Source organism: Micromonospora zamorensis (genome assembly GCF_900090275.1).
GTDB lineage: Bacteria > Actinomycetota > Actinomycetes > Mycobacteriales > Micromonosporaceae > Micromonospora > Micromonospora zamorensis.
The window spans coordinates 3,421,128-3,651,813 of sequence record NZ_LT607755.1 but is presented as its reverse complement, the minus strand read 5'-3'; the positions used below and the strand labels follow the sequence as shown (position 1 = coordinate 3,651,813).

Annotated in this window: 195 protein-coding genes, 1 tRNA gene and 1 pseudogene (2 of these 197 only partly in view); 93 read left to right on the top strand and 104 right to left on the bottom strand. The window is 70.2% G+C overall.

Annotated features, from left to right (window positions below):
• Positions 1-4,777, bottom strand: partial view of an ATP-binding protein gene (locus GA0070619_RS16005; protein ID WP_088948820.1) — the 5' portion only. The gene continues 686 nt to the left of window position 1, outside the view; the window shows 4,777 of its 5,463 coding nt (coding positions 1-4,777); the start codon lies at positions 4,775-4,777; its stop codon lies off the left edge, out of view.
• A 150-nt stretch (positions 4,778-4,927) separates the two neighbouring features.
• Here GA0070619_RS16005 and GA0070619_RS32410 point away from each other — a divergent pair, with 150 nt between their 5' ends.
• From GA0070619_RS32410 to GA0070619_RS15995, 3 genes are all read left to right on the top strand, one after another.
• Positions 4,928-5,068: a hypothetical protein gene (locus GA0070619_RS32410; protein WP_157744016.1), complete on the top strand. Its 141-nt coding sequence runs from the start codon at positions 4,928-4,930 to the stop codon at positions 5,066-5,068.
• 28 nt (positions 5,069-5,096) lie between these two features.
• Positions 5,097-6,194, top strand: a complete 1,098-nt coding sequence (locus GA0070619_RS16000; RefSeq protein WP_088948819.1) for a winged helix DNA-binding domain-containing protein — start codon at positions 5,097-5,099, stop codon at positions 6,192-6,194.
• A 216-nt stretch (positions 6,195-6,410) separates the two neighbouring features.
• On the top strand, positions 6,411-7,133 hold the full coding sequence (locus GA0070619_RS15995) for a cellulose binding domain-containing protein (protein ID WP_088948818.1): 723 nt from the start codon (positions 6,411-6,413) through the stop codon (positions 7,131-7,133).
• Between the two features lie 55 nt (positions 7,134-7,188).
• Here GA0070619_RS15995 and GA0070619_RS15990 read toward each other — a convergent pair whose 3' ends face one another.
• Positions 7,189-7,986 carry an SAM-dependent methyltransferase gene (locus GA0070619_RS15990; RefSeq protein ID WP_088948817.1) on the bottom strand — a complete coding sequence of 266 codons (798 nt, stop codon included), beginning with the start codon at positions 7,984-7,986 and terminating at the stop codon, positions 7,189-7,191.
• A gap of 234 nt (positions 7,987-8,220) precedes the next feature.
• Here GA0070619_RS15990 and GA0070619_RS15985 point away from each other — a divergent pair, with 234 nt between their 5' ends.
• Positions 8,221-8,586 carry a hypothetical protein gene (locus GA0070619_RS15985; protein ID WP_157744015.1) on the top strand — a complete coding sequence of 122 codons (366 nt, stop codon included), beginning with the start codon at positions 8,221-8,223 and terminating at the stop codon, positions 8,584-8,586.
• A 498-nt stretch (positions 8,587-9,084) separates the two neighbouring features.
• Positions 9,085-11,157 carry a PQQ-dependent sugar dehydrogenase gene (locus GA0070619_RS15975; RefSeq protein ID WP_088948814.1) on the top strand — a complete coding sequence of 691 codons (2,073 nt, stop codon included), beginning with the start codon at positions 9,085-9,087 and terminating at the stop codon, positions 11,155-11,157.
• Between the two features lie 77 nt (positions 11,158-11,234).
• Here GA0070619_RS15975 and helR read toward each other — a convergent pair whose 3' ends face one another.
• The 4 genes from helR to GA0070619_RS15955 form a co-directional block, all read right to left on the bottom strand.
• Positions 11,235-13,376, bottom strand: coding sequence for an RNA polymerase recycling motor ATPase HelR (gene helR, locus GA0070619_RS15970; protein WP_197699537.1), 2,142 nt, complete (start codon positions 13,374-13,376; stop codon positions 11,235-11,237).
• Between the two features lie 141 nt (positions 13,377-13,517).
• Positions 13,518-13,898, bottom strand: a complete 381-nt coding sequence (locus GA0070619_RS15965) for a YccF domain-containing protein (RefSeq protein ID WP_197699536.1) — start codon at positions 13,896-13,898, stop codon at positions 13,518-13,520.
• A 74-nt stretch (positions 13,899-13,972) separates the two neighbouring features.
• Positions 13,973-14,569, bottom strand: a complete 597-nt coding sequence (locus tag GA0070619_RS15960; RefSeq protein ID WP_088948811.1) for an STAS domain-containing protein — start codon at positions 14,567-14,569, stop codon at positions 13,973-13,975.
• Positions 14,566-14,934, bottom strand: coding sequence for an STAS domain-containing protein (locus tag GA0070619_RS15955; RefSeq protein WP_088948810.1), 369 nt, complete (start codon positions 14,932-14,934; stop codon positions 14,566-14,568). Before GA0070619_RS15955 ends, GA0070619_RS15960 begins: the two co-directional genes overlap by 4 nt.
• Before the next feature lie 152 nt (positions 14,935-15,086).
• Here GA0070619_RS15955 and GA0070619_RS15950 point away from each other — a divergent pair, with 152 nt between their 5' ends.
• The 4 genes from GA0070619_RS15950 (at position 15,087) to GA0070619_RS15935 (ending at position 18,399) form a co-directional block, all read left to right on the top strand.
• The gene (locus GA0070619_RS15950) at positions 15,087-15,776 is read left to right on the top strand and encodes a response regulator transcription factor (protein ID WP_088948809.1); all 690 of its coding nucleotides are present in this window, start codon (positions 15,087-15,089) and stop codon (positions 15,774-15,776) included.
• Entirely contained in the window at positions 15,773-17,128 is a 1,356-nt protein-coding gene (locus GA0070619_RS15945) for a sensor histidine kinase (RefSeq protein WP_088948808.1), read from the top strand. The genes GA0070619_RS15950 and GA0070619_RS15945 overlap by 4 nt, the downstream gene beginning before the upstream one ends.
• Entirely contained in the window at positions 17,125-17,688 is a 564-nt protein-coding gene (locus GA0070619_RS15940) for a GerMN domain-containing protein (RefSeq protein WP_088948807.1), read from the top strand. Before GA0070619_RS15945 ends, GA0070619_RS15940 begins: the two co-directional genes overlap by 4 nt.
• A 123-nt stretch (positions 17,689-17,811) precedes the next feature.
• Entirely contained in the window at positions 17,812-18,399 is a 588-nt protein-coding gene (locus GA0070619_RS15935; protein WP_157744014.1) for a hypothetical protein, read from the top strand.
• 10 nt (positions 18,400-18,409) lie between these two features.
• Here GA0070619_RS15935 and GA0070619_RS15930 read toward each other — a convergent pair whose 3' ends face one another.
• The 6 genes from GA0070619_RS15930 to GA0070619_RS15905 form a co-directional block, all read right to left on the bottom strand.
• Positions 18,410-19,150 carry a cellulose binding domain-containing protein gene (locus GA0070619_RS15930; protein WP_157744013.1) on the bottom strand — a complete coding sequence of 247 codons (741 nt, stop codon included), beginning with the start codon at positions 19,148-19,150 and terminating at the stop codon, positions 18,410-18,412.
• A 74-nt stretch (positions 19,151-19,224) separates the two neighbouring features.
• Positions 19,225-19,605: a DUF742 domain-containing protein gene (locus tag GA0070619_RS15925; RefSeq protein ID WP_088948804.1), complete on the bottom strand. Its 381-nt coding sequence runs from the start codon at positions 19,603-19,605 to the stop codon at positions 19,225-19,227.
• On the bottom strand, positions 19,583-20,032 hold the full coding sequence (locus GA0070619_RS15920; protein WP_088948803.1) for a roadblock/LC7 domain-containing protein: 450 nt from the start codon (positions 20,030-20,032) through the stop codon (positions 19,583-19,585). Before GA0070619_RS15920 ends, GA0070619_RS15925 begins: the two co-directional genes overlap by 23 nt.
• Positions 20,029-21,945: a nitrate- and nitrite sensing domain-containing protein gene (locus GA0070619_RS15915; protein ID WP_088948802.1), complete on the bottom strand. Its 1,917-nt coding sequence runs from the start codon at positions 21,943-21,945 to the stop codon at positions 20,029-20,031. The genes GA0070619_RS15920 and GA0070619_RS15915 overlap by 4 nt, the downstream gene beginning before the upstream one ends.
• Before the next feature lie 43 nt (positions 21,946-21,988).
• Complete coding sequence (locus GA0070619_RS15910; RefSeq protein ID WP_197699535.1) at positions 21,989-24,553, bottom strand: helix-turn-helix transcriptional regulator; 2,565 nt, start codon at positions 24,551-24,553, stop codon at positions 21,989-21,991.
• A 5-nt stretch (positions 24,554-24,558) separates the two neighbouring features.
• Positions 24,559-25,824, bottom strand: coding sequence for an Hsp70 family protein (locus GA0070619_RS15905; protein WP_088948801.1), 1,266 nt, complete (start codon positions 25,822-25,824; stop codon positions 24,559-24,561).
• A gap of 297 nt (positions 25,825-26,121) precedes the next feature.
• Between GA0070619_RS15905 and GA0070619_RS15900 the strand changes: the two genes are divergently transcribed.
• From GA0070619_RS15900 to GA0070619_RS15890, 3 genes are all read left to right on the top strand, one after another.
• On the top strand, positions 26,122-27,006 hold the full coding sequence (locus tag GA0070619_RS15900) for an IniB N-terminal domain-containing protein (RefSeq protein ID WP_088948800.1): 885 nt from the start codon (positions 26,122-26,124) through the stop codon (positions 27,004-27,006).
• Positions 27,007-27,121: 115 nt separating this feature from the next.
• Positions 27,122-28,978 carry a dynamin family protein gene (locus GA0070619_RS15895; protein ID WP_088948799.1) on the top strand — a complete coding sequence of 619 codons (1,857 nt, stop codon included), beginning with the start codon at positions 27,122-27,124 and terminating at the stop codon, positions 28,976-28,978.
• Positions 28,975-30,435: a P-loop NTPase family protein gene (locus GA0070619_RS15890; RefSeq protein ID WP_088948798.1), complete on the top strand. Its 1,461-nt coding sequence runs from the start codon at positions 28,975-28,977 to the stop codon at positions 30,433-30,435. Before GA0070619_RS15895 ends, GA0070619_RS15890 begins: the two co-directional genes overlap by 4 nt.
• 79 nt (positions 30,436-30,514) lie before the next feature.
• On the opposite strand, the gene GA0070619_RS15885 is transcribed toward GA0070619_RS15890, so the two are convergent.
• Positions 30,515-30,817 (bottom strand): DUF1540 domain-containing protein, encoded by a 303-nt coding sequence (locus GA0070619_RS15885; protein WP_088948797.1) that lies wholly within the window; start codon positions 30,815-30,817, stop codon positions 30,515-30,517.
• Between the two features lie 395 nt (positions 30,818-31,212).
• Here GA0070619_RS15885 and GA0070619_RS15880 point away from each other — a divergent pair, with 395 nt between their 5' ends.
• Together GA0070619_RS15880 and GA0070619_RS15875 are read left to right on the top strand one after the other, a co-directional pair.
• Entirely contained in the window at positions 31,213-35,154 is a 3,942-nt protein-coding gene (locus GA0070619_RS15880; protein ID WP_088948796.1) for a ThuA domain-containing protein, read from the top strand.
• 135 nt (positions 35,155-35,289) lie between these two features.
• Positions 35,290-36,366 carry a hypothetical protein gene (locus GA0070619_RS15875; protein WP_088948795.1) on the top strand — a complete coding sequence of 359 codons (1,077 nt, stop codon included), beginning with the start codon at positions 35,290-35,292 and terminating at the stop codon, positions 36,364-36,366.
• A 13-nt stretch (positions 36,367-36,379) separates the two neighbouring features.
• On the opposite strand, the gene GA0070619_RS15870 is transcribed toward GA0070619_RS15875, so the two are convergent.
• Positions 36,380-36,676 (bottom strand): hypothetical protein, encoded by a 297-nt coding sequence (locus GA0070619_RS15870; RefSeq protein ID WP_197699534.1) that lies wholly within the window; start codon positions 36,674-36,676, stop codon positions 36,380-36,382.
• Between the two features lie 118 nt (positions 36,677-36,794).
• Here GA0070619_RS15870 and GA0070619_RS15865 point away from each other — a divergent pair, with 118 nt between their 5' ends.
• Positions 36,795-37,247, top strand: a complete 453-nt coding sequence (locus GA0070619_RS15865; protein ID WP_088951833.1) for a MarR family winged helix-turn-helix transcriptional regulator — start codon at positions 36,795-36,797, stop codon at positions 37,245-37,247.
• Between the two features lie 36 nt (positions 37,248-37,283).
• On the opposite strand, the gene GA0070619_RS15860 is transcribed toward GA0070619_RS15865, so the two are convergent.
• Positions 37,284-37,748 (bottom strand): septum formation initiator, encoded by a 465-nt coding sequence (locus GA0070619_RS15860; RefSeq protein ID WP_088948793.1) that lies wholly within the window; start codon positions 37,746-37,748, stop codon positions 37,284-37,286.
• A 102-nt stretch (positions 37,749-37,850) separates the two neighbouring features.
• Here GA0070619_RS15860 and GA0070619_RS15855 point away from each other — a divergent pair, with 102 nt between their 5' ends.
• The 4 genes from GA0070619_RS15855 (at position 37,851) to GA0070619_RS15840 (ending at position 41,088) form a co-directional block, all read left to right on the top strand.
• A complete protein-coding gene (locus GA0070619_RS15855; RefSeq protein WP_088948792.1) occupies positions 37,851-38,546 on the top strand; it encodes a response regulator transcription factor in 696 nt (231 codons plus the stop codon).
• Positions 38,543-39,829 (top strand): sensor histidine kinase, encoded by a 1,287-nt coding sequence (locus GA0070619_RS15850; protein ID WP_088948791.1) that lies wholly within the window; start codon positions 38,543-38,545, stop codon positions 39,827-39,829. The genes GA0070619_RS15855 and GA0070619_RS15850 overlap by 4 nt, the downstream gene beginning before the upstream one ends.
• 28 nt (positions 39,830-39,857) lie before the next feature.
• Positions 39,858-40,412 carry a DUF5872 domain-containing protein gene (locus tag GA0070619_RS15845; protein WP_088948790.1) on the top strand — a complete coding sequence of 185 codons (555 nt, stop codon included), beginning with the start codon at positions 39,858-39,860 and terminating at the stop codon, positions 40,410-40,412.
• A 106-nt stretch (positions 40,413-40,518) separates the two neighbouring features.
• Positions 40,519-41,088, top strand: a complete 570-nt coding sequence (locus GA0070619_RS15840) for a PepSY domain-containing protein (RefSeq protein ID WP_088951832.1) — start codon at positions 40,519-40,521, stop codon at positions 41,086-41,088.
• Between the two features lie 71 nt (positions 41,089-41,159).
• Here GA0070619_RS15840 and GA0070619_RS15835 read toward each other — a convergent pair whose 3' ends face one another.
• A complete protein-coding gene (locus tag GA0070619_RS15835) occupies positions 41,160-43,052 on the bottom strand; it encodes an ABC transporter ATP-binding protein (RefSeq protein ID WP_088948789.1) in 1,893 nt (630 codons plus the stop codon).
• 51 nt (positions 43,053-43,103) lie between these two features.
• A complete protein-coding gene (locus GA0070619_RS15830; RefSeq protein WP_088948788.1) occupies positions 43,104-43,733 on the bottom strand; it encodes a hypothetical protein in 630 nt (209 codons plus the stop codon).
• 342 nt (positions 43,734-44,075) lie between these two features.
• Here GA0070619_RS15830 and GA0070619_RS15825 point away from each other — a divergent pair, with 342 nt between their 5' ends.
• A complete protein-coding gene (locus tag GA0070619_RS15825) occupies positions 44,076-44,942 on the top strand; it encodes an aldo/keto reductase (RefSeq protein ID WP_172862049.1) in 867 nt (288 codons plus the stop codon).
• 60 nt (positions 44,943-45,002) lie between these two features.
• Positions 45,003-46,271 carry an MFS transporter gene (locus tag GA0070619_RS15820; protein WP_269458509.1) on the top strand — a complete coding sequence of 423 codons (1,269 nt, stop codon included), beginning with the start codon at positions 45,003-45,005 and terminating at the stop codon, positions 46,269-46,271.
• Positions 46,272-46,430: 159 nt separating this feature from the next.
• Here the strand turns inward: GA0070619_RS15820 and GA0070619_RS15815 are convergent, their stop codons facing one another.
• The 5 genes from GA0070619_RS15815 to GA0070619_RS33835 all read right to left on the bottom strand — a co-directional run bounded on the left by GA0070619_RS15815 (position 46,431) and on the right by GA0070619_RS33835 (position 50,478).
• Positions 46,431-47,681, bottom strand: coding sequence for an HNH endonuclease signature motif containing protein (locus GA0070619_RS15815; RefSeq protein ID WP_088948786.1), 1,251 nt, complete (start codon positions 47,679-47,681; stop codon positions 46,431-46,433).
• Positions 47,682-47,733: 52 nt separating this feature from the next.
• The gene (locus tag GA0070619_RS15810) at positions 47,734-48,237 is read right to left on the bottom strand and encodes an HAD domain-containing protein (protein WP_088951830.1); all 504 of its coding nucleotides are present in this window, start codon (positions 48,235-48,237) and stop codon (positions 47,734-47,736) included.
• Positions 48,238-48,382: 145 nt separating this feature from the next.
• Entirely contained in the window at positions 48,383-48,730 is a 348-nt protein-coding gene (gene trxA / locus GA0070619_RS15805; protein WP_088948785.1) for a thioredoxin, read from the bottom strand.
• Positions 48,700-49,092, bottom strand: coding sequence for a MerR family transcriptional regulator (locus GA0070619_RS15800; protein WP_088948784.1), 393 nt, complete (start codon positions 49,090-49,092; stop codon positions 48,700-48,702). The genes trxA and GA0070619_RS15800 overlap by 31 nt, the downstream gene beginning before the upstream one ends.
• Before the next feature lie 183 nt (positions 49,093-49,275).
• Positions 49,276-50,478: a chitosanase gene (locus GA0070619_RS33835; RefSeq protein ID WP_197699533.1), complete on the bottom strand. Its 1,203-nt coding sequence runs from the start codon at positions 50,476-50,478 to the stop codon at positions 49,276-49,278.
• A 280-nt stretch (positions 50,479-50,758) separates the two neighbouring features.
• On the opposite strand from GA0070619_RS33835, the gene GA0070619_RS15790 reads away from it, so the two are divergent.
• On the top strand, positions 50,759-51,373 hold the full coding sequence (locus tag GA0070619_RS15790) for a hypothetical protein (RefSeq protein ID WP_088948783.1): 615 nt from the start codon (positions 50,759-50,761) through the stop codon (positions 51,371-51,373).
• A gap of 48 nt (positions 51,374-51,421) precedes the next feature.
• Here GA0070619_RS15790 and GA0070619_RS15785 read toward each other — a convergent pair whose 3' ends face one another.
• On the bottom strand, positions 51,422-53,047 hold the full coding sequence (locus tag GA0070619_RS15785) for a glycoside hydrolase family 43 protein (RefSeq protein ID WP_088948782.1): 1,626 nt from the start codon (positions 53,045-53,047) through the stop codon (positions 51,422-51,424).
• 252 nt (positions 53,048-53,299) lie between these two features.
• Between GA0070619_RS15785 and GA0070619_RS15780 the strand changes: the two genes are divergently transcribed.
• Genes GA0070619_RS15780 through GA0070619_RS15765 form a run of 4 tightly spaced genes read left to right on the top strand, consistent with a single transcriptional unit; the run spans position 53,300 to position 57,576 of the window.
• Positions 53,300-54,595, top strand: coding sequence for an extracellular solute-binding protein (locus GA0070619_RS15780; protein WP_088948781.1), 1,296 nt, complete (start codon positions 53,300-53,302; stop codon positions 54,593-54,595).
• Positions 54,596-54,647: 52 nt separating this feature from the next.
• Positions 54,648-55,646, top strand: coding sequence for a carbohydrate ABC transporter permease (locus tag GA0070619_RS15775; protein WP_088948780.1), 999 nt, complete (start codon positions 54,648-54,650; stop codon positions 55,644-55,646).
• Complete coding sequence (locus GA0070619_RS15770) at positions 55,643-56,479, top strand: carbohydrate ABC transporter permease (RefSeq protein WP_088948779.1); 837 nt, start codon at positions 55,643-55,645, stop codon at positions 56,477-56,479. The genes GA0070619_RS15775 and GA0070619_RS15770 overlap by 4 nt, the downstream gene beginning before the upstream one ends.
• A gap of 53 nt (positions 56,480-56,532) precedes the next feature.
• Complete coding sequence (locus tag GA0070619_RS15765; RefSeq protein WP_088948778.1) at positions 56,533-57,576, top strand: LacI family DNA-binding transcriptional regulator; 1,044 nt, start codon at positions 56,533-56,535, stop codon at positions 57,574-57,576.
• 6 nt (positions 57,577-57,582) lie between these two features.
• On the opposite strand, the gene GA0070619_RS15760 is transcribed toward GA0070619_RS15765, so the two are convergent.
• A complete protein-coding gene (locus GA0070619_RS15760; protein ID WP_088948777.1) occupies positions 57,583-58,290 on the bottom strand; it encodes a SanA/YdcF family protein in 708 nt (235 codons plus the stop codon).
• 116 nt (positions 58,291-58,406) lie between these two features.
• Here GA0070619_RS15760 and GA0070619_RS15755 point away from each other — a divergent pair, with 116 nt between their 5' ends.
• Both GA0070619_RS15755 and GA0070619_RS15750 read left to right on the top strand, forming a co-directional pair.
• The gene (locus tag GA0070619_RS15755) at positions 58,407-58,649 is read left to right on the top strand and encodes a hypothetical protein (RefSeq protein WP_088948776.1); all 243 of its coding nucleotides are present in this window, start codon (positions 58,407-58,409) and stop codon (positions 58,647-58,649) included.
• 2 nt (positions 58,650-58,651) lie between these two features.
• Positions 58,652-59,065: a hypothetical protein gene (locus tag GA0070619_RS15750; protein ID WP_088948775.1), complete on the top strand. Its 414-nt coding sequence runs from the start codon at positions 58,652-58,654 to the stop codon at positions 59,063-59,065.
• Between the two features lie 7 nt (positions 59,066-59,072).
• On the opposite strand, the gene GA0070619_RS15745 is transcribed toward GA0070619_RS15750, so the two are convergent.
• Positions 59,073-60,395 carry an extracellular catalytic domain type 1 short-chain-length polyhydroxyalkanoate depolymerase gene (locus GA0070619_RS15745; protein ID WP_088948774.1) on the bottom strand — a complete coding sequence of 441 codons (1,323 nt, stop codon included), beginning with the start codon at positions 60,393-60,395 and terminating at the stop codon, positions 59,073-59,075.
• A gap of 371 nt (positions 60,396-60,766) precedes the next feature.
• On the opposite strand from GA0070619_RS15745, the gene GA0070619_RS15740 reads away from it, so the two are divergent.
• The 3 genes from GA0070619_RS15740 (at position 60,767) to GA0070619_RS15730 (ending at position 65,768) form a co-directional block, all read left to right on the top strand.
• On the top strand, positions 60,767-62,827 hold the full coding sequence (locus GA0070619_RS15740) for a cellulose binding domain-containing protein (RefSeq protein WP_088948773.1): 2,061 nt from the start codon (positions 60,767-60,769) through the stop codon (positions 62,825-62,827).
• Between the two features lie 289 nt (positions 62,828-63,116).
• Positions 63,117-65,282, top strand: a complete 2,166-nt coding sequence (locus tag GA0070619_RS15735; protein ID WP_157744012.1) for a hypothetical protein — start codon at positions 63,117-63,119, stop codon at positions 65,280-65,282.
• Between the two features lie 60 nt (positions 65,283-65,342).
• The gene (locus tag GA0070619_RS15730) at positions 65,343-65,768 is read left to right on the top strand and encodes a hypothetical protein (protein WP_088948771.1); all 426 of its coding nucleotides are present in this window, start codon (positions 65,343-65,345) and stop codon (positions 65,766-65,768) included.
• 73 nt (positions 65,769-65,841) lie between these two features.
• Here the strand turns inward: GA0070619_RS15730 and GA0070619_RS15725 are convergent, their stop codons facing one another.
• Positions 65,842-68,643, bottom strand: a complete 2,802-nt coding sequence (locus GA0070619_RS15725; protein ID WP_088948770.1) for a M14 family zinc carboxypeptidase — start codon at positions 68,641-68,643, stop codon at positions 65,842-65,844.
• A gap of 166 nt (positions 68,644-68,809) precedes the next feature.
• On the opposite strand from GA0070619_RS15725, the gene GA0070619_RS15720 reads away from it, so the two are divergent.
• Positions 68,810-69,190 carry an effector-associated constant component EACC1 gene (locus tag GA0070619_RS15720; RefSeq protein WP_088948769.1) on the top strand — a complete coding sequence of 127 codons (381 nt, stop codon included), beginning with the start codon at positions 68,810-68,812 and terminating at the stop codon, positions 69,188-69,190.
• Between the two features lie 26 nt (positions 69,191-69,216).
• On the opposite strand, the gene GA0070619_RS15715 is transcribed toward GA0070619_RS15720, so the two are convergent.
• Complete coding sequence (locus GA0070619_RS15715; protein ID WP_088948768.1) at positions 69,217-70,560, bottom strand: glycoside hydrolase family 18 protein; 1,344 nt, start codon at positions 70,558-70,560, stop codon at positions 69,217-69,219.
• A 145-nt stretch (positions 70,561-70,705) separates the two neighbouring features.
• On the opposite strand from GA0070619_RS15715, the gene GA0070619_RS15710 reads away from it, so the two are divergent.
• The gene (locus GA0070619_RS15710) at positions 70,706-71,587 is read left to right on the top strand and encodes a bile acid:sodium symporter family protein (RefSeq protein WP_088948767.1); all 882 of its coding nucleotides are present in this window, start codon (positions 70,706-70,708) and stop codon (positions 71,585-71,587) included.
• 49 nt (positions 71,588-71,636) lie between these two features.
• Here the strand turns inward: GA0070619_RS15710 and GA0070619_RS15705 are convergent, their stop codons facing one another.
• The 4 genes from GA0070619_RS15705 to GA0070619_RS15690 all read right to left on the bottom strand — a co-directional run bounded on the left by GA0070619_RS15705 (position 71,637) and on the right by GA0070619_RS15690 (position 75,398).
• Complete coding sequence (locus tag GA0070619_RS15705; RefSeq protein ID WP_088948766.1) at positions 71,637-72,056, bottom strand: PPOX class F420-dependent oxidoreductase; 420 nt, start codon at positions 72,054-72,056, stop codon at positions 71,637-71,639.
• A 78-nt stretch (positions 72,057-72,134) separates the two neighbouring features.
• Entirely contained in the window at positions 72,135-72,365 is a 231-nt protein-coding gene (locus tag GA0070619_RS15700) for a hypothetical protein (RefSeq protein ID WP_088948765.1), read from the bottom strand.
• 34 nt (positions 72,366-72,399) lie between these two features.
• The gene (locus tag GA0070619_RS15695) at positions 72,400-73,041 is read right to left on the bottom strand and encodes a hypothetical protein (RefSeq protein WP_157744011.1); all 642 of its coding nucleotides are present in this window, start codon (positions 73,039-73,041) and stop codon (positions 72,400-72,402) included.
• A 176-nt stretch (positions 73,042-73,217) separates the two neighbouring features.
• A complete protein-coding gene (locus GA0070619_RS15690) occupies positions 73,218-75,398 on the bottom strand; it encodes a hypothetical protein (RefSeq protein ID WP_088948763.1) in 2,181 nt (726 codons plus the stop codon).
• Between the two features lie 429 nt (positions 75,399-75,827).
• On the opposite strand from GA0070619_RS15690, the gene GA0070619_RS15685 reads away from it, so the two are divergent.
• Positions 75,828-76,721, top strand: coding sequence for an NAD-dependent epimerase/dehydratase family protein (locus tag GA0070619_RS15685; RefSeq protein ID WP_088948762.1), 894 nt, complete (start codon positions 75,828-75,830; stop codon positions 76,719-76,721).
• A 1-nt stretch (position 76,722) separates the two neighbouring features.
• Here the strand turns inward: GA0070619_RS15685 and GA0070619_RS15680 are convergent, their stop codons facing one another.
• Positions 76,723-77,835, bottom strand: coding sequence for a glycoside hydrolase family protein (locus GA0070619_RS15680; RefSeq protein ID WP_231927053.1), 1,113 nt, complete (start codon positions 77,833-77,835; stop codon positions 76,723-76,725).
• A 306-nt stretch (positions 77,836-78,141) separates the two neighbouring features.
• Between GA0070619_RS15680 and GA0070619_RS15675 the strand changes: the two genes are divergently transcribed.
• From GA0070619_RS15675 to GA0070619_RS15665, 3 genes are all read left to right on the top strand, one after another.
• The gene (locus GA0070619_RS15675) at positions 78,142-79,338 is read left to right on the top strand and encodes a low temperature requirement protein A (RefSeq protein WP_088948760.1); all 1,197 of its coding nucleotides are present in this window, start codon (positions 78,142-78,144) and stop codon (positions 79,336-79,338) included.
• 158 nt (positions 79,339-79,496) lie between these two features.
• Entirely contained in the window at positions 79,497-80,393 is an 897-nt protein-coding gene (locus GA0070619_RS15670) for an acetyltransferase (RefSeq protein ID WP_088948759.1), read from the top strand.
• Positions 80,394-80,403: 10 nt separating this feature from the next.
• A complete protein-coding gene (locus GA0070619_RS15665; protein WP_157744010.1) occupies positions 80,404-81,459 on the top strand; it encodes an alpha/beta hydrolase in 1,056 nt (351 codons plus the stop codon).
• On the opposite strand, the gene GA0070619_RS15660 is transcribed toward GA0070619_RS15665, so the two are convergent.
• Complete coding sequence (locus GA0070619_RS15660) at positions 81,414-82,517, bottom strand: aldo/keto reductase (RefSeq protein ID WP_088948757.1); 1,104 nt, start codon at positions 82,515-82,517, stop codon at positions 81,414-81,416. The two genes, GA0070619_RS15665 and GA0070619_RS15660, sit on opposite strands and share 46 nt — an antisense overlap.
• A gap of 138 nt (positions 82,518-82,655) precedes the next feature.
• Here GA0070619_RS15660 and GA0070619_RS15655 point away from each other — a divergent pair, with 138 nt between their 5' ends.
• A complete protein-coding gene (locus GA0070619_RS15655) occupies positions 82,656-83,288 on the top strand; it encodes a TetR/AcrR family transcriptional regulator (RefSeq protein WP_088951828.1) in 633 nt (210 codons plus the stop codon).
• Positions 83,281-84,015 (top strand): alpha/beta fold hydrolase, encoded by a 735-nt coding sequence (locus tag GA0070619_RS15650; protein ID WP_088948756.1) that lies wholly within the window; start codon positions 83,281-83,283, stop codon positions 84,013-84,015. The genes GA0070619_RS15655 and GA0070619_RS15650 overlap by 8 nt, the downstream gene beginning before the upstream one ends.
• 21 nt (positions 84,016-84,036) lie before the next feature.
• On the opposite strand, the gene GA0070619_RS15645 is transcribed toward GA0070619_RS15650, so the two are convergent.
• The 4 genes from GA0070619_RS15645 to GA0070619_RS15630 all read right to left on the bottom strand — a co-directional run bounded on the left by GA0070619_RS15645 (position 84,037) and on the right by GA0070619_RS15630 (position 88,911).
• Positions 84,037-84,639 (bottom strand): DUF305 domain-containing protein, encoded by a 603-nt coding sequence (locus GA0070619_RS15645; protein ID WP_088948755.1) that lies wholly within the window; start codon positions 84,637-84,639, stop codon positions 84,037-84,039.
• Between the two features lie 72 nt (positions 84,640-84,711).
• Positions 84,712-85,605 carry a DUF1996 domain-containing protein gene (locus GA0070619_RS15640; RefSeq protein WP_088948754.1) on the bottom strand — a complete coding sequence of 298 codons (894 nt, stop codon included), beginning with the start codon at positions 85,603-85,605 and terminating at the stop codon, positions 84,712-84,714.
• A gap of 249 nt (positions 85,606-85,854) precedes the next feature.
• Positions 85,855-86,511 (bottom strand): C39 family peptidase, encoded by a 657-nt coding sequence (locus tag GA0070619_RS15635; RefSeq protein ID WP_088948753.1) that lies wholly within the window; start codon positions 86,509-86,511, stop codon positions 85,855-85,857.
• A gap of 516 nt (positions 86,512-87,027) precedes the next feature.
• Entirely contained in the window at positions 87,028-88,911 is a 1,884-nt protein-coding gene (locus GA0070619_RS15630; RefSeq protein WP_088948752.1) for a Xaa-Pro dipeptidyl-peptidase, read from the bottom strand.
• A gap of 241 nt (positions 88,912-89,152) precedes the next feature.
• On the opposite strand from GA0070619_RS15630, the gene GA0070619_RS15625 reads away from it, so the two are divergent.
• A complete protein-coding gene (locus GA0070619_RS15625; RefSeq protein ID WP_088948751.1) occupies positions 89,153-92,497 on the top strand; it encodes a S8 family peptidase in 3,345 nt (1,114 codons plus the stop codon).
• An 88-nt stretch (positions 92,498-92,585) separates the two neighbouring features.
• On the opposite strand, the gene GA0070619_RS15620 is transcribed toward GA0070619_RS15625, so the two are convergent.
• From GA0070619_RS15620 to GA0070619_RS15605, 4 genes are all read right to left on the bottom strand, one after another.
• A complete protein-coding gene (locus tag GA0070619_RS15620) occupies positions 92,586-93,086 on the bottom strand; it encodes a DUF2231 domain-containing protein (RefSeq protein WP_088948750.1) in 501 nt (166 codons plus the stop codon).
• Between the two features lie 124 nt (positions 93,087-93,210).
• Positions 93,211-93,960 (bottom strand): hypothetical protein, encoded by a 750-nt coding sequence (locus GA0070619_RS15615; RefSeq protein ID WP_157744009.1) that lies wholly within the window; start codon positions 93,958-93,960, stop codon positions 93,211-93,213.
• Between the two features lie 44 nt (positions 93,961-94,004).
• Complete coding sequence (locus GA0070619_RS15610) at positions 94,005-95,045, bottom strand: SEC-C domain-containing protein (protein ID WP_088951827.1); 1,041 nt, start codon at positions 95,043-95,045, stop codon at positions 94,005-94,007.
• Positions 95,046-95,141: 96 nt separating this feature from the next.
• A complete protein-coding gene (locus GA0070619_RS15605; RefSeq protein ID WP_088951826.1) occupies positions 95,142-95,972 on the bottom strand; it encodes an NAD(P)H-binding protein in 831 nt (276 codons plus the stop codon).
• Between the two features lie 103 nt (positions 95,973-96,075).
• Between GA0070619_RS15605 and GA0070619_RS15600 the strand changes: the two genes are divergently transcribed.
• Complete coding sequence (locus GA0070619_RS15600) at positions 96,076-96,993, top strand: AraC family transcriptional regulator (RefSeq protein WP_088948748.1); 918 nt, start codon at positions 96,076-96,078, stop codon at positions 96,991-96,993.
• Between the two features lie 157 nt (positions 96,994-97,150).
• On the opposite strand, the gene GA0070619_RS15595 is transcribed toward GA0070619_RS15600, so the two are convergent.
• The 11 genes from GA0070619_RS15595 to GA0070619_RS15550 all read right to left on the bottom strand — a co-directional run bounded on the left by GA0070619_RS15595 (position 97,151) and on the right by GA0070619_RS15550 (position 107,083).
• Complete coding sequence (locus tag GA0070619_RS15595; RefSeq protein ID WP_088948747.1) at positions 97,151-97,987, bottom strand: aldo/keto reductase; 837 nt, start codon at positions 97,985-97,987, stop codon at positions 97,151-97,153.
• A gap of 60 nt (positions 97,988-98,047) precedes the next feature.
• Positions 98,048-99,850, bottom strand: coding sequence for a glycoside hydrolase family 15 protein (locus tag GA0070619_RS15590; protein ID WP_088948746.1), 1,803 nt, complete (start codon positions 99,848-99,850; stop codon positions 98,048-98,050).
• A 40-nt stretch (positions 99,851-99,890) separates the two neighbouring features.
• Positions 99,891-100,367 (bottom strand): hypothetical protein, encoded by a 477-nt coding sequence (locus GA0070619_RS15585; RefSeq protein WP_088948745.1) that lies wholly within the window; start codon positions 100,365-100,367, stop codon positions 99,891-99,893.
• A 214-nt stretch (positions 100,368-100,581) separates the two neighbouring features.
• Positions 100,582-101,313, bottom strand: coding sequence for a hypothetical protein (locus tag GA0070619_RS15580; RefSeq protein WP_088948744.1), 732 nt, complete (start codon positions 101,311-101,313; stop codon positions 100,582-100,584).
• Positions 101,314-101,480: 167 nt separating this feature from the next.
• On the bottom strand, positions 101,481-101,873 hold the full coding sequence (locus GA0070619_RS15575) for a DUF4190 domain-containing protein (RefSeq protein ID WP_088948743.1): 393 nt from the start codon (positions 101,871-101,873) through the stop codon (positions 101,481-101,483).
• 36 nt (positions 101,874-101,909) lie between these two features.
• Positions 101,910-102,101: a hypothetical protein gene (locus GA0070619_RS15570; RefSeq protein WP_088948742.1), complete on the bottom strand. Its 192-nt coding sequence runs from the start codon at positions 102,099-102,101 to the stop codon at positions 101,910-101,912.
• A 90-nt stretch (positions 102,102-102,191) separates the two neighbouring features.
• Positions 102,192-102,326 carry a hypothetical protein gene (locus GA0070619_RS33830; protein ID WP_269458507.1) on the bottom strand — a complete coding sequence of 45 codons (135 nt, stop codon included), beginning with the start codon at positions 102,324-102,326 and terminating at the stop codon, positions 102,192-102,194.
• Positions 102,323-104,776, bottom strand: coding sequence for an AAA family ATPase (locus GA0070619_RS15565; RefSeq protein WP_088948741.1), 2,454 nt, complete (start codon positions 104,774-104,776; stop codon positions 102,323-102,325). Before GA0070619_RS15565 ends, GA0070619_RS33830 begins: the two co-directional genes overlap by 4 nt.
• A gap of 92 nt (positions 104,777-104,868) precedes the next feature.
• Positions 104,869-105,687: a ribonuclease HI gene (locus GA0070619_RS15560; RefSeq protein ID WP_088948740.1), complete on the bottom strand. Its 819-nt coding sequence runs from the start codon at positions 105,685-105,687 to the stop codon at positions 104,869-104,871.
• 27 nt (positions 105,688-105,714) lie between these two features.
• On the bottom strand, positions 105,715-106,431 hold the full coding sequence (locus tag GA0070619_RS15555) for a hypothetical protein (protein ID WP_088948739.1): 717 nt from the start codon (positions 106,429-106,431) through the stop codon (positions 105,715-105,717).
• 82 nt (positions 106,432-106,513) lie between these two features.
• The gene (locus GA0070619_RS15550) at positions 106,514-107,083 is read right to left on the bottom strand and encodes a DUF4352 domain-containing protein (protein ID WP_088948738.1); all 570 of its coding nucleotides are present in this window, start codon (positions 107,081-107,083) and stop codon (positions 106,514-106,516) included.
• An 84-nt stretch (positions 107,084-107,167) separates the two neighbouring features.
• Here GA0070619_RS15550 and GA0070619_RS15545 point away from each other — a divergent pair, with 84 nt between their 5' ends.
• The 9 genes from GA0070619_RS15545 to GA0070619_RS15505 all read left to right on the top strand — a co-directional run bounded on the left by GA0070619_RS15545 (position 107,168) and on the right by GA0070619_RS15505 (position 121,400).
• Positions 107,168-109,093: an N-6 DNA methylase gene (locus GA0070619_RS15545; RefSeq protein ID WP_231927433.1), complete on the top strand. Its 1,926-nt coding sequence runs from the start codon at positions 107,168-107,170 to the stop codon at positions 109,091-109,093.
• Positions 109,094-109,280: 187 nt separating this feature from the next.
• Complete coding sequence (locus tag GA0070619_RS15540; protein WP_088948737.1) at positions 109,281-109,709, top strand: YbaB/EbfC family nucleoid-associated protein; 429 nt, start codon at positions 109,281-109,283, stop codon at positions 109,707-109,709.
• On the top strand, positions 109,699-110,031 hold the full coding sequence (locus tag GA0070619_RS15535) for a hypothetical protein (protein ID WP_088948736.1): 333 nt from the start codon (positions 109,699-109,701) through the stop codon (positions 110,029-110,031). The genes GA0070619_RS15540 and GA0070619_RS15535 overlap by 11 nt, the downstream gene beginning before the upstream one ends.
• A gap of 5 nt (positions 110,032-110,036) precedes the next feature.
• Positions 110,037-111,410 (top strand): WXG100 family type VII secretion target, encoded by a 1,374-nt coding sequence (locus tag GA0070619_RS33110; RefSeq protein ID WP_231927481.1) that lies wholly within the window; start codon positions 110,037-110,039, stop codon positions 111,408-111,410.
• Complete coding sequence (locus GA0070619_RS15525) at positions 111,410-111,820, top strand: hypothetical protein (RefSeq protein WP_088948734.1); 411 nt, start codon at positions 111,410-111,412, stop codon at positions 111,818-111,820. The genes GA0070619_RS33110 and GA0070619_RS15525 overlap by 1 nt, the downstream gene beginning before the upstream one ends.
• A 195-nt stretch (positions 111,821-112,015) precedes the next feature.
• The gene (locus GA0070619_RS15520) at positions 112,016-113,077 is read left to right on the top strand and encodes a serine/threonine-protein kinase (protein WP_088948733.1); all 1,062 of its coding nucleotides are present in this window, start codon (positions 112,016-112,018) and stop codon (positions 113,075-113,077) included.
• A 13-nt stretch (positions 113,078-113,090) separates the two neighbouring features.
• Positions 113,091-115,892, top strand: coding sequence for a helicase-related protein (locus GA0070619_RS15515; RefSeq protein WP_088948732.1), 2,802 nt, complete (start codon positions 113,091-113,093; stop codon positions 115,890-115,892).
• 76 nt (positions 115,893-115,968) lie between these two features.
• Positions 115,969-120,882 (top strand): DNA methyltransferase family protein, encoded by a 4,914-nt coding sequence (locus GA0070619_RS15510; RefSeq protein WP_088948731.1) that lies wholly within the window; start codon positions 115,969-115,971, stop codon positions 120,880-120,882.
• A gap of 257 nt (positions 120,883-121,139) precedes the next feature.
• Entirely contained in the window at positions 121,140-121,400 is a 261-nt protein-coding gene (locus GA0070619_RS15505; RefSeq protein WP_088948730.1) for a hypothetical protein, read from the top strand.
• Between the two features lie 8 nt (positions 121,401-121,408).
• Here the strand turns inward: GA0070619_RS15505 and GA0070619_RS15500 are convergent, their stop codons facing one another.
• The 5 genes from GA0070619_RS15500 to GA0070619_RS15480 all read right to left on the bottom strand — a co-directional run bounded on the left by GA0070619_RS15500 (position 121,409) and on the right by GA0070619_RS15480 (position 125,846).
• Positions 121,409-121,606, bottom strand: coding sequence for a DUF397 domain-containing protein (locus GA0070619_RS15500; RefSeq protein WP_088948729.1), 198 nt, complete (start codon positions 121,604-121,606; stop codon positions 121,409-121,411).
• On the bottom strand, positions 121,599-122,480 hold the full coding sequence (locus tag GA0070619_RS15495; protein WP_088948728.1) for a helix-turn-helix domain-containing protein: 882 nt from the start codon (positions 122,478-122,480) through the stop codon (positions 121,599-121,601). Before GA0070619_RS15495 ends, GA0070619_RS15500 begins: the two co-directional genes overlap by 8 nt.
• Before the next feature lie 482 nt (positions 122,481-122,962).
• Positions 122,963-124,387, bottom strand: coding sequence for a hypothetical protein (locus GA0070619_RS15490; protein WP_088948727.1), 1,425 nt, complete (start codon positions 124,385-124,387; stop codon positions 122,963-122,965).
• 162 nt (positions 124,388-124,549) lie between these two features.
• Positions 124,550-125,053, bottom strand: coding sequence for a hypothetical protein (locus GA0070619_RS15485; RefSeq protein WP_088948726.1), 504 nt, complete (start codon positions 125,051-125,053; stop codon positions 124,550-124,552).
• Positions 125,054-125,246: 193 nt separating this feature from the next.
• Complete coding sequence (locus GA0070619_RS15480) at positions 125,247-125,846, bottom strand: AAA family ATPase (protein WP_197699630.1); 600 nt, start codon at positions 125,844-125,846, stop codon at positions 125,247-125,249.
• A 77-nt stretch (positions 125,847-125,923) separates the two neighbouring features.
• Between GA0070619_RS15480 and GA0070619_RS15475 the strand changes: the two genes are divergently transcribed.
• Positions 125,924-126,703, top strand: coding sequence for a transposase family protein (locus GA0070619_RS15475; RefSeq protein WP_088947817.1), 780 nt, complete (start codon positions 125,924-125,926; stop codon positions 126,701-126,703).
• A gap of 49 nt (positions 126,704-126,752) precedes the next feature.
• On the opposite strand, the gene GA0070619_RS34215 is transcribed toward GA0070619_RS15475, so the two are convergent.
• The 5 genes from GA0070619_RS34215 to GA0070619_RS15450 all read right to left on the bottom strand — a co-directional run bounded on the left by GA0070619_RS34215 (position 126,753) and on the right by GA0070619_RS15450 (position 131,641).
• Entirely contained in the window at positions 126,753-127,619 is an 867-nt protein-coding gene (locus GA0070619_RS34215) for a hypothetical protein (protein WP_231927432.1), read from the bottom strand.
• An 11-nt stretch (positions 127,620-127,630) separates the two neighbouring features.
• Positions 127,631-128,254, bottom strand: coding sequence for a DUF6308 family protein (locus GA0070619_RS15465; protein WP_088948724.1), 624 nt, complete (start codon positions 128,252-128,254; stop codon positions 127,631-127,633).
• A 107-nt stretch (positions 128,255-128,361) separates the two neighbouring features.
• Positions 128,362-130,761, bottom strand: coding sequence for an ATP-binding protein (locus GA0070619_RS15460; RefSeq protein WP_088948723.1), 2,400 nt, complete (start codon positions 130,759-130,761; stop codon positions 128,362-128,364).
• Between the two features lie 3 nt (positions 130,762-130,764).
• A complete protein-coding gene (locus tag GA0070619_RS15455) occupies positions 130,765-131,376 on the bottom strand; it encodes a DUF6879 family protein (protein WP_088948722.1) in 612 nt (203 codons plus the stop codon).
• Positions 131,369-131,641, bottom strand: coding sequence for a hypothetical protein (locus GA0070619_RS15450; protein ID WP_088948721.1), 273 nt, complete (start codon positions 131,639-131,641; stop codon positions 131,369-131,371). The genes GA0070619_RS15455 and GA0070619_RS15450 overlap by 8 nt, the downstream gene beginning before the upstream one ends.
• Positions 131,642-131,757: 116 nt before the next feature.
• Between GA0070619_RS15450 and GA0070619_RS15445 the strand changes: the two genes are divergently transcribed.
• Both GA0070619_RS15445 and GA0070619_RS15440 read left to right on the top strand, forming a co-directional pair.
• The gene (locus tag GA0070619_RS15445) at positions 131,758-132,156 is read left to right on the top strand and encodes a hypothetical protein (protein WP_143743236.1); all 399 of its coding nucleotides are present in this window, start codon (positions 131,758-131,760) and stop codon (positions 132,154-132,156) included.
• Positions 132,157-132,523: 367 nt separating this feature from the next.
• Entirely contained in the window at positions 132,524-132,847 is a 324-nt protein-coding gene (locus tag GA0070619_RS15440; protein ID WP_231927431.1) for a hypothetical protein, read from the top strand.
• Positions 132,848-133,244: 397 nt separating this feature from the next.
• Here the strand turns inward: GA0070619_RS15440 and GA0070619_RS15435 are convergent, their stop codons facing one another.
• Both GA0070619_RS15435 and GA0070619_RS15430 read right to left on the bottom strand, forming a co-directional pair.
• Positions 133,245-134,150, bottom strand: a complete 906-nt coding sequence (locus GA0070619_RS15435) for a hypothetical protein (RefSeq protein WP_088948718.1) — start codon at positions 134,148-134,150, stop codon at positions 133,245-133,247.
• Positions 134,147-135,535, bottom strand: coding sequence for a restriction system modified-DNA reader domain-containing protein (locus GA0070619_RS15430; RefSeq protein WP_088948717.1), 1,389 nt, complete (start codon positions 135,533-135,535; stop codon positions 134,147-134,149). Before GA0070619_RS15430 ends, GA0070619_RS15435 begins: the two co-directional genes overlap by 4 nt.
• A 124-nt stretch (positions 135,536-135,659) precedes the next feature.
• On the opposite strand from GA0070619_RS15430, the gene GA0070619_RS15425 reads away from it, so the two are divergent.
• The 5 genes from GA0070619_RS15425 (at position 135,660) to GA0070619_RS15405 (ending at position 146,448) form a co-directional block, all read left to right on the top strand.
• Positions 135,660-142,085 (top strand): DEAD/DEAH box helicase, encoded by a 6,426-nt coding sequence (locus tag GA0070619_RS15425; RefSeq protein ID WP_088948716.1) that lies wholly within the window; start codon positions 135,660-135,662, stop codon positions 142,083-142,085.
• The gene (locus tag GA0070619_RS15420) at positions 142,082-144,265 is read left to right on the top strand and encodes a UvrD-helicase domain-containing protein (RefSeq protein WP_088948715.1); all 2,184 of its coding nucleotides are present in this window, start codon (positions 142,082-142,084) and stop codon (positions 144,263-144,265) included. Before GA0070619_RS15425 ends, GA0070619_RS15420 begins: the two co-directional genes overlap by 4 nt.
• Before the next feature lie 49 nt (positions 144,266-144,314).
• Positions 144,315-145,589 carry a serine/threonine-protein kinase gene (locus tag GA0070619_RS15415; protein WP_088948714.1) on the top strand — a complete coding sequence of 425 codons (1,275 nt, stop codon included), beginning with the start codon at positions 144,315-144,317 and terminating at the stop codon, positions 145,587-145,589.
• A gap of 302 nt (positions 145,590-145,891) precedes the next feature.
• The gene (locus GA0070619_RS15410; protein WP_088948713.1) at positions 145,892-146,200 is read left to right on the top strand and encodes a DivIVA domain-containing protein; all 309 of its coding nucleotides are present in this window, start codon (positions 145,892-145,894) and stop codon (positions 146,198-146,200) included.
• The gene (locus tag GA0070619_RS15405; protein ID WP_088948712.1) at positions 146,197-146,448 is read left to right on the top strand and encodes a hypothetical protein; all 252 of its coding nucleotides are present in this window, start codon (positions 146,197-146,199) and stop codon (positions 146,446-146,448) included. Before GA0070619_RS15410 ends, GA0070619_RS15405 begins: the two co-directional genes overlap by 4 nt.
• 792 nt (positions 146,449-147,240) lie before the next feature.
• Here the strand turns inward: GA0070619_RS15405 and GA0070619_RS32405 are convergent.
• Positions 147,241-147,948 (bottom strand): hypothetical protein, encoded by a 708-nt coding sequence (locus tag GA0070619_RS32405; protein WP_157744007.1) that lies wholly within the window; start codon positions 147,946-147,948, stop codon positions 147,241-147,243.
• A gap of 119 nt (positions 147,949-148,067) precedes the next feature.
• Between GA0070619_RS32405 and GA0070619_RS15395 the strand changes: the two genes are divergently transcribed.
• Both GA0070619_RS15395 and GA0070619_RS15390 read left to right on the top strand, forming a co-directional pair.
• Positions 148,068-154,049, top strand: a complete 5,982-nt coding sequence (locus GA0070619_RS15395) for a DUF4011 domain-containing protein (protein ID WP_088948711.1) — start codon at positions 148,068-148,070, stop codon at positions 154,047-154,049.
• 101 nt (positions 154,050-154,150) lie between these two features.
• Positions 154,151-154,771: a hypothetical protein gene (locus tag GA0070619_RS15390; RefSeq protein ID WP_157744006.1), complete on the top strand. Its 621-nt coding sequence runs from the start codon at positions 154,151-154,153 to the stop codon at positions 154,769-154,771.
• Between the two features lie 88 nt (positions 154,772-154,859).
• Here GA0070619_RS15390 and GA0070619_RS34095 read toward each other — a convergent pair whose 3' ends face one another.
• The 5 genes from GA0070619_RS34095 to GA0070619_RS15365 form a co-directional block, all read right to left on the bottom strand.
• Positions 154,860-155,078: a DUF4926 domain-containing protein gene (locus tag GA0070619_RS34095; RefSeq protein ID WP_088948709.1), complete on the bottom strand. Its 219-nt coding sequence runs from the start codon at positions 155,076-155,078 to the stop codon at positions 154,860-154,862.
• 253 nt (positions 155,079-155,331) lie between these two features.
• A complete protein-coding gene (locus GA0070619_RS15380; protein WP_088948708.1) occupies positions 155,332-155,616 on the bottom strand; it encodes a hypothetical protein in 285 nt (94 codons plus the stop codon).
• Positions 155,616-156,761, bottom strand: a complete 1,146-nt coding sequence (locus GA0070619_RS15375) for a WXG100 family type VII secretion target (protein ID WP_231927430.1) — start codon at positions 156,759-156,761, stop codon at positions 155,616-155,618. The genes GA0070619_RS15380 and GA0070619_RS15375 overlap by 1 nt, the downstream gene beginning before the upstream one ends.
• A complete protein-coding gene (locus GA0070619_RS15370) occupies positions 156,758-157,102 on the bottom strand; it encodes a type VII secretion target (protein ID WP_088948707.1) in 345 nt (114 codons plus the stop codon). Before GA0070619_RS15370 ends, GA0070619_RS15375 begins: the two co-directional genes overlap by 4 nt.
• Positions 157,089-157,487 carry a hypothetical protein gene (locus GA0070619_RS15365; RefSeq protein ID WP_088951823.1) on the bottom strand — a complete coding sequence of 133 codons (399 nt, stop codon included), beginning with the start codon at positions 157,485-157,487 and terminating at the stop codon, positions 157,089-157,091. The genes GA0070619_RS15370 and GA0070619_RS15365 overlap by 14 nt, the downstream gene beginning before the upstream one ends.
• Before the next feature lie 171 nt (positions 157,488-157,658).
• On the opposite strand from GA0070619_RS15365, the gene nhaA reads away from it, so the two are divergent.
• From nhaA to GA0070619_RS15325, 8 genes are all read left to right on the top strand, one after another.
• Positions 157,659-159,593 carry a Na+/H+ antiporter NhaA gene (gene nhaA, locus GA0070619_RS15360; RefSeq protein WP_088948706.1) on the top strand — a complete coding sequence of 645 codons (1,935 nt, stop codon included), beginning with the start codon at positions 157,659-157,661 and terminating at the stop codon, positions 159,591-159,593.
• Positions 159,594-159,716: 123 nt separating this feature from the next.
• Positions 159,717-160,916, top strand: a complete 1,200-nt coding sequence (locus GA0070619_RS15355; RefSeq protein WP_088948705.1) for an MFS transporter — start codon at positions 159,717-159,719, stop codon at positions 160,914-160,916.
• A 147-nt stretch (positions 160,917-161,063) separates the two neighbouring features.
• Positions 161,064-162,737 (top strand): ABC transporter substrate-binding protein, encoded by a 1,674-nt coding sequence (locus tag GA0070619_RS15350; protein WP_088948704.1) that lies wholly within the window; start codon positions 161,064-161,066, stop codon positions 162,735-162,737.
• A 6-nt stretch (positions 162,738-162,743) separates the two neighbouring features.
• Complete coding sequence (locus GA0070619_RS15345) at positions 162,744-163,700, top strand: ABC transporter permease (protein WP_088948703.1); 957 nt, start codon at positions 162,744-162,746, stop codon at positions 163,698-163,700.
• Positions 163,697-164,581 carry an ABC transporter permease gene (locus GA0070619_RS15340; RefSeq protein WP_088948702.1) on the top strand — a complete coding sequence of 295 codons (885 nt, stop codon included), beginning with the start codon at positions 163,697-163,699 and terminating at the stop codon, positions 164,579-164,581. The genes GA0070619_RS15345 and GA0070619_RS15340 overlap by 4 nt, the downstream gene beginning before the upstream one ends.
• Entirely contained in the window at positions 164,578-165,603 is a 1,026-nt protein-coding gene (locus tag GA0070619_RS15335) for an ABC transporter ATP-binding protein (RefSeq protein WP_088948701.1), read from the top strand. Before GA0070619_RS15340 ends, GA0070619_RS15335 begins: the two co-directional genes overlap by 4 nt.
• Positions 165,600-166,601, top strand: coding sequence for an ABC transporter ATP-binding protein (locus tag GA0070619_RS15330; protein WP_088948700.1), 1,002 nt, complete (start codon positions 165,600-165,602; stop codon positions 166,599-166,601). The genes GA0070619_RS15335 and GA0070619_RS15330 overlap by 4 nt, the downstream gene beginning before the upstream one ends.
• On the top strand, positions 166,598-168,388 hold the full coding sequence (locus GA0070619_RS15325) for a gamma-glutamyltransferase family protein (protein WP_088948699.1): 1,791 nt from the start codon (positions 166,598-166,600) through the stop codon (positions 168,386-168,388). Before GA0070619_RS15330 ends, GA0070619_RS15325 begins: the two co-directional genes overlap by 4 nt.
• On the opposite strand, the gene GA0070619_RS15320 is transcribed toward GA0070619_RS15325, so the two are convergent.
• On the bottom strand, positions 168,385-169,065 hold the full coding sequence (locus GA0070619_RS15320) for a GntR family transcriptional regulator (RefSeq protein ID WP_172862048.1): 681 nt from the start codon (positions 169,063-169,065) through the stop codon (positions 168,385-168,387). The genes GA0070619_RS15325 and GA0070619_RS15320 overlap by 4 nt on opposite strands.
• A 70-nt stretch (positions 169,066-169,135) precedes the next feature.
• On the opposite strand from GA0070619_RS15320, the gene GA0070619_RS15315 reads away from it, so the two are divergent.
• Positions 169,136-169,852: a YoaK family protein gene (locus tag GA0070619_RS15315; RefSeq protein ID WP_157744004.1), complete on the top strand. Its 717-nt coding sequence runs from the start codon at positions 169,136-169,138 to the stop codon at positions 169,850-169,852.
• Positions 169,853-169,854: 2 nt separating this feature from the next.
• On the opposite strand, the gene GA0070619_RS15310 is transcribed toward GA0070619_RS15315, so the two are convergent.
• From GA0070619_RS15310 to GA0070619_RS15295, 4 genes are read right to left on the bottom strand one after another with little or no spacing between them, the layout of a single operon-like run.
• Positions 169,855-170,481: a response regulator transcription factor gene (locus tag GA0070619_RS15310; RefSeq protein WP_088948697.1), complete on the bottom strand. Its 627-nt coding sequence runs from the start codon at positions 170,479-170,481 to the stop codon at positions 169,855-169,857.
• Positions 170,478-171,788, bottom strand: coding sequence for a sensor histidine kinase (locus tag GA0070619_RS15305; RefSeq protein ID WP_088948696.1), 1,311 nt, complete (start codon positions 171,786-171,788; stop codon positions 170,478-170,480). The genes GA0070619_RS15310 and GA0070619_RS15305 overlap by 4 nt, the downstream gene beginning before the upstream one ends.
• A 4-nt stretch (positions 171,789-171,792) precedes the next feature.
• Entirely contained in the window at positions 171,793-172,245 is a 453-nt protein-coding gene (locus GA0070619_RS15300) for an ABA4-like family protein (protein WP_088948695.1), read from the bottom strand.
• Positions 172,242-173,168 (bottom strand): hypothetical protein, encoded by a 927-nt coding sequence (locus GA0070619_RS15295; RefSeq protein ID WP_088948694.1) that lies wholly within the window; start codon positions 173,166-173,168, stop codon positions 172,242-172,244. The genes GA0070619_RS15300 and GA0070619_RS15295 overlap by 4 nt, the downstream gene beginning before the upstream one ends.
• Before the next feature lie 168 nt (positions 173,169-173,336).
• Here GA0070619_RS15295 and GA0070619_RS15290 point away from each other — a divergent pair, with 168 nt between their 5' ends.
• Positions 173,337-174,086: a VOC family protein gene (locus GA0070619_RS15290; protein ID WP_088948693.1), complete on the top strand. Its 750-nt coding sequence runs from the start codon at positions 173,337-173,339 to the stop codon at positions 174,084-174,086.
• A 601-nt stretch (positions 174,087-174,687) separates the two neighbouring features.
• On the opposite strand, the gene GA0070619_RS15280 is transcribed toward GA0070619_RS15290, so the two are convergent.
• Positions 174,688-174,990 (bottom strand): helix-turn-helix domain-containing protein, encoded by a 303-nt coding sequence (locus GA0070619_RS15280; RefSeq protein ID WP_088948691.1) that lies wholly within the window; start codon positions 174,988-174,990, stop codon positions 174,688-174,690.
• A gap of 65 nt (positions 174,991-175,055) precedes the next feature.
• On the opposite strand from GA0070619_RS15280, the gene map reads away from it, so the two are divergent.
• Positions 175,056-175,829, top strand: a complete 774-nt coding sequence (map, locus tag GA0070619_RS15275; protein WP_088948690.1) for a type I methionyl aminopeptidase — start codon at positions 175,056-175,058, stop codon at positions 175,827-175,829.
• An 8-nt stretch (positions 175,830-175,837) separates the two neighbouring features.
• Here map and GA0070619_RS15270 read toward each other — a convergent pair whose 3' ends face one another.
• On the bottom strand, positions 175,838-176,182 hold the full coding sequence (locus GA0070619_RS15270; protein ID WP_088948689.1) for a DUF1330 domain-containing protein: 345 nt from the start codon (positions 176,180-176,182) through the stop codon (positions 175,838-175,840).
• 115 nt (positions 176,183-176,297) lie between these two features.
• On the opposite strand from GA0070619_RS15270, the gene GA0070619_RS15265 reads away from it, so the two are divergent.
• The 4 genes and pseudogenes from GA0070619_RS15265 to GA0070619_RS15250 all read left to right on the top strand — a co-directional run bounded on the left by GA0070619_RS15265 (position 176,298) and on the right by GA0070619_RS15250 (position 180,798).
• Positions 176,298-177,116: a helix-turn-helix domain-containing protein gene (locus tag GA0070619_RS15265; protein ID WP_088948688.1), complete on the top strand. Its 819-nt coding sequence runs from the start codon at positions 176,298-176,300 to the stop codon at positions 177,114-177,116.
• Between the two features lie 186 nt (positions 177,117-177,302).
• Positions 177,303-177,995 (top strand): annotated as a pseudogene (locus tag GA0070619_RS15260) (CDP-alcohol phosphatidyltransferase family protein); the annotation flags it as partial.
• A 278-nt stretch (positions 177,996-178,273) separates the two neighbouring features.
• The gene (locus tag GA0070619_RS15255) at positions 178,274-179,932 is read left to right on the top strand and encodes a sulfatase-like hydrolase/transferase (RefSeq protein WP_088948686.1); all 1,659 of its coding nucleotides are present in this window, start codon (positions 178,274-178,276) and stop codon (positions 179,930-179,932) included.
• 44 nt (positions 179,933-179,976) lie between these two features.
• Entirely contained in the window at positions 179,977-180,798 is an 822-nt protein-coding gene (locus GA0070619_RS15250; protein WP_088948685.1) for an FkbM family methyltransferase, read from the top strand.
• Between the two features lie 46 nt (positions 180,799-180,844).
• Here GA0070619_RS15250 and GA0070619_RS15245 read toward each other — a convergent pair whose 3' ends face one another.
• Both GA0070619_RS15245 and GA0070619_RS32395 read right to left on the bottom strand, forming a co-directional pair.
• Positions 180,845-182,386 carry a TROVE domain-containing protein gene (locus tag GA0070619_RS15245; protein ID WP_231927429.1) on the bottom strand — a complete coding sequence of 514 codons (1,542 nt, stop codon included), beginning with the start codon at positions 182,384-182,386 and terminating at the stop codon, positions 180,845-180,847.
• Between the two features lie 552 nt (positions 182,387-182,938).
• Positions 182,939-183,001 (bottom strand) — tRNA-OTHER (locus GA0070619_RS32395).
• A 283-nt stretch (positions 183,002-183,284) separates the two neighbouring features.
• Here GA0070619_RS32395 and GA0070619_RS15240 point away from each other — a divergent pair.
• Positions 183,285-184,241 carry a LysR family transcriptional regulator gene (locus GA0070619_RS15240; protein ID WP_088948683.1) on the top strand — a complete coding sequence of 319 codons (957 nt, stop codon included), beginning with the start codon at positions 183,285-183,287 and terminating at the stop codon, positions 184,239-184,241.
• On the opposite strand, the gene GA0070619_RS15235 is transcribed toward GA0070619_RS15240, so the two are convergent.
• From GA0070619_RS15235 to GA0070619_RS15200, 8 genes are read right to left on the bottom strand one after another with little or no spacing between them, the layout of a single operon-like run.
• Positions 184,166-185,404 (bottom strand): vWA domain-containing protein, encoded by a 1,239-nt coding sequence (locus GA0070619_RS15235; RefSeq protein ID WP_088948682.1) that lies wholly within the window; start codon positions 185,402-185,404, stop codon positions 184,166-184,168. The two genes, GA0070619_RS15240 and GA0070619_RS15235, sit on opposite strands and share 76 nt — an antisense overlap.
• Entirely contained in the window at positions 185,401-186,258 is an 858-nt protein-coding gene (locus tag GA0070619_RS15230) for an SRPBCC family protein (RefSeq protein ID WP_088948681.1), read from the bottom strand. The genes GA0070619_RS15235 and GA0070619_RS15230 overlap by 4 nt, the downstream gene beginning before the upstream one ends.
• Positions 186,255-187,124 carry an AAA family ATPase gene (locus GA0070619_RS15225; RefSeq protein ID WP_088948680.1) on the bottom strand — a complete coding sequence of 290 codons (870 nt, stop codon included), beginning with the start codon at positions 187,122-187,124 and terminating at the stop codon, positions 186,255-186,257. The genes GA0070619_RS15230 and GA0070619_RS15225 overlap by 4 nt, the downstream gene beginning before the upstream one ends.
• Positions 187,121-187,696 carry a nucleotidyltransferase family protein gene (locus tag GA0070619_RS15220; protein WP_088948679.1) on the bottom strand — a complete coding sequence of 192 codons (576 nt, stop codon included), beginning with the start codon at positions 187,694-187,696 and terminating at the stop codon, positions 187,121-187,123. Before GA0070619_RS15220 ends, GA0070619_RS15225 begins: the two co-directional genes overlap by 4 nt.
• A 3-nt stretch (positions 187,697-187,699) precedes the next feature.
• Entirely contained in the window at positions 187,700-188,566 is an 867-nt protein-coding gene (locus GA0070619_RS15215) for an XdhC family protein (protein ID WP_088948678.1), read from the bottom strand.
• A 10-nt stretch (positions 188,567-188,576) separates the two neighbouring features.
• A complete protein-coding gene (locus GA0070619_RS15210; protein ID WP_088948677.1) occupies positions 188,577-190,967 on the bottom strand; it encodes an aerobic carbon-monoxide dehydrogenase large subunit in 2,391 nt (796 codons plus the stop codon).
• A complete protein-coding gene (locus GA0070619_RS15205) occupies positions 190,964-191,512 on the bottom strand; it encodes a (2Fe-2S)-binding protein (protein WP_088948676.1) in 549 nt (182 codons plus the stop codon). Before GA0070619_RS15205 ends, GA0070619_RS15210 begins: the two co-directional genes overlap by 4 nt.
• A gap of 2 nt (positions 191,513-191,514) precedes the next feature.
• Positions 191,515-192,387, bottom strand: a complete 873-nt coding sequence (locus GA0070619_RS15200; RefSeq protein WP_088948675.1) for an FAD binding domain-containing protein — start codon at positions 192,385-192,387, stop codon at positions 191,515-191,517.
• A gap of 118 nt (positions 192,388-192,505) precedes the next feature.
• Between GA0070619_RS15200 and GA0070619_RS15195 the strand changes: the two genes are divergently transcribed.
• The gene (locus tag GA0070619_RS15195; protein WP_088948674.1) at positions 192,506-193,579 is read left to right on the top strand and encodes an XdhC family protein; all 1,074 of its coding nucleotides are present in this window, start codon (positions 192,506-192,508) and stop codon (positions 193,577-193,579) included.
• Positions 193,580-193,581: 2 nt separating this feature from the next.
• Here the strand turns inward: GA0070619_RS15195 and GA0070619_RS15190 are convergent, their stop codons facing one another.
• On the bottom strand, positions 193,582-193,980 hold the full coding sequence (locus GA0070619_RS15190) for an NUDIX hydrolase (RefSeq protein ID WP_088948673.1): 399 nt from the start codon (positions 193,978-193,980) through the stop codon (positions 193,582-193,584).
• A 77-nt stretch (positions 193,981-194,057) separates the two neighbouring features.
• Between GA0070619_RS15190 and GA0070619_RS15185 the strand changes: the two genes are divergently transcribed.
• On the top strand, positions 194,058-194,477 hold the full coding sequence (locus GA0070619_RS15185; RefSeq protein WP_088948672.1) for an ASCH domain-containing protein: 420 nt from the start codon (positions 194,058-194,060) through the stop codon (positions 194,475-194,477).
• A 114-nt stretch (positions 194,478-194,591) separates the two neighbouring features.
• Here GA0070619_RS15185 and GA0070619_RS15180 read toward each other — a convergent pair whose 3' ends face one another.
• On the bottom strand, positions 194,592-195,296 hold the full coding sequence (locus GA0070619_RS15180; RefSeq protein ID WP_157744003.1) for a permease-like cell division protein FtsX: 705 nt from the start codon (positions 195,294-195,296) through the stop codon (positions 194,592-194,594).
• 109 nt (positions 195,297-195,405) lie between these two features.
• Here GA0070619_RS15180 and GA0070619_RS15175 point away from each other — a divergent pair, with 109 nt between their 5' ends.
• The 4 genes from GA0070619_RS15175 to nrfD all read left to right on the top strand — a co-directional run bounded on the left by GA0070619_RS15175 (position 195,406) and on the right by nrfD (position 201,738).
• Positions 195,406-196,203: a PrsW family intramembrane metalloprotease gene (locus GA0070619_RS15175; RefSeq protein ID WP_088948670.1), complete on the top strand. Its 798-nt coding sequence runs from the start codon at positions 195,406-195,408 to the stop codon at positions 196,201-196,203.
• A 145-nt stretch (positions 196,204-196,348) separates the two neighbouring features.
• Entirely contained in the window at positions 196,349-199,624 is a 3,276-nt protein-coding gene (gene fdh / locus GA0070619_RS15165) for a formate dehydrogenase (RefSeq protein WP_157744002.1), read from the top strand.
• Between the two features lie 3 nt (positions 199,625-199,627).
• Complete coding sequence (locus GA0070619_RS15160; protein WP_088948667.1) at positions 199,628-200,671, top strand: 4Fe-4S dicluster domain-containing protein; 1,044 nt, start codon at positions 199,628-199,630, stop codon at positions 200,669-200,671.
• Positions 200,668-201,738, top strand: a complete 1,071-nt coding sequence (nrfD, locus tag GA0070619_RS15155; protein WP_088948666.1) for an NrfD/PsrC family molybdoenzyme membrane anchor subunit — start codon at positions 200,668-200,670, stop codon at positions 201,736-201,738. Before GA0070619_RS15160 ends, nrfD begins: the two co-directional genes overlap by 4 nt.
• Positions 201,739-201,815: 77 nt before the next feature.
• On the opposite strand, the gene GA0070619_RS15150 is transcribed toward nrfD, so the two are convergent.
• The 8 genes from GA0070619_RS15150 to GA0070619_RS15115 all read right to left on the bottom strand — a co-directional run bounded on the left by GA0070619_RS15150 (position 201,816) and on the right by GA0070619_RS15115 (position 210,176).
• Positions 201,816-203,375 carry an OFA family MFS transporter gene (locus tag GA0070619_RS15150; protein WP_088948665.1) on the bottom strand — a complete coding sequence of 520 codons (1,560 nt, stop codon included), beginning with the start codon at positions 203,373-203,375 and terminating at the stop codon, positions 201,816-201,818.
• Positions 203,376-203,622: 247 nt separating this feature from the next.
• A complete protein-coding gene (locus GA0070619_RS15145; protein ID WP_088948664.1) occupies positions 203,623-205,203 on the bottom strand; it encodes an MDR family MFS transporter in 1,581 nt (526 codons plus the stop codon).
• A gap of 73 nt (positions 205,204-205,276) precedes the next feature.
• A complete protein-coding gene (locus GA0070619_RS15140) occupies positions 205,277-205,897 on the bottom strand; it encodes an acyl-CoA-like ligand-binding transcription factor (RefSeq protein WP_088948663.1) in 621 nt (206 codons plus the stop codon).
• Between the two features lie 41 nt (positions 205,898-205,938).
• Entirely contained in the window at positions 205,939-206,799 is an 861-nt protein-coding gene (locus GA0070619_RS15135) for an alpha/beta fold hydrolase (protein WP_088948662.1), read from the bottom strand.
• Positions 206,796-207,668, bottom strand: coding sequence for an SDR family oxidoreductase (locus GA0070619_RS15130; protein WP_088948661.1), 873 nt, complete (start codon positions 207,666-207,668; stop codon positions 206,796-206,798). Before GA0070619_RS15130 ends, GA0070619_RS15135 begins: the two co-directional genes overlap by 4 nt.
• Complete coding sequence (locus GA0070619_RS15125; protein ID WP_088948660.1) at positions 207,658-209,151, bottom strand: flavin-containing monooxygenase; 1,494 nt, start codon at positions 209,149-209,151, stop codon at positions 207,658-207,660. The genes GA0070619_RS15130 and GA0070619_RS15125 overlap by 11 nt, the downstream gene beginning before the upstream one ends.
• Complete coding sequence (locus GA0070619_RS15120) at positions 209,152-209,451, bottom strand: DUF4873 domain-containing protein (RefSeq protein WP_088948659.1); 300 nt, start codon at positions 209,449-209,451, stop codon at positions 209,152-209,154.
• Complete coding sequence (locus GA0070619_RS15115; RefSeq protein ID WP_088948658.1) at positions 209,448-210,176, bottom strand: TetR family transcriptional regulator; 729 nt, start codon at positions 210,174-210,176, stop codon at positions 209,448-209,450. Before GA0070619_RS15115 ends, GA0070619_RS15120 begins: the two co-directional genes overlap by 4 nt.
• Positions 210,177-210,224: 48 nt before the next feature.
• On the opposite strand from GA0070619_RS15115, the gene GA0070619_RS15110 reads away from it, so the two are divergent.
• The gene (locus GA0070619_RS15110; protein ID WP_088948657.1) at positions 210,225-211,115 is read left to right on the top strand and encodes an AurF N-oxygenase family protein; all 891 of its coding nucleotides are present in this window, start codon (positions 210,225-210,227) and stop codon (positions 211,113-211,115) included.
• Between the two features lie 40 nt (positions 211,116-211,155).
• On the opposite strand, the gene GA0070619_RS15105 is transcribed toward GA0070619_RS15110, so the two are convergent.
• Positions 211,156-211,731, bottom strand: coding sequence for a winged helix-turn-helix domain-containing protein (locus GA0070619_RS15105; protein WP_088948656.1), 576 nt, complete (start codon positions 211,729-211,731; stop codon positions 211,156-211,158).
• Positions 211,732-212,016: 285 nt separating this feature from the next.
• On the opposite strand from GA0070619_RS15105, the gene GA0070619_RS15100 reads away from it, so the two are divergent.
• On the top strand, positions 212,017-216,342 hold the full coding sequence (locus tag GA0070619_RS15100) for a S8 family serine peptidase (protein ID WP_231927428.1): 4,326 nt from the start codon (positions 212,017-212,019) through the stop codon (positions 216,340-216,342).
• A gap of 150 nt (positions 216,343-216,492) precedes the next feature.
• Positions 216,493-217,593, top strand: a complete 1,101-nt coding sequence (locus GA0070619_RS15095; protein WP_088948654.1) for a threonine aldolase family protein — start codon at positions 216,493-216,495, stop codon at positions 217,591-217,593.
• Between the two features lie 42 nt (positions 217,594-217,635).
• Here GA0070619_RS15095 and GA0070619_RS15090 read toward each other — a convergent pair whose 3' ends face one another.
• Positions 217,636-218,142, bottom strand: a complete 507-nt coding sequence (locus tag GA0070619_RS15090) for a winged helix-turn-helix domain-containing protein (protein WP_088948653.1) — start codon at positions 218,140-218,142, stop codon at positions 217,636-217,638.
• Positions 218,143-218,410: 268 nt separating this feature from the next.
• Here GA0070619_RS15090 and GA0070619_RS15085 point away from each other — a divergent pair, with 268 nt between their 5' ends.
• The 4 genes from GA0070619_RS15085 to GA0070619_RS15070 are packed head-to-tail and all read left to right on the top strand — an operon-like array spanning position 218,411 to position 222,063.
• The gene (locus GA0070619_RS15085) at positions 218,411-219,394 is read left to right on the top strand and encodes a phosphatase PAP2 family protein (protein ID WP_157744001.1); all 984 of its coding nucleotides are present in this window, start codon (positions 218,411-218,413) and stop codon (positions 219,392-219,394) included.
• A 16-nt stretch (positions 219,395-219,410) separates the two neighbouring features.
• Entirely contained in the window at positions 219,411-220,106 is a 696-nt protein-coding gene (locus tag GA0070619_RS15080; protein ID WP_088948651.1) for a response regulator transcription factor, read from the top strand.
• Positions 220,103-221,563: a sensor histidine kinase gene (locus GA0070619_RS15075; protein ID WP_088948650.1), complete on the top strand. Its 1,461-nt coding sequence runs from the start codon at positions 220,103-220,105 to the stop codon at positions 221,561-221,563. Before GA0070619_RS15080 ends, GA0070619_RS15075 begins: the two co-directional genes overlap by 4 nt.
• Positions 221,560-222,063, top strand: a complete 504-nt coding sequence (locus GA0070619_RS15070; protein ID WP_231927427.1) for a hypothetical protein — start codon at positions 221,560-221,562, stop codon at positions 222,061-222,063. Before GA0070619_RS15075 ends, GA0070619_RS15070 begins: the two co-directional genes overlap by 4 nt.
• An 18-nt stretch (positions 222,064-222,081) precedes the next feature.
• Here GA0070619_RS15070 and GA0070619_RS15065 read toward each other — a convergent pair whose 3' ends face one another.
• From GA0070619_RS15065 to GA0070619_RS15055, 3 genes are read right to left on the bottom strand one after another with little or no spacing between them, the layout of a single operon-like run.
• Complete coding sequence (locus GA0070619_RS15065; RefSeq protein WP_088948649.1) at positions 222,082-223,101, bottom strand: D-alanine--D-alanine ligase family protein; 1,020 nt, start codon at positions 223,099-223,101, stop codon at positions 222,082-222,084.
• The gene (alr, locus tag GA0070619_RS15060; RefSeq protein WP_088948648.1) at positions 223,098-224,240 is read right to left on the bottom strand and encodes an alanine racemase; all 1,143 of its coding nucleotides are present in this window, start codon (positions 224,238-224,240) and stop codon (positions 223,098-223,100) included. The genes GA0070619_RS15065 and alr overlap by 4 nt, the downstream gene beginning before the upstream one ends.
• On the bottom strand, positions 224,237-225,316 hold the full coding sequence (locus tag GA0070619_RS15055; protein ID WP_088948647.1) for an acyltransferase family protein: 1,080 nt from the start codon (positions 225,314-225,316) through the stop codon (positions 224,237-224,239). The genes alr and GA0070619_RS15055 overlap by 4 nt, the downstream gene beginning before the upstream one ends.
• Positions 225,317-225,467: 151 nt before the next feature.
• On the opposite strand from GA0070619_RS15055, the gene GA0070619_RS15050 reads away from it, so the two are divergent.
• Together GA0070619_RS15050 and GA0070619_RS15045 are read left to right on the top strand one after the other, a co-directional pair.
• Positions 225,468-226,340, top strand: a complete 873-nt coding sequence (locus tag GA0070619_RS15050; RefSeq protein WP_088948646.1) for an LLM class F420-dependent oxidoreductase — start codon at positions 225,468-225,470, stop codon at positions 226,338-226,340.
• A gap of 57 nt (positions 226,341-226,397) precedes the next feature.
• Positions 226,398-227,282, top strand: coding sequence for a S41 family peptidase (locus GA0070619_RS15045; RefSeq protein ID WP_088948645.1), 885 nt, complete (start codon positions 226,398-226,400; stop codon positions 227,280-227,282).
• Positions 227,283-227,356: 74 nt separating this feature from the next.
• Here GA0070619_RS15045 and GA0070619_RS15040 read toward each other — a convergent pair whose 3' ends face one another.
• Complete coding sequence (locus GA0070619_RS15040) at positions 227,357-227,749, bottom strand: hypothetical protein (RefSeq protein WP_088948644.1); 393 nt, start codon at positions 227,747-227,749, stop codon at positions 227,357-227,359.
• A 164-nt stretch (positions 227,750-227,913) separates the two neighbouring features.
• Between GA0070619_RS15040 and GA0070619_RS15035 the strand changes: the two genes are divergently transcribed.
• Positions 227,914-228,144, top strand: a complete 231-nt coding sequence (locus GA0070619_RS15035; protein WP_088948643.1) for an RICIN domain-containing protein — start codon at positions 227,914-227,916, stop codon at positions 228,142-228,144.
• A 76-nt stretch (positions 228,145-228,220) separates the two neighbouring features.
• Here GA0070619_RS15035 and GA0070619_RS15030 read toward each other — a convergent pair whose 3' ends face one another.
• Positions 228,221-230,482: a catalase gene (locus GA0070619_RS15030; RefSeq protein WP_088948642.1), complete on the bottom strand. Its 2,262-nt coding sequence runs from the start codon at positions 230,480-230,482 to the stop codon at positions 228,221-228,223.
• 183 nt (positions 230,483-230,665) lie between these two features.
• Here GA0070619_RS15030 and GA0070619_RS15025 point away from each other — a divergent pair, with 183 nt between their 5' ends.
• Positions 230,666-230,686: the 5' end (the start) of an alpha/beta hydrolase family protein gene (locus tag GA0070619_RS15025; RefSeq protein ID WP_088951820.1), read on the top strand. It continues 879 nt past the right edge of the window; 21 of the gene's 900 nt are visible here — the first part of the coding sequence; its start codon is at positions 230,666-230,668; the stop codon falls past the right edge of the window.

The window sequence follows — 230,686 nt, the reverse complement described above, 5'->3', positions numbered from 1 at the left end:
CCGGGATGCCACCGAGGTGGATGTCCTGCACGACCGCGGTGTCCGCGTCGGCCATGCCCGCCCAGCGCTCCAGCACCGGGTGGTCCTGGTCGGAGAGGGCCCGCATCACCGTACGGATGTCGAACGGCTTCTTGCGGTCCGGGTTGGCCTCGACGGAGAAGATCTCCCCGACGGTGGCGAAGGCGCTGCCCGCCACGTCGTGCGGGAAGTCGGAGATGTCGCGGTCGGTCGGGTCGGTGGTGACCGCCCGTCGGGGTGCGTCCTCGCCGGGCGCGACGTACGTGTGGTCGTAGTGCGCCATCACCACGTCCCGGGCGGCCGTCAGGTTCGGCGCCCAGTACTGTGCCTGCCCGTTCGGGCCCATGACCCGGTCGTAGCCACCGATGCCGAAGTTGTCCTCGGCCGACACGCCACCGGAGAAGTCCAGCGACTGCTTGCCGGTGAGCACCATCGCCGAGTCCGGGGTCATCACCAGGATGCCCTTGGTGTGCATGAGCATCGTCGCCTCGGCGTTCCAGTACGGCTGCGCGCCGACGTTGATGCCCGCGACCACGATGTTGATCTCACCGCCGGCCTGGGTGAACTCGACGATCCGCTTGAGCGCCGCGGCCACCCAGTCCATGTTCTCCGTGCCCGACGTCATCGAGATCCGGGCGCCGGCGGACAGCGCCCACCACTCCAGCGGCACGTGCATCCGCTCCGCCAGGTCCAGGGCGGCGATCACGCGCCGGCACTCCGGCTCGGACAGGGCACCCAGCGACTTCGTCGGGTCGCCGAGCAGCACCACCCGGGTGACGCCCTGCGGGTAGCGCTCGGTCGGCGTCGTGACCACCCCGGCGACGATCGCGGCGCTGTTGCGCCCCCGCGGCCGGTCCACCGGCTGCAGCGCGTGGTCGTCGTCGAGGTCGTGCTCGACGAAGTCACCGAGCCGGCCGGTCAGCTCGTACGGGTACACCGTGTTGCGGCTGCTCGCGCGCAACACCTTGAGCCGGTACTCGTCGAGCGGCTCGATCGCCTCGACCGGCGGCTCGCCGACGGCCAGCTCCGCGCCGCCCGCGGCGTCGAACGAGATCCGTACGGCGATCTTGGTCAGCTCGCCGGTCCGGCGGTCGCGCTGGCGGGCGATGAACAGGATCTCCTCCAGCCCGGCCCCCGCGGTCGTCGGGCGCACGCGCCCGGCGATCATTTCCATCTCCTCGCGGGTGAGTTCGCTCGGCGGCCAGACGTAGACCACGATCCGGTTGGTGTTGAAGCGCGTCTTCGACGGCCGCAGCGACTGGGCGCGGCGGATCGAGTCGAGGCAGGCGGCGATGGCGTCCTCGGTCGTCGGCAGCGCGACCAGTCGGCCGTCCTGCTCGCGAAGCTCGGTCAGGTCACGCACCTGCGCGAACGCCACGAGGCGCTCGTCCGACCGGTTTTCGCGCGCCACGCACTGGAAGAGGTAGACCTCCTCGTCCGACGACGGCAGCCGGGTCAGGTCGAACTTGTGCAGACGCTCCAACTGCATCCGCTGCGCGATGTACGGGTGCAGGCCGCGGATCAGCCGGTCCTCGGTCAGCTGGGTGCCCGACGGCCGGAAGGTGAAGTGGTGGTGCATCACCGCTCCGCCGCGACCCGCGACGGTGGTGGTGACCCGGCGGACCTGAGGCGGCAGCGGGTGCGCGGCGATGACCTCGGCCAGCGCCGCCGCCATCGCGTCGAAGTCCTCCGGCTGGTTCTCCCAGCCGAGGTAGATGTCGGCGTCGACGGAGTCCTCGTCGCCGGCCAGCTCGGCCAGCCCGCGCAGCGCGCCGCCCAACGCGTCGAAGCTCACCGCGGCGGAGACCACGCTCGAATCGGCGCGCTCGGCGACCACGAACGTGCAGCCCGCGGCCTCCTGGGTACGCACGCTGGTGAGGGCCCTGTTGCCGTAGTACCGGCGGGTCAGCACCTCCAGCATGACCGCGTTGTCGAGGTGGTCGCGGACGAGCCGCTGGCCGAGCAGCCGGACCAGTGGCTCGGTGCTGCGTACCATCTCGGCGATGCGCTCGGCGCGGTCCGCCGCGTCCGGGTGCGCGTCCAGGTGCCGCAGGTGCCCACGGACCTCGGCGTAGACCCGGGCGCGGTTGCGGCGCAGCAGCGGCTGGGCGAACCAGGCGAACACCACGCCGCGGGCGAGGTCGGCGACCACGGGGAAGCGGACCTGCGTCGCGGCGATCAGCCGCTCCAGCGCCAGACCGGCGGGCTCGCGCAAACTCTCGTCCGGCGGGGTCTCCCGCAGCCAGGCGCGCAGCAGGGTCGCGATGACCGTGGCGTCGGCGGACGCGCGCTGCTGGGCGAGGAAGATCCGGAAGACGGCGGCTTCGAGGGCGGGGGAGCGCTCCAGGTCGGTGACGCCGTAACGGCCGAGTGCCTTGGCGAGCCTGGTCTGGAAGGCGTCCGGCAGCCCGGCCCGCTCGACGTCGAGGCTCTGCAGGTAGGTGTGGAAGTACTCCCGCGCGCTGTGCACGTGCGCGGCGCCGCCGTCCTCACCCGTCGGCCGGTTGCGGCTCAGTTCGGTGAGGTCGGCGAACACCTCGATGAGGTCGAGTTCCGCGGCCAGTGGCCGGTGACCGGCCTCGGCGGCCTCCCGCCGCGCGGCGAGGTAGCCGTCGAGCACCCGGCGGTCGTCGTGCGGGTCGACGTCGAAGCCGAGCAGCAGACCCCGCAGGTCCTCCTGACCGCGCCTGCCCCGCTCCTCCGCCGGAACGGTCTCGTAGGCGGTCGGCAGGTCCAGTTCGACGGTCTCGGCGGTCGGGTCGTCCGTGGTCTCCTCGGCGTCGTCCGCGAGCGGCTCCAGGCGCAGCAGCGGCGCGCCCGCCTCGACCTGGCTGCCCACCGAGACGGCGCACTCCTTGAGACGCGCCCTGAACGGCGCACGCAGCACCGTCTCCATCTTCATCGCTTCGAGCACCAGCACCGGAGCGCCCGCCTCGACCTCGGCGCCGACCTCCATCGGTGTGGCGACGACGAGTGCCGGCATCGGGGAGCGCAGGACGCCGCCCTCGTCGCGGCTGACCCGGTGCGTCACACCGTCCACCTCGACCAGGTGGGTCGGCCCGTACGTGCCGGTGAGCAGGCGGTACCGGATGCCGTTGACGACGATCTGGCCGGTGTGCCGGTCGAACCGGTCGAGTTCGACGTCGGCGGTGCGGACGACGGTGCCCGCCTCGATGCCGACCCGGAACCGGTGTGGGCCGACCCGTGCCACGCGGGTGCGGTAGCCGACACCGCGCAGCTTGAGGTCCAGCGGTCGGCCGCTGGCGTGCTGCACCTGCGGGCGCCCACCGGACGCCGTCGACAGCAGCCGCTGCCGCTCGGCGCGCTCCTCCTCCTCGTACGACTCGATGGCGGCGGCCGCCAGGGCGACCGCGGAGTGGCGGTGCGTGACGAGTCGGCCCTCACCGCGGACGCGGTCGATCCAGCCGGTGTCGGCGCTGGCGTCGATCACCTCGGGCTGGTCGAGCAGGTCGAGCACGAAGCTCTTGTTCGTCGCGCCACCCTCGATGATCACCGTGGTGTTCGCCATCGCCCGACGCAGCTTGCCGAGCGCCTCGTCGCGGTTGCGGCCGTACGCGATGATCTTCGCGATCATCGAGTCGAAGTCGGCCGGGATGGTGTCGCCCTCGCTGACGCCGGTGTCCACCCGGATGCCGGGGCCGCTGGGCAGGTCCAGCCGCGCGATCCGCCCCGGCGACGGCGCGAAGTCGCGGTCGGGATCCTCGGCGTTCAGGCGGGCCTCGATGGCGTGCCCGCGCTCCATCGGCGGCTCGCCGTCGAGCCGCCCACCGGAGGCGACGTGCAGCTGCGCCTTGACCAGATCGAACCCGGTGGTCAACTCGGTGATCGGGTGCTCGACCTGGAGGCGGGTGTTGACCTCCAGGAACGCGAACAGCCGGTCGCCGGGGTGGTACAGGAACTCGACGGTCGCCGCGCCGCGGTAGCCGACCGCGATGGCCAGCCGCTCGGCCGACGTCTTGAGCTCGGCGGTCTGCGCCGGGTCGAGCACCGGCGACGCCGACTCCTCAATGACCTTCTGGTTGCGTCGCTGCACCGAGCAGTCGCGCACCCCGAGCGCCCATGCGGTGCCCTGCCCGTCGGCGATCACCTGGACCTCGACGTGCCGGGCCCCGGTGACCAGGCGTTCCAGGAACACGATGCCGCTGCCGAATGCCCGCGCGGCCTCCTGACTGGTCCGCTCGTACGCGTCGACCAGCTCGGCCTCGGTGCGGACCACGCGGATGCCGCGCCCGCCGCCGCCCGCTGTCGCCTTCAGCATCAGCGGGTAGCCGATCTTGGCTGCCGAGGCGCGGGCGGCGTCCAGGGTCTCGACGGCGCCGCGGCTCCACGGCGCGACCGGCACGCCGACCTCCTCGGCGATCAGCTTGGAGCCGATCTTGTCGCCGAGCTGGCGCATGGCGTCCGGGCTCGGCCCGACGAAGGTGACGCCGATCTTCTCGCACAGCTCCGCGAACGCGGGATCCTCGGCGACGAAACCCCAGCCGACCCAGGCGGCGTCGGCCCCGGTCTCCGTCAGGGCGCGCTCCAGCACCGCCAGATTGAGGTACGGGCGGGCAGACGCGGGACCGAGATCGTAGGCGATGTCCGCTTCGCGGACGAAGGTGGCGGTGCGGTCGACGTCGGTGTAGAGAGCGACGGTTTCGATCTGGTTGCCGGTCTCCGCGGCCAACTCGCGGACCGCGTGGATGAGCCGCATGGCGGCTTCACCACGGTTGACGATGGCGACACGGTTGAACACCCGACTGACCCCTTAGCTAGACCTTGAACTGCGTGCCGCGAGACGACGGCTCCCAGCAGTGATCACCTTTCCGGCTGGCGGCTGCCAGCGCTATGGCGCAACCACCGAACCAACCGTCTCTCAGTTGTAGGAAGTGAACAAAAGTTTTTGGTGTCCCCGCAGCCCGCGACCGCCACGGTAGCCCAGGCGGGCACCCGGATCACCTTCACCTCGACCGGGAGGCTCGCGCCGGGCGTCACGTACGGCTCGTTCCCGGTGACCCGCCCCGTCGACCGGCCGCGTCGTCAGTGACTGTCACCCCGGGCCTGACAATGAGGAGGTGACCGTTCTCGACCCGCGGGCGCTCAACCGCGCGACGCTCGCCCGGCAGTTGCTGCTCGATCGCGCCGACCTGCCGGTCCTCGACGCCGTCGCGCACCTCGGCGGCCTGCAGGCGCAGGAACCGCAGGAACCCTTCGTCGGGCTCTGGTCGCGGCTGCGCACCTTCGACCCCGCGGTGCTCTCGACCCTGCTGACCCAGCGACAGGTGGTGCGTACCCATCTCATGCGCCGCACCGTGCACCTGCTCGTCGCCGACGACGCGCTGGCCTGGCGATCCCGGCACCAGGCCATGCTGTGCCAGCGGGTGCTCGGGGTCTACCGCGGCGAGTTGGACGGGGTTGGCCTCGACGAGCTCGCCGCGGCGGCGCGGGCGCTGCTGGCCGACGGTGAGCCGCGCTCGATGCCCGAGATCGGGCGAGCGCTCGGCGAGCACTGGCCGACACCGGGCCCGCAGGCCCTGGGCGAGATGGCGATGGCCCTCGTCCCGCTGACCCAACTGCCGCCACGCGGAGTGTGGCGGATGAAGGGCGGCGCCCGACACGCCCTGCTCTCCGCGTGGCTGGGTCGGGAGGTCCACCCGCCGACGCCGGACGACGCCGATCCCGTCGGCCAGATCCTCGTACGGCGCTATCTGGCCGCGTTCGGGCCGGCCGCCACGGCCGACGTGCGCGCCTGGTCCGGCCTCGCCGGGCTGCCGGCCGCAGTGGCCGCGATGCGCGACGAGCTGATCACCTTCCGCGACGAGCGTGGCCGAAAGTTGATCGACCTCGCCGACGCACCACGCCCCGACCCCGAGACACCCGCTCCGGTGCGCTTCCTCCCGGCGTTCGACAACGCGATCCTCGGCTACGACGACCGCAGCCGGATCATCGACGACGCCCACCGCGGCCTGTCCGTGGCCGGTGAGCGCGTGGTGCTGGTCGACGGCCGGGTCGCCGCGACCTGGAGCGTCGAGGCGGGCACGGTGACCGTCAACCCGTTGACCGGCTTCTCCCGGGCCGACCGCACCGCCGTCGCCGAGCAGGGGCAGGCACTGGCGCTGTTCCTCTCCGACAAGGAGAGCGACCGGGTGCGGGTCGCCGCGTCGCCCCGGTGAGGCCATCCCCAACGGCCTTGTATCGATGATTGTCGACTGCCATGATGTGGTTCGGTCGTGCTCGGGAGCCAGCGCGCACCACACCTTCTCCGGTCCACGGGACGCACGCGGTGGCCAGTTCACCCGTGCCGGGCAGTCCTCGTCGGCGACCGGATCCTGAGCACGGCACCGGCTACCCCCTCGGTCAGCGGTGCCCGGCAACCACCGGAGGTACCGATGCTTCGCATGTTCCTCGCCGTCACGACCGTGGCGCTCGCCGTCTGGGGCGGGGCGAGCGGCACCACAGAGCCCACGCCCACGGCCACGCCGACGCCCTCGCCGACGCTCACCTGCCCGCCCGTGTTGCCGATCACCGCCAACGTCGCCGGGGTCACCACCACCAGCGTCACCATCTCGTACTCGATCTTCCTCCGCCCACCCTGCGGCTACGACCCGCCGATGACCGTCAGCCTCTTCGCCAGCCGTGAGGACGCCCAACAGTGGCGGACGCCGGTTGCCGTGGCCGTCTCCGGGCCGGAGCGCAACGGCTCGGTCACCGTCGACCGGCTGACCCCGGACACGGAGTACTGGTACCGGTTGACCGACGTCGAGGGCCGGCGGGACCCGTACGCGTTCTCATCGGCGCGGACATCCCCCCTTGCTTCCTGCCGCGCCACGGCCACGATCGACGCCCGTTGGGGCAACGGCTTCGTCGCCACGGTCACGGTCCGCAACACCGGGACGGAGCCACTGGACGGGTGGCGCGTCTCCTGGCGGTGGTCCGGTGACGAGCGCGTCCAGACCGTCTGGGGTGGCGTGGCGGAGGCCGCCGGTGTCGACGTCACGGTCCGCAACGCCTCGTACAACGGGACGCTGGCGTTGGACGCCGTGACGACGTTCGGAATGCTGGTGACGACCAGCGCGGTGCCCGACGGGTTGACGATGGCCTGCGCCCGGTAAACGACGTCCGCCCCGCTCCCGCCGTGCTGGCGCGAGCGGGGCGGCGTGCTGTCGGTCAGGGTTTACGGGCCACCGCGCCGTAGGCGTCGATCGCGGTGACGTCGGGCTCGTCCGGTCGCCACAGGGGGATCGGCACCAGGCCCGGCTCCACCTTCGACAGGCCGGAGAAGCAACTGTCCAGGTCCGCCGGGCTGCGCAGGATGTACGGGACGCCGCCGCTCTGTGCCAGTCGCTCCGCACCGGAGACGACAGCCGGGCTGGTGTTGGTGCCGTCCCAGAGCACGAGGTAGCTGCCGGAGGGTATCGCGTCCATGGTCCGCTCGACGATCGAGCGCACCACGGAGAGGTCGGGCTCGTAGCCCATCACACCCATGAACATCACCGCGACGGGCTGGTCGAAGTCGAGCGTCTGCGCCGCCTCGGCGAGGATCCTCTCCGGGTCGTGGTAGTCGGCGGGTACGTAGGTGGTGACACCCTCGGACGTCGTGCTCGCCAGCAGCGCCCGCGCGTGCACCAGCACCATCGGGTCGTTGTCCACGTAGACGATCCGCGAGTCGGGCGCGACCCCCTGGGCGACCGCGTGCGTGTTCTGCATGGTGGGCAGGCCGGTGCCGATGTCCAGGAACTGCCGGATGCCCGCCTCGGCCGCCAGGTAACGCACGGCCCGCACCAGGAACAGGCGCGACTGCTGCGCCATGAGGACGATCTCCGGGTAGACCTCGGCGACCGCGTCGCCGGCCGCCCGGTCGGACTGGAAGTTGTCCTTGCCGCCCATCCAGTAGTTCCAGATCCGGGCCGCGTGCGGCACGTCGGGCTGAAGCTTCGCGGTGAGTTCGGCGTCCGGGCCGGCCATGCCAGGCTCCTATCGAGGGGTCGTCGGCGGGAGATCACCTCTGCGGTGTGACCGGGATCGTACTCCGAGGCCGTCCACTGTCGACGCCGGGCGTTCGGTCTGCCGGGTGAAGGTAGCGCCGTCTGTACGGGATTGTTCGGGACTGTTCGAAGCGGTTCCGCCCGACTCGGCCGCCGCTCAGGCTGTAGTCGGAGCCGAGGGCTCCACCGCGCAGTCGACGGCAGGGAGAGATCAATGAAGGTGCTCAGAATGTTGGCCATCTCGGGTGCGATGGTCGCGGCGCTCCTGACGGGGACGGCGGCGCCGGCGAGCGCCGATGCCTTCTCCAGCAACGCCTACGGGTCGGTCAACTTCCAGAGCAGCGGGGACTACATCACCCTCACCCACTACACCTACGACCCCTACCCGGGCTTCTACGCCTCCTACGCCGAGTGGTACACCGACTACGGCCGGACCGGGATCTGCGGTGACAACATCGGCGGTCGGATCGGCTGCAACGAGGACGTGGCGGAGAAGCGGTGGATCACCATCCGGGTCTGCACCCGCTACGGCGTGTTCAACCAGGTCACGTGCGGCGCCTGGGACACCTCCCGCACCTGACCTCTCCGGGGGCGCCGCTGACAGCCACGCCTGCCTCGGCGCGGCTGTCAGCGGCGGATCACCGCGTTCTGGTACGCCCACACCACGGTCTGCAACCGGTCCCGTACGCCGATCTTGGCCATGGCCCGCCCGGGGTGCCGCTGCCGCGGAGATGCCGGTCCGGGTCGACCGGCACGGCGCCGTCGCCACCGTCACCGGTGTCGGCGTAGCCGTACCCCCGGGTTGTGATGATCCTGCCGTCGCCCACGACGGCGACCGTGGCCCCCGCGATGCCGGTGCGGTCGAGCGCGGCCGGCAGCAGTCCGTCGAGCCAGGCGTTGGTGGAGACGGGGGGCGGCTGAGCGAACCGTACGCCGTTCTGCGGGTTTGCCCCCGATCGAGTGACATCGTTTGACTTGTGCGACGAATGCATCTTCGATAGTCGATGTCTATCGTTGGGTGTGGTCGAGTGCTCGGTCGTCCGGGTGGCCCCGTCCACGCCCTGATCCTGGAGGACGGATGCGAGTCATCGCGCGAACCAAACCACGACGGCGGCTGTTGCCGGCGGTGATGGCGGCGGTGACGCTGCTGACCGTGGCCGTCGGCGTGCCGGCCGCCGCAGCGGCACCGTCGACGGTGGTCGGCGTGGCCAGCGGCCGGTGCCTGGACGTGGTCGGCAACGTGCGGACCGCCGGCGCCGGCATCAACATCTACGACTGCAACGGTCAGGCCAACCAGGCGTGGAGCCTCACCTCCGCCGGTGAGCTGCGGGTCTACAACGAGACGATGTGTCTCGACGTGGTCGGCCAGGACACCACCGCGCCGGCCGCACTGCAGATCAACGGCTGCAACGGTGGTGCCAACCAGCGCTTTCGGATCAACACCAACGGGACCATCGTCGGCGTCCAGTCCGGCCTGTGCCTGGACGTGACCGGCGCGGGCACCGCCAACAGCACCACTGTCGGTCTCTGGACCTGCAACGGGCAGACCAACCAACGGTGGACGACTGCCCTGGGCAGCAGCGACAGCCAGCCGCCCACGGCGCCGGGCAGCCCGCGGGTGAGTGGCCTGACCTGCAACTCGGTGACCTTCGCGTGGAACGCCTCGACGGACAACGTCGCTGTCGCCTTCTACGACGTCTACCACGACGGCCAGCTGATGAAATCGGTGAGCGGCACGACGCTGTCCACCACCCTCACGGTGGTCGCCGGCGCGACCTGGGGCCTGTACGTCAACGCCCGCGACGCCGCCGGCAACGTGTCCCAGGCGAGCACCACGGTCTCGATCACGCCGCCGCCCTGCCAGGCCGACACCCAGCCACCGACCGCGCCACAACAGCTCACCGGCACCGCGTCGGGCACCACCGTGACACTGCGGTGGACCGCGTCGAGCGACAACATCGGGGTCCGGGCGTACGACATCCACCGCGCCGGCGTGAAGGTCGGCACGGTCACCGGCGCGCCGCCGGCGACCACGTTCACCGACAGCGGGCTGGCCGCGAACACCGCGTACCAGTACTACGTGGTGGCGCGGGACGCCCAGGACAACGCCTCCTCGCGCAGCGGCACGACGACAGTGACGACCGGCGCGGCGTGCGGCAACCCGGTGTGCGGGGTGCGCCAGGTCACCACCGACACCGACATCCCGTGGGGGCTGGTGACGCTTCCGGACGGCAACGTGCTCTACAACCGCCGCGACGCGCACGACATCATCCAGCTCAACCCCACCACCGGCGCCAAGACCAACCTGGGCACGGTGCCGAACGTGCAGAGCACCGACGGTGAGGGCGGCCTGCTCGGGCTCGCCATCTCGGCCAGCTACAGCAGCGACCGCTGGTTGTACATCATGCACACCTCGCCCAGCGACAACCGGATCGTGCGGATCAGGTTGGAGAACGGGCGACTCAACACGGCCAGCGAGCAGGTGCTGGTCAGCGGCATCCGGCGCAACAAATACCACGACGGTGGGCGCCTACGGTTCGGCCCGGACGGCAAGTTGTACGCCAGCACGGGTGACGCGCAGAACGGCAACTACGCACAGGACCGGGCGGCCCTCGAAGGCAAGATCCTGCGCCTCAACCCGGACGGCACCGTTCCCTCCGACAACCCGTTCGGCAACTACGTGTGGAGCTACGGCCACCGCAATCCGCAGGGGCTGGCGTTCGACTCGCAGGGCCGGCTGTGGGAGCAGGAGTTCGGCAACTCGGTCATGGATGAGACCAACCTGATCACCCGGGGCGGCAACTACGGCTGGCCGGCGTGCGAGGGCACCAGCGGCACGTGCGGCACCGCCGGGTTCATCGCGCCGGCGCGTACCTATCCCACCGCCGAAGGGTCGTGCTCGGGCATCACGATCGTGCGGGACGCGCTCTACGTGGCCTGCGCGCGTGGTGCCCGAATGTACCGCGCGGTGATCAGCGGCAGCAGTCTGACGAACGTGCAGACGTACTTCAGCGGCACCTACGGTCGGTTGCGGACGGTGGAGCCGGCTCCCGACGGAGGGCTCTGGCTGACCACCACCAACACCGGTGACAAGGACAGCACCCCGAACAACAGCAACGAGCGGATCCTGCACGTCACGCTCGGCAACTAGCGGGACCGCAGCGGTTCATTGAGTGACGTCTCCGCGGGGCCACCACGTGGGTGGCCTCGCGGAGACAGCTCGTGCCGTCAGGAACTCGTCAGGATCACGAGTTGCTGGGTCGCCCGGGTCATCGCGACGTAGCGGTCGACCGCCCCCTCGATGCCCGTGCCGAACGCCTCCGGGTCGACCAGGACGACCAGGTCGAACTCGAGACCCTTGGCCTGCTCCGGGCTCAGCGACCGGACGCGGGACGTCGGTGGGAACGTCGGATCGCCGATCACGCAGGCGGTCCCGTCGGCGTGCTCGCCGAGCCAGGCGTCGAGGATCGCGCCCAGCTCGGCGGCCGATCCGTGGACGACGGGCAGCCCGTTGCTGCGGATGGAGGTCGGCACGTTGGCGTCGGGGAGCACAGCCCGGATGACCGGCTCGGCCTCCGCCATGACCTCCTCCGGGGTCCGGTAGTTGATGCTCAGGGTGGCCAGCGTGATCCGGTCGAGCCCGATGCGCTCCAGGCGTTCCTGCCACGACTCGGTGAACCCGTGCCGGGCCTGGGCGCGGTCCCCGACGATGGTGAAGCTGTGCGACGGGCAGCGGGCCAGCAGCATCTGCCACTCGGCGTCGGTCAGCTCCTGGGCCTCGTCCACGACGATGTGGGCGAACGGGCCGGCCAGCAGATCCGGATCGGCGGCGGGGAGCGCGGACTCGTCGGCCAGGGCGTCGCGCAGGTCCGGCTGGCGCAGCATCGTCAGCAGGCCCTCGCCGTCGTCGTAGGCGTCGGCCGCGAGCAGTTCGTCGACGACCCGGGCCCGGTGCTCGCGTTCGACGGCGGCGGCGGGGTCGTGCCGACGCGGACGCTCCGACGCGTCACCGAGGCGCCGCCGTGCCGCGTCCAGGAGCGGCAGGTCGGACACGGTCCAGGCCCGGGCGTCGTCGCGCTGCAGCTTCCGGACGTCCGCCGGGCTGAGCCAGGGAGCACACGTGCGCAGGTACGCGGGCACCGACCACAGGTCTCCCACGATGTCGGCGGCGTCGAGCAGGGGCCAGGCGCGGTTGACGGTCGCGCGCAGCTCCCTGTTGCGCAGCAGCGACCTGCGGACCACGTCGTCCGGCTCGTCGCCGTCGTACCTGTCCACGAGGATCGTGAGCAACTCCTCCCAGATCTCGTCTCGCGCCTCGTTGTGCGGGGTGCCCGGCCCGGGCGCCTGGAACGCGTCGGCCCAGTCGTCGGCACCCAGCCAGATGTCGGCCTCGTCGGTCGTGACCGTCATCGGTTTGACCGGTGGGTCCTCGTAAAACCTGACCGCGGCGTCGATCGCACCGACCAGCTCCGCGGAGGACTTCAACCGGGCCACGTCCGGATCGGGTTCGACAGTCGCCCCGGCGCCCTCGCCGACGAGGTTCCGCAGGGTGCAGGTCTGCACGTCCTCCTCGCCGAGGCTGGGCAGGACGTCAGCGACATAGGCCAGGTAGGGCTGGTGCGGCCCGACGAAGAGCACGCCACCCCGGCGCTGACCCAGGCGAGGGTCGGAATAGAGCAGGTAGGCGGTGCGGTGCAGCGCGACGACGGTCTTTCCGGTGCCCGGACCGCCGTCCACGACGAGCGCCCCGGCCGATCCCGCTCGGATGATGGCGTCCTGGTCGGCCTGGATGGTGCTGAGCACGTCCCGCATCCGGGTCGACCGGGCGCTGCCGAGGCTGGCGATGAACGCGGACTGGTCGTCGAGCGCGACGGCGTGCCCCACGAACCCGTCCGGGGTGAAGACCTCATCCCAGTAGTCGCTGATCCGACCGCGCGTCCACCGGTACCGGCGACGGCTCGACAGACCCATCGGGTTGGCGTGGGTCGCGCCGAAGAACGGCTCGGCGGCGGGCGAGCGCCAGTCGAGCAGCAACCGCCGACCCTCGCTGTCTGTGAGGCCGCGACGTCCGACGTACACGGGCTCGGGGTTGTCCGCACCGACCACGTGGCCGAGACACAGGTCCAGACCGTAACGACTCAGCGCACGCAGGCGGCCGGTCAGCCGACGGATCTCCTCGTCCCGGTCCATCGCCTGCCGGCCCTTGCCGCCGGGCGCCCTGCGCTCGGCGGCAAGGCGCTCGGACAGCTCGGCGTTCAGCTGATCAAGGCTCTCCGCCATCGTCGCGAAATGCTGCTCGTCGCGGCCGATCAGCGCCGGGTCGGCCTTGGGGGAGAGGTGATCGGAGAGATCGAACACGGAGGTGGGCAAGGAATTCAAATGGGAACTTCCAATTCGGCAGATTCTGGCCTCGGCCGACGATTTTGCGGCACGGACCGGGTCTTGCCGCAAGCCCCCCAGTGCGCTATATGTTAGAAGTGGCAGGGGGCCAGGTGTCCCCATTTTCCAAGCTCAGGGCGTGTCCACGACCTCGCGGCCGAGGGGCCAGAACGCCGCCGGCACGAGCTTGAAGTTGGCGATGCCGAACGGAATCCCGATGATCGTCACGCAGAGGGCGACCCCGGCGACGATGTGGGACAGCGCGAGCCACCAGCCCGCCAGCACCAGCCAGAGGATGTTCGCCAGACCGGAGGCGACGCCCGCGCCGGGCTTCGGCACCAGGGTGCGGCCGAAGGGCCACAGCGAATAGACGGCGAGGCGGAGCGACGCGACCCCGAACGGGATCGTCACGACCAGGACGAAGCAGATCAGTGCGGCGACGCCGTACCCGACCGCCAGCACGATGCCACCGCCGAAGATGAGCCACAGCACGTTCAGTACGAAACGAATCACCACTCCAGCATGAGCGATGCTCGCCACCGGGCCACGCGGCCCTTCCGCCCCTCCTCGCCGGAGCATGCGCGCGGTCAGCCGGCCACGTGCTGGCGTCGCGTGGCGTCGTCGGACAACTGGCCGACGGCGTCGTCGAGGCTCTCGAAGATCGGGAACGCTCCGTCCAGGCGCATGGTGTGCAGGACGGTGCGGATGAATCGCGACGGCGCGGCGAGGCAGAGCGTGACCCCGCGTTCCCGCGCGTCGCGGTGTGCGCGGACGAGAAGACCGAGCCCGGTCGAGTCGATGATGTGCACACGGCTCAGGTCGACGACCACGTGCCCGCCCACCTCGGCCACGTGCCGCAGTGCCGTGCGCAGCGTGTCGCCGGTGTCGAGGTCGATGTCGCCCGTCGCGGCGATGACGGTGACGTCGTCGAGGTGGTCGATGCCGAGGATGCCTCCGGGACCGTGGTCGTCGCACGAGCCCGGCCCGCGGCGCGGGGGTGGCAGCAGGCTGCAGTGCGGGCAGCGGTGCGGCCCGGTGGCGAACGGAGAGCCGCTCCAGCCGTGCTCTGCCACCAGGGTCCAGACGACCTCGGCGTCGGGTAGCACGCACGCGGTGCCGCGGATGGTCTCGCCACAGGTGTCGCAGATCAGGGTCATCAGGTACTCGTCCGGGACGACGGTCATGCTGGGGTCCTTCCTACGCCCTGGGCTGGCGCGGTCCGCATCGCCCGGCCCGGGCCGGTGACGATCGACAGCACCTGGTCGAGGCGGGCGATGTGCAGGATGCGGCGGACCCGAGGGTTCGGGTTGCGCACGGTGAGGACCGCGTCGGCGCGAGCCAGTCTCCGGTGCAGGTCGAGGAGCAGGCCGATGGCGGCGGCGTCGAGGTGTCGGCAGTCGGAGAGGTCGAGCACGACCTGCGCGGGGCGCAGGCTGAGCAGCCGATCGAACATCGCACCGACCTCCGGTAGGCAGGCCAGGTCGAGTTCGGTGACGCGCACCTCGACCAGCGGCAGTGTGTACCGCGTCGGCATCACCGGCGTTGTCATGGCCGTGCCCCTCTCCGTCAGCCCTTCGGTCCACCACCACCGTTACGGGCGGGGTTGGCGATAGCTGCAAGGCTCTGTGACAGTTGTGTGACAAAACCGCGAGCTGGGCAGCACGGTTGGCCGCTCGGCGGGCCGCCGAGGATGATTCCGGCATGACGGCCGTACTGGTGATCGAGGACGACGACCGCATCCGGCTCGCGCTGCTGCTCGCACTGGAGGACGAGGGCTACGACGCCCTCGGGGCGGCTACCGCGGAGGAGGGCCTGCGCGCCCAGCGTCACCACCCGGCCGACTACGTGCTCGTCGACCTGATGCTCCCCGGCCTCGACGGCTTCGAGTGCATCCGACAACTGCGCCGTGACGACGACGTTCCGATCGTGGTCGTCAGCGCCCGGGACGGAACCGACGACATCGTGGCCGCTCTCGAAGCCGGCGCCGACGACTACGTCGTCAAACCCGTGGCGATCAGGGAGCTGACCGCCCGACTGCGAGCCCTGCGTCGGCGCGCCCGACCGCTGGCGGCGGCGTCGACGCCGGATCCGGTGCCGGCCGTGGCCTTCGGAGAGTTGGAGATCAGTCCGGAGGCGGGGGAGGTGCGCCGCGCCGGTCAGCAGGTCACCGTCACCCGCACCGAGTTCCGCCTGCTCTGCGAGCTGGCCGAGCACGCCGGCCGGGTGCTGTCCCGTCAGCAGCTGCTGCAACGGGTCTGGGGGTACGACAGCGGGGACGAACGGCTGGTCGACGTGCACGTCGGCCGACTGCGGCAGAAGATCGAGCCGGACCCGGCGAACCCCCGGCACCTGGTGACCCTGCGGGGTCTGGGCTACAAGCTGCAACGATGAGACGCCTCGGACTGCGTACCCGGGTGGCAGCCGCGTTCGCGGTCGGCGCGCTCCTGCTCTCCGCGTCGATGGCCCTGGTCTCCTACGAACTGACCCGGCAGTCCCTGCTCGACGACCGGGAACGCATCGCACTACGGGCCGCCTACTTCGACGCCGCGGTGGTGCACGCCGGGCTCGACACGGACAGTCCGGACGTGGTGGAGGTGCTCCGGTCGCTGGACACCGGCGGGAGCCGGCGGCCGGTGCTGCACCTCAACGGCGAGTGGTACGCGCGCACAGCGGACCCGGACACCACCGCCGCCATCCCCGCCGAGTTGCGTCGAATCGTCGCCGCCGGGGAGCCGGCGGTGCAGCGCGTACGCGTCGCCGGGCAACCCGCCCTGGTGGTGGGGGTGCCGCTGTCCTCGTCGGCGGCATATTTCGAGGTCAACTCGATGCGTGAGTTGGAGCAGACGTTCCAGGTCCTGGCGCTGGCGTTGACCACCGTCGCGGTGCTGGTCGCCGGGTCCGGTGCCGCCCTCGGGTGGTACGCCACCCGACACGGACTACGGCCGCTGACGGCGGTCGCCGACGCTGCCCAGAAGATCGCCGCCGGTGACTTCACCGCCCGGCTGGACCCGGCCACCGACCCCGACCTGACCCGCCTCTCCTCCTCGTTCAACCAGATGGTCGACCAGCTCGCCCGCCGCATCGAACGGGACCGCCGCTTCGCCGCCGACGTCAGCCACGAACTGCGCTCACCGCTGCAGACCCTCGCCGCGGCGGCCAGCGTCCTGGCCCGTCGTCGGGAACACCAGGACGACCGGACGGCGACTGCCGCCGGGCTCGTCGCCGACGAGATCGACCGTTTCCAGCGACTGGTCAACGACCTGATCGACCTGGCTCGCAGCGACCAGCCCGCACACCGTGCCACGGTGGACGTGGTGGAGCTGGCCGAAGAGGCCTGCCACGCGTACGACCTGCCGGTCAGCCTCGTCCACCTGGCACCGGACGTCCCCCCGACCTGGCACGTCGAGCGGCGGCGGATCGCCCAGGTCCTGGCGAACCTGCTCGACAACGCCGTGACCTACGGCGCCGGCCCCGCAGCCGTCCGCCTCTGCCGCGACGGTGACACCGGCGTCATCGAGGTCGACGACGATGGCCCGGGCGTGCCCGTGGAGGATCGTGAGGCGATCTTCGACCGTTTCGTTCGGGGTCGGGCCGCCCACACCCGTGGCGCAGGTGACGGCACGGGGCTCGGGCTCGCGCTGGTGGCCCAGCACGCCGCAGCGCACGAGGGGCACGCCACCGTCGTCGACCGCCCCGGGGGCGGCGCACGCTTCCGGGTCGCGCTTCCGGGCAGCCTGCCGTGAACCGACGCCGTCTCGCCCCGTTGGCACTCGTCCTGCTGTTGACCGGTTGCGGCATCCCCACCGACGACGGCCCCCGAACGGTGCAGCCACCGCGTGGGCCGTTCCACAGCTCCGTTCCCGCCGACGCCACCGCACCGGCCGGCCACGTCGTCGAAACCCTCTGCCTCGTACGCGACAACTGGATCATCCCCGTGGTCCGGCGCGTCGACAGTGTGCCGAGCATGGCTGACCAACTGCGGCATCTGCTCGCCGGACCCACCGGGGAGGAACGTGACAGCGACCTGACCAGCGCGCTGCCGGGAGCGGTCAACGCCGCTGGTGTGACGGTGACCGGCACGCAGGCTCTCGTCGCGGTGGACGCGCCGGCCGTCGACGCCGGCCGCAGCGACGAGGTCCTCGCCTTCGGGCAGATCGTCTGCACCCTGACCAGCCGCGACGACGTCACCACAGTGGCCTTCCTGCGCGACGGCAGACCGCTCGGTGTGCCCCGGGCCGACGGTTCGCTGTCCGCCGACCCGCTCACCCGCGCCGCCTACGCCCCACTGATCAAGGAGCAGTGAGCCCGTTCACACCGCCGGCGGCACCGAGGGTCTGCTCAGTGGAAGACCTGAGACGAAGTCCAGGGCCGGGCAGGGGAGCTTCCCGGAGGTCGGGTGGGTGTCGCCGGCCAGATGATGGCTGGCATGAAACGCGCTGCGCTCTTCGTGATCGCCGGACCGGTCGGCATCGCGGCCTACGGCCTCGTACGCCTGTGGGGTAGGTCCGACGGGGTGTACGGCCCCGGGTTCGACTGGCAGGCCGCGCATCTCGTCGGCCTCGCGGGCATGGTGTGCTTCGTCCCGGCCGTGCTCGCCCTGGCCGGCCTGCTGCCCCGCAGCCCATGGCGTACCGGGGTGGTGGCCCTGACCATGGTCGGGCTGGCCGCGACCATGGTGCAGTTCGGCGCCGACATCGTCGAAGGGCTCCTGGCCGCGGACCGTGCGGAGATGTCGGCCCTCGGCGCGGACTTCAAGGACATCCCCGGTGTCGAGGTGGCCTTCTACGACGTCGTACCCCAGTTCTTCTTCCTCGGCCTGGTCGTGCTCGCCGGCATGCTCGTGGTCAGACGGCGGCTGCCGTGGTGGAGCGTTCCGCTGCTGGTCGTCGGCATCGTGGCGCCGGCGGTAACGCTCAACCTGCTCCCCATCGGCGGCCTGTGCATCCTGGCGGCGTTGGCGCCCGCGCTTCCGGCTGTCGCCGGAACGCCGGGTGTACCGCACTCGACCCGCTGACTCGACCCGGTCAGTGCGGCAGGCCGGTGCAGGCGGCCCCGTCGATGGCGCAGGCCTCGGGGGCGGCACCCGCCGGTGAACCGTTGACGCGAAACGTCACCTGGACCGAGGTGCTGCCGGGCACCTGACCGGCGCTTCCGTCCGGCACGAACGTCCACACCGCACCGTCCCGGCTGACCCGCGCGCCCTCGACCGCGCTGACCCGCAGCGACTCCCGGGGCAGGGTGACGGTCAGCGTCCACTGCGGCACCGGCACCGACCCCGGGTTGCTGATCGTCACGGCCGCACCGTAACTGAGCAGGGCGTTGTCCGCGATGGCGAAGTCGGCGTTCAGGGGAGTCGGGGTGGGCGAGGCCGTCGCACCGGTCGGTGTGGGCCGGGTCGACGCACCTGCGGTCGTCGGGACGGCGGTGGCCGACGCGGGCGGTGGGGGAGCGGGCGCCGCCGGGCTGCTGGCCGCCGGCCGTGCCTGCGCCCGGGGAGTGCCGGTCGGTGGAGTGCCCACCTGCTCGACGGACGGTGGCGCGTCGAGGGTCACCGGCGTCAGCTTCTCCGGCGTACGCAGCAACCCGATGACGGAGACGGCCGTCGCGACCAGCACCCCGAACGCCGCGATCACGGCCACCCAGGTGGCCCGCGAGACGTCGTCCCGTCCGGTGAGCACCCGCCGCGCGGTCGTGCCGAAGGCCACGATCCGGTCCAGCAGGATGATCGCCACGGTACGGCGTGGCTGGGGTGGTGTTGCCGGCACTGCCTGTCTCCCCTTCAGTTCGTCGCCGGATGCGCGCCCGCGATCCGTGCGGGTCGCGGATGGCATCTGCCCTGTCACAGGGCGCGGAGCCCGACGAGTATCGCCTTGAGCAGATCCTCGTTCGGCACCTCCGACAGCATCGGCGGGTCATGCGCCTCGATCAGCCCGGCCGTGAGCAGGTCACCGAGCAACACCCGGACCGTCCCCAGTGGAAGGTCCAGCTCGGCACCCACCTCGGCCACCGACACCGGATCGTGGCACAGCTCGACGATCCGCGCCTGTTCGGGAAAGAGCGGTGTGGGCGGCGTGACCCCCCGGCGAGCGACGACCAGTGAGATCAGGTCGAACTTGTCGCCCGTGGGCGCGGTGCGCCCCCCGGTCATCGTGTACGGCCGGGCCACCGGGCCAGCGTCGTCGTCGTACCACGCCTCGTCAGCGCTGCCGGTGCTGCGCACCAGGATCCCCGATCGTCGCCGAGGAGGCGGGCCCGAGACGGATCGGCAGGTGCCGCTCGGCCTGCCCGACGAAGAGCGCCACCTCGTACGCCATGTCGCCGACCTTGACGTCGTCACCGGCGATCCGCACGGTGAGGATGGTGCCGTTCGGAATGGTGGCGACGAACAGGAACGCTCGCGCCATCTGCACCACGACCTGACGCAGACCGCCCCCTTCGCAGATCCGCGTGGCGGCCAGCCCCAACGCGATCAGACCGGCGACCACGCCGGAGAGCTGCTCGGCGAGCTCGCCCTTGACCTGTTGGGAACCGCCGAGGAACAGCCCGTCGGGGGAGAGCACCACGGCGAACTCCGCGCCGTGCACTCGGTCGACCAGGCGGTCCAGGGCGCCGGTCAGGTCGTCGTCGGTGACCACTGCGGACGTCATGGGTGTCTCCTTGTTGCTCTAGCGACCGGGAACTCGACGGTGTCGAGGCTGGTCCTGCCGGGTTCCGGGCCGGTCGGCCCGGTGTGGCGTGTCCGCGTCGGCAGCTCGCCGTCGCCGTTCGGGCCGGAGGGGTCGGCGGCGTCGCGGGCCGGCGGGTGGGGGATGCCGGGTGGCGCCGTGGCCGCGCCACGGCCGGTGACGTTCGGTGTGACCAGCCCGGCCGGTAGGAGCACGGTGGCGGCGGTCCCACCGCGCCGGCTGGGGCGCAACGAGACCTGTGCGCCGCATCGGCAGGCCAGCACGGCGGCCGCGTACAGACCCGCGGAACCCGGGGGCGGGCCGTCCGGTGGCGGGTTGCCGAGCAGGTGGTTCGCCTCGGCCAGCGCGGACGCGTCCAGACCCGGCCCGTCGTCGACGACCAGGACCGCGCAACCCTGCGGTCGGTGCTCGCCCCTGACCCGTACGGTGGTGTCCGCAGCGGAGAAGGCGAGGGCGTTCTCGATCAGCTCCGACAGCAGGTGGACGACGTCCGTGACGGCGTTGCCCGCGAGCGACCAGGGCCAGTGCGGCGCGATCAGGACCCGGTGGTAGTCCGGCACCTCGGCGACCGCGCCGCGCGTCACGTCGAGCAGCGGCACGGGCCGTCGCCAGCGGCGGGCGGGCCTCGCGCCGGCGAGCGTGATCAGCTTCTCCACGTTGCGTCGGATCCGGGTGGTGAGATGGTCGAGCTGGAACAGCTCGTTTGTCTCCTCGGCGGACCGCTCCCGGCGTTGCATCCCGTCCAGCAGGCCGAGCTGATCGCGCAGCAGGACCTGGTTGCGTCGGGTGAGCCGCAGGAACAACTCCTGGTTGGCGCCGTCGGGCGTCGCCGTGGCATCAGCGGCCGGAGCGTCGTGGTTCGAACCGGTCCGGTCCTCGGTCAGGCGTCGGACGGTGCTCACCCAACCCAGCAGGAGCACGAGCACGATGATGAGGCCGAGCCCCACCACGGCGCCGGTACGCGCGACGACCGCCGCGGCGCCCGGCGCGGCCCGCTCGGCACTGCTGCGGGCGGTGGTCGTCACCAGCGTCTGCAGTGCGCCCAGGGCGGCGTCAGCCGCGGCCCGCCAGGCCTGGACGGTGATCCCGGTCAGCGCCGTGTCGGCTGCGAGCAGTCGGGCCTCCAGGGCGAGCAGACCCGCGAAGTCGGGGCCGGTCACGAGGCGCTGGTGCTCAGTGCGGCCGTCCACGGGCAGCCCTGCCGCCGCCTCGGTGCGCGCGTACCGCTGGCCGCCGACGAGTTCGATCAGCCGGCTCCGCTCGTCGGCACCGAGCCGAGCGCCGGTCAGGGCCGCGCTGACCAGTGTGTCCTCCCGGGCGAGCAGCTCCCGGGCACGGGCAAGCGCGATCACCGCCCGGGTGTCGGCGGCCAGAGCGCTCTCGTACGCGCCCCACTCCGGGCCGTACACCCGGAAGGCGACGTCGACGACCTGGTCGTACGCGTCGACGGCCTCGGTCAGGTCGAGACTCCCGGCGTCCACCTGGGACCGGATCGTGCCCAGGCCGTCGAGCCGGCGGACCAGCTCGCCTGCCCGGTCGCGGACGTCACCGGCGCTGAGCAGTCGAAGGTCACGGCCCTCGGTGAACGCGCGGACCTCGGCGGCGGCCCGGTCGGTGCCCTCGCGTGCCGCGACCAACGGGGGCGCCGTCGGCGCGGCTGCGGCGACCCGCTCGGCGGTGAGCCGACGTTCGGCCTGCAGGCCCAGGATCAGCCGGTCGGCGGGCTGGCCCAGGGTGTCCGCCAGGGCCCGCACGCGCAGCAGGTCGGCCGCGTCCTGGCCGGCCACGTAGGCGGCGTAGGACCAGAGCGAGACGAGGACGGCGCACAGCACGACCAGCCTGACCCGGATCAGTCGCACCTCGTCGCGCGTCACGGTCGGCCCCGCCCGGCGCGGAGGCGTCCGCCGCGTGGGTGCCTCATCGGGTCGTCCGCTGTGGCCACGGCTGTCCGGCCGTGTCGCTGGCCCGGTCGGCGACGATGGTGCGCAGCAGGGCCAGCAGCTCGGTGCGGTTGGCGCAGTTGAGTCGGTGGCGCATCCGCGCCACGTGGTGTTCCACCGTCTTCGCCGAGATGAAGAGCCGGTCGCCGATCTCCCGGTAGGTCAACCCGGCCAGCACCAGCTCGGCGACCTCGTACTCGCGGTCGCTGAGCCCCTGCTGGGTGGGGCCGGCCGCGCGCGCTGGGCTCGCGCCGGTCGTCGGTGTCTGCCCGCCGTGGCCGCCGGGTGGCCGCCCCTGGAGCGCGCGGGCGCACTCCAGCAGGGTGGTCATCGCCCGCCGGTCCGCGGTGCGGATCGCGGCCTGACCGGCGAGGCGAGCACCGTCCCAGCACAGTCCGGTGTCGTGCAGCCCTCGGGCGGCGGCCTCCACCCGGGTCGGGTCGACGACGCCCCGCAACACCTCCACCCAGCTCTCCGCGGCGGCGGCGACCACGGCGGCGTACCGGCTGTGACCGGCGGCGGCGAGCAGCGCGGCGACGTGTTCGTCGGCGACTGCCGGCTCGGCGGTCAGGATGGCGGCGTGCAGCCCGCTCCAGTGCAGCGGAACACTCCACAGTGGTGGGTCGCCGAGGCGGCCCAGCAGGGCGCGTCCCTGGAGCAGGTACGGCTCCAGGCGGGCCAGGTCACCGAGCCGTGCGCCCGCGATGGCCAGCTCACCCAGCGGCAACAGCGTGAACAGGTCGACGGGGTGCCGGACCACCGCCTCCAGCGCCTGCCCCCATCCGCGCTTGAGCGCGCCGAGGTCGCTGTTGCGCCGGCTGACGCCCATCCGGATCGCGGCGGCGAAGAGCAGGTCGCGCGACTCCAACGGCCGCCCGTCGAGAGTCACCGTGGCGAGACGTTCGGCCGCGGCGTGCGTCTCGCCCCGGACCATCAGGATCCAGGCCTGCAACAGCCGGTGTCGACGAGCCATCAGGGGGCCGCCGACACCGGCGGCCAGGGCCCGGTGCAGCACCTGCTCGGCGATCTCCAGCTCGCCGCAGTGCACTGCCGTCAGCGCGGCGAGCGCCGCCGGGCTGTCCGGTAGGAGTGCCGCGCGTCCGTCCGGCTCCAGCAGCGCGGCGGCCTGCACGAGCGCGGAGAGCGCGGCGGTCGGTGAGCCGGTCACGCTGTCGCGGACGCCGGTGGCCATCAGCCGGGCGGCGCTGGCGCGCAGGGTCGGGGGTTCGCCGCCGGGATCACCGGCCGGCGGATCGGCGGCGGCGCTCAGGTCGCCGGTGGCGAACCCGCCGACGGTGGCGAACGCCAGCGCTGACGCGCTGCCCGACCACCGGTACAGCTCCACGCTGCGACCGACGTGCCCACGGTGCGCCAGGGCGGTCGCGGCCACCACTGCCGCCTCGCGGCGATCGGGGGGAGTGGCCGTGGACAGCAGTCGGTCCGCCAGCCGTAGGGCGTCGTCGAGGTGGCCGGCCAGTGCGGCGGCGAGCGCCTGCTCGGCGCTTGCTGGCCTTCCGGCCGCCGTGGCGGCCGCGAACAGGTCGGCGGCGAACGCCGGCTCGTCGGCCAGAGCCTCGTTCGCCGCCGCGGCCAGGGTCGGGACCGGGCAGTCGCCGAGCGCGCCGACCGCGAGCAGGGACCGGACCAACGGCAGCACCGCGCCACCCCTGGCGAGCTGCAACTCGGTGAGCCGACGCCAGACCGCCGTCCGCTCGGTGGTGGCGCTCAGCGTCGTGACGGCCCGCCGGACGATCGGTGCGAGCCGGCCGTCGGCACCGAGCAGCCCGGCCGCCCTGGTCGTGGCGATCAGATCGTCCACCGCCGCCGGCTCCCGGCCCAGGAGGGCGCCGAGCATGCTCACCGGCAGCGTCCCGCCCGCCGCGACGGCGAGCAGCAGCCGTCGTACCGCGTCGGGTTGGACGTCCAGGTCCGGCCCGAACTCGCCGACGACGGACCGGGGTGGGTCGACCACCGCGCCGGTCGGGGTCTCCGCGGCGGCCAGGCCGCGGGCCAGCCGCTCGACATCCCGGGGTACGCCGCAGGTCTGCGTGTGGACGAAGTCGACCAGGTCGTCTCGGCTGCCCAGCTCGGGTGTGGAGGCGAGGTAGGCGGCGGTCTGCTCCCGGGTGAACGGCGTGAGGAGCAGGGCCTGCCCGTCGCGTCGGAGCGCGTCGACCAGCTCGCTGAGCGCCGCCGACCGGGGCCACGGGCGGTGGGCGACCACCAGTCGGTGCCGACGGGTGGCGGCCAGACCCTGCAGCACTTCGATCCGTGCGTCGTCGAGCAGGTGCGCGTCGTCGACCAGCACCAGGGTGTCGGCGTCGACCGGTTCGCCCGGCTCCGGGGCGGTCGTGCGCACGGTGATCCCGGCCCGTTGATGGACTCGCGCCAGCTCCGTGAGCAGCGCGGTCTTCCCGTGACCGCCCGGGCCGGCGATGCCGACGCTGAGCGGGCCGGTCGGGTCCTGTCCGACAGTGTCCAGCAGGACCTGCGGCCCCCGGTCCAGCGTCAGCCCGGTCTCGGCGATGTCATTCATGATCATTGGGGTCATCCTTCGCGTCCCCGGCTGCGGGCCAAGGCCAGGCGGGACGGTTTCGGCAGGTCCAGTGGGAGGACCCGGACCGGGGGCCGCGGTGGCGGATCGCCCGGGACGGTGGTGTCGTGGTGGGGGCGGCGGGTAGCCGGGACGGAGGCCCGACCGGCACCGCTGACCGGGGATGGATCGCGGGCCGGTGGCTGTCGGCGGGGGCGCGGCGACACCACCTGGCACGCGGCCATCGCCGCACCGGTGGCGGCGGTCAACTGGGAGTCCGGTTCCACCTCGACGGGGACCGGGAGGGCCGCGCTGATCAGCTCGGTGACGAGTGGCACGCGGGTCGACCCGCCCGCCAGCAGGACACCGTCGAGCTGCCCCGGCGTCAGGTTGGCGCTGCGCACGGCCCGCAGCAGGAGGTCGACGGTGACCTGCACCGTCGGGCGGATCATGTCCTCGAACTGGGCCCGGGTCACCGGTATCCGCGCCGGGCCGCCCGGCAGGGCCAGCACCACGTCGGCCGTCAGGTCGACGGTCAGCACCCGCTTGACCCGGTCACACTCCGCGCGCAGCCCGCGCAGCGCGGCCTGGGTGCCGCGGCGTGCGCTGGTGGCCAACTCCCGGGCCAGCGCGGTACGGGTGTGGTCGGCCAGCGCCTCGTCGAAGTCGGCCCCGCCGATCGGGTCCAGGCCCTGTGGGGTGCCGAACGTCTCGTAGGTGCCGCGCGGGGTGCGACGCACGAGAGCCGCCTCGAAGCTGTTGCCCCCCAGGGCGTAGACGACAGCGGTGCTGCCCGCGAACCCGCGGGCCGCGTGGCTCTCGGCGACCGTGACCGTGCGCGGAAGCAACGTCACGTTGCGCAGGCCGAAGCCGGACAGCGCCCGGTGCAGCACCTCTCGTCGGTAGGGGCGCCACCCCGCCGGGTGGCTGAGCACTATCGCCTCTGCCGGGCCGCCCTCCAGGGCGTGGACCCGCTCGACCACCCACGCCGCCAGTTCGGCGGTGAGCGTCTGCGGCGCGCACGTTTCGCCGCCGAGCAGCAGGGGTACGTCATCGCCGATCCGGTGCACGAAGTCGCGTGTGGTGCGGCTGCCGTCGTCGGTGGCGGGCTCGCCAACGTGCAGCGAGCCGTCCTCGGACAGGCACAGCACCGATGGCACGAGAGCGGAACCGACCTGCAGCGGGACGGGCTCGGGGCGGGTCCAGGTCGTGCCGTGCGACCGTGCGACCGCGGCGGCGGTGTTGGTGCTTCCGATGTCTATCCCCAGGACGTACGGCATCGTCTCTTCTCCCCCCGTGAGTTGGCCGGCCGATGGCGATGGCGTCGGTGCTGCCGACGACCCACCCCCGGCGAACCCCGCGGGCTCCTACGTTCGTACCAGAGATCAGTCCCTGGTCGGGACCCTAATCTCGCCGGGTCGGTTTCCCCCTGTCCCCCTAACGTACGAGGCGGCGGAGCCCCTAGTTCAACCGGCCCGGATGCGGGCTGAGCCCCGATGCCCGGGGGTGGGCTGGGCAATAGCGTCACTGTCGATGTACGACACCCGCCGACGGCCAGATCCGAGGAGAACCGGCACATGGACTCGCACCAGACCCTCCACGACTTCGTGCTCGACCTGTTGACGAACCCCGACGCGCGGTCGGCCTTCGACCTCGACCCCGAGGGTGCGCTGCGGGCCGCAGGGCTCAGCGACATCACCGCGGCGGACGTGCAGGACGTGGTGCCGCTGGTGGTCGACTACGCGCCGGGGCAGGGCCTCACCCCACTGGTGCCGGCCGTCGGGCAGCTCGGGTTCGACCCGCTGGTCACCGACACCACCGACGTGGTGGGCCAGTTGCAGAGCGTGGCGCAGCAGATCAGCGTCACGAGTTCTCCCACCGGCGTGGACATCAAGGCCGGCGTGCTCGGCGCCATCGCAGTCGACCCGTCGGCTGCCGCCGCCGGGATCACCGTGCTGCCGGGGATCGGCCTGGGCGTCGGTCCGTACGGGTTGGACAGCGACCTGGCTGGTGTCTCCGACGTGGCGCACACCCTCGACGCCGACGTGGTGCAGCCAGTGGACGCCATCGCGGACCCGGTTCTGGGGAACGTCACCGGCGTGGCCGGCGATCCGAGCGGTCTCCTCGGCGCAACCGACCCGGGCCTGCTCGGCGGCGACCTGACCGGCGGTGCCCTCTCCGGCACCCACGGTCAGCTCAACGGTGTCGTGGGTTCCCTCGGTGTCGACGACACCCTGGGCGGGCTGGGTCTGGGCCACGCGGGCGGCGCTGTCGGTGGCGTCGTCCCGCCGCTCGACGTTCCGTCCACTGTGGGCGGTGTGACGCACCAGGTGGACAGCCTCCTTCCCGGTGTCACCGGCGCGGTCGGCGATGTGACCGGGGGCGCCACCGATGGTGTGCTGGGCGACTCGCACGCCTCGCCGGACCACGGCCTGCTGGGTATCACCGGCGGCCTGCTCTGACAGGGATCTCCGGTAGGAGCGGGAGGCCGGGTCGCTTCGGGCGATCCGGCCCTCTCCGGTTCCACATCCGGTCCCTCTTGATAATTGAGCCGAAATCCGCACACTTGGTGCGGTGATGGCCGGGATCTGGTTGGACGTGCTGGACGAGATCGCCCGTACGTGCAGTGCTCATGGTCGTGGTGACCTGCTCCAGACGGTGCGGCAGAAGCGTGCCCAACTGCTGGACCCGACGCTTCGGGTCCTGGTCATCGGTGAGCCGAACCAGGGCAAGAGTCAGCTGATCAACGCGATCATCAACGCCCCCGCCTGCCCGGTGGGCGACGGCCGCACGACAGTCCTGCCGACCGTGGTGCAGCACGCCGAAGCCCCGTCCGCCGCAGTGGCTCAGGCGCCGCCACCAGCCACGGGTCGTCCCGCCGGCGGCGCCGCCACGGTGACCGTGGAGCGGACTCCGGTGGCGCTCAACCAGGTCGCCGCGGGCGTGGCCGGCATGATCGGGCGTCGGGCGGGCGGCGGTCCGGCGTACGTCGAGATCGGGGTGCCGCGTGCCCTGCTCGGCGCCGGGCTGGTGCTGGTGGACACTCCGGGCACCGACGAGGTCGCCGGTGTCGGCGGTGCCGCCCCGGTCGCGGCTCCCGCCCGCGCGGACACCGTGCTGCTGGTCTCGGACTCCACCCGGGAGTTGTCGGTCGCCGAGCTGAACATGTTGCTGCACGTGATGCGCGCGCACCCGAACGTGGTCGTGGTGCAGAGCAAGACCGATCTGGTGGCCGACTGGCGTGCGGTCGCCGAGCGCAACCGGCAGCATCTCGTCGAGGCCGGCGTCCCGGCGGCGCTGATCCCGGTCTCGGCGACGCTACGGCTGCGCGCCGCCGCGTCCGACGACCGTGATCTCAACGCCGAGTCCGGCTTTCCCGCGCTGATCGCCCGACTACAGCGGGACCTGGCCGGCAAGTCCGACCACCTGGCCCGGGCGTCGGTGCAGGCGGTGGCGCGGACGGTGGTGGAGCAGCTGGCCGCACCGCTGCGCGCCGAGCTGGCGACCCAGGAGGCCGAGGAGCAGTCCGGGCCGATCTCCCGCCTGCACGCCGCCCAGCGCGAGGTCGACGAGCTGCGTCGCTGCTCAACCCGTTGGCAGAACACGCTCAACGACGAGATCGCCGACCTGCTCTCCGACATCGAGTACGACCTTCGGGACCGGACCCGGCAGATCCTGCGCACGGTGGACGAGGCGTTCGACACCGCCGATCCGCTGGACGCCTGGGACACCTTTCAGGACTGGTTGGAGCGGAGCCTGGTCGAGGCGGCGGAGGCCAACCACGAGTGGCTGATCCAGCGCTGCGACTGGATCGCCCGCCGGGTGGCCGCCAACTTCAACCGGTACGGCTACGACGTCCTGCCACCCTGGTCCATGTCCATGCCGGACGACATCGCCCGGCGACTGCCGGAGTTGCAACGGCCGACGATCGACAGGTTCACCACCGGCCAGAAGCTGTTCACCGGCATGAAGGGCTCGTACGGCGGCATGTTGATGTTCGGCCTGGCGACCACCCTGGCCGGAATGCCGATGATCAACCCGGTCTCGGTCGGCATCGGGGCGCTCTTCGGCGGCAAGAGCATCCGCGACGAGAGCAAGCAGTTGCTCCGACGCCGCCAGGCGACCGTCAAGACCGCGATCCAGCGCCACGTCGACGACTTCTTCGTCCGGATCACCCGGGACTGCCGGGACGCCGTCCGGCAGGTGCAGCGGATGCTGCGTGACCACTTCACGGGGCTGACCGAGGAGCTTCAGGAGGCCATCGTGCAGTCGTTCCGCAGCGCGAAGCAGGAGGCCGACACCGACGCCTCCCTGCGCGAGCAGCGGCAGCGCGAGATCCGGTTGAAGATGACCCGGTTGGCCGCGCTCTACGAGCAGGCCCAGCAGTTGACCGTTACGCGTTCGGCCCCGCTGCTGTTGGAGCCGCAGACATGACAGTGGGCCTGCGCCTGGACGAGGCGGCCTGGGGGTTGCTGCACCAGGCCATCGACCTCTATCAGGGCAACCCCCGGGCCGTGGGGCAGTTGCGCAATCAGGTGGCCCGGTTGGAGCAACCGCTGCGCATCGCTGTCGCCGGGCCGTGGCGGTCCGGCAAGTCGACGGTGCTCAACGCGCTGATGGGCGAGGAGGTCGCGCCGGTCGAGAGGGCCGACGGTGTGTTCACCTGGTACGAGGACGGCCCTGCCCCGCGTGCCACCGCCTACCCGGCCGGTCAGCCCCCGCAGGAGCTGACGGTGGTCAAGTCGGCGACCGGGTTGCGGGTGGATCTCGGCTGGGACACCGGGGACGTACGCGACATCGTGGTGCAGTGGCCGACGCGCGCGCTCCGGCAGGTCACGCTGATCGACACCCCGGCGCTCCCGGGCGACGTCGAGCAGGGCCGGATGCCGTTGGTGGAGCGGGTGCTGCGGGACTCGGACGCGGTGTTGTACCTGACCCGTGACGGTCGCGACAGTGATCTGCGGATGCTGGAGGCGGGCCGGGACGGCGCCATCGGGCAGGCCGCCCCGATCAACGTGATCATGGTGTTGTCCCGGGCGGACGAGACCGGGGGAGGTCGGATCGACGGTCTGCTCAGCGCGCGTCAGCTCGCCCGGCGGCACTACCGCGATCCGCGGGTGAGCGCAGTCAGCGTGAACGTGGTGGCGTGCAGCGGGATGCTCGGCCTGGCGGGCCGGATGCTCGGCGAATCGGACTTCGCGGCGCTCGCGACGCTGGCCTCGGTGCCCCGGGCGAAGTTGGACGCTCACCTGATCTCCGCCGAGCGCTTCCTCCGTGGCGAGCTGCCGGTACGGCTGGAGACCGAGGTGCGCGGCGCGCTGCTGGACCGGTTCGGGATCTTCGGTGTCCGGCTGGCGGCCACCCTGGTCCGCAGTGGCTTCGACAGTCGGGTGAAGCTCTCCGCCGAACTCATCCGGCGCAGTGGCCTCACCGAGCTGCGGGAGTCGGTGACCCGTTGTTTCATCGATCGCCGCGACACGCTCAAGGCCCGGTCCGCGCTGGCCGCGGTGGAGACGCTGCTGCGGGCCGAGCCCACCCGGGGTTCCGACGAGCTGGTTGGCGCGGTCGAGCAGATCCTCGCCGGTGCGCACGAGTTCCGGGAGCTGCGCCTGCTGGTGGCCCTGCGCAACACCCGGCTCGGGTTCGACGTGGAGCTGGCCGACGAGGCGCAGCGACTGGTCGGGGGCAACGGGGTGGGCCTCGCCGCCCGGCTCGGTGTCGAGCACGAGGCGACCGCGCAGCGGCTCTGGGAGGTCGCCGCCGACGCGCAGTGGCGGTGGCGGGACCGGGCCGAGGACCTGCTGCTTCCGCTGGCGCAGCGGCGCGGAGCCCAGGTCGTCGCCCGCAGTTGCGAGGGAATGATCGCCGAGCTGGTCGCGGGCGGTCGCTGAGAGCGGCGGTCGTACCTGGCGTGATCTGAGACGCGATGGGGGCGGCCGTCTCGGCCGCCTCCATCGGTGCCCGCAGGGCTCAGCGCGGTTGGTATGTCTGGCAGTCGGCGATGTCCTGCCCCGGGCCGACCCGAATGGACGGTGCGTGGCACTCCAACTCGGCGTTGTGTTGGCAGTCGCTGCGCTTGCAGGCGCCGACCTGGGCGATGACCCGGTCCAGCCCGCCCTTGGCCGAGGTGTCGATGAACGTGGCGCAGTTGGCGTTCTCGTGCCCGTTCTCCTGCCCGATGGTGATGGCGAACGCGTGGCAGCCATCGTGGTTGTAGCCGCAGTCGGTGACTGTGCACTCGTGTACCCGCGGCATCTCCAGCATGTCAGTCATCAGCGATCTCGCTTCCGTCGTCGGAGCCGGGCAATCCCAGTACCCAGCTCCGACGGGACAAATCCCCATCAGTAACCTCTTTCGGGGATATTTCGCATAGGCCAGGCTTACCTAACAGCTGTGATCCGATTCGGTCATTCGCCGAACGCGTCGGGCTGCGAGCGCGTCCACCGCACCTCGGGGGCCCTCCGCGCACGGATCGCAGCCGGAAAACCGTTATTCGATCTAGCTCTCGACGGTCGTCCCTGACCTGCGGAGATAACGCTCTCACGGATGGTGGGAGAGTGCTTGACGCGCCCGTGATTCGGGCGCAACGATGCATTCACATATCTCGTTCCACCACCGCCAGGCGTGATCGGCGCACGCCGTCCCTCGCACCGCGAAAGGACCCCACCGTGCGCAGATCCCTGAGATCGTGGCTCGGCCTCGCGCTGAGCACGATCCTCGTGGCCGGAGGCATCGTCGCCGCGCCGCCCACGGCCAGCGCCGCACCCTTCACCGTGCTGGTCTTCAGCAAGACCGCCGGATTCCGGCACGGATCCATCACCCCGGGCATCACCGCCATCCAGCAGCTCGGCGCCGCCAACGGCTTCACCGTCGAGGCGACCGAGGACGCCGCCCAGTTCACCGACGCCAACCTCGACCGGTTCGCCGCGGTGATCTGGCTGTCCACCACCGGCGACGTGCTCAACGCCGCCCAGCAGGCCGCGTTCGAGCGCTACATCACCGGCGGCGGCGGCTACGTCGGCGTGCACTCCGCCTCCGACACCGAGTACGACTGGCCCTGGTACGGCGGGCTGGTTGGGGCGTACTTCGCCTCGCACCCCGCCGAGCAGAACGTCACCGTCAAGGTCGCCGACCAGGTGCACCCGTCCACCGCGACGCTGCCGCAGCGGTGGAACCGGTTCGACGAGCTGTACAACTACCGCACCAACCCCCGGGGCAACGTGCACGTGCTGGCCACGCTGGACGAGAGCACCTACACCGGCGGGAGCATGGGCGCCGACCACCCGATCTCCTGGTGCCAGAACTACTCCGGCGGCCGGGCCTGGTACACGGGCCTGGGGCACACCGACGCGTCGTACACCGAGGCGAGCTTCCGTCAGCACCTGCTCGGTGGCATCAGGACCGCGGCCGGGGAGGTCGACGCCGACTGTGGCGCCACCGTCACCAGCAGCTTCCAACAGGTGGAGCTGGCCAAGGGCGCGGCCGAGACCGGTGAGCCGATGAGCCTGACCGTCCTGCCGGACCGGGGCGTGCTGCACACCTCCCGCAACGGCGTGATCCGGCACACCGACGCCGCCGGCAACACCAAGATCGCCGCGACCCTGCCGGTCTACACCGGAGACGAGGAGGGTCTGCAGGGCATCAAGGCCGACCCGAACTTCGCCACCAACCGCTGGGTGTACGCCTACTTCGCCCCACCACTGAGCACCCCCGGTGGCGGCGCCCCAGCCACCGGCACACCGGCCGAGTTCGCAGTCTGGGAAGGCGTCAACCGGCTCGCCCGGTTCACCGTCAACGCGGACAACACCATCAACCTGGCCAGCGAGACGCTGATCCTCAACGTGCCGACCAGCCGGGGCATGTGCTGCCACGTCGGCGGTGACATGGACTTCGACGCGGCGGGCAACCTCTACCTGTCCACCGGTGACGACACCAACCCGTTCGACTCGGCCGGCTTCACCCCGATCGACGAGCGGGCCGGGCGCAACCCGGCGTTCGACGCGCAACGCACCTCCGCGAACAGCAACGACCTGCGCGGCAAGGTGCTCCGGATCAAGCCGAGCGCCGCCGGGGGCTACACCATCCCGGCCGGCAACATGTTCGCCCCGGGCACCGCGAGGACCCGCCCGGAGGTCTATGCGATGGGCTTCCGCAACCCGTTCCGGATGAGCGTGGACAAGGCCACCGGCATCGTCTACCTCGGTGACTACGGTCCCGACGCGGGCACCGCCGACCCGAACCGGGGGCCGGCGGGCAACGTGGAGTTCGCCCGGATCGACCGACCCGGCTTCTACGGCTGGCCGTACTGCACCGCCCGCAACGACGCGTACAACGACTACACCTTCCCGTCCGGGCCGTCCGGGCCGAAGTTCAACTGCGCGGGCGGGCCGGTCAACAACTCGCCCAACAACACCGGCATCACCCAGCTGCCGCCGGCCGTCCCGGCGTGGCTGCCGTACGGCGGCTCCGGCTCGCCGCCGGAGTTCACCGGCGGTGGCCTGTCGCCGATGGGCGGCCCGGTCTACCGGTACGACCCGAACAACACCTCGCCCGTGGCGTTCCCCGAGTACTACGACGGGACCTACTTCGCCGGTGAGTTCGGTCGCCGCTGGATCAAGAACATCAAGCTCGACGCGTCCGGCCAACCGCTGAAGATCAACCCGTTCCCGTGGACCGGCACGCAGGTCATGGACATGGAGTTCGGGCCGGACGGCGCGCTCTACGTGCTCGACTACGGCACCGGCTGGTTCAACGGCGACGCCAACTCGGCGCTCTACCGCATCGAGTACGCCCGCGAGGGCCGAGCGCCCGTCGCCAAGGTCTCGGCCACCCCGACCAGCGGCACCGCGCCGCTGACCGTGGCCTTCTCCTCGGCCGGCACGCTCGACCCGGACGGTGACCCGTTCACCTACGCCTGGGACTTCGACAACAACGGCACCACCGACTCGACAGCGGCCAACCCGAGCTTCACGTACACCACCAACGGGACCCGCAGCCCGACGTTGACGGTCCGGGACACCACCGGCAAGACGGCCACCGCGAGCGTGGTGGTCACGGTCGGCAACAGCGCCCCGATGGTCACCGTGAACACCCCGTTGAACGGGCAGACCTTCACCTTCGGGGACGCCGTGCCGTTCTCGGTCACCGTCACCGACGCCCAGGACGGTGCGATCAACTGCGCCCGGGTGAAGGTGAACTACGTCCTCGGCCACGACTCGCACGGCCACCAGCTCGGCAGCGTGCAGGGCTGCTCCGGCGTCATCCAGACCTCGGCGGACGGCGAGCACGACACCGCGGCGAACATCTTCGGCATCATCGACGCCGAATACACCGACCTGGGCGGTGGTAGCCAGCCGCCGCTGACCACGCACACCCAGGCCGTCCTGCAACCTCGGGTACGCCAGGCCGAGCACTTCGGTGACTCGTCAGGTGTCCAGATCGTCGCCGGGGCGGCGGGGCACGGCGGCGCGGCGGTCGGCTACGTCGACAACAACGACTGGATCTCGTTCCGCCCCTACAACCTGACCGGCGTCCAGTCGTTCAGCGCCCGGGTCGGAGCACCGGCCGGTGGCGGCGGCACGGTGGAGTTGCGGGTCGACTCGCCCACCGGGCCGCTGGTCGGCTCGGCCACCGTGGTGCCCACCGGCGGGTACGCCAATTTCGCCACGGTCACCGGTGGGGTCACCGCCCCGACCGGCACCCGAACCCTGTTCCTGGTCTTCAAGGGCGCTGGGCCGTGGTTCGACATCGACGAGTTCACCCTCTCCACCAGCCCTGGTGGACCCGGGCCGGACCCGGACCCCGACCCGGATCCCGAGCCGGGCACCAACCTGGCCCGGGGCAAGCCGGCACGAGCGTCCAGCTTCGAGGGCGCGTACGGCGCGGCCAACGCGTTCGACGGCGTGGCCGGAACCCGGTGGGGCAGCGCCTTCAGTGACCCGCAGTGGATCGATGTGGACCTCGGCGCCACGTACTCGCTCAACCGGGTCAAGCTGACCTGGGAGGCGGCGTACGGCAGTGGTTACCAGATCCAGACCTCGCCGGACGGGGTCAACTTCACCACGATCCGTACGGTGACCGGCGGCGACGGCGGGGTGGACGACCTGACCGGGCTCAGCGGGTCCGGCCGGTACGTCCGGCTCCTGGGCACCACCCGGGGGACCGCCTGGGGCTACTCACTGTTCGAGTTCGAGGTGTACGGCGGCACCGGTGGCCCCTCCGGCGGCAACCTTCTGCTCAACAAGCCCACGTCGACCTCCAGCAACGAGGGGGCCGACGTGTCCGGCGCCCAGGCGGTGGACGGCAGCCTCACCACCCGCTGGTCGAGCACGTTCTCCGACCCGCAGTGGATCCGCGTCGACCTCGGCAGTCCCACAGCGATCGGTCGGGTCAAGCTGAGCTGGGAGGCGGCGTACAGCAGCGCGTACCAGATCCAGACCTCTAACGACGGCACCACCTGGACGACGGTGAAGACGGTGACCGGCGCCGACGGCGGCGTGGACGAGCACACCGCGCTCGGTGCCAACGGCCGCTACCTGCGGATCAACGGCACCGCCCGGGGCACCGGCTACGGGCACTCGCTCTGGGAGGTGGAGGCCTACACCAGCTGAACCACCACCGTTGACGTGGCCGGCACGGTGATTCGTGCCGGCCACGTCCGTCAATGCAGCTCGCCTGCGACACAACGCGGACGCCGCTCGGGTGCGGCTACGCCGCAGCGGCCTACTGACCGACGGAGGTGCGGCGTGAGCAGCGACGATCTGGAGCGCCGCTACCGGCGGCTGCTGGCCGTCTATCCGTGGGAACACCGTCGGGTGTACGAGGACGAGATGCTGGCCGTGCTCCTCGCTGGTGCACGGCCGGGCCAGCGACGACCCGGCGCCGCCGACGTGCGGAATCTGGTCGGCGCCGGCTTGCGGGCGCGGCTACGGGTGGGCGCACGGGGGTTCACCGAGTCGAGCTGGGCGGACGCGGCGACGGTGACCGGCCTGCTGGTCGGAGTCGTACTGCTGGCGCTCGCCAGCAGGACGCTGCTCGACCTGCTCGTCCGCGCGTCGAGTCCGCCGCCCGGGTTCGCGTCGAGCGGTCCGGATCTCGTCGACTGGTTGCACGTCGCCGGCTGGGCGGGCGTCTGCGCAGCGGTGCTGGTCGGGTGGCGTTGGGTCGCCGCCGGTCTCGCCTGGGCCGGCGTGCTCGGTTGGGGTGCGCTCGTCGCGCCGCAGGCCGGTGACAACCCGACGTATGTGGTGGACACGTTGCCGCAGTTCGCCCTCGCCGTGGTGGCTGCCGCCGCGCTCACCGTGCCGGCGCTGCGCCGCCGGGCGATCGCGCTGCTGGGCGTACGCCGACTGCTGGCCCTGCTGCTCGCACCGGCCGCGATGGTCGCGCTCCTTGTGACGAACCGGGCGACCAGCCCCACGTTCGGCTTCGTCGGCGAGGTGTCGTACCAGGTCTTGTACGGCATCGAGGCCAGCAGTGAGCTGGTCGTCTGGCTCTACGTCGCGGGCCTGGCGGCTGCCGCTTTGGCCATGGTGATCGCGGTGGCCACGCTCACTCCGGAGGTACGCCGACGGATCGTCGTCATGCTGCTGCCCGTGGCAGCCCTCGCCCTGGTGATTGACAGCGCCCTCGCCGGTTGGGTCACCTCGACCATGCACATGGGACACACCGTCCCCCTGGTGCCGGCTCAGTGGGCGATGCTGGTGCTCGTCGCGCCGGTGACCTTCCTGGCCGGGGCGCTACTGGTGCGGCGGCGAGAGGAGACCCTGCGGATGGTCGCCCTCGGCCGGAACGTCGACCGCGAGCAGCCATTGGGTCAGTGAGGTGGACGGGTGTTCACCCGACGCCTGGCGGCTGGCCATCACCGGCGCGGAACACCGCTCGGGTCAGATAGTGCCGCGACTGCCGATCGAAGCGTCCGAGCAGATCGCGGGCGGCAGGCGGGACAACGGAGGCGGACGGATCGCCGCCGGTGAAGGCCGACACTGCGGCGAAGTCCGTGAAAGTCATGGCGGTGAGAAATTCGCTGCCCTCGGTGGGGTCCAGCTCCTGCGGGGAACGACGCAGAACCCGAAGCTCCCGAAGCCCGGCCACCCCCCGGGCGAGGATCGAGGGCGCGATGTCCTGCGTCAACAGCCGATCGTAGGCGTCAGCGAGAGCGGGCTCCGTCCACCCGCTCCACAGTCGAAGAATCATGACAGCATGCTGTCATTCCAGTAGTAGGCTGTCAACGTGCGGTAAGGTGCTGCCGATGACCGAACGGAAACAGGACCGGGTCGACGCGTATCGGCTGCTGGTAGCAGACGTGTATGAACTGGCAGGCGAGTCTCGGCGCTCAAGCGAGGAGCTCGCCCGAGAAGAGGGCCAAACTGCCGCCCGATTGCACGTGATGAGCGTGCTCTCCGACGGTGCCCGCACCGTCGCCAGCGCGGCGCGCAGACTCGGCCTCGCTCGACAGAGCGTGCAGCGAGTGGTCGACGACCTGGCCCGTGCCGGGATGGTGGAGTTGCACGACAACCCCGATCACCGCCGCGCGCCACTGGTGACACTCACGACGGCAGGGCTGGCCACGCTCACCGGCCTCCTGGAACGCTCCGACGCCGACCGCCGGGACGCCGTGGAACGAGCCGGCCTCAGCCTCAGGGATCTCGAGAATGCGCGCGCGACGCTCAGGCGGTTGGTGGACGCCCTGCAGAGCCGGTGAACCGCCGCGACACTCACCGCACCTGCGCCCGGGCCGTCAGTCGTCGGCGACGGCCACCGGCTCCGAGCCGATGCAGCGCACCTTCAACTCGTACTCCCGGGTCGGCCCCCGAAACTTGACCTCGACGTCGTCGTCCGGGCCCCGGTCCACGTCCCTGACCCGGTAGCCCTGCGCGGGCGCCCAGGAGACGAGGCGTACGCCACCGGCACCGCACTCGGCCACGGCCGTGCCGCCGTCGGTGGCGAACCCCCGGCGGACCCCGGAGCTCGCGCTCGGCGTGGGGCTGGCCGTGCCCGGCCCGACTGAGGCGGTGCCCGTCGTGCCGGTGGGCACCGGCTCCGGCGAGGCGAGCGCCCGTTCGATCTCGGCCTCGCTGCGCACCCCACCCGGTGTGCCGGTGAGGCTCTCGCCGACCAACCGGATCGCGCCCAACCCGATCAGGGTCGCCACGGCGACGGTGGCCACCCACCCGGCGGCGACGAGAATCGAACGACGGCCCATGCTCTGACTATCCCCGATCCGTCCTTGTCGTTGGCACATCCGGACGCTAAGGCATGGTTAACGTGCGCCTAGCTGACAGCGGTAGCGGTTAGCCTGCCAGCTGTGGCCCGCCTGTTGCTCATCGAGGACGACCTGACCATCCGTACCCCGCTGATCCGTGCCCTGCGGGAACGCGGCCATGCGGTGGCCGCGGCCTCGACCGCGATGGCCGGGCTCCGCGACGCACTGGAGGACCGTCCCGATCTCGTCGTGCTCGACCTGGGCCTGCCCGACCTGGACGGACGCGAGCTGCTGCGGATGCTGCGCGCGGTCAGCTCGGTGCCGGTCATCGTGGCCACCGCGCGCGACGACGAGGCCGAGATCGTACGGGTGCTCGACGCCGGTGCCGACGACTACCTGGTCAAGCCGTTCACGGCGGCGCAGCTCGACGCCCGCGCCCGGGCGGTGCTGCGGCGGGGGCCCTCCGGTGCCGACGCGCAGGACCCGGCGCTCGTCGTCGGCGGGCTGCGCGTCGATCCCCGGGCCCGGCAGGTCACCCTGGACGGGGTGGTGGTCGAGCTGACGCCGCGCGAGTTCGACCTGCTGCACCACCTCGCCGGCCGGCCCGGCCAGGTGGTCACGAAACGTGAACTGCTCACCGAGGTCTGGCAGATCCCCTACGGAGGTGCCGACAAGACCGTCGACGTGCACCTGTCCTGGTTGCGTCGCAAGTTGGGGGAGAACGCCCAGCAGCCTCGTTACCTGCACACCGTGCGCGGTGTCGGGGTGCGTCTCGAAGCGCCGGCGGCGCAGCCATGAGGGCACGGCTCGCGTTGCTGGTCGCCGCGGTCAGTGTGCTGACCCTCATCGCCTTCCTGGTGCCGCTGGCGCTGCTGGTCCGCACTGTCGCCGAGGACCGGGCCACCGTCCGGGCCACCGCCGACGCGCAGAGTCTCGTGCCGGTGGTCGGCACCGCCGACGCGGCGACCATCCGGCTCACCGTCGAGCAGCTCGCCGCGGAGTCCGGACGACCGGTGAGCGTGTTCCTGCCGGACGGCACGGTGCTCGGCGCCCAGACCCCCCGTACGCCGGCGGTGGCCCTGGCCGCGCGTGGGCAGAGCCTCACCGGGAAGTCGGCGGCCGGCCGGGAGGTGGTCATCGCCGTGCAGGGCCGGGCGGACGGCACCGGCGTGATCCGGATCGTGGTGCCGCAGCACGAACTGACCGCCGGGGTCACCCGGGCCTGGCTGGTGCTCGCGCTGCTCGGCGTGATCCTCGTGCTGATCGGGCTGCTGGTCGCCGACCGGCTGGCACGCACCCTGGTCCGGCCGATCAGCGACCTCTCCGCCGTCTCACACCGGCTCGCCAACGCCGAGCTGGACGCCAGGGTCACCCCGGCCGGCCCGCCCGAGCTGCGCGAGGTCGCTGGTGCGCTTAACCACCTCGCCACCCGGATCCAGGTGCTCCTCGTCCAGGAACGCGAGCAGGTCGCCGACCTGTCCCACCGGTTGCGGACACCGCTGACGGCGTTGCGGCTGGAGGCGGAGTCGCTGCGCGACCCGGAGGACGCGGCCCGGATCACCGCCGCCGCCGACGGTCTCGAACGTGCGGTCACCGGGCTGATCCGGCAGGCCCGGTGGCGGCACTCACCGACGGGCCCGGCCGCCTCGGACGCGGCGGCGATCGTCGCCGACCGGGTCGCGTTCTGGTCTGTGCTGGCCGAGGACACCGGCCGGGCCGTCACCCTCGACCTGGCACCTGGGCCTCTCCCGGTCGGTGTGGCAGCCGACGACCTGGCGGCGGCCGTGGACGCTCTGCTCGGCAACGTCTTCGCGCACACCCCCGATGAAACGCCGTTCGCCGTCCGGCTCGCCCCGGACGCGGGGGAGGTGGTCCTCAGCGTCGCCGACGAGGGGCCGGGCATGCCGGCCGGCGCCGTCCGCCGGGGCGCGAGCGCGGCCGGCTCGACCGGCCTCGGCCTGGACATCGCCCGCCGCGCCGCGCAGGCCGCCGGCGGTCGCCTGGAGTTGCGGACCGGCCCGCGGGGCGGGGCGCAGGTGCTGCTGCGGCTCGGACCACCGACGTCACGGCGGCAGGCATAGCCGCTGCGGTCCCGGGTAGCTGCGAGTCATGGCGCGGTACACGAAACCCGAGCTCAGAGAGCAGATCAAGGAAGAAATCAAGTCCTCCGACAAGGGCGGCCGGCCGGGACAGTGGTCGGCGCGCAAATCGCAGCTGGTCACCCAGGAGTACAAGAAGCGCGGCGGGGGATTCCTCGGCGAAAAGGACGAGCGGCAGAAGTCGCTCCAGCGCTGGGGCAACGAGAAGTGGCAGACGAAAGAGGGCGACACGCGGGCGCGCAAGGGCGACACGACGAGTCGCTACCTGCCCAAGAAGGCCTGGGACGAGATGTCGGAGAGCCAGAAGCGCGCGACCGACACCAAGAAGCGCGAAGCCTCCCGCACCGGCAGGCAGTACGTCGCGAACACCGGCCCGGCCAAGCGAGCGCGTCGAGACGCCACCACGGCCGGCCGGATGACCGAGATGTCGGTCGCCGAGGCGGCAAAGCTGGTCCGGGGCCTCGACACGCGACAGCTCAAGACCGCACTGCGTAACGAGCGTGCCAGCAAGGACCGCAAGACGCTCGTCCAGCGGCTCGAAGCGGAACTCAACCGGCGCGGCTGATTTGTCCGTCGACCGCCTTAACCTGGCCTTAGCGTCCCGACAGCGCGCTGCTATCCCGATTTGACCGATCCTCGGAGTCGACAACCGAGGAAAGGTGGACACCACCATGAAGCGCACCAATCTGCTTCTGGCGACGGTCGGCGGTTCGGCGGTGCTGGCGGTGGCCGGGGTCGCGCTGGGCGTCAACGCCGCGAACGACTCGCGGACCGGCGGCACGACGCTCGCCGCGGCGACCGTCGCGCCGACGGCCACGGACGCGCCCGGGGCCAGCGGTTCGCCGTCGGCCAGCGGCACGCCGTCGGCCGAGACCCCATCGGGTACGCCGTCCAGCGGGACGCCGTCAGCTGGCACCTCGCCGGCGGGTAGCGCGGTCGACGAGAAGCGTGCCGGTGAGATCGCGCTCGCCAAGGCCGGTGGCGGTCAGATCGTCGAGGTCGAGTCCGAGCAGGAGCACGGTCGACCGGTGTGGAGCGTCGAGATCGTCGCTGGCGACATCGAGCACGAGGTGGACGTCGACCGGGACAACGGTTCAGTGGTCAAGGCCGAGCAGGAGCCGGTCGACGGCGACGATGACGCCGACGACAAGGACGATGACGCCGACGACAAGGACGACGACGACAACGACGACAACGACGACGACGACAACGACGACAACGACGACAACGACGACGACTGACCGTCCGGCGCCGCCGCCCGTCACGGGGATCCCCCGGGCGGGCGGCGCGCTGGTCGTGGAGCAGGCGTGCCTCAGATGGCGACGCGTTGCTCCTTCACCGTCGGCTGGTCCTGGTCGAACTGGGTGCGGTACAACTCCTGATACCGGCCGCCGGCGTCGAGCAGGTCGCCGTGTCGCCCACGCTCGACGATGCGTCCGTCTTCGACGACGAGGATCTGGTCGGCCGCCCGGATGGTGGAGAGTCGGTGCGCGATGACCACGCTCGTGCGGCCGGTCAGGGCTTCGGCGAGAGCCTCCTGAACCGCGGCCTCGGAGGTGGAGTCGAGATGCGCGGTGGCCTCGTCGAGGATGACCACGCGTGGACGGGCCAGCAGCAGCCGCGCGATGGTGAGCCGTTGCCGTTCCCCGCCCGACAACCGGTACCCGCGTTCACCGACGACGGTGTCGAGCCCATCGGGAAGTGTGCGGATCAGGTCGTCGAGGCGGGCCCGCCGGAGCACCTCCCACATCTCGTCCTCCGTGGCGTCCGGCTGAGCGAACGCCAGGTTGGCGCGGATGCTCTCGTGGAAGAGATGCCCGTCCTGGGTGACGACACCCAGCGCCGTCCGGATCGACTCGGCTGACAGGTCGCGTACGTCGACGTCGGCGAGCCGCACCGCGCCGTCCTCGACGTCGTACAGGCGGGGGAGGAGCTGCGCGATCGTCGACTTGCCCGCCCCGGAGGAGCCGACGAGGGCGACCATCTGCCCCGCCTCGGCGCGGAACGACACACCGTGCAGCACTTCCTCGCCGCCGCGGGCATCGAGCTTCACAACATCTTCAAGAGACGCGAGCGACACCTTGTCCGCCGACGGGTAGCCGAACCGTACGTCGTCGAACTCCACCGCGACCGGCCCGTCGGGAAGCGGGCGGGCGTCAGGCCGGTCGAGGATCAGCGGCTTGATGTCGAGGATCTCGAACACCCTCTCGAAGCTCACCAGCGCGCTCATCACCTCCACCCGGGCGCTGGCCAGCGAGGTCAACGGCGCGTAGAGGCGCGACAGCAGCAGCGCGAGGGCGACCACGGTGCCGGCGTCGAGGCTGCCCCGGAGTGCGTAGATACCACCCAGCCCGTAGACCAGGGCCAGCGCCAGCGAGCCGACGACGGTGAGCGCGGTGATGAAGACCCACTGGAGCATGGCGGTACGGATGCCGATGTCCCGCACCCGACGGGCCCGCGCCGCGAACTCGGCGGACTCCTCGGCCGGCCGCCCGTACAGCTTGACCAGGGTCGCGCCGGGCGCGGAGAAGCGTTCCGTCATCCGCGTGCTCATGGCCGCGTTGTGCTCGGCCGCCTCACGCTGCAACTGGGCGAGCTTCGAACCCATCCGGCGCGCCGGGAGAACGAAGATGGGCAGCAGCACGAGCGCCAGCACCGTGATCTGCCACGAGAAGCTGAGCATCACCGCCAACGTCAGTGCCAGGGTGACCGCATTGCCGACCACCCCGGACAGCGTGTCGCTGAAGGCCCGCTGCGCACCGATCACGTCGTTGTTCAGGCGGCTGACCAGCGCGCCGGTGCGCGTCCTGGTGAAGAACGCCACCGGCATGCGCTGCACGTGGTCGAAGACAGCCGTCCGCAGCTGGACGATGAGCCCCTCACCGATGCTGGCGGAATGGAACCGCGTCACCAGACCCAGGCCGGCTTCGGCCAGGGCGATCACGGCGATCAGCACCGCCAACCGGATCACGACGCCGCTGTCGCCGCCGTCCACGATGGCCTCCACCACCCGTCCGGCGAGGACGGGTGCCGCCACCGTGAGGACCGCCGTCACCACGCTCAGCAGCAGGAACCTGACGATCAGGGCCCGGTGCGGCCGCGCGAACTCCACGATGCGCTTCAGGGTGACACGGGACAGTGGTCGTTCTTCCTGCGCGTTCATCGCGTGGTGCAGAGACGTCCACGCGGTAAATTCCATGCTCATGCCTTACCTCCGATACCGGAGGTTAGGACCTCACCCGAGCTTGAGGTCAAGTCACCGCGCGGGGCGTTCCAGTTCGGCGCGGATCTGACCGAACACACTTCGCGGGTCATCGGCCCTCGTGAAATTCATGAAGGTCACCATGCCGATGGTGTGCTGATCACTCCACACGCAGACGTCGACCGGGATGCCCGTCCCGGCCTGACCGGTGCCGCAGCCGGCCACCCCGCCCAGCGGGCCCGGCACGACCGACCCCACGTCGGTGACCTTCGGCAGCCCGGCGAAGATCTTGTTCAGTGTCGCGGTCGGGTTGGTGATCGTGCCGGACACCGCGCTGATCAGGATGCCCCGCTGGTCATCGCTGGGAATGTGCAGCCCGCGCTCACGGGAGTACACCTCTTCGGCCCGGACGTAGGCGGTGCCCATCGCGCTGGTGGGCCCAGCGGCGAGCAGCTTCTTGAAGTTGCCCATGTTCTGCTCAGCTTGGCCGCGGATGACCCGATCCACGGATTCGGTCCAGGTGCCCAGGAGCTTGGCTGGCTTGTCGATGCGCATCGCCGCAGCGGGGGGCGACGACTGCGTGGCCGCTGCCGGCGCGGGAGTGTCGGACTGCCCCGAGCACCCGGTCGTGAACAGCAGGATCGCCGACGTCAGCGCGCCGACGATGGTTGGGCCAGTCGGCATCGTGCGCGTCATTGAGTCCCGTCCCCGTCTCGATTTCGCGCGAAAGATATCTCAACGCCCCGCTGCCACAAGACCCGCCCCGAGCGCTGAACGACAGTGGACAGGAGGGCGAGGCCGCGACCGTGCTGATCGGGACCGCGCTGAGCGACGGCGACCGTGCCTTCGGAGGCGGATCCGTCAGACGTGGACGGTAGGGGCACCACGACCGAGATGAAATTCGGGCTGTCACTGCGCCGCCGAAGGAGCGCTTCCCACGATAGATAACCTAACAACGATTCTGCGCGATCGGTATCGGGCAGACGACCGACTGCGCAGGTCAGCGGCGGTGGCTAAGTTCGCCCAATGCCCACGAACATGATCAGTGCGAGTTCCGCTGGCACCTGGACCCTCGGCGACCTGACCGTCAACCGGATCGGATTCGGCGCGATGCGCCTGACGGGCAACGGCAGCGCGGCGAGCGACCGCGCGCGGGCCGTCGGCGTGCTGCGCCGGGCGGTCGAGCTCGGCGTGAACCACATCGACACGGCGGCGTTCTACTTCTCGCCGCTCCGGTCGGCCAACGAGTTGATCAATAGTGCGCTGTCGCCGTACGCCGATGACCTGGTCATCACCACCAAGGTCGGGCCGGGCCGCGACCCCTCGGGGGAATGGCTGCCGTTGGCCCGGCCGGACCAGCTGCGCGGGCAGGTCGAGGAGAACCTGCGCCAACTCGGCCGTGACCATCTGGATGTGGTGAACCTGCGCCAGCACGGACTGGACTCGGTCGCGGAGCACTTCGGCGCGCTGGCCGAACTGCGCGACGCCGGTCTCATCCGGCACCTCGGCCTGTCCAACATTCGCCCGCAGCACCTCGCGCAGGCGCAGGCGATCGCCCCGGTGGTCTGTGTGCAGAACACGTACGGTGTCGACACCCGACGCATGCACGACCAGTTCGTGCGTACCTGCGGCGACCAAGGTGTCGCGTTCGTGCCGTTCTTCGCGATCGCTGGCGACGGACGTGAGGCCGGCGGCGTGGCCGCCAACGCGGCAGTGCAGGCCGTCGCGCGCACGCACGGCGCGACGCCGGCACAGGTGCGTATCGCGTGGACCCTCAGCCGCGGCCCGCACCTGCTGGCCATCCCCGGTACCGGCAACCCCGACCACCTGGTCGAGAACCTGGCCGCCGGGGCGCTGGTCCTGTCGCCGGACGATTTGGCCAGCCTCGAGTAGCGGCCCGGCAGGATGCGGCCCTGCCGCGAGCCCACGACCTCCGACGGAAGGTCCGTCCCTGTGCAGGCAGCGACAACGCCCATTCCCATTCCGCCGCCCGACAGCTCATGGCTCGTCGCCCGAGGACTCATCCCCGATCATGGCCCTCGGCGCGTCCTGGCCTTCGCGACCTTCGTCAACATGCTCGGAAGCGGCATCTTCATGGCCAGCGCCGTGCTCTTCTTCACCCGATCCGTCGGGCTTCCCCTTGCGCAGGTCGCTCTGGGCATGGGCATCGCAGCGTTCGTCGGGATGCTCGCCGGGATCCCGGTGGGGCACCTCGCCGATCGCCGGGGGCCGCGCGAGATTTATCTGCTGACTCTGATCATCCGTGCCGCCACCATGGCCGCCCTGGCCTTCGTGCACACGTTCTGGCTGTTCGTCGTCCTGGTCTGCCTGACCCAACTCGCCCACTCAGCCGGCGGGGCGTCTCGCGGTCCGCTGGTGCGGGGCTTCGGCGGCACGCACCTGGCCCGGTACCGGGCCTATCTGCGTTCGGTCGCCAACCTCGCCGGATGTTGTGGCGCCCTCGCAGCCGGCGCCGCGGTGCAACTGGACACCCGTGCGGCCTACCTGGCCCTGGTCGTCGGCAACGCCATCAGTTTCCTGGCGTGCGCCGCGATCATCACTCGGCTGCCCTCGTTGCCGCCCATTCCAGTGCCCCAGATGACCGGGCGCTGGATCGCACTGAAGGACAAGCCCTATCTGGCAGTCACCGCGCTGGACGCCATCCTGGGAATTCAGGGCCAGGTGCTGGTCTTCGCGCTGCCGGTGTGGATCGTCTCGCAGACCCACGCGCCGCGCTGGTTCGTCGGAGTGGCCGTGCTGGTCAACACCGCCCTCGTGGCGTCACTCCAGGTCAGAGCGAGCCGGGGGATCGACACCAGTCCAGCGGCCGGTCGGGCCATGCGCCGCTCCGGGGTGGCGTTCCTGATCGGGATGGCCCTGATCGCCGCCACGGCGGCGATGCCCGGCTGGCTCGCCGTTACGGTGATGACGCTGGGGGTCGCCGCGCACACCGTCGGCGAGCTGTGGCACGCGGCGGGCTCACTCGAGTTGCAGTTCCGGTTCGCACCTGCGCACGCGCAGGGGCAGTACACGGGAATCTCCGGGCTCGGCACGGGCCTGGCCAACGTCGCCGCACCTTCCATACTGGGCCTGCTCTGCATCGCCTGGGGTGCCCCCGGATGGCTGCTGATGGGCGGCATCTTCGTCGCGGTCGGGCTCGCCGCCCCGGCGGTCGTCCGGTGGGGCGAGCGAACGCGTCCGCACTCAGCGGAGGCCGTCTAGAGACCAGCGATCGTGGACGGCAGCAGCGCGGGTGGCGCCCGTCGACGGCGGCACAGAAGGGCCCGATGTCGGGCATCAACGCGACCGACCACTCGTGGAGTCGTCCCGAGGGCATGCCTCGTCACCACGGCAGGAGTGATGGCTCTCCGCTGGTCGTGTCTATGTCCGTCGGTGGTAGTGGTTGCGGCGGGGGAGCTGGTCGGGGTCGAGCCAGGCCGGGGGTACGAACTCTGGATGGCCGTCGTCGCCGAGTCGGACGGTCCAGTCGTTGTGGTGGAGGTGTCGGTGGTGGTGGCCGCAGAGTAGGACGGCGTTGTTGAGGTTGGTGGGGCCGCCGTCGGCCCAGTGGTGGATGTGGTGGGCGTCGCACCAGCGGGGTGGGCGGTCGCAGCCGGGGAAGGCGCAGCCGCGGTCGCGGAGCACGAGGGCGCGGCGTAGTGGGCCGGTGATGAGGCGGCGTTGTCGGCCGACGTCGAGGACCTGACCGGTGCCGCCGAGCACGGCGGGCAGGATCGCGGCGTCGCAGGCGAGTCGGCGCACCGTTTCCGGTGTGAGGTGCAGGCCGGTGTCGAGGGTGCCGGCGCCGAGTTGCCCCGCGAGGGCGTCGTAGCTGGTGGTGACGACGACCTGGGCGGGGTCGCCGCCGTGTTCGGGTAGCTCCCCGGTGCGCAGGCTGAGCCGGCAGAGGTCAGCGAGGGCGTCGTGGCGGCGCTGCCCGGCGCAGCGCTGGTCGTCGGGGCCGGACGGGGCGGTCAGCGGGTCGATCGCGGCGCGCAGCAGGCCGGCCGTTTCGCTGTCGAGGATGCCGGTGAGTCGGAGTCGGCCGTCGGTCAGCGTCGACATCGTGACGTGGCGGTCGCGGCTCGTTCGGCGGGCGTCGGCTTCCAGTGTGGCCTGGGCGGCGGCGTCGGCGATGTCGGGTGCGACGTGGTCGAGGATGCGGGTGCCGAGCTTGCGCAGCAGGGTGGGGTCGAACTGGCCGGCCCACTCGGTGAGCACACCGACGGCCTTGTCGGCGGCCTGGGCGCCGGCCGACGTGTGCACGGTGGTGACGGTGTCGGCGATGACCCTGGCCTGGTCGAGGGTGATGTGCCCATCGGCCAACGCTTGTCGTATCCCGGGGTTGCCGGTGTCCAGTGCGGCGGCGAGGTCGACGAGCCGGCGGGCAGCGGGAACGGTGAGGCGCAGTCGCTCGCGCAGCCAGACCGCGGTGCTGGACGCGCCCTGCGCGACCGCAGTGCCCCGACCGTCCACCTCCCGCACCAACGCCAGCTTCACGGCGGCGAGACGCTGCTCCAAGCGGTGCGCGGCATCGAGCGCCGCGACCAGCTCATCATCGGCGAGGGCCCAGACGGCGTCGTCAACGCAGGCAGCGACCGCGTCGTCTACCTGCGCCAACTCCTCGACCATGACCACACACTAGAACAGGTGTGCGACAACTTTCAGTGGCAATGATCGATCGTTATGAGGCGGAGCCGAGAGGTTCCTGAGGGTTGTTGAAGGGCCTGGCCCAGGTGATGACGCGGTCGATGGAATCGCGGGTGAGGCCGATCGCCGGGTCGGTGGTGATCAGCAAAGTGGGGCTGGTACGCCTCGCGGCCCAGACGTGGGCTTCGGGCGAGTGAAGGTCGTCAATCCATGTTGCGGGCCGTTGCTGGGCGTAGGCGGCAATGAGTGGGATTTTCTCGCTGGGGTGGAATGGTGTGCACGGCATGGTGACCACCGGCAGGGGAGTGATGTGCAGAAGCGGAGCGAGGAGTTGGTTTGCTTCATCGTTCCAGCTCGTGGCCCAGGCTATGTCCAGGACGGCACTCGCTTCAGTGATCCAGGTGCCGTGTACGGGGTTGACACGGACGGGTTCCTCTCCGGGGAACAGGCGGTGCTCGGTGTAGCCGGCCGGCGGTTGAGGACTGCCGTACGGGTTGAGGACGCCGTCGATGTCGAGCAGCAGCAGGGGTCGGGTTATTCGCACGTCACGACGCCGTGTTCAGACGGAGGGGAGACGGTCGCTCCACCACCCGCGCGGCGAGGACCGGTGCCGCCAGACGCGGACCACCGTCGCCACGCTCAACAGCAGGAGGCGGGAGGCGGCACTCGACCAGCGGTGACGGTCACAGGCCGGCGTGCATGGTCAGGCTCTGCCGCAGGTGGAGTTTCGGCCTGGATCCGACGATCGAGCCGACGACCTCGCCGCCACGGATCACCAGCAGTGTCGGCAGGGACATGACTGCGTAGCGCCGCGTGGCCTGCGGGTTGTCGTCGGAGTTGAGCTTGGCGATGACCATCCGGTCGCCGAACTCCTGTGCCAGCTCGACGAGGCTCTTCTCGATCATCTTGCACGGCGGGCACCACTCCGCCCAGAAGTCGACCACGACGGGCCGGTCGCTGGCCAGCACCAGCTCGGCGAACGTGTCGTCGGTGACGGTGATCAGGGAGCTGACGCTCGTTTCCTGGGGCATGTTTTCTCCCGGTGCTCGATGGCGTGGGTGAGCTGGGTGTGCAACTGCTGACGGACCGCTCCGAGCCGATCGAGGTAGTCGTCGACCTCGGCGAGCTTGCGTCGCAGCACCAGCACGGAATCCGGACAGACGTCACCGGACGCGTTGCCCGCTCGCAGGCAGGCGACGAACGGTCGGACGTCGTCGAGGCCGAAGCCGACGTCGAGCAGCGCCCGGATCTCCCGGACGACCCGCAGCTCCGCCTCGTCGTAGACGCGGTAGCCGTTCGCTGAGCGCTGCGGTTGTACCAGCCCGTGGGCTTCGTAGTAGCGCAGCGTTCGGGTGCTCGTGCCGGCCCGTTCCGCCAGCTCGCCGATCAGCATCAGACCTCCTCGACCAGCCTGTCGCGACCAGGCTAAACCTTGTCGTCAGCGTCAAGGCAAGGCTGCTCCCGAACCCAGGCCCGAGCCCAGGCCCAGCCCTGAGCCCAGGCTCAGGCCCGAACCCAGGCCCAGGCCCAGGCATGGCTCAGGGCGCCGCGATGCGGCGCCCTGAGCCTCTGTGCGCTAGCCGATGCGGAACTGGTCGCCGTAGACGGCGAACACCAACGGCGTGTTCAGGTTGAAGTTGCCGTTGTTGAGGAACACCCGCTGGGCCGTATCGACGCGGGACGTGTCCGAGTGGGCCGCTTCCTTCTTCATCTCGATGACCCGCTCGTCGAGGAAGGCGTTGAGCCAGGCCCGCTCGTCGCCGCCCTGCGCCGGGGGCTTCGCCCGAGCGAGGGCGCGGTTGCGGATCTGGCGCATCCCCTCGTACCCGTGCATGACCGCCGCGTCGTAGTAGGCGAACTGACCGAGCGCCCGGACCTGGTCGTTCTTGCCGTCGCGTACCGATGGATTGAAGTAGACCCGGTCCCGCTCGGCCTCCTGTGCGGCTTGGAACACCGAGTCGTTGGCCGCGGTCCGCCAGTCGCGGGGGAAGTTGGGGTCCAGGCCGGAGTGCGAGGGGGTGCCGTTGACGGCGCGCAGCGCCGGCAGGTAGCCGGCCAGCACGTTGCCCGGCTTGGTGCGCGTGTACGCCTCGACCAGTTCGAGCATGTCGCCGGTGCCGGAGCAGAAGCCGATGATGCCGGCGGTGTAGCCGCGCCCGTCGCCGATGTCCTCGATGTAGGAGAACTGCGCGCGCCAGTCGAGCGAGGAGTTCTCCGCAGCCGAGACGAGCTGCATGGCGACGTCCTTCTTCGCCGGGTCGTCGAGGTTGGTCCCGGTCGGGGTGGTGGGCGTTGGGGTGCCGCCGCCGGGCAGGGTCCACTGCTGGTTGGTGGTGCCGCCGCAGGTCCAGATCTGCAACCGGGCGCCGTTCGCTGTGCTCTGGTCGGTGACGTCGAGGCACTTTCCGGAGCCGGTGTTGACCAGCGCGCCGTTGCTGGCGGTCCACTTCTGCGCGCCGGTGCCGTTGCAGTCGTACAACTGGATCTTGGCGCCGTTGGCGGTCGACGCGGCGGTCACGTCGAGACACTTGCCGAGTGCCCGGATCGAGTTGTCGGTGTTGCCGACGGTCCACGTCTGGGCCGCGCTGCCGTTGCAGTCGTAGAGCTGGACCGCCGTGCCGTTGGCCGAGTTGGCGGCGGCCACGTCGACGCACTTCCCGCCGAGGCCGGTGATCGGGCCGGCGGTCGCGGCGCTGGCCGACGGCAGACCGTAACCGATCGCGGCGACGCCCATCAGCAGGGCGCCCACGACGTAGGCGGCTGTTCTCTTGTGAACCATGGTGTTCCTCGGGGAAGGGGCGGCGTGCCGCCGGCCGGTCGGTGGCCCGGCGCGGCGGTTCGGCCCCGGCGGGCACCGCGAGCATCAGGAAACTGTATTAACAGATATCAGTACGTCGGTGCATCGTCAATCGACGAGCGCAGGCCGTGACGACGCATGTTCATCTCGTTGACAGACACCCGAGAGCTCGATGCCCGGCCCGCCCAGTTGGATGTCGTCAGCAGTGCCGCGGTCCCGGGCGAGACGACCCGGGACGGCACCGACACGCAAGGAGCGTTCCATGGCAGTCCCCCTCCGCCGTACCCCGTCTCTGTGGGCCACGGCCGCCGCCGTGCTGGCCGTGGCGGCGTTGTCCGCCTGCGGCAGCGCCGACGCCGCCGACCCGGTCGGCGCGCCGAGCGCCGCCGCGCCGACCGAGGCCACGCCGACCGGCGCCGCGCTGCCGGCGGTCAAGGGCAAGCTGCGCGGGTACGGCACGGTGCGGCAGCTCAGTGAGGCCGCGGACCTGGTGGTACGGGGTGAGGTCGAGGCGACCGGGTTCCGGGTGGACGAGGTGCTGCGCGCGGCGAACGGATCGGCAGTCGGGGCGGGGACGCGGATCACGCTCGCCAGCCTGGATCGCGGCGTGGCGGACATGGCCCAGATGTCCACGCTCACGGCGGGTCAGGTCGTGGTGCTCTACCTCGCCAAGGACGCGGCGGCCCCGACGTTCCGCACGCTCAGCGGCGACTTCGGGGTGTTCGACGTGACCGGGACCGGTGACGACGCCGTCGCGGTGTCCCGCTCGCAGACGATGGCCGTCAGCGGCCTGGTCGACGAGGACCCGGCCGTGTCCGGCCACGGTTTCCGCACCGCCCTCGGCCAGCTCCGCGCCGTCGCCGCCCAGGTGAAGTAGGACGACGACTGGAACGCGGACGGCACCCACCGGGTGCCGTCCGCGTGCTCACTGCTCGCGATAGGTGGCCAGATCGAAGTCGGCGTACGCGCCGTCGCCGCCGAGGTCCTGCACCCACAGGCCCAGGAACGCCCCGGTGAAACCCCACGCCGCCGGCTCACCGTCGATGATCAGCGCGGCGTGCTCGTCGGACAGGATCGTCGCGTCCAGGTCGACCGGTAGCCGCTGCCAACCGGCGCCGAGGTCGTAGTCGAAACGCACCACCGGCCCGTCGAACACGGCCCGCAGGCCGACCCGGTCCACGCCGCTGGCGTCGACGGTCAGCTCGGGGTGCGGGGTGCGCCGCCCGTTGTCGGAACTGAGCAGCTCTAGCACCGTCCGCCCGTCGTCGGCGCGGGTGAGGTAGAGGTGGTGCCAGTTGAGGGTGTTGTAGTAGGCGGTGATCCCGGCGAGCTGGCGATGGTCGACCGGGTCGAACTCCAGCACGGTCTCCAGGGAGCAGTGCATCGCGCCGACGCGTCGCCCGACCAGGCTGGGGGCCTGCCGACCGACCGGTGACTGCCCGCCGTGGATGCGAAGGTGCGACGGGCGGCTGTGCAGGTCGACCCAGTCCGCGGTGGCCGGCCGGCGCAGCGTCGACCAGCACAGGCCCAGCTCGGGGGCGTCGAAGTGGTCGGTGTCGGGCTCCGCCGGCCACGGGTGCGCGGGCAGGTCCGGTGCGACCACCTCGTCTGCCGGCACCCCTCCGGCGATCTGCGGCCAGCCGTCAGCCGGCCACTCGACCCGCTGGATCGCGGTCTCCCGGCCGAGCACACAACTGCCCAGCGGGGAGTAGGGGCGGCCCACCAGGTGGGCGAGGTACCACTCGCCGTCCTGCGTACGGACCAGGCTGCCGTGGCCCGCCTTCTGCAACCGCAGTTCGGGGCGGCCGACGGAGGTGAGCAGCGGACCGTCCGGGTCCACCTCGTACGGCCCGAACAGCTCCCGGGACCGCGCCACGGTGACCTGGTGCTCCCAGCTGGTGCCGCCCTCGGCGGTGATCAGCCAGTACCAGCCGTCGTGCCGGTAGATGTGCGGGCCCTCGGTGACCCCGACCGGGGTGCCGGTGAACAGGATGCGCGGCCGGCCGACCAGACTGCGCGCGGCCCTGTCGTACTGCTGGATCTCGATGCCGCCGAAGCGGTCCCGACCGGGTCGCCAGTCCGCGCTCATGCTCAGCAGCCAACTGGTGCCGTCGTCGTCGTGGAACAGCGCGGCGTCGAAACCGCGCCCGTGCAGTTTCACCGGATCCGACCAGGGGCCGGTGATGTCCTCGGCGGTGACCAGGAAGTTCTGCGGGTCCCAGTAGCCGCTGGCAAAGCTGGCGACGTCGCTGTAGACGAGATGGAACTGGCCGTCGTGGTACGTCAGGTCGGGTGCCCACACCCCGTTGGAGTCACCGCAGCCTCGCAGGTCGAGCAGGCGGCGGTCCGTGATGACCCCGCCCAGGGTGCGCCAGTTCACGAGATCACGCGAATGGTGCACACGCACGCCCGGATACCACTCGAACGTCGAGGTGGCCAGGTAGTAGTCGTCCCCGACACGCAGGATCGACGGGTCCGGGTGGAACCCGGCGAGGACGGGATTGCGGATCGACCGGGTAGCGGTCGCCACGTTAGCGATGTCGGTCGACACGATGGCTCCTCTGGACGGGGCTGTCTGGAACTTCCGGAAACTTGCGGTCCCGGATCGCTCGAAGTCGTGACTACGCTAGCCGGTCTTTTCGCAATAGGACAGAGGTCTTGACCGTTGCGGAAACAGCTCGTAGCGTGCCCGCCATCGACCGGTAATACCGGCGAAGCTTTGAAAGTTCCGGAGATCCATAGGTTCCACCCCGCCGGCTCGGCCGGCGTCCGAGCACCCCGTGAGTCCCCGAAGGGATGGATCATGACCACACACCTTTCCCGCCGAACGCTGCTCGGCCTCGCCGGTGCCGGCGCCGGCGCCTACCTGCTGAGCGCCTGTAGCGGCGACGAGAAATCCAGCGACCCGAACGCCCCGCAGACCATCAACTGGTGGCACATCCAGAACACCGACCCGATGCTGCCGGTCTGGGCCGCGATGGCCAACGAGTACAAGACCGCGCACAGCAACGTCACGTTGACGATCCAGCCGCTGGAGAACGAGGCCTTCAAGGCCAAGCTCACCACCGCCACCCAGGCCGGCGACCCGCCGGACCTGTTCCAGTCCTGGGGTGGCGGCGTGCTCAAGCAGCAGGTGGACGCGGGCCTGGTCAAGGACCTCACCGACGACGTGAAGGATCTGGTCGGCGGCATCCTGCCCGCCGCCATGCAGCCCTACACGATCGACGGCAAGGTCTACGGCATCCCGTTCGACATCGGCATGGTCGGGTTCTGGTACAACAAGGACCTCTTCACCCGTGCCGGCATCACCGAGGCTCCCGCCACCTGGGCTGCCCTGCTCGACGCGGTCCGCAAGCTCAAGACCGCCGGCATCACCCCGGTCGCCCTGGCCGGCAAGGACAAGTGGCCGGCCCACTTCTACTGGTCCTACCTCGCCATGCGCATCGGCGGCGTGGGCGCGTTGCAGAAGGCCGTCGACGACAAGAACTTCGACACCCCTGACCTCGCCGCCGCCGGCGAGCGGCTCAAGGAGCTCGTCGACCTGCAGCCGTTCCAGAAGGGGTTCCTGGGCGCCGAGTTCGGCTCGCCCGACGGGCAGGCCGCCACGATGGGCAACGGCGGCGCGGCCATGGAGCTGATGGGGCAGTGGGCACCTGCGGTGCAGGCGTCCAGCTCCACGAGCAAGAAGGGCCTCGGCGACAAGCTCGGCTTCTTCCCGTTCCCGGCCGTGGACGGCGGCAAGGGCTCCGCGACCGAGGTCTTCGGTGGCGGCAACGGTTTCGCCGTCGGCAAGGACGCGCCGGCCGCCACCATCGACTTCCTGAAGTTCCTGCTCAGCGCCGACAACCAGAAGCGGTCCGCGCAGACCGGCGCGGTGCTGCCCACGGTGAAGGACGCCACCTCGGCGATCAGCGACGCCAACAACAAGGTCGTCGCGGAGACCCTGGCCAAGAACACCGGCTTCCAGCTCTACCTCGACCAGGCGTACGCGCCCGCGCTCGGGCAGCAGATCAACGACAGCGTCGCCGAGATCATCGCCGGCAAGAAGTCGCCGGCGGCGATTCTCAAGGACATCACGCAGGTGGCAAAGACCGTCTGACCGTGATCCATCACCCATCCGTAGCCGGCCGTAGAACCCGAGTGGAGCAGGCATGACCAGGCCATCGACCGTGTCGGACACGAGGCGCGGCGACACGGCGACCGATCCGCCGGCACCGGGGCCGGGCACCGCGCGACAGCGCGGCCGCCAGCCCCGGCCGGGCCGGGGTGGCGTCCTCGCCGTGTTCCTGGCGCCTGCCCTGGCGCTGTTCCTGCTACTTGTCCTCACCCCCATCGTGGTGGCCGGCTACGCCAGCCTCTACAAGTGGAACGGCTTCGGGCTGCCGGAGAACTTCATCGGGCTGGACAACTACACCCGCGCCTTCGGCGACCCGACCTTCCGCGGCGACCTGAGGCGCGGCCTGGTGCTGGTGGTGCTGTCCCTGGTCGTGCAGCTGCCGGTGGCGCTGGCCCTGGCCATGCTCCTCAACCAGCCGATTCGCGGCCGGGCCATCTACCGGCTGATCTTCTTCGCCCCGTACGTGCTCTCCGAGGTCACCACGGCCGTCCTGTTCACCCTGGTGTTCTCACCGAACCGAGGGTTGGGCGAGGGTGTCTCCCGGTGGCTGGGCGCCGACGCGGGCGCGGTCTTCGCCGACCCGGACACCGTGCTGTTCGCCGTCTTCCTGGTGGTGTCCTGGAAGTACTTCGGCCTCTACATGATGCTCTTCCTGGCCGCCCGGCAGGGAATCCCCAAGGAGTTGTCCGAGGCTGCGGTCACCGACGGCGCCACCGCCTGGCAGGCGTTCCGGCACGTCACTCTGCCCCTGCTCGGCCCGACGATCCGGATCAGCGTGTTCCTGTCCGTCATCGGCACCATCCAGCTGTTCGACATGGTCTGGGTGCTCACCGGCGGTGGTCCGATCCACTCCTCGGAGACGCTGGCCGTCACGATGTACCAGTTCGGCTTCCGCCGCTTCGAGGTCGGCTACGCGAGCGCCATCAGCATCGTCATGTTCCTGCTGAGCCTCGTCTTCGCCCTGTTCTACCAACGCATCGTGCTGCGTCGTGACACCGCGGGCGCGATCACCAACCAGGGAGGCCAGCGATGACCGCCACGGCGAGCCGTGCCCAGCGGACCCGCAGCGTCGTGCTGCACCTCGTCTGCATCGCCGTCGGCGCGCTCATCGTCGTGCCGGTGTGGTTCGGTGTGCTCGGCGGCTTCAAGGACAACGGCCAGCTGTCCACCAACCCGCTGGGCTGGCCCGACCCCTGGGTGCCGAACTACATCGACATCCTGAGCAACGGCGTGTTCTGGCGGCAGCTCGGCAACAGCCTGCTCATCGCCGTGAGCAGCACCGTCATTGTCGTCGGCGCGGCGGCGATGGCCGCGTTCGTCTTCGCTCGCTACGCCTTCCGGGGCCGCGAGTTCCTGGTGACGCTGTTCGCGATCGGCCTGATGTTCCCGTTCGCGGTGGCCATCCTGCCGCTGTTCGTCCTGCTGCGCGGCATGAACCTGCTGGACAACCCGCTGGGTGTCATCCTGCCCCAGGCCGCCTTCGGGCTGCCGATCACCATCATCATCCTGCGCCAGTTCTTCCGCACCATCCCGGCGGAGGTCGAGGAGGCAGCCGTCCTGGACGGCTGCGGCTCGTTCGGGTTCTTCTGGCGGGTCCTGCTGCCGATGGCCCGTCCGGCCCTGGCCACCGTGTCGGTGCTGGCCATCGTGACCAGCTGGAACAACTTCATGCTCCCGCTGGTCGTCTTCAGCGACCAGAGCTGGTGGACCCTCCCCGTCGGGGTGCAGGCCTTCCAGGGCCAGTACGCCGACGACACCGCACGGGTACTCGCGTACGTCGTGCTGTCCATGCTGCCTGCCCTGGGCTTCTACGCCGTGGCCGAGCGCCAACTGATCGGCGGCCTGACCGGCAGCGTCAAGGGATGACATCGCGTCACCGCGAGCAGACCTGACGCTTCCAGCACGACGAAGGGGGGACCGTGGGCACGGAGAACGGCCGAAACGTCACCATCGCCATGATCGCGAGGTTGGCCGGTGTCTCCGTGCCCACGGTCTCCCGCGTCATCAACGGTCGCTCCGACGTCGCCCCCGACACCCGGGAACGCGTCGAGGCGCTGCTCAACCGGCACGGCTACCGCCGCCGGTCACCGGCCCGGCGCACCGACGCCGCCCTCATCGACCTGGTCTTCAACGACCTGGACAGCCCGTGGGCCGTCGAGATCATCCGCGGGGTGGAGGACGTCGGTCAGACCAGCGGCGTCGGGACCGTCGTGTCGGCCATCCACTGGCGCATCTCCTCGGCCAAGCAGTGGCTCGACAACATGCGGACGCGTTCCACCGAGGGCATCATCTTCGTGACCTCGATGGTCAACCCGCCGTTGCAGGCCGAGCTGCGCCGCCTGCACCTGCCGGTGGTCATCATCGACCCCGCCGGGGTGGACCCCCAGGAGTCACCCACCATCGGCGCCACCAACTGGGCGGGCGCCCTGAGCGCCAACCAGTACCTGATCAACCTCGGCCACCGCCGCATCGGCTTCATCGCCGGCCCACCGCACCTGATGTGCAGCCGGGCCCGGATGGACGGCTATCGGGCAGCCCTCGGCGCCGCCGACATCCCCATCGACGACGCCCTCATCCGACCCGGCAACTTCTATCACGAGGCCGGGTTCAGCGCAGGCACACAGTTGCTGGCCCTGCCCGATCCGCCCACCGCCATCTTCGCCTCCAGCGACCAGATGGCCCTCGGCGTCTACGAGGCGGTCCGCAAGCGCGGCCTGCGGGTGCCCGACGACGTCAGCGTGGTCGGTTTCGACGACCTGCCGGAGGTCCGCTGGTGTTCACCGCCGCTGACCACCGTTCGTCAACCCCTCGCGGAGATGGGCATGCTGGCCGCGCGGACCGTGCTGCGCCTCGCGGGCGGCGAGAAGACCGAAAGCCCTCGGGTCGAGCTGGCCACCGAACTCATCGTGCGCGACAGCGCCGCACCGCCGCGAGAGTCCTCGTCGGGGCGGCCCCGGTCGTGACACCGTTCAGCCGCCACGGAGAGCGTCGTCGACGCCCGTCTCCCGTCGGCCGAGGTGCGCCGGGTCCCGACGGGACAGCAGATCCACTGCTGCCTTCAGACAGGCGCCGTTCTCCCGGGACGAGCTGACCCGCCAGGTTTGCGCGTACCGTCTCGCGGTCTCGTCACCCACTCCGCTGGCGTCGATGCCGAGGCCCCTGCACAGTGCCACCGCGCGGGGGAGATGGAACGACTGGGTCACGACCGTCGCGCGCCGTACCCCGAAGATCCGCTCAGCCCGCGCGCACGAGTCGTACGTGTCGAAACCGGCGTGGTCGAGCACGACCTTGCGCGCCGGCACGCCCCGGTCGACCAGCCAGCCCAGCATCGCGGCAGGCTCGTTGTAGTCCGCGTTCATGTTGTCACCGGACACCAGGATCGCCCGCACCTTGTCGGCGTCGAAGAGCCGTCGCGCGATCTCCAACCGGGCCGCGAGGAACGGCGACGGGTTGCCGTCGGTGTCCACCTTGGTCCCCAGCACCAGGGCGACGGGCGCATCCGGCACGGTTGCCTCGCTGTAGATGTGGCCGTCGGCCGCGTCGCGGGTCCACACCACGCTGGCCACCGTGCCGCCGGTCAGCAGCACCGCACCGACCACCACCGCCACGAAAGTACGACGAGCGAGTCGCCCGCGATTCCCGTACCACCGTCTGAGCGCGCCGGACCGTCCCCGCATGCCGAGAGAGTATTCGGGCCGTGCTCACGACGTCCGGCCCGGGGCTGACCAGCACGGCCCTTCGGGTCTGGCTTTCGTTGCCAGGGTTTCGTGGGCCAGGACGGGGAGGCTGCGGGATGTCAGACGATGCCGGGGACAGCTGGACCGCGCGGGTGAACGCGTACCGTCAGGAGCTGGCGGGTCTGCGCACGGGCCCACCGAGGACGGACGCGGTCGCGCAGAGCCGCGCCGACGACGCGCACGGGTCGGTGACCGTCGTCGCGGCGGCAGGTCGCCTGCAGTCGGTCGAGGTCGCCGCCCAGCTGATGCGGATGTCCGGTGCGGAGCCGTATTCGGCCTGGCCGGTGGGGGGAAGCTGACGATGGGGCACGTTGAGTTCGGTCGTAACCAGTACGGCGCGCCGACCATGACGAGCGGGGACCGGCGCTTCCGCGACCTCGCCTCCCAACTCACCAGCGACATCCAGAGCTACGCCCCGGACTGCCTGGAGCTGTTGCAGTGCATCGACGACGTGCTGTCCGGGCGTTCCGCGTACGAGGAGTACGAGGGCAACTCCGCCGTCGTGCGCTGCACGCCGACCGGTGTCACGGTGGACAGCCTCGGGCCTGTCCCGTCGGGTACGACGTACACGGTCGACGAGGCGCGCGAGGTCATCCTCACCTACTTCGACTTCCTGGCCCCGTCCGTGCAGGACAGGAAGCGGCGCCTGGCGACCTGGGAGCAGGAGCACGGCGGTCCGTTCCCCGGCCGTCACCTGTTGCGCCTCGACGACTGAGACCCCCTCAGCTTCGGGCCCACCGCTGGCTGGTGCCGCCGTTGCAGGTCGACAGGACCACCTGGGTGCCGTTGGCGGTCGCGGCGGCGTTCGGTGCGAGGCACAGGCCGGACTGCACCCCGGTGACCGAGCCATCGGTGTTGAGGTTCCACTGCTGGTTGGTGCCGCCGTTGCAGTCCCAGATGATCACCCGGGTGCCTGCCGTGGTGCCCGCGCCCTCGGCGTCCAGGCACTTCGTGCCGTACACCTGGAGTTGCCTGGTGGCGGTCGGCGTCCACTGCTGGTTGGTGCCGCCGTTGCAGTCCCACAACGCCACCTGGGTGCCGTTCGTCTGCGATCGGGACGGGACGTCCAGGCAGCGGCCGGCGTTGACGTTGCGCAGCGGTCCGGCCGTGCCGCCCGGCGGCGGGGTGGTAGGGCTCGTGGTGTCGAGGCCGAGGAAGCGGACGGCCTGGGCGGCGTCGAACGGGATGGAGTGGCCGTACCCCTGGAAGCTGATCGCCTCGACGGGTGCCGTGCCGCCGGTGCCGCCGTAGCGGGTGCGGGTGGCGCTGGTCTGCGGGGAGTCGGTGTAGCTGGGGGCCTGCGAGACACCGTGGACGTTGGTCCACTGCTTGATCTGTTCGCCGAAGTTGACGTAGCTCAGCGTGGTGTCCGTGGTGCCGTGCCAGATCTGCACCCGTGGGCGCTTGCCGATGTATCCCGGGTACGCGTTGCGGACCAGGTCACCCCACTGCTGCGGGGTCCGGACGATCCGCCCGCCGGAGCACTCGCTGTTCCACTCCGCGCCGTTGGTGGTTGCGAAGCATCCGAACGGGACACCGGAGGAGCTGAATCCGGCGTTGAACACCTCCGGGTAGAGGCCGAGCATGACGTTGGTCATCATGGCGCCGGAGGAGAACCCGCCCACGGCGATCCGGTTCGCGTCGACCGGGTAGCGACTCCGGACGTGGTCGACCATGGACTTGAGGCCGATGGGGTCGCTGCCGCCGTCACGGCGGAGGGCCTGCGGTGAGGAGACGTCCCAGCACTTGCTGCTCCGGGTCACCGACGGGTAGATCACGATGAAGCCGTAGCGGTCGGCCAGGGCGCTGAGCCCGAACCCGGTGTGCACCGCCGGGCCGCTGCCGGTGCAGTAGTGCAGCGCGAGGAGCAGGGCCGGCTGGGCCGCGACCCGGTCCGGCACGTACAGGTGCATCTGGAGGTTCGTGGGGTTGGTGCCGAAGTTGGTCACCTGGGTGAGCGTCGCGGCCGACGCCGGGGTGGCGACAGTGACCACGGCCGTCATCGTCGCCAGGGCCGTGGCCAGCAGGGCGATCCTTGATCTCATCGGCGGTTCCTCTGGTCGTGAGCACGGACGCTGCTCGCCTCGCATCGACTGTGAGCGATAACATGCCGGTCGTCAAGATGTAACGTATGACGTCTTTGGCGGGTCCACCGCGTCTACGCCGGTACCGCTCCGGTTGGGCCCCCTTGAGATCTTCGATCCGACCGTGACATTCTTGGCCGTCGATTGCCTGCCGCGCCTGCGGGGGGCCGACGCCCGTCCACTGGGCAGCCGGGATCCGACCAGGGATTCCGGGGGACGGGGCACGAGCGATGGGACACCGGGGCCTGTCCGTCCACGAGTCCGCCCCGCCACCGCGTCACATCCGTCCGGCTGGGCGACTCACCGTCGTTCACCGCGAAGGAAATCCGCCCATGAACCTCCCGAGAAGCCGCGCGACGCTGCTGGCGAGCCTGCTGCTCGCCGCGACCGCGCTCTCCGGCGTCAACCCACCCAACGCCAGCGCCGCACCCGACCCGGCCGCCGTCACCGTCGACGCCCGGGCGGGGATGGCGACCGTGCCCGACACCGCGCTGGGCGTCAACCACGCCATCTGGGACCAGAACCTCGGCACCCCCGAGACGTCGGACCTGCTCCGCGACGCCGGCGTGCAGATGATGCGTTACCCCGGCGGCTCGTACGCCGACATCTACCACTGGAAGGACCACACCGCGCCGGGCGGCTACGTCGCGCCGAACACCGACTTCGACACGTTCATGGCGGCCGTGAAGCGGGTCGGCGCACAGCCGATGATCATCGCGAACTACGGCACCGGCACCCCCGCTGAGGCTGCCGACTGGGTGCGCTATGCCAACGTGACCAAGGGGTACGGCGCGCGGTACTGGACGGTCGGCAACGAGAACTACGGCAACGGCCACTACGGGTCCGCCTGGGAGGCGGACGACCACCCGGACAAGAGCGCGACACAGTACGCGCGGCTGGTCGTCGAGTACGCCGACGCCATGAAGGCGGTCGACCCGAGCATCAAGGTCGGCGCGGTGCTCACCATGCCGGGCAACTGGCCGGACGGAATCACCGCCGGCAGCGACCCGGGCCCGTGGAACCAGACAGTCCTCTCCATCGCCGGCCCGAAGATCGATTTCGTGGACGTGCACTGGTACCCGGGAGGCAGCGCCGCCGACTCGTTGGCCCGCACCAGCCACATCTCCGATGCGACCTACCTGCTGCGGCAGCAACTCAGCCGTTACGCCGGCCCGAACGCCGACCGCATCGGCATCAGCTTCACCGAGTTGAACGTCGATGCCGGCCGGACCACCCAACCGGCCGCGCTCTTCCTGGCCGACGCCTACAGCGAGCTGCTGGAGAACGGCATCTTCACCGTCCACTGGTGGAACGTGCACAACGGCATCGGCACGGTCACGGAGGTCGCCGGGCAGACCGACTACGGCGACTTCGGCATGCTCTCCAGTGGCGCCTGCACCGAGGACGGCTCGGTCTGCGAACCACCGCTGAACACACCGTTCGCCCCGTACCACGGGTTGAGCATGATGAAGCTCTTCGCCAAGGCCGGTGACCAGTTCGTGCGGGCCGGCAGCGACGAGCCGCTGGTCAGCGCGCACGCGGTCCGCCGACGCAACGGTGACCTCGCGGTGTTGCTGGTCAACAAGGACCCGGACAACGCCCACCCGGTCACCATCGACTATGCCGGGTTCACCCCGTCGACCGCCGCGCCGACGGTGTCCACCCTCGCCAACGGCGCCACCGGCATCGCCACCGGCCAGTCCGGCTCCGCCACCAGCCGGACGCTGCCGGCGTACTCGTTGACCACGCTCGTGCTGCGACCGGCCGGCGCGACCGCCGGGCGGCCCTCGGCACCGGGCCAACCCACCGTCAGCGGCGTCACCGACCGGACCGCGACGATCTCCTGGCCGGCGGCGACCCCGGGCGGTAGCCCGATCGCCAAGTACGAGGTGTACCGGCAGAACGGCGGGCTCAGCGAGCAGCTCGGCGAGACGGCGGCCACCTCGTTCACTGTCGGCAACCTCGTGCCGGGCAGCAGGTACACCGTCAACGTGGTGGCCCGGGACACCGCCGGCCGGGTGTCCTGGTCCTCGCCGCCGCTCACCTTCGCCACCGGCGGCCCCGCCGCCAGCGCGTGCACCGTCCGGTTCACCACGAACAGCGACTGGGGCAACGGCTACATCGGCGGCGTCGAGATCGTCAACAACGGGACCAGTCCGATCAACGGGTGGACGCTCACCTGGACCTGGCCCACCGGTTGGCAGCAGGTGAGCAGCGGCTGGAGCGCCACCTGGGAGCAGGTCGGCACCGCCGTTCGGGTCACGCCCACCGACGACAACCGGCAGATCGCCGCCGGCGGCAGCGTCAGCGCCGGCTTCGTCGGCGCGTACAGCGGGCCGAACGTGCTGCCCACGGCGTTCACCCTCAACGGCACCGTCTGCGCGACAGGCTGACGCTGCAGTCGGCCGGCCGGCCGGCCCGTTCGTCGGGCCGGCCGGATCCCGGCCCCGATCCCGGCGAGGGTGCCGGCGGGCAGGGGCCGCGCCAGTCCGGGGCGACGCCGGTCGTGGCGGCATCGTGGCACCCCGACCGCCACCCGGATTTTTGTTACCCACATATTGATAATTGGCCATTTGGGGGCTAATTCTGGCGGGGCCGAAAGCAATCACATCCTTGAATAGCATTCCCCTGATCCCTGGTCGTTACACATAGACGGAGGTGTCAGTGGGACACAGCAGACGATTGCGTTCGAGTCTTGCCGCGGTGGTCGCGGCACTGGTCGCCGTGCCGGTGGCGCTGGTCGCCACGCCCGCGTCGGCGGAAGGTAGACACCTTTGGGAGGTGGAGGTCGCCAAGATCCCCACCGCCGATTACACCAGCGACGCTCAGGTCTACATCACCGAGTCGACTCAGGCCCTGCGGCCGTACGTGGGGGACGGGCTGGGCGACAGCCGGATCGACCCGGTGCTGGCGGACGTCGGCAGCCGGTACTTCGACGGCGCCCGGCTCAAGAGCGCCGGCGACGGCGCGGCGGCGTTCGACAACCTCAAGCACCTGGAGGCGTTCCTCAAGAGTCGGCTCACCGGCGCCAGCCCGCCCAACGGCGAGGCCGAGCAGGCCCATGTGGTCGCGCTGGTGGAGACCCTGTCGGGGGCCCGCCTCCTGGCGGACGCGGCGATCCAGGACGCCGAGGCGACCATCGGCCCGTTCCGGGCCAGCCCACCACCCGCGCCCGCTCCGGTGGGGCTGACCGAAGCGTTCGCGGATCTGGCTGCGGCGAAGGTGAACCTGGCCAAGGCCGACGACATGCTGGTCAAGGCCAATCCGGTGCCGGCGACGATCCAGTCGGCGGACGCCTGGGCCAACGGCTTCAAGGTGCTGACCCGCCTCGGCATCACCTACGGCGGCGACCACGACTCCGACGGCGTGGTCGACGTGGTCGAGCTGCGCTTCGGGTCCAGCCCGCTGCTGGTCGACTCCGACGGCGACGGCCTGACCGACAAGTTCGAGATCACCAAGCTCGCCGGCTGGACCATGCCGGGCCGGTCCGACACCGACGGTGACGGGACGAACGACGGCGCCGAGGACGTCGACGGCGACGGGCTGTCCAACCTGCGCGAGCAGGAGGTGGGCACTTCGCCGACCGAGGCGGACTCCGACGGCGACGGCCTCGGCGACGGGGCCGAGGTGGCCCAGGGCCGCAACCCGCTGGTGGCGGACAACCCGCCGCCGCCGGTCAGCGGGCCGGCCGACCCGGTGCAGACCACGCCGACCGACACCGACACCGACGGTGACGGCATCGCGGACACCACGGAGGTCGACGACAGCGAGACCAACCCCGCGAACCCGGACAGCGACGGCGACGGTCTGAGCGACGGGGCGGAGATCAACGAGCACCTGACGAACCCGCTCAGCGCCGACAGCGACGGGGACGGTCTCGCCGACGGGTACGAACTCGCGCACGCCGAGGACCAGGGCCTGGATCCGCTGATCCCGGACGAGCGGGTCAGCAAGTGGACGTACGTGACCGATTTCGTGGTCGGCCTGATCGCCGGGGACTTCTCACCGCGGGACTCGATGGCGTGGCTGTCGGGCTACCTGTGCTCCGGCGGGCTGAGCCTGATCCCGGTGGTCGGTTGGGTGCTCGGCGGCCTGGCGGACCTGCGCGACACCGTCGCCGGGATCATCCACCAGGACTGGGTCGGCGCCGGGTTGAGCATCCTGGGCCTGGTCCCGTACGCCGGTGACGCGGTGGCGATCCCGGGCAAGGCCGCGAAGTTCGTCGCGCGGTACCTGCACCGGCTCGACAAGGTGATCCACTTTGTCGCCAAGTACGACAAGATCTCCGACAGCGTCAAGACGCTGACCATCCGTGCCATTCTGCTCGGCAACTACGGCCGGCTCACCGACGCGGGCTTCGCCGACGACATCATCCTGCGGATGGCCCGCCGGGCCGACAACAGCCTCGGGCGGCTGGCGGACGCGTTGACCAGCGCGGTGACGCCGCCGCCATCGCCGACGCCGTGGCTGCGGGGGGCGCCCGCTGGCGAGGACTACTTCGCCGACGTGGTGATGGCGGGGGTGCCGGGCGTGCGCAATCACGCCGGGCGGATCGCCACCCCGGGCGTACCCAGGCCGGGGTCGGCACGGGAGCCGGACTTCCTGGAGACCGGCCCGCCGCGCAAGCTGCACGAGGTGAAGACGGGTAAGCCGTACCCTGGGCACTACCTGAAGCAGTGCGAACAGGACCGGCACCTGCTCGACACGGCGCAGGTGGCCGAGGCGACGTGGCACTTCCTGCCGCATGCCAACGGCTCGCTGGACATCCCGCAGGATCTCCTCGACTGCCTGCGCACCAAGCGGATCCCGTACAAGATCTATCCCTCGAACGGCTCGTTCTGGCCCTGATCCCGTCCGTGTGGGGGCCTGGTGGCGACACCGGGCCCCCCTTACCTGATAGTGAGAACCATGAGTTGGTGGCAACGATCCCGCCCTGGCTATGCGGTCGACGGTGTCGAGCCGCAGCGCGTCGACGGCTGGGACGTCTTCGACGGTGACGCGCTGGCCGGGTCATCCGCGGTGGCTGAGGCCGCCGCGCGCCTGCCGCAGGACCCGGCACTGGAGGACCTGCCGGGCTATCTGGCCGTCTCCACGAAGGACGGCCGGGAGTGGACGCTCAGCTTCGACGACGGGAAGCTGGCCGTCTTCGGCCTGTCCCGCCCGGGCAACGACCTCTTCGAGCAGGCGATGACGGCCGCCCCATGGACCGAGTCGGTCGAACGCGTCGACCGCGAGGTTTTCCTGTTCACCACGGCCGGGGTGCGGACGGCCGACGTCGTGCTGGCGCATTGCGTCGACGTGTGTGGTGAGATCTTCCGCCAGCTCGGCGCATAGTTCCCAGCAACAGCGCGCACGACAAAGCGCCCGTCTCCGTGTCGGGGACGGGCGCTCTGTCGTGCCGGGTTGGTCAGCCGACCACCGACCGCAGCGGCACCTTGGCATCGCGGAGCGCGCGTACCAGATCGCTCGCGAACGGGTGCTCGTCGACCTGGAGGCCCTGCGGGTTGGGGATCACGACGTACGCCGAGCCGTCCTTCGCGGACGCCTTGGCGTCCGTGGTGAAGCGTTCGACGACCGCCTCAGCGCGCGGCAGGTCCGCCGCCGCCACCTGGATGGTGATCGGCCGCCAACCGCCGCCCAGGTCCGGCGTGACCGGCGCGGCGGCGGCGCTGGCGCGCGCCGGGTCGACCCCGGCGGAACGCCGGGCGTCCGAGGCGCCCGCCGGGTAGAGCAGCGCGTTGGCGACCAGGTGCAGACCATTCTCGTTGTACGCCCGGAAGAGCGGATTGAACGCGAACAGCACCGCCCGGCCGGCACCGGTCGGCTCGTCGACCACTGCCGCCGTGCCCTTCAGGGCGTCCTCGCCGACGGTGTAGCCGTTGGCCCAGAACGTGTCACCCGTCGGGTAGCTGAGCACGTTCGTCCCGGTGGTGCTCGGGTTGAGGATCGGGTCGCTGTTGTTGAACTCGAAGTCCTCCGCCGGGCGGCCCAGCGCGACCGGGCTGTCGGTGTCGACGTCGACCCGCAGGTGCGAGCCGATCACCAGGTAGTCGGCCGGCTTGGTCTTCTCGGTGGTGGAGGTGAGCCCGGCCGCGCGGGCCACCCGTGTGCCCTCGTTGCGCAGCCCGAGGTAGGTGTGGCCCTGGGCGATCCAGTCACGCAGGTTGGCCTGCCCGGTCGCGGTCAGACCGCCGGTCGCGCTGCTGCCGTCAGGGACCAGCAGCACGGTACGCCCGGTGAACGCCTCGGTGTTGTCGTTGATGTCGGCTGTGGTGACCGGCGTGAGGTCGAGCCCCCACCGCTTGCCGAGCACGTACCGGGCCTCGCCGTGCGAACCCGAGGTGGTGGAGATGCCGGTGCCCTGGAAGAGCCCGACGTCGGGCAGGGCCAGGCTGGTGCCGGTGGGCCGCCCGCCCGGGGTGAGGGTCACCCCGAACGACTCTGCCAGCTCGTCGACGGTGCGGCTCAGCTTGGTCGCCGGGATGGCGACGCGGCTGGTCTTCAGGTCACGGACCAGCGGAACGCCGCGACCGAGCAGGCGGAACGTGAACTCCGCGGCGGCGGCCGAGTCGAGCGGGTACGTGTACGAACCCCACGGCCACGCGAGCGAGCCCCGGCCGCCGGAGATTCCCCGGACCAGCTCCGCCTTCGGTCGGACGTTGTCGCCGGTGTAGATGGTGGAGACGCCCATCAGCAGCGGGTTGCTCCAGGACGACACGTCGTAGAAGTAGGGGAACGGAACGTACGGGTCCTCGCCCATGATGGCCTGGATCCAGTGCTTCTGCGGCTGGTCCATCGGGATCCAGTACGCGCCCTTGGGCACTGTCACGTTCGTGGCGGTCCGTCCGCCGAAGACCCGCGCGTTGGGCACCCGGGTCGGCTTCTGCACCTCGTACACCTCGACGTCCATCCGGCGCAGCCGCTCGACGAGCTGCCGGACGTCGGCGAGCTGCCGGTCCGGCAGCAGGAAGTACGAGCGGATCTTGATGTCCGGCACGGGGAACTGGACCTCGTTGGTGGGCTGCACCACCTCGTTCGGCTCCAGGGTGCCCGCCCTGCCCTGGGCGAGCGCGTCGGTCCAGATGTCGAAGTAGCCGCTGAGCACCTCGCGCTTGTTCGCGGCGGCCCAGCCCAGCGTCGACCACTGGGTGTGGAACTGCTGCTGGACCCGGTCGGCCACCGCCGACGCGCTGCCCTTCTCGTACGTCATGCCGGCCGCACCGAAACCGGTGGTGGGCACCGTGTCGCCGTAGCCCATGAAGAACATGTCGTACGTGTCGTAGTTGAAGTAGCACTCGGTGGTGACGGTGTCGTCGCAGGCCCCGTTGAAGCCGAAGCCGGCCTTGTTGGCCTCGCCGATCCGGTTGATCCAGTCCACCGCCTCGCCGGCGATCTCGTGGTGGATCGGGTCGGCGTTCGGCGGGAAGAAGTACTGCCGGCCACCCATCTCGTGCGCGTCGATGAACACCTGCGGCGGGTAGCGGCGCAGCAGTTCGAGCTTGCCGTCGGTCTCCTGCTGGGTGCGGGCGAACCAGTCCCGGTTCATGTCGAAGCCGAACTCGTTCTGCCGACGCGTCGCGTCGCGGCCGTCCGGGTTCTGGGTCGGAACGATGATGGTGACCAGGTTGTCGTTTCGCCGGGCGACCTCGCAGGACAGGCCCGCCGCCAACTCGTACAGCGTCTTGAGCGCCGCGTCGGTGCCGCTCTTCTCACCGCCGTGCACGTTCGCGGTGACCCAGACGATGGCCGGGCTGTCCTTCGCCGTCCGGTCGGCCGTCCGCGCGCTGGTCCGGCGCGGGTCGCGCAGGTCCCGTACGTCGTCGGCGATCTTCCGCAGGGCGGACGGCCGCACGTGGCGTTCGTTGGACACCACCGCGTACGGCAGCGGCTGGCCGAGCACGCTGGTGGCCATCACTCCGGTGACGACCCGGTTGGAGGCGCTGTCCACAGCCCCGAGGTACGTCCGCACCTCGTCGTTGGTGACGACCCGCTCCTGTCCCGCGCCGAGGGGGAAGCCGAGCACGGTCTCCGGGGCGGGCACGGTGCTCAGCCGGGAGGTCGGGTCGTTGCTGCAGGGGGAGGGTCGGGTGGGGCTCGCGGTCGCCGTGCCGCTGAGCAGGGGAGCCATGCCGAGCAGGAGCGCGATCGTGGCGGCACCCGCCAGCCGCTTCGGAGGGACCGTCCAGAACGGACGCGACGATGGGGCCATGTCTCGGGTTCCCTTCCTGGGGAAAGCCTCGCAGTGGCCGGAGCCTATGAACCGTCGATGCGCAGGTCAAGCTTCGATCGACTTCGGTGACTGCACGGGATGCTCGCGCCGGGGCCGGCTGGCAGGATGGAGGGGTGGGGTCCACCTCGCCCGGAAGGAGGAGACAGTGCCGGCGTCTCTGGAGATGATCACGCTCTCGGTCTTCCCGGATCTTCCGTCCGCCGATGCTCGGCGTTCGCTGACGTCCTGGTTGCGCGCGGAGGACCGGCTGCGCGACGAGGTGACCACAACCTCGTCGGCGGGCGACACCGAGGTGCTGCGGGTGGTGGCCGACGACGCTGGCACCGTCATGGTGCTGGTGCAGGCGATCGCCGGCTGGCTGACCCATCGCCGCGACGACGTCACGGTCCAGCTCAGTCGTCCGGACGGCTGGTCGGCCGAGCTGGACGTGCACCGGGCTCGGGACATGGACGAGGTCACCGCGCTCATCGAGGCCGCCGTGCGCGCGGTTTCCCCCGGACAGGGCGCGCCGCCCGCGACCAGTTGATCACGGGCGGCGCGTCGCGGGTACGCCTACCAGGTGGTCAGGCCGAGGCCGATCGTCCTGGTCAGCGTGGCGTTGTCGTCGTCGCCGTCCAGCGACCAGATCATCGCTCCGGCCAGGCCGGCGCGGCGGATGTAGAGCGTCTTCTGCAACACGACCGCCGGGTCGTCGTACGTCCAGAACGTCGTACCGTCGAACAGCCAGGCGTGCCCGGCGCGGAGGTCGCGGTGCACGGTGTAGCCGTTGCCGGCCAGGGTCTTGAGCTTTTTGTAGTCCTCGTAGCCGGCCTCGAAGGTGGCCGGCGCGGGCCCGGTGGCCGGCTGGAAGAGGCCGTTGCCGCCTCCGGTGACACCGGTCCAACCCCGACCGTAGTACGGGATGCCGAGCACGAGCTTGTCGCGCGGCGCCCCGCGGGCGATCCAGCCGTCGATGGCCACCTCGACGGAGAAGTCCGGGTTGTCCGGCGATCCCGCCGGTACGCGCAGCGCCGACTGCTGGTTGGCCACTGCCTCCCAGCCGCCGTGGAAGTCGTACCCCTGCACTGTGGCGAAGTCCAGGTACTTGAAGATCTTGCGGCCCTCGTAGCCGGCGTCCATGGTGGCCGGGTTGGCGGGCAGGAAGGCGGTCAGCGGGTGGTGCGTCCGGGTGGTGCGCCCGTACGCGTCGAGTTGCCGGCGGAACTCGGCGAGCAGCTTGGTGAAGTTCTCCCGGTCCTCCGGGCGGATGACGTTGCCGGGCTCACCCTCCCAGTTGGGCCACTCCCAGTCGAGGTCGATGCCGTCGAAGACGCCGGCCCCGGCACCCGGGCCGCCGGCGGCGCCGTCCCCGCCGGGCAGGTTGCCCTTCAGGTAGAGGTCGATGCAGGACGCGACGAACGCCTTGCGGGAGGCGTCGGTGCGGGCGGCGTTCGAGAAGTACGTGGACCAGCTCCAGCCACCCAGCGAGATCAGCACCTTCAGTTTGGGGTGCTTGGCCTTCAGCTTGGCGAGCTGGCCGAAGTTGCCGTTGAGGGCCTGGCCCGGGGCGTCCGCGACGCCGTCGACGCTCTCCTCGGCGGGGACGGGTCGCTGGTAGTCGGCCCAGGCGTCGCCCTCGCCCGGCCCACCGTCCACGTAGCAGCGTCCGTCCTCGCTGACGTTGCCGAAGGCGTAGTTGACGTGGGTGAGGCGGCTCGCCGCCCCGGACGTGTCGAGCTTCTTGACCGGGAAGGCCCGGCCGTAGATGCCCCACTGGGTGAAGTAGCCGACCCGGTGGTAACCGGTGCGGCGCTGCTGGTTGTCGCCCGCGCTGGCGGCGCTGGGCGGGGCGGCGGTGAACAGCAGGGCCGCCACTGTGACGACGGCGGTGAGACGGCGGTGGCGGAATGGTCGCATCGGCACACTCCCACGAGGCATCAAGCAGAATTAGTAAAGAGACTTATCTGATTGATGAAGTTAAGCCGATCACAGTCCGGGGTCAAGAGCGTCCAGCCACATGGGGGATTGTTGCGGCGTTACCCGGTGGTAACGATGTTGTGCCATGGACTCCGCCCTGACTCTGATCGGCCTGCCCATCGCCCTCGGCATCATCATGCTCGGTCTGGGTCTCGGACTGACCATCGCGGACTTTCGCCGGGTGGCCCAGCATCCACGAGCCGCCGTCATCGCCCTGGTGTGCCAGGTGCTGGTGCTGCCGGCGCTCTGCTTCTGCCTCGTCCTCGCGTTCGACCTGGCGCCCGAACTGGCCGTCGGCATGATGCTGCTGGCCGCCTCGCCGGGCGGCACGACGGCCAACCTCTACAGCCACCTGTTCGGCGGCCACGTGGCCCTGAACATCACCCTGACCGCCATCAACTCGGTGCTCGCCGTGTTCACCCTGCCGATCCTGGTCAACCTGTCGGCGGCGTACTTCCTGCCCGACGGCAGGAGCATCGGGTTGCAGTTCGACAAGGTGGTGCAGGTCTTCGCCATCGTGCTCGTCCCGGTCGCGATCGGCATGCTGATCCGGGCCCGGCTGCCGCACGTCGCCGAGCGTCTGAACCGGCCGGTCCGGATCCTCTCCGTCGTCGTGCTCGTCGCGGTGATCGCCGGGGCCGTGCTCGGCGAACGGGAGAACATCGCCGACTACTTCGTCTCGGTCGGTCTGGCCGTGCTCGCGTTCAACCTGCTGAGCCTCGCCATCGGGTACGGGGTGCCGCGGCTCGCCGGTGTCGAGCGGAGCGCCGCGACGGCAGCCGGGTTCGAGATCGGCATCCACAACAGCACCCTGGCCATCACTATCGCGCTCAGCCCGGCGTTGCTCAACAGCACGCAGATGGCGATCCCGGGCGCCGTCTACGGCATCGTCATGTTCTTCACCGCGGCGGCCTTCGGCTACCTGGTGACCCGCGTCGGCACCCGGCCCGCCACCGTGCAGCCCTGACGGGTGCCGCCAGCCCGGCCGGCGGTGCCGCCGGCCGGGCTGATGCTGGTCAGCCGACCTGGTCGTTGTCCTTGAGGGAGCCCCAACCGTGCCAGCGGTCGATCTCGATCAGGGCGCTGACCCGGGCGCGCTCCCGCCGGGGGTACGCATTGCCGGTGTAGTGCTGCGACAACCGGTCGATGTCCGCCAGGTCTTCGTCGGCCCGCAGCTCGACGACGTGCCCGATAATGCTGACGTGGGTGTACCAGCCGGCCTCGTCGAGCACGGTCAGGGACACCCGCGGGTCGTTGCGGACGTGCTCCAGCCGGCGGCGGCTCTCGTCCATGTTCACCAGGATCCGGCCGTCCTCCCACAGGTACCAGGTGGCAGCGGACACCGGCTGACCGGTCGCCTGCAGGGTGGTCATGACGGCCGGATTCGGCTTCTGCAGCATGGCGATCGCGGGCTCGGGCAGCGGTGGCTTGGACATGAAGTCTCTCCTCGTCGCGTCAGGGTTACCCCTGCACGTTACGCACCCTCCGTCCCGATCGCCGTGGGATGTGATCGCTCAACTGGCGTACATCATCGTGGCGGGGAACTCGCCGCTGGACCGCCACGCCTTGACGATCTTTACGGTGATCGCGCTGGCGGCCGAGTTGAATTCGCCGTCGTCGACACCTGCTTCAAGGGTTCTGGGATCGATCGTGAGAACCCGATCGAACCTGTCCTCGAACCCGAATTCATAGCGGACCTCATCCGCGGTGGCCTCGATCCGCCTCGCGGTCACCATCATTCCCATCGCGCTGACTCCCAAAGTTGTGCCGTGATGCCGCCTAGTCGAGGTCCGCGCAGGTCCGCTCGTGCGGCAGCAGCGGTCGGACCACCAGGCGTACCCGGTGTCCCTCAGCCTGCCATCGGGTCTCGCCGCGCGCCGCGCCGGCTTCGGCCAGCAGCGGTGCCAGCGACGCGCCGTCGACCACGTGGCAGGGCCGCTGGGGTGCGCCGTCCATCGCGGAGAGGGACACGTCCAGTGGCCAGGGCCGTACGTCGGAGTTGTCCTCGGAATCGGCGACCACCAGCACCGCCGCCCGCTGCGGCAGGTACTCTCCGGCGTCGACACCGGAGGCTGCCGCGGCCTCGGCGAACGCGATCACCTCACCACGGTCACCGCCCTCGCCGGGCGACGGCTGCGTGACCGTCGTCTCGTACGTGTCGCCGGTCGTGGTCAGCCGCACGGTGAGTGTGGCCGCGTCGGTGACGTCCTGCGGGTAGTCGCGGTCCGTGAGTATGCCCGCGTCGTCAGCACGCCGGAACAGCGCGTCGATCTGTGCCGTCGAGAGCGTCCGCCGATGCCCCGTCAGCAGCGCACCCCGGTCGTCACCCCGCGTCACGGCGGTGCCGTCGCCGTAGAGAGTGAGCGCCGGCAGCGCCCACTGCTCGGCAGAGGCGGCGAAACCGCCGCGCCGGTCGACCACAGCGATCACGGTGTCCGTGCCGGTCGGCGGCCGAGCTGCCGGTCCGTCAGAGCAGGCGGCAAGGAGGAGGACCGCACTGAGCAGTAGGCGTCGGGTCATCACCGTTCGACGTTCCCCCTGCGGGTACAGGTTCCGGCGGGCACCCGATCGTGGGTACCCGCCGGAACCTCACCTGATCAAGAACGGGTCAGTGTGTAGGTGCCACTGCCCGCTCGATTGATGATGATCACGCCCACGCAGCCGTCGGCCGGTGCCGTGTAGGCGAGCGACTCCGGCTGGCCCGCCCCGGTCGCGGCCGCGGTCGCCGCGCTGGCCCGGTCCCGTACGTACGTGGCCGGCGCACCGGCCGTCGAGGACACCACGAACAGTTCGGCGTCCTGGCTCGGGTCGCCCGGCGTGACGGTGAACGTCACCTGCTGGCCGGCGGTGAGGCACGAGTTCCAGACAGCGGCCACGTCACCCGTGCCCATCTGTCGCTTCGCGGTGTCGACCAGTGTCTGGCCGCTGTCGGCCAGCTCGATGGTGTACGCCCCAGTGCCGCTGACCCGGTGCATCCGCGGATAGTAGTCGCCGAGCGGGCGCCGCCCGGCTGTGGAGTCGACCGCGACGAAGTCCGTCACGTCGACGCCGAGCAGGCTCTCCTCCAGCCGCTGGGTCTGTGCCCGGTCGTCGAAGAGCGTCACGTCGTCGTCCGCGCCTGCCGGCGGGCGGACGGCGACGACCGACCATGCCTCGTGCCGCGTGTCGTACCGGAAGTTCTGGTCGTTCGGCGGCGTCGTGGCGGTCACCTCGGCGCCGTCGGTCAACCCCCGACGGAACCCGTAGTCGATCGTGTTCTGGAACAGCGATCCGAGCGCCTGGTCGCCGACCTCGTGGCCGTCCTGGCCGCGTGCCGACCAGTAGGCGGCGAAGCTGGTCACCCGGTGGTCCAGGAACGTGTCCCAGACGTTCGTCAGCGTGTCGCGGTACGCGTCGGTGCCCTCGGTGCCGGTGTCCAGCAGGTCCCAGATCGCGCCAGCGACGCGGCCCTCGACCTGGTCGCCGTCGTCCCAGTCAGGGGTGCCCCAGGTCGCGGTGTCGATGTTGCCGAGGCCGGGCAGGTCGGGGTTGTTCAGCACGGCGGCGCCGAACCAGTCGGCGAAGCCCTCGGACCAGGCACAGGCCGGGCCAGACCGGCGGGTGACGTAGTGCGGGCTGCACTCCGAGCCGATCTGCGGGTAGTTGTCCTCGTAGACGTCGTCCATGACACCGTGGCCGAGCTCGTGGATCACCACCCACGGATTGCCCGGGTCGGCGGCGAGCAGCCGTACCTCGTCGTCGCCGGGGTCGTAGTAGGTGCCCTCGGTCGAGCCCGGCTCCCACTCGATGTCGATGTTCTGGCAGCTCTCGTCGCGCATGTCCCAGCAGTCGCCCGGCGTCCAGGCCAGCGCGTCGTCGGCGGTGTCATACGCGTGGTATGCCGGCATCAACGTCGTGTCCGCGGTGTGCAGTTGTCCGTAGTCGTACGTGCGGCCGTTGCCCAGGTTGTCGCGGGTGGTGCTACGGAACGCGTACGCGTCGTCGTCCGAGTCCTCCACCTTGTACTGCGTGCCCTCGGTGACCGCGCGGACGTACACGTCCTGACCACCACCGCCGATGCCGTCGTCGTTGCCGAAGCAGGCGCGATAGGCACCAGCGCTGTCGGTGAGCCCGGCCGCGAGCAGGTCGTCGCCGAACGAGTCGTCGTCCCACACCTGGTACTGCAGGTTCTTCGACGGGTGCCAGGCGCCGTTGTTGTCGCTGTAGTCGAAGCTGCCCGTGACGCAGGTGACCTGGGCGGGCGCCGCACCGGGCGACCGGATGTCGTCGCTGTGTGGCGCCGGCAGTCCGGCGGTGCTAGCGGGACGGTAGGGCACCGACGGGTTGGCCCGGAGGACCGGCGTGCCGGCCGGAGTCTGTGCGGCCTCCGCGTCACCCTCGGCCTTGCCCAGTCGGGACTCGCGGTCCGTGGCGCCGATCGTGACCGGCACGTGGACCTCGTCGCTGCCGAGAACGGGCCCGCCGGCGGACGTCGCCTGCACCCGCAACACCGTGGGGCCGGTGGCCGTGGCGATCAGGTCGGTCTGGTAGCGCAGGACACGGCTGGGTGCCGCGTCGACGGTCGTGCTCAGCGTGGTGACCTCGCCGGCGTCGGACGGAACCCGCGACAGGGCCCGGGCCGCGGTGAAGCCGGCCGGGGTCGCGGCCGGGCGCAGAGCCGACGGAAGCGTGACCAGTACCCGCAGGTCGTCGATCGCCACCCGGGCGTCGACGGTGACGGTGAGCCGGGCGGTCTGCCCGGTGGTCGGTGCCCGGTCGAGTGCTGCGGTGACCGTCACGCAGCGCAGCCACTCCGAGTGGGTCGGTGCGCACTGCGCCCCGATCTTCCCCGGGGTCGGCGCTGCCGGTGCTGCGGTGGCTGGTGTTCCGGCGCCGGCGACGATGATCAGTGCCGCGGCGGTGCTGGATAGCCAGGCTCTCGTACGATGACGCGGTGGCGTGCGGTGGTGCATGTGCCCTCCCCGTGGTCTGCGTTGCTCCGGTGGACGGATCGCCGACGGGGTGGACATGGTGCCGCTGGACGTCACCGCGACCGGTAGCCGCACGGCACGCAGGCGCTTTGAGCAGTTCGGTCTCGATCCCCGCATCGACGAACTTCGCTAAGCTACCAATGGATTAAGATCGACAGTCCCCGATGTAAGGCAGCTGACAGCCGGTGTGCTCCACCCGCGCGCGGGGTGCCGCTCCACGCCGGAGAAGATGTGGTCATGACCGATCCCGCACTCCCCAGGCGTGTTGTCGTCACCGGGGCCACCGGCAAGCTCGGCCGCGCCGTCGTCGCCCACCTGCGCGCCGTGGGCGTCGACGTGCTGGCGGTGGACCGCGCCGGAGGCCGCGACCCCCGCGACGTGGCCGGCGAGTTCCTCCAAGTCGATCTGACCGACTACGGGCAGGTGGTGGAGGCGTTCACCGGAGGCGCCGACGAGCATGCCGGCGGTATCGACGCGGTCGTGCACCTGGCGGCGGTCCCGGCCCCTGGGCTGATGCCGAACGCGACCACGTTCGCCAACAACTCCGCGGCCACGTACAACGTCTTCGCCGCCGCCAGGGCGGCCGGGATCAGGCGGGTCGTCTGGGCGTCCAGCGAGACGGTCCTCGGGCTGCCGTTCGACACCCCACCGCCGTACGCGCCGGTCGACGAGGAGTACGCGCCGCGCCCCGAGTCGACGTACTCGTTGAACAAGGCCCTTGAGGAGGAGATGGCGCGGCACTTCTGCCGCTGGGACCCGGAGCTGGTCATGGTGGGTCTGCGCTTCTCCAACGTGATGGACGTCGAGGACTACGCCCCGTTCCCCTCCTTCGACGCCGACCCGCTGCTGCGCCGGTGGAACCTGTGGGGCTACATCGACGCCCGGGACGGAGCCCAGGCGGTCGAGCGGGCCCTCGCCCACGACCAGCCCGGCGCCGACGTGTTCATCATCGCCAACGCCGACACCGTCATGACCAGGTCCAGCGCCAGTCTGATGGCCGAGGTCTACCCGGGCGTCGAGATCCGCAAGGAGCTGGGCGAGCACGAGACCCTGCTCAGCATCGACAAGGCCCGCCGGGTGCTGGGCTACGAGCCGCAGCACTCCTGGCGAGACCACGTGGATCAGCTCTAGGTCAGCGAGCCGCCTGGTAGGCGCGGCCCACGGCGGTCGCCTCGCTGCCCGTGCGGAAGAGCCCGGTCTGATCCTTGTCCGTTGCCGGCAGGCCGAACCACGCGTACCGCTGAAGCCAGGACAGGCCGCCCAGCATCCGGGTCGCCGCGGTGAGGAACGCGGCCTGCTGTGCCTGGGTCGGGAAGCGAACGCCGTTGGAGAAGTCGATCAGGGCGAACTCGGTGAGCCAGACGGGCAGCTTGTAGCGGTCGTGCACCGCCTGGAGGTACGACCTGAGCTGGTTGACGGCGTTGGCGGTGGTGAAGTCGCCGCCGTACCAGTGCAGGGCGATGAAGTCGACGCGGTACCCGCGCTGCTTCGCGCCGGCCATGAAGCGGTCGAGCCACTCGCCCGGCCGGTCACCGCCCCAGGCCACGGCGGGGCTGCCCAGCGGAAGGCCGGTCGCCTCCAGTTGCGGCCACAGCTCCAACGCCTGCTCCACGGTCATCTCCGCCTGACCCTTCAGGTCCGGCTCGTTGAACCCGAGCAGGTAACTGCCGTTCTTCCTGGCCTGTTGCAGATTGGTGGCGGTGACGCTCTTCGCCCCCCAGATCATCGGGACGAACTCGGCGCCCTTCGGGCTGGTGACGCCCTGGTGGGCCACGTCCCAGGTGTAGTACCAGCTCGCCCCGGAGCTGGCCAGCGCCTGGTTGACGCCGTCGAAGGTCCACACCCCGACACCCTTGCGCTTCGAGGTCACCACGGGTGCCGCCGGGGCGACCGTACGCCCGGTCGTCGGCTTCGCCGTCGGCGTCAGGGTCGGGGACGGGGTCGCTCCCGTCGGGCTCGGCGTGGCGACCGGCGTGGTCGCGGTGGCGGAGCTGGACGCCGGGTTGGCGCCCAGCGGCTCGTCGACGGCCTGCGGGGCCGCCGCGGGAGCGGGCGTCGGCCCGGTCGGTTGGATCACGACGATCACCCCGGTCACCAGGAGGACGATCACGGCGGCCACGGCGAGCGGCCACAGCAGACGCCTCGCGCCGGTCGGGAGGCGGCCGGACAACCCGCGTCGGGGGTCCGCGTGGACGCCCCGATTCCCGTTCGCGGCGCCCGCTCCACCCTGACCTGTTGCGCGCATCGTCTCGACTCCTCCGTGTGGTCGCATCGCTGTCCGATGCCGTGGTGGCGGCGGATCTTGCCACCACCTTCCCCTCAGGAGACTGGACGCCCGGACCGGGATAACAGTTTCTGCCCGGGTGAGCGGCGGGCCAGATCCGCCATCTACCGCGTAATCGGCCAGAAGATGGATAAAGTACGCGTAACTGGATCACGCGGTCGGTGAGGGGGCTCGGGGGCGATGGCAACGGGTCGGATCGCCGAGCACCGCCCTCACCTCGGCCCGCCCGTGTCGGCGGCCCTGGCCGGCTGAGCTGTCCCGCCGTCCGTGTTGACGCGCATCGGGTCCCGTGGGCTCGGGGACAGCAGGAGCCCGAACTCGGCGACCGTCCTGGAACTGCTGTTCGACATCGTGTACGTCTTCGCGCTGGCCCGTCTCGCCGGGCGGGTCGCGGACGACCTGACCATCGTCCGGCACACGCTGCTGTCCGAGGCGGGTCAGACGGTGCTGTTCTTCACGGCGATGTGGATGATCTGGTCGCTCAACGCCCTGCTGGCGAGCACCTACGACCCTCGACGCCCCGATCTCCAGGCCGTCCTGCTGGCGACGATGTTCGGCACGCTGGTGCTGGCCGTCTCGTTGCCGCAGGCCTTCGGCCAGCGCGGCGTCGTCTTCGCCTGCACCTACGTCGTCATCCAGGTCGGCCGACCGCTCTTCCTGGCGTTCGCCCTGCGGGGTCACCCGGGCCAGGCGTTCGCGGTCCGGATGCTGGCCTGGCACCTGGCGTCCGGCGTGCTGTGGATCAGTGGTGGCATCAGCGGTGGCCTCGGTCGGGGCATCTTCTGGACCCTTGCTCTTGCCATCGAGCTGATCGGCGCCGCGACCGCCTGGCCCGTGCCCCGGCCGGGCGGGAAGCGGCTCGGCCACACGGGGGTCAGCGTCTCCCAGGGGCATCTCGCCGAGCGGTACAACCAGTTCTTCATGATCGCTCTCGCCGAGGTGGTGCTCGAAGCCGGCGCCGCGGTCAGCTTCCCGGGCTTCTCGACCGAGGGAACCATCGCCCTCGTCGCCTCGTTCGTGGCGGTGGTCTCGTTCTGGCGGATCTACTTCTACCACGTCAGGTCCGGCCAAGCCTCGACCCCGAGCGGTGAGGGGGTCCAGCTGTCGAGGTGGGCGAGCTACAGCCTGCTGTTGATCGTCGGTGGCATCATCTGCACCGCCGTCGGCTTCGGGCAGGTCATCGAGGATCCGCACCCGCCTATCGACTGGGCTCTGGTGGTCATCATCTTCGGCGGCCCGGTGCTGTTCCTGATCGGGCGCAGCACCCTGGAGCGGGCGAGCAGAACCGCGCCGCGGTGTCGGGTGCTGTACCTCGGCGCGGTGGCGCTGGTCGTGGTGGCCCCGGTGATGGTGCTGCTCCCGCCGGTCGCCGTGGCCGCCCTCGCGGCGGTGGTCCTGGCCGGCATCGCCGTCTTCGACCAGCGAGCCCACCAGCGAGGGTCGGAAACCAACCCGACGTTGTGACAACCCGTTGCGGGCCAGCGACCGATCGGCGTATGTTCTTCCGGCACGCCGTCGAGCCGGGAGGAGGTCAGAACAATGTCCGATGTTCTGCGCCCCCTCCGCGCTCCGGCGTCCGCGCGGATCTGATCCGGGGCGCTCGCTTCCCGGAGGACCAAGCCATGACTGATCTGGTCATCCGTCCGCTCGTCGCGGGCGAGGAAAACCTGTTCGACTCCATGCCTGATCCGCTGCCCCAACTGCGCCAGGTCGGCTACGCCGACGGGGTCGCAGGCGGCGGCTACCGTCCCGAGACCACCTGGGTCGCCCTGCGTGCCGGCCGGGTGGTCGGTCGGGCAGCCTGGGTCCTCCCGCCGGGTGCCATCGGTGCCCCGTGGCTGGAACGGTTCGATCTGGACGCCGAGCCGGAGGTGGGCGCCGAACTGCTGCGCGCCGCCCACGACGCACTGGGCGGTCCCGGCCTGTACTACGCCGCGCTGCCGGCACACTGGCGGCGCCGCCCCGAGGTGCGGGCCGTGGTGGAGGCACCGATGGCCGCGGCCCGGCTCGCCGGCCTGGTCGAGCGGGGGGAGCGGCTCCGATGCTCCTGGACGGGCACACCCCTGCCGGCGTCCTCCGGACGGTACGAATTCCGTCCGCCGGTCGATGCGGCGGAGATCAACGCCCTGGTTGCCCGGATCGCCGAGCCGGACGTGCTGACCGGTGTCGAGAACGCACTGGCGGTCGGCGGCGTCGACCTGGCCACCGACCCGCTGGCCTGGCTGGGCGACGCCACCGAGGGGTGGCGCGTCGCGGTGGACGCCGGTAAGCCGGTGGGCCTGGCCGGAACGGCCGGCGATGGCTGCTTCCCACTGCTCGCCTATCTCGGCCTGCTCGACGAGGCGGCCCGGCCCGAGCTGCTGGCCGAGGCGGTCCGGGTGCTGGCCGCCGGCGGTGCCCGCGAGGTCATCGCCGACGTGGACGCGCGTCGGGTGGCGGTGCTGGCCGAGCTGGAACGGACCGGGTTCCGGCAGTTGCGCACCAGGGTCGTCTTCGCGCCGGCGGACCAGCAGGAGTAGCGGATCGGGGGTGCGCCCTGTCACCGGGGCGCACCCCCGCACCGGCGCCGACCGCTGGCCCTGCCAGCATCGGGCCATGCTCATCGTCGGCGTACTGGCACTGGTCGTGGCGGCCGGTGCCGTGCTCTGCCTCCGGCGGTCGCTGCGCCGTGAGCCACCGGTCGCACCGGTGCGACCGCTCGACTTCGACACCGCCGTCCGTGCCGCCGAGGCCGTCATCGCCGCCGAGGCGGCTGACCCGGAGGTCCGCCCGGAGTCGCGCAGCCGTCTCCTGAGCCACGGCGCCCGCACCGGCAGGGCCGTGTTGCTGCTGCACGGATACACCCTCGCGCCCGACCAGTACGACGAACTGGCCGAGGAGTTCTTCGACCGCGGCTACAACGTCTGGGTTCCGCGCGCCCCGCAGCACGGCACCGTCGACCTGCGGGCCCACCACCGGGTCCAGGCCGACGAGCTGACGACGTACGCCGAGCAGGCGTTGGCCGTCGCCGAGGGCCTGGGAGACGAGGTGGGCGTCGTGGGGATCTCCGGCGGTGCCGTCCTGGCCGCCTGGCTGGCCCAGGTGCCGGACACCGTCGTACGGCATCTGCTGTTGCTGTCGCCGTTCTTCGGCCCGGACCGTCGGCAGGCGCCGGCTTTCGCGGTCCGACCGCTCATCATGTTGTACGGGCGCAGCATCCTCCCGGACCGTGTCACGTCGCGCGGTTACTCCCTCGCCGCCGTCACCCAGTACCTGAGCATTGCGCGTACTCTGCCGAAGCCGCCACGACGGACCGGTCTGCGGACCGCGGCCGTCGCGATCAGCCCCCTCGACGGCGTGGTCGACCTCGGTGCGGCGGAGCGCGTGCCGCGCCGGATCGCCGACGCGAACGCGATTCCGCTCCAGGTCTGCACCCTGCCGGAGGCGTTGGGCGTCGGCCACAACACCCTCAACCTCACCGTGCTCGGCGCCGACGGGCCCGAGCTGCGCCGGCTGTACATCGCGCTCTACGAGGGGGAGCCGCTCCCCGGACCGTTCCCCTACCGGGTGGGCGGGGTGGCGCCGTTGAACACCGGAGGGGCGTAACCGGCCGGCTTGTCGCCGATGCCGAGGCCGGGGCTCACCACCCAGGACTGGTACTGCGGGGTGAACATGCTGTAGACCAGCCCGAGGTTCGGGGCGCTCGCCTCGTCGAGTCGCCGACGGGCGTCCGCCGGGATCTCGAAGTCGAGCGCGCCGAAGTTGCTGGCGAGCTGCTCGGGGCTGCTCGCCCCGACGACGACCGAGGCGACGGCGGGCTGGGTGGCCACCCAGTTGATCGCCACCTGCGCCATGCTGCGCCCCAGATCGGCGGCCACGCTCTCCAGTGCCTCGATCACCTGCCAGTCGCCGGGGCTGATCTCTCGACCCGCGGCGTCGGGGTTGGTCAACCGGCCGGTGCCGCTCATGCCCTCGCTGGTCCGGCGGTACTTGCCGCTGAGCAGGCCGCCACCGATCGGGCTCCACGCGGTGACACCCATTCCCAGGGTCTGGGCCATCGTCACGAACTCCGCCTCGATGTGCCGGGTGACCAGGGAGTACGGCAGCTGCACGTTGATCATTGGGGCCAGCCCGTGTGCCTCGGCGTAGCTCTGCGCCCGGGCCGCGTACCAGGCCGGTACGTCGGAGAGCCCGGCGTACCGGATCTTGCCGGCCCGCACCAGGTCGTCGAAGGTGTGCACGACCTCCTCGACCGGTGTGATCCGGTCCCAGGTGTGCAGCAGGTACAGGTCGATGTAGTCGGTGCCGAGTCGGCGCAGCGAAGCCTCTACAGCCCGCGTGATGTGCTTGCGACCATTGCCGCTGGCATTCGGGTCGGTCGGGTCGACGGTGTTGGTGGCCTTGCTGGTGAGCACGAGCCGTTCGCGGACGCCGGCCCGGTCGATCAGGCGGCCGAGGATCTTCTCGCTCTCCCCGGCGGTGTAGAAGTCTGCCGTGTCGATGAAGTTGCCCCCCGACTCCAGGTACTGACGGAAGATCGGCTTCGCCTCCTCCTCGGTCTTGCCGTAGGCGGCATGGAACCCGTCGACGCCGAAGTTCATGGTGCCCAGCGCCAGCCGGCTCACCCGCAGCCCGGACCGCCCGAGCAGGTAGTAGTGGTTCATCGTTGCGTCCTCTCGATCGCGCGTCGGCCCCGAGCGGGCCGTCCCAGACCTTTGCTCGGCAAAAATGGACCTGCAAGTCCAAAGTCCGCGCTAGCGTTGGACCGGCAGGTACGGACGCAGATCGGTGACGGGGGTCTCATGACACGCGCGTTGACCCGCAAGGGCGAGGCCACCCGGGCGCGGATCGTCGCAGGCGCGGCCGCCGAGATCCGCGAACGCGGCGTCGACGAGGTGCGCCTCGAAGACGTGATGGCCCACACCAGCACCAGCAAGGGACAGCTCTTCCACTACTTCCCCGGCGGCAAGGAGGACCTGCTGCTCGCGGTGGCCCAGCACGAGGCCGATCAGGTGCTCATCGACCAGGAGCCGATGCTCAGCAACCTGACGTCCTGGCCGGCCTGGCTGGCGTGGCGTGACCGGCTCATCGAGCGCTACCTCGCGCAGGGCGTGAAGTGCCCGCTCAACGGGCTGCTCGGTCAGACCGGCCGACGCGCGCCAGGCGCGCAGGCGATCGTGACCGGGCTCATGTGGCGCTGGCAGGCGGCGATCATCGAGGGCATCCGCCACATGCAGTCGACCGGGGACATCGGCCCGGACGTGGACGCCGACCGTGCCTCCGCGGCGCTGCTGGCCGGCATTCAGGGCGGCGTCCTGCTGCTGCTCTCCACCGGGAAGATCGATCACCTCGAGGCGGCCCTCGACCTCACCATCGACTCGCTTCGGGCCAGCGCCCGGGCGAGCGGAGAGCAGGAAAGGCGCGACAATGAATGACGACCGACCACCGTTGGTGCTGCTGCACGGCCTCACCTACGACCGGCGACAGTGGGACCCGGTCCGGCGCGAGCTTGCGGCAATCGACCCCGACCGGCAGGTCCTCGCCCTCGATCTGCCCGGTCACGGCGACGCACCACGTCGGGAGTCCTACCGGATGGCGGAGGTTGCCGAGGTCCTGCACGACCAGGTGACCGAGGCCCGCCTCGCGCAGCCGATCGTGGTGGGACATTCGGTCGGCGCGGTGGTCGCCACGACGTACGCGGCCCGCTATCCGGTGCGCGGCGTGGTGAATCTGGACCAGATCCTGCTGCCCGGCCCCTTCGGTGCGGCCGTACGCCAGGCGGAGTCGACACTGCGCGGCCCGGACTGGCGGCGGGTGTGGGACGGCATGCTGGCCGGGATGGGCATCGAGTCGTTGCCGGCCGAGGCCCAGGAGATCGTGACCACCGCGACCGACCCCCGGCCGGACCTGCTGCTGGGCTACTGGGGTGAGATCCTGCGCGGCTCCGACGAGGACATCGCCGCCGAGCGCCACAGCGATCTGCGGTCCATCGGTGAGCGCGGGATTCCCTACCGCTGGGTGACCTCGTCCGAGCCGCCACCCCGTTATCTGACCTGGCTGACGGAGACCCTGCCGGAGGTCGTGGTGACCGTGCTGCCCGGTAGCCACTTCCCGCACCTGGCGGAGCCAGCGACGATCGCCCGGCTGCTGGTGACCAGCTGAGAGGACGATCGGCGTGGCGGTCTACAGGGTCAACCGATCGAGTCGGGTGAGCTCGGCGTCGCCGGCCCGGGCCACCTCCGCGGCCAACGCGGTCGTCGCCGGATACGCCCCGTTCCGCTGCTCCGCGGCGGCGATCCGCACCGCCTGTTGCAGGTGCGCCCGTACGTGCTGACCTGCCAATCGTTCGAACGCGACACCGGTCACCGACCGCAACGTCGTCAACTCCTGCTCGGTGACCATGCCCGGCATGTCGTGGCCCTCGTGCGGGTTGGTCGCCGGGGCACCGGATTCGGCGAGCAGCCGTCGGGCGGTGCTGAGGTCGGCGCGGTGCGCCGTGCCGAGCCGGGCGGCGAAGGTCTGCCACGCGGGGTCGGTGGTCCGACCCGGCACCATGTCCAGCACCGGCAGAAGGCGTTCGTTCATCGCCACCGTCAGCTGAAGCCACGCGATGTCGGTGGGGCTGAACAGACTGGCCGAGCCACTGGGCGACACCGAGCCGGCCAGTCCGGCGGTCGAGGGTGCGGCGGTCGACGGTGCGGTCGTGGTCGGTGATCCGGTGGCGCACGCCGTGACGAGCAGCGCCGCGAGGAACAGGGATATGGACGCGCTCACGAGGGTTCGCATCCGGCCTCCTCTCGCCCCCGGACGGCGGGCCCGGCGTGACCGGACCCGCCTCCGTGGTGGGAGCCTGTCGGCTCAGATCGGTCGGCCGTCGTGACCGCACTTGATGACGGGACGAATGCAGTCCTGGACCCGCCGGGCCATCTCCGCCACCGGCCAGGCGTTGAAGAAGTCACCGTGCATGGTGTAGCCCGGCCCGGAGGCGAGCCGGATCCGCGAGGGGTCGCCGGTGACCGGGTATCGCAGCACCTGCCGCAGCTTGGGCACGTGCACCGGGTGGGTGCTCGGGCAGGCCTGGTTCACCGGGTACGCCAGGTGGCTCTTGTGGTCCGGCGAGTCCAGGTCCCGGCCGTTCCAGCACTGCGGGAAGTCCAGGTACGACTCCAGCATCGTGCCGGACGGGCAGTTGACGAAGTCCTTCGACGGAGGCACGTGCCCGGCGTGCAGGCACGACCACCGGGCGATGCTGTCGTTCGAGCCGGTGGCCTTCGCGTTGCCGGCGACGAGTCGCAGCCCGAGCGGGAACGGCTGGGTGTTCGCGACGACGTCGGAGCGTACGCCCTCGCCCAGGTAGTAGAACGTGGCGATCGCCGGCTCCACCGGCACGTTGTCGCGGTACAGGGTCGGCACCCAGTAGGACGAGACGTCCACCCGCGGGTTGCAGGTGCTGGGGGAGTTGACCAGGTCAGGGAGGGTGGTGTTGGCGTTCGTCACCGTGGCGCCGAAGAAGCTGTGCATGTGCGAGGCCCCGGGCAGCCCGGGGAAGATGATCGGGTCGTCCGGCAGCCGGTGGCTGTAGGTGCAGTCGGCGGGGAACTCGGCAACCCGGATGGCGTTGGCGACCGGGGCGGCGTCGGCCCGCTCGGTGGTGGAGGCGACGTACGTGCCGAGTAGCACCAGCAGTGCGCCGATCGCCGTGGCGAGGCGCAGCCGGCGGTGGGTGCCGGAGAGGGGTGCGGCCCTGTCCATCGTGTGACTCCTGTCGGGGGAACGGGTCAGGGAAAGCTCCGGCGCCGCCGCCGAAGACATCGGAGATTGCCCTGGCCAGACTGGTGGTGGCCGGTTTGCGGCCGGGTGCGAGAGAGCGCTCTCAGCAGGTCAAGCCTCACCCCCATGTCGAAAGTTGTCAATACGTTCCGCAATTGGCGGAAATGAAAGACGACGAAGGGCCGGGCCCCGTGGTGGGGTCCGGCCCTTCGCTTCGTGTCTGGTGCGGGGTCAGCTGGTGGCGTAGCCGCGGGTGGCGATCCAGTCGGCGAGGTGCTCGACGGTGACCTCGTAGGAGGCGGTGTTCGGGTCGGCGGAGTCGGCGATCTTCACGATCTGGCCGTTGTCGCGGTAGCCGACGACGCTGATGTAGTGCCCGCCCTCGAAGGAGTGGATAGCACCGTCGGTGTCGGTGGTGGTGCCGGCGATGTTGGCGACCACGGCCCGGCCGTCGTCGACGGTGCGGACGATGTCGGCGCGCAGCTTGTCGGTCTGCTTATCGTCGGCCGCGGGCGTGCTGATCTCCACGGACCGGTACGCGTCGTTCTTGCCGGTCTCCTTGTTCAGCACCGGGGTGATGTCGTTGATCGAGTTGGTGCCGGCCTCGGTGGTGCCCATCTCCTTGGCCATCGCGTCGACGCTGATGTCCTTGCCCTGCACGGAAAGGGCGTTACGGGTCGCGGCGGGTCCGCAGTAGTAGAAGTTCGGCTGGGCCTCGTAGCGCACGCCCAGCTGACGCTCACCCGACGGCTTGCGGTCAGACTGCGTCTGCGACGCCGGCTTCGCCTCGGCGGCGTACGCGGCGGTGATCGGTCCGACGATGGCGCCGCCGGTGAAGGCCAGGCCAGCAGCGGTCAGAGCGGTCTTACGAATCAGATCGGTACGCATGATGGCGTGCTCCTCTGCATCGGGGGTGTCCGCACGACACACAAGGGGGGAACGGTGACCGTGCGGGAAAGTCTCGGGGGGAACGCCGGCGATCCCCGGGGGGACCTGCTCGGGCGTTGCGGGGGATGTAACCGGGGCGGCCCAGCGGATGTTCCCGGTCGGTGCGCCCTCGCCCCACGACCCGAAAGTCGCGGTGGCATGCCAGGTATAACGACCCCGCCCGGCCCACGATTCCGCCGCCAGGGTGGCGCCGACCACGCGACACCGACCCCCAAACCCGACACCCACCCCACGGCCGGATCCGCCGAACCGGACACCACACCCCGCAACCCCGGGCGTGGGCAATCCAAGATCCGCGCACTTTCAGGGAACTTGCTGCCTCAGACCACGCCGAGGCAGCAAGTTCCCTGATGTTGCGCGGATCTTGACCCGGGGTGGGATACCGGACACCGCCGGACACGCGGGTGGGGCAGCCCGAACGCGTCGGACTGCCCCACCTGTCGCACGAGGGCGAGATCAGAACCCGAGGACGCTCCGCCCGCCGACCACCGGCAGTCGCAGTTCGCTGTCGTTCGGTGCGACCCGCAGCTCGGTGCCACCCAACGGCAGCAGGGTGTACTCCTGGTCGCTGGAGATGACGACCACGCCGATCCGGTGGCCCGCCGGGAAGACGTAGTCCTTCGGCTCCATGGTCCACCGGTAGTCGTACAGCTTGCCCTGCTTGACCGGCTGGGTGCGTGCGGCGCTCTTGCGGTTCTGCGGGTCCATCCAACCTCGCGTCACCACTGTCGGCGCGGCGGTCGACCCGGCCGGGCCGTAGTCGACCAGGTACGCGGTGAGGTTCGCGTCCGGCTTGTTGTCGATCGCCATCCGCAGCCGCATCTCCGGACGGCCGGAGATGCGCACGCTCTGCGTCAGCTCGGGGGAGCGGTACGCGAGTCGGTTCGCGCTCGCCGTGTCCGGGTTGGACACCAGGGTGTCCGGGTGGATGGTCCGCCCCTCGTCGACGAAGCTCTGCTCGACCTTGACCTTCGGCGGCTTGCCCGTGGTGAGCGTGCCCGGGGCGGTGGCGTCGGTGGCGGCGAACCGCAAGCCGACCTCACGCGCGGCCGGGTCGGGCCAGTTGGCGTACGTGGTGTAGGCCCGGTCCTCGCGCTGGAGCACCGCGGTCGGCTCGTCCATGATGCCGTTGCGCACGTTCCACAGCCAGAAGTCGAACCAGCGGTTCTCGGTCTGCTTGTACGTCCACGTCTGGCCACTCGGCAGGGTCACCGACGCGCTGCTGCCCGGGCCGCCGTGGCCGCCCTGGTGCAGCCAGATCTTGCGCGGTACGTCGCGCTTCGCGAGCTGGTCCCACCAGCCGGCGAAGTGCTCGGTCTTCACGTTCCAGTCGTTGAGGCCGTGGACGACGAAGACGCTCGCCTTGACGTTGCGGGCGTCGAGGTAGTCCCGGTCCTGCCAGAATTCGGAGTAGTCGCCGGTGACCCGGTCCTGCTCCTCGGTGATGGCGGCCAGCTCGTCGGCGCACTGCCCCTCGGCCCGTGCCTGCCCGGCGGTGTACTGGGCGAGGATGTCGAGGTCCTCGCCCTGGAACGTCCCGGGGGCGACGACCAGACCGTTGGCCCGGTAATAGTCGTACCAGCTGCTGATCGCGGAGACCGGCACGATGGTCTTGAGTCCCTTGACTCCCGTGGTGGCCACCTGGTTGGGCAGCGTCCCGTTGTAGGAGACACCGGTCATGCCGACCGCGCCGGTGGTCCAGCCGGCGGAGACCGGGGCGCCGTTCGCGTCGTACCCCAACGCCTGGCCGTTGAGCCAGTCGATGACCGCCTTGGTGCCGAGCGTCTCCGCCTGGTCGCCGCTGGTGGGGCAGCCGTCCGAGTCGCCGGTGCCGACGCTCTGACCGAGCACCACCGCGTACCCGCGGGGCACGTAGTAGTCGTCCAGCGAGCCGGGCAGGTTGGCCTTCGCCTGGGCGCGCTGGGTGCCCACGTCGAGCGCCCGCCGTCCGGAACGGTCGGTCAGACCGTTCTGCGGCAGCTCGTCGACCAGCACGCTCGGGTACGGCACGTCACCCCAGGTGCCCTTGCGGTACGGGCTGTGCTCGAAGATGACCGGCACCTTGAAGCCCTGCGTGGCGGTCTCCCGGGGTCGGGAGATGTCGATCGCCACCCGGTCGGGTCGACCGTCGTGGTCGGTGTCGACCGGGGTCTGGACGAACACCCGCTCCTCGATCGCGTCGGCGAGCGAGAACACCGGTTGGGTCATGCCGTCGCTGACCACGATGCCGGTGGGCGTGGTCGCGGTGGGCGGGGCAGCCGTTGCTGTGGGGGCTGCGCTGAGCACCAGAGCGCCGGACACACCGATGCTCAGAAGTGCCAGATGACGGGGTCGACGCATGCGCGTCTCCCTTCGGTTGGGCTGGTTGCCGGGGGTCGGCAGGGGCCGATCTCGAAGATCCATTCGTCGCCATGCTAGGACGGCGCTGGCGTCCCGTCGATCCCCTCGGACGGGGATGCATCCTTCTCGCGAGCCGGAAAACTCCTCGTTCCGGGGCCTCCGAAGATCACAGTCTCGTGCATATGATCTTGCGGGAAGCCGCCCGAAGAGACGGTTTCGTCCACATTAGACGAGGAGCACCATGCTCAGGAAAACGCGATGGCTGTTGGCCATCGCCGTCACGGCCACGACACTGACCGCCCTACCGGGCGGCTCCGCCACGGCCGGGCCAGGCGGAATCGGCACGACCGGCACGTCCAGGACCTCTGTCGACGGGAAGACGCACACCGTCACCCTGCTGACCGGGGACGTGGTGACCGTACGGAGCACCGGATCGGGATGCCCCAAGGCCACGGTGCGGCCGGCCGACGAGAACGCGGTCATCCAGCAGACCTGCGGCCCCGACGGTCACCTGCACGTCGTACCCGCCCGCGTCGCGTCCCAGATCGGTCCGGTCCTCGACCCCGACCTGTTCGACGTCACCGTGCTGATCGCCGACGGGTACGACGACGAGAACACCACGGACCTGCCGGTCATCGTGCAGCCCGCCACCGCTTCCGCCCGGGTGGCCGCACTCGGTGACGTGCTGTCGCTGCCCAGCATCGGCGCGGTCGCCGGCCACGTACCCAAGAAGAGCCCGGCCACCGCGAAGCTGGCGACCGACTCGCTGCTCGCCGGCGCGAAGAAGGTCTGGCTGGACCGCAAGGTCCGCGCCACCGCCCTGACCGGCGGCGGACAGCACGCCGACCTGGACCGCAACCTCGGCCAGATCGCCGCGCCCGATGCCTGGAAGGCTGGTTACACCGGCCGGGGGACCACTGTCGCGGTGCTCGACACCGGTGCCGACTTCACCCACCCGGACCTGGTCGGCCGGGTCGCCGACCGGGCCGACTTCACCGCCGAGGGCGGTGACGCCGTCGACCACAACGGCCACGGTACGCACGTCGCGTCGACCATCGCCGGCACCGGCGCTGCCGCCCGCGGTCAGCGTCGCGGCGTGGCGCCTGACGCCAAGCTGGTGATCGGCAAGGTCCTCGACGACCACGGTTCCGGTGCGGACTCCGGGATCATCGCCGGCATGGAGTGGGCCGCCACCCGGGCCGACGTCATCAACATGAGCCTCGGCGGCAGCGACCCGGACGACGGCAACGACCCGCTCTCGCTGGCCGTCGACGGACTGAGCAGGTCCACCGGCGCGCTCTTCGTCATCGCCGCCGGCAACAGCGGCGGGGCCATCTCCTCGCCGGGGTCGGCCGCCAGCGCGCTGACCGTCGGCGCGGTCGACCGGAACGACAAGCTCGCCGACTTCTCCAGCCGTGGGCCGCTGGTCACCAGCAACGTGGCCAAGCCGGAGTTGGTCGCACCCGGCGTCGACATCGTCGCCGCGCGGGCCGCCGGCACCAACCTCCAGGACCCGATCGACAGGTACTACGAGGCCATCAGCGGCACCTCGATGGCCAGCCCACACGTGGCGGGCGCCGCCGCGCTGCTCGCCCAGCGGCACCCGGACTGGACCGGCGCGCAGCTCAAGGCCGCGCTCGTCGGTGCCGCCGACCCGCTGAGCGGCGTCGACGCGTACGCCGTCGGTGCCGGTCGGCTCAACGCGGCCCGGGCCCTCGGCGGCCCGACCAGCGACCAGCCGGTCGTCAACCTCGGCACCTTCGCGTACCCGCAGTCCGGCACCAGCGAGGCGAAGCTGAGCTGGACCGGTGAGTCGACGACCGTGCTCGACCTCGACGTGTCGTTCGTCAACCACGACGGCCAGTCGGTGCCGCGCGGCGCGGCGTCGCTGTCGGCGAGTCGGGTGACGCTCAAGCGCGGCGCGACCGCCGGCGCGACAGTGCGGATCAACCGCGCGGCGCTGGCCGCCCGGCCGGGCTTCTACCTGGCCACCGTCACCGCCCGCGCCGCCGGGCACAAGCTGGTCTCGACCACGCCGGTGAGCTTCTACGTCGAGCAGCCCAGCTATGACCTGACGATCCGGACGAAGCCACTGCCCGGCCTCAAGGAGGGCGCGGAGAGTTGGATCAACCTGCTGGTCACCAACCTCACCGACCCGGTGGTCTACTACAGCGGTGCGGGCGGTACGCCCGGCGACACCTTCACGCTGCGGGTGCCGGCCGGCCGGTACGCGATCCTCGGCTCATCCGTCGCCTACTACGTCGACAGTGACGTGCTGGAGACGACGCTCGCCGCCGAGGCCGACCTGGACGTGCGCGATGCCCGAAGCGTGACGCTCGACCCGGCGCGGGCCAGGCCGGTGACGGCGACTGTCGACGGGGTGCCCACCACACCCACCCGGACCGACCTCACCAACGTCCAGACCGCCCCGAACGGGCTGTCCTGGTGGCACCAGGTCAGCGGGTACGGGGCCCAGACGACGGTCCGCACCACCGCGCTCCCGAAACCCGGCGTTGGGTCCCGGCGCACCTGGGCGGCCGTCAACCTCGACTCGCCGGCCGGCACCGCCAGGCCGTACCGCTACAACCTGGTGCACGAGTACGCGGGCGGAGTACCGGCCGACCCCGCCTTCCGGGTGAGCAGAGCCGAACAGGCGAAGCTCGCTCGGATCGAGGAGCGCTTCCACCAGATGGACTCGGAGGGGATGGTCACCCAGCTGATCCGCAGTGGCTTCACGCCCGACGGGGTGCCGGTGACGCAGACCCACGAGGGCAACCTGCCCCCGTACCGCACCGACTACCTCTCGCCCGGCTATCTGTGGGCCGACGAGGGTGTCTACGGTGGCCTGTCGGCGCAGGAGGCGCCGCGCAGCTACCAGCCGGGCAGCCGGCAGACCAAGGTCTGGGCGCGGCAGCCGCTGCACTCCGGCTGGTACGACGACCCGGCCGGGGCCGAGTCCAGCTGCGCCACCGCGCCGTCGCGTACCCGGGGCAACCTGCACATCGACCTGGTGTCGCTGACGGACCAGCACCAGCGGGCCGACTGCCTCCAGGGCGGCTCGATCGGGGTGAACCGCAAGCTGTCGGTGTACCGCAACGGCAAGCTCGTCGACGAGCGGGACCGCCCGCTCGCCGACGTCACCGTTGCGCAGCAGATGGCCGACTACCGGCTGACCCTCGACGTCGACACGAGCCTGATCCTGCCGATCTCGACCAGGGTCAACACGTCGTGGACGTTCCGGTCGGCCGGACCGGACGGCACCGGCAGTGTGCCGCTGCCCCTGCTGGCGGTGGACTACGCGCTGCCGATGGACACCCTCAACCACGCCACCGGCGGGACGGCCGAGCTGGCCGTCCGGCAGATGCGGGGAATCAAGGCGCGGAAGGTGACGTCGTTCCAGGTCTGGACCTCGACGGACGACGGTGCCACCTGGACGTCGGCCCGGGTCACCGGCACCGGCGACACCTACCGGGTCGCTCTGCCGACGGCCGCCACCGGACAGCCCGTCTCGCTGCGGGTGAAGGCCGCCGCCAACGGCGGCAGCGGCATCGACCAGACCATCATCCGGGCGTACAACGCCGGCTGACGGTCCGCGCACTGGTGCGGCCCGGCTCCGGCCGGGCCGCACCACCGCTTGCAGCTCCGCGTCGATCCGGCACCCGCGGCGGGACAGCTCACTGACCCTCCCAGACCGCCTTCGCGCCAGAGTCGCCGGTGCGGATCACGTAGTACACGGTGACGGCGGCGGCCAGCAGCGACAACACCTGCAACGCCGGAGTCAGCAACCGACTGGACCGCCCGCCGTCGGTGGTGGTCGCCTCGCCGCCCCTCGGCGGCACGAAGCGGACCAGGGCCAGCGCCACTATCGCCAGCCCGATGGTGGCCCAGAGCGTGATGTCGCCGAACTCCTGGTGCGCCTCGATCGTCGGAGCGAACTCCGGGGTGACCCGGTTGGCGGCGCGCATGCGCTCGAAGAAGGCATCACCGGACAGCTTCGCCAGCAGGGCGGCGAGCGGCGCACCCACGGCGAGCAACCCCAGCACCCAACGGGTGTGCGGCCGGATCGGCGGAACGAGCGCGTAGCCGACCGTCAGCAGGGCCAGCAGCGGCACGAACACCACAGCGGCGTGCAGCACCAGCGGGTGGGCGGGGATGCCCATGAACTCCTCGAACATCGCCGTCTCCTCCTGACACGGGCCGGACGTCGATCGTCCAGGAAAGGACGCTAACGGTACCCAAGGGACGTGTCAGCCCCCAAGATTGCCGACGGCGTCGACCCGGCCCCGCGTCACGAGGTGCTCAGCGCAGGCCTTTACCGAAATTGCTGCTCAGGGCGACCCACGAGGCGCAGGGCAGCTCGCCGGGAGCCAACTGGATGTGCGCCGGCTGCCAGAGCTCGGCACCCTTCTCGGTGACGCGGGCGAAGATGCAGTCGTACTGCGCGGCCCGCAGCGCCACACCGACCGTGCCGTTCTTCGCCGCCACCTCCAGCGTGATGGCAGGGTCGAGCTTCAGGTCGGCGATCGCCGCGCGGACGGCGGACTCGTCCGGGTCGACGGCGTCCAGAGCGCTCTTCAGGCGGTCGTCGACCCCGTCCAGCGACGGGTCCTGTCTGACCTGGAGAGGATCATTGGCCGGGCACTCGATGTCGTCGTCGCGGTCGTCGTCGTCCGGGCCGAACTGAAGCCGAAAGCAGATCGGCTCGTCACGTTCGTCGATCACCGAGCCGTCCGCGCCGATCTCCACGCCGTGGCCCATCACCCGCAGCACCAACGTCACGCCGGTCTCCCAGTGCGTCTCGCCGGTGACCGAGAGGACCGCGACGTCGGGGTGCTGGCTGGCGGAGTGCACGTACTTGTCGGCCTGGTAGAGGTGGTCGTACTCGAAGCCGAACAGCACCCGGTCGACCTTCTCCGCGGCGTCGGCCACGGCACTGTCGTGAGTCGGGTCGTCCGGGCGGTCGACGTACTGCCAGAGACCGACGCCGACCAGCGCCACCACCAGCAGCGCCGCTCCACCAAGGACCGCTCGCCGTCTTCCCTTCGCCACGGACGGGATTATGTCGCAGTCGGGACCGCGCCGATGCCCCTCGGCTACCGGGAGCGCGGCAGACAGTCCTTCTTGTACTTGAGGCCCGAGCCGCACCAGCAGGCGTCGTTGCGCTCCGGCGGCCAGGCGATCCGCGCGCTGGGTCGCGCCTGCACCTCGGCCGCGTACCCCGCCCGGACCGCCGCGTCGGCCGGGTCGCCGTCACGTCGACCGGCGAACGCGTTCAACCCGTCCACTGTGGCGCGGAACACGCCCAACCCGGACTGACCGGCACCCCTCAGCCGGACCAGCTCCTTCTCCAGCCGGCCCCGGTGCGCGTCCCAGTCCGGCCCGTACACCTCGCTCAGCGCGGCGTGCTCCGCGAGCAGCCGGTCGAACTCCGCCCGAGGCCAGAAGAGCAGGTCCGACTCGGCGTCCCTGCGCTCCCCGGCCCGGCGCACGAGCTGGGTCTCCAACCGGTCCGCCAGGTCGTCCTGCCGGTCGTGCGGCAGGTTGAGATTCCGGCGTACCCGGTGCCGCTGTTGCAGCAGGAAGAAGACGACACCGGGCGCTTCCGGCGGACCGAGATCCACCACCGGGTCGATCGCGGTGCTGGCCGGCCCGGACGCCGCGGTCGCGCGCTCGCTGAGCAGGCTGTCGACCGCCTCGCTCAGCCACGCCTCGGCGATCGCCGAACGACCACCCGCGTCCAGCGCCGCACTCACGTAGGCGGGAGCGTCGGGCTGCGTGAGCAGCAACGGGCGCAGCGCGGTCAGCTCCGCCACCGCCTCGTCGTCCCGACCGCCGGCCCGGAACAGCGCCCGGGCCCGCAGCGCCCGAGCGAAGCCGGCCCGAGGATCGTCCCCGGACGGGTACGCCGCCAGAGCCTGCTCCGCGTACCGCAGGGCGGCATCGGGTCTCGCCCGGATCTCGGCGATCTCGGCGGCCAGGGTCAGGGCGTCCCCGGCGTCGTCCGGATCCTCCAGCCGGCCCTGCTCGGCCGCCTCGGCGAGGTCGGCGGCGACACCGAGCGGGTTGGCCGTCCCAAGCGCTGAGCGGCGAAGTTCAGCGAGGTCAGCCTTGGTGAGTACGTCTCTCGTCGGCACGATCTCACGGTACGTCGGGGTGCTCTCGGTGTGCGGGCAGATCACCTGTTACGCCGCTCTCACACCGCCCGCAGCTCCGACCAGCGCCGCCCGCAGTCATGACCACGCGCCGGCTGCCGCCGCCCGGGCGACGTAGGTGTCGAAGTCGAGCGGGTCACGCCCGAGCACCCGCCGCACCCCGTCGGCCGGCTCGGCGAGATGACCCGCTCGCATCCCGGCGAACAGGACGTCCATCGCCGTGACCACCTCCGGCGGAAGGCCCTCGGCGAGAAGTTCGGCCCGGTACTGCTCCGGTGTGAGCTGCACGTAGCGGATCGGGCGACCGGTCGCCTCGGCGATCATCGCCACCGCCGCGGCGAAGGTGAGCGCGCGAGGACCGGACAGGTCGTACACCTGTTCGTGGTGACCGGGCGACGTCAACAGCGTCGCGGCCACGTCGGCGATGTCCTGCGCGTCGACGAACGGCTCCGGGGTGGCGCCCATCGGCAGGGCCAGCCGACCGTCGAGCAGTGGTTGGCGCCACAGGTCCTCGCTGAAGTTCTGACTGAAGTTGTTCGACCGGAGAATCGTCCACTGGACGCCGGATTTCCGCACCGCCTCCTCGGCGGCGACCATGCCGGGGGAGAAGTCACCGATCTGGTCGATCCCGCGCCCGGACAGCGCCACGAAGCGGCCGACACCTGAGTCGACGGCCTGCGTCACGAAGTCGGCTGCCAGCGCGGGGTCCTCCGGAGCCAGCAGATAGACCGCCGAAGCTCCCGCCAGCGCCGGCTGCCAGGTGGCCGGCCGCGACCAGTCGAACCGCACCTCACCGGAGCGGGAGGCCGCCCGGACGTGCCGGCCCGTGGCTCGCAGCGTCCGTACCAGCCGGCGACCGGTCTTGCCGGTCCCGGCCATCACGAGTATCGAAGGTGCGTCCGTCGTCATGGTCACGAGTCAACTCGCCCGGCCGCCGGCAGGACATGCGCTGTCGTACGCCGCGCATGTCCGATCGTCCGCGCCCTGTCGCCGGGGCTCTATCGTCGGGGCCATGGACCCGTTCGACACCCTGTTGCGGGGCGTACACGCCGACGGTGCGGCCTTCGGCCGGTCGGAGCTGACGCCGCCGTGGGCACTGCGGTTCACCGACGGCGCACCGCTGACGCTCTGCGTCCCCATGCGGGGTGAGGGCTGGATCTCGCACCCGGAGAGCGACAAGCCCCGCCTGGTGCGGGTCGGTGAGGTCGCCGCCGTACGCGGGCCGACGCCGTTCACGTTCTCCGCCGAGCCGCGGTCGAGCTTCGACCCCGGCGAGCTTCGGGACGTGCGGCGTGGCCGGACCGGGACGGTGGACGCGGATCACACCGAGCGCCTGGTGCTGCTGGTCGGCGTGTACCACGTCCGGGGTCGGGTGCCCCAGCGGCTGCTGGGCGCGCTGCCGCCGGTGGTCGTCGTGCCGGACGACCACGACTGTGCCTCGCTGCGCGACTACCTGGACGCACAGCTCGACGCGGGCCGGCCCGGCCGGCAGATCGTGCTGGACCGCCTCCTGGACTGGTTGTTGGTGTGCACGGTGCGGGACTGGTTCGACCAGCCCGACGCCGAGGCTCCCGGCTGGTACCGCGCGCTGAGCGACGACACGGTCGGCCCGGTGCTGCGGGCCATGCACGACGACCCGGGCAGGTCGTGGACCCTGGCCAGCCTGGCCGGGCAGGCCGGAGTCTCACGGTCCACACTGGCCAAACGGTTCACCGCGTTGGTGGGTGAACCGCCGCTGACCTACCTGACCGACTGGCGGATGACCCTGGCCGCGGACATGCTGGCCGAGTCGACGGCGACCGTCGCCGCCGTGGCACACCAACTCGGGTACGCGGACGCCTTCGGCTTCAGCGCGGCCTTCAAACGGGTCCACGGGATGAGCCCGAGCGGGCACCGACGGCTCGCCCGCGACGGCGAAAAGGCGGCCTGACCGGCGACGTTCGAGCGCCGTGGACTTGCCGGCCGATGCGGTGATGAGCGTGATGACTCACAGGCATATTGATGCCTCACAGTCATCACGCTCATCACCGCGTCCGATCCCTCAGACCTCACGCTCCGTGGTGCTGGTCGCGCATGGTCGAGGGCGATCAGAACTCCTCGTACACCGCGGGGTCCTGGTCCGCGAGCCGCCCGTCCGGGCGGCCCAGCGCGGTGATGGCCTCGACCTCACCGTCGGTGAGCTTGATGCCGAAGACGTCCAGGTTCTCGGCCTGCCGCTGCGGGGAGGCGGCCTTGGGCAGCGGGATCACCTGGCGGGTCACGTGCCAGGCGAGGATGGTCTGCGCCGGGCTGACGCCGTGGGCGGTCGCGATCTCCACGATGGCGGGGTGCTGCAGCAGGTCGTTGCCGTGGCCGAGCGGGCTCCACCCCTGCACGAGGATGCCGTGCTCCCGGTGGTGGTCGAGCGCCTCCTGCTGCGGGAAGTACGGATGTACCTCGATCTGGTTGACCACCGGGGCGACCCCGGTCTCGGCCACCAGCCGGTCGATGTGCTCGGGCAGGAAGTTGGAGAGGCCGATGTGCCGGACCAGGCCGCGCTCGCGGGCCTCGATCAGCGCCTGCCACGCCTGCACGTACAGGTCGACAGTGGGGTTCGGCCAGTGGATCAGATACAGGTCGATCCGGTCGAGGCCGGTGCGGAACACGCTCTCCTCGATGGTGGTCAGCGCCTCGTCGTGGCGGTGGTGCCGCCCCGGCAGCTTCGAGGTGACGACAAGCTCGTCGCGCACGTCACCCGCCGCACGAGCCGCCCGGCCGACCGCGCCCTCGTTCTCGTAGTTCACCGCAGAGTCGATCAACCGGTAACCGGCCCGGATCGCCTGCCCGATCGCATCGACACCAGCCGAGCCGTTCAGTTGGTACGTGCCGAGCCCGATCGCCGGCAGAGTGGTGCCGTCGGCTGCCGTCAGGTGGGGAATCGTCATGATCGGAACCCTACTCGTGCGAGCCGTCCCGCAGGCCGTGTCTGCCGCCAGGACGGTGCCTCAGGCAGATCCGGGACCACCAGTGGGGGCATCTCGGATGGCGAGTGCGGCTTGGACGAGCGCGGCGTGGGTCAGCGTCTGGGGATAGTTGCCGAGGTGGGCACCCGTCGCGGGCTCCACCTCTTCGGCGTAGAGGCCGAGTGGGCTGGCGTGGTCGACCATGGCCTGGAACAGCTCGACAGCCTCGCGGCGACGTCCGGTGCGGGCAAGGCCCTGGACGAGCCAGAACGAGCAGGGCAGGAACGCGCCCTCGGTGCCGGGGAGGCCGTCACGTCCGGGCGGGTAGCGGTAGAGCAGTGGACCGCCGGCGGACAGCCGGTCCCGGATGGCGTCGATGGTGCCCCGTACCCGGGGCGAATCGGCCCGGTCCATCCCCAGCAGCGGCAGGACGAGCAGGGCCGCGTCGAGATCCTGCGAGCCGTAGCTGCGGACGTAGCTGCCCGCCATCGGGTCGAAGCCCCGCGTCCGGACCTCGGCGGCGATGGCATCCCGGGCTTCCTGCCAGCGTCGACGTTGACGGTCCGGCAGGTGGTGCGTGTCGGCGATGGCCAGGGCACGGTCCAGGGCGAGCCAGCCCATGAGCTTGGAGTGGACGTGTTGGGTGGGCTCCCGTACCTCCCAGATGCCAGCATCGGGTTCCTGCCAACAGTCGGCGACCACGTCGGCGAAACCGCGCACCGCCCGCCACGTCTCGGCGTGGAGGAGGTGTCCGGCCTGAGCGAACGCCCAGGCGGCGTCGATCACCCAGCCGTAGCCGTCGAGCTGGTGCTGACCGGCGGCACCGTTGCCCGTCCGCACCGGAAGGCTGTCGAGGTAGCCGGGCCAACCGGACAGTTCTCGTTCCGCTGGCACGTGCCTGCCGTGCAGGGTGAGCAGCGCCGGCAGGCGTGGCCGTTGCAGTCGGCTGGCGTGCAACAGCCACGCGAGGAAACCGCGAGCCTCGTCGGTCTTGCCGACGCTGAGGAAGGCGCTGACGCCGATGCTGGCGTCACGGGGCCAGACATAGCGGTAGTCCCAGTTTCGTCCCCCGCCGGGATCCTCGGGCAGTGAGGTGGTGGGTGCGGCCACCGGCGCTCCCGAGGGCGAGTAGGTCAGCAGCCGCAAGGTGAGCAGGCTTCGTACGACGTGTTCCCGGAACGGCAACCGCTCGTCGATCTCCGCGGTCCAGGCCCGCCAACGAGCTTCGTCCTCGACGAGCAGCTCCCAGGCCACTGTCGGGTCGACGTGGATCAGCGGTTCGCGGTGGGCCACGGCCAGTACGAGGGTGACCGGATGACCTGGCCGGACCGTGATCGAGGTTGGCCGACCCGGTTCAATTCTGAACGTGGGCGTGCTCTCCAGCGCGACCGCAAGCGCCCCCCACTCACACACGAGCCCTTGGCGCCGGTGCTGGGCCCGGGGCCGGCGGTGCCGTGCGCCAAGTCGGGGATCGAACTCCACCACCGCCTCGACCGCCGCCTGCTCGGCCGACAGCCGTCGCACGAACAGCGACGTGGGCAGCAGGCGACCGCTGACCTCGGCCACCATCGCCTCTGTGAGGCGGAGCCGGCCGCTGCCCACCGCCCAGGTGGTCTCCAGAGTGGCGGTGTGCTGCCGGTACCGTCGTTCGACGACCGTGGCCGGCCGCGCCGGGCCGACCCGGAACGTTCCGGCGTCCGGGCCCCCGACCAGCCGACCGAACAGGGGGTCGCCGTCGAAGCGTGGTACGCAGAGCCAGTCCATCCCGCCGTCACTCGCGACCAGGGCGGCGGTGCGCGTGTCGCCCAACAGACCGTAGTCGCTGATCGGTGGCCCGCCAGTCATGGAGATCGCTCCTCGACGAGCCGCGCCAGCGGGTTGCGGATCACCTGGCCTGCAGGAGCAGCCCGAGGCAGACCCCGTAGACGACGTGGACGACAACCGTGACCAGCGGGGTCTGGATGCCGTAGTTGAGGGCGAACAGCCCGGGCGGCTCCAACACCGCCGTGCTGGCCGGCCCCGCCCGTTGCGAGGCCATGCGCGGGTGGACACCAGGAAGCAGCGGCAGAATCACCGTCAGCGCGATCCCGACGTGCACAATCCCGAGCAACGCCCCGATCCACCAGGTCGCGCGGTGCAACAGCGCGAACGTGGCCGCGTAGCCGAGGGCAAAACCCTGCCCGGCGCAGAGGTGGAGGAAGAACCCGACGACCCGGGCCCGGTCGGGATCCCCGGTGACGAAGGCCCCGAGCACCAGGGGAAGGTCGAGCCGAGTGAGACCGGCCAGTTGAGCGGTGATCATCGCCGCGGTGAGCGCCGCGGTGGCGACCAACCCGAACAACGCCCATCCGGCCCAGTCCATCTCAACAGTCGTCGACGTCGCGGGCGTTCTCCGTCATCGGTCCACCCTCCGGTCGAACAGCGTGAAACCCGCGGCCCGGACCGGACACCCGCCTCGTCCGGCTTCGAGGACCGCCCGGTTTCTCACCATAAGCCACCGGACCCGTCACGCTGACCTGCTCGCCCAGACGTCCCTTGACTTGTTGGCAGTTGGACGGGCAACTCGGCCGCGTCAGTCATGGCCAGGACGGCGGAGGTGGGCCAAATGCGCGACGACTGGCCCGCACAGCCAAACTGGCGAGGGCAGCGTTGGCGCCACCACCAATCACAGCGCCGATGCCGAACGGCGCCGCTCGACCGAGAACGATGATTCCCTGCTTGGTCCCGTACTTCGTGATGAAGTGCTTCCCCAGGACCTTGTTGATCTGACGCAGCGTTTCGATGGGCACCTTGGCGACAACCTGACGTCCCCAGTGTTGCCCGGTGCGCTCGGCGACCTTGGTGATGGTGGCGGATCCGGATCCGCCGAGCATGATCCCCATGACGATCGTTCGGCGGCGCTCGACCTCGTCCATGCGGACTCCGTGGACTTCGGCGACCGAGAGCGCGAAGAGGGCGCTCAGCTGAAGTGACGAGAGGACTTCGCCGGCCGACAGTGCCAGTGCGACCCCCGTGCCGACGCCCGGCGCAGCTGCAGCTCCTCCAACCGCAGCGCCCGTCCCGGCCAGGGCGCTGACGTACATCCGCTCCAGATTGCGGATCACCTCCGCTGGTGTCGCCTCTGGGTTTCGTTGGCGGGCCCGGGCGATGTTCTTTCGCACCAGTGGGCTCTGGAGGGTGATTGCCTTGTCCAGGACGTCAAGGACCCTCTGCCCACGTACGGCCGCTTCCGGAACCGGTCCATCGAGGGCGTCGCGGTCGTCGCGTGTGGGATCTTCGTTCTGGGGTTCCTCAGCCTCAGGCGCCATCTCACAACCTTCATGATCGATAACGGGAGCATCACAGTAGGTGTCATCGTGGTCACCCCGGCTCATCCGGAGCGGTACCTCATCGCGCGTAGTGTCCACACGCGAATGACTGAACAGATCACACGCGCGGGTTGGGACGTCGCCTCGGCTGGCGGTGGCTTCCGTGCTCACGGGTTCGCCATCGGGGCGGCGGCGCCGATGACACCGCCAAAGAAGATCAGGACCGTGAGCGCGATCATCGGGCCGACGAAGACGTACCCGAGGATCAGACCCGTCACAGCCATGCCCCGCCCGGACTTCCTGCCGTCCCGGGTCTCGTGCAGACCGATGTGGCCGAGGACGACGGCGAGGACGCACGGCAGTCCGAACAGGCACCAGCCGCCGAGGAAACCGAGAATGCCGAGGACCATCGACGCGGTGGCGAGGTCGGACGACGGCGCGGCCTGTACGACCATCTGGGGCAGCAGCGGCGGGTAGTGGGTCGGAGGGTAGGGGCCGGCGGGCACGGCCGAGATCGGCGGCTGCGGTCGGGTCGGGTCGTATCCGGGCTGGTAGGACAAGGTGGCATCCCTCTTGGTCGTGTCGTCTGTCGGAGGTCAGTTCGTGGCGCGCGTCGTGGGCTCCAGTTGTTCGAGCAGGGTGCTCACCTCGGTGTGCAGCCGCCGCAGCTCCGCCGCCGTGGGGGCCAGCTCGTAGCAGTGGTGGTGCGTGGCGGCGGACAACGTCGCCCAGGCGAAGGCCACCCGACGGGCGGTTTCGGCACCCGGGCCGAGCCGGCCGCGCAGCATCAACTGCTTCGCGACCCTGCCGGCACGCCGCCACGGTCGGCTTGACCCGCCGCCAGTAGCCGTCGATGCCGCCTTCGAGGGCGAGCCGGATCAGGCAGGCGCAGGCCCGCGGCCACCAGCCCGCGGCCACCAGCCCGCGGTGACCGCGGCGCCGCCGAGCAGACCGGTGCCGCGCAGCAACTGGTCGGCCGCCGCCAGGCAGCGCTGTGGCGTCGGCGCGGTCACGACAACGCCGCCGCGAGGAAGCGGGCGTCCGCGACCAGTCCGGGCAGGTCCGCCAGGTACGCCCCGTGCACGCCTTCCCGACACGCCTGGTAGGCGTTCACCGCCCGTCGTCCGTGCCGGCGGCCGAGCCAGCCGAGCACGTCGCCGCCCTTGTCGGCGTCATCGAACGCCGCCAGAGCGACAGTGGTGGCGACCCGCCGCGACGCGTCCTCGATCGCGCTCTCGATGTCAGCGTGCGGTACGCCCCGCGCCACCCGGGTCCGCCAGACCGCCCGGTGGCAGGCCGCCTCCAGCGCCGAGCGGCACAGCTCCGCGACCACCGGCCCGCGTACCTCGGCGGTGATCTCCTCGTTGCGCGCCAACGCGTGGGCGTCGTCCAGGTAGCGGGTCACCGGGTCGGAGCCGGGCCGCAGGGTCACGACCGACTTTTCGGCCCGGGTCACCTCGATGATCCGCGCCTTGCCCAGGTCGAGCCGGCGCACCGCGTCCGGCAGACGCGTGTCGTGGGTGAAGACCACCACCTGCCGCTGCTCGGCAAGCTCGGCGAGCACCCGCGCGAGACCGTCCACCTTCGACGGGTCCATGCTCTGCACCGGATCGTCGACCACGATGAACCGGAACGGGCTCTCCGGGGCGCAGCTGCGCGGCAGGAAGGTGGCCAGCCCGAGCGCCTGCATCTCACCCTGACTCATTACGCCCAGCGCCGTGCCGTTGTCGGCGCCGTCCACGCTGACCGGGAAGACCACCCGCCGTCGGGTGTTCGCGCCTTCCAACGTCATAGCGCCCAACTCGACGTTGCTCTCCTGCCGCAGCTGCGCCCAGATCCGCTGGGAGTGCCCGGCGAACGGCTCGACCCGCTCGTTGCGGATCCCCGTACCGGTGTTCTTCAGCCAGGCGCGCGCGGCCTTCAACCGGGTCAGCGTCGCCTCCCGCGCCGGCAGGCCGCCGACGGCGGCCACCCACTCGCGCACGTCGGCCGCCGCCGCCCGCCAACCGGTGTCGCGCTGCCGCAGAAACCCTTCGGCGTACGCGCGGGCCGCGTCCGCCGCCGTCACCACCGCCGGGTACCGCGCGGCCAGGTGGTCGGCCAGGTCGGCCGGCTTCCCGGGTACGCGTCGCAGCGCGGCCACGGCATCGCGCAGCGCCCCGACCGACACCTCCGACCCCGGCCCCTCGGGCACCGCCAGGTCGTCGATCAGGTGGTGCGTCTGCCGCAGCAGAGCCGTCAACCGGGTCGTCGCCGTCTGAGCGGCGACGCTGCGCTGCCGCAGCTCGGTGAGCGACTGCGCGGCGGTGGCACGCCACCCACCGTCGAGGGTGCCGGCGGCGCACACCGGGCACGACCCGTCGCCCTCGTCGTCGTGGTGTTCGAGGGCGAGACGGAGCGGCTCGGCGCTGCGTAGCGCGGCCCGCGACCGGCCACCGTCATACCGCACGGCCTCAGCCGCCGCCTCCCGCAGCTGACCGGCCAGCCGGTTCACCTCGTCGACCGGCGGCATGTCGAGAGCGGCGAGCTCCCGACAGAGCAGCACCTCCCGGTCGGCCGTCGCCTCGTCCGGCTCGTCGAGGATCGCCGTCACCGCGGCGAGGTCGACCGCACCCCGGCCGCCCAGCAGCGCGGCGGTCCGCCGGGCCCGGTCGTCGGCGATCCCCGCAAGCGCGTTGGCCAGGGCGGTGCGCTGTGCGCGTACCTCCCTGATGGTGGTGTCGTGTGGCCGGGCGGCGCGCAGCAGACGCTGGTCGGCGTCGGTGAGCGCGTCCAGGCCGAGGATCGCGAAGAGCGCGTCGAAGAGCTGGCTCTGCGTGCCAGCGGCGAGCTTGCCCAGCTCGGCGGCGGTGAGGAACGGCCGGTACAGCTCCAGCGGCCGGGCCAGACCCAACTCGGAGAGGCCGGTGTGTCGACCTCGGGCGCTGGTGACGGTCACCTCGGCGTCGGCCAGCTCGGCCCCGACCGGCCAGGCACGGTTCACCCGCGTCGGCGTGGCCACCCCGTCGACGCGCAGCTCCACGTCGACCCAGCACGGGTCCGGGCGGTGCAGGTTGCGCCACCCCGTACGCCAGACGCTCGTCTTGTCGGCCCACCTGGCGCTGTCACCGGTGAGGGCGAGCTCGACGGCCTCGGCGAAGCTGGACTTGCCGGAGCCGTTGCGGCCCACGACCAGGGTGAGGCCCGGGCCGGGGTCGACCTGGAGGGTTCGCTCCGGGCCGACGCCGCGGAACCCGGCAACGGTCACCGACTTCAGCCAGATCCGTTCCGCTGGACCGTCGCTGGTGGGGGAGCGGGGGTCGAGCCTGGTGGGGGTGCCGGCGAGGGCGGCGGCCAGGTCGTCCTCGCCGGTCAGCGCGGCGAGGACCAGTTCGGCGGTCTCGGTCGGTACGTCAGCGGCGGCCGCAAGCCGCTCGAAGATCAGCTCGATCAGGGGCGCGGTGGACTGCGGAGGCTGGTTCATGGTGGTCTCCAGGCGTGTGGTGTCCGCGGACCGACGACTTGTCGGCCCGCCCGGGGGAGCGGTGGATGTGCGGGCTACCGCGGTTGCGCGGGTCAGACCGTGGCGTTCGCGTGCCAGTCGTGCAGGAACGCGTCGACCAGGGCGTGCGCCCGAGGACGCAGGTCGAAGGACTCCTCCCGCCGGCGGCGGGCCATGTGACACAGTCCGTCGGCAGCCTCGTTGAGCGGGTGGCCGCTGTGGCCCTTCACGTGCGCGAAGGTCAGGTCGGGTCGGTTGGCCACCTGGTCGGCGAGCCGGACCAGGGTCGGTTGATCCGACCAGCGGCGCTGCCGCAGGTTGTATCCGGCGGGCATCGCATCGGTTTCGCCGCCCTGCCAGCGGTGCAGATACCGCACGGCCGTCAGGCTGTCCAGCAGCACGCTCATGCCCACTGGCACCTCGTCATACCCGGTGAGCAGATAGTCGACCGCGCGCAGTTCGTCGACGAGCACCCGGGATCTGCCGGTCGGGTCGAGCCGGCCGGTGCCCCGCCCGAGCAGACCGTAACGGCCATCGCTGACGACGTACCCGATGCCACCGGCGCGGCCCTTCCAACTGGCGTCGGTTGCGGCCACCAGCGGGCCGGACGCCTGCGCCCAGCGGACTACCTGGCCGCGCCCGCGCTGCTGGTCCGGGCGCGGCGGGACATGCTCGGCGTGCTCGGCAGCGAGCCGCTCGGCTGCGTCGAGCAGTTCGCCGGCCGAGGTCAGCTCGTCATAGTGGGCGGCGGTGAGGGCGAGGTGGACGGCATCACCGATGCCCTGGCAGTCGTCGCAACGTGTGGCGCGGGTGTAGGGGCGAAGGATGAGGACGCGCTCGTGCAGTGGCGGGGGAAGTTGGGTCAGGGCGCGGAGGAACTCATCGGGGCGCACGACGCCTCCTCACGTCTCAGGGCGAGTTCAGAGGACCTTGATGGAGTCGACCTGGAGCAGCGCGACAGTGGTCTCGCCGCCGGTCTGGGTGTCGTAGCTGAAGGAGCCGAGGACCGTCACGTTGGCGCGGAAGATGTCGTCCTCGACGAGGTTGTCGAGATCGGATTCGGACCCGTTCAGGATGGTGTTGGTCTCGTAGTCGTAGTCTTCGGCCATTCGGCGGTGGGCGACGTCCGCGCGGAAGCTGTCGGTGCCGGTGGCCGCATCGAACTGGGTGACCCGCCCGTAGACGACGTAGGTCTTCCCCAGGTAGCCGTCCGGGTCCTTGGCGATCAGCTTCCACTGCCGTTCGGTCAGCGTCTTGTACGACGGCGGCTTCGGCTTCGGCAGCGGTGCAGCCTTGGTAGGGCTCGGGATGGCGCTGGTCGGGGCCGCAGTAGTGGGGGCGACCGGCGTCGGCGTCGCGCTGGTAGGAGTTGCCGCAGGCGAGCTGGTGGCACTGGCGGTCGTCTTCGGTTCGTCACCGTTGAACATGCCGATGGCAGCGCCGCCACACAAGAGAATGACGGCGAGTGCGGTGCCGCCGACCGCCCAGGCTCGCACGTTGGACCGCTTCTCGGGGGTGGCGGTGCCAGGGCCGGCGACCAGGTTGGCCCCGGGAGTCGGGCTGGCTACAGGCGACATCGAGGGCTGCGGCGGCTCGGTGGGCGGGTCGGGCGGCTTCGGGGTGGTCGGGTCGGTCATGGCGAGGCTCCTTCTGTGAACAGGTGGGCTGTGAACAGCCGGGGCGGGCGGTGGTTGCCCGCCCCGGGTCCGGTGAGAGAGGTCAGCCGAGGGTGACGTCGACGCCGCCGGAGAACATCGAGTCGTGCAGCTCGAGCTTGGTGAGCTTGACGTTCTTCGGGATGTCGAAGACCACGACGCCGTTGACCTGGTTGCCGGGGTTGATGTCGTTGAGGAACGTCTCGGCGTTCTTGTTGGCGTAGATGGCCGCGCCGGAGTCGGCGGAATACTCGGTGCCGTCGGCCGCGTACGCCTTCTGGCTGCTGCCGTCGAACATCTGCGCTTCCTTGCCGATGTTCTTCACGTTGACCGTGACCAGGCAGAACTGGCCCTGCGCCTTCTGGCCGAGCATGTCGTTGCCGATCTTGGCGACGCCGCACTTGGCGGACTTCACCGTGAACTCGAACTTGCCGTCGCGGGCCGGCTGGCCGATCTTGGCGGTCGCCGCCGGCTTCTCCTCGCCCTTGGCGTCGCCCTTGTCGCTGGTGGAAGTGCCGGCCTTGGTGCCGCCCTCGTCGCCGCTGGAGCTGCTCGCCTTGTCGGCGGCACCGGAGCCGCAGCCCAGGGCGATGAGACCGGTGGCGATCAGAGCGAGAGTCGTGGTCTTGCGCATCGTTGTCCTCCTGAAGTGAGCGTTGCGGGGTCAATAAGAGCATCGTCCGACAACACTGTCAACAGACAATCTCGTGCTTGACAGATGTGCGAGACTTTCGGCGTGCAGGAGAACCCGACCATCACGGCAGCGGAAATCGCCCGGCTCGCCGGCGTCGGTCGCGCTGCGGTCAGCAACTGGCGTAAACGGCATCCCGACTTCCCCGCCCCGGTGGGCGGGACGACGGCGAGCCCCGAGTTCGACCTGATCCAGGTCGAGCAGTGGCTACGCACCCAGGGCAAGCTCCCCGAGCTCGCCACCGCCGACCGGCTCTGGCGCCACCTCGCCGCGGCCAGCGACTCCCCGGCCGCCGGTCTCGCCGCGGTCGGCGCTTTCCTGCTGGCCCGACAGCGCGGCTCCCGCAGCGGCCACCCCGATGCACAGCTCGCCCCACTCCTGCCCGACGTCGACGCCCTCGCCGACGAGCTGGGCGCGCAGGGCGCGTTCGACGAGCTGTGGCAGCGGTTCTCCGCACCAGGCCCCGGCCGCCCCTTCGCCACCCCCGACGACCTCGCCGACCTGATGATCGGGCTCGCCAGCGTCGGCGGCGGCTCAGTGCTCGACCCGGCCGCCGGCTCCGGCGCCATCCTTCGGGCCGCCGTCCGCGCCGGCAGCACCTCCGTGTACGGGCAGGAACTCGATCCTGACCTGGCCAAACTCGCCAGCCTGTGGCTGGCACTGCACGACGTGTCCGGCGAGGTGAGCACGGGGGACTCGCTGCGCACCGACGCCTTTGCCGGCCGAACCGTCGACGCCGTCGTCTGCCACCCACCGTTCGGCGCCACCAACTGGGGCGACGAGGAACTCGGCCACGACCCCCGCTGGATCGTCGGCACCACACCCCGTACCGAACCGGAGCTGGCCTGGGCGCAACACGCCCTGGCCCACCTGCGGGTCGGCGGACACGCCGTCCTGCTGATGCCACCTACTGTCGCCAGCCGGCGCGCCGGCAAACGGATCCGCGGCGAACTGCTGCGCCGAGGCCACCTGCGTGCCGTCATCGCGCTTCCACCGGGGGTGGCGGCGCCGCACGGCGTACCCCTGCACCTGTGGGTGCTGCGACGCGCCGCGACCGACGCGCCGCCACCAGCGCGGGCGCTGCTGATCGACGCCGCCGGCGGTGACCTGGCCGACACCGCGCCGCGCGTGCTGAATGCGTGGCGGGCCTTCGCCGCCGCATCGGACGGCGACGTCGAGGAGGCCGGGTTCGCCCGCGCGGTCCCGGTCATCGAACTGCTCGACGAGGACGTCGACCTCACCCCCGCGCGCCGGCAACCCGCCGTCGTGGGCGAGGCAACGGGAGAGCATCTGGTACGCACCAGAGAACGGCTGGCCGCCATCGTCGGCGAGCTGCCGGCGCTGCTACCGCAGGTCACACCCGCTCCCGACGGGGCGGACGGCCTCTTCCTCACGGTGGGGGAGCTGGCGAAGACCGGGGCCCTTCAACTGATCGGCCCGGTCCGCGCCGGCACGTCCGCACCCGCGCCCGACGGGCCGCCGGTGCTCACCGTGCCGGACGTGCTCGCCGGTGTGGAGGCGTCCGGACGGGTCGACGACCGGTTCGGGCAGGAGATCCCGCTTGCTGTCGGGGACGTGGTGGTGCCGATGATCGCGCGGCAACTCACTGCCCGGGTGGTCACCGCCGAGGGGGCGCTGCTGGGGCGCAACCTGTACCTGTTGCGGCCCAATCCGGCGGCGTTGGATCCGTGGTTCCTGGCCGGTCAACTGCGGACGTCGGCGAACGAGAAGCAGTCGTCGAGCCTGTCCGGGACGATGCGGCTCGACATCCGGCGGGCTCAGGTGCGGCGGTTGCCGCTGGACGAGCAGCGGGCTTACGGGGCAGCGTTTCGGCGGCTTGAGGCGTTTGAGGCGGCGGTGCGGGAGACTGCGGTTTTGGGGGCGGAGCTGGTGCAACTCACCGCTGACGGGTTGGCGCGGGGGGTCGTGCGGCCGGACGACGCCGTCCGATGAGGGGCCGTGCTGGCCGCCAACCACACGGTCCGGCGTGCTGAGTCACCGTTCGGGGCCCCTGGCCGGTTCCTGCCGACTCTGCACGTGACGGCTGAGGGGCAGCGTCCATCGCGGTCGTGGTGCACAGTGGAGGGCTGAGCGGGAAGGCGTCGGTCGAACGACGGCGCCGAGATGCGTCGCGGGGGAGGTGGCGGACTTGCTAAGTCAAGATCCGGACGCGACACAGGAGTTGATGCATGCCTGGGCAGCCCAGCTGTCGGCGCGAGCTGAGGCTGCCACCGATCTGTCGGACCGGGTCGCGACCATCGCGTCGTCGGCGGTCGGCGCAAACGGTGCGGTGCGCGTGACAGTCGCTGCCTCGGGGGCGCTGACAGACCTTCGGTTGGACGACCGCGTTCAGCGGATACCCGGCGCCGAACTTGCCAGCATCATCATGGCCGCGATCGCCCGTGCACAGGCCGGGTTGACCGAGCAGGTGAGCATTGCGGTGCACGACACCGTCGGCGCCGACTCGGAGACAGGGCGGGCGGTCACCGACACCTTCGCTAGGCGGTTCCCCAAACCCGCCGATGAGCAGCCCGATCGGTGGGAGCGGGACGCCGGAAATGGCTGGTGACGCCGAGATGCAGATGTCGGTGGCGGCAGTGATCCGGCACGCCGCGACGGTCAACGACATCGCCGACAGCATGGAAGCCGCTCGTGGAGCGGCGGCGTACGTGCAGATGGGCGCTGAGGCGTACGGGCAGATCTGCGGGTTCCTGCCTCGGTTGATCGACCCGGTGGCGGACAGGGCGGTGACAGCGCTCGGAGGATCCGCCACGGCACTGCGTGAGGCGGCAGCCAACCTGCGGGCGGTTGCTGCCGCGACCGAAGCCGCCGACGCGGCGAGCGCACGACGACTTGCCGACAGTGGCGGCCGGTTGGAACTGCCGCTGTGACCGACATGGCGGCCAACCCGCTGGTGGTGGAGCGCCATGACTCGACCCAGTGGTACACGGGGCTCGGGTTGGTGGAGGACGTCACGGACACCGTGGCAGGCATCGAGTCGGGAAGCTGGATCGACTCGACGATCGGTGGTGTCGCCACCTCGATGGACGCGTTGGCCACCGTGCTCGACCCGCTCGGCTCGCTGGTCAGTTGGGGCGTCGGCTGGTTGCTTGAACACGTCAAGCCGCTCTCGGACGCGCTGGACTGGCTGGCCGGCGACCCGGATCAGATCGACGCGTACGCGGCCACGTGGCGCAACGTCGCGAAGCAGAGCACCGACGCGGCGGCTGATCTGCAGGCGGCCATTTCGTCGCAGCTCGCCGAGTGGGATGGCGCCTCGGCGCGCGCCTACCGGGCGCACATGTCGGGCCAGGTGCGGGCGATGGAAGGCATTGCGCGAGCTGCCGGCGGCATCGCTTCGCTGGTGGAGGGCGCGGGGCTGCTGGTGGCGCTGGTCCGCGAGTTGGTCCGGGACCTGATCGCGGACTTCGTGTCGGTGCTGGCGGTCCGGCTGCCGCTCTGGCTGGCCGAGGCCGGCGCGACGCTGGGCATCGCGACTCCGTTGGTGATCTCCCAGGTGAGCAGCCTGGTGGCCAAGTGGGCGGCGCGGATCGGCAGGTTGATCAGCGCCCTGATCAGCAGCCTTCGTCGGCTGGCCCCGCTGCTCAGCCGCCTGGGCGACCTGATCGACGAGCTGAACGGCCTCCTGCGGCGGGCGGCCCGGGCCGACCCGGCCAGCCCGACGAACGGCGCCACACCCGGCGGGCGCCCAGGGGCCTGGGGAGAGCCGGACCTGGATTCGATGGGGCGCCGGTCGGATTGGGAGGACCCCTCCGCACATCCGCAGACGCCGCCACCGCCGGATGCGAACCTCCCGGCGGGAGATCCGGTCTACCACCGCCCGAACAGCACGGCGATCGGCTACGACAGCGCAACGATGCGCAACTTTGACGCCGTGGCACCGATCCCCGGCCATCACGATGTGGTCGTGCACGGCGAACGCACCGGTCTGTTCCGGCCGGGCCTCGTGGGCGCTGACGGTGCCGACCACCCTGCCAACTTCACTCACCCACAGCAGATCGCCGACGCCATCCGCGCCAACCCGCACTACGACGGTGGCCCGGTGCGGCTGGTCTCCTGTCACACCGGCACCGTCGCCCCCGAAGCCGGCGTGCCACCAGCGGCGCAACAGGTCGCCGACGCCCTCGGGGTGCCGGTGACAGCGCCGACGGACGCGGTCGGTGTCGACCGGTATGGTCCCGTGGGGCAGACCCCGGTGATCCGGGGCGACGGAGTGTGGAAGACCTTCTACCCGAATGGTGGGCGTTGATGAGCGGCGGTCAGTTGAAGGCAGCGGGAATGTTCCGCGAATTCGGACCGGTCCGCTCCGCCGAGCCGCAGGAGAGCATCTTCGACAGCGTCGCCGACGAGGAACTGCCCGACCTCACCCAGGTGGTCAGCTATTTGAACTCGGGACACATCCTCATCGACGTGATGGACGTCGCCAACGACGCCTTCGACTCGACCCGGCAGGTGATGAACGGCTCGACCGTTATGACCGACGGTGACTGGCTCTGGCGGAAGGACCTCGCCTACTACGTGCGGCGTCACCGCGTCGCATTGCCGGCGGATTTCCTCGCGCTCATCCGCGAGCGTGACTACGTCGTCCCTTCGAGGGATGTGCCGGAGTTGACGGCTTGTTCGCGGCAGGCCCGCGACCTGATGTTCTGGAACAGCTGACAAGCTTTCTGGTGTCGTCAGATATCCGACGGCGGCGCATCGAGTCGTCTGAAGTTTGGATTCAACGTCTCACAGGAACCGCCATTCGGACACTTCCTCGTCGGAAGTTCAACGTTGTACGGTCATGCGTCCGCCATGCGTCAAGCCGACAGGGCAGACGAGCAGTTTTGGCGGGTGTCATCGTGAGGGGGACGAATGACGCTGGGCAGAATCGGCGGCTACGAGTTGGTCCGGCCGCTCGGCTCAGGCGGTATGGGCGACGTGTTCTTCGCGGTGTCGCCGACCGCCGAGCGGGTCGCCGTAAAGGTGATCAAGCAACACCTGATTGAGGCGCCGACGGTGCGCGAGCGGTTCGCCGCCGAGGTCGACAGCCTCAAGCTGGTCTTCGGGTCCCGGGTGGCCCGCCTTGAGGGCGCCGACCCGTACGCGAATCCGGCCTGGCTCGCCGTGGAGTACGTCCCCGGCGCCACACTGCGACAGCATGTCGACGCACGAGGGCCGCTTCCGTTGCCGTTGGCCGCCATGGCCGGAGCGATGCTCGCCGAAGGTCTCGCCAAGGTGCACCAGGTCAAGCTGCTGCATCGCGACCTCAAGCCGCAGAACATCATCCTCGGCCCCGACGGCCCCAAACTGATCGATTTCGGCCTGGCGGTGCTGATCGAGCGGGACGACTACCTGACCGAGCCGGGCGCCCTGGTCGGCACTCCCGCCTACATGTCGCCCGAGCAGGTCAAGGGTGAGCGAGACCTCACTCCGGCGGTCGACGTCTATGCCCTCGCCGCGACGCTGGTCTTCGCCCTGACCGGGCGTGGGCTCTACCCGCCGACGAACTCCTGGAACCTGCTGCTGCGCATCAGCGAGCCCAGCGACCTTCCCGACCTCTCCGAGGTGCCGGCCGAGCTGGTGCAGTTGCTCGGCACGATGCTCGCCTTCGACCCCACGGCGCGACCCGGTCTGACCGACGTTCGCGCGCGGTTGCTCGCGGTCGCCACCGCTGCCAGCGGCAAGAGTGTCCACGGCCTGCGCCAGGAAGTCGCCGAACTCACCTACGACGGTGGCACGGAGCTGCTGGTCCCTCCGGACCTGGATGATCCGCTACAGGACCCGGAGGGCACGCCGGTCATCGAGTCGGACACCGTACCGGTGCCGGAGACGACACCCACGAAGGTCGACGCCAAGCGGCCCAACGCGCCAGCCGATGTGACGTGGCTCGTCGACAAGATGCGCCGCCAGTACGCCCGCCGCTCGACCCTGTAGGAAGGCACCACCGATGACCACCACCCAGGCCGCGACCTTCGCCCCGGGCTCCCGCATCGTCGTCCGCGACGAGGAGTGGCTGATCCGCAGCGTCAAGACCGGCACCGCGGACGGCACGATGGTGAAGGCGGTCGGCGTCTCCGAGTTCGTGCAGGACGTCGAGGCGACCTTCTTCACCAAGCTTGAGGACATCACGCCGCTGGTGCCCGAGGAGACGGACCTCATCCAGGACACCTCGTCGCGGTTCCGGCAGAGCCGCCTCTTCCTGGAGGCCGTGCTGCGGCGTACTCCACTGCCCCGCACCGAGCGCGGGCTGGCCCTCGCCGACCGGTTCCTGCTCGACCCGCTGACCTACCAGCAGCGACCCGTCGAACTGGCCCTGTCCGGCCTGCGGCCGCGGATCCTGCTCGCTGACGTCGTCGGCCTGGGTAAGACCCTGGAGATCGGGCTGATCCTCGCCGAGCTGATCCGCCGGGGCCGAGGTGAGCGCATCCTGGTTGTCTCGCCGCAGCAGGTCCTCGAACAGTTCCAGCGGGAGCTCTGGACCAGGTTCGCGATTCCGCTGGTCCGGCTCGACTCGACCGGCATCCAGCGCATCCAGCAGGAGATCCCCGCCGGGCGTAACCCGTTCACCTACTTCAAACGGGCCATCATCTCGGTCGACACCCTCAAGGACGCCGGCCAGTTCGGCCATCACCTCGATGCCACGACCTGGGATGCCGTCGTCATCGACGAGTCGCACAACCTCATCAACAAGGGCACCCAGCGCAATGAGCTGGCCCGCCGCCTGGCCGCGAAGACCGACGCGTTGCTGCTGGCGAGCGCGACCCCGCACAACGGCGACAAGGAGTCGTTCGCGCAGCTGATCTCGCTGCTCGACCCGGCGGCGATCGCCAACGAGAAGGACTACCAGGCCAGCGACATCGCGCACCTCTACCTGCGCCGCACGAAGATCAGCCCGGAGGTACGCGACCAGATCGGCGACCGCTGGGCCGACCGCGGCCCGTCCGAGGCCCTGCACTGCACGGCGACCTCGATCGAGGAACAGATCTTCGACGAACTGACCGATGTGTGGTTGGCCGGCAAGTGGACCGACGAGCCAATCACGGGGCAGCACCGACTCTTCCCGTACACCTTGTTGAAGTCGTTTCTGTCCTCGCACCGGGCCTTGCACGAGACGGTGACCAACCGGCGCAAGAAGGCCACCGGCACCGAGCGGGCGGCCCTGGACCGGCTCGCGGAGCTGACCTCGGCGATGACCGACACCGACTCCAGCAAGCTCAAGGGGCTGGTCGACGAGCTGAGAAAGATCGGCGTCGGCAAGAACAGCGCAACCCGGGCCGTGGTCTTCTCTGAGCGGGTGCCGACCATCAAGTGGCTCGCCGAGGTCGTCCCCGGAATGCTCGGCCTCAAGCCGAACGCGATCCGGGTGCTGCACGGCGGTGTGGCTGACAAGGACGAGCAGACGATCCTGCAGGAGTTCGAGCTGGCCGGCAGCGACGTCCGGTTGCTGTTTACCGGCGACGTCGCCTCTGAGGGCGTCAACCTGCACCAGCAGTGCCACCATCTGATCCACTACGACATCCCGTGGAGCCTGATCCGGATCGAGCAGCGCAACGGCCGGATCGACCGCTACGGGCAGAAGCACCAACCGCAGTTCCGCGCGCTGATCCTCACCTCCGACCGTGACGACGCCAAGGACGACCGCACGGTCGCCGAGAAGCTGCTCAACCGGGAGGAGACCGCCCACCGCAGCCTCGGCAGCGTCGAGGCGGTGACGGGCCAGTACGACGCCAAGGCCGAGGAGGACCGGCTGGTCCGGGACCTGCTCGCCGGCAAGTCGGTGGACGAGTCCTACGAAGCTGCCCACGCCGAGGTCGACGTGATGGCCGACCTCTTCGCCGACGTCGGCACCGCTCCCGTGGCGGCGGACGTGCCCCACGCAAAGGTGCCGAAGCTCTTCGACTCCACGCAGGACTTCGTCGACGCCGCCCTGTACGAGATCTACGAGGACCGGCCCGAGGACCACATCGACCTGCGCCGCGAGGACGAACTGATGACCTTCCTCGCCCCTGACGACCTGGTGCACCGGCTCACCGACCTGCCCCGCACCTACCTGCGGGCACACCGGGAGGGCGAGGACCTGCGACTCAAGGTCACCTTCGACCGCGCGCTCGCCCAGCGCAAACTCGACCAGGCCCGGCAGAGCAAGACCCCGATGTGGCCGGACATCGCCTTCCTCAGCGACGTGCACCCGATGGTCGACTGGCTGGTCGACAAGGTGCTGATCCGGCTCGGCCGCCAACAGGCCCCGGTGCTCACCGCCGACGTGACCGCGCCGACGTTCCTGATCCAGGGCGTCTACGCCAACCGCCTCGGTCAACCCACCGTCGTCCAGTGGATGGCCGTCTCCGACCTGCCCGCGTCGCCGACCATCCGACCGATGGACGACGTGCTGCGCGAGGCAAACGTCGGTCCGGCGATGGTCAACCGCGCCGAGGCCATCGCGATCGACCCGCTCAAGGATCTGCTGCCGGAGGCCGTCCAGGTTGCCCGGCAGTATCTGGAGGGCAAGCGCGCCGAGTGGGCCGAGGCCAACGCCGAGCCGTTGCAGCGGCACCGCGAGCAGCTGAGGACCTTCCGGCAGGCCAGCCTCCTCGATGAGCTGCCCGGCGCGCACAGGGAGAAGCGACGCCAACGCGTCGACACCACCGTCCAGGAGCAGAACGACCTGCTCGACCGCCTGGAAACCGCCGGCGACCCGCTACTACGGGTGCTCGCCGTCCTCGTACCGTCGCAGGAGAGTGCCGCATGAGCGAGCGTAGCGAGCGAATCATCAGGCTGAGTGCGATGGTGCCTCAGGGCGGCACGGAGCGTAGCGGAGTGCCGGCATGAGTTTCGAGTCGCTGACGAACCGCGGCGAGTACCTCTCCGCGCACTACCTCGCCGAGATCCTGCCCACCACCCTCAAGGGCGGCCTGCTCAAGCAGTGGGCCGAGCAGGAGAAGGCCAACCGGGTCACGCCACGCGCCGGGCTGCGCGGCATGCGTCGGCAGTACTTCGACGCCAAGACCGAGCTGACCGACGCCGACTTCTTCGACCCGGAGCGGCTGCGCAAGCAGCACCAGGACGTGCTGCGGGCGCTCGGCTTCGACCCGCAGCCGCAGACCATCACCGTCGAGCGCAACGGCCAGGAGTACGAGGTCCACGTCGCCCACGCCGAGCTGACCACCGCGCACGGCATCGTCGCGCTGGACTGCGGTTGGGCGGTCGACACCGAGGCGGCGCAGGACCCGGACGACGCCGGTCGCCTGCTCGACCCGCTCACCCTGTCGAGCACCGAGAGCATCGAGACGGGTGCCAAGCTCGCCTCCCTGCTCTTCGCCGCCGACAGTCCGAAGCCCCGCTACGTGCTGATCCTCAGCGGCGGCGTGATCACCCTCGCCGACCGCACCGTCTGGGGTGAGGGCCGCTACCTGGCCGTCAGCCTCGACACCGCGTACGCCCGCAACGACGACAAGGAACTCGACGTCGTCGCCGCGCTCTTCGGCGCCGACTCGCTGCGCCCACCCGCCGAGGGCGGCACCGAACCCCTCGCCGACCTGGTGGCCGGCTCCCGCCAGCACGCCGTCGGTGTCTCCAGCGAACTCCGCGAGGGCCTGAAGGTCTCCGTCGAACTCATCGCCAACGAGGTCCTCGACCAGATCCGGCGGGCCGGCTACCACCCGCAGCAGGTGATGGACCTCGACGAGCTGGCCAAGGAGTTGGGCCGGGAGTCGCTGCGCTACCTCTACCGGATCCTGTTCCTGCTCTATGCCGAGGCGCGTCCCGAACTGGGGGTGCTGCCGGTCAACGACCCCCAGTACGTCGAGGGCTACAGCCTCGCCCGCCTCGGTGACCTCGTCTCCCGCCGCCTCGCCCCCTCCGCCGAGGACGGCACCCACCTGTACGAGTCACTCAACCTGCTGTTCCGCATGGTCAACGAGGGTCACCGGCCGCGTGGCGGCGCGGAGGTCGAGGACAAGGCCAGCGAGGGGGAGGGGCTGCGCTTCGAGCCGATGCGCTCCGACCTGTTCCTGCCCGAGAAGACCAAGCTCATCGGCCGACTGATCGCCGAACCGGGCAGTGACCCGGACGACGAGCACGCTCCGAAGATCGACACGCGGCTGCGCAACAAGGTCCTCTACGAGGTGCTGCGCCGGCTGATGCTCACCAAGGGCGGCAAGAAGCGCCGCGGCGGCTTCATCTCGTACGCCCAGCTCGGCATCAACCAGCTCGGCGCGGTCTACGAGGGCCTGATGTCGTACACCGGTTTCGTCGCCACCGAGCAGCTCTACGAGGTCGCCAAGAACGGCGACCCGAAGGACGGCTCGTGGATGATCCCGGCCTCCAAGGTCGACGAGTACGACGATGGTGTCTTCGTCTACAAGGAAGACGCCTACACCGGCGTCCGCAGCCGGGTCAGCTACCAGCCCGGCCAGTTCGTCTACCGGCTTGCCGGCCGGGACCGGCAGACCAGTGCCTCCTACTACACCCCGCAGTCGCTGACCGAGGTCACCGTCCAACTCGCCCTCAAGTACCGCCTCGACCAGGACGACACGATCACCCCGGCCCGCGAACTGCTGGACTGGACCATCTGTGAGCCGGCGCTCGGCTCCGGCGCGTTCCTCAACGAGGCGATCAACCAGGTCGCCGCCGAATACCTGCGCCGCCGCCAGAAGGAACGTGAGGTCACCCTCGACCCGGAGCAATACCACCTCGAACTCCAGCGGGTGAAGGCGTACATCGCCCTGCACAACAGCTACGGCGTCGACCTCAACCGCACCGCCGTCGAGCTGGCCGAGGTGTCGCTCTGGCTCAACGTCATGCACGCCGGCCTCCAGGCCCCCTGGTTCGGCCTGCACCTGCAACGCGGCAACTCGCTCATCGGCGCCGGCCGGAAGACCTACACCGCGAAGCAGCTCGCCGACAAGTCGTGGCTCACCACCGCCCCGAAGGAACAGCCCTTCCGGGACGGGCCGATCGACGAGGGCACCATCCATCACTTCCTGCTCCCCGCCGACGGGTGGGGCGCGGTCGCGGGTGAGAAGGAGGCCCGCGAGCTGGCGCCGGCCGAGACCGCGAGATTGAAAGCCTGGCGTACGGCGATGAAGCGCACGCCATCCGCCAAGGGGAGGAACTCGCAGGTCCAGCGGTTGCAGGCGCTGGCTCGGCGGGTGGAGTTCCTGTGGGGGCTGGTGCAGCAGCGGCTCGACATCTCCGAGCGGGAGATCCGCCGCGACATCGCGGTCTGGGGTGCTGAGGACCTGCCTCCCGTTATTGAGGCGGTGCCCCGGGAGGAGATCCTCGCCGACCTGACCGCGCCGGGGACGCCGTACTGGCGGCTCAAGACGCTCATGGACGTCTGGTGCGCGCTGTGGTTCTGGCCGCTCGACAAGGTTGGGCTGCTTGACGGCTCGGATCCGGCCTACCCGGCCGCGCCCGTCCAGGTGTCGCACATCAAGGACGAGCCGGCGTACGAGGAACCGGCCGTCTACGAGACACCGGACATTTTCGGCAATGTGCAGCCGCAGCAGATGAAGCTGCCTACCAAGCCGATTGGTACCCGGCGGATGACGGTGGCGGAACAGCTCCGGCGGCAGGTGCCGCTGTCCGACCTGGATGACTGGCTGACCTTTGCCGAGGCGCTCATCGGCCGTAGTGATGTGGACGAGAACACCGAGAGGTTCTACGGCCGGACGCTCACCAGCCTGAGCGAGATTACTGAGTTCGAGCGGAAGCTCGACGGCGTCATCGGCGTCGACTCGCCTTGGACGCTCTCCGACCGCTTTCCCTGGCTACTCGCTGCCGATCAGATCTCCGGACGGCAGGGCTTCTTCCACTGGGAGTTGACCTTCGCCCAAGCGTTCGCTAAGGGCGGCTTCGACCTCCAAGTTGGCAATCCGCCGTGGGTTAGGCCGCGCTGGGAAGCGGATGCGGTCCTCGCCGAACGTGAACCGTGGTTTAGGCTCGTTCAGAAGCCGTTAACAGAAACAGTGCAGCATCGACGGTCCCTGCTCCTTGGGCAGGAGGCGAGCCACGCCTACTACTGTTCGGAATTGACGGTGAATTCCGGGGCGGTTGCCTTCCTTGTTAACGCCGCGACGTACAGTTTGTTGGCAGGGACGCAACCTGACCTCTATCGAGCCGTCATGTGTCAGGTGTGGAGAAACCTTGGGGTTGATGGCGCGGCCGGACTTGTGCACCCCGACACGCACTTCGGGGGAATTAAGGAAGGCGGGCTTCGAGCTGCGACTTATAAGCATCTGAGGTTTCACGCACATTTCCACAACCGGCGTGGCGTATTTCCCGACATTCATGTTAATACTGAGTTTGGGATCCACGTGTATGGCCGCGAGAAGGATACTGAGTTCCAGCATGTTAGCTGGCTATTTGATCCGGCTACTTTAGTCGCGTCACTTGATCACGATGGGTCGGGGGAAGCGCCCGGACAGAAGTACAAGGGCCGATGGGATCTGCGCCCCCATCGATCAAGGATGACAACGGTCAACGAAGAAATGCTAGGCGTCTGGCGACAGTTGCGTGGCAAGCTGGACGAACCCATATTGCATACTCATCTCGCTTATCCAATCACGCTCGAAGAGAGTCGAGCGATCGCTGCTCTTTCTAGGTTCAGTCGTCGGCTTGCTGCTTTCAGTCCTCGCATCAGCCGTGGTTACGATGAAGCTAACGCAAAAAAGGAGGGTCTTATTCGGCACGGCGTGGGTCGAGTGGAGCTGCTAAAGGAGGTGGTCCTGCAAGGCACTCACATTGGTGTCGCAACGCCGTTCGTGAAAGAGCCAAACAATCCTTTCCGTAACGGCCAAGATTGGGTTGCGCACGATTTAACGAAGTTGGATGAAGGGTTCGTTCCCCGAACGTGCTATGCGCTGACTGATCCCGAGGTCGTGAGCCCGTCGCCCCGCGATCGCTGGGGCGGGCGACACTATACCGACCACTATCGTCTGACGTGGCGTAAGATGATCGCATTCGACTCGGAGCGCTCGCTTTTCGCTGCTCTCGTTCCACCTGGTCCTGCTCACATCGATTCACTGAGGAGTATGGCTCTATCCTCGAATTACCTCACCGCTCTCACGGCCGGGTTCTGGTCGTCAATTCCACTCGACTATATTCTTAGGATTATCGGCGCATCGAACTTCGATGTTTCGGGTGCCTTAATGATGCCTAGTCCGGACGCGGACCACCCACTGGCTGCTGACCTGCTGCTTCGCACGCTTCGTTTGAATTGTTTGACTGATGCGTATGGCGATTTGTGGCATGAGCTTTACGAGCACACTTGGCCAAATTTCACTTGGGCTGTGGAGTGGTCAGGACTGCGCCCGATTGGTGCCGACGTCGTTGAACACTGGGAATGGACGATACCACTACGAACTGAGTATGAACGTAGAGCTGCTGCTGTCGAGATTGACGCGCTCGTCGCTGTTTGGTTAGGAATAGGAATCGAAGACCTCCTAGCAACTCTCCGATCCCGTTATCCTATTATGTCTGACTATGAGGCCAATATGTGGTTCGATGGAGCTGGACGCAGAGTTGCGGCGGTGCACCACGCTTTCGGGTACGGACAGAAAAAGGAGCACTACGAGCAGCTGGCCGCATACCGGAATGACCCGGAGCGGAATCCGGTACCTGAGGGATACTCGGTGCCGTTCTACAAGGCGGATCGGGAGAACGAGTATCGGCAGGCCCATGCCGTGTTCAGTAAGCGGCTTCAGGATGCGATCGAGGCGGGCTGGCAGCCGTCGTAGCCCGCTACTCTCTTCCACTTTCGGAGTAGAGCAGATGGCTACGAGTAACCACCAGAAGCACCAGGCCGGACGGCACCTCACGACCACTGAGGCCTGTTGCGCGGCTACTCGGCCGGCCTGCAGGGCCGCACACCTCCGTGAAGGTCGACGGCAAGACGGCGGCAGTGCAGGTCGCCGCGCAGGGAGCGCTGGATGATCACGGACATCGGAAGGATGACAGCAAGGTCGACCGACTTCTGTGTCTGTGGATGTGACCGATGGACGCCGGGACTTTAATGTCGTACCTGGAGACGATCCGCGTGGCGGAGTTCGCGAGCGGCACGACGAGTTCGTGGGCGAGCGCGGGTGGTGTTCGCCCGCGCAACCCGGACAGCCGGCACGCGGCGATTTACCTGGCGCACGTGGTAGCGGGTCGCTGTTCGGCCATGCGGCACAGCCCGTCGCTGGAGATGCGGTTACCCGACGGGTTGCGCGACGGGGGCGCCTCCGGCACGCCGCCGAGCAGCGCTCCCGTCTGAGGTGCGGCTCAATGCTTGGACTGGGCGAACCGGACGAAGCTAATCCAGGCGGCGGGTGAGAATGCAAGAGCCTCTCCGGCCGGGTCCTTGCTGTCGCGTACTAGAACGAGGCCGGGCAGGTTATCGGCGACCTCCAGGCAGTTGCCGTTGTTGTCGCCGCTGCGGGTGCTCTTCCGCCACTGGGCACCGAGCAGGTCGTCAGCCATGGTGGACCTCTTCCTTGATCTTGCCGATCATTCTTCTTGATTGTTCCTCATCAAGTGCGAGGTCGAGGAGGCTCGCCCAGACCTTCTCGTAGACCGCGAACTCGTCCGGCCTGTCAAGGTAGAGGGCACCGGTTACCGATTCACAGTAGACAACAGACTGATCAGGGACGACCCGGTTGACGAGTGGGAAGTCGAGCATGACGAAGGCCCCCGCCAGTGCGCCGTAGTGTGCGCCAGCCGACAGTGGCAGCACGCGGATCGACACGTTGGGTAGCTCGGTTCGGTCAAGAAGGCGGTCCAGCTGTTCGGCCATGGCTGCTGGGCCGCCAACGCGTCGAAGCAAGACGGCCTCCGAGAGGACCCATTCCAGCTGGGGTGCCTTCGGAAGCCGGCGGACGAGGACCTCCTGTCGGCGGCGGCGGACCTCCAGAACTTCTTCCAACTCGTCAGCCGGCATGTTGGGACGGTTCTGGTAGACACCGCGCGTGTATCCCGGAGTTTGAAGCAGGCCAGGGATCAGGGTGTCGTCATGCTCCCGGAGCCGGGAGGCGGCGGATTCCAGGCCGACGTACAGCTCGAACCAGTCGGGGACAGCGTCGCCATACGAGTGCCACCAGCCCTTGGCCTTGGTCTCAGCGGCCAAGGCGGTGAGGGCGCCGGCCAGGTCGGGCGTGGCCCCGTACAGCTCGCACATGGCCTTGACGTCGAGCGCGCGGACGGGGCCGAGACCGGTCTCGATGCGCCACATCTTCTGTCGGCTGCACTGCATCGCCTCGGCCGCGCCGTCCAGCGTCATCCGCGCCTCGGTGCGCAGCTCGCGCAGCGCCCGCCCGAGCTGCCGTCGCGGCACTGTCGATCCCATGTCGTCGGCCATCGGCTCCCGCCCTCTCCACGTTGCATTTTGTTACATCCGGACGCCAGCGGTGAAACGCGCGGTTGTTGCCCCTGAGAGTCAATTCCATTGGATGCTGACACGCAAAGCGATCACGCCTCTGACCATACAAGACACCCCCGACGGCAGCCATGGACGCGCAATTCCGACGCACGTTGAATCGGCGTACTGTCGGGGCTGGAATGGTGTTGGGCGAGGTTTAGAGTTCGTAGCGAATCCGGGCCAGGCTGCAGGTGAGCAGGATGCCGAGAACGACCAGCCCGACCCTGATCCAGGGCACGTCTCTGCTCGGCCGGAAGCCGATGGAGAGCGCCACCATCAGTTCGGGCTGGCGACGTCGAGGCAGACGTTGCGGTCAGAGCCAGGAACGGGCGGGCAGCGGCGCGTCCCAGTTGGGCGGCCCAAGCTGCCACTCGTACCCTCTGATGCTTGTGGCAGGGTGTCCGGTGCGCCGGATGACCGCCTCATCCGCCGCCGTCGAGGACCCGGACGACCAGGACCGTGCCATCCCGGCCGAACGAGTACACGCTGCCGTCGGCCGGCAGCGCCGCTCGCCTGCCGAAGAAAGTCGGCGCATCCCTCAGGTAGGCGCCGACCCGGCCGTCGGCCAGCTCGCGGTATAAGCGGCTCTCCACGCCTCGGAAGACCTCCAGGACCCTGCCCCGGCCCAGGGGCGCGCGGTGCCGGGTGCCCTCCGCAGAGAGCCCGTTGGGTAGCGCAAACGTCGCGGCGCTGCTCGTCGCCCATGCCGGGTCCAGGTTGAACAGCCCCGGCTGGAATACCGGATCCTCCGTTCCGCGCTGGCGGGGTGTGGCATACCCGCTTGCGGCTGCGCTGTTGCCGGCGAAGAGCAGGGCGGTGGCCGCCACGGCACGGGTCAGGATCTGAGTGAACCAGCCACGCTCCTGCTCGGGTATGTCGAAGACCTGGGGTGCACCCGGCGGCAACTCGTCGGCGAGGTCCGGTTCGGTGACGGTCTCGTCGGCCGGTGACGGTGGTCCGGTCGGTGCCTGTCTCGCTTCGACCTCGTCAGGGGTGGCCGTGCGCGGTCGCCAGAACTGGTCCTCGGGGCTGGTGCTCAACAGGTTGTCCAGCTCTTCGTCGTCGCCTGACCACAACTCGTCATCTCCGGGCGGATCGAGCACGTAAGCGGTGATCCCCGTTTGGGTGAGGTGCGAGGCGACCATCAGCGACGGTGGGTGGCTTCCGCCCACCGACAGCGCCTCCACCTGCACGGCGGCTCGGGCGAGCTGCCCGTGAATGAAGCTCGGCGGCTGGTGGGTGCCCTTGCACTCCAGGATCACGATCTTCATCCGCCTGCGGGTCTTCGTGGCGTGGTGACCGAGCAGGATGTAGTCCGGTCGCTTCTTGGTGCGCGAGACTGACTCCACCGCACCGACCCCGTCCACGAAGCCGGCTTTCAACGCCACCTCTGCGTCGACCGCGTGGAATGTCCAGCCCCGATACTGCCGGCGCAGCAGATTCTTGGCGACGACGAGGGCCAGGCCGATGCCCAACTGCTCGGACTGGGTCACCTTGTGGTGGTAGACGACCTCGTTGGCGTCCGGCGTCAGCGCAAGAAGCCCACCGCTTCTTGTCAGCGTGGCGCAGTAGCGGACGGCGGCCCAGTGCCGAGCCACCTGCGAGAGCGGGGACGCGGTCAACAGGGTGGTGGCGACCCCCAGCTCGTGCAATACCTGTGCCGGGCTGGTCCGTATCCCGCCCTTGCCGACGTCCACCGGGGTCAACGTCTTGTGGTGCCAGTACGCCTCGCGCGTCTTGGCGTGTGTCTCGGCGTACCGGAGCACGTCGTCGACGAGCTGATCGGAGGAGTTGAGCGCCAGTAACGACTGATAGCTCAGAGACCGTACGAGGGAATCAATCTCCACACGCCCACCCCCGGTGCTGACGCACTGCACGAGACAGGCACCCAGAGTGATCGAAGAATCTCAGAGTGTCAATGCCGTGCGAGTGCGTCAGCTCGCTACGTGGGCAGCCCGAAAACCGAGAGGAGTCGGCGTACGGGATGAATTGCTAGGCGCAGCAGCGGGTCACAACGAAACGATGACCGGCTGGACCTGGACGTTCTTGGTCAGCTGCTGCGGCGACGGGACGGGCGTGCTGATGTTCACCGATGTGTTGTAGCCGTAGATGACGACCCCGTCGAGGTGGTTCGCGCCCGGCCAGTTCGACTCCAGGCGGACCGCCATTTGAGTAGGAAAGTTGGTCACCTCCTCGGCGCACGACCGGATCAGGACGACGCTCGGGGTGGCGGTCAGATGGGTGGCCAGCATCCGGGCCAGCTTCTTGTAGGTCCAGCCCCAGTCCTTGGCGCCGGCCTCGGCGTCACCGATCTCCTCGTCGTTGCCGTGCGCGCGGATGCACAGCGGCTCGCCCGCCTGCACCCCGGCCAGGTAGGTGGCCAACTGCCGATCCGCCTCGGCCTGCGTGAGCCCGGCGTCGATGGGCAGGAGCGCACCCCACGCATCGGCACCCGATTCGGGTCCTTCAGATTGACCGCGTGTATTTGGATCCTGCGTCGCCACGATGAACATGACATGCTCCTCCGGGCTGGCTGCCTTATTGAACCGACGAGAGCAGGTTAGCTTGGTGGTCGAAGAAGCGCCCTGTCGGCTATCCGGCCCAAATTGCCCCGGTCGCTTTTCGGACAACTGTCGGCGATTGAGACAGAATTTACTGATCCCGGTCATCGAGGTGCAATTCCTGCAAGCGCAATTGGTGTTCGATCTAAGGGACGTCTCGTAACTCGGGGCAGCTTGGACGAGGTGATCCGGGAGGTCCGTGATCGATGGCTGCTGCGTATTGCCGGACGAACTCGACGCGGGAGGCGACATCGCTGCGCGGCAGGGTACTGAGCTCGTAGCCGTGGTGGGTGTAGGCAGTAACCATGGCGTCGTGGGTACGGACGGCTTCGGCGAAGTCTTGGTGTCGTTCGCTGTCAGTGCTGTAGATCTGCGGCCAGGGCGGGGCGATGAACACACGCTGGTGGTAGCGGAACAGCTGCGCTGCGGCTGTCACGTGGGCGGGAACGGGCTGGCCGAGTAGGAGGTAGTAGCCGACCATGTCCGGGATCCCCCGGTCGAAGAAGACGGGCCCGGGATGCTGGCTGGCTTGGCGGTAGGAGCGGATCTCCCAGCTGAGCATGATCTCGGCGAACAGTCGTGAGTCGCCGGTGTGCAGCGCCTGGCCGCCGATCGACAGCTGGTCCTGGATGATCTGTCGTCCCGCTTCGTCGATGCAGGCGTGACCGGAACGCCGCAAGCTGTCGATCAGCGTGGTCTTGCCGGCACCGGGTCCCCCGGTGATGACGATGTACTGGCTGCTCACGTCGTCCTCTCTGATAGGCGTCTGCTCCTCGTGCCCCCAGCGTCTGTCCGCTGAAGACGGTCATCGAGGATGCGTGGGTGCAGGTGATCTCCGCAGCCCGCCAGGAGTGGATCTTCCCGTTCACGGGGCTGACCCCCGCCCAGTTCCGCAGGCTGGTCCGTCTCGTCGCCGAGCGTGGCGGGGACGGCATCGCTGACGGCCGGCCGGGCCGACAGTGGGCCCTCGATCTTCCCGACCGGGTGCTGTTGGTCGCCGTCTACTGGCGCACGAACCTGACGATGCGCCAGATCGGCCCGCTGTTCGGGGTGTCACACTCCGCGGCCCACCGCGTCATCGACACCCTCGCGCCGCTGCTGGCCCTGACACCGGTACGTAAGCGGCCGGTCGAGCAGATCGCGATCGTCGACGGCACGCTGATTCCCACCCGTGATCACCGCCTGGCCACCCGGAGCAAGAACTACCGGTACTCGACGAACCTGCAGGTCGCCATCGACGCCAGCACCCGCCTGATCATCGCCGTCGGCGACCCACAGCCCGGCAACCGCAACGACACCATTGTTTACCGCAGCTCGGGCATCGACCAAAAGTTGAACGGGCGGCCGGTGATGGCCGACGGCGGCTACCGCGGCAACCCCGAGGTGATCATGCCCTACCGTAAGCCCGCCGACGGTGCCGATCTGCCCGCCTGGAAGGAAGCCCTCAACGTCGAACACCGCACTGTCCGGGCAGGGGTCGAACACGCCCTGGCCAGGATGAAATGCTTCAAGATCCTGCGCGACTACCGTCGCGCCGCCCACACATTGGCCGACGCCGCTTCCGGCATCGCCAACCTCCACAACATCATCCTGACCGGCTGACCACCGGCCCGGCGCCGAGCAACGCCTTCACCCAGTTACGAGACGTCCCTTAGTACCAAAAAACTACCGGCAACCTATGCCAGCAGGTTGAGGTGGGCGGCGAGGCGGCGCTTTGAGGGGTGGTCTTGAGCCCGAGAAGGACGGCTGAGGCGCTTGCCGTGGAGCTTTGCGTAGGACGAGCCGGCGAGGCGTTCGGAGACGACGAGGCTGCCTTCCTGGTTGACTCCGATGAGATGCAGATCGAACAGCGTGTGCAGGTCCGCGCGAAGAAGTAACCCGTTGGTGAGCAGATTGCTGCGCGTTCCCCGGTACCCGTCGATGTGCGCCGCTTCGAGGACCTCCACGGCTCGTTCGCCGGTGACGGCGCACGCCCGCCGTAGGCACCGAGCAGGCCTTGCCGGAAAGCGTGCTGCCCTTGACGTTGAACGATGGTCCGCAGGGTACGGAGCCGGGTGTCTTCACGAGGGCTTGGCTCGGAGCCCAGGTCAAGAAGCGTCAGCTGCTGGGTCGTCAGCCATTCGTCAAGCACCTCTGCGGTGTGCTGGTTGGCTCGGACAGCTGCCCTCTGCGCGATCTGGCCGAACGTCGACCGTCGGATCGGGTCGTGCATCAGGCGCTGCGTGGCGTCAAGGTTCCAGACCAGCGATGCATGCCAGAAGTCGCCATCGAAATCGATGTCGATGGCTTGAGTAAGCGCGCAGATGTACTGGTAAGGGGTCGACGCGTAGACCCAGATGGCGTCACCAGGACGCATCTGACGGAAGCCCGTTCCCAACACCCACCGATCAACCTCGCTGCGGCTTTGCCGGATATCGCTGAACAGCTGCTGCGGCGATACCTCGGTGTCCCCGTTCGCGGTGTCGAGGTAGTAGTTGCTTTTCTCGTTCGTCGGATAGATCCAGTGAGTGACCGGCATGGTTCTCCGTCCTACAGGCCGCGATCCTTGCCTTCGCGCCACGCGATCACGTCGAGGATGCGCAACGCGCCGATCTCCTCCGGAAGCTGCAGCACGTCGCGTAGACGCATCAGCCGGTGGTGCAGCGCGAGATCATTGGCGCGCAGTGCCGCGCGCAGTGGCTCCCACTGGGCCGGGACCGTGTCGGTCACGGCAGCGACCACCGAGTCCCAGATGGGTCGCAGGCGTGGCCGCTTCCGCGCCAGTAGCTTCGACGCGGTAATCGTACCGACACCCGGGATGGAGCGCAGCTCATCCATGATCCGCCAACCAGCCCAGGTGTGGTCGAGGAGTGCGCCTTCGTTGGCCAGGTCACGGTCCGGGCCGAGGGTTTCGAGCAACTCGGAGAACTCGTCCGATCGATCACGAAGCAGTGCACGTACCGCCGTCTTCGGTGCGTCGATGGAGAGGAACTTGATCGCGATCAGGTCCTCGGCCGTGAAGCGCATGGGGTCGCTATCGGTCGACCAGGTGTCGAAGTACGCGCCGTCCGCACAACCGTGTCCGAGATACGGCGCACCGTAGTAACGCTTCAACAAGGCGATGGCGGCAGCGTCATCGGATCTCTGAAGCGCATCAGGTAGCCGGAACGTCATGATCGGACCCTGCCAGCGTGGACCAGGAGTGTCTATGGACCTAACGGGGCAGCGCCCTGCACCTCATCGGGGGCCATGTAGGCCGATGGGCCCGCAGTGCAGGGCTCTCACTCCGCGCTGTTCGATAGCGCCGCCGCGATGCCTTCCTGAAGCGCGGCAGCACGTCCGTCGTCGAACCCGGCCAGCAGGGAGTGAGCCTCCCTCCAGTGCTGTCCGGCTTCCTCTGGGCGGCCCGCCGCCGTCAGCGCAGCGGCCAGGTGGTCCAGCGTCAGGGCGAGTTGCCAATCGTCCCCGAGCTGCCGGTGGACCGCCGCCGCGCGGAGGTGGAAGGCGATCGCCTCGTCCGCCTGCCCCACTTCCCGGTACGCCTCACCGGCGCCATCGAGGGCCATCGCCTCGCGGCTGCGGTCCCCGAGCTCGCGCTGAATTGTGGCCGCCCGGTGCACGGCCTCCAGCGCCTCGGCGGGCCGCCCGGAAGCGCGCAGCACCCGCGCGTACTCCACCAGCCAGTGCCCCAGCCACAGCTGGCTCGCGCCCTCGGCGATGGCGATGGCCGACTCGATCGCGGCGCGCGCCTCGTCGGTGCGGCCGAGTTCCCGCAGGGCCATGCTCAGGAAGAAGAGCGAATTTCCCTCCTGCCCCCGGTCGTCGATCTCCCGCTGCACCACGAGTGCTCGATCCAGCAGGACCGCCGCCTCGGTCAGCTCACCCAGCTCGTAGCGAGTCTCGGCGAGGTTGCTCAGCAGCAGGGCCTGCCACCGCCGGTTGCCGAGCCGCTCGAAGATCGCCAGACTCTCGCCGAAGCGGGTCAGTGAGTCGGTGAGACGACGACTACGCAGACCCAGCAACCCGAGCGCGTTGATCGACACTGCTGTGCCGTACTCGTCGCCGATCTCCCGCCGGATGACCAGTGCGGCCTGATGGTGTTCGGCGGCCTCGGTGAGCTGGCGGGCTTGGAAGTGGGCCTTGCCGAGGCTTTCCAGTGCCTCCGCCTCGCCGCGCCGGTCGCCGAGCGTGCGGGCCGCTGCCAGGCCGATCCGGGCCGTGGCGAACCAACTCTCGAAGGCGTTCTGATGCATGGAGACGCTGCGGAGCAGCACCGCCAGATGCCAGGCGGTCCGCGGTAGGCCGGCATCGGCCGCAACTCGTGTGGCGGAGACCAGGTTGTCCCGTTCGGCGTCGAACCAGGCGTCCGCCTCGGCGTTGGTCGCGAAGGCGAGCGGCGTGACGTCGGTCGGCGGATCCAACGGTACGGTCCGGTAGAAGGGCAGAGTACGGGCCAGCGCGGCGTCGGCGGTGTGCAGATACCAGTCCAGCCCACGGCGCAGTGCCGCCTGCCGATCCTCTGCGCTCTCCAGGTGCCGGACCTGGTCGACCGCGTAGGCGCGCAGCAGGTCATGGAGTTGGTAGCGCCCCGGAGCGCTCTGCTCCAACAGGTGAGCGCTGACCAGAGCGTCGAGCGGCTGCCGTACCCGGGACACCGCCATGCCGGTCAGCGCCGCGGCGGCCGGGGCACTGAGGTCGGGGCCAGGGTGCAGCCCGAGAAGTCGAAACAGTCGGGCGGCCGTCGGGTTCAGGGCGCGGTAGGACCAGGCAAACACCGCACGTACCGCGTCGGACTCCTCGTCTTCCTCGGCGGTGAGTGCGTCCCACAGGGCCGACTCGTCTCGTAAATCCTCAATCAGCTCGCCGAGGGGCATGAATGGCCGGCTCGCCGCCCGTTCGGCGGCGATGCGCAGTGCGAGGGGCAGCCGAGCGCAGAGTCGAGCCAGCTCGCCCAGCTCGGCGGGGTCGTCGCCGCTGCGGTAGGGCGAGGTGATGCCGCGCAGCAGGGTGACGGCGTCGTCCTCGGTCAACATGCGCAGCGTCAGCCGTCGACCGCCGTCGCGGGTGGCCAGCCCGGAGAGCATGTTCCGACTCGTGACAACGACCAGGCAGTGATCCGTGCCAGGCAGCAGTGGGCGCACCTGACGCGCGGTTGCGGCGTTGTCCAACACCACCAGTACGCGCCGGCCGGCCAGTCGAGAGCGGTACAGCGCGGCCCGTTCATCCAGATCTGCCGGCACCGCCGAAGGTGGAACGCCAAGGGCCCGCAGGAAGCGGTCGAGGATCTGATCCGGCTGCGCCGGTTGGCCCGGATCGTAACCACGCAGGTTGGCGTAGAGCTGCCCGTCGGGAAACCTGCTCCGAATGCTGTGCGCCCAGCGCAGGGCGACTGAGGTCTTACCGACGCCGGCCGTCCCGGTGATCACCGACAGGCTGACATTGACGCTCTCTTCCCCGTCGGTCAGCAGCCGGTTGAGCGTTTGTAGCTCCTCCACCCTGTTGACGAAACCGCGGACGTCACCGGGGAGTTGTTGCGGTCGCTCCTGGGAAGCGGCCCCGCCGTGGAAGTGCACACCGCCGTAGACGTCGCGGGCCTGGACCAGATCCGCCGGTCCGGACAGCGCGGACCGGTTCACCTGAGCGGGCCGCTGCCCGGCTCCGTCCGACCCGGCGCCTTCCATCTCTCACCCCGCGCGGGGAAGTCCCAACGGCGCCACCACCCGGGTGAAGAACTCGTCGAGCGGCTCACCGCCCTGGTAGAGCGACTCGATGAAGGATTGGCAGCTTGCCACCAAGTCGGGGTCACGCCAGCGGCGGGCGGACGCCAGCACACCGTCGGCGTCGTAGATGGCCTCATACATCACCTCGGCGCCGAGGGTGTAGATCTCCGGAACCGGTCCACCCGACTCGGCTGCCGCCACCGCGTCCGCGCCGACCACATGGGTCAGACCGCCGTACTCGTGCCGCAGTCGCAGCACGTGCAGCTCCCATTGAAGGTAAGGCGTAAGGGGCTCTTCGACGACCCGTACCCGTCGGGTGGCGAACCCGCTGTCGGCGATCCGCCGGTAGTAGCTCTGAAATTCGGGGCGGCGCGCGTCGAGGATTCGCAGCGAATCCTCCCACCGCCCGTCGGCAAACGCCTGCCAACCCTCGTCGCCGGGCTCCTTGAAGGTCTGCTGGCGTTCCAGCTTCCAGAAGCCCGGATCGCCGGTCTGCCAGAACCGATCCTCAAAGTCCGCCCAGTAGTCCGCCAGGCGAAGTTGCTCGCCAGGATCCCCGCGGAACAGGTCATGCATCAGGTATATCCACCTTCGCCGCGATCATTGTCGATCGGGGAATGATGATAAGCCGCTCGCCCGGATCCACGGAGACACCGGCTGGGAGTCGTTCCTGATACGTCTCAGTGAGGTCCTGCCCGATCACCGCGATGTCGCCGTTGCTCAACTCCCAGACGTCGGGGCAGCTGCCGTCGCCGGAGGTGTTGCCCAGCTCGTGGGAGGACTTGCCCCATCGGCGCGTGAGCTCGGCGGTAGGGTCCGCTTCCCAACGCTGTCCGCTCACGGCGACCTCCGAGATCAGGTGTTCATGCGAGCACCGAGGGTAACATCGAATCTTCTTGATGACTGTCGCCCGTGTTGCGTCTCCACGAGCCGGGCGCGATGGCGGAAGGCGGACGCATGACAGACCCGATCATGGTCACCGCGGCGACGACGCTCATCGCGTGGGCGACCACCGAGCTGGCCCAGAGTGGGCGGGCGGCGGTGTCCTCCCTGATCGGATTTCTACGCACCCGGTTTCAGCACGATCCGTCCTCACATGCCGTCATTGAGGGCGCTCTGCAGCAGCCGTCACCGGAGGCCGTGGGTCGCCTCGCCGAGCTGCTCGACAGTGAATCGCGCCGCGACAGGGCCTTCGGTGCTGAGCTGCGTGCGCGGTGGTCGCAGGTCGAGGTCACCCTTGCCGAAGGCGCCGGCGGCGTCGCGAACTCGGTCTCCGGTGACGTTCACGGGTCGGTAGTGCAGGCGCGAGACGTCCATGGCGGCATCCATCTCGGCGATGGCCCGGCTCGCCGCTGACCTCAGGAGCAGCGGCACGTCCCCAGCAGCGACGGCACCACGCCGCACGCGAAACAGGTTTCCGGCTGAGGAGCACGTACAACCGGACGAATAACCGGCGCCGGCCGGCTGCGGACCGGTCGATGTTATTGACGGCGGAGTTGCGTCGGAAGGGGCCGTTCGTCCTACTCGGATGACGAATGGTTGACTGCACTGAGAGTTCGGCGGAGACCGGAGGTAGTCGTTGCGCTATCAGATCCGCTTCGAGAGCGAGTTGCCCTCAGACGCCTTGCGCCGATGCCTGAGCGAGGACTTCGGCATCCCGCCGGACGCGGTCTACGTGGGGAGGACCGAGGACCGAGCAGTCGATGGCCCTCGGCCGGTCGCGATGCTCAATCCTCCAGACGAGGGCGAGGGTTTCGGCTGGATTCTGACCGGTGACGCCGAACTCGCCGACGCCACCGGGCAGGGGGAGCGGGAGCTGGCCGCCACCTTGGCCCGAACCTTCGGAGTGCGGGCGCTGGTCGACGATGGCAGCATCCACCCCGACCGGTGGCTTCTGGTCAGCATTGATGGCAGCAGTGGGAGGGTCATCACCGACGAGGACGCTGCGGCCGACGGGGACCTGCGGGTCGTGCATGCTCTCGAACCGATCAGCGGTGAACCGCAACTCGCGGTCGTGCCGCCGCCAGACTGGGCCCGCGACTGGTGACCAGCTATCTGGCGGCGACCCGCCGCCGAATCGTGTTGATGATCGACGCCCTGCGGTAATCCGGTAACTCGACCCGCATTACCTGGATGAACTCCGGCCGTAGCGGACCGAGATTGACAGGGCATCCGGCGAGTTCAGCGCACAGGTCGACCAGCGGTCAGGCCGTGTGGTGCCCGTAACGAACCGCGTAGATGGCGACCGAGTGCAGGGCGGGAGCATCGGAGTAGTCCAGCAGCACGTACCCCAGGAGCTGGTCTAGATCCTCCCGGCGCAGCGGTGTTGGGCGCTGTGCGGTCGCAGGTCCGTCACGTGATTGCCGGGGCGATTGTGGGCAGCAGCTCTGTCAGGTCGATCAGTTCGACGTGCTTGGCTGGCCCGGCGGTGAAGTCGCGGACCGTCATCTCTGCCGAGCCGAACTTCTCGTCGAAGCGCGCCGACGCAGGTTGGGCGCGGAGCGTCCGAGCGCCCAGGCGGCAGACCCATTGCTTGTTTGGAGGTACCTGATGGGCAAGGGACCGGATACGAAGAGTTGGGCCTTGCGCGGTGGCCCAGCAAGGGCGAGATGCACAAGATCGGCGAAGACGCCGCGCTTACGCATGGTGTCCCGGCCTTTCCACACCGCCATCTTGAACTCGGCGACGCGACGGTCCGTCTCCAAGTCGAACAATCGGCCCGGGTCGTTGCCAGCAGCCAGCGACGGTCTACGGAGCACCCGCTCGCCGTCGTCAAGGATCAGCGGGAGGACTTGAGTGATCACGGCCGCGTGGATGACGTCACTGAGCCGGCCGGCGTGCTTCCGAACCTGCAAGGCAGCGTGCAGTACGTCGAATCCCAGCTCTGATGCTGCCGCCACGGCGGCGGCAGCATCCCGATCGACGCCGTTCAGGTCGGCTTCCAGTGCGGAGATCCGCGAGGTGAGGTCACCGGCGCTAATGAACGTCAGTAAAGTTGAGAAGGCATCCGCCAGCAGGTGCTCGTCACCGGCAACGATGGGCCCTGCCGGCGGCTCACTCGGGGCGCGGGTAGGAGAAGGCGGCCGCTGCTCTCCGGGGTGGCATTCGAAGTGCAGCGGGCTGGTCGCGAAACCCAACGCGCGTAGGTGGCGTAGTGCAATGTGCGAGGTGAACTCGTTGCGGGGAAGTGCAGTCGCTGCCTCGAAGGCGTGCTTGACGGGCCACCGGACCCCGTCGACGTCGACCCAGTGATTTCGGACGTCTTCCTGGACTCGGCCACGCAGCCGCGCTCGGACCGTATCGGCGTCGATTTGGTACTGCCGTCCGTTGAGCTGAAAATCGTGTGTCATGACCCGTTGTGCCTGCGGATCGTCCTCAGGAAGTTCTGGATCATGTTGACGTCTCCGTCCCTGACGGCGTCCTTGCTGAAGTGCATGACCCGGTTACGTATCTCGCGGATCTCACTGAGGCGATTCACGAGGCGCCTACGCTCCAACCTCCAGCCGAGGCCGTTCCAGCAGCTCTCATCGCCAAGCACCGCCTGGTAGTGGGACATCGTCATCTTGTCGACAGAGCGGAAGGTCAGCCCTGCACGGATGCATGCTTCCCGGATAGTGGTCTCATCGAAGGTGCTGAGGATCAGCTGATGCAGCTCCCGGTCGATCTCGCCGATAAGGATGAACGGTGTCGCGGTCTGGTGGTAGGTCTGAACGACATCGGCGGCGGTGATGATGCCAGCGATTTTCCGCTCATGGTCCTTCACGAAGATGAACTCGTATTCCAGCAGTACGTGGAGTACGTCGATCAGGCGGCGGTCGTAGTCGAACACCTGGACATCGGGATCGATCGCGTCGCTGAACGTGGCCTCAGGGTTTTGCGCCCTGGCCTTGGTGATGGTTTTCCATGATACGACGCCATGGATCTTGTGAGGGTTTGCCAGGACCGGCAGTTGGGAGAAGTCGTCCAACTCCATGGCGGTGATGGCCTCGTCGAAGGTAGAGGTCGGCGTTACCGATATCAGGCGGGTTCGGCTTGGCAGGAGATTTCCAAGCGTCAGACCGATAGCGCTACCCGGCTCCTCATCCACCTCGCTCGTCGTCTCCTCAGGCCCATCGCTCGTGCCGTCTGCGGGTGGCGGCTGCGCCATGCCGAACCGGAGGACTCGCACTGTCTGGTCAAGGTCGACAGCGTTGAAGTCCGGCACCGTGGTCAAGCCGAAGTTCGCCAGGTCCGTCGTGATCTGGGGGGCTGCCTCGCTGTCCCGGTCCTCGACGCCCCACAGTCCGATGAGCTCACGAACGGTCATCGCTGTTGGTGTGCCTGTTTCGGCGGCCTGCCTGGCGTTCTCCAAGGCTGTCATGCGTCGTCCCACCGCTTCCGCCTGCGGTTCCTGGCGGTCCGTCACCTCAGCAGCGACACTCTTGATGAGCCGAAGGCGGAGTTCCCCCAGGAGAGGGCCGTTTGGTCCGACACGCCAAACCTCCCAACCTGGTACGGCGGTTACGTCGGCGACGGCGGCGGCCGCTCCCGAGGGCGTGTCGAACTCCCGCCCGTCGGCCAAGCGCAGCCGCCCTCGCGCCGTGACTGTCGCCTGATGTGGCATCGAACCTATGTACTGGCGGTAGTACAGAACCGCGCCCTCGTCCAACAGACCAGCGTTTTTGAGGTCGGAGATGCGGACCCGGCGTCCGTTGAGCAGGACCTCGCGGCGCGTCCGGGGCGGGTTGGGGGGCATGGATGCGCAGCCTAGGCGGTGATCGACACCGACCGGTGTCGCGAATCCGACTCACTGCCGTGGCGGGCTGTCGGGCAGGTCAACCCCGGTAAGGGGTGAAGTAGCATGCGGCGGTGATCCGTTCATGAGGCCTACCCTCGCCGCCGACACCCTGCGCCGAACCCTCACCCAGTACCTGACCACCACCTTCGGGTTGACCGAGGACGGCGTACGTCATGGTTTGGAGGGTTTTCTCTCCCACCCGGAGCAGGGTATCTTCCGCGGCCCTTACCTGCGGATCCGCACCCCCTTCCGCCCGGCGGAGGGGGACTGGCGGGCGAACCTGGACTGGGCGCCGGCCGGCTTCACCCCTTACCTGCATCAGGCGAACGCATTCGCCCGATTGTCGACGAAGGGCAGGGCCGCCCAGCCGACCCTGATCACCACCGGCACCGGCTCGGGTAAGACGGAGTCGTTCCTGATCCCGGTGCTCGACCACTGCCGGCGGCAGAAGCAGCAGGGCAGGGCCGGAGTCAAGGCGATCCTGCTCTACCCGATGAACGCCCTCGCGACGGACCAGACGTCTCGCATCAACGAGTTGCTCTCCGACCCGGCGCTCAGCCAGGTCACTGCTGGTCTCTACATCGGTGACGTTGCGGCCATCGAGTACGCGCATGTCTTCACCAAGCGGTCGGAGATGCGTCGCACCCCGCCGGACATCCTGATCACCAACTACAAGATGTTGGACCTGCTGCTCCAGCGCGCCGACGACCTGCCGCTCTGGGAGGGCGCCGAGCCGGCGTACGTGGTGCTGGACGAGTTCCACACCTACGACGGCGCGCAGGGCACCGACGTGGCGATGCTGCTGCGGCGGCTCGCCGCCGCGCTCGACCTCGATGAGCCGGAGCGGCCGCTCGGGCCGATCTGCCCGGTGGCGACCTCCGCGACGCTCGGTGAGGGCGGCGGGCGGGACGGTCGTACCGCGATCCGTGAGGTCGCCGAGCAGGTCTTCGGCGTCGCCTTCGACGCTGGCTCGCTGGTGGGGGAGGACCGCTACGAGGCCGGCGAGTTCATCGCCCGCCAGGACTTCAGCCTGCCACTGCCCACCCCCGAGCAGCTTGCGGCCGTCGACGACCGTGACCCCGAGGCGATGATGGCCGAGGTTGCCGAGCTGGTCCTCGGCGAGCGCTGCCTCGACAACCCGACCCGCCTCGGCGAACTGCTGCGCCAGCATCCGTTGACGAAGGCGGTGCTCGACTCGCTCCAGGCGCGGCCGTGCACCCTCGACGAGATCATCGACGTGCTGCCCCGGAAGAACGCCACTGGCTGGGGCAGCGTGATGAAGACCCCGCCCGAGATCACGGCGAAGGCTCTCGCCCGGTTCGTCGCCCTGCTCTCCGTGGCGCAGAACCCGGAGGCTCCCGGCCGCCCCCTGCTGAACATTGAAACCCACCTGTGGGTACGCGCCGTCTCCCGCCTGCTGCGCGGCACCTCCCACCAGGCCGCCTTCGGTTGGTACGGCGAAGCGCCGCGCGAGCTGGATCCGTACGCCACAGATGCGGACGTGGTTGTGGCCGACAACCGCTACCCACGGTTGCCGGCCATCTACTGCCGGCACTGCGGTCGCTCGGGCTGGATGGCGTTGTCGCCGGAGAAGGACCCGCAGGAGCTGGAGACCGACCCGGACAAGATCTACCGCGCCAGCGTCGGTCGGGACAAGCGCCGGGTCCGCGCGCTGATCTCCGCGACCGAGGACGAGGTACGCCAGCGCTCCCGTGGCCTGCTGGTCCTGGAGTACGGCCGTCGGGTGCGCCCCTTCGATGAACAGCGGGACCGGGAGCCCACCGACGACGCCGTCGTCGTGCTCGGCGACGTTCTCGACATCGACGGCGCCGAGAAGGACCGGTGCCCGTCCTGCGAGTTGGACCACGGCATCCGCTTCCTCGGTGCCGGCCTGGCCACCCTCGCCTCGGTGGCGATCACGCAACTCTTCACCGGTGGGGAACTTGATGAGGCCGAGAAGAAGACGCTGCTCTTCAACGACTCGGTGCAGGATGCCGCGCATCGGGCTGGTTTCGTCGCGAACCGGTCCTACTCGTTCTCGCTGCGTTCCCTGCTCGCCAGCCGGCTGGAGTCGGGAAAGTCGGTCGGGTTGGACGACCTGTTCGCCAAGATGGTCGAGGCAGCGGCGCAGCCGGAGATCCTCTCCACCGTGGTGCCGCCAGACCTGCACGATCAGCCCGGTGTCGACAGCCTGCTTGCCGGTGAGCACAGCGGCAGCCGGGAAACGTGGGAGCTGATCAGTGAGCGGCTCGTCTTCGCGACCGTGATGGAGACCGGGCTGCGTTCCCGGCAGGGCCGCACCCTGGAGTTGACCCGCAGTGTCGCCGTCGAGGTTGCCCTCGATGATCCGGCGCGGGCCGCCGCGATCTGCCGGGACGTCCACCTCACCGGCCCCGGTCACCTGGCCGGAATGGCGCCGGACGACGCCCGCTACCTCGCCTTCCTCCGCGGTCTGCTGGAACGGCTACGGACCCGGGGTGCGGTGTTCCACGAGTGGCTGGTGCCGTACCTGAAGCGCGGCGGCACCCGATGGCAGATCTGGGGCGGCCGGCCCGCCGGGATGCCCGCTTTCCCGAAGGGTCTGTCCGCGCCCGCGTTCCTGCTCGCCACGCCGAAGTCCCGCTCGGAGTTCGACGTGATCACCGCGCGCGGCAACTGGTATCAGGACTGGACGTCGCGCTGCCTTGGCCTCGACTCCGGTGACGCTGCCGGCTTCCTCAGCCAGCTGCTGCCGGCCCTCGCCGCAGACGGCGTGGTCGCCGTTGGCGACACCGAGGACGGCAACAAGGTGTACGGGCTGATGCCCGGCCACCTGCGGGTGACCCGACTCGACGACGCTTCCGCCGTGACTGCCGGAGTGGGCTGCGACACCTGCCACTGGCAGCAGACCGAGCACCCCGACCGGGTGGCCGACTGGATCGGCCAGCCGTGCCGGCAGTACCGCTGCCGCGGCCAACTCCAAGCCGCCCACGACGACACCGCAGCCGACGACTACTACCGGCGGCTCTACCTGGACAGCCCGGTGTTCCGGGTGGTCACCGGCGAACACACCGGCATGCTCACCCGCGCCCAGCGGGAGACGGTGGAGAAGCAGTTCCGCGAAGGCGAGCGCTACACCGACCCCAACGTGCTCTCCTGCACGCCCACGCTGGAGATGGGCATCGACATCGGCGCCCTCTCCGCGGTTGTGCTCGCCTCGCTCCCGCACGGTCCGGCCAACTACGTCCAGCGGGCGGGCCGCGCCGGCCGCAAGAGCGGCAACGCGCTCGTGCTGACCCTCGTGGGACGAACCGAGCGGGATCGCTACTACCTCACCGATCCCCGCGACATGATCGCCGGCCAGATCGTCCCGCCCGGCTGCTTTCTCTCCGCCGTGGAGATCCTGCGCCGCCAGTACCTGGCCCACCTGATCGACCTGGCCGCCCGCGGCCGCCTCGCCGGAGTGCTGCCGATGCCACGACGGGCGCACGTGCTGTTCGGCCCGACGGGTTGGCTGACGGGCCTCGCCGAAGCTGGTCGACGCGACGGTGGCCGGCTGGTGGAGGAATTCCTGGCCCTCTTCGGCGACAAGGTCCTCCGGGCCGCCGCCGACCAACTCCGTGAGTTCGCGGTGGATGGCATCGTCCACCGGGTCAAAGAAGCCGACGAAATCTGGGAATTCCGGTTGGCCGACCTGCGTCGCCGGATGCAGGAGCTTGCCACCGCCCGGGGCACGTTGGTGCCCAGCGACCCGGACCACGCCCGCGAGATCAAGATGTTGAAGGCCGAGGAGGGGGCGGTCCGCCGCCGCCTGCGAGAGGTCAGCGCGGCTGCCGCCCACGGCACCCTGGTCGAGTTCGGTCTGCTGCCCAACTATGCGCTCATCGACAGCCGGACCGACCTGGAAGCCACCCTGACCTGGGAGGACAAGACTGACGGCGACCGTCGGTTCCACAGCGAACTTCGTGAGTACGCACGTCCCGCCCGCCAGGCGTTGGTCGAGATCGCACCCGGCAACAGCTACTACGTGCGGGGCTACAAACACGAGATCTCCGGGCTCGACGTCGGTCCGGCGGACCGGCCGGCGTACGAGCAGTGGCGGATCTGCGCGCAATGTGGCTACGTCCGCACCCACCTTGCCAAGGAGGACACCAGCGCCTGCCCGCGATGCGCGGACCCGGGCATCGCCGATCACGGACGACTGTTCCAGGTGCTCCAGCCGACCCGGGTGCTGAGCCGCGACAAGCGCGACGACGCCCGCATCCGTGACGACAGCGACGACCGGGACCGACGGTTCTACGCCACCACCGTCGCCGTCGACGTGGATCCGGCCAAGGTTGATTCGTCCTGGCGGCACGCTCATGACACGTTCGGTGTCGACTACAGCCGGCACGCGATGATCCGGCACTTCAACCTTGGAGCGCAGCGCTACGACCGGGCGGCTGAACTCTTCGCGGGCGAAGAGGTGCGGATCAATCGGTTCCACACCTGCACCGCATGCGGCGGGACCACTGTTGATGGCGTCCCCGCAGTAGGCCAACAACTCGCCGCAGAGGCCTCCGGGTCGACCGTCGTGAAGGGCGCCGAGCACCACCGGCCCTGGTGCCCGCACCGGCGCTCGGCTGCCGCTGCAGACACCCACGTCGATCTCATCCTCGCCCACGAGCTGGAAACCGAGGCGCTGCGCATCCTTATCCCCGCTGCGACCGCCGTCGTGCAGGAGCGCATCGCGTCGTTCGCCGCGGCTATCCGCCTCGGCATCGCCGCGCAGTACGGGGGCGACCCGGCGCACCTTCAAGCCGTGTCGGCCACCATGCCGGATGGGCAGAGCGACGGAACACGGAACTTCGTGGTCGTCTACGACACTCAGCCGCAGGGCACCGGCTATCTGCACCGCCTCGCCAAACCGGAGGAGTTCCGCGCAGTCCTGGAACTCGCGCGGCAGCGAATTGCCGACTGCGTCTGCCGAAACGAAGGCAGGGCGGTGTGTCACCGCTGTCTCCTCCGTCACGCGCGCAACGAGCACTTCGCCCTGATGAGCCGTGACGAGGCGTTGGGCATGCTGGACAAGCTCCTCGACAGTTGGGACGTCCAGGAGGGCACCCGCACGGACGAGATCTCGCTGATCCACCAGGTCGAGAGCGAGTTGGAGATGCGTTTCCTCACCAAGTTGCTGGCGCTTGGCGAGACACCCAACTCGGGCCTGCGGATCGACCGGCGCACCGATCATGACGGCGCGCGCATCGCCGACCTTCGGTTCGTCCGCGGCAACGGCCAGAGCGTCACCCACTGGCAGATGAAGCTGCAGAACACCGTTCGGGGCACCCGCCCCGACGTCCACTTCAAGCGCCTCGACGCCCCCTCACCCGAGGTGGCGGTCTATCTGGACGGGTTCAAGTACCACGCCTCATCCCAGTACAACCGGCTCGCCGACGACGCCGAGAAGCGTGCCCGACTGCGCGCCCACGGCTACCTGGTCTTCGCGGCCACCTGGGACGACGTCAAGACCTGGGGGAGCGCGGAGGGGCAGGGGCGGTGGATGCCGTACGGCGGACTGAGCAAGCAGACCGCCAGGGACAAGTTCCGCGGCATGCTTCCTGGCGCGGATCCCGCAGAGCTTGAGGAGACGATCTGGGTCAATCCGATCGAACAGCTCATGCGCTTCCTCGCCGATCCTGATCTCGACCGTTGGCAGCGGCGGGCGGAAGCCGCTCTATGGGGCATGCTCAAGCAGGCCCGGGACAACAGCACCACCGACTCCGTAGGCGTCGCGGAAAGGTTGAACGCCGCTCTGCGTGGAAGCTCTCTGCCCCCGTCGACCGCGCGGCACATCATGGTCGCCCGATCTCAGGACAACGCAGGCTGCCCGGTGACGATCGTCCTCGACGCGCGCAGCAAACCGATGGCGACGATGTCAGCTCTCGCCGTCATCGACGATCTGCCCGCCGCAGTGGCGGACGAGGGCCACAAGGACCGCTGGGCCGCGTGGCTTGCCTGGGGCAACGTCATCCAGTTCCTCGGCAATGGTGGCGGCGACGCGGGTCAGCTCGCCGTGTCCACGCTTGATGCCTTCGAGTCGGCCTCTATGGCGGTCACCGAGGGCACCGGGCTCGTGCTCGCTCAACGCGCTTTGCCGCTTGACGAGGAGACGGCAACGTGGCTTGGCGTCTCGGCGCAGCCGGTCGCCGAGCCCGAGACACTCGACACGGAGTCGCCGTGGCGGGACGTCCTGCGCTACCTGGACCCGGCCGAGAACACCCTGGACCAGCTCGTCCAACAGCTCGCGCGGCAGGATCTGCCCGCACCGGTCGTCGGCTACGAGTTGGGCGACCAGGGCTGGCAGGCTGAGTTGGCCTGGCCCGACCGGCGGATCGCGATCGTGCTCACCGGTCCGTCCGACGACCCGGAGACGGAAGATCGCGACCGGGCGTACGCGGAAGCGGGCTGGCATGCCCGTACCGCTCGGGAGTGGTCGGTTGACGAGTTGGCCGCAGAGATCAAGGCGACGAGCGGGGGAGAACGTCGATGAGCACCGGGGCAACGACACTGCGGATGCTGGACCGCGCTGACAAGGAGGTCATGAAGCTCACCCGCGCCGACATCGGAGCGGTCTACGAGTTCATGCACAAGTTCCGGCACAACCCGGAGAACCCGGGGCTCAACCTGAAGGCGCTCAACAGCGACTCCCGGCTGATGTCCGCCCGGGTCAACAAGGACTACCGCGCGCTGCTGCTGCACATCTCCGAGCGCGACTACCTGCTCGTCGCGGTCAAGCACCGTGGTGAGGTGTACGACGACCTCTCCCGGTACGCGTACCGCATCAACCGGATCACCGGCGGCATCGAGGTCGTCGACATGGCGCCCGTTGGTGACAGCATCATCGGTCGGGTGGTGCCGCCGGATGTGGAACCGGAGCCAGCGCAGAAACCGCTCTTCGACACGTACACCGACTCCCAGCTGTTGGATCTCGGTGTGTCCGAGCCGCTGCTACCACAGATCCGGGAACTGACCACCGAGGCCGAGCTGCTGGAACTGCTGGACCGGGCGCCGCAGCTCACCACCGACGTGCTCTTCGCGCTCTTCGACGGCACCCCTTACGACGACGTGCTGCAACAGGTCACGGACCCGGTCCGCGCCGACGAGCCGGTCGACCCCGAGGACTTCGAGGCGGCAGTGGAACGCCCCGCCACGCAGGTGACCACCGACGACGAGGCATTGCAGGCGATGCTCGGCGAAGCCTTCGAACGGTGGCAGATCTTCCTGCACCCCACTCAGCGCAAGCTGGTCGAGCGCCGCTACAACGGTCCGGCACGGGTCGGTGGTGGCCCGGGTACCGGCAAGACGATCGTCGCTCTGCACCGCGTGGCGCACCTCGCCCGGCAGTTGCCAGACGGATCGGACAAGCCGATCCTGCTCACCACCTTCAACCGGAATCTGGCTGCCGACCTGCGGACTCGGCTCATGGCGTTGGGTGGGCAGGAGTTGGTGTCGCGCGTCGACATCGTCAACATCGACCGGTTGGCCAGCAGGGTAGTGGCCGAAGCCAAGGCAGGTGGCAGCCGCCGGGTGGTGGACGACAATCGGGTCCTTGAGCTGTGGGACGAGTTCCTCATCGAGACCGGCGAGACTGCCTGGGAGGCGGAGTTCCTTGCCGCTGAGTGGACCCAGGTGATCCTCGGTCAGGTGCTCAACTCACGGACGGACTACTTCAAGGCCCGCCGCCCCAACCGCGGTCGCAGCCTCTCGCGGATCGAGCGAGACCAGATCTGGCAGTTGACCGAACGCTTCACCACCTGGCTGGAGAATCGCGGCGTCTGGACCTGGCGCCAGGTGGCACAACGGGCTGCCCGCCTCGAAATGGACCGCACAGCCCAGAACACTGGCGTCGCAGGCGAGTCGTCCGGCGGGTTCTACCGGCCGCGTTACCGCCACGTGGTGGTCGACGAGGCGCAGGACCTCAGCGCCGCCCACTGGAAAATGCTGCGTGCCATGGTCGCCCCAGGCCCGGACGACATGTTCCTCACCGGCGACACCCACCAGCGCATCTACGACAACCACGTCACGTTGAGCAGCCTCGGCGTCAACATTCGCGGTCGGTCGTCCCGGCTCACCCTGAGCTACCGCACGACCCGGCAGATCCTCGCCGATGCGCTGCAGATCATGACGGGGGAGGTGTACGACGACCTCGACGGCGGTGAGGAGGACCTGGCCGGCTACCGGTCGCTGCTGCGTGGTGGCCGACCCGTGTTCCGTGGCGCCGCGACGTGGGCGCAGGAGCGGGATCTGATCGTCGAGCAGTTACGCGGTTGGGGCAGTCCGACGGACGGCTCGGTTGCCATCTGCGTACCGACCAGGGACCTGGCGGCGGAGGTCATCAGCCGACTGGAGGCTGATGGCCTGGACGTAGTGGAGATCGGCCCGGACGGCCCGAAGCGCCCTGACGGCGTGCACATCGGCACCATGCACCGGTTCAAGGGCCTCGAGTATCAGCGCATGATCATCGCTGGGGTCAGCGACGGCCTGGTGCCTCGGCAGATGATCAGCAGGTACCGGGACACCGACCCGAAGCGCTACCAGCGCGAACGCCAGCGTGACCGGTCGTTGCTGTTCGTCGCCGCCACCCGTGCGCGTGACGAGCTTGCGGTGTTCTGGCACGGCACGCCCAGCCCGTTCCTGACCGGGCGGCTCGTGCAGCGACAGCTAGCCTGATTGCCGCTCCTGCTCAGCGGGATCGGCGTTTGATGCGGGGAGGCTGTAGGTGCAGGCGGGGGATCGTGTCGGTGATCGGTACGAGTTGACGTATCCGGTCGGTCGCGGAGGAATGGGTCAGGTCTGGGCGGGCTTCGACGAGCGACTCGACCGGCCGGTGGCGATCAAGTTTCTCCGGCAGTTGGAGGTGCCGGAGGACGAGCGTGAGACGGCGGGCAAGCGCTTCCGGCGGGAGGCGAGAGCAACCGCCAGGCTCGACCACCCTGGCGTGCCGGCCGTGCACGACCTGGGCGTGCACGGTGAAGACCTCTTCCTCGTCATGCAGCTCGTGCCGGGGATCGTCCTCGCCGACCACATCGCCGAGCAGGAACGACTGCCTGTCGGCGAGGCGGCTTCCATTGCCGCGCAGGTCTGTTCGGTGCTCGTGGCCGCCCACGGCGCCTCCCTCGTACACCGTGACCTGAAGCCCCAGAACCTCATGATCACCCCGTCGAGGGTGGTCAAGGTGCTCGATTTCGGTGTGGCGGCGCTACTCGGCCCGGCCGAGGCATCTCGCCTCACCGCAACCGGGCGGACGCTCGGGACCCCCGCCTACATCGCACCCGAGCAGGCCCAGGGTGGCCCTGTCGGGCCTTCTGCCGATCTGTACGCCTTGGGCTGCATCCTCTTCGAGATGCTTGGTGGGAACCCTCCATATGAGGCGGCAAACGCCCCGGACATGATGCGCCGTCATATCAATGCGGCCATTCCCATCATCACTGAATATCGATCGGACGTCCCCGATGACCTGGCGCACCTCATCTACTGCCTGCTGGCCAAGGACCCAGCGGAAAGACCAGCATCGGCCGGTGAGGTTCGTCAGCTCCTGATGCCTTTCCTCGACGACGGCGACTCTCCGGGGCTGGTGGCCGCCCGAACGGACAACACGTTCTCCAGCACTGCCCCGCACACCGCCCCCGTCCCGGTTCCGCCGCAGAGATCCCCACAGAACCTGGTGGAGTTGCGGGCGCAGGCGAGGGAGCTCGCCGAGAACGAGCGTTTCGTACAGGCAGCCGAGATGTTGGAGCGGGCCCTCCGCATGGTGCCGCAAGGTGGCGAGCGGCTCGCCACCGAGATCGTGGCGCTACGAGTGGATCTCGCGAACCTCTTGATGCTCGCAGGTGACTTCCGGCAGGCGCATCACGCGTTCGCGGCGCTGGCCCGAGACCTCGATCAGTCGGACGAGGAGCAGGATCTTGTCGAGGAGTGCCGACAGCAGGCATTGGCCTGCAACCTTGAAATGGGCGAATCCACCGACGCCACCGGTCCGCTCTCGATCCGCTGACGTTCCACCCCGCAACACTGCATCAGCCGCTCCTGCAACTCGCACGGATTGCAGCAAAGAAAGTCGATGCACACCGGCGAAATCGCTGCCTGAAACATTGCGTCTCCCCTCCCGCCCATCGCAGGCTGATCCCAGCACGGCGGCCGGCCGGTCCCCCCGAACGGCCGCCGTGCTTCCCCAAACAACCCTCGTTGAGCGGCCGTGATGCCGTACCGCTGAGAGCATCTGCGGTGTCCGGGCGGGGTGTGTCTGCCGCACCGGATGGGCGAGCATGCCCGCCCTGTCCACGATCAGGAAGGCGGATGGACATGAACGCTCGCAACCAGCGACCAACCCCAGTCGGCGGTGGCGCGACCTACCGTTCTGCCGCGTACACCAGTCTGTTGCCGTGGCAGGTGCGCGAGCGCCGCTTCGCGCCGACCGGGCTCCTGCGTCGCGGTCTGAACCCCGACGACGTGTACGCCTTCCTCGACCGGGTCGCCGTCGACATGGCCGCCGTCTACGCCGCTCTCGCCGAGAGCCGTCGCGAGACCGCCCGGATCAAGGCCGGGCTGCGTCGCTGGCAGACTGATCAGGCCCGCGCCCGCAACGAGGGGGGCCAGGCCCGATGAGCCAGCGGTACGTCATTCACCTGCCCGTCGTCGCCAACGACCTGCCTGCCGCGCAACGCCTGGCCCGGGTCATCGGTCGCTGGATGCTGGTGCTGCCGATGGCCGACCCGGGGGAGACGACCGTCTCCGAGGAGGACCAGCAGTTCCTCCGCCACCGGGTCTTCTGCGACCTGCGGATGCCTGGCGGCCGGCGCTGCCTCCTCCGCGACGGCCATGACGGCGACTGCACCCGTCGGCTGCGCCGCTGACACAACCAGACGATCCGGCATCTCAACTGCCCGTTGTGCCGAGTGCGGTGATGATCATCAGGCCGCTAGCGTGCGCAGCACGGGAGGTGGCGTGGATGGTCGCTCGGCGTTGGGACGCCAGGTTCGAGGAGGAGCACCTTGTCCTCCGGCGTTGGCGGTTGCTGCCGTGGCCGAAGGCCTACGTCAGGCGGATACCGCTGGCCGCGATCCTCGGCATCTGGTCAGTCACCGCGACCGAACAGGCGAAGCGACACGCTCAACTCTCCATTCAGGACACGTCGGCGCCGGACCTGACCGAGGCCATCCCGGTCGGTTTCACGCGGGAGCAGTGGAAGTTCGCCGGCTGGTTCATGGAGGAACGGCGAGCCTCCCCGACCAGGCCGCCGCAAGCCCGCGGGGTGGCATCGCCGGGTCAGGTGGCCCTGTCCCGCCCTGCGGCCGACGTTGCGGCCCTGTCGTGGCAACAGGCGCAGCTGGCGGCCGCCTTACGAGCCCACCTTTCGGCCCGGCAGACCTCCACCAACCTAAGCGTCCCGTCGACGACGCCGGTGATGCGAGCCGGCGATGGCCGGAGACCGGTGTGGCTGTGGATTGAGAATGGGGAGATCCATGGGTCACTCGTTCCGGCCGGCAACGCCTCGCCGCGCAATCTGACCCCAGCCGACGTCGCCTATCTCCTGCTCGCTGACCCGTCCCGGGCAATGCCGGCTATCCGCGCGTTGACGGGCGCCACCGACAGCCAGCAAGCTCAGGCTCAGCTACAGAGCTGGCGGCGGACAGACCCGGTCGTCGTCAACCTGAGCGCCTCCGACCTCGCCGGGCGGCGAGTGGCAGAGGCCCAACAGAAGCCGGGCCGGAGCAACCCGGACGGCACTGTGCGGACCGTGTCCGGTGGCCTTCCGAGTCTGAACAAGCGCCGACGATGAGCACCAGCGACGGAGACTCCGGCACGCGTCGGGCCGGCCGACCAGCGTCAACCCTCGGAGGCGATGCCGGGGTCTCCGTCAGGCCTGACGCGGTGAGCGAGCCCAGGCTGAAGCCGTCGAGTAGGTTGATCAGCTCGTCGTCGCGGGTCACCTCGTAGCCGCGCTGTCGCAGCTCCGCAACCAGCTCGGCCTCGCCAGCAACAGGGATCTCCAGGTAGTCGCCGTCGTGCACGGTGACCTGACGCTTGCCGTACCGGTCCTGCAGGTCCTGCGGCAGCAGCGTGAACGCCCGCTCGGTGACCATCCGCGGCCAGGTTCCGTCCTGGATCGCACCCACCTCGGTGATGGTGAAGGGCTTGTCGTCGGCGTACCCATCCTCCGGATCGTGGTATTCCGGACCAGCGGGGTTCCACAGGTGGGTCATCCGGACCTGCCGGGCCTCGCCCCACGTTCGCGCGGCGGCGAGCGCCCGGATCTCCGCGGCCTCCTCGGTCGCGCTGTCGGCGTGGGCGAAGGCGAGGCAGTCGTGCGCCGTGGCGTGGCCGTAGGCCAGGTGCTGGTGTTGCGTCGTCATGGCGCACATCCTGCCTCAGACGTACGACTTCCAAGATCGTCGTACGGCCGGGGCCGTCTCCACCGGTCGGTTGACCGCTAGGCTGGCCCTCCCTGGTCTCCCCACCTGGAGAAACGCCCATGTCCGACAGCGTCTTCGCGCAGTTCACCGCCGACGACGACCAGCTCGAGGTTGGGCTGATCGTGCAGCCGGCGATCAACGCCGCCCTGGTGCACAACCGGGTGCCGTTGGTCCGCCACCTCACGCTCGTCAACCGAGGTGCGGTGCCGCTGACCGACGTCACCCTGACGCTGGAACTGCGTGGCCCGGACGGCGCGCTGACCGAGCCGTGGACGCGTACCCTCGCTGCGCCGTTGCGGCCCGGGGCGAGCACGAGCTGGGACGACTTCCGCGACTTCACGCCCGACCGCGTGCTCCTGTACCGCACCGACGAGGCGTTCCCGGTCGACTACCGACTCTTCGTCGAGGCGGCCGGCCAGGCCTTGACGCTGGTCGCCCCGTCGCGGGTGTTGGCGCACAACGAGTGGTTCAACAGCCCTGCCCTGTACGACAGCCTGGCGGCCTTCGTGCAGCCGAACACCCGGGCGGTGGAGGCGGTCCTGCGGGCTGCCGCCCAGCTCCTGCTCGCGCGGACCGGCTCGGGCTCCCTGCAGGGCTATCAGGAGGGTTCGGAGCGGGCGGCGCTGATCGCCGGTGCCGTGTACGAGGCGCTGCGCCAACTCGAGATCACCTACCAGACCCTGCCGGCGTCCTTCGAGAACACCGGCCAGAAGGTACGCACCACCGCAGCCGTGCTCGATGGGCGGCTCGGCAACTGCCTCGACCTGTCCGTCACGTACGCCGCGTGTCTGGAGGCGGCGGGGCTGCACCCGCTCATCTTCATCAGCGCGGGGCATGCGTTCGGCGGCTTCCTGCTGGAGGAGGAGCGGCTGGGCTCGGCCGCCGTGACCGAGACCAACCTGCTGATCTCAATGGTGGACTCCGGCCGGGCCGTGCCGGTCGAGCTGACCCGCATCGGGCCGGGCGCGCAGTCGGCGACCTTCACCGAGGCGGTACGCGTCGGGCTCGGCCACTTCCGCGGCGACGGCGAACGCATACAGGGCGTCGTCGACGTGCACCTGGCCCATCGCTCCGGCATTCAGCCCTTGCCGTCGCCCGACGAACTGATCGCGCCCGCCGCGGTCGACGCCGAGGCGACGCCGAAGGTAACAGCGTCCCTCGACCTTCCGCCCGGCGTCGCCGCCGCGAAGCTGCGCCAGTTCGCCGACGAGGGCGAGGAGGTGCCGCAGCAGTCCGACGGGTCGCCGGCGCGTATCCAGCAGTGGAAGAAGTCGCTGCTCGACCTGAGCCTGCGCAACCCGCTGCTCAACCTGCCCAAGCGTGGCCGTGGCTTGGACCTGCACGTGCCGGCGGGTGCGCTGGCCCTGCTCGATGACCTCATCCACGACGGCCGTCAGGTGCAGGTCATCCCGCAGGACAACATCAGCCACGTCCACGAGCTGGCCGGGGCACGTCGGGCGCAGGACCTCGACGCCGAGATCCTGACCCGGGAGCTGCGTACCGACCGGCGGGTCTACGGCGCGGTCACCGACGCCCGCTACAAGACCGCGATGCGCGCGTTGCAGCGGGAGGCGCGCACGATGGAGCAGGAGACCGGCAGCAACTACCTGTACCTGACCATCGGCACCCTGGTCCACACGAAGACGACCGGGGGAGAGGCGTACGCGCCGCTCTTCCTCCTGCCGGTGCGCATCGAGGGCGGCAGCGGCCGTCGCCCGTACGCGATGGTCATCGACGGCACCGAGGTCGCCAGCCCGAACTACTGCCTGATCGAGTGGTTGCGGGTCAAGCACAGCGTGCGGATCCCGGAGCTGGAGCGACCGGTCCTCGACGAGCACGGCATCGACATCGCCAAGACCCTGGCCGCGATCAACACCGGGTTGCTCGACAACCGGCTCAACTACCGCATCGACGAGAGCGCCAGCCTTCGCCTGTTGCAGTTCTCCACCTTCCAGATGTGGCGGGACCTCACCGACCACTGGCCCCGGTTCATGGAGAACCCTGTCGTCCGGCACCTGGTCGAGTCCTCCGGCGCCACGTTCGACGATCCCGCCCGCCCGGAGCACGACGTCGAGATCGCCGTCGACGAGGCCGACCTGCACCTGCCCATCCCCGCCGACGGGTCGCAGATGCAGGCCATCGTGCGCGCCGAGCGGGGCCACTCCTTCGTCCTGGAGGGCCCGCCGGGCACCGGCAAGTCCCAGACCATCACCAACATGATCGCCCGGGCGGTCAGCGCGGGCCGGTCGGTGCTGTTCGTCGCCGAGAAGCAGGCCGCGCTGGAGGTGGTGAAGCGCCGCCTCAAGCAGATCGGCCTCGGGCCGTTCGCGCTCGACCTGCACGGGCGCAAGCAGTCCCTCAACGCGATCCGCCAGCAGCTGCGCGACGCGCTCGACCAGTACGACCACGGCGGTGACGGCACGTGGACTGCCGTCGAGACGGCCTACCGGACGCGGCTCGCCCCACTGACCGAGTACCCGGCCCAGGTGCACACCACCAACCCCGTCGGGATGTCGCTCTGGTCGGCCTACGAGCAGACTTTGGCGTACGGGGGCGGCCCGGTCGCCCCGATCCCGATGGCCTACCTGCACGCACCCGCCCCGGCACGCGCGCAGGTCGAGACGACACTGCGGGAGTTCCCGGCGGCCGCACGATCGGCCCGACTCCGGGCGGCGCACCCGTGGGCGATCAGCGGCTGCCGCACCCTCGACGGGTTGCACGGCGCCGCGGTCACCGAGATCGCCGGTGAGCTCGAACGCCTCCGAGCCGACCTCGCCGCCTACCCGCGCCTGGTCGAGTTGCTGCGGACGCTGCCCGCCCCGGAGACGGTGAGCGAGCTGCAGGCGGGCGCCTGGCTCGCCGTACGCGGACTGCTGCCGGACCGGCAGGCCACCCTGCACGCCAGCGACCGACGGTGGGACGAGGCGGTGGCCCGGCTCCAGGCGGACCTGGCGGCCTTCCGGCAGGGCTTCGCCGGTGAGCTGGCCACCTTCCGGCCGGACGTGTTCGCTCGACCGGAGCTGACCGCCTGGCACGGTGAGGCCCAGGAGGCGGCGAAGAAGCTGATCGGTAAGCGCAAGCGTCGGCAGGCCATCGTGGATCGGCTGGCGGTGCACCTGGTTGCCGGCGCGACGCTCGACGTCGAGCGGGTGGAGGTTGCCACCGGTCGGCTGGTGGCCGCCCAGGCGCAGGCGGCGGCCCTCTACCAGCATGTCGTCGCGGTGGGCGGGCTGCGGCTGTCGCAGTGGCAACCCACCGACCCCAACGCGCAGGAGCGGCTGACCGAGGCGATCGAGGCGACCCGGGTCGGCCGGACGCTCCTGGCCCGGCACCCGCAGGCCTGGGAGCTGTTTCACGGCGGCTTCACCGATGTGGACGCTGTGCTCCTCGACCGGATCGCCTCCCGGTGGCGGGCCTGGCGCGGGGTGCTGCGTTCCGGTGAGGCCGAGCTGGCACTGTGGGCCGCTGGTTCGCACTGGACCGACGCCTGGCAGCGCGACGGCGCGGCCTGGCTGCACGAGGTGCAGAGCGAGGAGTTGTTCCCGCTGCGCCGATGGGCGACCGTCCTGGCCCACGCCGACGTGCTCGCCTCGGCCGGTCTCACCGACTATCGGGACCAGCTGCTGCGCGCCGAGGTGCCGGCGCATCTCGCCGAGGAGGTCTACCGGCGGGGAGTCGCGACGGCGTCCCTCGCCGAGCGGGTACGGGCCGGCGGCCTGCAGTACTTCGACCCGGAACTGCACGACGACGAAATCAGCCAGTTCGAGGCGGCCGCCGGTGAGCTGCGGTCCGCGCTGCCGACGCAGCTGCCGTCGGTGCTGGTCCGCCGCCGCCCCTTCAGCCCTGCCGACCGGCGTGGGCGCTTCGCTGACTTCGCGGCCGAGCTCCGCCGTAAGCGGGGCGGGCGGTCCTTCCGGGAGCTGTTCGAGCAGTACGCGGACGCGGTGCTCGCACTGACCCCGTGCGTGCTGGTCAGCCCCGCGTCCGCGGCGAACTTCCTCGCGCCGGGAAGCCAACGTTTCGACCTGGTCATCTTCGACGAGGCCTCGCAGATCCGCGTGGCGGAGGCGATCGGCGCGATGGGTCGGGGCAGCGCCGTGGTGGTGGTCGGCGACTCCCGGCAGATGCCGCCGAGCAGCATCATGCAGGCCAGCCACAGCGTGGACGAGGTCGACGAGGGCAACGGCCCGGTGCCGGAGGACCTGGAAAGCATTCTCAGCGAGGCCGTCGAGTCGGGACTGCCGCAACGGTGGCTCTCCTGGCACTACCGCAGCCACGACGAGTCACTCATCGCCTTCTCCAACCGCTACTACTACGACAACAAGCTCTCCAGCCTCCCGTCGCCCGGCGCCGCCAGCTCGGCCGGCGTCAGCTGGCGGCGCGTCGAAGGCCGGTACGACCGGGGCGGATCCCGCACCAACGAGGTCGAGGCACGGGCGATCCTCGCGGACATCACCCGGCGGTTGCACGACCCGGCGACCGCCACCCAGTCCGTCGGCGTGGTCACCTTCAACATCCAGCAGCGGGACCTCATCCTCAACCTGCTGGAGGAGAGCCTCGACCCGATCATCCGCGAGCACCTGTCCGGCGCGGTCGCGGAGCCGATCTTCGTCAAGAACCTGGAGAACGTGCAGGGCGACGAGCGCGACGTCGTCCTGTTCTCGCTGGCCTTCTCCACCAACCTGGAGACCGGCCAGCTCCCGCTGAACTTCGGCCCGCTCAGCCAGGCCGGCGGCGAGCGGCGGCTCAACGTGGCCATCACCCGCGCCCGCCGCCAGGTCGTCCTCTACTCGTCCTTCGACCCGTCCGACATCGACCTGTCCCGCACGTCCGCGCTGGGCACCCAGCACCTGCGGGCGTACTGCGAGATGGCCGCCGCCGGCGCGGAGCGCCTGGGCGACCTCGCCACCGACCGCACCGAGCGGCGCAGCCGGATCCGCGACGAGGTGGCCGCAGCGCTGCGCGACCGCGGCCACGAGGTCCGTACCTCGCACGGCCTTTCCGACTTCACAGTGGACATCGCCGTACGTAGACCAGGCTCACCACTGTGGCAGGTGGCCGTCATGCTCGACGGCCCGGACTGGAGCGCACGCCCGACGGTGGCCGACCGGGACTCGGCGCCCGCGCTCCTCCGCTCGATCATGGGTTGGCCGGAGGTCGTGCGGTTCTGGCTGCCGGCGTGGATCCACGACCGGTCGGCGCTGCTCGACCGGGTCGACGAAGCGGTCACCCGGGCCGACGCCCCCACGACCGCCGAGCCCGAGCCCGAGTCGTCACCGGCCGCAGTGGCACCCGAAGCCGTCGAACTGCCGCAGCCGCGCTCCGAACCGGATGTGGAACCGCCGCACCCGACACCGACCGCCGAGTTGCCGCAGCCGCGCCTCGCGGTGGACGAGGAGCCGCTCCGGGGAGAATCCTCGGCACCCGTCACCGCACTGGCCGGCACAGCCACGGCGACCTCGGCCGCAGACACCATCACGGTGAGCCCATTCGTTCCGTACGTCCCGACCCCGCTCGGGGACCAGGCCGACCTCGACCTTCTGGCCACCGACCGGCGCGTACGTGACCTGGTGCGGAACGCGCTCCGCGAGATCATCGAGGCTGAGGGGCCCATCGAGCAGCACCGGCTCGCACGCCTCGCCCTCGCCCGGTTCGGTTTCCTCCGAACCCGGGAGGACCGCCGTACCGCAGTGCTGTCGCTCGTCGACTCCCGCCGGCTCTACACGCACCCGACAGTGAGCCGGTACGCCTGGCCCGAAGGCACCGACCCGCAGACGTACCGCGCGTACCGGGTCACGCAGGCGAGCAACGACCGCGCGTTCGAGGAAGTGCCACCCGAGGAGGTGGCCAACGCCTTCGTGCACGTACTTCAGGGCATGCCGAGCATGGACGAGGAACGGTTGCTGCGCGCCGGCCTGGAACGGCTCGGCTACCGCCGTCGCACCGAGAAAATCGACAAGCTACTCCGGTACGGGCTGCACGTCGCCGTGACCAGCGGACGCCTCCGCTTCGACCAGGAGGGCCGCCTTACCCGAAGCTGACGAGAGTCACCATTCGTATCGGTAACAGGCGTGAGCTGAGCATCTGGTCGGCTAAGCGATGTCTCGTAATGGCTCCGGCGCCGCCGGGGCTACGATCGGCCGTGCAATTCGTGAGCTCGGAGTTGGGTGAGACGGCAGCCTTGGATGCTGCCTTCCCACGTCGTCTAGGTGATGACGTACGAAAGGCGTTGGCAGTCCTACCGCCGGCGCCGCACGCGCCGACGTCGCCATTCCGTGTGCTGGTCGATGGCGAGACGGTCGTGATTCCATCCCGGATCTACTCCGACGCGCCGTCCGTTGCCGCTGAGGCGACGCTGTCTGCCACCCAGCGTGCGGTGCTCGATTGCCTGTACACCCGCCACCACGATGGCCGGGTAAGGCAGCGGCGGCTGGAGCGGGTGGTCGGCTTGATCCAACCGTGGGTGGCGCCGTTCGTGGTGCAGTTGGTGGGCGAGTACGTGGACGAGATTGTGTCGGTCATTCGGCGGGTTCTCGCGCCGGAACTGGTCGTTCCACACAGTCCGACGGAAGCCGTCTACGGGCGACTTGCGGCCGAGAACCCGGCGTTCGTGGCGCTCACCGGCCAACGGGTTGCCAGCTATTGGGACTGTTACCACCGTCGGCGCTACCCCACGCTGATCGACTACCCAGGGCACGTCGTGATGGCAGCGCTGCGGGTGGCGGCAAAGCGGCACGAAGTCTCGGATGGTGATGCAAGTTAGCCGACTTCCCGCGCCCAACGTGATGTCACATTCAGTCATCATCAACGATGATTGCGTGCAGGCGATCGGCATCACATCCGCAGTGGATCTATCCGTTCACTGGGCTTCGTCCGGCCCCGCGTTGAACTACCTGGTCGGCTCGGAGCGTGACCATGGCGACCGTACGGCCATCGGCGTCGGCGAACTCGACTTCGTACGCAGGCGGGGGGCCGTTGAAGACACGCACGACGGCTCCCGTTGCCCCCGCGGGCAGTTCTTCTCCCGGAATGGCTTCTCGGAGTTCAACCACGTCGTACAGCTCCAACATGGCAACCTTCCTTTGGCGGGAATGAGATGGTCACCATCCGAGGTGCAGATGCCCCGCTCTCCAGTATCTAGGCTGTGCGGACGGTGACCGTGCCATCGGGGCCGGTCAGGGGTAGGTCCACGTTCCACCGCTGGCCGAAGTCGTCCGCCCTGCCGATCTTCTGCGACCTACCGCTGTGTGGCGGCCGGCGCTGCCTGTTCCACGACGGCCACGACGGCGCCTGCTCCCGCCGCCTACGCCGGTGAACGGGTTCTTACGTCACGAGGCGGTAGTCGGGGATACCACGGTTGCGTTCCTCGACCGGCTCGTCTGTCGATCGTGCGGTGACACCGACCGGAACAGGGGCCCGAGACACGTAAATCCCCTCCAGGCAAGTGTCGCACCAGAACGAGACATACCCGTACTCGGCAGCGGGCCGTGCCGTGAAGACGATCCGTAGGGTCCGGTGACCGCAGTTCGGGCAGGCAAGATCGGACGTCGCCGGCAGCGCGCGGTAGACGACGTCGTATGCCGTCAACCACTCATCGAACGTGGCCATCAGTGCGCTCCTTCCGGCCTGACCGAATGGTTGGTCCACCACTGTTCCTCATGGGCGTAGGCCCGATCCTCGAATGCGTCGATCTCATGACGGGTGGCCGGGTACGGGCGCCCCTGGCGGAGCTCGGCGACGTGGAACCGCTCGTGTTCGAGCGTACGGGCCAGGTCCTCCTCACTGCGGAAGGCTTCTCGACAGAGCATGACCGACTCGTCAGGCTTCGTCAGTCCGCACACACCAGAAACCCGATTGTTGATGGTGAGCCGGATGTCGGTGATATCAATCCCGTACTTGGCGGCGAGGCTCGTCACCGCCTCCATCCTCATGGGCATTCGAGGACCAGCTCCGCGACCGCGAACCCGACTGAGGTCGCCCGGGTCTGCCCCGGCACGCTGGAGTCGACCCAGTGCCTGCTTGAGTTTGTCGATCAGGTCGCCGAGTCGGCGTACCTCCGGGATCAACCGGCGCAGGCTGGCCAGCAACCCTCGCAGCAGCCGCGCGATCCGCGCCGCCCACGACGCCACCAGCGTCGTGACCTGCTCCACGACCAGCGGCGCGGCCAGTCCGCCGGTGACGACGAGTTCGCCCGCGTACACGATGAGACGGGACACGCAGGTGGCGATGGCGTCGCGGACCAGGAGCCGGACGGCGGCCACCAGGCCGGCGGCGCCTTCGGTGATCGCGGCCATGGCGTCGGCGCCTTGGGCGAGGCCGGTGATGGCCTGCTGTTGTTCGGCGGCCCAGGCGCGGTAGGCCGGGCCGGCGCTGCCACCCCACCCGGCGACGTCGGTGCGGACGGCGCGGGTCAGCGCGCCGGCTTCCTCGCGGAGCGATGCGGCGACGTTGCGCCAGGTCTGGGCGTGAGCGGTGATCTGCGCCGGGTCGCCGGCGAGCCAGTCCAGCGCCTCACTGAGCGGCTTGACGTGCTCGATGAGCCAGGCGATCCCGTACTGGAGCAGGGCGCCGACCGGGTCGGAGACGAAGGCGAGGGCGTCCAGGCCGGCGCTCACCACGCCGAGGCTGCCGTCGATCCAACTGCCGTCGCGTACGCCCTGGGCGATGAGTTCGATGTCCTCGCAGATCCAGATGCCCGCCCATGCGCTGGGTGGGGCGTCCGCTGGTGCGGCGACGAGCGGGTTGGACGTCACGGCTGCCGCCGCACCTCATCGAGGTGCTGCTGCCGTACTCCGTCGAGCAGTTGCTTCGCGTGGGCGTCGGAACTTCGGTAGCGGTCTGCTCCGACCCGCAGCTTGCCGGCGGTGTCCCGCACCGACGCGGCGGCGGCGCCGATGCCGTCGACCAGGGTTCGCTGGAGGCCGTCGAGCAGTGTCGGCATCAGGGCGCAGAGCTGACCGTACGCGTCGGCGCCCAACCGGACGTGCTGGCCTGCCTGTTGGGAGGTGTCGAGGCTGCCGGCGCAGCGGTCGAGGCGGGCGGCGTGGGCGGTCAGGTCGTCCGGGTCGACGTGGATGCCGTCACCGGTCGGCATCGCTCGAACCCTCGTCACCAGCCAGCCGACTGCGGTACGACTCGATGATGGCCTTGGCGCTCGCGTCGTCGCCGAGGAACTCCACTGTCAGTTCGCGGACCTGGCGTAGCAGGTCGGTGCGTGCCGCTCGGGTGGTCTCCAGGATCTGCTGGGCGGTGCGCGCTGCGGGTTGCTGCCGGATGCGTTCGTCGAGCCACAGGCCGATCAGCAGGCCGGAGCATTCGACTGTGACGTCGACCGTCCGGTCGTTGTTGTGGGCGGTGCCGGTCAGCTCCTGCATCCTCGCCGAGAGCGTCTTCGCCCGTGCCGCCCGTTCGGCGAGCGACGACTCCCACTCGTCGAGCCGGTGTCCGGCCGCGTCGAGCGCAGCGTCGTCCGCCCACATGTCGACCCTCCCCAGGGGACCACCGCCGACGACAGCCAGCGTGATCACCCGCACGTTACCAACTGGTGGCGCTCCGTGTATGCCCCGCGCCCGACCCCGTGCTCGTATCGGCCGGCCGCCATGTGCCCCAATCCGGACCACGCGACGATCAGGTCAACGAAGATTGTCTCCGTGACGAGCGACAACCCGCACCGGGGATGGACCAGCCGAACCGCCTGGGAGGGTCGGTTCAACGCTCCGCTGCGCTCGTTCCTGCGCACCGAGACCGGCGGCGCCCGGGTGGTGCTGGTCGCCGCGGTGGCGGCGCTCGTGTGGGCCAACCTGCACGTGTCGTCGTACGAGTCGGTGTGGGGCACCTCGCTCTCGGTTCGGCTCGGCGACTGGTCCCTGTCACACGACCTGCGTACCTGGGTCAACAGCGGCCTCATGACGTTCTTCTTCCTGGTCGCGGGGCTGGAACTGCGCCGGGAGTTCGACATCGGCGAGCTGCGCGAGCGGCGTCGACTGGCGTTGCCGATGCTGGCCGGTTTCGGCGGCATGCTCCTGCCGATCGCGATCTATCTGGCGTTCAACGTCGGGCAGACCACCGCCGCCGGCTGGGGAGTGGTGATGGCCACGGACACGGCGCTCGCGCTCGGCGCGCTGGCCGTCTTCGGGCCACGCTTCTCGGATCGGCTGCGGGGGTTCCTGCTGACCGTTGCCGTCGTCGACGACGTGGTCGCGATCGCGGTGCTGGCAATCGCGTACCCGCATCATCCCTCGCTGTCGGCGCTGCTCGTCGCGGTGCTGATCTTCGGCGTCGTCCTGCTCGTCCGGGCCCTGGGTGTGCGGTTCGGGCCGGTCTACGCGCTGCTGGGGGCGGCGGCGTGGGTCGCGGTCTCGGAGTCCGGTGTCGACCCGGTCGTGGTGGGTCTGGTGATGGGGTTGCTGACCTACGCCTACGCTCCCGGCCGCGACGACCTGCAGCGGGCGAGCGACCAGTTCCGCCTCTTCCGGGAACAGCCCACCCCGCAACTGGCCCGGATGGCGCGGGCCGGGCTCACCTCTGCGCTGTCGCCGAACGAGCGGCTGCAGACCATCTACCACCCGTGGGCGAGCTATGTGGTCGTGCCGCTCTTCGCGCTGGCCAACGCCGGAATCGTGATCAACGGGGATCTTCTCGCCAGGGCGGTGGTCTCCCCGGTCACGCTCGGCGTCGTGGTCGCCTACGTCGTCGGCAAGCCAGCGGGGATCGTGGGTGTCTCCTGGCTGGTGGCCCGGCTCAGCGGCAACCGGTTCCGACCACCGGTCGGCTGGGTCGCCGTCGTGGGGGTCGGCACGATCTCCGGCATCGGGTTCACCGTCGCGCTCCTCATCGCCACCCATGCCCTCAGCGGCCCTGCCCTGGATGAGGCGAAGCTCGGCATCCTCGTCGCGACACTGGGGGCGTCCCTCGTCACCTGGCTGGTGTTCCGCTCGGTCGGGCGACTGTCGCCGGCACGGCGGGCGCGCGCGCTGCTCGGTGTCGCCGAGGGGATCGTCGACCTGATGCTGCCGGTCGACCCGGAGCGCGACCACATGCGCGGGTCGCTCGACGCGCCGGTGACTGTCGTGGAGTACGGCGACTTCGAGTGCCCCTACTGCGGGCAGGCCGAGCCGGTGGTCCGGGAACTGCTCGCCGACTTCGCCAACGTCCGGTACGTCTGGCGGCACCTGCCGCTCACCGACGTCCACCCGCACGCCCAACTCGCCGCCGAAGCTGCCGAGGCGGCGGGCGAGCAGGGGGCGTTCTGGGAGATGCACGACCTGCTGCTCGCCCACCAGGACGCCCTCAACCCCGACGACGTGCTCGGCTATGCCGAACAACTCGGCCTGGACGTCGACCAGTTCCGGGAGCACATGGTCAAGCGGATGGGTGTCGACCGGGTCGCCGAGGACACCGACTCCGCCGACCTCAGTGGCGTCACGGGCACCCCGACCTTCTTCATCAACGGCCGGCGGCACTACGGCGCGTACGACATCACGGCGCTCTCGGCGGCGGTGAAGGCGGCGTTCGCCAGCGCGAAGCTGCGCCCCGAGTACCACCCCCGGGAACCCGGGCCCGCCGATGGTGGGCCGGCGAGCTGACGGGGGTCGAGGCGGGGGAGTGTCGGCCGGCAGCGCACCAACCCTCCTGCCCCGCCACCACCTGATGCGGGCGTTTAGGGCCGATGCCGCACCTCCGCCAAGGTCAAGACCCATGCTGTACGGGTGACACGCTCCGGTTCCACGTCCGGCGCGGTACGGGTCGCGTTCGCCTTCTGGATCACGCTCGTGGGCACCACCGTGCCGACCCCGCTCTACCCGCTCTACGAGATGCAGTTCGGCTTCTCGTCGTTGACGGTGACAGTGGTCTACGCGTTGTACGCGCTGGGCGTGGTCGTCGGGCTGCTGGTCTTCGGGCGGCTCTCCGATCAGATCGGCCGACGTCCGGTCATCCTCGCCGCACTGCTGCTGTCCGTCGCCGCGGACGCCGTCTTCCTGTTCGCCGTGGACCTGGCGATGATCATCGTCGGTCGGATCCTCGCCGGTCTGTCCGCAGCGCTGATCATCGGTGCGGCGACCGCGGCGCTGGCGGAGTTGATCGACCGGCGGCATCCGAAACGAGCCGCCACTGTGTCGATCTTCGCGAACCTGGGTGGTCTCGCCACCGGCACCCTGCTGGCCGGGATCGTGTCGGACGTGGCGCCCGACCCGCTGCGGCTGCCCTGGGTCATCGTGCTGATCCTCGCGGTGCTGGCGATCATCGCGTTGCGGGGCGTGCCGGAGACGGTCCGCGAGCGCTCGCCGGTGACCCTACGGGTGCAACGGTTGCACGTGCCCGCGGCCATTCGCGGCGCCTTCGTCCGCTCGGCGATCACCGCCGGTGCGGGCTTCGCCGCGCTCGGGGTGCTCACGTCGGTAACTGGGCTCTTCCTCGGCATGGTCCTGCACGAGACCTCGCACACCCTGGCCGCGCTGGTGGTCTTCGTGGCCTTCGCCGGTGCCGCGTTCGGTCAGCTGCTGACCCGCGTGCTGTCCTCGCGCGCCGCGCTGGCCAGCGCCTGCGTCGGCCTGATCGTGGGAGCGGGGCTGCTCGCGTTCAGCATGTGGATGGCGCTGCTGGCGACGCTGCTCGTCAGTGCGGCGCTGATCGGGGTCGCGTCCGGGGTGGCGGTCGGCGACGGCATCGCGACGATCACCATGAAGACCGAGCCGCAGCACCAGGCCGAGGCGGTGTCGACGTTCTTCGCCATCCTGTTCGCCATGCTGGGCGTGCCCGCGGTCGGGGTCGGTCTGCTGATCCAGACGATCGGTCTGCGCCCCGCCGGCGAGGTCTTCAGCGCGGTGGTGGCGGTGCTCGCGGTCGTCGTCCTGCTCAGCCTCCTGCGGCGTGACCCGGCCCCGCCCGCGACCCGGTCCGCGCCCTGAGCTGACGCCGAAAGGCCGGCGGCTGGCCGCCCGGTCGGCAGGAGATGTCAGCGGTCTTCTGGGCTGCCGAAAGCCATTCACGGAGGTCTTGCGGCGGTCATCGTATACAACATACGCTCCCCAAATCGCCCACCTGAGGAGCTCTCCATGACGAACCTCTCCGCCAGCGAAACGCGCCTGCCCCGCCCCCGCGTGCTCCGGGCCGCAGTGGCGGCGGCCGCCGCCGTCTGCACGATCGTTGCCTGCTCACCGGTGTCGAACAGCGGCGGCGACACGTCCGGCGACAACCAGTCGGCCGGCCAGGATTCCTTCGGCACGCCGGCAGACCCCGCCGCCGTGAAGCAGGGTGGCAAGTTGGAAATCGCCCTCTCCGCAGAGCCCGACGCGCTGGACCCGACACTGTCGAGAAGCCTCTACTCCCGCTACGTCTTCCAGGCGATGTGCCAGAAGCTCTACGACGTCGACGAGAAGGCGCAGGTCGTACCGCAGCTCGCCACCGCGCTGCCCACCACGAGCGGCGACGGCCGGACGGTGACCATCCCGCTGCGCCCGGGCGTGCGCTTCGCGGACGGGACGCCGTTCGACTCGGCCGCGGTGAAGGCCACCCTGCAACGCCACCTCACCAACGCCCGGTCGGCGCGCAAGAGCGAACTCGGGCCCATCGACGGCGTCGACACCCCGGACGCGCAGACCGTCGTCCTCCGACTGAAGCAGCCGTTCGCGCCGCTGCTCGGTGCCCTCGCCGACCGCGCCGGCATGATCATGAGTGCCCAGGCGTTGCGGAGCCTGGGTGACGACTTCGCCTCCGCGCCGGTCTGCGTCGGCCCCTTCAAGTTCGCCAAGCGGGTGCCACAGAACTCGATCGAGGTGGTGAAGGACCCGAACTACTACGACGCGAGCAAGGTGCACCTCGACAGCATCTCGTGGCGAATCCTCACCGACGCGAGCATCCGCGCCGCCAACCTGCGCTCCGGCGACGTGCAGGTCGCCGACAGCGTCTCCACCCAGGACTTCGCCGCCCTGCGCCAGGACGCCGCGGTCTCCGTCCTGCAGTCGCAGTCCCTCGGCTACCAGGGTCTGACCATCAACATCGGCAACGTCGACGGCATCGGCACGGCACCCAAGCCCATCAACCGTCCGCTCGCGCAGAACGCCAAGGTACGGCAGGCCTTCGAGCACGCCATCGACCGCAAGGCCCTGGTCGACGCGGTGTTCAACGGTCTGCACGCCGTCGCCTGCTCACCGATCTCGCCCGCGAGCGCGTTCTCGTCGCCGGAGGCGCAGACCTGCCCGGCGCACGACCCCGCCAAGGCCAAGCAGCTGCTGGCGGAGGCGGGTGTGCAGACGCCGTACACGGTGACGATGCTGGCCTCGAACACGCCCGACACGCTGCGTCTCGCGCAGGCGCTCCAGTCGATGGTCAAGGACGGCGGGTTCGACCTGAAGATCAACCCGGTGGAATACTCGTCGCTCCTCGACGAGCAGGACCGCGGCAACTTCGAGCTGCTGCAGCTCGGCTGGAGCGGGCGGATCGACCCGGACGCCAACATCACGAACTTCGTCGGCACCAAGGCGAGCCAGAACGTCGCCGGCTACAGCAACCCGCAGCTCGACACCCTGCTGACCCAGGCCCGCCAGGCCGGCGACGTCGAGGAGCGCAAGAAGCTGTACGGGCAGGCGGTGACTCTGCTCCAGCAGGACGACGCCCTGATCTACCTCTACCGGCAGCGCAACCTGACCGCCGTGAGCAAGCAGCTCCAGGGCCTGCAGGTCTTCCCGGACGGTGTGCTCCGGGCGGCCTTCGCCGGCTTCGCCAAGTAGGTCACAGTGGCCCGCTACCTGCTCACCCGCGCCTGGCAGTCGGCGTTGACACTGCTGTTGTCGACGATCGTGGTCTTCGTCGGCGTGCGGGCCCTGCCCGGTGACCCGGCCCTCGCGCTGGCCGGGGAGGACCGCTCGCCGGAGGCGCTGGAGGCCATCCGTCGGCACTACGGGTTGGATCAGCCGCTGCCGGTCCAGTTCGCGCAGTACGTGGAGCGCATGGCGCAGGGCGACTTCGGGGTGTCGATCCGCACCGGTACGCCCGTGTCGTCGATGCTCACGACCGCCCTGCCGGTGACCGTCGAACTGTCCGTCCTGGCGATCCTCATCGCCTCGGCGCTCGGGGTCGGCGCAGGCGTGCTCGCGGCCGTGCGTCGCGGGCGGCCCGCGGAGTGGCTCGCCAACGGACTGGCCCTGGTGGGCCTGTCGGTGCCGCACTTCTGGCTCGGGCTGCTCGCGATCCTCTACCTGTCCGTGGCGACCGGGCTGTTCCCCGCCTCCGGCTTCGTGCCGATCCTGGAGGATCCCGTGGACAACCTGCACCACATCGTCCTGCCGGCGGTGATCCTCGGCACCGGCCTCGCCGCCATCATCATGCGGCAGACCCGGTCGGCGATGCTGGACTCGCTCTCCTCCGACTACGTGCGCACGGCCAAGGCGAAGGGCCTGCGGCCGCGCGCCGTCATCACCCGGCACGCACTGCGCAACAGCCTCATCGTGGTGGTCACCGTCGTGGGTCTCCAGCTCGGCGGCCTGATCTCGGGCGCGGTCGTCACCGAGCAGATCTTCGGGCTGCCGGGCTTCGGCAAGATGACCATCGACGCGGTGTTCCAACGGGACTACCCGGTGATCCAGGCCGTCGTCCTGCTCACCGCGACGGCCTACATCGTGATCAACTTTTTCGTCGACCTGCTCTACTCGGTCATCGACCCCCGCATCAGGGTGACGGGAGATCCGGCATGACCGTCCTCACCGTACCGATGGCGGAGACCTCGGTCAGCGTCACCCGGCGCGCACGGGTGCTGCGACGGTTGCGCCGCAACCCACTCGCCGTGGTGAGTTTCGTCGTGCTCGCGCTGGCGGCGGCCACCGCGCTGCTCTCGCCGTGGATCGCGCCCTACTCCGTCGACCAGACCGACTTCGCCCGTACGTTCGCACCGCCCGGCACCTCCGGGCACGTGCTCGGCACCGACGACCTCGGCCGGGACGTCCTCTCCCGCATCATGCTCGGTGCGCGGGCGTCGTTGCAGGTGGGGCTCCTGGCGGTGGCCACCTCCCTGGTCATCGGGGTGCCACTCGGGCTGGCGGCCGGCTACTTCCGGGCCTGGGACGCCGTGATCTCGCGCTTCACCGACCTGCTGCTCGCGTTCCCGTTCCTGATCATGGCGGTGGGGCTGGCGGCCATCCGGGGCGCCAGCCTCGGCAACGCCGCGGTGGCCATCGGCATCGCCCAGATCCCCGGGGTGATCCGGGTCGTCCGCTCGGACACACTGCGCCTCAAGTCGCTGGACTTCGTCGCGGCGGCCGTGGTCGACGGGGCGAGCGACCTGTGGGTGCTGGCCCGGCACATCCTGCCGAACGCGACGTCGGTGATCCTGGTGCAGGCCACCGTCGCGATCCCGGCCGCGATCCTCGGCGAGGCGGTGCTGTCCTTCCTCGGCCTCGGCATCCAGCCCCCGGCACCCAGCCTGGGCACCATGCTGGCCACCGCCCAGCAGTTCGCCGCCCGGGCACCGTGGGCCGCCGTGCTTCCCGGTGTCGTGATCATGGGCCTGGCGCTGGCGTTCAACGTCTTCGGTGACGCCCTGCGCGACGCCCTCGACCCGAAGGGAGACCGCCGATGACCACGGCCTCCGCGCCCGTCCTGGCGATCCGCGACCTCTCGGTGTCGTTCCCGACCGAGACCGGCACCGTTTCGGCGGTGGACGGGGTCAGCCTGGACCTCGCCTCCGGGGAGATCGTCGGGATGGTGGGCGAGTCCGGGTGCGGCAAGAGCGTCACCGCGATGAGCATCGCCGGCCTGCTACCCGGCAGCGCCCGGGTCACCGGCTCGGTCCGCCTCGACGGCGTCGAACTGGTCGGTGCCCGCGAGTCGGCGCTGCGCCGGGTACGCGGACAGGAGATCGCCTACATCTTCCAGGAGCCGATGACGTCCTTGAACCCGGTGCTCACCGTCGGGCGGCAGATCGGGGAGGTGCTCCAGGTCCACGAACGGATGTCCCGACGAGCCGCGCGGGCCCGGGCCGTGGAGCTGCTGACGCTGGTCGGGATCCCGTCCGCGGGGCAGCGGGTCGACACCTACCCGCACCAGCTCTCCGGCGGCATGCGCCAGCGCGTGATGATCGCGATGGCGGTGGCCTGCGGCCCGAAGGTGCTGGTGGCCGACGAGCCGACCACGGCGTTGGACGTCACCGTCCAGGCCGGCATCCTCCAGGTGCTGCGGGACCTGCGCGACCGGCTCGGCACGAGCATCCTCATCATCACGCACGACCTCGGCGTGATCGCCGACATCGCCGACCGCGTGGTCGTCATGTACGCGGGACGGGTGGTGGAGCGGGCACCGGTCGACGACCTGTTCGCACACCCCAGGCACCGGTACACGGCCGGGCTCCTGTCGGCGTCACCGCAGCCGGGCCGGCACGCCGGCACGGACCGGTTGACCGAGATCCCCGGGCTGGTGCCCGTCCTGTCGACCCAACCCGACGCGTGCACCTTCGCGGACCGGTGCCCGGCCGCCGACGCGACGTGCCGCGACTCCGCCCCGCCTCTGGAGGGCGTCGGTGGCACGGACCATGTGGCGGCCTGTTGGCACCCCTGCACAACAGCACCGACGGTACCGACGGCACCCCAGGAGGCGACCCGATGACGCCGCAGCCCAACGCCCTGGAGATCGAGGACCTGGTGATGCACTTCGGCCCGGTCCGCGCCGTGGACGGGGTGTCCCTGACGATCCCGAGGGGCCGGGTCACGGCCCTGGTGGGGGAGAGCGGCTCCGGGAAGTCGACGGTGGGTCGATGCGTGGTGCGGCTCGTCGAGCCGACCGCCGGGACGGTCCGGATCGCCGGGACGGACGTCACGCACCTGTCCCGACGGCGACTGCGCCCCCATCGCGGCGCGGTGTCGATCGTCTTTCAGGACCCGGCCGGGTCCCTGGACCCGCGCATGCTGGTGGGCGACATCGTGGCCGAGCCGCTGCGGCTGGCCGGCAAACGGATCTCCCGGCGCGACCGGGACGCCCGCGTCGCCCCCCAACTCGAACGGGTGGGCCTGCGCGCCGAGGTGGCACGCCGCTACCCCCACGAGCTGTCCGGCGGGCAACGCCAACGGGTCAGCATCGCCCGGGCGCTGATCTCCGAACCCATGCTGCTCATCGCCGACGAACCCACCAGCGCACTCGACGTGTCCGTGCAGGCGTCGGTGCTCAACCTCCTTGCCGACCTGCAACGCGACATCGGGTTCGCCTGCCTGTTCATCACCCACGACCTGTCCGCTGTCGAGTACCTGGCCGACGACATCGCCGTCATGTACCTGGGCCAACTCGTCGAGCAGGGCAGCCGCGAGCGGATCTTCGCCCGGCCCGCCCACCCGTACACGCAGGCGCTGCTGTCCGCCGCGCCGGTGGCCGACCCGGTGCGCCAACGCGAGCGTCAGCCGGTGCTGCTCGGCGACGACCTGCCGTCCGCGCTCGACCCGCCGTCCGGCTGCCGGTTCCGGACCCGGTGCCCGCTCGCGTTCGACAGGTGCGCGACGGAGGTGCCGGCGCGGACGGCCATCGGCGACGGCATGGCCGCGTGCCACCTGGTCCGGCCCGACGGCACCGGCCCCGACGTTCGCACCGCAGATCCCAGTGAGGTGTTGTCATGACGTTCACCACCCGACCCACGCTCCAGGGCACCTTCGGCATGGTGTCCTCGACGCACTGGCTCGCCAGCCAGGCGGCGATGGGCATCCTCGAACGCGGGGGCAACGCCTTCGACGCCGCGGTCACCGCCGGGTTCGTCCTGCACGTCGTCGAGCCGCACCTGAACGGGCCGGGCGGCGAGGTGCCGGCCATCGTGGCCACCGCGGCGGACCCGACGCCGAAGGTGCTGTGCGGGCAGGGGCCCGCGCCGGCCGGTGCCACCATCGCGCACTTCCGGTCGCTCGGCATGGACCTCATCCCGGGGTCCGGGCCGCTCGCGGCGGCCGTACCCGGCGCGGTGGACGCCTGGCTCCTGCTGCTGCGCGAGCACGGCACGCTCACCCTCGCCGAGGTGCTGGAGCCGGCGATCGGGTACGCCGGCGCCGGACACCCGCTGGTGGGCCGGGTCGGTGACACCGTGGCGGCCGTGCGGTCGTTGTTCGAGGAACACTGGCCCACCTCCGCCGCGCTCTGGCTGCGCGGCGGCCGGCCACCCGCCGCCGGGGAGATGGTCACCAACCCGGCGTACGCGGGCACCCTGCGCAGACTGGTCGAGGCGGGCCAGGCGGCGGGCGCGGACCGGGAGGCGCAGATCGAGGCCGCGCGTCGCGCCTGGAGTACGGGTTTCGTCGCCGAGGCCATCGACGCGTTCAGCCGGCAGCCGTTCCAGGACTCCAGCGGTCGGCCGAACGCCGGGCTGATCACCGGTGACGACCTGGCCGCGTACTCGGCGACCTGGGAGGCGCCCGCCACCCTCGACTGGCACGGCTACTCGGTGGCGAAGACCGGTTTCTGGGGCCAGGGCCCGGTGCTGCTGGAGTCACTGGCCACCCTCGACGCGCTCGACGACCCCACCGCGTACGACCCGTCGACCGCCCGGGGTGTGCACGCCCAGGTCGAGGCGCTCAAGCTCGCCTTCGCCGACCGGGAGGCCTGGTACGGCGACGACGTCGAGGTGCCCGCCAAGGCGCTGCTCTCCCGGGAGTACGCGCGGGAGCGGGCGGCCCTGATCGGTGACCGCGCGTCGGCGCAGTTGCGGCCGGGGCGTCCCGACGGGGCGCAGCCACGGCTGGCGGCCCACGTCCGACCCGGCGCCGCTCGTCGTGCCGACCCGACGGATGCGACGACGGGGGAGCCGACAGTGCAGTCGGACGGCGTGACCCGTGGCGACACCTGCCACGTGGACGTGGTCGACCGCTGGGGCAACATGATCTCCGCTACCCCCAGTGGTGGCTGGTTGCAGAGCTCGCCCACCATCCCGGAACTCGGCTTTCCGCTGGGCAGCCGGCTGCAGATGTTCTGGCTGGAGGAAGGGCTGGCCTCGTCGTTGGCCCCCGGCCGTCGGCCGCGTACGACGCTGAGCCCGACGATGGTGCACCGCGACGGGGAGCCGGTGCTGGCCTGCGGGACACCCGGCGGCGACCAGCAGGACCAGTGGCAGTTGCCGTTCCTGTTGCGGCACCTCGTCGGCGGCCAGGCCCTCCAGGAGGCCATCGACGCGCCGGCGTGGCACACGCTCAGCCTGCCGGGGTCGTTCTACCCACGGGACATGGAACCCGGTGTCCTGGTGGTGGAGGACCGGTTCGACGACGACGTGCTGGCCGCTCTGCGGGCGTACGGGCACGAGGTGCGGGTCACCGACTCATGGAGCCTCGGTCGGCTCTGCGCGGTGAGCCGCGACCCGGCGACGGGTGTGCTCTCCGCCGGGGCGAACCCTCGGGGGATGCAGGGCTACGCGTGCGGGCGTTAGGGCCTGGCGTAGCCACCCTCGGCGTTCTCGTGGGCCGCTGCGGACGCCGCGTCGAGGTGGTCGAGCGCGGCCCGCTCGGCGCGGTCGCCGTCGCCTGACTCGATGGCGTCGACGAGCTGGATGTGCTCGGCCCACGAGTGTGGCGCGCGTTCGGCCGCCCCGAGCCGGAAGACCCACTGGACATGGAGGTAGAGCGACTTGGCGATCGACGACAGCCAGGGGTTTCCGCTGACCTGGAGGATGCGCAGGTGCAGGGTGCTGTTCAGCTCGGCGACCCGGGCCAGGTCCTGCCGCTGTGTCGCCTCGCGTCCCTCGTCCAGCAGGGCACGCAGGGCCACCACGTCCGCCGCGGTCGCCCGCTCGGCGGCCAGCCGGGCGGCCAGCGTCTCCAGGCGTACGCGGACGGCGAACATGTCGGCGATGGTGCCGCTGCTCGGTGAGGCGACGACCGCTCCCCGGCGGGGGAGGATCACGACGAAGCCTTCCGCCTCAGCGACGCGCAGGGCCTCCCGGACGGGGTTGCGGGAGACGCCGAAGTCTTCCGCCAGCCGGTCCTCGGTGAGCCGTTCACCGGGAAGGTAGTTGCCGTCGATGATGGCGGTGCGCAGGGCGGCGAGGACCTGATCGCGTAGCGGCAGGTGTTGCGCGCCGAGCTTGTCCCGCAGATCTTCAGCCACCTGGTCGCCTCTCCGTGAACCTGTCCGGACAAAGTGTATACGAAGAACAATCCCTGGAGGGTGGCCGACAGTGTCGAGCACAGTGCCCAACGTCATCCAGCCCCGCCCCGCGGCTCAGCAGGACCCGCGCCTCGTGCGTCGACGGCACGCGCTCGTCGTCGTGCTCACCTTCCTGACCGGTTGCGCCGACGCCATCGGGTTCCTCTCCCTCGGCGGCGCCTTCGCCAGCGTCATGACCGGCAACATGGTCCTGCTCGGACTCTCGGCGGGCCGAGGTGACGCCGAGCTGGCCCTGACGTCCGGCAGCGCCATCGTCAGCTTCATCGTCGGTGTCCTCGCCGGCGCCCGCGTCGTCGGCTCGGCACGACCGGGCGACAGGGTCTGGCCCCGGCGGGTCACCTGGGCGCTCGTCCTGGAACTGCTGGTGTTCGTCGTGTTCCTCGTCGTCTGGGAAGTCACGCTGCACACCGCCGACGCGCGTGTCCACCTCGCGCTGCTCATGCTGTCGGCGGTGGCGCTGGGCGTGCAGAGCAGCGCCATCCAACGGTTCGGCGTGCCCGGCCTGTCGTCGACGTATCTGACCGGCACGCTCACCAGCCTGATCGCCGGCGTCGCCGCGCGCAGCCCGTGGGACAGCCTGCGCCCCAAGGCCCAGGTGTTGCTGGCCCTCATGGTCGGCGCCGCCGTCGGCGCACTGGTCGCCCTGCACCTGCCGGTCGTCGCCCCGGCGCTGCTGATCGTGCCGCTGGTGCTCGTCATCGGCGTGTCCGCCCGGATGCGGGCCTGACGTCAGACACCCCGGGCGAACAGGGCCAGGCGGACCCGGTTGGGGCTGTCGGTCTTGGTCATCAGGCTGGTGATGTGGGTCTTGACCGTGGTGACGCCGATGTGGAGGCGGTCCCCGATCTCGGTGTTCGACAGGCCCTCGGCGACCAGGTTCAGCACCTCCTGCTCGCGGGCGGTCAGGCCCTGCATCGACCGTGGTGTCTCGGGGCGGGCGTGCACCGCGCGCTGCACGAGGCGTCGCAGCACCTCCGGGCTGAACGGGCTGTCACCGACGGCCGCCCGGCGGATGCCGTCGAGCAGCTCGGCCGGGGGCGCGTCCTTGAGCAGGAACCCGCAGGCGCCGGCGGTCAGCGCGGGGTAGAGGTGGTCGTCGTCGCCGAACGTGGTCAGCACCAGGATGCGGGCGGCTGGTCGCGCGGCGAGGATCCGGCTGGTCGCGGTGATCCCGTCGACGCCGGGCATGCGCAGGTCCATGACGACGACGTCGGGAAGGAGCCGGGCGGCGAGTGTGATCGCCTCGCGGCCGTTGTCGGCCTCCCCGACGACCTCGATGTCGGGCTGGGCCGCACAGAGCATCCGCAACCCGGCCCGGATCAGGTGCTGGTCGTCGACCAGCAGCACCCGGATCACACCGGCTCCGGTGCGGGGGAGTCGGCCGGGGCCCCGCGTTCACCGGGCACCGACCGGACCGGTGCCCGGTCGGAGGCGGCCACCACGGCCGGGAGGGCGGTACGCACCCGCCACCCGGTGCCGGACGGGCCCGCCTCCAACCGGCCGCCGAGGACCTCGACGCGCTCGCGCATCCCGGTGATGCCGTGCCCGCCGCCGCTCGGCACACCGGCCAACAGGCCGCCGCCGGTCGGCACACCGGCCAACAGGCCGCCGCCGGTCGGCACACCCGTCGGCGCCCCGCCGCGACCGGTGTCGGCGACCTCCCAGTGCACGACGCCGTCGCGGACGGCGACCACGAGGTGCGCCACCGCGGACGTACCTGCGTGTTTGGCCACGTTGGTCAGTGCCTCCTGGGTCAGCCGCAGCACCGCCATGCCGCGCACCGCGTCGAGCGAACCGATCGCCGGGTCCAGGTCGGCCTCCACGGTGATGCCGGCCTGACGGGCCCTGTCGATCGCCGCGCCGATCGCCGCCGGCAACGCGGAGGGCTCGATCGCGGTCAGCGCCGCGTCGCCGCGTACCCCGTCGGGGTCGCGCAGCACCGCGACCAGCCGGCGCAGCTCCCCCAGGGCCGCGGTGCCCGTGCCGTGCACGTCGTCGAACACCTCACCGACCCGGGGATCCAGGTCGGTGAGCACGTGCCGGGCCACGCCGACCCGCAGCACCATCGACGCGACGTGGTGCGCGACGACGTCGTGCAGCTCGCGGGCGATGGCGCTGCGTTCGTCGGCCCGTGCCGCGCGGCTCTCCGACTCGTGCTGCCGTTGCTCGGCGACGGCGCGTTCCTGGGCCTGCCGGGCGAGATTCCAGTTGGCGCGGATGACCAGGCCGAGCAGCAACGGTATGCCGACCTCCAGGGCCAGGCCGACGACGCCGGCGGCGACCCGGTCGGCCGGATCGCCGATCGTGTTGGTCAGGTCGACCACGGCCAGCAGCCCGGCGGCCAACCCGATGGTGCGGGCGCGGTACGCCCCGATGGTGATCTCGATCAACGCCCAGCTGGCACCGACCTGATTGATCATGATGTCGTCGAGCAGGGCGATCGCCGCGGCCAGCAACACGGCCTGCACCACCATGTTGGCGACCGGCCGACGGTGCAGCAGCAGCGCCGCAGCGAACGCGCCCACCGCGAGGATCCACTGTGTCACCGTCGGCGTGCGCCCCGCCTGGGTGCAGAAGACCAGGTAGCCCACCCCGGCGAGGTCGAGCAGCGTGAGCCGCACGAGCGTGTCGCGCGTGTTGAACAGCCGACCCAGCCAGCGCACGGGCTCAGCCTAGGTGCTGTGGCTCGGTGGCAGCGCCCTCCGGCAACCGCCACCGGGTGCGGACCGCGAGATAGGCGGCCAGGCCGAGCGGGCCGAGCAGGATGGTCAGCAGCAGCACCGGAGCCATCACCAGCGCCGGCACCCCCCGTTCGCGGCTGTCCAACCATGCCCAACGCCCGACGAACAGATCGAACGCGATCATGTGCGCCCAGCCCGCCGCCGCCCCGTCGGAGGTGCCGAGCAGGTCGCGCACCCCCGTCAGGGTCGGCGACGCGACCGCCGGCAGCACGTCGCCGAAGGCCGGGATCACCAGCAGCGCGTAGATCACCACCACCGGCAGCACGATCAGCGGTGAGGAGATGACGCGGGCGGTCCAGGACCATCGCGGCAGCAGGATCATCATGGCCCAGAACGGCGCGGCCACCGCGAACGTCAGGACGAACAGCATCTCGGTCATGCGGCCAACGCCAGGTCGGAGCGGCGCCGCCGGGCCAGCACCAGAGCGGCGGCGGTCGCCGTCGCGACCACCAGGGCCGCGACCGCGGCGAGGGTGACAGCGTCCGGCCGCAGCAGCGCCTGCCCACGCACTGCCTGCCAGGTCAACATCACAGTGAGTACGCCGTACGCCGCGCCCGCCACGACCACGAGCCGTGCCCGGGTGCGCTCGTCCAAGCGTGTCGCGAACCGGTTCAGCAGGATCGCCAGGAGCGGCAGCGCCTGGAGGGCGTGCAACCCCACGAAGTGCCCGATCCGCAGGTCTCCGCCCATGGTGCTCCATCCAACCAGTGGCAGACCCGCCCCACCGTCCGGCACACCCACGCTGTGCGCCCCGGCGACCCCCTCGATCCCCGGATCCTGACCGGGCAGTGCCATCGGCACCGCCGCCGCCATGCCCAGCAGCGACAGGCCCAGACCCCAGCCGACCGCGCGTCGGGCCACCAGGTCGGGAATCCGGCGGATCAACACCACGATCCCCAGGACGAGGTGCGCGAAGAACAGCACGCCGATCGCCGCGCCCATCGCCGCGAAGAGGGCGGTGTTCAGCGGGGTGCTGTCGTTGAAGTGGCTGGTCTGCCCACGCACCACCTGTCCGACGATCACCACGTTCTCGACCGCGGCGACGGCGACGATGAGGGTGGCCATCCGCTCCGCGAGCCGGCTCCGACGGGGCAGCAAAGAGAGCATCCACGCGAGGGTCACGCCGTACAGCACGAAGGACACCGCGAACTTGAACGGCTTGAGCCAGATCGGCGCCCCGACCAGGACGCGTGGGTCGACGACGATGCCGACCGCGCAGACGACGGCGAGCGCCGCCATCGCGTACACGAGGAACATCAGTGGGCGGTGCCAGCGTGCCGCCCGGCGCAGATCGATTGTCATGTCTGTAGATGGTCGCGACAGTGCCCGCCGGTCGCGTCCGACCGCGAGCCCCGGTTGTGGCCGGCGGTCGGAGCGGGGTCTCCTCCCTGGGTAGGAGGCGAATCCCGCCGAAAACCGTCGCCGGCGCTGGCACAATGGCCGGTCTGCCGACCACACGGGGAGCGAACAGTGACGACCACAGAGGATCGCGTCCGGCCGAACGAGACGACACTGCCGCTGCTGCCCTGCCCCGCGCCGGAGGAGACCCTGGCGTTCTGGCAGGCGCTCGGGTTCGAGGTGACCTACAAGCAGCTCAAGCCGTACGTGTACCTGGCCTTGCAGTGGAGTGGGTTCCAACTGCACTACGGCCCCGCGCCCAAGGACCTGGACCCGACGAAGGAGACGTCCGGCGGCTGCCTGGTGATGGTCGACGCGGTCGCGCCGTACCACGCGACGTTCGCCGAGACGATGCGTCGCAGCTACGGCAAGGTGCTGGTCAAGGGTTTACCCCGGATGACCCGCTACCGCGCCGGGGCGTCGCGGTTCAGCATCGTCGACCCGTCGGGCAACACCATCACCTTCATCCAGCGCGACGAGCCGGAGGACCTGGAGTACGGCGGGTCGGCCGAGCTGCAGGGCCTGGCGCGGGTGCTCGACAACGCGCGGATCCTGCGCGAGTTCAAGATGGACGATCGAGCTGCCTACCGGGCGCTCGACTCCGGAATGCGCCGCCGCGCCGACGACGCGCCGGTGGTCGAGCAGGCGATGGCGTTGGCCGCCCTGATCGAGCTGTCGGTGGCGTTGGGGAAGGCGGAGCGCGTCCCCGAGTGGGGCGCCCGCCTCCAGGCGCTGACCCTGACCGAGCCGGAGCGTACGCAGGTGGAGCAGTTCGTCGCCGACCCGGCCGTCCTCACGCCGTGGCTGGCCGCAGGGACCTGATCATCCGACGGACCCTGCGACCGCATCGCTCAAGGGCGCAGACTGCCGTCATCGTCGAGGACAGCTTCTGCCAACCGCTCCGGGAACATTCGACGCACGCTCGGGGGGTATTCACTCCCGTCGCCGGGCTGTGTGACGCGGTCGCCGTCCACCCGTACCGGTGTCGAGACACCGGAGACGAGCCCTGGGCCCAGGGCTTCGCAGTGCGCCCAGGCGAACGAGGACGAGGCGTCCCGCCCGAGCAGGCGGACCTTGCAGGTGCCCGGTCCTCCGAGCAATACGCTGGGGAGGAGCGTCGCGAGACGCTCCTCCTCGGCCTGAACGTCGACCGCGCTTCGATCCGGGAATCGGTACGGCGGCTCGGAGCAACCGGCGAGCAGCCCGATCGCCAAGCCAAGCCAGACGAAGTGTCGACGGATCACCCGCCGAGCGTCCCACCCGGTGGCCCGGAAACGCCACCATCTTCGCTAGCGTGCCGAGCCGGAGCGCAACACGTTCCGCATCGCCCAAGATCTGCACAACTTCAGGGATGTACGTGCCTCGGCGGCGAGTGAGGCAGCACTTTCCCTGTTCCTGTGCGGATCTTGGCGCGTGTCGGGCCTTACGAGGCCAACCGCTCGACCGTGTCGCGGCCTGAGCCAGGCAGCCCGGCCCCCTCGTCGGAGTGGTTGATCTCCGACCACACCGCGTCCAGGGAGAGGCCGAGGACGTCGGCGATGGCGGCGATGGTCGGGAAGGCGGGGGTGGCGATGCGGCCGGACTCGATCTTTCGGAGGGTCTCCGGCGAGACACCCGCGTCCAGTGCGGTGAGGAGCATCGAACGGTCCCCCCGGGCTCGACGCAGCAGGGCGCCGAGCCGCTGTCCGCGTTCGACCTCTTCGGGAGTGAGCGGCAACCTGACCATGGCCCGATTCTAGTACCGGGATAATATGGCCGGGATAGTTATTGGAAGTGCGAGGAAGGCGCTGCATGATCGAGATCCTGACCCCCACCGACCTGCTGCGAGCGAAGGATTCCGGCGCCCTGGTCGCCGACATCCTGCAGACCTTGAAGAGCCGCAGCGCGGTCGGCACGAACCTCCTGGAGATCGACGCGTGGGCACGCAGCATGATCATGGAGGCCGGGGCGCAGTCCTGCTACGTCGACTATGAGCCGTCCTTCGGACGTGGGCCGTTCGGCCACTACATCTGCACGTCGGTCAACGACGCCGTGCTGCACGGACTGCCGCACGACTACACCCTCGCCGACGGCGACCTGCTGTCGCTCGACCTCGCCGTCTCCCTGGGCGGAGTCGTCGCCGACTCCGCCATCAGCTTCATCGTGGGCGACGTGCAGCCCCCGGAGAGCGTCGCGCTGATCGACGCGACCGAGCGCGCACTGAGCGCGGGGATCGCCGCCGCCGGCCCGGGCGCCCGCATCGGTGACATCTCCCATGCCATCGGCTCCGTCCTCACCGCGGCGGGATACTCGGTCAACACCGAGTTCGGCGGTCACGGCGTCGGCTCGACCATGCACCAGGACCCGCACGTCTCCAACACCGGGCGGCCCGGACGCGGGTACCGACTGCGCCCGGGCCTGCTGCTGGCGCTGGAGCCCTGGGTCATGGCGGACACCGCCAAGCTCGTCACCGACGCCGATGGCTGGACGCTGCGCAGCGTGACCGGCTGCCGGACGGCGCACAGCGAGCACACGATCGCCATCACCAACGACGGAGCCGACGTGCTCACCCTGCCGAAGGCCTGATCCCGACCTCAGGAACCATCGGCCCGGCGGATCGCGGCAGCCATCTCCGCGGAGCTGTGGTCGGCGTCGACCCCCTCGACGAGGATCACGTCGCCGGCCAGGTGCCTCGTCCGCAACGGCTTGATCTCCTGGTACGCATCGGAGCCGTACCAGGAGCGGGCCCTGGTCGAGTCGGGAAACTCGATGACGACAAGATCGCCCGGCCAACTGCCTTCCAGCACCTCGACGGGCCCACCGTGGACGATGAACCGACCTTCGAAGGGCGCCAGGGTGGCATCGATGCGCTCCAGATATTCGAGCACCTCGGCATGGACAGGTGCCCTACGCAGATGAGCGAGCGCGTACGCGGTCATGATTCTCCGATCGTTGGGGACGCCTTCGTGGAGATGATCGCGAGCGTCGGTGCGCGCTGTCGATTACGTCGCAGGTAATGGGGCGTACCCCCGGTGTGGTCACTAGGGTCGGGGGGTGACGACCAGGACCAGGCCGGGCCGACCGGTGGGGGAGTTGCTGCGCGACTGGCGTCGAACCCGCGGAATGAGTCAGCTCGACCTGTCGATCGAGGCGGGTGTGTCGGCCCGGCATTTGAGTTTCGTGGAGACCGGGCGATCCCGGCCGAGCCCGGACCTGATCCTGCGGCTGGCGGAGCGGCTCGACCTGCCGCTGGCCGAGCGCAACACGATGCTGCTCGCCGGCGGCTACGCCCCCGCCTATCCCAGCCACGAGCTGACCGACCCGCAACTCGCCCCGTTCCGGGCCGCCGTACGGCAGATTCTCGACGGGCACAGCCCGTACCCCGCGGTGCTCGTCGACCAGCACTGGCAGCTCGTCGAGGCCAACCCCGCCGTGGCCCTGTTCACCGCCGACGCGAAACCTCACCTGCTCACCCCACCGGTCAACGTGCTGCGGCTCAGCCTGCACCCCGACGGCATGGCCCCGCGAATCCTCAACCTTCCCGAGTGGCGGGCCCACCTGCTCGCACGGTTGCGCCAACAGGCCGCGGCGGCCAGCGACCCGGTCCTGTCCGATCTGCTCGACGAGCTTCGCGGCTATCCCAGTGGCGACGACATCGGGGCACCGACCGGCGACGAGCTGTCGCGTGTCGTCATCCCACTGCGGTACCGCCACGGCGACCGGGAGTTGGCATTCATCAGCACGACCACCCTCTTCGGCACCCCGCTGGACGTCACCGTCTCTGGGCTGGCCGTCGAGGCCTTCTTTCCGGCCGACCCGGTGACCGCCGCCGCGCTCCACGCCCTCGGCACGCCTGCGGCCGGCGTGGCCTGACCTCGACACCGTCGTCGCGTCCGTGGCGTCGTCGGCGGCGACGAGCTGCACCCACCGTCTACGACTAATCCGCATCCGACGGGGCACGTTCGTCCGTATACATGGTGAGTCCCGTTCAGAATGAACCGATCGGTCATATTTTCCGTGATGACGGTCAGGGTCACACACCAGATTCGCGGAGGCACGATGTCAACGGTTCGAACTGGTCCGCTCGTCGGGCTGATCGTGCAGATCGTCGTGCTGGCGGTGCTCGCGGAGACAATCGGTCTGGGCGCGGCGGGATGGTTGGCGGGGCTGGCCTACGGAGTGGGCCTGTGTCTCCTGCTCAGCCGGGGGATGTCCCGGTCGGCCGCGCCTGGTCTGAGCCCGGCCGACCGCGTGACCCTGAGCCGGGCGATCCTCGTCGGCGGCGTGACGGCCCTGGCCGCGGAGTCGTTCACCCGGCCGGCGCCGGTCGCGTTGATGGTCACCCTTACCACCGTGGCGCTGGTCCTCGACGCGGTCGACGGCTACACGGCCCGACGCACCGGGACGACCAGCGAGCTCGGCGCGCGCTTCGACATGGAGATCGACTCGTTCCTGGTGCTGGTGCTGTGCCTCCATGTCGCCCCCTCGGTGGGCGGCTGGGTGCTCGCGATCGGCGCGATGCGGTACGTCTTCGTGGCCGCGAGCTGGGTGCTGGGATGGATGCGCGGGTCGCTGCCGCCGCGCTACTGGCGCAAGGCCGTCGCGGCGATCCAGGGCGTGGTGCTGACGGTGGCGATGGGTGACGCGCTGCCGGGGCCGCTGACGACCGCCATGCTGGTGGTGTCACTGGCGCTGCTCATCGAGTCCTTCGGGCGCGACGTCACATGGCTGTGGCTGACCCGTCACCTCCGCCGCGCCCTCGTCCACGACGCCCCGGTCACCCACGATGCCCCGGCCAGTCACTACGCACCGGTCACCCAGCACGCCGCCATCACCCAGCACGTCGCACACGTTCCCGATGCGCCTGACGCGATGCCCTGGCCGGAGCACCGGCCGGTCGCCGTGGCCCGACGCGGGACCGCCCGCGTCTGAGCCGCCCGGATGCCACGCCCCACGAAGATCATGGAAGGATGCCCGGGTTGTCGATCTTGACGCGCGTACGTCAGCAGTCGAGCCAGGGACGGAGGGCGATGAGAGGCGAACTGTCGGACGCCACCGAGACCGACGGCACCGCACCCGAGGGTCGGCCGGGCCGCTCCATCGTGGCCCGACTGGTGACCGTCCTGGCCGCGCTGCTGGTGCTGCTCGTGCTCACCGCGCCGTACGATTTCGGTCGCCTCACCCCGGCGGCGTTCGTGCGGATCCCCCTGGAGGCGCTGCTGGTCGTGGCCCTCCTGCTCGCGCTGCCATCGCGCGGGAGCCGGCTGGTCGCGACGGTCACCGGCGTGGCTCTCGGTCTGCTCGGCCTGCTGAAGTTGCTCGACCTGGGGTTCTCCGCCGCCCTCAGCCGGGCGTTCGACCTGGTGCTCGACTGGGCGTTGCTGGACGAGGCGTTCGCCTTCCTCAGCGAGTCGTACGGTCGGCCCGCCGCCATCGGCGCAGCGATCGCCCTGGCGGTGGTGGCCGTGGGCCTGCCCGTCCTGGTCACGCTGTCGGTGCGGCGGCTGCGCCGGCTGGTGATCGGGCACCGCACCGGGGCCACCCGGATCGTGGCGGCGCTCGTGGTCGTCTGGGTGGCCTGCGCGGCGTTCGACGTGCGGGTGGTGCCGGCCGTACCGGTTGCCGACACGTCCGCGACCACCCTGGCCAACGGCCACGGGTTCCAGGTGCGCCTGCGTCTCGACGACCGGAAGACGTTCTCCACCCAGATCGAGGCCGACCGGTTCGCCGAAACCCCTGGCGACCAACTGCTGACCGCGCTGCGGGGCAAGAACGTGGTCATCGCCTTCGTGGAGAGCTACGGCCGGGACGCCGTCGAGGACCCGGAGTTCGCCCCGCAGGTCGGCGCCGTCCTCGACAGCGGCACCAGCCAGTTGCAGGCGGCGGGATTCGCCGCGCAGTCCGGCTTCCTCACCTCGCCGACGTTCGGCGGCGGCAGTTGGCTCGCACACGACACCCTGCTCTCCGGTCTGTGGATCGACAACGACCAGCGGCACCGCACCCTGCTGGCGAGTGACCGGATGACCCTCAACGGCGCCTTCCGACGGGCCAACTGGCAGACCGTCGGCGTGATGCCCGCCGTCAGCAGGGCGTGGCCGGAGGGCTCCTTCTTCGGCTACGAGCGGTTCTACGACGCCAGGGCGCTCGGGTACCGCGGTCCGAAGTTCAGCTTCGGCACGATGCCCGACCAGTTCACGCTGTCCAGCTGGCAGCGCCTGGAGCAGGCGAAACAGGACGGCAACCCGGTGATGACGGAGATCGCGCTGGTGTCGAGCCACGCACCGTGGACGCCCGTCCCGCGACTGGTCGACTGGGCCACCGTCGGCGACGGGGCGATCTACCGCGGCACCGCCGGCGAGGAGGATGAGCGGCGGCGCAGCACCGCCCAGATCCGGGCCGACTACCGGCAGTCCATCCAGTACACCCTGAGCACGCTCGTCTCCTACGTCCAGACCTACGGCGACGACGATCTCGTGTTCATCTTCCTCGGCGACCATCAGCCCGCCGCGGTCGTCACCGGCGAGAACGCCAGCCACGACGTCCCGATCACGATCATCACCCGGGACCGGGCCGTCCTGGACCGGATCTCCGGGTGGGGCTGGCAGGACGGGCTCAAGCCCGGGCCGCAGGCACCGGTCTGGCGGATGGACACCTTCCGGGACCGGTTCCTGACTGCCTTCGGGCCGTAACCCCGGCCACCTCGCGCCCCACTCACGGACTGGACGACAGACAGATGACGGCTACCACCGAGGCCAGGATCGCGGCGCTCCGGACCGATCCGGCCATGTCCCTCCTGCACCGGTCGCTGGATGTCTACTACGGCGACCCGCAGCGGGACGCGAGGATGGACGCGTTCTACTCCCGGTTCGTCACCGCGGGGGACCTCGTCTTCGACATCGGCTCCCACGTGGGCGACCACATCGGCAGCTTCCGTCGCCTCGGAGCCCGGGTCGTCGCCGTGGAGCCGCAGCCGCTGTGCCTGCGCGCCCTGCGGGCGATCTACGCCGACGACGACCAGGTGACGCTGGTCGAAGGGGCGTGTGGAGCGGCCGCCGGGAGCACACGGCTGCACGTCAACTCCGCCAACCCCACAGTGTCGACCGCCTCGTCCGACTTCGTCCGGGCGGCGCAGGGCGCGGGCGGTTGGGAGAGCCAGGTGTGGGACGGGGACATCGAGGTCCCGGTGGTCACCGTCGACGCGCTGATCCACGAGTACGGCGTACCGAGCTTCGCCAAGATCGACGTGGAGGGTTTCGAGGACGAGGTGCTGGCCGGCCTGAGCCGACCGCTGCCCGCTCTGTCGTTCGAGTTCACCACGATCGCACGTGCGGTTGCCTACCGGTGTCTCGACCGCCTGACCGCGCTCGGCTTCGACGGGTTCGACGTCGCGCTCGGCGACGACAAGTCGATGACCTTCGAGAGGTGGCTACCCGCGAGCGACGTGGCAGCACACCTGCGCGACTTGCCGCACCGGACCAACTCCGGCGACGTGTACTGCGTGTCCCGGGGAGGGTTGCGACAGCCACCACCGCATGACGATCCGAAGCGGCAGTAGCCACTGCCCGCGTACCGGGCAAGGAGCCGTCACGGCGCCCCGACGTTCAGAAGGGCCACCGCTCGTTAATGCCATCCTCGATGAGCGGGATCATCGCGAACGCGGCGTCGGACAACCCGCCGAAGGTGTGCCGGTTCGCTGCGGTCGGCGTGTGCCCGACCCGGTATCCGGCCAGGTTCCAGGTGTACACGGGAACCTCAGCGGGCACCGTTGCGGCCACGTCCGCCGCGTTGTGCCAATGGGCCTGCTCATCGGTGAGGATGACCACCCGGTCGTGCCGGTCGTAGTGCTCGCGCACCGCCTTCTCGGTGTCGGTGCCCATGCCGAAGAAGTAGCCGTCGTCCTTGAACCGCCGCACCGCCGCGAGCACCGACTCGCCCGCCAACGACGGAAACACTCGACTGTCATTGGAGAACGACACCACCGTGGCCGCCCGCGCCCGGGCGGCCAGCGCCAGGCCGAACACCGTGGCGCCGTCCCAGCAGAGCAGCGTGCCGTCCTTGCTGAACGGGCTCTGCATCGAGCCCGACGTGTCGATGAGGATGAGGGTCCTCCCGCCCAGAGCAGGCACGTTGGCCAGGGCATGCTGCAAGGCCTTCTCCAGCGGGTACGCCCACCGCAGACTCGGTGCCGCGTTGTACGCCGAAAGGAAGCGCATCGGCAGCACCCGAGAGGCGGCAACCTGGCCCGGATCGGAGAGCTTGGCCGCCACCGTCTCCGCCACGGTGTCGTTGACCCCGACCTGGTCGAAGTTGCGCAGGTTGCGCAGCAACGCCAAATAGCCCATGGTCGGGATGACGGACTCCCATGCCGAGGCGTCCATCGCGCTCTGTCGCCAGCCCGCCAGGGCCTCCCACGTCATGCCGGCCGCGCCCAGCACCGCCGGATCGGTGACCTCCCTACGCTGCTCGACGGGCAACGCCATGAGCGCGTCCCGGGCCGCCAGCATCCCGAGCGACGCCGGCAGCGGATTGTCCCGCCGGTGCCGCCGATCCAGCGCGTGCCGGAACAGGTCGCCCTGCCGCTCGTCCTTCGCGGTGGGGTGCGTCAGGTCGATGACATCGCCAAAGCGCACCTGGCTGCCGACGGAGTCGTACTTGAGCAGACTCCGCTCGGTGTACAGCCGGACCGCCGCGTCGGCGATGCCCCGCTTCACCGGCTTGGGTAGTGCCCGGCCATGGCGAGCCAGCCAGTACGCCAGAGCCTCTGCGGGCTCGTCCGCACGCTGCAACGCGGCGTCCACGACTGCCCGCGAACCCGGAATCTGGGCGGCAACCTGGGCGCGAGCGCCCTCGACAGCCGCCACCACGGACGCCGAGCGCAGCATGGCGACGGACCGAAGCCACGGTACGAAGCGAGCGAACCAGTCCGGGTCAGCTACGGCGACGGTGGCGACCAGGTCTCGGAAGCGAGCGTCCCGGTCCGTGGCGCCCTCGTAGAAGGTGTCCTCGCCGACCATGATGGAGACACCGAGCAGGAAGAGTTCGACGCGCGGCTCACGGGCGAAGCCGGGCGCGCCCTGGGCGGTCGCCGGCTGCTGACGGCCCTTGCGCAGCTTGATGTTGAACTTGGCCATGACGTCCCCCACGTCAATCAGCTCGGAAACGCCACCCCACCGCACACCCGAGATCAAAATCAGCCACGGACCAGTCCGCCGTTCTGTCCGTTGAACTATTCACCCGAAGGTGGCGGAGGACTCGAACCCCCATCTGCGGACCCCTGAAGTAACCGTTGCCTGCGCACCGGGTGTGTGGTGTGGTCGCGCTTCCCGAGATCGAGGTCGGCGACGGATGGTCCTTCACCGGGGTCGGAACCCCTCCAGATGTAACCGTCACCTGCGCACCGGGAAGTGCGGTCATGACGCTAGCGGTGGCGCCGACGGCCGGGCAACGGAGTTTGCGATCTTGTGATCGGGAGGGCAGTGGTGCCCGCCTGGTCACGCCGCACGCCCGAGATCAAAAGTGGACACGGTTTTCGCGGGTTCGAACCGCGGGGCCCTTGCCGGGCCTTCACCAAAGAAGTAGCCGTGTCCGTCGCACCGGGCGTGCGGCGTGAGCGCGCCTCCCGAGATCGAAGCGGCGACGGCGACCGGCCCTTGCGGGCCAAGGTGACCTGGGCCGCTGGTCGACGCCACCCAAGGTGGCGGTGGGATTCGAACCCACGTCTCCCCGTTGAGAGCGGAAGTAGCCGTTGCCTGCGCACCGGAAGGCGCCTGACGACGATAGGCCCGCACCGACGCGCGGACAAGCTGTTTCGGCGCCCTGGCGGCCTCCGCTGGCTCCGGACGGGTTCGTTCACCCCACCGCCGGGGCGGCCAGCCCGACCGCAGCGAGGGCCCCGCGCCGCGTCGAGCCCCCGATCGTCGACGACGAGCACGTCGGTCGGGTGAATCACTGATGGCGGTGGGACACGTCACCGGGGCATGATCGGGGTTCGTCTCGACGGAGAGCCGAGCCACGCGATCGCGCGGGAGGTGGGTGACACCGATGACCCCGACGCAGCTGCGCGCGTACGTCGCGGTGGTTCGGCTGGGGTCCGTCAAGCAGGCCGCCGCGGAGCTGCAGGTCTCCGAGTCGGCCGTGTCGCTCCACATCGCCCAGTTGCGCAGGGAGTTCGGCGACAAGCTCTTCTCCCGGACGGCGGGTGGCCTCGCCTTCACCCCTGGTGGGCTGCGGCTGGCCAGTCGCGCCGCGGAGCTGCTGGGGCTTCAGGACCGTACGATCCGGGAGGTGAGCGCCGCGACGCGTGGCCGGCGGCTGCTGCGGGTCGCGGCGTCGAGCCTGTTCGCCGAGTTCGCCGCGCCGGGTCTGATCGAGCTCTTCGCCAAGCGAGCCGCCGACCTCGACGTCGAGCTGAGCGTACGCAGCCCGGGTGCCTTCGGGTCGCTGCTGCTGGCTCGCGCCGTGGACATCGCGATCGGCCCGCAACCGCCGGTGGTGGACAGCGCCACGGCCAGCCGACCGGTGATGAACTACCGCCTCGTCCTCGTCGTCGGCCCGGAGCACCCGCTGGCCGGTGTGCCGGCGTCCCCCGGGCAACTACGGGAGCAGACCTGGCTGCTCGGGCCGTCCGCCACCACGGATCTGGGTGGGGTGCCGGCGATGCTGCGTCGCCTTGCCGTGCCGGACGAGCGGCAGCAGATCTTCCAGAGCCACGCGGCGGCGCTGGGGGAGGCCAAGCGGGGCAAGGGCGTCTCGCCGGCCCTCGCGTTCACCGTCGCGCCGGACGTCCGGCAGGGGCATCTCGCGCAGGTGGCGGGGCCAAACGCGACGATGGAGGCGGTGTGGCATTCGCAGGTGCTCGCCACCCCCGACGCGATGTCGGCCGCCGACGAGCTGTCGCGCTTCTCGTCGACGCCGAGGGCGATTCAGGCGATGATGCGGGGCGCCGGCGTCAGCGTCGGCCACTTCCGGCCGTCGGTGCACGTGACGCTCTGGAGTTGACGGGCGACGACCAGCAGGTCCTGGAAGGTGCCGGCGGGCAGCATCCGGTCGCAGTAGGGGAGAGCGGCGGCCATGCCGCCGACCCGGGGGGTGAAGCCGGGTGCGCCGGCGCGGGGATTCAACCAGACGATCCGGTACGCGCGGCGGCTCAGCCGGGCCATCACGGCCGCCAGTTCGTCCGGCGGGTCGCTGTCCCAGCCGTCCGACCCGATCACCACCACCGCCCCGCGCACGGCGTCCGCGTGGTGGGAGGTGAGCAGGGAGCGCAGGTTCGTGGCGATCCGGGTGCCCCCGTACCGGTCGGTCACGGCGGCGCTGGCCTGCGCGACCGCCTCGGCCGCCGACGTGTGTCGCAGCACCACGGTGAGCCGGGTCAGCGTCGTCGCGAACGCGAAGACCTCCGCGTCGGCGACCACCGCGAACGCCCGCATCAGATGCAGGTACGCGGTCGCCTGCGCCCGCATCGACTCGCTGACGTCGCAGAGCAGCACGACCCGGCGTGGCCGTCGCACCGGTCGCTCGCGGACGACCTCGACGGGTTCCCATCCGGTGCGGCGGGCCCGGGCGATGGTGGGCCGCAGCGCGACCCGGGCACCGGCCGCGCCGATGGCGAACCGCCGGGTACGCCGGGTCGGCCAGCCGCCGACGGCAGCGCGCAGGGCGTCGCCGAGTTGTGCGACCTGTGCGCTGTCGAGTGCGTCGAACGGGCGGTCGGCGAGCCCGCTGAGGGCGCTGGGGCGCCGCTCGGGCAGCAGCAGCGCTGTGTCGTGTGCCGGTGTCTCCGCCACGGCCGGCGGCAGCGTCGCCCACGGCAGGCCACCGCCGGAATCCGAGTCGTCGGTGTCGGCGGGCACACGCACGTACACGTCGTCGTGAGCGTCAGGCGGGGACGCGGACCGCGACGGCCGGGGCAGCGGTGGGGGGTCCGCGAAGATCGCCGCGAAGACCCGGTCGAACGCGGCGAGGTCGGCGTGCCGTCGGACCAGGCAGATCCGGGCAGTCCAGTAGAGCGACGACATCGAGTCTGGTGGGCTGGCGGCGAGCGCCCGGACGAAGTCGTCGACATCGGTGAGGCCGGCCGGGACGCCGGCTCGTCGCAGCCGGCCGGCGAGCGCCACCGCGAACGCGGCCCGGTCGACCCCGCGCAGCACGCCCGGGCTCACCGGCGCGAGGCCAGCCAGGCGATCACCGCGCCCACGGCGACAAGACCGACGACGACGGGTACGAGGCGTTTGGTGATCGAACCGCCGGCGATGCTGAGCAGGTCGAGCGCCTCCGGCTCGGCAGCCACCGCCACGCGGGTGGAGCCGTCGGGTGACTCGACCGCCGACGACGATGACGATGCCGACGGCGATGACGATGCCGACGACGCCGCCGCCGACGGCAGTGACGGCGAGATCGGCGACGATGCCGCCGTCGAAGAGGCGGGCGACGGCTCGATCGGTGACGGCGCGACGGCGGCGGTCCTGGGTGTGGTGGCGACCGCTGTCGCGGACGCGGCGGGAAGCGCCTCGGGCGCTGGCGCGACGGGCTCGGAGTCCGCGCGTGCTGCCGGCACGGCCGGGGTCGAGTGGTCGGCCGCGAGCTTGGCCTCCAGGTTGGCGACGAACTGGGCCACCAACTTGCCCGACACCTCCTTGATCATGCCGCTGCCGAACTGGGCCAGCTTGCCGGAGATCTTCAGGTCGGTGTCCACGCTGACCAGCGTCCGGTCGCCGTCCGGCCGTAGGTGGGCGGTGACCAGCGCGGACGCGTTCCCCGTCGACCGGGCGTCGCGGCCCTTCGCGTCGATCACCCCACGGTAGGCGGAGTCGTCCTTCTCGACGAACCGGGCGGTGCCCGCGAACTCCGAGATCACCGGCCCGACCTTGACCTTCACCCTGCCCCGGTAGACGTCACCGTCGACGCCGGTCAACTGGGCGCCCGGCAGGCACGGCGCGATCCCCTCCAGGTCGGTGAGCACCGCCCACGCCTCGTCGATCGGGACAGCGACCGCGAACTCGTTCGTGATCTTCATAGCTGGCTCTCCTGGTAGGCGCCGAGCGCGGCGGCGACCACGGCGCGGTCGTCGGGGGTCTTGGCGATGGTGCCGATGGTCAGCGCGACGTCGTCGGCGGCGAGACCGGCGACGCCCAGCACGGACAGCGCGGCCACCCAGTCGATGGTCTCCGCCATCCCGGGCGGCTTCTCCAACTCGCGGCCGCGTACGCCGCCGACGAACTGGACGGCCGTCTGGATCAGCGGCTCGGTGGCGCCCGGCACGGCACGGCGGACGATCTCGACGGCGCGGGCCGGCTCGGGAAAGTCGATCCAGTGGTACAGGCAGCGGCGGCGCAACGCGTCGTGCAGCTCCCGGCTGCGGTTGGAGGTGAGCACCACGACCGGCGGCGTACGGGCGGTGAACGTGCCGAGCTCGGGGATCGTGATGCCGGCCTCGCCGAGGAACTCGAACAGCAGTGCCTCGAACTCGTCGTCGGCCCGGTCGATCTCGTCGATCAGCAGCACCGGTGGGACCGGCCCCCGGTGGCGTACGGCCCGCAGGATCGGCCGCTCCTGGAGGAACTCGGCGCTGAACAGGTCCGCGTCGGTGAGCCGCGCCTGTTGTGCCTCGGCGAGCCGGATCGCCAGCAGTTGTCGCTGGTAGTTCCACTCGTAGAGCGCCTCGCCCGCGGTCAGCCCCTCGTAGCACTGCAACCGGATCAGCGGCGTTTCCAGCGCGCGGGCCAACGCCTTGGCAGCGGCGGTCTTGCCGACACCCGGCTCGCCCTCCAGCAGCAGTGGCCGACCGAGGCGCAACGCGAGGAACAGGGCCATCGCCAGGCCGTCGTCGACCAGGTAGTCGACGGCGTCGAGGCGGTGCCGCACGGCCAGGGCGTCCCTCATGCCTCGCCCGCCAACAGGCGTTGGTAGTCCGCATGGGTGTCCACGTCGATCGGCACCGGCCCGTCGACGGGCACCTCGGTCACCGGGTGGCGGCCGGAGTGCAGCAGCTTCCAGACGGCCTTGTCGCCGTGCAGGTCGTACAGCTCGGGAAGGACAGCCCGGCCGAAGCGGAACGGGTGGCCCAGCCCGTTCGCGTACCGGCAGACGGCCAGCGGGGTGGCCGCCTCGGCGACCCGGCGGACGTCTGCGGCGCGGACGCCGGGCTGGTCGCCGAGGAGCAGCACGAGCGCGTCGGCGCGCGGGTCCACCGCCCGCGCGGCGGTGCTGACCGACGACCCGCAGCCGGTGCTGAACGCCGGGTTCTCCACGACCTGGCACCCGGTCAGGTCGACCCGGTCGCGGATGCCGCTCGCCGCGCCGCCCAGTGTGACGAGCAGCTGGTCGAAGCCGCATGAGCGGGCCAGGTCGAGTGTGGCGTCGAGCAGCGTCCGCCCCCGGTAGGGCAGCAGTTGCTTCGCCTCGCCGAGGCGCACCGACGCGCCCGCGGCGAGCACCAGGCCGGTCAGGAACACGGGCTACGCCGCCGTGTAACTCGCGAGGCAGCCGGCGCAGCAGAACCAGAAGTCCTGCCCGTCGACCCGCGCGTGCGGCGTCTCCGGCCCGACCAGCACTGTCATCCCGCACACCGGGTCGACGGCCTGCTGGGGTCGAGCGGCCGGCGCGCCGGAGGCCGGGGTCAACCCGTCCACCCGGATCGCCCGGACCACCTCAGCCATGATCGACAGGGCGATCTCGGCCGGCGTACGCGCGCCGATGTCCACACCCGCTGGCGAGTGGACGCGGGCGCGCTCCTCGTCGGTCAAACCCAGCTCGTCGAGCAGGGCCGCGCCGCGCCTGCCGCTGGCCACCAGCGCGATGAACCCGACGCCGGCGTCCAGCGCGGCCCGGATCGCCTCCTGCTCGCCCTTGCCCAACCCGGCCACGACGACAGCGGTGCAGCCGGCGCAGTCGTCGGCCGCGACGACGTCGAAGTCGAGGAACGCGGCGAGGTTGGCCACCGCCGCGCTGATCGGCGTGCTGCCGACGACACGCAGAGCCGGCGCCGGCAGCATCGGTCGGAGGAAGACCTCGATCGCCCCACCGGAGTGGCACGGGTTGACCACCACCCGCGCCCCAGGGGTGTCCGGGAACGGGACCGCGCCCTCCGGCAGCACCCGCAGCAGCAGGGCGGTCCCGTCGCGCAGGGTGTCGAGCGCCGCCGCGCGCACCGAACTCTCGGCGCACACCCCGCCCACGAAGCCCTCGATCGAGCCGTCGGACCGGATCACCGCGGCGTCGCCCGGCCGGGCCGACGTCGGGTCCTGGGCGCGGACCACTGTGGCGTGGACGAACGGCTCCCGGGTGTCGGTCAGCTCCCGGGCGCGCTCCGCGATGGTGGTCATCTCGGCTCCCTCAGATCGGCGGCCGGGCCTGGCCGCGCATCGCGTCCCAGACCCGCGACGGCGTCAGCGGCATGTCGGCATGGCGTACGCCGAAGGGCTTCAGGGCGTCGATGACCGCGTTGACGATCGCGGGTGGCGACCCCACCGTCGCGGACTCGCCCACGCCCTTCGCGCCGATCGGGTGGTGTGGCGACGGCGTCACGGTGAACCCGGTCTCCCAGTCGGGCACTTCGAGGGACGTCGGGATCAGATAGTCCATCAGGGACGCACCGAGGCAGTTGCCGTCCTCGTCGAACGCGATCATCTCCATCAGGGCCATGCCGACCCCGTCGGTCAGCCCTCCGTGCACCTGCCCCTCGATGATCATCGGGTTGATCCGGGTGCCGCAGTCGTCGACCGCGATGAACCGTCGGACCTTCACCTGCGCGGTGCCGGGGTCGATGTCCACCACGCAGATGTACGCGCCGTGCGGGTAGGTCAGGTTCGACGGGTTGTAGCAGATCTGCGCCTCCAACCCACCCTCGATGCCCTCGGGCAGGTCACCCGCGCCGTGCGCGCGCATGGCGATGTCCTGGATGGTGACGGACCTGCCCGGGTCGCCCGCGACGTGGAACGCGCCCTTCTCCCACTCCAGGTCGGCCACCGACACCTCCAGCATCCCCGAGGCGATGATCCGCGCCTTGTCGCGGACCTTCCGGGCCACCAGAGCCGCAGCGGCGCCTGAGACGGGCGTCGACCGGCTGCCGTACGTGCCGAGGCCGAACGGGGTGTTGTCGGTGTCGCCGTGCAGCACCTCGATGTCCGACGGTGGAATCCCGATCTCCTCGGCGACGATCTGCGCGAACGTCGTCTCGTGCCCCTGACCCTGCGACTGGACGCTGAGGCGTACCACGGCCTTTCCGGTCGGGTGGACGCGCAGCTCGCAGCCGTCGGCCATGCCCAGCCCGAGAATGTCCATGTCCTTGCGCGGCCCGGCGCCGACGGCCTCGGTGAAGAACGCGATGCCGATGCCCATCAGCTCGCCCCGGGCCCGCTTCTCCGCCTGCTCGCGGCGCAACTCGTCGTAGCCGGCCATCTCCATCGCCAGCCGCATCGTCGGCTCGTAGTTGCCCGAGTCGTACACCCAGCCGGTCTTCGTCGTGTACGGGAACTGCTCCGGCTGGATGAAGTTCTTCAGCCGCAGCTCGGCCGGGTCCATGCCGAGTTCGTCGGCGAGGCAGTCGACGATCCGCTCGACCAGGTAGACCGCCTCGGTGATCCGGAACGAGCACGCGTACGCGACACCGCCGGGCGCCTTGTTGGTGAAGACCGCCGTCATCTTGCAGTACGCGGCCTCGATGTCGTAGCTGCCGGTGAACACCCCGAAGAAGCCGGCCGGGTACTTCACCGGGGCGGCGGTGCCGTTGAACGCGCCGTGGTCGGCCAGCACGTTGGTGCGGATGCCGAGGATCCGACCGTCGCGGGTCGCCGCGATCTCCCCGCGCATGATGTAGTCGCGGGCGAAACCGGTGCTGATCAGGTTCTCCGAGCGGTCCTCCATCCACTTCACCGGCTTGCCGGTGACGATCGAGGCGACGATCGCGCAGACGTACCCGGGGTAGATCGGCACCTTGTTGCCGAACCCGCCGCCGATGTCCGGCGCGATCACCTGGATCTTGTGCTCGGGCAGGCCCGCCACGATGGCATAGAGGGTGCGGTGCGCGTGCGGCGCCTGGGTGGTCGACCAGAGCCGCAGCTTGCCGTCGACGGCGTCGTAGTCGGCGACCGCCCCGCACGTCTCCATGGGCGCCGGGTGCACCCGGGGGTAGACGAGGTCCTGGCTGACCACGACGTCGGCGCGGGCGAAGACCGCCTCGGTGGCCGCCTCGTCGCCGGTCTCCCAGTCGAAGCAGTGGTTGTTCGTCTTGCCGTCCAGGTCGTCGCGGATCACCGGGGCGTCCGGCTCCAACGCGCGACGTGCGTCGATCACCGGGTCGAGGACGTCGTACTCGACGTCGATCAGCTCCAGCGCGTCGCGGGCCGCGTACCGGTCCTCGGCGAGGACGAACGCGACCTCCTGGCCCTGGAAACGCACCTTGTCGGTGGCGAGGACGGCCTGCACGTCGTTGGAGAGGGTCGGCATCCAGGCCAGGTTCTGCGCAGCCAGGGCAGCCCCGGTCACCACCGCCTTCACCCCGGGCGACGCCTCGGCGGCGCTCGTGTCGATGCTGACGATGCGGGCGTGCGCCACCGGCGACCGGAGGATCGCGAGGTGCAGCATGCCGGGCAGTTGGACGTCGTCGACGTACCGGCCGCGACCCCGCAGGAAGCGCGGGTCCTCCTTGCGCAGCATCCGGCCGTACCCGACGGGTTTCTGGTCGTTGTCGTGGAACGTGTCCACGCGCTCGTGCACGGTGGTCATGCGACGGCCTCCGCGGGCTGGCCGGCGTTGTCGATCTCGCCGGCCTCGGTCGATTCGGTGGTCTCGGTGACCTGGGCCGCGGCCTGCGCCTCGGCCACGGCGGCCCAGCGGACCGAGCGGACGATGGTGGCGTAACCCGTGCACCGGCAGATCTGACCCGAGATCGCCTCCCGGATCTCCGTCTCACTCGGGTCGGGGTTGCGGTCGAGCAGCGCCCGCGCGGTCATCATCATCCCCGGCGTGCAGAAGCCGCACTGGAGGCCGTGGCACTGCATGAAACCCTGCTGGATCGGGTCCAGCTCGGCGCCCTTGGCGAGACCCTCGACGGTACGCACCTGGTGGCCGCCGGCCATCGCCGCGAGCACGGTGCACGACTTCACCGGCTCGCCGTCCAACCAGACCACGCAGGTGCCGCAGTTGCTGGTGTCGCAGCCCCAGTGCGTGCCGGTCAGACCGAGCACGTCCCGCAGGAAGTGCACCAGCAGCAGCCGGGCCTCGATCTCCCGGGTGACCTCGACGTCGTTGACGGTCATGGTGACCTGCATGCTCAGCTCCTCGCCCGTTCGACGGCCCGGCGCAGGGTCCGCCTGGTCAGCTCGGCGGCCAGATGCCGCTTGTAGTCCGCGCTGCCGCGCTGGTCGGTCACCGGGTCGCAGCTGCGCGCCGCGATGGCCCCGGCCTGCTCGTAGAGCCCCTCCGAGGGTTCCTGCCCGCGCAACGCGGCCGAGATCTCCGGGATGCCCGTCGTGTTGGGGCCGACCGCCGCGAGCCCGACCCGGGCGTCGACGATCACGCCGCCGTCGAGCCACACCGCCGCGCCGGCCGACACCACGGCCCAGTCGCCGGCCCGGCGCTCGACCTTGGCGTACGCGCTGCCGCAGCCGGGCCGCACTGGTAGCCGGATCTCGACCAGGATCTCGTCGTCCGCGACGGCCGTCTCGTACGGCCCGACGTGGAAGTCCTCCATCGACACGACCCGCTCCGCGCCGCCCGGACCCCGGATCACGCACCGCGCGTCCAGGGTCGTGCACACCGCCGAGAGGTCCTCGGACGGGTCGGCCTGGCAGAGCGAGCCGCCCAGCGTGCCCCGGTTGCGCACCACCGGGTCGGCGATCACCCGTTCGGCGTCGGCGAAGATGGGGAACGCCGCCCCCAGCACGGGGGATTCGAGCAGCTCCCGATGGCGGGTCAGCGCCCCGATGCGAACCTCGTCCGGGCCCGTCTCGACGTAGCCCAGCTCGGCGTGCAGGTCGTTGATGTCGATCAGATAGTCGAAGTTGGCCAGCCGGAGCTTCATCATCGGCAGCAGGCTGTGCCCGCCGGCGATCAGGCGGGCGGTGCCGCCGCGATGCTCCAGAAGGCTGATCGCATGGTCCACACTGGTGGCTCGCTCGTACTCGAACGGTGCCGGCACCTGCATGTCGTACCTCCGCAGTCCGGCAAAATCTCTGCCCGACGGTGACCAAAGTCAACGGCGACCTAAGCAGTTGCTTAGGTCGCCGTTGACGGTGCGGCCCGGGCTCGCGGATCGTGCGGCCATGCGGGACATCGTCGACGGGCTGACGACCTGGCGTTCGGCCGGCGTCGTGTTCGCCGTCGCGACCGTCGTGCGGACCTGGCAGTCCGCGCCCCGGCAACCCGGGGCGGCGATGGCCGTCTCTGCACACGGCGAGGTGCTGGGCAGCATCTCCGGTGGCTGCGTCGAGGGCACCGTCTACGAGATGTGCCGGACGGCGCTGGAGACCGGAACTGCCCAGACCCAGACCTTCGGTGTCAGCGACGACGACGCGTTCGACGTCGGTTTGACCTGCGGCGGCACGATCCAGGTCCTGGTGCAGCCCGGCGTCGCGATGACCGAGACCGACGAGGTGCTCGCCGCGATCTCCGACGGCCGGCCGGTCGCCACCGCATCTGTGGAGAACGCCCAATTGGTGATCTGGCCCGACCGGATCGCCGGCAGCCTCGGCGCACCCGACCTGGACGACGCGGCCGCCCGGCAGGCGCGGGGCATGCTCGCCCTCGGTGCCACCGGCACGATCCACCTGGGCCGGCGGGGGGAGCAGCGTGGCGACGACGTGGCGGTGTTCGTCCAGTCGTACGTGCCACCACCCCGGATGATCATCTTCGGCGCGATCGACTTCGCCGCCGCGATGGCCCGGATCGGCAGGTTCCTCGGCTACCACGTCACGGTCTGCGACGCCCGCCCGGTGTTCGCCACCCGCGCGCGCTTTCCGGACGCGGACGACCTCGTGGTGCAGTGGCCGCACGCGTACCTGGAGTCGACGACCGTCGACGACCGCACGGTGCTCTGCGTGCTGACCCACGACCCCAAGTTCGACGTGCCGCTGCTCCAGGTCGCACTGCGCACACCCGCCCGCTACATCGGCGCGATGGGCAGCCGCCGCGCACACGACGACCGGATGCGCCGGCTCCGCGAGGCGGGCGTGAGCGAGGCCGCGCTGGCCCGGCTCTGTTCACCGATCGGGCTGGACCTGGGTGCGCGGACACCCGAGGAGACGGCCGTGGCGATCGCCGCCGAGATTACCGCGCAGGCCTGGGGCGGCTCGGGCCGGCCGCTCAGCGACCTGGCGACCCCGATCCACCACACCTGACGCTAGATCATGCGCAGGACCAGCGCCGCGGAGACCGCCAGCTCACGGTCGAGCACCTGGTCCCGGGGGACGAACACCATGGCCTGCCCCTCACCGATAACCACGTCCTCCTGCCGGGCCGTGGTGGTGCCCCGAAACACGTGAACGGTGACGGTGTGGGGAAAGCCGGGTTCGTACGGGCGCGGGCCGCTCCACAGTGGATGCAGTTCACCCGCTGTCAGGCCCGTCTCCTCCAGCAGCTCGCGGCGGGCCGCCTCCTCCGGTGACTCACCGGGCTCGATGTGGCCACCCGGCAGACTCCACTGACCCGGCGACGCGGGCGCGTCCTCATCGCGGTGCTGAAGCAGCACCGCGCCCGACGGATCGACCAGCAGCACGAGAGCGACGCCATAGGTTGCCACCAGAGGACCGTGCCATGTCGCCCCGAGCTTGTCGACGGCGTCGCCTCGCGGGACGCCGGATCGCGTACCCTCCGCTGATGGAACTCGATGATCTTCCGCTGGCCGAGTTCGCGTTCCCGGGTCCGCTGCGCGACAGCCTCGTCGCCGCGATCCTCTCCGGCGCGAAGACCTCGACGACCGGCCTGCTGATCGGGTACGAGCGCGCGAACGAGCCGCTGCCCGAGGTGGGCCAACTGTCCGCGGTGGTGGACTCCGACGGGCGGCGCGTCGCGGTCATCGAGCTGACGGACGTACGGGTGGTCCGGCTCGGCGACGTCGACCTGCAACACGCCCTGGATGAGGGCGAGGGCGACGAGTCGGTGGCGCAGTGGCGCGCGGGGCACGAGGCGTTCTGGCACAGCGCTGAGGTGCGCGCCGAGTTGGGCGACCCCGGCTTCACCGTCGACGACGACACCCTGGTGGTAGCCGAGCGCTTCCGGCTGGCGCAGGTCGTCTGACCAGCCGGCGCAGTGGTCGGCTGGCCTCCGGGCCAGTGATCGTTGGCAGCTCAGCAGTGCGATGCTCGGCGTGTCGAGCTGCTCAGCTGCCAACGATCACTGGCATGCAGGGCGTTACAGCATCTCGACGGGAACCAGTTTGATGCCGTCTACTCCGTCGAGGTCCATCAGATGTGACACTCCGGATCCCGTGCCGTTGAGGGGATGCTCGAACCGCCACGACTCGTGCGGCATCGGCGGTTTGAGCTGCGCGGTGAGGTCGCCCTTGCCCTGGCACCGCTTGCGTAGGCGCTCGTACGCGGCGTCGCGGTCCTCGAACCCGACCGACTTCGCGTGTGGCAGTCCACGGACGGCGTCCTGGATGGCGGCCCGTTGCTCGCTGGTCGCCGAGGATTTCAACCGAACGATGATCCCGATCCACGAAGGCCGGGGGTCGACGTCGGCGATCCGGAGCGCCACCTCATCGACGCCGTCGACCTCGGTCATCACCGCCTCGATCGCTTCGGCGATCAGAGAGTCGGTGACAGTGGCGTGGACGAGCTCTGGCGCGTACTCCGGCTTGAGGTCCGCCAGCAGGTCGGGTTGGTCCTTGAAATCGACCTTGAAGCGCTCGTGCACCTGTTCGCGGGTTTCGAGAGCCACGCCTTCGACACTTGGCATCGACCGGAGCCGTTGCTGCACGGCCTCTCTCTGCGTCGCCGTCGCGTCGTTGTCCAGGAAGACGGTCAACGCCACGTCCCCGGCAACCTCAGGCTTCGAGGCGCAGGTGGACAGGACCAGCAGGAGTGTGAGTGCCAGGGACCGTGCTATGCGACGCATGGGGGCAGATCGTAGGTGATCAAGACGCAGGCAGTGTGCCCCTGCGTCGTCGTCAGGATCTCAACTCCGTGGCTGTTCTTCGTAACCTGGATCCGCCAGACTGCGCCGTATGGGTGATCGTTGGCGCCGGTGGGCGTGGGTCGGAGTGCTCGTCGTCGGGCTGATCCTTTACCTGGCGGTGCTGCGGACCCTGGTCAGCACCAAGAACCCGAATTTCGTACCGGCGTTGATCCTGCTCGGGGCGACGCTGGTGCCGCTGACGTTCCTGACGTTCGCGCAGGCTCGCACCGGGCGATGGCAGGTGCCGGCGTCGGTGCTGGTGACGTCGGCGTTCTTCGGTGGTGTGATCGGCACTGTGGTCGCCGGCACGCTGGAGTACGACACCCTGCGCGGGCTCGGCACCCTGCCGATGCTGTTCGTCGCGCTGATCGAGGAGTCGGCGAAGCTGATCGTCCCGGTGGTCCTGCTGTTCACGGTGGTGGCCCAGCGTCGCCGCCGGGTGCCCTCCGACGGGCTGATCATCGGCATCGCCGCCGGCATGGGGTTCGCCGCGCTGGAGACGATGGGCTACGCCTTCAGCGCGCTGCTGAGCTCGCAGGGCAACATCGGTGCGGTGGAGCAGACGCTGTTCGTCCGTGGTCTGACCGCGCCCGCCGGTCACACCGCCTGGACCGGGCTCACCGCCGGCGCGTTGTGGGCGCTGTTGGCCAGCCCGAGCGTCGGCCGGCTCATCGGGTTCATCGGTACGTTCCTGGGTGTCGTGGTCCTGCACACCCTCTGGGACACGTTCTCCGGCTCGTTGGTCTTCGTCGTGTTGGCGATCATCAGCATCGGCTGGCTGTTCTGGGAGCTGCGCCGTTACCGGACCTTCGTCGAGCACCCCGTTGGTCAGCTCCAACCGAACTGACCATCGCCGTACTTCATGCCTCTCCCGGCCCGCACGATCAGGCCGGGGGAGGCATGACTGTTGGTGATCCCGCTGCGACCGGACCGGCACCTCATCTAACGTCAGAGTGTTCATATTTGGCGTGCTTGGTCGGGAAGGTGCGGCAATGGGGGTGCGTAGCTGGATCGAGGGTTGGCCGGTCTACCGCCAGCTCACCGGCACCGACCCGTTGGGGCGGGGTGCCGCGGCGAAGTCCGATGGATCCCGCGCGCTCACGGCTCGCACGGAAACCGCCGACAGCGTGGCCCGTTCAGTGTGCCCGTACTGCGCGGTGGGTTGCGGTCAGCGGGTGTTCGTCAAGGACGGGCGGGTCAGTCAGATCGAGGGCGACCCGGACAGCCCGATCTCGCGGGGTCGGCTCTGCCCGAAGGGTTCGGCCAGCAAGAGCCTGGTGACCAGCCCGCTGCGGCAGACCAAGGTCCGCTACCGCCGGCCGTACGGCACCGATTGGGAGGACCTCGACCTCGACACGGCGCTGAACATGATCGCCGATCGGGTTCTGGCCGCCCGGGACGAGACCTGGGAGGACGTCGACGCCGAGGGTCGACCGCTCAACCGGACGCTGGGCATCTCCAGCCTGGGTGGGGCGACGCTGGACAACGAGGAGAACTACCTCATCAAGAAGTTGTTCACCGCAATGGGGGCACTCCAGATCGAGAACCAGGCCCGTATTTGACACTCCTCCACCGTCCCCGGTCTGGGGACCAGCTTCGGTCGTGGCGGCGCCACCCAGTACCAGCAGGACCTGTCGAACTCCGACGTCATCGTCATCCAGGGTTCGAACATGGCCGAGGCACACCCGGTGGGTTTCCAGTGGGTGATGGAGGCCAAGCGCCGGGGTGCGAAGGTCTTCCACGTCGATCCGCGTTTCACCCGCACCAGCGCGCTGGCTGACTCGTACCTGCCGATCCGGGCGGGCACGGACATCGCGCTGCTCGGCGGGGTGGTGCGCTACATCCTCGACAACGAGCTGGACTTCCGGGAGTACGTCGTCGCCTACACCAACGCCGCGACGATCGTGACCGAGGAGTACGCCGACACCGAGGACATGCACGGCCTCTTCTCCGGCTTCAACGACGACAACGCCACCTACGACCAGGCCAGCTGGCGGTACGAGGGCCACTCGCAGAACCAGACGACCCGCGACAGCGAGACACAGCGGGAGACGGCGGCCGGGCTGGAGAACGAGTCGCACGGCGCGCCGGTCGGCGGCGAGACCGAACGTGACGAGACGCTGCAGCACCCGCGCTGTGTGTACCAGATCCTCAAGCGGCACTTCGCCCGCTACACCCCGGAGATGGTGGAACGGGTCTGTGGCGTCCCGCAGGACAAGTTCCTGGAGTTGGCCCGGGCGTGGACGGAGAACTCCGGCCGGGACCGGACCGGCATGCTCGTCTACTCGGTGGGCTGGACGCAGCACAGCGTCGGCGTGCAGTACATCCGCACCGGCGCGATCATCCAGCTCCTGTTGGGCAACGTGGGCCGCCCGGGTGGTGGGGTGATGGCCCTGCGCGGGCATGCCAGCATCCAGGGGTCCACCGACATCCCGACGCTGTTCAACCTGCTGCCGGGCTACCTGCCGATGCCGCACCACGCCAATCACCCGACCCTGGACAAGTGGGTGGACAGCATCGCGCACCCGGGGCAGAAGGGCTTCTGGGGCAACGCCCGCACCTACGGCGTCAACCTGCTCAAGGCGTACTGGGGTGACGCCGCCACCGCCGACAACGACTACTGCTACGGCTACCTGCCGCGGATGACCGGTGACCACGGCACCTACCAGCAGGTGCTCGACATGATCGACGGCAAGATCAAGGGATATTTCCTGCTCGGGCAGAACCCGGCTGTCGGTTCGGCGCACGGCCGGGCGCAGCGTCTCGGCATGGCCAACCTCGACTGGCTCGTGGTCCGGGACCTGTTCGAGATCGAGAGCGCCACGTTCTGGAAGAACGCGCCGGAGATCGAGACCGGCGAGATCGTGCCCGAGGAGTGCCGCACGGAGGTGTTCTTCCTGCCCGCCGCCTCGCACGTGGAGAAGGAGGGCACGTTCACCCAGACGCAGCGCCTGTTGCAGTGGCGGGAGAAGGCCGTCGAGCCGCCAGGCGACGCCCGCTCGGAACTCTGGTTCTTCTACCACCTCGGGCGCGTCATCCGGGAACGGCTGGCGACGTCGACGAAGCCCCGCGACCGTGCGCTGCTCGACCTCGCCTGGGACTACCCCACGCACGGCCCGACCGTCGAGCCGAGCGCCGAGGCGGTTCTGCGCGAGATCAACGGGTACGACGTGGCCACCGGCCGTCCGTTGGCGTCGTTCACCGAGATGAAGGACGACGGCTCCACCGTCGGCGGGTGCTGGATCTACACCGGGGTGTACGCCGACGGCGTGAACCAGGCCGCCCGCCGCAAACCCGGCTCGGAGCAGTCCCTGGTGGCACCCGAGTGGGGCTGGGCGTGGCCGGCGAACCGGCGCATCCTCTACAACCGTGCGTCCGCGGACCCGGACGGCAACCCGTGGAGTGAGCGCAAACGCTACGTCTGGTGGGACGCGGACAAGAGCGAGTGGACCGGCTACGACGTGCCGGACTTCGAAAAGACCAAACCGCCGTCCTACCGACCGGAGCACGACGCCTCGGGTGTGGCGGGCATCGCCGGTGACGACCCGTTCATCCTTCAGGGCGACGGCAAGGGCTGGCTGTACGCGCCCACCGGTGTCCTGGACGGACCTATGCCCACCCATTACGAGCCGGTCGAGTCGCCGGTGCGCAACCCGCTCTACCGACAGCAGGCCAACCCGACCCGCAAGGTCTACACCCACCCGATCAACACGCTCAACCCGAGCCCGCCGCAGGAGCACAGCCAGGTGTTCCCGTACGTGTTCACGGTCAGCCGGCTCACCGAGCACCACACCGCCGGCGGGATGAGCCGGACGGTGTCACCGCTGGCCGAGCTGCAACCCGAGATGTTCGTCGAGGTGTCGCCGGAGTTGGCGGCCCTGCGAGGGTTGAGTCACCTGGGCTGGGCCCACCTGGTCACCAGCCGCGCGGCCGTCGAGGCGAAGGTGCTGGTGACCGACCGCGTCACGCCGCTGCGCGTGGATGGCCGGATCATCCACCAGGTCTGGCTGCCGTACCACTTCGGCTACGAGGGCCTGGTGACCGGCGACTCGGCGAACGACCTGTTCGGCATCACCCTCGACCCCAACGTCCTGATCCAGGAGAGCAAGGTCGGCACCTGCGACGTCCGGCCCGGACGGCGCCCCAGAGGACAGGACCTGTTGGGCCTCGTCGTCGACTACCGGCGGCGGTCGGGGAACCTCGTCCACCGCTACCCACCGATGGTCACGACCGACGTCGCCGACAGCAGCAGCGACCAGGAGGCCTGACCGATGCCCCACGCCAACGCCCTGTACGGGCCGCTGGACCCCGCGCCGGACGCCGGCTACGAGGACGCGCCGCCGCGGATGGGGTTCTTCACCGACACCAGCGTGTGCATTGGCTGCAAGGCGTGCGAGGTGGCCTGCAAGGAGTGGAACGGGGTCCCCGAGAGCGGGCTCGACCTGCTGGGCATGTCGTACGACAACACGGGTGCCCTGACCGCGAACTCGTGGCGGCACGTCGCGTTCGTGGAGCAGCCCCGCTCGGCCGGGTGGGCGACTCCGGCGTTCGAGGGGGACCCGGACGGCCCGGCGATCAGCCCTGTGACTGCGGCGGTCGGCGCGGGTACCAGCACCGACACCGGCACGGACCCCGGACTGCCCACCGGCTCGCCCGCAGCGGCCGCCCGCATGTCGGGCGGCCCGGAGTTTCTGGGGATGCCGGGTACGCAGCCGCCGGGGCGTGGCTCGGGTGCGGAGGGGCGTACGGATTTCCGCTGGTTGATGATGTCTGACGTGTGCAAGCACTGCACGCACGCGGCGTGTCTGGATGTCTGTCCGACGGGTTCGTTGTTCCGGACGGAGTTCGGCACCGTGGTGGTGCAGGAGGACATCTGCAACGGCTGCGGTTACTGCATCTCCGCGTGTCCGTACGGCGTCATCGATCAGCGCAAGGACGACGGTCGGGCGTGGAAGTGCACGCTGTGCTACGACCGGTTGGGTGCGGGGATGACGCCGGCGTGTGCGCAGGCGTGTCCGACGGAGTCGATCCAGTACGGGGCTCTGGACGAGTTGCGGGAGCGGGCCGCCACGCGGGTGGCGAAGCTGCACGAGCAGGGAGTGCCGGAGGCCCGCCTGTACGGGCACGACCCGAACGACGGCGTGGGTGGTGACGGGGCGTTCTTCCTGCTGCTCGACGAGCCGGAGGTGTACGGGCTGCCACCGGACCCGATCGTGACCACCCGCGACCTGCCGGCCATGTGGAAGCGCGCCGGCCTGGCGGCGATGACGATGGCGGTCGCCACGGCGGTCGCGTTCCTGGGTAGGCGGCAATGACCGACGAGACACCATCGAACGAGCCGGTCGGCGCCCGGTTCCGCGAGTTCCAGGCCGGCCTCGATCAGCCCGACGGGAAGCGTCACCGGCAGCCCCGCAGACGAGGCGGCGACGGTGAGCAGCTCACGGTGCCGCCGGCCGACTTCGCCTCCTACTACGGCCGGCCGGTCCTGAAGCCGCCGGTGTGGAAGTACGACATCGCCGGCTACCTGTTCACCGGAGGCCTCGCCGCCGGAAGTGCGCTGATCGGCGCGGGCGCCCAACTGACCGGACGACCGGGGCTGCGCAAGGTGGGCCGCTGGACGGCCCTCGGCGGCGTCGCCGCCAGCACGTACCTGCTGGTTCACGACCTCGGCCGGCCGGCCCGGTTCCATCACATGCTCCGGGTGGCCAAGGTGACCTCGCCGATGTCGGTCGGCACCTGGATCCTCGCCGCGTTCGGGCCACTGGCCGGCGTGGCCGCGGTCGCCGAGCTCGCACCCCTGCTCCCGCAGCACGGTGTGCTCGGCCTCGCCCGTCGGATCGCACCGCCCATCGGCAACGTCGCCGGCCTGGCCGCCGCGGCCACCGCGCCGGCGCTGGCGACGTACACCGGTGTGCTGCTCGCCGACACGGCAGTGCCGTCCTGGCACGACGCCTACCCGTCGCTGCCGTTCGTTTTCGCCGGCAGCGCGCTCGCCGCTGCGTCCGGGGTGGGGCTGATCGCGGCACCGGCCGCGGAGACCGCCCCACTGCGACGACTCGCCCTGGCCGCCGCGGCCGTCGAGTTCGGCGGAGGGCACCAGTTGGAGCGGCAGGGCCTCACCAGCGAGCCCTACAAGCACGGCCGCAGCGGCCGGCTGGTCAAGGCGGGACGCGCCCTGCTCGCCGTGGGCACCGTCACCGCCCTGCTCAGCCGACGCAGCCGGGTCCTGTCGGCGATCTCCGGCGCCGCCCTCGTGGCATCGTCGGTCGCCACCCGGTTCGGCGTCTTCGAGGCGGGACGGGTGTCGGCCCGCGATCCGAAGTACACGGTGGTGCCACAACGGGAGCGGCTCAACGAGAACCGGTCGACCACCCAGCTCTGATCGGATCGGCGATACGGAAGGCGCCCCTTTCAAGGGGGCGCCTTCCGTTGTGATGCAAGAGGTCTGGCCACCGCACGTCAGCCCGTGAACAGCTTCGCGGCGGTGATGGCGGTCTGGACGATGCCGTAGCCGAGCAGCGCCGCGACCAGCAGCCACGACAACCAGAGCCGCCCGGTCTGGCTGCCGACGCGCGGCGGCGCGGGCGGTTGACTGTCCCGTCCGAGAGCGACCGGCTCGGTGACGGTCGCCTTCGCCACGGGCGAGGTCGGCCCTCGGTCCGGTTCGTGGAACCGCTCGGGCACGGAACGCACCAGCAGGTTCGCGATGAACCCGATGGCGAGGATGCCGACCATGGTGAACAGCGCGGGCCGGTACGCCGCCGCGGTGAGGGTGCCGGGCTTGCCCTGCGTGTCGAGGATCCCGTTGACGATCAGCGGGCCGGCGACACCTGCGGCCGACCAGGCGGTCAGGATCCGGCCGTGGATGGCCCCGACCTGGAAGGTGCCGAACAGGTCACGCAGGTAGGCGGGCATGGTGGCGAAGCCACCGCCGTAGAAGGAGATGATCGCGGCGGCGATCAGCACGAAGACCGCGGTCGCGGAGTGGCCGGCCACGGCGAGCAGCACGTACAGCACCATGCCGACGCCGAGGTAGATCATGTAGATGGGCTTGCGGCCGATGAGGTCGGACGTCGTCGACCAGACGAACCGCCCAGCCATGTTGAACAGCGACAGCACTCCCACGAAACCGGCTGCGGCCGACACCGAGACAGTGGTGGCGGTCCCGTTGTCCCGGAAGAAGTCCTGGATCATCGGGCTTGCCTGCTCCAGGATGCCGATGCCCGCGGTGACGTTGCAGAACAGGACGATCCACAGCAACCAGAACGACCGGGTACGCACGGCGTTCGACGCCGACACGCTCGCCGTCGTCACCAGAGGTCGGGCGGCCACGGTCGCGGGGTCGAACCCGGCGGGCCGCCAGTCCGGTGCCGGAACCCGGACGTTGAACGGGCCGAACATCATGATCACGAAATACCCGATGCCGAACGTGACGAAGAGCGCCACGAGCGCACTGCCCGACGCCACGGCGGCCGGGTTGTTGGGGTTGTAGCCGGAGTCGTAGAGGGAGAGCAGTTGGCGCGCGAGCGGGCCGGCGACCAGGGCGCCACCGCCGAACCCCATAATGGCCAGACCGGTGGCCAGGCCGGGGCGGTCCGGGAACCACTTGATCAGGGTCGAGACGGGCGAGATGTAGCCGATGCCGAGCCCGATGCCGCCGATGACGCCGTACCCGAGGTAGAGCAGCCACAGCTGCTGGGTCGCGATGCCGAGCGCGCCGACCAGGAACCCGACGGCCCAGAAGCACGCCGAGACGAACATCGCTCGGCGTGGCCCGTTGCGCTCCACCCAACGGCCGCCCACCGCCGCGGACGAACCCAGCATGACGATGGCGATACTGAAGATCGCGCCGATCGCCGTCTGACTGGTGTCGAAGTGCGCGATGAGGGAGTTCTTGTAGACGCTCGTCGCGTAGACCTGGCCGATGCAGACGTGCACCGCCAGTGCCGCGGTCGGGATCAGCCAGCGGCTGTATCCCGGGGGAGCGACAGTGTGCCGGGGATCGAAGACCGACAGCATGGGCATCGTCCACACCTCCTGCGGCTGAGTAGGCCGCGACGTTGCCGAGCTGTCCCGACCCGGCAGTTGGCCGAGCGGCGCCGCCGCAGTGGCGGCCCGGCGCACGTCTGGCGTCAGCCGATTACCGGCTTCACCTCACGTTACGTGTCGGCTGGTTCACGCCACGTCATTACCGAAAAACGCGGCGGGAGGTGGAAACAGAACGGGGGCGGGCCCACCGGCCCGCCCCCGACTGCTGTCGTACCGCTCAGTGGATCGCGGCCTTCGCGGCCGCCTCCTCCTGGACGCGTCGTTCCTCCCCGCTGAGGGTGTGCAGCGGCTTCTCCCTGATGAACAGCACGACGATCAGCGCGAGCAGCGCGAACGGCGCGCCGACCAGGAAGAGATCCGCGGTGGCGATGCCGTACACGTCCTGCACGATGCGCAGCACCGGCTCGGGCAGGGTGGACAGGTCGGGCACCTCGGCGGAGCCACCGCCGGCCGTCGCCGCCGGGCCGAGCCGCTCGGCGGTCAGCGAGGCCACCCGGTTCGCCAGGACCGCGCCGAGGGCACTGACCCCGATGGCGCCGCCCATGCTGCGGAAGAACGTCAGCACGGAGGTGGTGACGCCGAGTTCGTGGGCCGGTACGTCGTTCTGTGCGGCCAGCACGAGGTTCTGCATGAGCATGCCGACGCCGACGCCCAGCACGGCCATGTAGATCGACAGCACGAGGACGCTGGTGTTGGCGTCGATGGTGCCCAGGAGCAGCATCCCGACGCTCATCACCGCGGCGCCGGCCACCAGGTATGCCTTCCACCGGCCGTACTTGGTGATGAGCTGTCCGGCGACCGTCGACGAGACGAGCAGGCCGAAGATCATCGGAAGGCTCATCAGGCCCGCGACGGTGGGTGACTTGCCCAGCGAGATCTGGAAGTACTGGGACAGGAAGACGGTGCCGCCGAACAGCGCGACACCGACCAGCACGCTGGCGATCGTGGCCAGGGAAACCGTGCGGTTGCGGAAGATGCCCAGCGGGACGATCGGCTCCTCGGCGCGAGATTCGACGAGCACGGCCAGCGCCAGCAGGACCAGACCGCCGACGACCATCAGGGCCGTCCAGCCGGAGGCCCACTCGAACTTGTTCCCGGCCAGGGACGACCAGATCAGCAGCGTGGAGACACCAGAGGTGATGAGCAGGGCGCCCAGCCAGTCGATCTTTGCCTTGCGGCGGATGACCGGCAGGTGCAGGGTGCGCTGGAGCAGGGCGATGGAGATGATGCTGAACGGGACGCCGATCAGGAAGCACCACCGCCAGCCCAACCACGACGTGTCGACGAGCAGGCCACCGATCAGCGGACCGGCGATGGTGCCCACACCGAAGACCGCGCCGAAGATGCCGGCGTAGCGGCCCAGCTCACGGGGAGGGATCATCGCCGCCATGACGATCGTGGCCAGCGCCGTCATGCCGCCGGCGCCGATGCCCTGGACGACACGGCTGAGCAGCAGCACCTCGACGTTCGGCGTGAAGCCCGCGATGAGCGAACCCACCACGAACAGGCCCAGCGAGAGTTGGATCAGCAGCTTCTTGCTGTACAGGTCGGCCATCTTGCCCCACAGCGGCACCGTCGCCGTCATGGCGAGCAGTTCGCTGGTGACGATCCACGTGTAGACGGTCTGGCTGCCGTTCAGATCCGCGATGATCCGCGGCAGCGCGTTCGCCACCACCGTGGAGGCGAGGATGGACACGAACATGCCGACCATCAGGCCGGAAAGGGCCTGGAGAACCTCCCGACGCGACATGCGCGTGCCGACCTCGGCGGTGTCGGCGGGCGGGACGGTGGTGGTCATTGACGCTCCCTTGGCGGGTTTGTGGCGGGATGGCTGGCCCCGCAGCTGGTGCGGCGGGGCGGGCAGTGGCGGGTCAGGAGGGGAACGGCGGATCCGGCAGCCCGGCGGCGATAGCGGCGAACGCCTCGTCCACGTAGTCGCGCAGGGGGCGGGTGTCGTCGCCGGCGGACCAGCGCAGCATCGCGGTGTGGAAGGCAGCACTGGTGACAGCGGTGATGAGCGGCGGGAGGCCGTGGTCAGCACCTACGCCGAGGCGGGTGGCGATGACCGAGACCATGGCTCGCTCCGTCGCGATGTTGCCGGACACCAGCCGGGGCAGCAGCGCGGGGTTCTGGGTGATGACCGCCAGCCGCAGCCGCCACAACTCCCGGTCGGCCTGGATCGTGTCGATCGCCTCGTCGAGGGCCAGTCGGACGGCCTGCAACGTCGGCACCTGCGCAGGGGCGGCCGCCAGACGCGCCACGACCGGGTTGCCGTCGAGCGCCGGATCGTCGGTGAGTGCCTCGTCCTTGCAGGTGAAGTAGTTGAAGAAGGTCCGCGAGGACACGTCCGCGGCCTCGCTGATCTCCTCCACCGTCACGTGCTCCAGGCCGCGTTCGGCGACCAGCCGCAGCGCGGCGGCGGTCAGCGCGGCCCGCGTCTGCGCCTTCTTGCGGTCGCGACGCCCGGGCGCGGCTTGGTCGGTGTCGGTCACGCGAGCGAGATTAGGAGCGAACTTGCACAGCCTGCAAGTTTTTAGAGTGTGAAGTGATCTTCCTGACTCGCGATGCTGGCCGGAGCCGGACGGATCGGTCGCTCGGTGCGGGGCACGGCGCCGGTGGTCTCCAGGATGAGCCCGGCGACCAGGTCCGGGTCGTCGCTCATCGGCACGTGCCCGCACCTGGGCAGCGTCACCACCCGTGCCGCCGGCAGGCCCGCCCGGGCGCGCTCGGCCTGGTGGACGCCGAAGATCCGATCGCGGTCGCCCCAGCCGATGGTCACCGGCACCGTCGGGTCGGACAGCCGAAGGCAGTCGAAGCGATAGTCGCGGGCGGCTCGGGCCACGGCGTTGAAGCCGAGCCCACGTCGCAGGGCGAGCGCGTCACCCAGCGCGCGCTCGACGTCCAGCAGGGTCGGGCGGGCCATCAGCGGCGCGAAGCACAACGCCCGCAGGTACGCCGAGCGCAGCGCGACCCGCATGATCGGGGTGGGCAGGTACGAGTTGGCCCGCAGCATCCGGAGGATGGCCAGCGCCCGTCGGCGCTCCGCCGGGGTGAAGAAACCGGCGGGGGAGAAGGCGGTGGCCGAGGCTGCCGCCCCCGTCGCCGCAAGCTCCAGGGCGATCGCCCCACCGAGGCTGTAGCCGGCGACGTGCGGACGCTCCAGCCCCCACTCCGTCAGGACCGGCAGGACCCCGGCCACGGTGGCGGCCATGTCGGCGGGCATGCCGGTGCCCGGCACCGGAGAGTTCCCGAATCCGGGCAGGTCGAGCGCGATCACCTCGTGGTGGGCGGTGAGCCGCTCGAACACCGGCTCCCACGCCTGATGGCGGTGACCGATGCCGTGGATGAGCAGGAGGGGCTCGCCGCTCCCCGCACGTCGGAAATGAATGCTCATGACTGCCCTCCCACCGACGTCCTGCCGAAGGAACGCCCGAGCTGGCGTACCTCGTCTTCCATCTGGCCGACCATGGTCTGGCCACCGAAGCGGGTGATCAACGTGTCCGAGAGGCCGCTCAGCACCACCGGCCGCAGCGCCTGCACCATGGCGAGCGACCGTGGCACGTACACCTTGCGTTTGCGGCGCTCGATGCCGCGGAGCAGGGCCTCGACGCACTGCTCGACCGGGACGACGGTGGACAGCGGCCACGGCAACCGGCGCAGTGTGGCGCGGAACGACGCCAGGTCGTCACGGATGTCGCGGACCAGGTCGGTGTCGATCCAGATCGGATGCGCCGTGCCGACGGTGACGCCGCGTGAGCGGGTCTCCAGGCGCAGCACGTTGGCGAACTGCTCCACACCCGCCTTGGACGCGCAGTAGGCCGCCATCCCGGGCATCGCCGTGAAAGCGGCGGCCGACGAGATGATCAGGACGTGGCCACGGGCGGCGGTGAGGTGCGGCAGCGCCGCGCTGACCGTGCGGATCGCGCCGCAGAGGTTCACCTCGACGGTACGGACCAGCGCGTCGACCGGTCCCACGGCGACGGTGCCGAGGTTCGCGATGCCCGCGTTGGCCACGACAACGTCGATGCCACCGAAGCGGTCGACAGTGGACGCCACCGCTGCGTCCAACGCCGCCTGGTCGGTGACGTCACACTCGTACCAGTGCGCGTCGAGGTCGGCACCGAGCTGCTTGAGCAGCTCGCCCTCCAGACCAACGACGGCGACCTGGGCGCCCCGCGCGACCGCCTCACGGGCCATCTGCGCGCCGATGCCGCGCGCCGCGCCGGTGATGAGCACTGTCCTGCCCGCCAGGTCATACCGCATCGGCGTGCTCCCGTTCCGTGTCGTTGGGGGTGTTTCCGACCGTGGCGACCTGGTAGTCGGCTGGTCGGAACCGGCGCAGCCGCATCCGGAAGCTGGTGGCGAAGCCCGGCCAGATGGTGGTGTTGCGGCCGGTGCTGTCGAGATACCAGCTCTGACAGCCGGTCTCCCACACGGTGCCGGTCATCTTCTGGTCGACCCGTTCGGTCCAGCGCCGTTGCGCGTCACCGGTGGGCTCGATGGCCCCGATGCCCTTGGCCCGCATGTGACGCAGGGCCGCGAGCACCAGGTGCAGCTGTGCCTCGATCATCAGCACCACGGAGGTGTGCCCGAGCCCGGTGTTCGGGCCGAGCAGGAAGAACAGGTTGGGGAAGCCGGCGATGGTCGTGCCCCGGTACGCGTGCATGCTGGGGGTCCACGCATCTGCCAGGCTGCGCCCACCCCGACCGTGGATGCGCCGGACGACGGGGGAGTCGGTGACGTGGAAGCCGGTGCCGAAGATGATCGTGTCCGCCGGGTGGTGGACGTCGTCGTCGGTGACGAGGCCGTCCGGCACGATCCGAGCGATGCCCGCGGTGACCACGTCGACGTTCGGTCGGGTGAGCGACGGCCAGTAGTCGTTGGAGATCAGCACCCGCTTGCAGCCCATCGCGTAGCGAGGGGTGAGCTTGTCCCGCAGGTGCGGGTCGGGGACCTGACGCCGCAGCGTACGCAGGGACAGGCGCGAGGCGAGGCGGTTGACCGCCGGGTGCAGGAAGCCCAGGCCCATGCCCTCGCGTACCAGATAGAGCCCTGCCCGGGTGGCCCGTTGCGCGCCGGGCACGGTGCGGAACGCGGCCTGCTCGACCCCGCTGATCCGGCGCGACAACCTCGGCATGATCCACGCGGGGGTGCGCTGGAAGAGCGTCAGCTTCTCGACCGTCGGCTGGATCTGGGGCACGAACTGGACGGCCGAGGCGCCGGTGCCGATCACCGCGACGCGCCGGCCGGTCAGGTCGTGGTCGTGCCGCCAACGGGCGGAGTGGAACACCGTGCCGGCGAACCCGTCGATCCCGGGCAGGTCCGGGATGGACGGGTCACTGAGCGGGCCGGCGGCACAGATCAGGACGCGGGCGCTGTGGTCGCCGCCGGAGGTGCGCAGCAGCCACCGTTGGCGCTGGTCGTCCCACCTCGCCTCGTGCACCTCGTGGCGCAACCGCAACCTCGGGCCTATTCCGAAGCGGTCGACGCAGCCGCGCAGGTAGTCCCAGATCTCCGGCTGACCGGAGAACGTGTTAGACCAGCGGGGGTTGGGGGCGAAGGAGAACGAGTAGAGGTGCGACGGGACGTCGCAGGCGCAGCCCGGGTAGGTGTTGTCACGCCACGTGCCGCCGACGTCCTCACCCCGGTCGAAGACGAGAAAGTCGGTGAAGCCGGCCCGCTGGAGGCGGATGGCGGCGCCCAGGCCACCGAAGCCGGCGCCGATGATGGCAACGTCTGTCTCCATTCACTCCTCCGTGTGCTCGGGCGCGGAAGTCGGGTCGGCCACGGGCGGCCAGGGCGGATCGCCCACACCGGTGATCCGTACGCCGCCCCACGGGTCGACCTCGGCCAGTCGGGCGGCCCGGACGCGGTCAGCGATGCGCACCTCGACGTCGCGTCGGCCGGAGCGCAGCAGGTGGGCCACCCGTGGCTCGGGCTCGATCCGCCCACCCCAGTGGAAGCGGCCGTCGACCGGCTCCCACCGCCCGCTGAGGTGCACCCGGACCGAGGTGCCCTCGACACCCGCCGGGCCGTGGTAGCTCACGGCACGATCCGCTCGTGGGCGCGGGTGAGCTCGTGCGGCAGGTCGGCGCTGGCCCGTACCCCCTCGATGCCGCTCCACAGCAGAGCGGTCAGGTAGTCGGTGAGAGCGGCCCGACTGATCGGCTGGCCGTGCGTGGTCCACCAGTCGCCGACCGCCTGCACGAAACCCACCAGGCCGTACGCCCACGGCTCGGCGGGACCGGCGTCCAGGCCCAGCGTGCGGAGCCGGTCGCCGATCACCCGGGCGAGCCCGGCGGCCACCTGCCGGCTGGTGCCGGCGATCACCTGGTGGATGCCGGGGTCGCCGGACTGGTGCATCAGGAACCGGTAGAGCCTCGGCTCCGACTCGATCACGCCCAGGTAGGCGTCGATCGTTGCCTCGACCAGGCCACGTTCCTCACGGACCTGTTCGACGGCGGGCGCGATGGCGTCGACCACCCGGGCCGCCACCACTTCGCTGACCGCGACCCAGAGCTGCGACTTGTCGGCGAAGTAGCGGTACAGGACCGGTTTGCTGACGCCTGCCGTGGCGGCCACCTGTTCCATGTCGACGCCCGGCCCGTGCCGCAGCAGCGCCTGCACGGCAGCCCCGACCAGCTCCTGCCGTCGTTGCTCACGATGGTCTGCCCAGCGGTCCCGGCGGCCGTTGCCCTTCGCCTTCGGACCGCCGTCGGGGGGCGTGACCGGCGGGTCGGATGCATTGACATCAGTGAGCGGCAATTGCATGCTACTACTCGTAACAGTTACCGGTCGTCACGTCAATATGGAGGAGCCATGGAGGCGGCGGAAACCGGGCGTGCGGCGGTCGCCGAGCGACTACTCACGTCCTCACTGCGGACCAGCTACGACCCCACAGTCGAAATCGACTGGGACGCCCCGCACACCCCCGGCGCCTACTGGCTCCCGCCGCAGCGCAGCAGCCTCTACGGCACGCCACTGTGGGAGCAGCTCAGCGAGGAGCAGCGCGTCGAGCTCACCAAGCACGAGGTGGCCAGCGCGGCCAGCGCCGGGCTGTGGTTCGAGACGATCCTCATGCAGATGCTGATCCGGGAGTACTACCGCGCCGACCCGACCAGTCGGCAGGCCCAGTACGCGTTGACCGAGGTCGCCGACGAGTGCCGGCACTCCATCATGTTCGGCCGGCTGATCGAGGCGATGGGTTGTCCGGTCTACCGCGCGAGCACCGTCGACCACCACCTCGGGCGCTTCCTCAAGGCCACCGCCAGCGGCCCCCGGATGTACGCCGCGATCCTCATCGCGGAGGAGATCCTCGACGCGTTCCAGCGCGAGATCATGGCGGACGAGTCGCTCCAGCCGCTCATCCGGATGGTCTCCCGCATCCACGTGGTCGAGGAGGCGCGACACGTCCGGTTCGCCCGTGAGGAACTGGCCGCCGCCGTCGAGGGCACCGGCCCGGCGGGCATGGCGTACGCCCGGCTGTTGGTTGGTCGCGCCGCCTACACGATCGCCAACCGCCTGGTCCATCCCGACGCGTACGCGGCGGTGGGCATCCCACCGGCGGTCGGTCGTGCCGCTGCCCGCGCCAACCCGCACTGGCGTGCCACCCTGCGCTGGTCGGCGGAGCGGGTGCACGCCAACCTGGCGGGCGTCGGCCTGGTGGCCGGGCCGGGGCGTCTGCTGTGGGCCCGGGCCGGGCTGATCTGACCCGTCACCGCCCGGTGGAGCGGCAGGGGCGTTCGTGCCGTCAGGCCCGTTCGACCCGCGCCTGCTGGTGGTCGGTCAGCCGGAGCCCCACCCCTCGAACGACGTCGATGGTGGTCCCGGTGCCGAGGTCGTGCAGCTTGCGGCGCAGCCGCTTCACGAGTGACTGCACGTCCGCCTTGCGTTCGCGCCCCTCGTCACCCCAGACCGACCGGTGCAACTCCGCGTAGCTCCAGACCCGGGCCGGCTCGGTGATCAGGCAGGTCAACAGGTCGTGTTCCAGGCGGGTGAGATCGATTTCGCGATCGCCGCAGCGGGCGCTGGAGCGGGACGAGTCCAACACCAGGGCGGCGACCGGCGGCGGCTCGGACGCGGCGGCGGCCACCTGCTGCGGGGCGGCGATCAGGCGGCGTAGCTCGTCGAGGTCGGCCACCAGCAGCAGTGGCGCGATGCCGTCGAGGCGCTCCGCGAGCCGGATGCGCTCGGCCGGCGACGAGGTCACCGCGATCAGCAGCGGGAACGGCTCGTCGGCCGGATCACCCCTGTTCAACGTTGCCTCGTCGTCCTCGGCCACAGCACCGCCCGGGATCGATGGGCATCCCTGCCCAACTCTCGTCATGGTCCTGACAATGATTGGCAAGCGCGCCGCCAGCAGGGCAACTCTTAGCGACAAGTTGCTCACGGCAAGTTCTTGATCGTCCTTTCTTCTCGATCATAGTGTCCACTCGGGCAACCGGCGTGACCCGCGCGGTGCATGGGGGAGGTCCACCATGGCCCATTTTCACCCTGGGTCGTTCTGAGGGAGGCAGCACCGATGTTCAGACGTCCACAATGGCGGCGCGCAGCCAGATCACTGGTGAGCGCCGGGGCGGCGACGATCCTCGCCGCGACATGCTTGGCCACCATGGGCTCGGGCGCGCAGGCCGCGCCGGGCGGCGGGATGGGGGCGGGCGCCCCGACCGGCGACAAGATTCGACCGGAGCTCGCCAGGCAGCTCCAGGCCAAGAGTGAAGGGGACTTCTGGATCCGGTTCAAGGACCGGGCGGACCTCAGCAAGGCCAGCGCCATCAAGGACTGGTCGAAGCGTGGCACCGCTGTTGCGGACGCTCTGCGCAAGACCGCCGCGGCGAGCCAGGGCAAGATTCGGGCCGACCTCGACAGCTCGGGCGCGAAGTACCAGACCTTCTGGGCCACCAATGCGATCAAGGTGAGCAGCGGCTCGCTCGCGATGGTGCAGAGGTTCGCCGGCCACTCGGAGGTCGAGGGCCTCTACGCCCCGGTTGCCTACAAGGTGCCCGAGACCACCAAGGGCACCGACGAGAAGACCGTGAACGCCCTCGAGTGGGGCGTCGCCAACATCAACGCCGACGACGTCTGGTCCCAGTACGGCGTCAGGGGCGAGGGCATCACCATCGCGAGCATCGACAGCGGTGTCCAGTTCGACCACCCGGCGCTGGTGAACTCCTACCGCGGCAACAACGGCGACGGGACGTTCGACCACAACTACAACTGGTTCGACGCCGCCGGCACCTGCGCGACCGCCCCCTGCGACGACGACGGCCACGGTACGCACACGATGGGCACCATGGCCGGCTCCGACGGCGCGAACCAGATCGGTGTCGCCCCCGGGGTCAGGTGGATCTCGGCGAACGGTTGCTGCCCCAGCGACGCCGCTCTGATCGAATCCGGTCAGTGGATGCTCGAACCACTGGACCTCAACGGCCAGAACGCGGACGCGAGCAAGCGACCGAACGTCATCAACAACTCGTGGGGCACCCGGGACCCGTCCAACGAGCCCTTCATGGAGGACGTGACCAACGCCTGGACCGCGTCCGGGATCTTCGGTGTCTGGTCCAACGGCAACAGCGGACCGGCATGCCAGACCAGCGGCTCGCCGGGCAGCCTCGCCAGCAACTACTCGACCGGCGCGTACGACGTCAACAACAACATCGCCGGCTTCTCCGCCCGGGGCACCGGGCAGAACGGCGAGATCAAGCCCAACATCTCGGCCCCCGGCGTGAACGTCCGGTCGAGCATTCCCGGCAACTCCTACGGCAGCATCAGCGGCACCTCGATGGCCGCGCCGCACCTCGCGGGCGCGATCGCGCTGCTGTACTCGGCGGCCCCGTCGCTCATCGGTGACGTCGACGCGACCCGTGCGCTGCTCAACGGCGCGGCCGTCGACAAGGCCGACGACCAGTGCGGTGGCACCGCGGCCGACAACAACGTCTACGGAGAGGGCCGGCTCGACGCACTCGCGTTGCTCAACGCCGCTCCGACCGGCGACATCGGCACCCTGGCCGGCACGGTCACCGACGCGGCCACCGGCGCCCCGATCGCCGGCGCGAACCTCACCCTCACCGGCCCGAGCGCCCGTGAGCTGACCACCGGAGCGGACGGCAAGTTCTCGACCCAGCTGCCCATCGGTGACTACCAGGTCGCCGTGGCGGCCTTCGGCTACGCCAGCACCACGAAGCCGGCGACGGTCACCAAGGGCGCGACCACGACGCTCACCGTCGCGTTGACGCCGGTGCCGAGTGTCAACGTCACCGGCGCGGTCACCGACGGCTCCGGCCACGGTTGGCCGTTGTACGCGAAGGTGACCGTCACGGGCGTGTCCGGCGTCTACGACTACACCACCCCGTCGAACGGCCGTTACAGCATCTCGCTGCCGGCCGGGCAGACGTACACCCTGAAGTACGAGTCGCAGTACCCGGGCTACCAGACCGTCACCAAGGAGGTCGTGGTCGGTTCCGGCAACGTCACCGCCAACGTCGCCGTGCCGGTGGACACCACCACCTGCACCACCGCCCCCGGATACACCTTCGGCTCGGACGGTGAGTACGAGACCTTCGACGGCACGACCACACCGGCTGGCTGGACCGTCGTGGACAACGCGGGCAGCGGTCAGGTCTGGAAGTTCACCGACGACGGCGATCGGGGCAACCTGACCGGCGGCACCGGCAACTTCGCGATGATCGACAGCGACGCGTACGGCGCGGGCAGCAGCCAGGACACCTCGCTGGTCAGCCCGGTGGTCGACCTGACCGGTGTGACGGCCCCGGTCGTCCGCTTCAACCAGGACTTCAACCAGCTGGCCGACGACACCGCCGACGTCGATCTGAGCGTCGACGGTGGCACCACCTGGACCAACCTGCTCCGGCAGGAGACCGACGTCCGGGGCCCGAAGGTGACCGAGATCCCGATCCCGCAGGCGGCCGGCCAGGCGCAGGTGCAGGTGCGGTTCCGCTACTACGACGCCTCGTACGAGTGGTGGTGGGAGGTCGACAACGTGCTGATCGGCAGCCAGGTCACCTGCGTGCCGGTCGACGGCGGTCTGGTCGTCGGTAACGTCCGCGACAAGAACGACAACAGCTACGTCAACGGCGCTACCGTCACCAGCAAGGACCGCCCCGCCGAGAAGGCCGTCACCGTGGCGACCCCGGACGACCCGGGGCTGGCCGATGGCTTCTACTGGATCTACTCGACGGTGACCGGCACGCACCCGTTCACCGCCAGCGCCGGCAACTACGTCAGCCAGACCAAGCAGGTCGACGTCGAGGCCGACTGGGCGACCGTGGCGAACTTCCAGCTCGCGGCCGGTCGACTGTCGGTGACGCCGACGCAGTTGAGCGCGACGCTCCAGATGCCCAACGGCAAGGCCAGCAAGACGTTCACGGTGACCAACACCGGCGGCGCGCCGGTCGAGGTGAAGTTCAGCGAGCGCGACAACGGGTTCGAACTCCTCCGCGCGGACGGGTCCACTGTCACCAGGCAACAGGTGCTCGGGGCCAGTGGCGCGCCGGAGCAGCGACTCAACGCCCCGACGTCGTTCGCCGCCAAGGCGTCCGGCAAGTTCGCCAAGGCCGCCGTCGCCGGGGTCGGCCCGAACGCGGCACCGTGGACCGACATCGCCAACTACCCGTCCGCGATCATGGACAACCGGGTGGTGCACCTGGACGGCAAGGTGTACTCGCTCGGTGGTGGCGACGGTAGCGCCTCCACCGCGAAGGCCTACGCCTACGACCCGGCCGCCCAGGCCTGGACGGCGATCGCCGACCTTCCGGGTGCCCGCAACGCCCTGACCGTGGGTGTCGCGGACGGGAAGATCATCGCTACCGGTGGCTGGGGCGACGCCGGCCCGGACTCCGCCACCTGGTCGTACGACCCGGCGGCCAACACCTGGACGGAGCTGGCCGACAACCCGGCGCCACGGGCCGCGGCCGGTCAGGCCGTGGTCGACGGCAAGCTGTACGCCGTCGGTGGCTGCACCACCGCGGAGTGCCTGCCGATGTCGAACAGCGTCGTCCGGTACGACCCGGCCGGGAACACGTGGGAGACGATGGCCAACTACCCGAAGTCGGTGGCCTTCGCCTCCTGCGGCGGGATCGACGGCATCCTCTACTGCACCGGCGGCAACGACGGTTCCGCCTCGCAGAAGTCCAGCTACGCCTTCGACCCGGGTGCCAACACCTGGACGGCGATCGCCGACGCGCCGGCCGACAACTGGGCCAGCTCGTACGCCGTCGCCAACGGCAAGCTGCTCGTCGTCGGTGGCTCGCAGGGTGGGGCCATCAGCAACGCCGGCTTCGCCTTCGACCCGGCCGCCGGCTCGTGGTCCAACCTGCCGAACGCCAACACGGCCCGCTACCGCGGTGGTGCGGCGTGCGGCTTCTACAAGATCGGCGGTTCGTCCGGCAGCTTCAACGCGGCCGCCAACAGCGAGGTGCTCCCGGGCTTCGAGGGGTGCGCCGAGTCGGCGGCCGACGTCAGCTGGATGACCATCGACAAGTCGTCGGCCACCCTCGCGCCGGGCGCGAAGGTCACTGTCACCGTCGGAATGACGGCGAACGTGGACCAGCCGGGCACCTACTCCGGCTCGGTCGGGATCTCGGAGAACACCCCGTACTCGGTGGCACCGGTCGCGGTGACCATGACCGCGAACCCCCCGAAGACCTGGGGCAAGCTCATGGGTACGGTCACCGGCACCAGCTGCCAGGGTGCGACCTCGCCGCTCACCGGCGCGGTCGTCCAGGTCGACTCGTGGGCGGCGTCGTACACCTTCGCCACCGATGCCGAGGGCAGGTACGCCTACTGGATGGACCGCCGCAACAACCCGCTCACCATGATCGTCGCCAAGGACGGCTGGAAGCCCCAGACCCGTCAGACGAAGATCGCCACCGCCGCTCCGACGGTGGAGAACTTCGGGTTGGCGCCCATCAAGTGCTGACGTCTGAGCGGTAGCGCACACCTCCGGCCCGCCTGGTCACCGACCAGGCGGGCCGGACCGCGTCCCGAGGGTCGTCGCGGGCCGACACACCGCTCGCCTGTCGTCGGCAAACTGATTGGTCCTCGCGCGCTGAAGTGCGAAGATCCGCCGATGTCCCACAACACACGGCAGCGTCGGCTGGCCGCCCAGCGCGCCTGCGACCGAATCCTGTCCGGCAGCCGGCCCGCGACCATGCGTGAGCGGCTCGCCGACCTGGCCGCGGGCGGCGACCTGGATGGCCAGCCCGACTTCTACGGTGACGGCCCGGTCACCATGCTGGAGGAACGCGTGGCGGAGCTGTTGGGCACCGAGGCCGCCGTCTTCTTCCCGACCGGCACGATGGCACAGCAGGTCGCGCTGCGCTACGGCGCCGAGCACAGCGGGCACCCGACTGTGGCTCTCCACCCGCTCGGCCACCTGGAGGTGCACGAACGGCATGCCTACGCCAACCTGAGCGGGCTGCGCAGCACCTGGCCGACCACCGAACCCCGAAACCCCACCGCGGCGGAGATCAGCGCGCTCGCCGATCCCGTGAGCAGCGTCGTCATCGAACTCCCGCTGCGCGACGCCGGCTTCGTCCTCCCCACCTGGGACGAACTCGCCGCCGCGTCCGCCGCTGCGCACTCCATCGGCGCCCGCCTCCACCTCGACGGCGCCCGACTGTGGGAATCCACCCCCTATCTGGCGCACACCCTCAGCGAGATCGCCGACCTCGCCGACAGCACCTACGTCTCGTTCTACAAGACGATCGGCGGTCTCAGCGGCGCGGCGCTCGCGGGCACCGAGCAGCTCGCCTCCTACGCCCGCGTCTGGCGGCACCGCTACGGCGGTCAGGTGTTCCAGCAGTGGCCGGCCGCGCTGAGCGCGCTCGCCGGTCTCGACCGGGAGTTGCCCCGCATCCCCGAGTACGTGCGACACGCACGGACCGTCGCCACGGCGCTCGCCGCCCTGCCCGGCGCGTTGGTGTATCCGGAGCCCCCGCACACCCAGAGATTCCGCCTGTTCCTGCCGCATCCGGCGCAGGCGCTCGATGACGCCGCGCTGGCGCTCGCGGAGGACGAGAAGGTGTGGTTCGCCGCCGGCTGGCAGGAGACGGACGTGCCCGGCATGGCGATGACCGAGATCACCGTCGCCGATCCCGCTCTCGACTGGACCACCGAGGACGTCACCGAGATCGGCGCACGCTTCCTCAGCCGCGTCCAGGACCGCTGATCCTCCCGCCGGTGAACGAGGGGCCTGCAGGCCGCCGACGTCCTAGATCGGGGCGAGGCGGAAGCCGACCCCGCGTACCGAGTGGATCGTCGTCGCGGCGTTGAGTCGCGCGAGCTTGCCGCGCACCCGGCGGACCACCGAGTGCATGTCGGAGTTGCGGCCGAGGTGCCGGTTGCCCCAGACCTCGAGGTGCAGACGCTCGTAGGTCCAGATCTGCCCGGGCGCGTGCACCAGGCAGAGCAGGACGTCGTGCTCCAACCGGGTCAGGTCGATCTCCTGGTCGCGCCACCGCAGCACCCGGCGGTCGGAGTCGACGGCCAGATCCGGTGGCGGCAACTGCGGGCTCGGCGCCACCTCGGCGAGCACGGCGACGGCCTGCGGGGCCGCGACCGGAGGTGCCTCGATCACCCCGAGGAACTCTCGGGCCTGGTCGACGTTCGAGACGATCAGAAAGGCGTCACTGCCGCCGAGCAGCCGAGCCAGGTGTCGGCGTTCGGCCGGCGAGGACGCGATGCCGATGACCAGGCTGGCGACTGGAATTTCCTGCATTCCCCAACCCCTTCCGGTTCCCCAACTCACTCCGGATGGATGTCCTGCACCGTCGACCAGACATCGATCAGCGTCCTGACCCTAGTGGTGGCTGATCTCGGCTGGGTAAAACATCGTTGCATACAGGCATGTGAATCCCGCTGCCTCGTCCGGGCCCACCCGGCCCCACCGCCGACGATCCGCTTTCCGGGAGCGCCGGGGGCGGTTGTGACAGAACCAAGACAATCCGAGTACGGCGTACGGACCTGCCGGGGCGAGCATGGTCGGCATGTCCATCGGATCGTCGTACCCCGTCGGGCGGTCGACGCCCGGTCCGCAGCCGGCGCGACCGCTGCCGCACGCCCACGCGGCGGCGCCTCTCGGTCTCCGGCTGCTCGCGGTGGCGCTGTGCTGTCTGCTCGCCCTGGCCCTCACCGCCACCGTCTTCGTGCGGACGTACCCCGGCCAGTGGCTGGACGGCGTGCTCCTGCCGAGGGCGGAGCGGGGCGGGGGGTACGAGCAGCAGACCGTCCTGGTGGGCCCGGCCAAGACCGTGCTGGCCACGTTCGGCAGCCCGACACTGCTCGCTGCCCTGCTCGGCGCGATGCTGCTGGTGGGTGTGCTCCGCCGCCGGCTGGTGGCGGGCATCGTCGGCGTGGGCATGGTCCTCTGCGCGGTGGTGGTGGCCGGTGCGGTGAAGTCGGCGTTGCCTCGCCCGGACCTCCAGATCGAGAGTTCGACCACCCACAACAGCTTCCCCAGCGGCCACGTCGCTGCGGCGACGACACTGCTGCTGGCGTTCATGCTGGTCCTGCCCGGGTGGGCCCGACGCGGGCTCGTGGTGCCGGGCGCGGCAGGTGTCTCGGTGATCGCGGCGGCCACGATGATCGCGGGGTGGCACCGGTTCAGTGACGCGCTCGGCGGCGTACTGCTGGGTGTGGCGCTGTTCTGCCTGGCCGCGGCCTCGCTGGCAGGTTGGCGTGGCGACCACGACAGGGTCGGCGGCCCCGACGGTGGCGGTCTGTGGCGCCGGTTGGCCGAGGCGGCGCTCGCGCTGGTCGCGCTGGTCTGGGCACTGGTGGTCGGCGTGCCCGGCCTGGCCGCGTCGGTGCAGCGCGGGGCGCTCGTCGCCATCGTGGCGGCCGGCGCGTCCACGATGTTTCTGGTGGGTTCGGTGGTGTTCCTGGTGCGTTCGGCCGATTTCGCGGTCCCGCTCTCCGCGCGCCGTGGCGGGCCACCGCAACCGGTGGCCGAACCCCAAAAGATCTCATGATGGGATACTTGACGACATGTCCCAGGTCCTGCTGATCGAAGACCACCAGACGGTGCGCGACGGGCTTCAGCTGGCGCTCACGCGACAGGGCCACACGGTGCACGCCGTGGGGACGGGGGAGCAGGGCCTGGAGCGGCTGCGCACCACCTCGGCCGACGTCGTCGTCCTCGATCTCATGCTGCCAGGCATGGACGGGTTCGAGGTCTGCCGCCGGATCCGGCAGCTCGGCGACCTGCCGATCATCATGCTGACCGCCCGCAACGACGACATGGACGTGGTGGCGGGCCTGGAGGCCGGCGCCGACGACTACGTGGTCAAGCCCGTGCAGGCCCGGGTGCTGGAGGCACGCATCCGCGCGGTGCTCCGGCGGACCGGTGGCGAGTCGCGGCGTGCCGGTGGCGAGCGGGCCGGCCTGGAACAGCACGGCGCGCTGACCATCGATCGGGCCGCGCTGGTGGTCAGCAAGGACGGGGCGCCGGTCAGCCTCGCCCCGACGGAGCTGCGCCTGCTCCTGGAGCTCTCCCACACCCCAGGTCAGGTGCTCAGCCGCCAGCAACTGCTGGAGGCGGTGTGGGAACACGGCTATCTCGGTGACTCGCGGCTCGTGGACGCCTGCGTCCAGCGGGTACGCGCCAAGATCGAGGCCGACTCGTCGGCACCGGTCTTCATCCAGACCGTGCGCGGCTTCGGATACCGGTTCGGGCCGCTGTGACACCGTGGCGCTGGGTCGGCGCCCGGGTCTCGGGCCTGCGGGTCCGGCTGCTCCTGGCGTTCGCGTTGCTGGGCGTGACCACGACGGCGGTCGTGGCCAGCGGCAGCTACTTCCAGGCCCGGACCGTCATCCTCCAACAGGCGCAGGACGCCGCGGTGATGTCGCTGACCGACCAGATCACCAAGGTCTACCCGATCGCCCAGCTTCCGCCGACCCAGGGCGATCTGGACCTGTTGGCCCAGCGTCTCTCCGATCGGGAGGGCTTCGCGGTGGTCGTCTACCGGGACATGCGGTCGCGGGGCGGCTCCGATTTCGCCGACCCGCTCACCCCCGAGCTGCGGCAGGAGGTCGGCGACGGCAGGATCGCCTGGCAACGTGTCTCGCTCGACGGGCAGCCCTGGCTGCTCATCGGCACCCAGTTGGAACTCGACCGGCCCGACGGCACGTCCCGGGCCTCCGGGCTGGAGGTCTACTCGGTGCGCAACCTCGCGCCCGAGCAGCAGAGCATCGACCGTCTCGCCAACCGGGCGTGGATGACCGGCGGCCTGTCCCTGGTCCTCGCCGTCCTGCTGGCCCTGCTGTCCGCCCGCGGCGTGCTGCGACCCGTCCGCGACCTCGGCCGGGCGGCGCGCCGCCTCGGTGAGGGCGATCTGAGCACCCGGCTGACGGTTCGGGGCGCCGACGAGCTGGCGGACGTGGCGCGGACCTTCAACGACACCGCGGGCACGCTGGAGCGGCAGGTCGGTGAGCTGCGGCGGATGGAGTCCGACGCCCGCCGATTCGTGGCCGACGTCTCGCACGAGCTCCGTACGCCGTTGGCCGCGATGACGGCGGTCACCGACGTGCTGGACGAGGAGGCGGACCACCTGCCCGGGGACGCGGGGCGGGCCGCCCGGCTGGTCAGCCAGGAGACGCAGAACCTCACCCAGCTGGTCAACGACCTCATCGAGGTCAGCAGGTTCGACTCCGGCACCGCTCGGCTCGCCCTGGACGACGTGGACGTGGCCGCGGCGGTGACCGCGACCCTGCGGATCCGGGGCTGGCTGGACCGGGTGCGCACCGAGCTGCCACCCGGAGTGGTGGCCCGAATCGACCCCCGTCGGCTCGACGTCATCGTCGCCAACCTGGTCGGCAACGCCTTCCGGCACGGTGCCGAGCCGGTGTCCGTACGCCTGGACGCCGACAGGGACTGGATCACGATCGAGGTGGCCGACGAGGGGCCGGGGCTGGACCCGGAGGTGCTGCCGCACGTCTTCGACCGCTTCTACAAGGCCGACACCGCGCGGACCCGCTCCGAGGGAAGTGGCCTCGGCCTCGCCATCTCCTGGGAGAACGCCCGCCTGCACCGCCACGGCGAGCGGCGGGGGAGTCTCGTCGCGGCCAACGGCCCCGGCGGAGGCGCGGTGTTCACGCTTCGCCTGCCCCGGGACACGGCGGACACCGGAGGTGCCCGGTGAACGGCCGGCGGACGGGCCGCGGGCTGCTCGCCGGTGGACTGCTGCTCGCGCTGCTCACGCCTGGTTGTGGGGTACGGCCCAGCGAGGTCATCAGGGGTCGCCCGGCGGTCAGCGGCCCGGCACAGGGCACGGGGCTCTACCTGCTCGCGCGGGGCGAACTCGTGCTCGTCCTGCGCCCGGTGAAGGTGGACTCGTCGCCCGCTGACACGCTCGCCCTGCTCGCCGCCGGTCCGGAGGAGAACGAGCGCCGCCAGGGTTTCACCAGCGACGTTCCGGCCGGGCTCGACCCGGTCACTGTGACGTCGGGGGCCGATCCGGCCGGTGGTCTCACGGTCCGCACGACCACCGCCGTGCGGACGTTGTCGGCCGACGCGGCCGACCAGATCATCTGCACTGTCGTCGACGCCGCCCAGCAGGACGGTTTCGCGGACAGCTCCGCACCGGTCACCATCGTCGGGTCCGACGGCGCCCGACCGCCCCGGCCGTGCCCGATCAGGTGAGCGGGCACGGCCACCGCCTCAGACCAGGTTGGCCGCTCGTGGCCGGGGCAATCCACTGTGGCTGGTCCGGTCCTGGTCGACCAGTGCGCCGGAGATCAGGATGTCGATCAGGGCGGCGAACCCGATGCCGGCCTTCTGCCAGATCTGTGGGAACTGCGACGCGGCGGTGAAACCGGGGAACGTGTTGACCTCGTTCACGATGGGCTCCGGTGACCCCTCGGCGGGCAGGAAGAAGTCGACCCGCAGCAGGCCGCGACAGTCGAGGGCCTGGAAGGCGCGGATCGCGCGGTCCTGGAGCACCTCAGTGGTGGCCGCGTCGAGCGGGGCGGGGATCTGGAAGACCGCCCCGCCGTCGTACTTCGCGTCGTAGTCGAAGAAACCGGCACCGGTCACCCGGATCTCCAGCGGCGGGCCGGCCTGCACCCGGCCGTCCGGGTGTTGGAGGACCGCCACGTCGATCTCCCGCCCTCGGGCTCCCTGCTCGATGAGCACCTTCGGGTCGACCTGTCGGGCCAGCTCCAGAGCGGCGGGAACTTCCGCCCAGTCGTCCACCTTGACGACACCCAGGCTGGACCCGGCCCGAGCCGGCTTGACGAAGACCGGCAGGTCCAGTCGTCGCCGGTCGTCGGGCGACAGCTCCTCGCCCGGCCGCAGTGTCACTCCCGGGCTGACCCGCAGGCCCTCCGCGGCGAGGAGCCGCTTGGTGACACCCTTGTCCATTCCGGCGGCACTGGCGAAGACACCGTTGCCGACGTACGGTACGCCGAGCCATTCCAGCAGCGACGCCACTGTGCCGTCCTCGCCGTACGGGCCGTGCAGGGCCGGGAACACCACATCCTGGGCGCGCAGGACACGCAGTGCCGCAGGCAGTGGCGTCGGGCGTCCCCCGACATGCCATCCGCCGTCGCGGTCGATGAGCACCTCGGTGACCTGGTACCGCTTCCGGTCCAGGTTGGCGAGGATGCTGGCCGCCGAGCGGCAGGACACGTCGTGCTCGCCGCTCTGCCCGCCGTACAGCACTGCCAGTCGGATCGTCATGAGGTCCGTGCCCTTCCGTGGAGGTGGTCGCGGGCCACCCGGGCCCCGATGCCGGTCAAGATCTCGTGCGGGTTGGTGCCCGCCCAGCGGGCCCACTCGACGACCGTCGGTGGGCTCTGGTCACCCTCGGCGGGACCGAACACCACGACCGGGTCGCCGATCGCCACCGGAAGGTCCCCGACGTCGACCACGCACTGGTCCATGGCGATGCGCCCGACGATCGGGCACCGCCGGCCGCCGAGCCACACCTCGGCGCGGCCCCCGGCGGCCCGGGGCAGCCCGTCGGCGTAGCCGAGCGGCAGCAGCGCCAGCGTGGTGGGCGCCCCGGTCACGTGTTCCGGCCCGTAGGAGACGCCCGTGCCGGCGGGCACCCGCTTGACGTTGATCACGTTCGTGCGCAGGGTCATCGCGGCGTGCAGGCCGAACTCGCCCGGGCCGGTGGCGCCGAACGGGTCGACTCCGTACAGCGCGATCCCGATCCGGCAGAGGTCGAAGCGGGTCCGGGGCGCCGACAGCGCGGCCGCCGAGTTGGCCAGGTGGACGAGATCGGGGTCGAGACCGGCCGACCGCGCGATCCGCAGGGCCTCCTCGAAGGTCGCCACCTGTCGGCTCAACTCGGGGGCGCCGGGCAGGTCCGCGTCGACCAGGTGGGACCACACGCCGCGCACCCGGATCCCGCCCTCCCGTTCGTACTTGCGAGCCCAGGCGACCAACTCGGGCCAGTCGTCCCCGGCGGCTCCGTTGCGGGACAGGCCGGTGTCCGCCTTGAGCTGCACCATCGCCGGCACGCCGAGCAGGTGGACCGCGTCGGCGACGGCGTGCAGGTGCGTCGTCGTCGACACACCGACGTCGACACCACTCTTGATCAAGGTACCGAAGTCGTCGTTCGGCCCGTGCAGCCAGCTCAACGTGGGTGCTGTCACACCCGCGTCGCGCAGGGCCAGCGCCTCGGTCACCGAGGTCACCCCAAGCCAGGTGGCGCCGGCGCGGAGCGCGGCACGGGCCACCCGCACCGCGCCGTGACCGAACCCGTCCGCCTTCACCACCGCCATCAGGCTGGTGCCGGTGACCGACGTGATGGCCCGCACGTTGCTGGCGACCGCGTCCAGGTCGACCAGCGCCTCGGCCAGGGCGCTCATCCGGCCGCCTCCACCCGTCGCGGCCCGGGGAGCGCGAACAGCCACCCCGCGCGAAGCGCCAGGAGCCCGCGGTGGACGGCCAGGCTCAGGCCGATCACCAGACCGGTCAGCAGAATCGGATATCCGAGCACGATCAGGCCCTGAGCGGACCCACCCAGGCCGGAAACCGGTACGAGCAACAGCCGGTGCAGTACGGCCAGAACCGGCATGTGGACGACGTAGATCGGCAGGGTGATGCGGCCGAGCCTAGCCAGCGGTCTGCTGATGGCCGGCCAGTGAGCCAGTCGGGCGGCGGCGGTCACACCGAAGGCGACCGCCACCACCGAGACGGCCGTCCATACGCCGAACCACTGCTGGGCGCCGGCCACCGCCATCGCGACGAGCGCGAGGACATAGGCGCCGGAGGTCAGCGCGAGGCGACGCCGGCTGGCGGTGGCGGCCCACTGCTGGATCTGCGGCCGCAGGTACAGGCCGGCCAGGAAGAAGACCAGGTTCTGGTAGAGACCGGCGCGGTTGCCCGGGGTGTCGAGGAGGCCGGCGGCGGCGACGGCGGACAGCAGGGCGGCGGGTACGAGCACCAGCGCCCGGGGCGCCCGGCGGGTCACCTTGGCGATCGTGAAGTACACCGCCAGGGCGTACAGATACCAGAGGTTGGACGGCGTGATGGTGAGCTGCTCCAGCAGGCCGAGGGCGGAGGTGGCGCGGTCGGTCGGCAGCTGCGGGGCAGCGGTGAGGATGGCGGTGTGGATCAGCAGCCAGACGGCGTACAGGTAGAGGAACCCGGCGATCCGGCTGCGGGCGACGACCCGCCAGGGCCGCTGGGCGGCGTTCGCCGCGAAGACGCCGGAGATGGTGAAGAACAACGGCATCCGCAGCGGCAGGAACTGCTCACCCAACGTGCCCCACAGGCCCGGCACCGGTACGCCGATGTGCCAGTCGATCTGCAGGTAGTCCTTGACGACGACGTGCCACAGGACGACGAGAATGATGCAGGCGCCCTTCGCGGCGTCGGCCCACTCCGCCCGCTGTGACAGTCCCGCGGGCCTGGGATTGGTGGGAGACAGCTGTTGGATCACCCATCAGAAGCTGCCAGCCGGATATCCGCAGGTGATCCACGAATTGTCATGAACCGGTAATGGACGTCGCGCGGGGCGGGTCGGCGGGGTCCCGCCGAGCCGCATGCCGGTGACGCCGAGGAGCACTAGGCTCGTTGCGGAGGTGCCGAACATGAAGCTCGGGCTGCACTACTGGAACTACTCCACTCCGGCCGACCCGGCCGCGATCGCACCCACCCTGGCGGAGGCGGCGACCACCGCCGAGCAGGCCGGTGTCGCGTCGTTCACGGTGATGGACCACTTCTTCCAGATGGACGCGGTGTTCGCGGCCGAGGAGCCGATGCTGGAGGCGTACACCACGCTGGGCTACGTCGCGGCGAAGACGCAGCGGATGACGCTGGGTGTGCTGGTCACCGGTGTGATGTACCGCTACCCGGGGTTGCTCGCCAAGACCGTGTCGACCCTCGACGTGCTGTCCGGTGGCCGGGCCCGCCTCGGCATCGGCGCGTCCTGGTACGAGCGGGAGCAGCTCGGGCTGGGCGTGCCGGTCGTTCCGGTGGCCGAGCGGTTCGAGCGGCTGGAGGAGACGCTGCGCATCTGCCTGCAGATGTGGAGCGCCGACGACGGCCCGTTCAACGGACAGCACTACCAGCTCGCCGAGACCATCAACTCACCGCAGCCGTTGAGCCGACCGCACCCGCCCATCATGATCGGTGGTGGGGGCGAGAAGAAGACCCTCCTGCTGGTGGCCCGGTACGCCGACGCCTGCAACCTCTTCGGTCGCGGCGGCACCGACGACGTCGCGCGCAAACTGGATGTCCTGCGCGGGCACTGCGCCACCGAGGGCCGCGACTACGACACCATCGAGAAGACGGTGGTCGCCGACCGGTCGCCACTGGACGACACCGACGGGTTCCTGGCCGAGGTGTCCGCCTACGCCGCGCTCGGGGTCACCGAGGTGCAGGTCACGCCGGATCGGCACCCGGTGGAGTTCGCCCAGCGGCTCGGCGACGAGGTGCTGCCACGGTTGGCCGACATCGGCTGATCCCGCTGCGCGAAATTCGGTGGTCGTGCGGCTGTCCACGGTCTACCGTGGCCCGCCGTGCTCACCAACGAACAGATCATCGGACAGGCCCTGGATCGGATCGAGGCAGGGTACGTCTTTCCTGCGAAGGTCGTGGACATCGACGCCGCGATCCGGCGCCGTCTCGCGGCGGGCGAGTACGACGGCCTGGATGGGCCGACGCTCTGCGAGACGGTGACCGCTCACCTTCAAGAGGCGTGCCCGGACAAGCATCTGCGGTTGCTGTGGTCCGACCAGCCGCAGTCGCTGGATCCAGCGGACGAGGACGGAGGACGGGCCGCCTTCCTCGCACTGCTCCGGGCGGAGAACCAGGGCATCCGCCGGGTCGAGCACCTGGACGGGAACGTCGGGCTCATCGACGTGCGGCGCATCGCGTACGCCAACGAAGGCGCCGAGGCGATCGGCGCGGCCATGCGACTGGTCGCCCTCAGCTCCGCGCTCATCCTGGACCTGCGCGCATGCGCCGGTGGAGCACCCGAGGGAGCCGCGATGTGGTGCAGCTACTTCTTCCCCGACGATCAGGTGCACCTCAACGACTTCTACGAGCGGTCCACCGGCGCCACCCGCCAGTTCTGGACGACCGCGCACCTTCCCGCGCCGCGCTACACGGACCGCCCGGTCTACGTGCTCACCAGCGCGATCACGTTCTCCGGGGGCGAGGACGTGGCGTACACGCTGCAGGCGCACGGCCGGAGCGTCGTCGTCGGTGAGACGACACGTGGCGGCGCGCATCCGACGGCCCGCCACGCGGTCACCGAACACATCCTCGTGACCGTGCCGACCGCCCGGACCATCAACAGCGTCACCGGCACCAACTGGGAAGGCGTCGGAGTGGTCCCCGATGTGCAGGTCCCGGCGGACCAGGCACTCGACACGGCACTCACTGCCATCTCGGACGCGTAGGCGCGGCTGCGTCCGTCACGCGGTCGGCTCACTGAGCCTTTCCAAGTCCGTACTCGGAAAGGCCCAGTGGAGGATCAGCAGGGGGTCAGCTGCCAGGTCACCTTCGTCACGTTGACCGGTATATACAGGTCGCCCCCGGTCCCGCCGGCAGGAGCGCAGCTTTTGAAGGGAATCGACGAGCCGAAAGTGAACCCGGATATTACGGCGTCGCGGCCTGTGCCGTTGTAGAAGTTGAATCCCTGGATGCTGCCGGTCCACTCGCTGTTGGTCGTCAGAGACGGCGTCTCCACGGGACCCTGCGGCGGGTGATTCCAGTTGGGCCAGATGCAGAGCATGCCCTGCGGGCAGTTCCCGGACCCCCAGCCTTGTATCGACACTCCGGGTGCTGCCGCCGAGGCGGTGGGGGCGGCGGCCAGCACGCCTGCGACGGACGCGGCGATGGCGATGGCGATGGATTTCAACAGCACGGTTCACCTGCTTCAGATAGATGCTTGTAAATGCGAATTTAAACTACCGGCGGAAAATTGACACGTCAAGCACCTGAAACGACGTAGTCCGGCGGGTCAATCGGAAGCTGGCGTCCACCTGTGTCTGATGACGATTGAGGTAGTTTCAGGGTGGTATCTGTCGGATGGCACCACGGCCTGCCAGCATCCGACCACCGCCCACGGTGGAGCCGACCGTGCTCTCACCCGACGGCGCCACTGTGGAAACGACGGCCGACACCGTCCGGGCCGGCCAGCTCGCGGACTGCCGGGACGACCGGGCCCGCAACCAGCTCTGGACGATGAAGCCGGACGGGAGTGTGCAGCTGGGCGGACGCTGCCTGGACGTGCTCGGAGCGTCCAGCGACGCAGCCTGAGCACGGACGAGGGCTGTCCTCCCGTACTGCGGAGGACAGCCCTCGCCGATGATCGGTCAGGCGACTCGGTGACGGGTCAGGAGACCGAGGCCGGGAACCGTTCCCACACCCGGTGTGCGGCCATCAACTGCTGCACCGCCGTCAGGGCCTCGGCGCCGGAGCCCGCCGCCACGATGCCGGGGGTGCCGGCCACCCCGGCCTGCTCCAGCACGGTGACGCCGGCGCCCCAGGCGCCGATCGCCTTGGCGTGCCGCCAGCACTCCTCGACGAGGAGCAGCACGCGGGGGTCCACGGCCGCCGGGCCCGGCCTGCCCGCCTTGTCGTCACGGGCCGGGATGGCATCCGGCGCGGGTGCTGGCGCTCCCGCCAGCAGGACCGCGTCGAACTCGACCGACCGGCCGGTGGCGAAGGTGCGCTGGACCGGCATGCCGCCGACCATGCCGCCGTGCGGGGCGATCAGCAGCGGCACCATGCCGGCGTCGAACACGGCCTGGCGCACCTCGGCGACGCCGTCCAGGTCACCGTCGGGGTCGACCACGATCCCGACCATCCGCCCGTCCGCCGGCCACTCCCGGCCGACCTGCGACAGCGCCGGGCTGGGCGCGACATCGGCCAGCGGCGCTGTGGGCTGTGGGGCGGGCAGGCCCAGACCGGTGGCGACCTGCTCGCACAACACCGGGTCGATGTTGGCGAGGCTCTGCAGCTGGCGCTCCTTGATCGCCTGGTGGTAGCACTTGCCCAGCTCGAAGGTGTACGCCCGGATGATGTGCTCCTTCTCGACCGGCGACATGCTCAGCCAGAACAGGCGTACCTGGCTGTAGTGGTCGTCGAACGAGGCCGGGTTCGCGCGTACCTTCGGCGCCTGGGCCACCGTGACCGGCACGTCGACGAACGCGTTCTCGGCGTCCCCCGCGGGGAACGGGTTACCGCCGTCGAGCGAGTTCGGCCGGTACGGGGCGACGCCCGCGTGCACGGCTTGCTGGTGGAAACCGTCGCGCAGCATGTCATTGACGGCCGCGTGCGGGCGGTTGATCGGGATCTGCGTGAAGTTGGGCCCGCCGAGGCGGGTCAGCTGCGTGTCGAGGTACGAGAAGAGTCGGCCCTGCAGCAGCGGGTCGTTCGTGACGTCGATGCCCGGCGGCAGGTGACCCAGGTGGAAGGCGACCTGCTCGGTCTCGGCGAAGAAGTTCGTCGGCGTCCGGTTGAGCACCAGCCGGCCGATCGGCTGCACCTCCGCCAGCTCCTCCGGCACGATCTTCGTCGGGTCCAGCAGGTCGATGCCGGCGAAGGTCTCCTCCTCGGTGTCGGGAAAGACCTGGATGCCGAGCTCCCACTCGGGGTACGCGCCGGCCTCGATGGCGTCGTAGAGGTCGCGCCGGTGGAAGTCCGGGTCGATGCCGTTCAGCATCTGTGCCTCCTCCCAGGTCAGGGAGTGCACGCCCAGCTTGGGCTTCCAGTGGAACTTGGCCAGCACCGTCTCGCCGGCCTCGTTGACCAGGCGGAAGGTGTGCACGCCGAAGCCTTCCATCGTCCGGTACGAACGCGGAATGCCTCGGTCGGACATGTTCCAGATGGTGTGGTGCTGCGCCTCGGTGTGCAGCGACACGAAGTCCCAGAATGTGTCGTGGGCGCTCTGCGCCTGCGGGATCTCCCGGTCCGGGTGCGGCTTGGCCGCGTGGATGATGTCCGGGAACTTGATCGCGTCCTGGATGAAGAAGACCGGCATGTTGTTGCCGACCAGGTCGAAGGTGCCCTCGTCGGTGTAGAACTTCGTGGCGAAGCCACGGGTGTCGCGGACCGTGTCGGCCGATCCCCGCGAGCCGAGCACCGTGGAGAACCGGACGAAGACCTCGGTCTCGCGCCCCTTCTTGAGGAAGCCGGCCCTGGTGACCGCCTCGGCGGTGCCGTACGCGGTGAACACCCCGTGTGCACCGGCGCCCCTGGCGTGCACCACGCGCTCCGGGATGCGCTCGTGGTCGAAATGCATGATCTTCTCGCGCAGGTGGTGGTCCTGGAGCAGCACCGGGCCACGCGGGCCGGCCTTGAGCGAGTGATCGGTGTCGCGCAGCCGCGCCCCGTTCGCGGTCGTGAGGTAGGCGCCCTGCTGACCGTTCGCGATCGCCGGAGCGCCGGTCTCGGCGCCGGTCGGCGTACGCGTCTGCGGCGCCCCCTGCTCCGGCTTCGGCGGCAGCGGGTCGTGCGGTGTCGTCGGCTCCTCGACGGTGGGCGTCCCGCTGCCCGGTGCGCCGGGAACATCGGGGGACAGGGCGTCGGCGATCTTTTCTGAGGCGCTCTTCACAACGTTCTTGACCGCCTCGGCGGGCTTGCTTGAATCCACTGAACGAACCTCTCCGTGGTGCGTGTCGGGCAGGCGTCTGCCCTGCTACCCCTGGTCAGAGGGTCGAAACACAACTGGATGCGGCATCCGTCACCGGGACTGGTGATTTCACCGATGCGTGGATGGGCGGAGAAGCCAAAACTGACGCACGTCGATATCCCTCGACTCTAGGGAGTGCCCGACGTGTCGTCACCAACCACCACC

Coding starts and splice junctions, on each gene's coding strand:
- GA0070619_RS15995 (WP_088948818.1), top strand. CDS start 6,411: ATGCTTCGCATGTTCCTCGCCGTCACGACCGTGGCGCTCGCCGTCTGG.
- GA0070619_RS15990 (WP_088948817.1), bottom strand. CDS start 7,986: ATGGCCGGCCCGGACGCCGAACTCACCGCGAAGCTTCAGCCCGACGTG.
- GA0070619_RS15985 (WP_157744015.1), top strand. CDS start 8,221: ATGAAGGTGCTCAGAATGTTGGCCATCTCGGGTGCGATGGTCGCGGCG.
- GA0070619_RS15975 (WP_088948814.1), top strand. CDS start 9,085: ATGCGAGTCATCGCGCGAACCAAACCACGACGGCGGCTGTTGCCGGCG.
- GA0070619_RS15960 (WP_088948811.1), bottom strand. CDS start 14,569: ATGACCGTCGTCCCGGACGAGTACCTGATGACCCTGATCTGCGACACC.
- GA0070619_RS15955 (WP_088948810.1), bottom strand. CDS start 14,934: ATGACAACGCCGGTGATGCCGACGCGGTACACACTGCCGCTGGTCGAG.
- GA0070619_RS15950 (WP_088948809.1), top strand. CDS start 15,087: ATGACGGCCGTACTGGTGATCGAGGACGACGACCGCATCCGGCTCGCG.
- GA0070619_RS15945 (WP_088948808.1), top strand. CDS start 15,773: ATGAGACGCCTCGGACTGCGTACCCGGGTGGCAGCCGCGTTCGCGGTC.
- GA0070619_RS15935 (WP_157744014.1), top strand. CDS start 17,812: ATGAAACGCGCTGCGCTCTTCGTGATCGCCGGACCGGTCGGCATCGCG.
- GA0070619_RS15920 (WP_088948803.1), bottom strand. CDS start 20,032: ATGACGTCCGCAGTGGTCACCGACGACGACCTGACCGGCGCCCTGGAC.
- GA0070619_RS15910 (WP_197699535.1), bottom strand. CDS start 24,553: ATGATCATGAATGACATCGCCGAGACCGGGCTGACGCTGGACCGGGGG.
- GA0070619_RS15905 (WP_088948801.1), bottom strand. CDS start 25,824: ATGCCGTACGTCCTGGGGATAGACATCGGAAGCACCAACACCGCCGCC.
- GA0070619_RS15900 (WP_088948800.1), top strand. CDS start 26,122: ATGGACTCGCACCAGACCCTCCACGACTTCGTGCTCGACCTGTTGACG.
- GA0070619_RS15895 (WP_088948799.1), top strand. CDS start 27,122: ATGGCCGGGATCTGGTTGGACGTGCTGGACGAGATCGCCCGTACGTGC.
- GA0070619_RS15890 (WP_088948798.1), top strand. CDS start 28,975: ATGACAGTGGGCCTGCGCCTGGACGAGGCGGCCTGGGGGTTGCTGCAC.
- GA0070619_RS15885 (WP_088948797.1), bottom strand. CDS start 30,817: ATGACTGACATGCTGGAGATGCCGCGGGTACACGAGTGCACAGTCACC.
- GA0070619_RS15865 (WP_088951833.1), top strand. CDS start 36,795: ATGACCGAACGGAAACAGGACCGGGTCGACGCGTATCGGCTGCTGGTA.
- GA0070619_RS15860 (WP_088948793.1), bottom strand. CDS start 37,748: ATGGGCCGTCGTTCGATTCTCGTCGCCGCCGGGTGGGTGGCCACCGTC.
- GA0070619_RS15850 (WP_088948791.1), top strand. CDS start 38,543: ATGAGGGCACGGCTCGCGTTGCTGGTCGCCGCGGTCAGTGTGCTGACC.
- GA0070619_RS15845 (WP_088948790.1), top strand. CDS start 39,858: ATGGCGCGGTACACGAAACCCGAGCTCAGAGAGCAGATCAAGGAAGAA.
- GA0070619_RS15840 (WP_088951832.1), top strand. CDS start 40,519: ATGAAGCGCACCAATCTGCTTCTGGCGACGGTCGGCGGTTCGGCGGTG.
- GA0070619_RS15835 (WP_088948789.1), bottom strand. CDS start 43,052: ATGAGCATGGAATTTACCGCGTGGACGTCTCTGCACCACGCGATGAAC.
- GA0070619_RS15830 (WP_088948788.1), bottom strand. CDS start 43,733: ATGCCGACTGGCCCAACCATCGTCGGCGCGCTGACGTCGGCGATCCTG.
- GA0070619_RS15825 (WP_172862049.1), top strand. CDS start 44,076: ATGCCCACGAACATGATCAGTGCGAGTTCCGCTGGCACCTGGACCCTC.
- GA0070619_RS15815 (WP_088948786.1), bottom strand. CDS start 47,681: ATGGTCGAGGAGTTGGCGCAGGTAGACGACGCGGTCGCTGCCTGCGTT.
- trxA (WP_088948785.1), bottom strand. CDS start 48,730: ATGCCCCAGGAAACGAGCGTCAGCTCCCTGATCACCGTCACCGACGAC.
- GA0070619_RS15800 (WP_088948784.1), bottom strand. CDS start 49,092: ATGCTGATCGGCGAGCTGGCGGAACGGGCCGGCACGAGCACCCGAACG.
- GA0070619_RS33835 (WP_197699533.1), bottom strand. CDS start 50,478: ATGGTTCACAAGAGAACAGCCGCCTACGTCGTGGGCGCCCTGCTGATG.
- GA0070619_RS15790 (WP_088948783.1), top strand. CDS start 50,759: ATGGCAGTCCCCCTCCGCCGTACCCCGTCTCTGTGGGCCACGGCCGCC.
- GA0070619_RS15780 (WP_088948781.1), top strand. CDS start 53,300: ATGACCACACACCTTTCCCGCCGAACGCTGCTCGGCCTCGCCGGTGCC.
- GA0070619_RS15775 (WP_088948780.1), top strand. CDS start 54,648: ATGACCAGGCCATCGACCGTGTCGGACACGAGGCGCGGCGACACGGCG.
- GA0070619_RS15770 (WP_088948779.1), top strand. CDS start 55,643: ATGACCGCCACGGCGAGCCGTGCCCAGCGGACCCGCAGCGTCGTGCTG.
- GA0070619_RS15760 (WP_088948777.1), bottom strand. CDS start 58,290: ATGCGGGGACGGTCCGGCGCGCTCAGACGGTGGTACGGGAATCGCGGG.
- GA0070619_RS15755 (WP_088948776.1), top strand. CDS start 58,407: ATGTCAGACGATGCCGGGGACAGCTGGACCGCGCGGGTGAACGCGTAC.
- GA0070619_RS15750 (WP_088948775.1), top strand. CDS start 58,652: ATGGGGCACGTTGAGTTCGGTCGTAACCAGTACGGCGCGCCGACCATG.
- GA0070619_RS15745 (WP_088948774.1), bottom strand. CDS start 60,395: ATGAGATCAAGGATCGCCCTGCTGGCCACGGCCCTGGCGACGATGACG.
- GA0070619_RS15740 (WP_088948773.1), top strand. CDS start 60,767: ATGAACCTCCCGAGAAGCCGCGCGACGCTGCTGGCGAGCCTGCTGCTC.
- GA0070619_RS15730 (WP_088948771.1), top strand. CDS start 65,343: ATGAGTTGGTGGCAACGATCCCGCCCTGGCTATGCGGTCGACGGTGTC.
- GA0070619_RS15725 (WP_088948770.1), bottom strand. CDS start 68,643: ATGGCCCCATCGTCGCGTCCGTTCTGGACGGTCCCTCCGAAGCGGCTG.
- GA0070619_RS15715 (WP_088948768.1), bottom strand. CDS start 70,560: ATGCGACCATTCCGCCACCGCCGTCTCACCGCCGTCGTCACAGTGGCG.
- GA0070619_RS15710 (WP_088948767.1), top strand. CDS start 70,706: ATGGACTCCGCCCTGACTCTGATCGGCCTGCCCATCGCCCTCGGCATC.
- GA0070619_RS15705 (WP_088948766.1), bottom strand. CDS start 72,056: ATGTCCAAGCCACCGCTGCCCGAGCCCGCGATCGCCATGCTGCAGAAG.
- GA0070619_RS15700 (WP_088948765.1), bottom strand. CDS start 72,365: ATGGGAATGATGGTGACCGCGAGGCGGATCGAGGCCACCGCGGATGAG.
- GA0070619_RS15685 (WP_088948762.1), top strand. CDS start 75,828: ATGACCGATCCCGCACTCCCCAGGCGTGTTGTCGTCACCGGGGCCACC.
- GA0070619_RS15680 (WP_231927053.1), bottom strand. CDS start 77,835: ATGCGCGCAACAGGTCAGGGTGGAGCGGGCGCCGCGAACGGGAATCGG.
- GA0070619_RS15670 (WP_088948759.1), top strand. CDS start 79,497: ATGACTGATCTGGTCATCCGTCCGCTCGTCGCGGGCGAGGAAAACCTG.
- GA0070619_RS15660 (WP_088948757.1), bottom strand. CDS start 82,517: ATGAACCACTACTACCTGCTCGGGCGGTCCGGGCTGCGGGTGAGCCGG.
- GA0070619_RS15655 (WP_088951828.1), top strand. CDS start 82,656: ATGACACGCGCGTTGACCCGCAAGGGCGAGGCCACCCGGGCGCGGATC.
- GA0070619_RS15650 (WP_088948756.1), top strand. CDS start 83,281: ATGAATGACGACCGACCACCGTTGGTGCTGCTGCACGGCCTCACCTAC.
- GA0070619_RS15645 (WP_088948755.1), bottom strand. CDS start 84,639: ATGCGAACCCTCGTGAGCGCGTCCATATCCCTGTTCCTCGCGGCGCTG.
- GA0070619_RS15640 (WP_088948754.1), bottom strand. CDS start 85,605: ATGGACAGGGCCGCACCCCTCTCCGGCACCCACCGCCGGCTGCGCCTC.
- GA0070619_RS15635 (WP_088948753.1), bottom strand. CDS start 86,511: ATGCGTACCGATCTGATTCGTAAGACCGCTCTGACCGCTGCTGGCCTG.
- GA0070619_RS15630 (WP_088948752.1), bottom strand. CDS start 88,911: ATGCGTCGACCCCGTCATCTGGCACTTCTGAGCATCGGTGTGTCCGGC.
- GA0070619_RS15625 (WP_088948751.1), top strand. CDS start 89,153: ATGCTCAGGAAAACGCGATGGCTGTTGGCCATCGCCGTCACGGCCACG.
- GA0070619_RS15620 (WP_088948750.1), bottom strand. CDS start 93,086: ATGTTCGAGGAGTTCATGGGCATCCCCGCCCACCCGCTGGTGCTGCAC.
- GA0070619_RS15605 (WP_088951826.1), bottom strand. CDS start 95,972: ATGACGACGGACGCACCTTCGATACTCGTGATGGCCGGGACCGGCAAG.
- GA0070619_RS15600 (WP_088948748.1), top strand. CDS start 96,076: ATGGACCCGTTCGACACCCTGTTGCGGGGCGTACACGCCGACGGTGCG.
- GA0070619_RS15595 (WP_088948747.1), bottom strand. CDS start 97,987: ATGACGATTCCCCACCTGACGGCAGCCGACGGCACCACTCTGCCGGCG.
- GA0070619_RS15590 (WP_088948746.1), bottom strand. CDS start 99,850: ATGACTGGCGGGCCACCGATCAGCGACTACGGTCTGTTGGGCGACACG.
- GA0070619_RS15585 (WP_088948745.1), bottom strand. CDS start 100,367: ATGGACTGGGCCGGATGGGCGTTGTTCGGGTTGGTCGCCACCGCGGCG.
- GA0070619_RS15580 (WP_088948744.1), bottom strand. CDS start 101,313: ATGGCGCCTGAGGCTGAGGAACCCCAGAACGAAGATCCCACACGCGAC.
- GA0070619_RS15570 (WP_088948742.1), bottom strand. CDS start 102,101: ATGCTGCGCGGCCGGCTCGGCCCGGGTGCCGAAACCGCCCGTCGGGTG.
- GA0070619_RS15565 (WP_088948741.1), bottom strand. CDS start 104,776: ATGAACCAGCCTCCGCAGTCCACCGCGCCCCTGATCGAGCTGATCTTC.
- GA0070619_RS15555 (WP_088948739.1), bottom strand. CDS start 106,431: ATGACCGACCCGACCACCCCGAAGCCGCCCGACCCGCCCACCGAGCCG.
- GA0070619_RS15550 (WP_088948738.1), bottom strand. CDS start 107,083: ATGCGCAAGACCACGACTCTCGCTCTGATCGCCACCGGTCTCATCGCC.
- GA0070619_RS15545 (WP_231927433.1), top strand. CDS start 107,168: ATGTGCGAGACTTTCGGCGTGCAGGAGAACCCGACCATCACGGCAGCG.
- GA0070619_RS15535 (WP_088948736.1), top strand. CDS start 109,699: ATGGCTGGTGACGCCGAGATGCAGATGTCGGTGGCGGCAGTGATCCGG.
- GA0070619_RS33110 (WP_231927481.1), top strand. CDS start 110,037: ATGGCGGCCAACCCGCTGGTGGTGGAGCGCCATGACTCGACCCAGTGG.
- GA0070619_RS15525 (WP_088948734.1), top strand. CDS start 111,410: ATGAGCGGCGGTCAGTTGAAGGCAGCGGGAATGTTCCGCGAATTCGGA.
- GA0070619_RS15520 (WP_088948733.1), top strand. CDS start 112,016: ATGACGCTGGGCAGAATCGGCGGCTACGAGTTGGTCCGGCCGCTCGGC.
- GA0070619_RS15515 (WP_088948732.1), top strand. CDS start 113,091: ATGACCACCACCCAGGCCGCGACCTTCGCCCCGGGCTCCCGCATCGTC.
- GA0070619_RS15510 (WP_088948731.1), top strand. CDS start 115,969: ATGAGTTTCGAGTCGCTGACGAACCGCGGCGAGTACCTCTCCGCGCAC.
- GA0070619_RS15505 (WP_088948730.1), top strand. CDS start 121,140: ATGGACGCCGGGACTTTAATGTCGTACCTGGAGACGATCCGCGTGGCG.
- GA0070619_RS15500 (WP_088948729.1), bottom strand. CDS start 121,606: ATGGCTGACGACCTGCTCGGTGCCCAGTGGCGGAAGAGCACCCGCAGC.
- GA0070619_RS15495 (WP_088948728.1), bottom strand. CDS start 122,480: ATGGCCGACGACATGGGATCGACAGTGCCGCGACGGCAGCTCGGGCGG.
- GA0070619_RS15485 (WP_088948726.1), bottom strand. CDS start 125,053: ATGTTCATCGTGGCGACGCAGGATCCAAATACACGCGGTCAATCTGAA.
- GA0070619_RS34215 (WP_231927432.1), bottom strand. CDS start 127,619: ATGCCGGTCACTCACTGGATCTATCCGACGAACGAGAAAAGCAACTAC.
- GA0070619_RS15465 (WP_088948724.1), bottom strand. CDS start 128,254: ATGACGTTCCGGCTACCTGATGCGCTTCAGAGATCCGATGACGCTGCC.
- GA0070619_RS15460 (WP_088948723.1), bottom strand. CDS start 130,761: ATGGAAGGCGCCGGGTCGGACGGAGCCGGGCAGCGGCCCGCTCAGGTG.
- GA0070619_RS15455 (WP_088948722.1), bottom strand. CDS start 131,376: ATGCATGACCTGTTCCGCGGGGATCCTGGCGAGCAACTTCGCCTGGCG.
- GA0070619_RS15445 (WP_143743236.1), top strand. CDS start 131,758: ATGACAGACCCGATCATGGTCACCGCGGCGACGACGCTCATCGCGTGG.
- GA0070619_RS15440 (WP_231927431.1), top strand. CDS start 132,524: ATGCTCAATCCTCCAGACGAGGGCGAGGGTTTCGGCTGGATTCTGACC.
- GA0070619_RS15435 (WP_088948718.1), bottom strand. CDS start 134,150: ATGACACACGATTTTCAGCTCAACGGACGGCAGTACCAAATCGACGCC.
- GA0070619_RS15430 (WP_088948717.1), bottom strand. CDS start 135,535: ATGCCCCCCAACCCGCCCCGGACGCGCCGCGAGGTCCTGCTCAACGGA.
- GA0070619_RS15425 (WP_088948716.1), top strand. CDS start 135,660: ATGAGGCCTACCCTCGCCGCCGACACCCTGCGCCGAACCCTCACCCAG.
- GA0070619_RS15420 (WP_088948715.1), top strand. CDS start 142,082: ATGAGCACCGGGGCAACGACACTGCGGATGCTGGACCGCGCTGACAAG.
- GA0070619_RS15410 (WP_088948713.1), top strand. CDS start 145,892: ATGGACATGAACGCTCGCAACCAGCGACCAACCCCAGTCGGCGGTGGC.
- GA0070619_RS15405 (WP_088948712.1), top strand. CDS start 146,197: ATGAGCCAGCGGTACGTCATTCACCTGCCCGTCGTCGCCAACGACCTG.
- GA0070619_RS32405 (WP_157744007.1), bottom strand. CDS start 147,948: ATGACGACGCAACACCAGCACCTGGCCTACGGCCACGCCACGGCGCAC.
- GA0070619_RS15395 (WP_088948711.1), top strand. CDS start 148,068: ATGTCCGACAGCGTCTTCGCGCAGTTCACCGCCGACGACGACCAGCTC.
- GA0070619_RS34095 (WP_088948709.1), bottom strand. CDS start 155,078: ATGTTGGAGCTGTACGACGTGGTTGAACTCCGAGAAGCCATTCCGGGA.
- GA0070619_RS15380 (WP_088948708.1), bottom strand. CDS start 155,616: ATGGCCACGTTCGATGAGTGGTTGACGGCATACGACGTCGTCTACCGC.
- GA0070619_RS15370 (WP_088948707.1), bottom strand. CDS start 157,102: ATGCCGACCGGTGACGGCATCCACGTCGACCCGGACGACCTGACCGCC.
- GA0070619_RS15365 (WP_088951823.1), bottom strand. CDS start 157,487: ATGTGGGCGGACGACGCTGCGCTCGACGCGGCCGGACACCGGCTCGAC.
- GA0070619_RS15350 (WP_088948704.1), top strand. CDS start 161,064: ATGACGAACCTCTCCGCCAGCGAAACGCGCCTGCCCCGCCCCCGCGTG.
- GA0070619_RS15340 (WP_088948702.1), top strand. CDS start 163,697: ATGACCGTCCTCACCGTACCGATGGCGGAGACCTCGGTCAGCGTCACC.
- GA0070619_RS15335 (WP_088948701.1), top strand. CDS start 164,578: ATGACCACGGCCTCCGCGCCCGTCCTGGCGATCCGCGACCTCTCGGTG.
- GA0070619_RS15330 (WP_088948700.1), top strand. CDS start 165,600: ATGACGCCGCAGCCCAACGCCCTGGAGATCGAGGACCTGGTGATGCAC.
- GA0070619_RS15325 (WP_088948699.1), top strand. CDS start 166,598: ATGACGTTCACCACCCGACCCACGCTCCAGGGCACCTTCGGCATGGTG.
- GA0070619_RS15300 (WP_088948695.1), bottom strand. CDS start 172,245: ATGACCGAGATGCTGTTCGTCCTGACGTTCGCGGTGGCCGCGCCGTTC.
- GA0070619_RS15295 (WP_088948694.1), bottom strand. CDS start 173,168: ATGACAATCGATCTGCGCCGGGCGGCACGCTGGCACCGCCCACTGATG.
- GA0070619_RS15280 (WP_088948691.1), bottom strand. CDS start 174,990: ATGGTCAGGTTGCCGCTCACTCCCGAAGAGGTCGAACGCGGACAGCGG.
- map (WP_088948690.1), top strand. CDS start 175,056: ATGATCGAGATCCTGACCCCCACCGACCTGCTGCGAGCGAAGGATTCC.
- GA0070619_RS15270 (WP_088948689.1), bottom strand. CDS start 176,182: ATGACCGCGTACGCGCTCGCTCATCTGCGTAGGGCACCTGTCCATGCC.
- GA0070619_RS15255 (WP_088948686.1), top strand. CDS start 178,274: ATGAGAGGCGAACTGTCGGACGCCACCGAGACCGACGGCACCGCACCC.
- GA0070619_RS15250 (WP_088948685.1), top strand. CDS start 179,977: ATGACGGCTACCACCGAGGCCAGGATCGCGGCGCTCCGGACCGATCCG.
- GA0070619_RS15240 (WP_088948683.1), top strand. CDS start 183,285: ATGACCCCGACGCAGCTGCGCGCGTACGTCGCGGTGGTTCGGCTGGGG.
- GA0070619_RS15230 (WP_088948681.1), bottom strand. CDS start 186,258: ATGAAGATCACGAACGAGTTCGCGGTCGCTGTCCCGATCGACGAGGCG.
- GA0070619_RS15225 (WP_088948680.1), bottom strand. CDS start 187,124: ATGAGGGACGCCCTGGCCGTGCGGCACCGCCTCGACGCCGTCGACTAC.
- GA0070619_RS15215 (WP_088948678.1), bottom strand. CDS start 188,566: ATGACCACCATCGCGGAGCGCGCCCGGGAGCTGACCGACACCCGGGAG.
- GA0070619_RS15210 (WP_088948677.1), bottom strand. CDS start 190,967: ATGACCACCGTGCACGAGCGCGTGGACACGTTCCACGACAACGACCAG.
- GA0070619_RS15205 (WP_088948676.1), bottom strand. CDS start 191,512: ATGCAGGTCACCATGACCGTCAACGACGTCGAGGTCACCCGGGAGATC.
- GA0070619_RS15200 (WP_088948675.1), bottom strand. CDS start 192,387: ATGCAGGTGCCGGCACCGTTCGAGTACGAGCGAGCCACCAGTGTGGAC.
- GA0070619_RS15195 (WP_088948674.1), top strand. CDS start 192,506: ATGCGGGACATCGTCGACGGGCTGACGACCTGGCGTTCGGCCGGCGTC.
- GA0070619_RS15185 (WP_088948672.1), top strand. CDS start 194,058: ATGGAACTCGATGATCTTCCGCTGGCCGAGTTCGCGTTCCCGGGTCCG.
- GA0070619_RS15180 (WP_157744003.1), bottom strand. CDS start 195,296: ATGCGTCGCATAGCACGGTCCCTGGCACTCACACTCCTGCTGGTCCTG.
- GA0070619_RS15175 (WP_088948670.1), top strand. CDS start 195,406: ATGGGTGATCGTTGGCGCCGGTGGGCGTGGGTCGGAGTGCTCGTCGTC.
- GA0070619_RS15160 (WP_088948667.1), top strand. CDS start 199,628: ATGCCCCACGCCAACGCCCTGTACGGGCCGCTGGACCCCGCGCCGGAC.
- nrfD (WP_088948666.1), top strand. CDS start 200,668: ATGACCGACGAGACACCATCGAACGAGCCGGTCGGCGCCCGGTTCCGC.
- GA0070619_RS15150 (WP_088948665.1), bottom strand. CDS start 203,375: ATGCTGTCGGTCTTCGATCCCCGGCACACTGTCGCTCCCCCGGGATAC.
- GA0070619_RS15145 (WP_088948664.1), bottom strand. CDS start 205,203: ATGACCACCACCGTCCCGCCCGCCGACACCGCCGAGGTCGGCACGCGC.
- GA0070619_RS15135 (WP_088948662.1), bottom strand. CDS start 206,799: ATGAGCATTCATTTCCGACGTGCGGGGAGCGGCGAGCCCCTCCTGCTC.
- GA0070619_RS15130 (WP_088948661.1), bottom strand. CDS start 207,668: ATGCGGTATGACCTGGCGGGCAGGACAGTGCTCATCACCGGCGCGGCG.
- GA0070619_RS15125 (WP_088948660.1), bottom strand. CDS start 209,151: ATGGAGACAGACGTTGCCATCATCGGCGCCGGCTTCGGTGGCCTGGGC.
- GA0070619_RS15115 (WP_088948658.1), bottom strand. CDS start 210,176: ATGCAATTGCCGCTCACTGATGTCAATGCATCCGACCCGCCGGTCACG.
- GA0070619_RS15110 (WP_088948657.1), top strand. CDS start 210,225: ATGGAGGCGGCGGAAACCGGGCGTGCGGCGGTCGCCGAGCGACTACTC.
- GA0070619_RS15105 (WP_088948656.1), bottom strand. CDS start 211,731: ATGACGAGAGTTGGGCAGGGATGCCCATCGATCCCGGGCGGTGCTGTG.
- GA0070619_RS15100 (WP_231927428.1), top strand. CDS start 212,017: ATGGGCTCGGGCGCGCAGGCCGCGCCGGGCGGCGGGATGGGGGCGGGC.
- GA0070619_RS15095 (WP_088948654.1), top strand. CDS start 216,493: ATGTCCCACAACACACGGCAGCGTCGGCTGGCCGCCCAGCGCGCCTGC.
- GA0070619_RS15090 (WP_088948653.1), bottom strand. CDS start 218,142: ATGCAGGAAATTCCAGTCGCCAGCCTGGTCATCGGCATCGCGTCCTCG.
- GA0070619_RS15085 (WP_157744001.1), top strand. CDS start 218,411: ATGTCCATCGGATCGTCGTACCCCGTCGGGCGGTCGACGCCCGGTCCG.
- GA0070619_RS15080 (WP_088948651.1), top strand. CDS start 219,411: ATGTCCCAGGTCCTGCTGATCGAAGACCACCAGACGGTGCGCGACGGG.
- GA0070619_RS15065 (WP_088948649.1), bottom strand. CDS start 223,101: ATGACGATCCGACTGGCAGTGCTGTACGGCGGGCAGAGCGGCGAGCAC.
- alr (WP_088948648.1), bottom strand. CDS start 224,240: ATGAGCGCCCTGGCCGAGGCGCTGGTCGACCTGGACGCGGTCGCCAGC.
- GA0070619_RS15050 (WP_088948646.1), top strand. CDS start 225,468: ATGAAGCTCGGGCTGCACTACTGGAACTACTCCACTCCGGCCGACCCG.
- GA0070619_RS15035 (WP_088948643.1), top strand. CDS start 227,914: ATGGCACCACGGCCTGCCAGCATCCGACCACCGCCCACGGTGGAGCCG.